This is a genomic window from Pollutimonas subterranea (assembly GCF_002849655.1).
GTDB lineage: Bacteria > Pseudomonadota > Gammaproteobacteria > Burkholderiales > Burkholderiaceae_B > Pollutimonas > Pollutimonas subterranea.
Genome location: NZ_PDNW01000004.1, coordinates 1 through 229,847 on the forward strand (window position 1 = coordinate 1; position 229,847 = coordinate 229,847).

The following is a 229,847-nucleotide window of genomic DNA, read 5'->3' on the forward strand; positions in this document are numbered from 1 at the left end:
GTTGGCTCCTATCGGGTATATTCCACCGGCAGAAGCTGAAGAAAATTATTATCGGCAACTGACTGAAAAGGTCGCTGTCGAGGTCTGACTTAAACCAACCGGCCTCCACGAAAGCCGGGGCGCTTCACTTACGTTCGCTCATGACACCAGTAGGCATGGACCCTGCGATTCAGGTCGAAGTCACTTGCTCAACGGAATGTGATCCTTATGGTCCAGAGAACGAGACTGTTCAAATGTTGATGGCCGTCGTACCCGACGACGGTCAACATCCCCCCATTATCCACAGCGATCAGGGGTTAGTAGCCTACTCGACACCGGTTATTAGGGAAAAAGGAGGCGAGAAGATTTTCAGCGCTAGCGTGAGCGGATACGACTACATTGTGGCGTCGTGGGGTGACGGTTCGTTTTCCACCTATCATCTCGCAGAGAAAGTGTGGATGGCGTTGGGACTGACACCACGTTGTCTGGGAAATGAGCAGCAGCGCTTGGTATACGACGATCTCGGCCTGCCTGAATTTGGTGTGGCCGAAGGCGAAGTTTCAAGCCAGTTTTACTATCAAGCATCCAGAGATGTGCGCTGGTTCATGTCGAATGAATATTTGCGCAAGTATCTTTGGTTAAGAGGAGGGCGCGGTGTTCGTCAGTTCTATTACCAAGCCACCCTCAAGAGCACTCCGGCTCTGCGTGCATGGATGAATAATCGAAAGCAAGTCGTCTTTGATACCCCCGGAGATTGGTTTGATGGCGATATCCGCGAAAGCAATGGTGGTTATCTTCTTCAGTTATGGGCGGCTGTTGAAGTGGTTTCTTGTGCACTGTGCCCAGACCAGACAACAGATGGCCTCGTATGGCCAGGCATACAAGGCGCCGTCACACACGCCACGGCTAATGCCAACATGAATGGAGCAAGCATCTATCTTGATGATCGCTTTCTGGAACGTTACGAGCAGAACGGTTTCTACAACACAATTCCCGTTAAGGTTCACAACTTTTGGCATTGCAGTCCATCCTATCTGGGACAGTGGTCTTTTACGGATTGCAGGCGAGTTGGCCGCAATTTGATCCAAGTGCAACTTCGCGAGCTGTACAAAGGCAAGCCGGATCGCGAAATTCTGCATGCTCACACCCATGCTCTTGACCCTGCTGTTGTCGCTAAGTTTGATCGCAACGAGGAACACATTGTCTCAAAGGTAGACCGGCTACTGAGACAGCTGTTGGACTTGGGTGATAACTTGTCGCAACTCGCTGCTGTGTTGGGCATTGAGAAATCCGCTCAGGACCTCGTCGGTTTCCTGCGTGCAGACGTTGAAGCCAATGGCTGGCTTCACTATCCTCAGCTTGCGAAGCTTGCACAGGTAGCTCCGCTCTCCATGAGCCAGCAGGCATTTCTTGCCCGATGCAAATCAATCCACGAAATCTGGCAGTGCTTACCCAATGGAGTTCTTAAGCGAGTGATGCAAGCAGCAGGTGTTCCTCGCAAGAGGATCGCTGATCTAGGAAGCCTAAAGCTCTTGGAGTCACTTCTAAACTTGGTTCAGCGCTTAGATGATCAGGAGGAGGCATCCGACGCGTTCAACTGCGACAAAGAGCCAGAAGGGTGGGATGAGCGGAATAAGGACATTGCCTCACTCTTCGTTGCCAACGACCTTCGGATTGCCGATGCTCATGACACGATTGGTCAAAGCATCCAGAAGCTACAGGATCTAGGCTTCGATACTGCCAGCATGCAACATGGATACGGACATGCACTCGATTTCGTTATGGATGGGGTAATAGGCGCGTTCGCGGCAATTAATACTCCTTTGCGACGCATTCTTGAAAGAGGTTAAAGACAACATCACATCCCGAGAAGCGCAGGTAAATCGACCTATCAACGATAGGCATCTCTCATAATTACAAAGCAAACTGCCCTATGAACGAATCTTGGATTCTTCAAACATCGGAAATACGTCGCCCATTTGCACGCGCAACGTGGATACCTCTTCGCGCATCTCAGCAAGAAGAACAGCTCAGTTCGCAGGACGTCGGATATGTCAGCGACTTGTTCGCTTGCGGCTCGGTCGCTTTTCCGAAGCAGCATCGTGAACTCGCTGAAGGTCTGAGCTGGAGCGATATTGGCATTGGCCACACCGTGGCACCTCATGCCTACGCAGATGGTCACTACTCCCCGATCGATGAATACCAGTACAACGACAAGGAGCCAATTGGGGTCAACCTCGTCTTCGAGCATCCGCAACCAGTCGTCGGTGGCCGACAATGGATCTTGAATCCGGACTTGGTAGTCGCACTTCGTCTGATCAAGGAAGGGCATAACTGGGTTAGGCCGGAAGAGGACTTCGTCGTGGTCGCAAGGGAGACAGTGCGCAGCGATGGCGACCATTGTTTAATCGAAATCAAGCGAGAGTTTCTGATGGACTACCTCGCCGCCCGGAACCTATCGCTTCGCCTGTCCTATTACCGCCAGCGCGTCGAGAACGTCTCTAGCCTCAAGGATAGCCCCTATGCCCAACTGTCTGAGCTCCGCGAACAGCGGGACGGCGGAAGGTATGAACTCCACATTCGTGATTTGGATGCTGTTTTTGGAGGAAGCTGGGCATCGTTCCGAATGTGGCGAACCGACGTCGATGAAGAGGAAGACGCACCGGTCATGGGTTCAGAGAACAATGACAACACCGCCTCGGAGAGTTCGAAAGGCTATCGAAGTGGTTACCTTGGCGTGCGCGTTGAAGGGGAGTTCTGGCGAGACGAGTGGGTTGACCATCTGGGAAAAAGCACCCGTGTCCGCGGTGACGTTGATCACGACCTACCCTCTTTCATCGTTGACACCGACGGCACACGCAAACCTTCTGCCGAGTTGGATAATGAGGACATCGGCAGATGGCTCTGGTTCCGCTCATCCGTGGTCAATGAGCTTATGACCCATAGGGGCTTCTCCCTGAGGTGGTACACCGCTGAAACCGGGGCGCTCAACTCCAGCTCAGGATATTCAACGCATTTTGGTATCAACTCATCTGAGCTCATCACCGTCTACGCCTACGACATTGCAAAGCTGCCAGCCTGGGAGCAGTTCCTCTGGGCTGCGAACAACGTCGCCCCTGACGGCAAGGTTTCCGCTGAACTCTTGGCATCTCAGGTAAGAGCCCAACCGGCGGACACGCATGCCGTGGAGGAGTTGCTATTCGGGTGTATGCGGTTGCTCGAAGAAGAATTTCGTAAAAAGTTCGATGTATCCCTGTTCACGCATGAAATTGACGACGCCTCATCAATGCTGCACGTCTCTCGATTTGCGAGCAAAGATCAAGCATCTCTCTTGAGACTCGCTAAGGAGCTTATTCGCGTTTTCTCAGATCGACTCGACGTACGTTCACTTCGAAAACTCTCGAATCACCCTCAGAAGGAAAAGCTGGGCTCCAACAAGTTGCTTCAGAGCATTCTGGCTCAGAAGGCAGGAGACGAGCGGGCGAGGGAAATATTTGGAGCCATCGCTGGCACATACGACATGCGTCTTGGTGACGCACATCCGACCAGTTCAAAGATCGGAGATGCTCTCAAGCTCGCCGGAATCGACACCACCTCATCGTATCTGCGACAGGGAGAGCAGTTGATTGGCAACTTCGGCCACGCAGTTTGGTGGATCGGAAAACTGCTCTTTGGAGGGAATGACCGCAGCAAGGAATAGCACCCAGACCCACAGCTGCGTCAAGGCTTGCAGGGCAGGGACGCATGGATTGAAGGGGCCAAATCCGGCCCTGACTAGTGCCTTGGCAGGACGGACTTCCGCTGTTGAGCGTAGAGCTGCCAGTGGACTGTTGGAGTGAAGGATGAAGGACGGCAATGGCTGCAAAGCAGTCATTGCATTTCGTGGAGCGAACTTCCGCTTTGGGTCGAGGCTGTGTGAAAACGCAGCCATGGCTCGTTTCCAGGGGTGCTCTCACCATTCCCGAGTACGAGAAAATTGAATGCTGAGCGTTCTGGTGGGTCGGTTTTTCCAGAGAGTGTCCGGAATTTTGTGTTCGGGCCTATGATTATCTTCAAGGAGATGAACCATGGCACGAGAACAGAAGAAAGAACCGGTCGGGATTCCTCAGGGCAAGTTGCCCGCCAGTGCCCAGCAGATGCTGGACGAGCTGGTGACGGGTCCGATGACGCCCGAGGCGGTGCAGGATACGTTCATGTTGCTGAAGAAGGCGATCGTTGAGCGTGCGCTGGGCGCTGAGCTAGGCCACCACCTTGGCTATGGCAGTGGTGAACTCCGTCCCGAGCAGAGCACCAACCAGCGTAACGGCAGCAGCGCCAAGACCGTGCTCACCGATGCGGGTCCCGTGCGGCTGGATATCCCTCGGGACCGTGACGGCAGCTTTGCGCCGATCCTGATTCCCAAGCACGAGCGGCGCTTCACCGGGTTTGATAACAAGATCATCGCCATGTACGCCCGCGGCATGAGTGTGCGCGAGATCCGGGCGTTTTTGGCCGAGCAGTACGGCACGGACGTCTCGCCCGACTTCATCAGTTCGGTGACCGATGAGGTCATGGATGAGGTGCTCGCCTGGCAGAACCGGGCGCTTGAACCGATGTATCCCGTGGTGTTCTTCGATGCGCTGCGGGTCAAGACTCGCGATGAGGGGGTCGTGCGCAACAAGGCGGTGTACATGGCCTTAGGCGTGCTGCCCGATGGTAACCGTGTGATTCTGGGGCTGTGGATCGAGAACACGGAAGGGGCCAAGTTCTGGATGCGTGTGCTTAATGAGCTTAAAACGCGCGGCGTTCAAGACATTCTGATTGCGGTCACGGACGGGCTAAAAGGCATGCCGGATGCGCTCGAAGCGGTGTTCCCGGCCACCACGCTCCAGACCTGCATCGTGCACTTGATTCGCAACAGCATGAGCTACCCGAGTTGGCAAGATAGAAGAAACTGGGTAGCGCCTTGCGTCCAATCTACGGCGCCGTTAACGCTCAAGCCGGTGAGCAAGCCCTGCAAGCGTTCGCGCAAGGCCCGTGGGGCCAGAAGTACCCCATGATCGTCACGGCCTGGGAGAAAGCCTGGGAACACGTGATTCCCTTCTTCGCCTTCCCGCCCGATATCCGGCGCAACATTTACACGACCAACGCCATCGAGAGCGTGAACGCGCAGCTACGTAAAATCCTCAAGACGCGGGGCCAGTTCCCCACCGATGAGGCGGCCTTAAAGTTGCTGTGGCTGGCCCTCCAAAATATCAGCGCTAAGTGGGGCACGTCCACCCATTACTGGAAGTCAGCCATGCAACAGTTTGCTATCCTATACGAGGAACGATTTACGCAAGCCTATCGCCAGCTAGACTCTCAGTCGTACGATAAATAGGCGGATTAATGATGGATCAAAACTGCCCAAACACAAAAAATCTGACACTCCCTTTTTCCAGGCTACATTTATTTCAGCGTTTTCACACAACCTCGGTCGAAAGCGGCGGCTGCCCGATAACCGCCGTTCTGACCCAGCGGTACCGAAGCATATATTTTCAGTACAGTACAGGTACACACATCAGTTTTCGCCAATTTCACAAAATTACGCTAACCTACTGATCTATAATTACTTTCACCTTCACTAACCTACGCTCACCTTCGCACCACTTCCCTAGACAAGCACCTTCGCACGCCAACTCAAAATCCCCCGCCGCGAGGCGTGCCGGTTCGATTCCGGCCCCGGCACCACCAAAGATTCAATAAGCTAGCCCCGATTTAGCGTCGTCATCCACCGCCTTTGATTGCTTTGCGTCGCCCTGTTGCGGTCCCCCTAGAAGTTCCGACGCTACTGCGATTACCACGCCCTGTTGCGGGTTAAGGGTTGCCGTTATCAGTGCTTGCGGCTTCCGGCGACTTTGCAATCACCTTGATTTCGAAGTCGAAACCATAAAGCCACGTTACTCCAACGGCGGTCAACGTGGGGTAAGGGGCATCCCCCCAGTATTCCGGCACGACCGTCCAGATTGTCTCGAATGTGGATTTCGGATCAACCATGAATACAGTGACGTCAATCACGTTGTCGAATGAGCTCCCTGCCGCTTCCAGGATCGCATTCAGATTGTCAAAGGCGAGCCGGACCTGTGCCACTAAATCAGGCTCCGGGGAACCATCCTCGCGGCTGCCGACTTGTCCGGAAACGAATAAAAACCCATTGGATCGGACAGCGGGCGAATAGCGATTTCGCTCATATAAAGCGCGGCGTCCCGCTGGAAAGACAACATCACGACTTAGCATAATTACCTCCATTAACGAATCGCTGCGGATCCGGTGTTAATCATGACATCACTATAAAGACGTTGGCTCTGTAGATAAACAAGCACGTCCATCCAGGACTGTTTGTAAAATCCAAACAATACTCACACGCAACTGGAATAGAAATGGATCGTATCGATGCAATGCAGGCTTTCGCTCGCGTAGTGGAAACCGGTAGCTTCACCAAGGCAGCAGAGACGCTCCATTTAAGCAGGACCACAGTGACCCAGCTCGTGCAGCAACTGGAGGCACGACTGCGCGTCAGGCTCCTCAACCGCAGCACCCGCAAAGTCAACGTGACTGCCGATGGCGCGGCCTACTACGAGAGTGTGATACGGTTGTTGGCCGACATTGACGATGCTGAGACGAGTCTGTCCAGTGCTTCGGCGTTACCAAGGGGACGGCTACGTGTGGACGTACCGAGCCCATTGGCTCGAATAATCCTGGTGCCGGCATTGCCTGCATTCTATGCTCGGTATCCTGACATTCAGCTTGACCTGGGTGTCAGCGATCGCGTGGTCGATCTGATCGACGAGAAGGTGGACTGCGTCATACGGGGCGGCGAACTCGCCAACCTTTCTCTTCAAGCTCGCCGTGTAGGATCTTTGCCGCTTGCTGCGTATGCGGCACCCGATTATCTAAAGCGCTTTGGTGTACCTTTGGATCCGCGAGAGCTTGAAAATATGCATCACCGCATCATTGGCTTCCGGTGGTCGCGCACTGGCAAGGTGCTTCCCTATGCCATGCATAACGATCATGAGCGTATCAATGTACAAGGCCGATATGTTTTTTCCGTGGACGACGGCAATGCCTACCTTGCGGCAGGCGTAGCGGGTTTGGGTGTGTTGTGGTTGCCTGAATACATGGCCACCCCACACCTGGCCAGTGCTGAACTGGTGCCGCTGTTTGAGTCATGGCGGCTCGATCCAATGCCGCTATATGTGGCGTTTTCGCCAAATCAGCATGTAAGCGCCAAGCTGCGCGTGTTTATCGAATGGGTGAGTGAGTTGCTGACGATATATGCGCCTGTCACGAGTCCACAGAGGTCCTGAAGCCATGTGCGGGGCTGAACCGAGGTGGTGAACGTCGATGATCTCCTGAATCGCTATCCCCTGCGCACGGGCAGCAACGAGCGTTGGATGAGCCAGCTCTCCGACGGCACATTATTAAGCCTGAACCCACATGGATAAAACCGACGCTGATACGGTTCGCCTGCTGCTCGCGGCTAGAGTCACGGCTGAAATCAAAAATTTATTGCAACAGTAATAAGCCCATAAAACAATCGAATTTGCGCAGAATTACTATTTTTTAATTGTTTTTGAGTATACGTAATCGATTTTGTGCAACAGCCAGACGCAAAATCCGCCTTGCTGCCAAGTAGATCGAAAAATCAAATTTTCACCGAAAATCACTTTTATAATTAATTTTATGCAGGCATAATCGAATTCACGTGCTGCGCGCATAAATTCATCATTTTTGCGCATCCTGCGGCAACAGCATCAGGAACATTCCATGAGTGACCTTCCCAACGACCCTATTGGCGCGGCGTGGCTAGCCCAGGCGTATCAGCTTCTCCCGACCGGGCGTATGCCAGTACAAAGCCAGATCGGCGGGCGACGGGCCACACAGATCAGTAACGGCGACAGACTGGAAACCTACCCGGAGACCATGCGCCCTTCACGTGAGCCCGCAGCACACCTTCAATTTCACCTACGCCACGAAGTGCCACATCTCGAATTCCTGTCTCGCCTGTTCGCCAAGACCGGTCCCGCCTTTGTTCAGGCCTTGGTCGATGCCGAACCGACCGGGCAGTATGCCCGCCGGGCTGCCTTTCTGTACGAGTGGTTGACCGAAAATACCTTACAGGTACCGGAACGCATCGGCGGTAATTATGTCGATGCCATCGACAACACCAAACTTGTAGCGGCGTCAGCAGATCGCGCGGTGAAAGTGCCGCGCTGGCGCATCAACGACAATTTGCCGGGTACACGATACTTTTGTCCGACCATCATCAAGACTGAAGCAACGATCCTGGCCATGGCCTTGGATGTACCGCAGCTCTTCCAGAACCTGACGGACGAATTCGGCGAAGACCTGTTGCAACGCGCCGCCGTATGGATGACGCTACGTGAAAGCAAGGCCAGTTTTGCCATTGAGGGTGAAGCAGACCGCGCCAGCCGCATCGACCGGTTCGCCGAAGTCATGGCCCGAAGAACAGGCCACGGCGACAGCCCGTTGAGCGGCACCGCACTTGCTCAACTACAAAGCGAGATACTGGGCGAGCGCACTACGCTCACCCATTTCGGCTTACGCCAATCGCCCGTCTTCATAGGAGAAACTGTACGCTATCAGGATGTTGTACATTATGTGGCGCCACCCGCAGATGACGTCGCGGCCATGCTGGAAGGCCTTCACGTTTTCCTTGAGCGCACACAAGGACAGTCTCCTGTCATGCGCAGTGCCGTAGCCGCTTTCGGCTTCGTCTACATTCATCCGCTGGCTGACGGCAATGGTCGTGTGCACCGTTTTCTGATCAACGACACATTGCGGCGCGATGGCGCGGTTCCCGAGCCGGTGATTCTCCCCGTGTCAGCAGTCATCACCGACGATTCTGGAGAGCGTCGCAATTACGATCGCGTGCTGGATGAGGTATCCAAACCCCTGATGCGGGAGGCGCGTGAACATATAACGTTCACATCCAGGTGTACCACCTATCCGGATGGCGTCGTTTCCAACTTCGAGTTCAACGGAAATGAACAGGTTCGCCCTGTGTGGCGCTATCTTGATTTGGGTCCGCATGTGGTCTACCTGTCCAACATCGTCACACGTACTTTGACAGAACAGATGCGCGAGCAATCACGCTACCTGCGCAACCACGGGCGGGCTCGCCAGGCGCTCAAAGAGGTTGTCGAAATGCCTGACCATCAGGCAGACCGTATTCTTAGATCCATTGAGCAAAACAACGGTGAATTGAGCAATGCACTGGCCAAGCAAATGCCAATACTGAGTGAGCCCGGCATATGGACCGAGATCATCGAGACCGTATCCCTGGCTTTCCAAGAGGACCCTCCCGCCGATAGCCATATTCTCGACCGCTACCATCCTTCACGGCCCGCTGGGAGGGAAGCATGAACGCACAGCAATGAGGGAATTTATAGTAGATCATTACAAACGCTAATCTCAGCTGTACCGAACTGTACCGCCACACCCTACTTCGGTACAGTACAGGTACACACATCAGTTTTCGCCAGTTTTATTAATTACGCTAACCTACTGGTCTGCAATTACTTTTACTTAACCAAAGCTACGCTCGCCTTCGCCCCACTTCCCTAGACAAACACCTTCGCACGCCCACTCAAAATCCCCCGTCGCAAGGCGTTCCGGTTCGATTCCGGCCCCAGCACCAGCTTAAAATCTCTAGTGCTTATAAGGCTCTAGCGCGCTTTGTAGCTTCTACCCTCAAGACATGGGGATTTTCCAAAATTGCGAGTCAGGTACAGTTTCGGTAGGCTCTACCCCATTATCGGGGGAACCCGCATGCGGTAATTCTCGAAATTCCTGAGGCCATACGCTCGGCGTGAGAGCATTTCCACCTTGGTGTAGAACCCTTCCGTGATCCCATTGGACTTGGCGAATCGCCACATCCGTACGATGGGCTCCAGCCACGATGTTAACGTAGCCGCCAGTGCCTTGGCCTGACCTTGTTCAAACTGGCGGATCAAGGCCAGGAACTTGGGCAGCAACTGCTTGGCCCGCTTGGCCTTCAAGTGCTCCATGACCAGAAAGCCGTTCAGTTGCTGTTTGGCGAAATACAGGGCCTGCTGGCCGACGTTCCCACGGCTACGGAAGCTGACTACCCAGAGGTGCCGTACAGCGCCTGGTTCGCCATTGTCGCCCCCTGCCGGCCTCCCAGTTTCTGTACCCAACAAGCTGACAGCAGGGATCAAACAAAGCATAGGTGATAAGGCGCTGCGCGAACAGTTCAAGGTGACCGGATATAAGACTGAATATAGTACGCCAGCCCAATTTCAGGAAAAGGTTATCGAGGAAATACACAGGCTCAAAACCATTGCCGACAATGCGCATATTGCCATTCAATGAACCCAAGGCGATAAAACTTACTTTCTGGCGAGACGCCTAATCGGCGCTATGTTAAGCCAATTACCGGGGCTCCAGGATTTACAACGCTCTCGCCAATTCCCGGCGTCAACGATCAGAACCTCAAACGCTATGAGACTGATTGCCTAATATCGTCTCGATTTGGGCTGCATGCCGCAATAAGTTCGGATCTTCCTTCAGGAAGCCGACCAGCTGGATGCCAAGCGGCAATCCGTTCTCGCTGCGTCCGACAGGTAGAGAAATAGAAGGATTGTGCAACAAGGACCATGGCCTGATGAACACAGAACTGCCGGTGGTATTGGCGTCTGGAGCCTCGCCTAGCGTTGCAGGCATCACTACAGCGTCGATACCTTGCGCCACTTCATAAAACTGACGTCGACAGACGTCAGCTGCATCCAAAGCGGCGGCATAGTCGGTGTCAGAATACGTCTCACCCAACTCCAGGTAGGAAATCAGTTCAGGATCGCATAAAGCGGCATAGTATTTTTTAATGTCAGCATATTCACGGGCAAGGTCATACGCCATGATCACGTCCTGAATATCGCCGATGGATTCATAGGTATCCGGCATATCAAGATCGACCAGCTCAATTCCGGAGACACCAAGCTTCTGCAGGCTAGCTTCAAAAACAGCTTGAGCACATGGCTCGGCAGACGGCCAGTCGCGTGGGCGCCAAACGCCCAGACGTCGAAGCGAGCTCTGTCCAGTTGATGGAGAAAAGCGAGGGTCGCCCACAAACGCCTGCATGAACAGTTGAACGTCTTCGACCGAACGGCATAATGGTCCAACGACGTCAAGTGGGCGCGAGTACGAGCGAATGCCAACGTATGGAATAAGATCCAGCGTCGGTTTAAAACCGATCGCTCCACAAAATGTGGCAGGACGCAAAATTGAACCCGCAGTTTGAGTTCCGATGGACACCGGAACCATGAAATCTGCCACGGCCGCGGCAGATCCCGCAGACGAGGCCGCCGGTGTACGTGACGTGTCATGCGGATTGCGACACGGGCCGGGAAGCATGATGGCATGCCTGGATACCGTGTTTTTGCCAATCAATGTGAAGCCCAAGGAACGGGCGCGAGCCACAACGGGCGCATCCACCTTTGGCCGACGTTGCCGAAAAATGTCCGGGTCTCCAAGCTCGGTCGGCATATCGCTGGTATCGATAGTGTCCTTTATGCCTAATGGAACACCATCAAATACGCTTCGCCGACCTCGTTTGTCGACTTGGCGAGCATGCTCGATCGCCTCTTGGGCGCACACATGAACCCAGGCTTTAACCTCGGCATTACGCTGTTCAATCCGTTCGAGACAGGCTAGCACCCACGATTCAGAGGTAATTTTCCCGAGGTCCAGCGCGCGGATCCCCTGCGCCATGGTCATCGCTGCCAAGGCTGTGGGCGCCGGGCGCACAGGACCGCGCTTAGCTTTGGTGTTACCGTTTACCGCTTGCGTCATGTTGCCATTCCTTAGAGTAGATATAACTTCTTTCCCGCTATTCATTAGCCTGACCAGCCTTCCCAATATAAATATCCGCCATCTCTTTGTTCGCCAAAAGGTTGGCACCGGAGTCGGAAAGAACGATACGACCGGAATCCAGGATGTAGCCGCGGTCACTGAAAGCTAGCGCCTGCCGTGCACGTTGTTCGACCATGAGGACCGCTACACCGATAGTCGGAAGCCGCTGCACTTCTGCGAATACCTGTTGCGTTAATGCTGGCGAGAGGGCCGCTGACGGTTCATCCAGAAGCATCAGCCTGGGCGAAGGCATCAGCGCTCTAGCGAAAGCAACCTGTTGCCGCTCACCACCGGACAGATTGCAGGCATGAGTACGACGACGCCCCGCGAGTGCCGGGAACAGTTCATACATTTCCTGAATTCGCTGGCGGGGATTTGCAACGTGTTCCACCACTTGAAGGTTCTCTTGCACGGTAAGCGTGCCAAACACGTTCTGCACTTGTGGCACATAAGATATACCAACGCGAATCCGCTCTTCAGTGGGGCAAGTGAGCAGGTTGACTCCGCCGAATTCAAGCTTGCCGCGTACCCGCGGCAATAGACCCATGAGGGCTTTGATAAGCGTAGATTTTCCTGCCCCGTTGGTGCCCGCAATGGTCACAATTTCGCGATCGCAGACGTGCATAGAGACGTCGCAAACGATATCCACCTCGCTATAGCCTGCGGCCAGGCCTTCTATGCGGAGGACGGCATCCCGCTCGCCATGCCCTAGGGATGAACCCATGTGGCTAGTCATATTACCCCACCCATATAAGCCTCGCGAACGAGATCCTGTGAAAGAACGTTATCTGGTGTGCCTTCTGCAATCACCTTGCCACTGTCCATCACGTACATACGCGGCACAATGCGCGAGAGCTCCTCGAGGTTGTGTTCGATAATCAAAACCGTCATTCCACGGCCGTTCAATTCCTGAATTCTTAATGAAAGCTCTTCTATGAGGACCGGGTTCACACCAGCGAACGGTTCGTCCAACATAATGCATCGAGGCTCGAGCATTAGCAGGCGGCCCAGTTCAAGCAGCTTTTTCTGCCCCCCTGACAGCTTGCCCGCGGGTTCTCGCGCAACCTTGGCAAGATTGAGGAAGGTCAGTAGGTCGTTTACCCGCTCCGCCGCCTGCTGTTCTTCGCGAGCGACTTGTCGTGGAGACAAAAACAACGACAGCAGACCCTCCCCGCGAAGGCCGGGAGCGGCCGCCATCATATTGTCGAACACCGACAATTGACTGAACTCGCGAGGAACCTGGAATGTCCGCGCCAGCCCGCGCCAAACGCGCGCATGTACCGCCAAATTGTCGATACCTTCGCCTGCGAATTCGATAGAACCGGAACGCTTGGGTATATAGCCGGTTATGACAGAGAAAAGCGTGCTCTTTCCTGCTCCATTGGTTCCGATAAGCCCGAGAAGTTCCCCTTCGTGCAACTGCAGGCTGACATCGTCCAACGCGATGAATCCTCCAAAGCTGGCACCCACATTCTTAACACTGAGCAGGGCCATTACGGTTTCCCCTTAGTTGTTTTAGGCCCGAAAATTCCCTGAGGCCGGTAAAGGACGATCAATATCAACGCCATACCAATCACCCAAATTCGGACGCTCGCCATCTGAACCTCGGATATCCCGCCAAAAACGTCTCGAACAAACCGGGAGCCTTCAAGGAAGCCGACAAGGACGACCGTACCAATCACGACACCACTGAGTCGACTCACCCCGCCCACGAAAACGGCGATCCAGATGTAGAACGTGATGAGGGGAACAAACTGTTCTGGGCTCAGAAACGTCAGGTAATGCGCCTGGAAGGCACCAGCCAAGCCGGCCAGCGCGGCGCCTAACATCAGCGAGCGAGTTTTGAACTGCGCGGGATCCTTGCCTAAAGCTCTTACCGCAACCTCGTTATCCCTGATTGCCTCAATCACACGACCAAACGGGCTTCGGACCACCCGGCTGATCAACCAGAACATGACGAGGTTCGTTATCAACAGCGCAATCATGATCCAGAAATCGATCTCGTTGCCAGGCACCAAACCATCGAAAAGCCTCGGAATGCCGGGCAGGCCATGCATTCCTCGGGTCAGCCATTCTTCCGTCTGCAGCATCATTCGGACTGACTCTGAAAAACCAAGGGTCACGATGGCAAGATAATCGCTTCCTAGACGCAAGGCGACGATCCCCAAGGGCCAGGCTGCCAGAGCCGTCACTGCCGTCGCAATAGCCATGGAAACTATGATGGGAACGCCCTGGAGCGACAACAAGGCAGAGGTGTATGAGCCGATCGCAAAAAATCCCACATGCCCAAAGTTGACCAGCCCGGTAAAGCCGAAGTGTAGCGAGAGTCCAAGTGCCATCAGCATATAAATCAATATGCCGATGGAAATAGCCACCAGATATGCTTCCATGATGTATTACCTCGCCGCCAGAATTCGACCAAAGATACCCTGCGGCCGGATCAAAAGAACCAGCAACAAGACCATAAACGCCATCACGATTTTGTAGGAGGGGCCGACGTAAAGGCTGCCTATTTCCTGCGACACGCTGAACAAAAGCGTTCCGACCACTGCCCCCAGCGGACTGCCGATGCCGCCCAAGATGACAGCAGCAAACATCGGCATAAGCAATTCAAACCCCAAATCGGGAAGGACGACCGCCTTGATGCCGAGCAATACGCCGCCCAAGCCGCAAAATGCGCCACAAAGCGTCCACAAATACAACATGACGCGGCGGGATCGGATCCCACTGACGGACGCCAGGTCAGGGTTGTCCGCTACTGCCCGCATGGATCGCCCGAGCGGTGTTCCGTGAAGTATGTAAAAGACTAGACCCAGAGCCGCCGAACCAACAAGAACAATGTAGACGTCGGTGGGCAAGATTCGTATGCCATCAAAGTTCCACGCCCTGACAAGAGGCACATTCAAGTTCTGTTGATCGTGTCCAGCGAAGAACGTGATCGTATTGCGCACAACAAACGCAACACCAATCGATGCAATAAGTCTGGAGATGTTTGATCGCGATTCCAGCGCACGAAATACCCACATGTAGAAAAAGACAGATACTAGCGCTGTCACGACACAGGCCGCTATCACGCCTAGCACCAATGAGCTTGACACAAAGGTCTGGACGGCGATCGCACTATACGCGCCCAGCGTCATGTAGTCTCCGGCAGCCGCGTTGGGGAACTTGGCAATACCAAACACCATCGTTATCGCCAACACCGGGAGTGCCATCAGGGTACCGATAACAAATCCGTTGATCGCCGCGTTTATTATTGCGATTGCGTCCATTCCTACTCCCATTATCTGTTAAGCCGAACCGGGAACCGTTTCGTTAAGGACTAGCTTACCGTTCCGGATTTCGTACACGCCGAAATCCGGAACGGTAGCTCCACGGTCATTGAAGATAAGCTTGGAGGAGGCCCCGTCGTAGTTAACCGGCTTACCTGCCCGAATAAGGTCTCGTCCCTCTGGAAAGGACGACACAGCAGTACCCTCTTGGTCGGTGACGGAGCGAATATGTTCGTTAATCTTGATCGAATCGGCCTTCGCCCCTGCCGCCTCGAGGGCCAAAGCAATCGCAATCACCATGTCGTAGCTTTGAGCTGCGAACACATCAGGATCGCGTTTCATCTTTGCCCGGAACCGTGCCGCATAGCTCTTGAAGGTGGGAGAATCTTGGGCTGCCACATTGGACACCGAGATAATTCCTTCTGACGCCTCTTTTCCTATGGCTTCGACGAGGCCCTCGTTGGCCGTCCAGCCCGGCATGATGAACTTGCAGTCCTGCCCAGTCTGGTACCACTCTTTGAGCAGGATGGTCGCGTCAGGTCGATACGATCCCAGCGCGATGATGTCGGGTTTCTTGGCCAAGACGCGATTCAGCTCTGTCCGATAGCTGGTTTGATTCGGCTCGTATATGACGACGTCTGTGACCTGGCCGCCGTCGGCCTCCCAGGTTTTCTTAAAGTAGTCAGCAAGTCCAACGAAAGTGGAATTATTGAACGCCATGACGGCTGGGCGCTTGAACCCCCGCTGACGCGCGATTTGAGCAAATGCGCGACCGAACACCGCATTGGACGCCTGAAACATCCACGCAAGCCCCTGCTTGTTTTCAACCAGCATTTCCGGGGCGCCACAGGTATTCATCATGATAAGACCGGCGTTATTGGTAATTGGCATCACCGCCAATCCCACGGACGACGGCCAGATGCCAACCACTGCCTGGACTTTGTTGATCTCGATCAGTTTCTTCACCGCGAGTACCGCAGCATCGGGTTTTGTTTGATCATCCTCGGCAAAAAGTTCGATCTTGCGACCCGCGGCACCACCTGCGGCGTTCACCTCATCGACAGCAATCCGAATGGATTCGAGCATTGATGTCCCGTAAGGTCCTCCGATGCCAGTGATCGAATTCAACGCACCGAGGCGAAATGGAGCAGCTTGCTGCGCCCAAACGTTCCAAGGGAGTATCGAGGATGCGGCTATCGCGGCGGCGCTTGATGAAACGAAACGGCGACGACTGTTATTGACATGCTTACTCATGACTTCTCCTACCAATGCGCAAAGCGCTTTATAGAGTTGAAACGTTAGGTCTACCGGGGCGGTCATCCGCCGAAAATTATTCGATCGCTTTGACTTCCCGAAGCCGTGCCAGTTGCAATGCTGAAACGCCGAAACGGCGTAAAACTGCGTCAGTGTGCTGCCCCAACAAGGGCGCGGGTGTGCGTACCTTCCCCGGTGTACGTGAAAAATGGGTGGGTATGCCTATGGTCTTCATCCGCCCCAGCCGAGGATGATCCAACTCCTGCACCATCCCCCTGGATTGATACTGGGGATCATCCAAAGCCTGCCCGAAATTATTAATGGGGCCGCATGGCACTTGAGCCTGCTCGCAACGTTCAATCCATTCGCCAGCGCTCGCCTTAGCGAATTCGCCTTCGAGAATCGGCTCAAGCAGTTCAATGTTTGTGAGGCGGTCCGAGTTTGTCAAAAATCGCGGATCAGAAACGAGCTCTGGTCGATCCAGCACATGCGTGCAGAGTCTCTCCCAGCTGCGCTGGTTTGCGGCGCCAATGATGATGTAGCCGTCTCTCGTATTGAAGGCCTGGTATGGTGCCGAGACGCGATGCCGGCTTCCCGTCGCCTCGGGCACAGTGCCTTCGGCAAAATAAGCGGCCGCTTCCCACACAAACCAGGGCAATCCACACTCCGCCAACGAGATATCAATGTGCTGGCCTTCACCCGTTTTCTGTTTGTGCAGACACGCAGCAAGAATCGCATATACCGCAGTCAACCCCGCGCCTACGTCATAGATGGCGATACCCGACTTTAGAGGGCGACCACCAGGCTCTCCAGTCATGCTCATGATCCCAGTCATCCCCTGAGCAACCAGATCGAAACCGCCTTTCTTCGCGTACGGACCCGTTTGGCCATAGCCTGATATAGAGCAGTACACAAGTCCGGGATTCAATTTGCTAAGCGTAGCGTAATCAACGCCTAGCGAAAGCGTGACGCCCACTCGAAAATTTTCAACCACCACGTCAGCCCAACGTGCCAAGTCGTAAAGTATTTCGCGCGCATCAGGGTCCTTCAGATTTAGCGATATGCCCTGTTTGTTCCGATTGATTTGGGCAAAACAGCTTGACTCGCCATTGACGTAGGGCCCCATTTCGCGGGAATCATCACCTGTTCCCGGCTTTTCCACCTTGATCACTTCGGCACCCATATCGGCCAGTACCATCGTGCAGTACGGCCCTGCCATAATTTGCGAAAGGTCCAGTACTTTAAGACCATCCAACGCAGACTTGTCCGCGGTAGTATTCATATGCTGCGCCCCATGAGTTAACGCCCTACAAACTGCGGCGCTTGCTTGTGTAAAAATGCCGCTTGGCCAATTTGATAGTCTTGCGTGTTGAAGCACTGATACGGCTCGCTTATTTCATGGCCTTCCAGCGGCACAGAACTGGCAAGTCGCCGTACAAACTTTTTGTGCCACCGATTTACCAGGGGAGCGCCGCTGGCGATTCGTCGCGCCGTGCCGTAAGCATTTTCGACCACGTCGTTGTCGTCGACGACACGCGTGAGGAGGCCTTTCTGCAGCGCTTCGCCAGCGTCGAAAATAGAACCCTCAAGTAAGATTTCAAGGGTCGCCGCAGATCCGATCAAGGCAACGATATCCGCCAGTTCCCGAAAGTCCAGCGTCAGGCCAAGGCGGTTAATGGGAATACCAAAACGTGCGCTTCGCGCTCCAATCCGAATATCGCACATCGCGGCTATTTCGAGACCGCCACCAACGCATGCTCCTTCGATGCATGCCACAGTGGGATGGCGGCTGAGCTTGAGTTTATCGGTAAGGTCGAGTGTGATTTGGGCATATGTCCGCGCCTGTTCGCCTCCATTGCGCTCATCCGCAAATCCGCCGATATCACTGCCTGCACAGAACGCTCCGCCCGAACCGCGCAGCACGATGCATCGCACGCTATCATCATCTTCAAGTAAGTCAAAGGTCTCACCGAACTGCCGATACATGTCCAGCGTGAACGCATTTCGTTTTTCGGGGCGATCAAACAGCACGGTAACTATACCGGCCTCATCACGCTGCATTCGAATGGTCATTTCCTGTCCCCCAGCAACACTACGTCGTTCTCGAGCACGAGTCGATCATCCAGCCAAACCCTTGCTTCCGTCACAATAGTGTCGTAGTGTGCGGCGGCCTTTACCGTTCCTCCGATGTAAGCGCTCGTGCCCAGGGCCAGTTGGATCGAGCCGTAGACGCTTTCATCGGACAGCATGGTCCCGTCCAAGGTGCAGCAAGGATTCATTCCTACCCCTAATTCGCCGAGGTTATAGACCAGTGGATCATTGAAGCTTTCGAGCAGGGAGCGGAACTTCCTTGCTTCTTCGCCACCCTCGATGGACACGGCCATACCACGCTCGATCACTATGCGCACGGGTTCGTCGCGTATGACCCCGATGCCGGGAATGCTTCCGTTGACAACGATGAGACCTTCCGCCGTTTCCTCGACTGGTGCCAAGCTGGATTCGAGACAATAACCGGCCGAGATATCGTTGGTATTGGCGAACCCGTGCAGTGCGCGCCCCTGACGTCCCGCAATACTCATTGTGATATCAGTACCCGACTTGCTCGTAACGCGTGCGATCGACGCCTTGGTTAGCGCGTTTGCCAAGCCTTCGATTTCTGGACGCAGCCCTTCGAAGTCGGCATCCCACCCTTTTGCAAGAAAGAAATCCTGTTGGCTGGATTCAGGTAAGACAATCACCCCTACCCCAGCGAGCGTCGCCTGCTGGCGGGCTTCGGTATGTGCGGCATTGGCATGCGTCAGCGCGATGACAAGGTCTGCGCAACGCATTGCTTGCGCTACAATGGGCGAAAACTGACGACCGTGGCGGCGACTACCCTCGATTTGCAACAGATGCAACTGCGCACCGACTTCCTGCACGGCAATTGCCAGCGGTTCAACATTACCTTCTGTGTAAAAGTCGTACAGCACGAGAATATTCATATCGGGACGCGCATTCCCTAATAACTTGACGACTTTGCGCGCGTTAGGCAGCTTTAACAGCGTACTCGTGTTCATACGGCAACTTCCTCTTTTTGAGTCTGATTAGATACGTGGGCTATCGCGTTTTCTAGGATGTCCAGACCCGTCTCAAGCTGTTCAACTGACATGCATAGCGGTCCGAGAAATCGCAAGACATTTCCGTAGAATCCCGCCTTTACCAGGATTAGTCCGTCTTGATATGCACGAGCGACAATTTCAGCTGTCAATGCGGTTCCGGGCTCTTGCGTGGCGTTGTTCTCGACGATCTCTACCGCGCGCATGGCGCCAACGCCCCTAGCCTCTCTGACAATAGAGAAATCTTTTGTCCAACGCTCGAATCGGTTCTTGAGTATTGCGCCCAAGACGTGAGCCTTTTCCGGGTAGTCGTCACGGTTCATTATGCGAATGGTCGCCAATGCGGCCGCGCACGACAATGGGTTTCCGGCGTATGTACCGCCCAATCCACCAACATCGGGCGCATCGATTAAATCTGCCCGCCCGACAACGGCCGCGATGGGCATGCCCCCACCCATCGATTTTGCAAGCGTATACAGGTCTGCCTGCACGCCTGAGTGCTGCGTCGCGAACCATTCGCCGGTTCGACAAAAGCCGGATTGAATCTCATCTGCGATCATGACGATACGTTTTTCTGTGCAATAAGCGCGCATCGCTTGCAAGAACTCGCGAGGTGCTGCATAGAACCCGCCTTCGCCCTGTATGGGCTCGATTATTACCGCAGCAACGCTGTCGCATCCGATCTCGGTCTCCACAAGGCGCCGAAACTCTGCAAACGCATCATCCGAGACTTGCGTCGGATCATCGCCATCGCGCATGACCGGAAATGGCGCGCGATACACCTCGCCGGCGAGCGGTCCGAAACCGGTCTTGTACGCCGGCGCCTTGGCGGTAAGCGCCAATGCCATGTATGTCCGACCATGAAAGGCGTTCTCAAACGCAATGACGGCAGAGCGGCCCGTGGCGCGCCGGGCTATTTTGATTGCGTTTTCTACCGCCTCTGCCCCACTGCTCTGTAACATCGTCTTTTTTTCCCAGTCGCCCGGCACAATTTGGGACAATTCACGACACAGGTCGATGTAACCGGGATACATAACAATGTTGAAACAAGTGTGCAAGTAAGCATCCGCCTGCGCCTTAACTGCCTTGATCACTTCCGGATGCGAGTGGCCGACATTAAGGGTGCCAATTCCGCCAGCGAAATCTAAATACTCGTATCCGTCCAAGTCAATTACGACCGCCCCCGAAGCGGACTTGGCGAAAATCGGAGGACCGTTTGCCACTCCACGAGCCACGTAGGCATTGCGTTGCTCGAGGTAAGACTGGCATTGAGGACCGGGCCGGGATGAGCGCTGCTGTAAAACCATAGGTGACTCCTGCGACGAATTGATAAGAGAACGCGATGTCTTGCTTAAAGTATGTATCGCATGCAATTTTGCGTCAATAGAAAAACACAAGGGAAAACGCTATGTAGAATACATTTATATGTTTTATTAAGAGTTCAATATTGTGTACAATTCATGGTGGGCGACTGATATTATGCCGACATCAGAAGCCGACATCAGACCAACAACGGAAGGAATCAAGAGATAAATCGCCATGGTGAAACGCAAGTCGGACGCTCATAAGCTAGACGAGCCTGCTACAGCAACAAGCCTAGCAACCACACAGGACATCGTGCGCGACGTTAGACGCAAGATTGCATCACAAACTCTACTTCCCGGTTCCCGCATTCCAGAGGGGGAATTGGCTGAAGTCTATGGGATCCCGCGCGCTAAGGCGCGGGAAGTACTTGCAGCGCTGGAGGACCGCGGACTAATAGAACGGCTGCCCAACAAAGGGGCCATTGTGTCGCCCGTCGATATGGAGACGACGTACCAGCTCTATGAAGTCAGAGAAGCGCTCGATACAGTCATCGTGCGGTTGGCAATGCACAATGCAACGCCGGACGATTGGAGCGAACTCCAGGCTCTACTGGGGCCACCATTCGAGCAAAGCCTGAAAGAGGGTGATATTGCCGCGCACGTGAACACGATCGGAGCGTTCCGGGACCGCTTGAATCAACTTGCAGCCAATCCGATATTAAGTGATCACATTGAACGAATTTACGACCGCACACGTGTAACCATGCGTAGGGTCGCGGTCCTTCCCGGTCGTGCGGAAATGGGTATACAACAATACCGAAAGCTTCTGGACGCCATGATGCGCAACGATGTAGAAGCTACCGACCGGTGCGTACGTGATCTCAATCAAAGCGCGCGCGAATATATCCAGCGTTACAAAAACTACGTGCTTTAATAACACGACAGTGTGCAATGCCATCAAAGCCGATCCAACGCGTGGCTTTGCCACCCGCAGACGGCTCCTATTGCGGTATATTTTGCAGCCCACAACGGCTGCAAGACTGCATATTTTCGATAAACTGGGCCGGCGGGCCTGACTTCATGTCGTCCGAAAGAACCGAGCGCATCGAAACGGCGAAATTAAGTGTTAATTCTGCAGTAATGGGTTTCATTCGGGACTTGACTTTAATTCCGACCACCAGATTGATCAGGACGTTTTCTTGGACCGGTTTATGAATTTACCTGTCCGAACTTTCCGCCTAGGCCAAAGAACTCCACCTCAACAAGCACCAACGTAAAGGTTTCGTTCGACGCTGAATCAACCCATTCAAACGAGGAACAACAGGGTGGATGGCAGGCCATTCTGGAAAACTTCGCTCGTTATGTTGAAGGCAGGAAGTAGCACTAAAAAGAGCTCCTGGTTCTGACATACGGTACGGAAGGCGATACGCGCTACGCGCCCGCTGATCGCCTTGAGCCAGGCCTTGCGTGACGGGGCATTAGGTTCATCTGCTTGGAGAAGCTTGTACCCTTGGGTGGACGCATGAGCTTGGAAGGCTCTTCTCCCGTATGGCTGCAGTGATTCACTGCGGTGGATCAGGAACAAGCCATTCGGCGCTACGGGCCGGTAAGCCATCGACCATCATGCCGTTTTGTCGGCGACCAGTTTTTTGGGCAGCCCAGCTTCAGCAACTGGGCGTAGCACCGGCAGCTGTTTCCAGCAGGAACGAATACGCGTTGAGCCACTGTGTGACGAAGAAATGGCCTCACGAAGCCAAACCCAGAAAACTTCAATTGCTATACTGCAATTCTTGATGGATGCGCATACGGCGCTGGTCGAGCTCGCCCGATAGGGGGTAATTATCAAGGAGTTCCGATGACGGAAGCGAATCCAGAAAAAAAAGACCCGATGGTCCCTGACGGAGAGGTCAATCCCATTGACACCGACTACCAGGTCGGCCAGGACAACATCATCGTCAACGTCGGCCCGTTCGGCCTCGACATCCACAACCCCGTGTTTGGCATTGCGGGCGGACTGGTGATCTTGTTCGTGGCATTGACCCTCGGTTTTCACGATGAGGTCGAGTCGCTGTTCAGTGGCATGAAAAACTGGCTCACGTCCAGCCTCGACGGTTTCTTTCTTGTTGCCGGCAATTTTTTCGTACTGTTTTGCCTGGCCGTCGCTTTCTCGCCGCTGGGCAAGGTGCGGCTGGGGGGCACAGAAGCCAAGCCCGACTACTCCTATCTCGGCTGGTTCTCGATGCTGTTCGCCGCCGGCATGGGCATCGGACTGATGTTCTTCGGCGTCTCCGAGCCCTTGACGCACTTCGGTACCGCGTTCGGCGGCATCGAAATGACAGACGGCGTGCGCACAGACTGGGCGCCGCTTGGTGCCGCAGCCGGCGATGCACAAGCTGCCGCACGCCTGGGCATGGCGGCGACGATCTACCACTGGGCGTTGCACCCGTGGGCGATCTACGCCGTGCTGGCCCTGGGGTTGGCGCTATTTTCGTTCAACAAAGGGTTGCCCCTGACAATGCGCTCAGTGTTCTACCCGCTGCTGGGCGAGCGGATTTGGGGCTGGCCAGGACACGTCATTGACATCCTCGCCGTACTGGCAACGCTGTTTGGCCTGGCAACGTCGTTGGGTTTTGGCGCGTCGCAAGCCAGCTCGGGCTTGAACTTCCTGTTTGGCGTGCCCCTGGGTATCCCCACTCAGATCGTACTGGTCGTCGGCATCACCGCCATCGCGCTGTTCTCGGTTGTCGCCGGGCTCGATGCGGGCGTCAAGCGCCTGTCCGAAATCAATATGGCGCTGGCGTTGCTGTTGCTGGTGTTCGTGATTGCCGTCGGGCCGACACTGAACATCTTGGGCGGCTTCTTCGCCAACCTGGGAGCCTACCTCCAGTATCTACCGGCGCTGTCCAATCCCATAGGCAGGGAAGACACCAACTTCCTGCAGGGCTGGACCGCCTTTTACTGGGCATGGTGGATCTCCTGGTCGCCCTTCGTCGGCATGTTCATCGCGCGCGTCTCGCGCGGGCGCACCGTGCGTGAATTCATTGTCTCGGTACTGATCGTGCCTTCGCTGGCTTGCACGCTATGGATGACGGTGTTCGGCGAGACCGCAATCAGGCAAGTGGTTCAAAACGGCTACGAGGCTGCACGCGATGCCGAACTGCCGCTGCAATTATTCATGATGCTCGATGCGCTGCCGCTGGCACAGATCACCTCCTTTATTGCCATCGTGCTGGTCGTGGTGTTCTTTGTCACCTCGTCGGATTCGGGCTCGCTGGTCATCGACGTGATATCTGCCGGTGGCAAGGTGGATGCGCCTGTGCCGCAGCGTGTGTTCTGGGCAGTATTTGAGGGGCTGGTGGCCATCGCGCTGATTTTCAGTGGCGGGCTCGTTGCCTTGCAGGCCATGGCGGTATCAACCGGTTTGCCTTTTGCCATTGTGCTGCTGGCAGCATGTCCAGCAATTTTCAAAGGACTCATGTCTGAGCCGCGACGCTAGAAAAATCCGCAGGCTCCGGTAAAAAGATACCGGGCCTGCAGGCCTGCGGCTCAGTCCTACACCACTGTCGTATCGGTACTATGCAGATCGAACAGCTTGAAGTCCTCGACTTTCTTCGTACTCATCCGCCTTTCGAGGCGCTGCCGCCGGACCTCCTGGAGCGTGTGGCCGCCGCCATCGACGTGCGTTATTACAAGTCCGGCGAGCCGATCATTGAGTTTGGCCAGCCATCCGAAAGCTGGCATGTGGTGCGCAGTGGCGCGGTGGAAGTCTTTCGGCGTGACGGCACGCTGTACAACCGTCTGATGCCGGGCGGTTACTTCGGCGAATCCGGCCTGTTGCGCCAGGGTCGGGTGCGCTTTCCGGTGCGTGCGCTGGAAGATTCGCTGATCTACCTGGTGCCGCAACAGGTATTTCTGGAGTTGTTCGACAACCATGAAGCATTCGCGGACTACGTAGAAATTGAGGACCACACACGGCTGCGGCAGGTGATGTCGCGCCGCGAGGACGCCAACGACCTGCTGTCGGCTACCGTCGAGACACTCGTCGGGCGTGAGGCCGTGACGGTGGGGTGCGATGCGAGCGCGCGCCAGTCGGCAGAGCGCATGACGCAAGAGGGCGTGTCTTCGCTGTTGATTATCAGCGACAACCCGGATGGATCCGACTTGCCGTTGCTGTCGGGCATTCTTACCGATCGCGACCTGCGCAGCCGCCTGCTGGCGTCCGGCCTGAACTACGACACACCGGTGTCCGAGATCATGACACCGGGGGTCGTGACGGTGGCGCATAATCAGCTGGTGTTCGAGGCGATGTTGACGATGCTGCGCCACAATGTGCACCACCTGCCGGTCATGAAGCACCAGCGCCCGCTAGGCATTGTCGCGCTGTCGGACATCATCCGCTACGAGTCGCGCAATAGCCTGTTCGTGGTCGCCAGCATCTTCCGCGCGCAGACGGTGGATGAACTGGCCGCTCTTGTGCCCGACGTGCGCGCCTGCTTCACCCGCATGGTCGGCGAAGACGCCAGCGCGCACATGGTGGGCAGCGCAATGGCGGCGATTGGACGCAGCTTCAAGCAGCGCCTGCTGGAACTGGCCGAGGCCGAACTGGGACCTCCTCCGGTGCCTTATTGCTTTTTGGCGCTGGGCTCCATGGCTCGCCAGGAACAGTTGGTCGTCACGGATCAAGACAACGCCTTGATATTGGACGACAGTTTCGACCCGGCGCAACACGATGCCTGGTTCAAGGCGCTTGGCACTTTCGTCTGCGATGGGCTGGCGCGCTGCGGCTACAGCTATTGCACCGGCGGCGTAATGGCCTCCAACGAACAATGGCGCCAGCCGCTCAAAGTGTGGGAACACCGCTTCACCGACTGGATCGAAAAGCCGACTCCCGAATCGCTGCTCCATGTCGGCATCTTCTTTGACCTCGACGGCGTATGGGGACGCACCGAATGGGCGGCTCGCCTGCGTAAGCTGGTGGCGCGCAAGGCCAAGGGCAATTCGCGCTTCCTCGCCAGCATGGCGCGCAATGCGCTGCTGCGCACGCCGCCGCTGGGTTTCTTCAAGGATTTCGTCGTTGAATCCGATGGCCGCCACACTCATGCGATCAACATCAAGCGCCGCGGCACCGGACCGCTGATCGATCTGATCCGCGTGCATGCACTGGCGATCGGTTCGCAGGCGCTTAATTCCTTCGAACGCCTGCGCGAGGTGATCGATGCCGCCATCCTGCCGCGGGGACGCGGACAAGACTTGTACGACGCGCTCGAATTCATCGCGACAGTGCGGGCACGCCGTCAGGCCGAAGACCTGACCGCAGGCAATGAGCCGGACAACAGCATCGAGCCCGAGACGCTGTCCGAATTCGAACGCAAGAGCCTGCGCGATGCGTTCCTGATTCTAAGCAACGCACAGAAATACCTGAAATTCCGCTATCAGCCCGGACGGGCCAACTGAGCGTGGTCACATAATGCTATTTCTGGGAGACCTGAAAACCAAGGAAAGAGGCGGCGCAGCGGCGCACGTGCCCGACTGGCCACAGCACTTCGCGATGCTGGCCGAGACGGCGCGCGATCCACGTCTTAAGGCCTACTATGCGCAGGGCATACCTTCGGGTACGAGCCCGTTGCATGACGTACCGATGGTCGCGCTCGATGTGGAAACCACCGGCCTCGATACGGTGCGCGACGGAATTGTCAGCATCGGCGTCGTGCCGATGACGACGACACGCATCCAATTGAGCGCTTCGCGTTACTGGGTAGTGCAACCCCGCGTCGAATTGACGCCGGAGTCGGTGACCATCCATGCGATCACCCACGCGCAAATTGAAGCGGCATCGGATATGAGCGCAATTCTTGGTGAATTGCTGCAGGCGCTGGCAGGCCGCATTGTTGTCGTGCATTGTCGTGACATTGAACGCGGCTTTCTGGATACCGCATTCAAGGCTCGCATCGGCGAAGGCATTGAGTTTCCGGTCATCGACACGATGGAGCTCGAAGCGAGGCTGCACCGCAAGCCGCCAAGTCTTCTGGACCGCCTGCTGGGCCGGCGCGTGCGCGCTGCGTCCATCCGACTGGCCGCGAGCCGAACGCGCTACCGGCTGCCGCGCTACCGCGCCCACCACGCACTGACAGACGCATTGGCCACTGCCGAACTGCTGCAAGCGCAAGTGGCGCACAGGTTTTCGCCGCAAGCGCCGCTGCGCGAACTGTGGTTGTGAAACGGGCAGAAACGCTTTGCCGGTACGGCTTATTCCTGTTCTCCCATGATCTTGTCTTGCGTCTTCGTATCGAAGTCGCTGGCGTCATGCCGCTCGTGAAGCTGGCTGGATAGCGTGCCGCGGATGCGATTGACCTTGCGACCACGCGCAACCGCAGGCCGAGCCAAGAGTTGATCGGCCCAGCGCACGACGTTCTTATAGTCTTGCACCGAGAGAAACTCGGCCGCGTCGTACTGCCATCCCTTTACGAGTCCGCCGTACCATGGCCAGATCGCCATGTCGGCAATCGTGTAATCAGCACCGGCAATAAATTCGTTAACGGCTAGTTGCCGGTCAAGCACGTCGAGCTGGCGCTTGACTTCCATGGCGTAGCGATTGATCGGGTATTCCTGCTTCGTGGGGGCATAGGCATAAAAGTGGCCGAATCCACCGCCCAGAAAGGGCGCCGAACCCATCTGCCAGAATAGCCAGGAAAGCGTCTCGGCGCGGGCCGGCCTGTCTGTTGGCAGGAAGGCGTCGAATTTCTCGGCGAGGTACATCAGGATCGCGCCGGATTCGAAAACCCGGATCGGCGACGCTTCACTGTGGTCTACCAGGGCCGGAATCTTGGAGTTGGGATTGATCTGGACAAAACCAGAGCTGAACTGGTCGCCTTCGCTGATCTTGATCAGCCAGGCGTCATACTCGGCGCCGGTATGGCCAAGCGCGAGCAGTTCTTCCAACATAATGGTGACCTTCTGCCCGTTCGGCGTTCCAAGCGAATAGAGCTGCAGCGGATGCTTGCCGACGGGAAGCTCCTTGTCGTGGGTGGCACCGGCGATGGGCCGGTTGATACTGGCGAAGGTGCCGCCGCTTGCCTTGTCCCACGTCCAGACTTCGGGCGGCTCATAGTCGGTTGTATTGCTCATTGTTGTTTCTCCAAAGATCAGGACCATGCGGCAGAAGGGATCACTTTCCAGATTTTGCGTCTGCCGGTGGGAAGTTCGAGGGAAACAGCGCACGCTGTGTCTCCTCATCGTTCACTTTTTTGAACTCGATATCGGACGCAACCGCGCGCGCATGTGCAGCAGCGGGTCTGGCGTCGACTTCTCGAAACCAACGTTTGATATTCGGGTATGGCGCCAACGGATCCTCGTCGCCCTTCATCACTCTGGCTGCCCTGTCCAGCCATCCCCAAGCGGAGATGTCGGCAATCGTGTATTCGTTGCCGACGATGAACTTCCGATTGCTCAAGTGATCATCCAGCACCTGGTAATGACGCTCGGCTTCGCGGCGGTAGCGATTGACGGCATAGTCCAGGCCCGCAGGCGCTGCGTACTGGAAATGTACCGCCTGCCCCGAGAACGGCCCAAGGCCACTTGCGATAAAAAGCAGCCACGACAAAAGCTGTGGACGGTCCTGCGCCTGGCCGAGAAATCGGTCCGTCTTTTCGGCCAGATAAAGCAGGATGGCAGTGGAATCGAAGACCGCCGCAGGCTGCCCGCCGGGCCCATCCAGGTCGACGATTGCGGGGACCTTGCCGTTCGGATTGATCTTGCGAAACTCCGGGTCGTGCTGCTGTCCCTTACTGGTGTCCACCGGCACGAGCTCGTAATCGAGTCCCGCTTCCTCGAGAAATAGCGCGACCTTGGCGGGATTAGGCGTTGGATGGTAATAAAAACGAATCATGTAGGGCAGGCCTCCTGGTTGACGAGGTGATGGATTTCGACGCGCAGTTGCGCAGACGTATTAATCGCATAAAGTTCATGGCGATGAAGCAGTCCGGATACAACTTTGTGTTTTATATCATTCGTTCTAGAATAATCGAGTTGAACAAGATTCACAATGCTGACGTCATTTGGGAATGATTGGAATGGGCCGACCAAGAGAATTCGACGAAGCCGCAGTCCTGGATGCCGCGACACTATGCTTTTGGGAGCGCGGCTACGAGGCGACCTCGGTAAGAGAACTTGCAGACAAAATGGGATTGACCAGCGCCAGCCTGTACAACACATTCGGCGACAAACGAGCCTTGTATCGCAGGGCGCTCAATCACTATATAGACGCCAGTTTTGCAGATCGCGTGCGTCGGCTGGAAGGCGGGCTGCCGCCGCGCCAGGCCATCGATGCATTTTTTGCGGAAATCATCCAGCGGTCACTGGATGATGCGCAACACAAGGGATGCATGCTCGTGAACTCCGCGCTGGAAGTCGCGCCCCACGATCCCGAGTTCAAGGAAATCGTGGCAGGCGTTCTCGGCCAGGTCGAAGCATTCTTTCGCCGGTGCGCACGTGCCGGGCAGCGCGATGGAACGATCACGACATGCCCATCCGCTACCGATCTGGGGCGGCTTCTGCTGAGCGTTCATATCGGGTTGCGCGTCCTTGCCAGAACCAGACCCGAGCGAGCGCTGCTTGAAGGCGCGGTTCGCCCGGTGCTCGCCCTGCTCGAGCCCTCTACCTGCCATCGGCACTGACCCCCATCGACCGCAAGCGGCCGCAGCGCAATAGTTGCTAAGATGGGCCTATCTGCCGCTACACCATAAGGGCGTCTAAAGCTTTCACCACGGTAAAAGACGCGTTATCTGGCCGGTTCGAACTCTGGAAAAATACATATGCCACTCAATCTTCAAGTCATCATTTGCAGCACCCGTCCGGGCCGGGTCGGCCCTTCTGTCGCCCAATGGTTTGCTGAATTTGCAGCCAAACATGATGGGTTCAACACGACCTTGGTCGACCTTGCCGATTTCAACCTCCCGGTCTACGACGAACCCAAGCACCCTCGGTTGCAGGATTATCAGCACGACCATACGAAAAAGTGGAGCGCCAGCGTGTCGCAGGCTGACGCGTATGTGTTCGTTACGCCGGAATACAACTATTGCCCTCCTCCGTCGTTCGTGAACGCACTGAATTACGTCTACAACGAGTGGAACTACAAGCCTTGCGGCTTTGTCAGCTACGGCGGAGTCTCCGGCGGCATGCGCGCCGTCCAGGTCGAAAAACAGCTCGTCACCACGTTGAAGATGATGCCCATGGTCGAAGGCGTTGCCATACCGATGGTGGCAACGCTGCTGGATGATGCCAAGGTATTCACCTCCAACCCGCTGATTGACAATTCTGCCCAAGTCATGCTGGAGGAACTTCACAAATGGGCGCTGGCGCTTCAGCCCATGCGGCACTTGAATCAGTAGGCGAACGCTCGTGTTGTGACCAAACCAGGATCGACCGTGCCGCCGCTGACATGCCGCACCGAATCTCAAAAATTGCCGACTAATGACTGATCAAAACTCCCATCCACATCCCAAGCACCTTATCGACGTAGCACCGTTAAGCACCGCACTCGAGAAATTCGCGATCGACCGGGACTGGACGCAATTCCACTCACCCAAGAACCTCGTCATGGCCCTCTCCGGCGAAGTCGGTGAGCTGACCGAGATATTCCAGTGGATGACCGAAGCACAGTCGCTAACCGCCGGCGCCAATCCAGAAACATCCCTGGCGGTGAAAGACGAATTGGCGGACGTGCAGATTTACCTGGTACGCCTGGCGGCTGTCCTTGGGGTCGACTTGAACGCGGCCGTACAAGACAAGCTTCAGAAGAATGCTGAGCGATACCCTGCCGATAAAGTCAGGGGCTCGAATAAGAAATACACCGAACGCTGAGAACAGCCGTGCTCAACGTCGGTGTAGATAATCTACGACGCAGAAACGCGCTTATTCGATCTTGATGCCCGCCTCATCCACCACCTTCTGGATGGAGACGGTGTCCTCTTTGATCTGCTTGGCGAAGTCTGCCGGTGAGCCGCCGCCCGCGACGGCGCCTTTATCATCCAGCACTTTTTTCACCGCCGGCATTTGCAGGATTTCATTGATGTTCTTGTTCAAAAGCTGCGTAACATCATCAGGCATGCCTTTAGGCCCGAGGATGCCGAACCATTGCCCCATGGTGACGCCTGGGTAACCCACCTCTTTCATGGTGGGTACGTCCGGAAGCAGTGGCAGGCGCTCGGGGCTCACCGCCGCTATGCCAACCAGCTTTCCCGCCTTGATGTTGGGCACCATCAGCGGTGGAGAGTCCACGTTGAAGTCGACTTCGCCCGAGAGCAGGTCGGTGAGCGCCTGGGCGCTGCCCTTGTAGGGAATATGCGTCATCTCGACGCCAGTCGCCTTGGAGAACTGCGCAGCGGCTAGGTGCTGGGAACTTCCCACGCCGGATGACGCATAGTTCAGACGCCTTTTCTTGGCAAGCTCCATGAACTCGTCCATGTTCTTCACATTGAGCTTGGTGCTGGCGGTGAGTATCAGCGGTGTACTCGCCACCATGGCAATCGGCGTGAAGCTGGTGTTTACATCGTAAGGCAGGCTTTTGTACAGAGCGGGAGCGGTGGCATTGGAATTCGAATGCCCCATCAACAATGTATAGCCATCAGATTGTGAGCGGGCAACCAGGTCAGCGGCAATGGTGCCGGCGGCGCCGGGCTTGTTTTCAACCACGAAGCTTTGCCCAAGGCGCTGCTCCAGTTCTTTGCTGACCAGACGCGCCACCACATCGGTAAAGCCGCCAGGACTGAAGCCGACGACCATGGTGACCGGTTTATCGGGGTAGGCGGCATGGGCGGTCGTATAGGCGATGGTACTGAGGGTCAGGGCCAGAATCTTGGTAACGCGTTTACTGAGCATGTCTTCTCCTTGGGCTTATTGTTTGCATGGCTGGCGGTACGCTTCGCCATTGCTTTGTATTACTGCTGGGTGATCTGTCTACAACACGGATTACAGCTTTCTATCCGTTGACTGCAATCCTTGAAGTGATGTCTGGATGATGTTAATGCACGTCGCGAGCCAGCGCGCGTTCGCGGGTCTGTTCGATGTCGGGCGGTGCGGGGAAGCGTTTATCCCAACGCCCGGCCTTCATGACCTGGCCCGGCACGTCATGCCCGACCATTTCGGCCATTTGCCTTGCACAAAACACCAGGCGGTCCAGATCGACACCAGTCTTGAGCCCCATGCTGTCCAGCATGTGCACAAGGTCTTCGCTACAGATATTGCCGGTTGCGCCAGGCGCGTACGGACAGCCGCCCAGGCCGGCCAATGAGCTGTCGTAGCAGTCTATGCCGGCGGCCAGGCCGGCGATGACATTGGCCAGTCCCATTCCTCGCGTGTTATGGAAATGCAGCGTGAGTTCCAGGTCGGGCCAGCGCTGCGCCAGTCCCGTGCATAGTGCTTCGACCTGGGCCGGATTGGCCATTCCGGTGGTGTCGCACAGCGTGATGCCTTGAACGCCATCGGCGGCGAACCGGTCACCCAGGCGCAGCACTTCCTCGGGCGCCACGACGCCTTCCATGGGGCATCCGAAGGCGGTGGAGATCGAGATGTTGATGTCGGTTTTGCCCTGCGCCTCGGCGGTGATTTCCGACAGCACACGCTCCGACTGTTCGCGCGTCATGCGCAGGTTTGCCAGGTTGTGGGTTTCGCTGGCCGACATTACCAAGTTGATTTCATCCACCCCGCATTGCATGGCGCGCTGCGCGCCCCGCATATTGGGCACCAGGCAGACGTACTTCACGCCGGGCGCGCGTTCTATGCCCATCATGACCTCTTCCGCATCGCGTAGCGCGGGGATTGCCTTGGGCGAGGTGAATGACGTGGCCTCGATTTTGGATACGCCTGTGCGTGACAGCGCGTTGATCAGGGCGATCTTCTGCTCAGTGGGCACGAAGCTGGGCTCGATCTGCAGGCCGTCCCGCATGGCGACGTCATGAATATGGATACGGCGGGGCCGCTGCTGAACCATCAGATCACCTCCAGGGCTTTGAGTTGTTCGATATCGGCCGGTTCCAGGCCGTGCTTGCGCAGCACTTCTTCTGTGTGCTGGCCAAGCCGTGGCCCGCCGCCTTCGAACGCCCCCGGCGTTGCGCTCAGCTTGGGCACCACGCCCGGCACTTTCAGGCTGGAGCCATCGTCCAGCGTGATCTCGCGGATCATCTCGCGGGCGCGATATTGCTCGTCGTCGACGATATCTTTCACCGTGAATATTTTGCCGGCCGGTACGCCCGCCTTGGCCAGCTCTTCAAGCGCGTCGTCCATGCTGCGCTGGCTGCTCCAGGCGGCAATCGCCTCGTCGATGCGCGCCATGTTCGCCACGCGTCCGGGATTGCGGGCAAGCACAGGGTCGCGGCCCATGGCCTCATTTCCAATCAAGGACATCAAGCGCGGGAAGATGCTGTCGCCGTTTCCGGCGATCAGGAAATACCTGCCATCCTTGTCCGGGTAGGCATTGGTGGGTGCCACGCCTTGCAGGGCGCTGCCGGCGGGCTCGCGTATGGTGCCCAGGCGGTCGTATTCCGGTACCGCACCTTCCATCATGTTGAAGACCGACTCATACAGTGCCACGTCGATGACCTGGCCTTTGCCCGAGTTTGCCAACCGATGGTACAGCGCCATCATGATGCCGATCACGCCATGCAAGGCGGAGAGCGAATCGCCGATGCTGATTCCCGGGCGCACCGGCGCCTCGCCGGGCACCCCGGTGATATGGCGGAAGCCGCCCATGGCTTCGGCCACCACGCCGTAGCCGGTCAGGTCGCGCAGCGGGCCGCTTTGCCCATAGCCGGAGATGCGCAGCATGATCAGTCCCGGATTCTCTTTGCTGAGCGACTCGTAGTCCATGCCCCACTTTTCAAGCGTCCCTGGCCGGAAGTTTTCGATGACCACGTCCGCTTCCAGGATAAGCTTGCGCGCCAGAGCCTGGCCTTCCTTCTTGCGCAAGTCTATGGCCACGGACTTCTTGTTTCGGGCCTGCACATGCCACCACATGGAGGTTTCGCCCTCATCTGTCCGCCAAGACCGCAACGGATCTCCCTGGCCTGGGGGTTCTATCTTGATGACGTCGGCGCCGAAATCGCCCAGGGTTTTGCCGGCAAATGGGCCAGCGATAAGGCTGCCCATTTCGATAACGCGTATGCCGTCCAGGGGTCGTTGATTCATGGGTTTGTGATCCGAAAAAAGCAGGGAAAAATTTTGTATGCCTGGCTTGCTGCATGCCTGACACACCCGCCCATCATCATAAGAACCCGGACCCGCTCTGTGAAGTAATAATTTGGAACCTCAACCATCGCGGTTGGAGATGGCTGGACAGGCATGCCAGACTATGATCTCTTAATCATTGCCGGCCTGGCGCAAGTGTTCATACAGCAAGCGCGGCAATATCGGCCAGGCGTCCTGAGCCTTGCGTACCAGCATCAATTCCCGGCGCGCCCACGGCTCATCCAACGGCAAGGCCGCCAGGCCTTCCGTTTGTAGGAATGGCTCGACGCTGCCGCGCGGCAGTATGCCTATGCCCAAGCCCAGCGCGACCATCCGTCGCAAACCATCAAAACTTGTGGCCTGGATGCGCAGACGTAGCGGCTGGTCCAGCTCTTGCGCCGCATTGACCATGGTGTTGCACAATGAAGTACCCCGCGGCAAACCCACATAGTCGTAGCTGAGCGTCTCGGAAAAACGCAACGAACGATGCTTGCTTAACGGATGATCGGGCGGCATCAGCACCATCAGCTCATCGGCGCGGTAAAGACAGGCCTGCAGGCCATCCAGGGGGCGTTGCGGAACCATGATGCCAAGATCGGCCGAGCCGCCTGCGACCATCTTGTGGACGGCATCGCTGGTATGCTCTTCAAGATCGATCTTGACCGTGGGATGCAGTTTAAGGAAGCTGGACAAGTCGTAGGGAAGGAACTGGACGATGGCCGACGTATTGGCCACCAGCCTGACCTGGCCCCTGACGCCATTGGCATGGTTGCCCATGGCGCTGTCGAGGTTTGCCATTTCGGTCATGATGCGCGATGCATACTGGTGAAGTTCGCTGCCGGCAAGCGTCAGCTTGACGCCGCGCCGATGGCGGTACAGCAGTGTTGCCCCTATGCTTTTTTCAAGGTCGGATATGCGCTTGCTGACCGCCGACGCGACGGTATGTTCCTTGGCCGCGGCACGGGCGATGGAACCTTCGCTGGCGACGGCAAGGAAGATCTTCAGAGTCTGTATATCGTATTTCATGAGCGATGGATCCGGGCCTCGCAGCGCTAGGTGAACTGAAGCGGGGCAAAGTATTGGTGTATGGCGTTGACGACGCTGAATGCCACAATGGCCGACGTCTTGGGATTATCCAGTGAAGGCGCATTGACGATCCGGGTATGGAGTGTGCCGGACGGACCTTCCACCGTGATGACATGCGTGTTCGCATCCACACCGGGGTCCGCCACCACCCGCACGGCTGTATCCCGCATGCCTACGCCCGCCAATGCCAACGTTGCCGCCACATTAAGATTCCTGGGATAGCGCTGCGCTGCCGTCTCGGCATCTCCGTCAAACAGAATAACGGGCTCGTCCGTGGCGTCGGGGTCCAGCCCCAGTTCGCGCAGCTCCTCCCGCCAGGCTGCTATCGGCTTTCTGGATTCGTACGTCACCCGTGTCCCCGGAAGCCGGGCCGCAGCGCTCAGGTAGTCCAATGCACCAATGGCCCCGCTGATGATAAGCGCCTTGGATGTGCCGCTGCGCGCGGCGACCTCTATCCGCAAGCGCAATTCCTCACTCGCCAGAGCGCCCGTGGACGAAATAAGGAAAGGAATGCCGGCACTCAGGCAGATGGGGGCATATTGCCGCACCGCCACTTGGCCAGCCGCTTCGACAACAAGCTGCGGCTTCCAGTCCAGCACTCCGTCCAGGTCGATGAAGCGCTTGACCGATGCGGGCAAACTTATCTGCGACCGGCTACCCTCTCGTTGAAAAACCGCCAGATCGAACCGTGTTGCGGAATCGGTACCCAGCAATTCGTTGACGACAGTTTTCCCGATAGACCCAAAGCCGATGACGGCGACCCGATGCTTCACATTCATGGACGGCTCACGATATAGTTGCTATTTACTTGCCTCGCGGCAAGACATGATTCATGGCGTAATACCTCAATCGGCCACGACAGCTATGGTCAGTATAAATGGTGCCACTCCAGCGACAGAGTGAATGCCGAACAGCCATGTCATCGGCACCAGAATTGAAGACTTCCAATAAATTGCCTGGATACACGATGCAGCTAAACGAACTGGAAACGCCCGCACTGATACTCGACCGGGCCAGGATGGAAAACAATATCAAGCGATTGCGCGAGCGCTTGAGGCCCTTCAATGTAGTGTTCCGACCCCATGTCAAAACCTGCAAGTCTGCCGACGTTGCGCGTTGCATTGCAGAGCCTGGCACGCCGGTGACCGTTTCCACCCTGAAGGAAGCCGAGTATTTTCTCCAACATGGCTGGACCGATATTCTTTATGCCGTCGGTATCGCCGCGAACAAGTTTGCGCACATAGCCCGCCTGATGGAACGTGGCGCCCGGATGACCGTCGTCCTCGACAATCGCGAAACAGGACTCGCGCTCGCGGCTTTCTGCAAAGAACGGAACTTAAATCTGCCCGTTCTTCTGGAGATCGATACAGACGGACATCGGTCCGGCATTCGCCCGCAATCCGATGACTTGCTGGATGTTGCCAGCGCCTTTGATCGATCCCGTAGCGGTTCCGGTGCCTGGCTCGCCGGGGTGATGACCCATGCAGGCGACTCCTACAATTGCGAGGATACGGATTCCATCGTAGCACTGGCCGAACAGGAAAGAAGCGGCGCAGTCACGGCTGCGCAGCGACTGAGACAGGCGGGCTTCGATGCGCCTGTCGTCAGTGTCGGAAGCACACCGACCGCTCATTTTGCACGCACTCTTGACGGGGTTACCGAAGTTCGCGCCGGTGTGTTTGTGTTTTTCGACCTGGTGATGACGGGCTTGGACGTTTGCAAACAAACGGATATTGCCTTGTCGGTACTTTGCACGGTTATCGGCCACCAAAAAGAAAAGGGGTGGGTAATAACCGACGCGGGATGGATGGCAATGTCGCGGGACAGGGGGACGGCAAAGCAACGGGTTGACCAGGGCTATGGACTGATTTGCGATCAGAACGGTGTTGTCATGGACGACATGATCATGCAGCAAGCGAACCAGGAACACGGCATCATTATTCATCGCCATGACTCGAAGAAAACGCCCATGCTTCCGGTCGGCACCTTGCTGCGTATCCTGCCGAATCATGCATGCTCCACGGCTGCCCAGCATGGAAGCTACAAGGTGGTTGCCGGAAGCCAGGAGATCGAGGCGGAGTGGCCCAGGTTTAGCGGGTGGTAAAAGCCTGAGGGACGTCGATGATGGATCACGCCGAGTCGGAAGGCTCTGTAACGCTCAGGTCGCTCCAGTCTCGTGCATGGGCACACATCTTGCGCAAAATGTCATTGAACTGTTGGCGTTCAGTGTCAGTCAGGCAAGCAAGCATGTCGGCCTCTCGCTGCACGAGGCCGGGCATGAAGCGATCATGCAAGGCACGACCCGCCGGCGTCACGAACAGGAGCTGCCGCCGCTGATCGTCGTCATGGGGACGCCGGTCGATCAGGGCTTTTTTTTCAAGAGCAATGGCGGCGCGGCTGATGTTTGCCTTGAGGTGGCCGGAAAATTCGCAGATGTCAGTAACGGTGATGCCATCTCGGAAGCACAGGAAAATGAGTGAAAGGATTTCCGGCCGCGTGAGCCCCAGCGCACGTTCAATCTCTCGAAACGACGGTTCCCGGTAGTAATTGCTCATGTAGCCGACCTTGTATGAAGTCGGTATGGCAACGGCGTCGAGAATGTCGTTCAAATCGGAGCTCACGGGGTGTTTCTATCCTTTCTTAACCAGCGGGCAAGTGCTTTGCGACAATGGAATGGTTGCCGATTCGGCGGGAATCTTTCTCACGATTTCGAAGTAGTCCCAGTCGTATTTGGATTCAGCCGGTGTCTTGACTTTGGCCAGATACAAATCGCGCACCACTTTACCATCTTCGCGAATGGTTGCGTTCTCGGTGAAGACATCATTCACCGGCAGCTGGCGCATGGCCTTCGCCACGGCGTCGGCATCGTCGGTGCCGGCTGCCTTCACCGCCTTCAGGTAATGTACGACAGAGCCATAGACGCCGGCCTGCAACATCGACGGCATGTCCCCCACGCGCTCCTTGAAGCGCTGTGACCACTCCCGGCTTTTCTCGTTCATGTCCCAATACGACGCCGTGGTCAGGTAGGTTCCCTGGGCAGCGTCAAGTCCCAGGCTGTGTACGTCATTGATCATCAGGATCATTGCCGCCAAGCTCTGGCCGGCCTGCGTAATGCCGAATTCACCAGCCTGCTTGATGGCGTTTACGGTATCGTTGCCAGCGTTGGCGATGCCGATGACCTGGGCGCCGGATGCTTGCGCCTGCAACAGATAGGAAGCGAAATCCATGAGGTTGATGGGGTGTCGCACGGCACCAACTACCTCGCCGCCCCCGGCCTGCACGACGGCGGTCGTGTCCTTCTGCAGGGAGTGTCCGAAAGCGTAGTCCGAGGCAATAATGAACCACTTTTTCTTGCCCTCTTTGACGACAGCCGATGCCGTGCCATGCGCCATTCCGTAGGTATCATAGGTCCAATGAAACCCGTAGGGTGAACATTGCTCATTCGTCAGCTGAGTAGTGCCGGCTCCGGATACCAGGACCAGGCGATGGGCCTTATCGGCCAGACGCTGAACCGCAAGCGCAATCGATGAGTTGGGCACGTCCACAATGACGTCGACGTCGCCGGTGTCATACCATTGGCGGGCCATGGAGGCACCCAGATCGGTACGGTGCTGATGGTCCCCCACGATCACTTCGATCGGCTTGCCCAGGATGGTGCCGCCGATCTCTTCGACGGCCATCTGGGCAGCAACAAGCGACCCCTTGCCCGTGATGTCCGCCGTGACGCCCGCCATGTCCGTTAGAACGCCGATCTTGACGAGGTCGGCGGAAACCTGAGCTGTAGCAGGACCAGTGCCAAGAGCGGCTATGCAGCCAACAGAGGCAAGAATCTTGGTGAGTTTCGACATGGTTGTCTCCGAAGTATGTTTTTCTGCTGTTTGTAGAAATGAAGGAAAAAAACTGCGTAACACTGCCCGGCTATAGGCAGCGATGAATAAGGCTAGACTCCGTTTTTGTCCAGCCAATCGTCGATTCGCCCCGCGATATCATCACTGTTGTCATCGAGCATGAGCATATGACCGTTGCCCGTAATGCCAAGGTCGGGCAGGAAACAAAAATCGGCATCGAAGTAAAGGGCCAGCCTTTCGTCCGTTGCCCGGGGATGTCGCGGATCCTGTTCGCCGGTCACAATCAAGATGGGGCGTTGACCGATTGCCGCAGGGTCTTTCACTAGCAGGCCCGCAGCGCCGATTCGGAATCGCTCATTCAATATCCGGGGGCTTTCCCCGACAATGCTGCGTGCGTATCGCTCCAGCGCCGCAGCGGGAAAACGCGGTGTGTTCGCCCAATAATTGCGGACAAAATCGATGTCGACATAAAAAGTTTTGCTGGGATCCGAATAAATGGGACAGCCCGCTTCCTGGTCGAAACGCAATGCGGCGATCGCATCAGGGTCATCGCTCAGCGGCTTCTGAATATTGGCGGGACCGCCTGGGGCCACACCAACGATTGCCTTGACCTGTTCGGAATGGCTTTCTGCAAGTTGCCAGGCGATGGGTCCGCCTGCGGAGTGCGCAAGAAGCACGCAAGGCCCCACCTCTTCAATCAGTCGCCCCATGGATCGGGCAATATCGAGCCCCGATAATTCATGGAAATTAGCGCCGGCCGGAGATCGGCCATGTCCAGGCCAGTCGATGACATAGCTGCGGCGCCCTCGATTCGCAAAATAAGGTGCCCAGCCCGCACGACCATCCGGCGTTGTCAGGAAGGCTGTTCCCGTGTGGAAGGCACCGTGAATCAAAATCAGCGGCAGCTTGTTAGCCAGGGGCTGCGTTGGCACCAGCACGTCCGCATAAATGGGATGCGCCATATCGCCGGAATAGAGGCTGCTTTGCGTGTAACGGACACACGGCAAGGTCGCTGGTTGCGCGTGTTGCGCGAGTTCGTTGTCTTCCTTCATTGCCTTAGCCTTGTGCGTTTAGCGGCAACTCAGTGTAGAGAACATTGGTCTCAAATGCAACTAATTTTCAGATCGCACCATACTCCCATCAGCCCATCCCGCAAATCCTGAAACCACAATTGCTTGCTGCACTGTCCGGCGTGTTGCCGTTGCGTGCACCCACCCGATAACGATTGCAGTAAGAGACATGACACAGGAATGACCCGCCACGCATGGAGCGGCGCCCGGTGTCTGTCAAGACCGCAGGATTGTCCACGCCGGTGACCCGGTGATAGTCCGGCGTGAACGCGTCAGCGCACCATTCCCACACATTACCTGCCATGTTGTACAAGCCGAAGCCATTCGGTTCGAACGACCGGACAGGCATGGGGCCTGGTTTCCAGCCGGCGGCGGGCCCGTCCGGGAAAGCGCCTTGCCAGATGTTGCACCGAAATCGGCCTTCGTGCAGCAATTCGTCGCCCCATGGGTAGCGTTTGCCGTGCAGGCCGCCGCGCGCGGCGCATTCCCATTCCGCCTCGGTGGGCAATCGCTGCCCTGACCATGCGCAGTAGGCTTGAGCGTCGAACCAGGAAATGTGCACAACTGGATAATCGAGGCGCTCATGTATGTGTGAGCCGGGACCTTCCGGACGCTGCCAGGATGCCCCCTCAACAACTCGCCACCAAGGCAGGCCGCGCGGCCTTGGGCATGCCGCGGCGCCTGCCTGGGAGGGAAGCTGGCCTTGAAAGACAAAGGAGGCGCCCAACCGTTCGGCGTCGGTCATGTAGCGTGTGTCGCGTACAAAATCGGAAAACTGGGCGTTGGTGACGGTGGTAGCGGCGATATGAAACGGGTTCAGGGTGATAAGCCGTGGAGGACCTTCGCCATCATCGGGGAAACCGTCCGGGTCGCGGGATCCCATCAGGAATTGCTGGCGGTGGATCAGTACCAGGCCTTCGTCGATCGCGAGCCTGGTTCCGCCTGCTTGCCCCCTCCCCACACACTCGGGAGTATCGACGCGGGTGATGGCGGGCGCGGACGCGCCTTCGGCGCCGGTTGCCAGGACCGCCGACCGCATCGGCATGCAACACGGCTTGCGCGCATCGCTACCCATGGCTGTCAGTCGCCCTCTTTTTCCCAAAAGGCGGGCTCTGACGTTTGCTCGTTCATCATGGCCAGTACTTTTTCTCTCGGAAGAACACCGCAACGGGCGGCCCAGGCTTCGTATTGCGCTGTCATTTCCTGGACACGCTCGGGGTGTTTGCCGGCCAGGTCATGCAGTTCCGTACGGTCTGCCTCCATGTCATAAAGCTCCCACGGCTTGGGGTAGTTGCACACCAGCTTCCACTTGCCGCTGCGAACGGCGGCATTGCCTTCGTGCTCCCAGAACATGGGCGCTCGTTCCAGGCCATCCTCGTCGAACAGCGGGCGCAAGCTGCTTCCTTCAAGCGGCGCCACCTGACTGCCTTCCCACGATTGCGGATAAGGGGTGTCGGTGATGTCCAGCAAGGTCGCCATGATGTCGGGCAGGTAGCCCGGCGCGTGCCGTATTCCGCCTTTCTCCTTGATGCCGTTGGGCCAGTGGCAGATCAGCGGGGTGGAGATGCCGCCCTCGTGGATCCAGTGCTTGTACAGGCGAAATGGTGTATTGGAAAGATTGGCCCATGCCACACCGTAGCTTTGATAGGTATTTTCGGGTCCCGGCATGAGGCTGGGATTATTGCCGAAATGGACCTCCTCGCCGGCGCGCGTGCGGGCTTTGGCGATCATCAGCTTGTTGACGAGTTCGTCCACGGTGACGCCCTCGGGGATGTCTTCAGCGCATGCGCCGTTATCCGACAAAAAGATCACCAGGGTATTGTCGAGCTGGCCGGTCTCTTCGAGCGTCGCGATGATGCGCCCTATACCCTGGTCCATGCGATCGACCTGGGCCGCGTAGACTTCCATGCACCGCAGCAGCCAGGCCTTTTCCTGTGCTTCCGTCCAGGCCGGCTGGCTTGGGTCCCGGTCGGACAGCGCCCACTCGGGCTTGAGAATACCTTCACTGACCAGGCGCTTGAGCCTTTCGGCGCGCAAGGCGTCCCAGCCTTTGTCAAAACGCCCCTTGTACTTGGCGATATCCTCATCATGCGCGTGCAGGGGCCAATGCGGCGCCGTGTACGCGACGTATTCGAAGAAGGGTTGGCCCGGGTGCTGGTCGGCATGCTCGCGAATGTAGCTTGCGGCCTGTTCACTGATGGCGTCGGTATAGAAGAAGTCCTTGTTTTCCCGGGCTTCGTGCTCGATGTTTTCATTGCCCCGCGTCAAGGTGTTGGGGTCGTAAAAGCTTCCGGCGCCGATGATGGTGCCGAAAAACTCATCGAATCCGCGCTGCAGCGGCCAGGTGTCGGTTGGCGCCGTAAGGCTGCTGGCCACATGCCATTTGCCACTCATGTAGGTTTTGTACTGACTGGCCTTCAGCGCCTGCGGGATGGTGACGCAGTTCTTGCCCAGGTTTCCGGCATAACCTTCCGGGCCCATGTCGTAAGTCAGCACACCCACACCGGTCTGGTGAGGATGCAGGCCCGTCAGCAGCGATGCCCGCGAGGGGCTGCAACGCGCGGTGTTGTAGAACTGCGTGAACCGCAGTCCGTTCGCGGCCAGCCGGTCCAGATTAGGAGTCTGGATTTCCCCGCCGTAGCAACCTATGTCGGAATAACCCATGTCATCGTTCAGAATGAGCACGATATTGGGCTTACGGATGTCGTTTTGATTCATGGCGTGTTTTTCGAATTGGTTCAAAGCTTGGGCGCAAGCTCAGTCGGATGGCAGCCGCTCGCCGGTTTGCCGGTCGAACAGGTGTGCCGCGGTGGGCGCAAACGTCAGGAACAGCTGCTGCCCTTCCTTCAGGTCGGCGTGCTGGTCGAGGCGCATCTTCACGTGCTGACCGCCAACGGTAAGGATGGCAATCACGCTGTCGCCAAGGTCTTCCACGAACTCCACCCGGGCCGGGATGGCCTGGGTGGGGATGTCGTGGTCAAGCGTTCTCCCTTCTGCGATACGAAGATCGCCGGGCCGGATGCCCAGGGTGACGTCGCGTGTGCCCTGAGCCTGGACACCGTTCACGGGCAGGCTTGCACCTTCCAGGCTGACTCGCCCGTCCGTCAAGGTGGCCGGCATCAGGTTCATGGGCGGTGTGCCGATAAACGCCGCCACTACGGCGTTGGCCGGTCGCAGGAATACCTCTTTGGGTGTGCCCACCTGCACGATTCGACCCTCCATGAACACGGCCAACCTGTCGGCCACCGTCATGGCTTCTTCCTGGTCGTGGGTGACATAGACGGTGGTGACGCCCAGCGATCGTTGCAGGCGGCGCAGTTCGGCACGGGTTTCCACCCTTAGCTTGGCATCCAGGTTGGACAAAGGTTCATCGAGGAGAAACAACCTGGGCTTGCGCACGATGGCGCGCGCCAGGGCACAACGTTGCTGCTGGCCGCCAGACAGTTGGCCGGGCCGGCGAGCCAATAGGTGTTCGATGCCCACCTTGGCGGCGGCCTCTTTCACGCTGCTTTCGATGGTGGACGCAGGCGTCTTTATCATCTTGAGCGGGAATGCAATGTTCTCGGCCACCGTCATGTGCGGATACAAGGCATAGCTCTGGAAGACCATGGCAACATCGCGCTCGCCCGGCTGAGCGTGCGTGACATCGACATCATCCAGCAGCACTCTTCCGTCATTCACCGGCTCAAGGCCGGCCAGAATGCGCAGGGTCGTCGTCTTCCCCGAGCCAGAAGGTCCCAGGAACGCAAAAAATTCGCCAGGAAGAATGTCCAGATCGATGCCGTGCAGCGCGGTGAAGCTGCCATGGCGCTTGACTATGTTTTCCAGCTTTACTGATCCGGGATGGCTCATCGACGCCCCCCTCCTTTGACTGCGCCCACGGTAAGTCCTTTAACGATATGGCGTTGAGCAATAAGGCCCACAATGATGACGGGCGCCATGGCCAGCATAGCGCCGGCCGCCAGCCGGGCCCACTGGGTCTGTTCGACCGAGATGAAATTGAACATCGCAACAGTGACGGGCCGAACGTTATTGCCGGTCAGCACCACCGCAAACAAGAATTCGTTCCAGGCATTCAGGAATACGAAGACTGTGGTCACGGCAATACCGCCACGCACTTGCGGCAGGATCACATACCACAAGGTACGAAAGCGTCCTGCCCTGTCGAGCAGCGCAGCCTCTTCCATTTCAAATGGAATATCTTCGAAGTACGACACCATCAGCCAGATGGCAAAGGGCAGCGAAAACGTAAGATAAATGGCGGTGATGCCGCTGTAGGTGTCCAGCCCGCCGATTTTTTGAAGCACCAGGTAGAACGGAATAATGAGCCCCACCGGCGGTAGCATCTGCGTGGCCAACACGTAGAAACCGCTGCCGCGCTTGGCGGGATACCGGAGCCTGGCCATGGCGTAGGCGGCGGGCACCGCAAACAACATGGTCAGTACGGTCGTCGACACCGAGATGACCGTACTGGACCACAGATTAGGCAGGATGGACGACGAACCGAAAATGACGTCGTAATAATTGCTCAGCGTCGGCTCGAAGATAATCAAGGGTGGATACGCCAGCACATCGCGTTCCGACTTGAAAGACGTGAGCAAGCCCCACAGCACGGGGAATACCCACACGGACAGCAGGCACGCCGCCAGCAGCCACAGCAAGGCCTTCCTGACCGCCGTCCCGACGGTAATGGATAGTGAGGTCATTCTGCCCTCCGCAGGCGAAATATGATCCAGGCAATGATGAGCGTCAGGATAAGCAGCACAACCGCCAGCGACGATCCGTACCCGATATTCAACTCCGAGAACGACGTGCGATACGCATACAGATTAAGGATCTCGGTCGATGAGCCAGGCCCGCCCCCCGTGGCCGCGAAAATAGCCGCGAACGCCGAAAGCGCCGTCACCATCCGCAAGATCATCACCATGACCAGCGCGGGACGAATGAGGGGCAGGGTAATGTAATAAAAACGTTGCCACGCCCCGGCGCGATCAAGCCGCGCCGCCTCGTAGATGTCCGGCGGAAGCGTGGAAAGCGTGGCCAGCAAAACCAGAAAGGCGAAAGGTGTCCATTGCCACGTGTGAATGGCAATGACAGAGATCAGCGCCAGCTGCGGATCGCCCAGCCAGTTGTAGCTGCCCAGACCCAGCCAGCGCGTCACCAGATCCACCAGTCCGACGTCGGGCGCCAGCACCAGCGTACGCCAGAACAGGCCGACCACCACAGGCGCCAACACAATAGGCAGAATCGCCGCCACGCGCAGCAAACCCTGCCCTTTCGGAATCTGCAACACCAGCAGGGCCAGCGCAAGTCCAAGCGTGACCTGCAGAAACACGGTGGATGCCGTGTAGATCACGGTGAGCAGCAGCGAATTCCAGAACCGCGGATCCTGACCCATGTGAATGTAGTTGTCCAGGCCGGAGAAGCCGGACAAATACGGCATGGCCAGGTCCAGGCGCTGCAGGCTGCTCCATCCCAGGTAAACCAGCGGGATGGTGGTGGCGCAAATCAGCACGAGCAGCGCCGGCGCAAGCAAGGCCAGCGCAAAGCGGCGCTCCTGGCTGGCCAGCGAACGGCCAACGGCTTTTGCACCGTCTCTGGCCTTACCCGCGGACTTGCTGTCAGACATTGAAGCAGAAACACTCATGAGCCGGTCATGCCTTCATGATCTGGTCGATACGGGCCTGGGCCTGGTCCAGCGCGGCCTTCGCGCTGCGCTCCCCCACCAACGCGGCCTGGATGGCCACGGCCATCGTGTCGCCGATGGCTGGCCACTGCGGAACCCGTGGACGCCATTCCACGTCCGTATCGTGCTCCAGCGACTCGAGCGCGGCGGGAATGAAGTTCTCTCCCGCCCCCTTCATCGCTTGGGCAAACTCCGGCGCTTTCCATAGCGAAGTGCGATTCAGGCCCGAGCGCGGCGTGGCGCTGTCGGACTTCCATGAGGTTCGCGCCTGCGTTTCGGCCGACGTGGCCCAGGCAATGAATAACCACGTCGCTTTCTTGGCATCATCCTTAAGCGCCGCGTTAATGGGGAAACCCCAATTCCAGATCGAAGTCACCCGCTTGCCGTCGGGCCCTTTGGGCCAGCGCGCATAGGCCACCTTGCCGACTACCCGGGACTTCTGCGGGTTGGTGATGACCGCCGCCGACGAATGCGCATCGATGTAGCAGGCCACCGTGCCCTGAGAAAATGCATCGGCGATGTCAGGCCAGTTCCAGTTGCGCACGGCTGCTGGCGCATACTTGGTCAGTGCATTCACATACCATTCCAGCGCTTTGACCGCTTCGGGCGAGTTGACGATGACCTTGTCGCCGTTGAACCACTGGCCGCCAAAACTGCGGAAAATGGAGGGGTAGATATACATGTTCTGTCCGGCCCCGGCAAAGCCGCGCAAGGCCAGGCCGTACTGCCGGTTATCCGGATCATTCAAGGCTTGGGCATTGGACAATAGCTGTTCGAACGTGTCAGCCGGCTTCAAGCCCTTGGCGTCGTACAGATCCTTGCGATAGACCTGCACTGTCACCTCGCCATCGTAGGGGACGCCATAAGGCTTACCGCCTACAGAATCCGCCTCGCGCCAGGCTGGCAGGATATCGCTGTAGTCGTACCAGACCGGGTCGGTAAGTGCAGGATCGTTCAAATAGCTGTCTAGCGGATCGACCCACTTGTTGGCGACGTACAGCGGGTAGTACATGGGATCGGCGGCATGGGTCGCGTACGTTCCGGTACCTGAGGACAAGTCCAGCATGGCCTTCTGACGGATCTGGCCTGGCGGCACTTTTTCCATGCGCACCTTTATACCCGTCAGCTGCTCAAATTGTGGCACCAGCGAGATCAGGTTCTCGAAATAACTGGCCGGTATCACGGCAACAGTAATCTGCTGGCCTTCCACCTGCCGCCAGTTTATCTTGGCCGACTGGTAAGGGCTCAGGTCGCCCGCGCCTTGCGCATAGGCGCGCGATAAAAAGCCAGGGCCGACCATGGCCAGCGCGCTCGCCGAGGCGGCTTGCTTGAGCACCCTGCGCCGGGAAGCCAAATTAACGTTACCGCTATCCTGCGTGAAGCTCAATATTTTTTTCATAATGTCTCCTGATACCGGTCCCTCCGGCAATGTAAACGTTTACATATGTGTAATTTATCAGCTTGATCTATGTTAAACAATGATCAAATCTAAGTACATACCCGGATTATCATATGCATATATACAGTTTGTAATCGTTTTCAGTATCCGATCAATACCGACCATAATGCCTAAGCCTTCCTACCCGCAGCCCGTTCCTACGCCACGATCGCGACCCAGCTCCAAAGATGTCGCCCAACTCGCGGGCGTATCTACCGCCACCGTATCCAGGGCGTTGAACAGCCCCGATGCGCTCGACCCCGACACCCTGGCGCGGGTACGTGCGGCGGCCGCCAAATTGCGCTATGTGCCGCACGGCGGCGCGCGGTCGTTACGCAGCCAGCGCACACGCATGATCGGCGCTGTCGTGCCCTCCGTTGAATATGCCTTGTACGCGCGTACCACCAGCGCCGTGCACCAACGCGTAAGTGCACGCGGCTATTCGCTTGTGCTTGCCGAACATCATTACGACCTGGACGCCGAATTGCGCGTCACCTCGCAACTGGTGCAACATGGCGTGGACGCGTTTGTCTTTGTGGGTTTGGATCATCATCCGGGCCTGTTCTCGCTGCTTGATGATTACGGACGACCCTACGTGCTGACCTGGGGCGTCGATCCACTGCGGCGGCACCCCAGCGTTGGCTTCGACAATCATGCCGCGGCCTATCAGGTCACCCGCCATTTGACCGACCTGGGTCACCGGCGCATTGGCTTGCTCAGCGCCCCCCTGCAAGGCAACGATCGCGGCATGGCACGTGGAGCAGGCATGCGGGCGGCGCTGGCCGATGCGGGCCTAGAGCTCGATCCGCGCCATGTGCAATACGCGCCCATCCATCTGGACACAGCTGAAGAAGCCATGATGACGTTGATTTCCGCGCCAGACCGTCCAACGGCCGTGGTGGCCACCAATGACATCTTTGCGGTCGGCGGGATGGTCGCCTGCCGCAAAGCAGGACTACGCATTCCTCAAGACATGTCCATCACTGGCATCGACAATACCGATCTGGGCGCCACCCAGACACCGGGCCTGACCAGCGTTCGCACTCCCATCATCGAGATCGGCCACGCCGCCGCAGAGCAACTCATGGCCAGGCTTGAAGGAAAGGACTACGAAGCGTTCCAGTCTTTCCCGATTGAAGTGGTTTACCGAGGCAGCACGGCGGCGCCGGAATACGATTGATCAGGCTCGCAAGGAAATAATCGCCGACCGCTTCAGCATGGTGAAGAAAAGCCGATGATCAAGGTCATCGGCTAAACGACCGCCAAAGGGCTTCTAATGCGCATCGGATGTACGAACTTTCCAGCTTCTTGATAAAAGCTATCTAAAATACTAGCCTTGCCCTGTAACGCAGATTTGAAATTCGGCAATCTCCGCAGGGCCTCTCGTGAAATGCACGCATCAATCCCCGGCGCAAAGGAGTTGAAAGATGGTCGGCATCGGACTGGTAATCTATCCCGGCGCACAGCAGGCCGCCGTACTCGGGCTAACAGACCTGTTCGGCGTCGCGAATCAGATCGTGGCTTCGCGCCAGAAAGAACAAGCGCCCGCGTTGCGCGTCACGCACTGGCAACAGGACAACCCCAGTCACGCGCCAAACTGCGTGTTCGACAGCTGTCCGGGTGACCCTTCCAAAACTTTGTCCGCCCTCATTCTTCCGCCCGCCTTGAACGAACCGAACGGCCCAAGCGACGCCCCAATCCTGACGGCTTGGCTGCGCAATCGGCATGCGGAGGGGGTCGCCTTGGGGTCGGTCTGCGCCGGCGCGTTCCTACTGGCGTCCACCGGCTTGATGGACGGCCGCAGAATGACGACACACTGGTCCTATGCCGACTTGCTGCAGCAACGCTTCCCGGACGTGTCGGTAGATGCCGATCAGTTGATTATCGACGACGGCGACATCATTACGGCTGGCGGGCTCATGGCGTGGACCGACCTGGGGCTGAGGCTGGTGGATCGCTTTCTTGGCCCGACGGTGATGTTCGAGACAGCCCGCATGCTGCTCGTCGATCCTCCTGGCCGCGAACAACGCTACTACAGCGTGTTTTCTCCTCGTCTGACACATGGCGACGCGGCAGTACTTAAGGTGCAGCATTGGTTGCAGGCGACTCAGGCCAAAGATGTAGCTCTCGCGACGCTTGCCGCGCAGGCCGGGCTGGAAGAACGGACTTTCTTGCGCCGCTTCCAGAAGGCGACCGGCATGACGACGACCGAATACGCCCAACGCCTGCGGGTCGGCAAGGCTCGGGAGCTGCTGCAATTCGGAAACGCGTCCATCGATCGCGTGGCGTGGGAGGTTGGCTACAGCGACCCGGGGGCCTTTCGAAAGGTCTTCACACGTATCGTAGGGTTGTCGCCGAGCGATTACCGTCGCCGCTTCAGTGCCACGCCCAGCGCACTCAAGCCCGTATCATGACCTATTCATAGCGGCCCTAAGCATCAGCTATCGCTGTCGCTATCGACCCCGAAATTGTCGATTGCGCCACTTCGCACCGACCGGAATACCGGCGAACATAGAGCTTGTCATTTAGCCAACATCAGGAGTTTGAAGCCATGAAGAAGCGCGGTCTGATTGTCGTTGATCTACAGAACGAATACCTGCCCACGGGCAAGCTGCCACTTTCGGGCATCGAAGCGGCTGCCGCCAATGCGGCGCTGGCTATTGCCGACGCCCGGAATAAGGGCACACCGGTTTTCCATATCCGCCACGAATTCGCCAATGGTGACGCACCGGTATTCGTACCGGGCTCGGATGGCGTGGACATCCAGCCGGTCGTGGCTCCGACCGACAGTGAGCCGGTCATCGTCAAGAACCACATTAACTCCTTTCGCGAAACGGACCTGAAGCAGCAGCTCGATACGCAAGGCATCGAGGAAGTGGTGGTCGTCGGCGCGATGAGCCACATGTGTGTCGATGCCGTCGTACGTGCCGCCGCCGACATGGGCTACCCAGTTACGGTGCTGCACGATGCCTGCGCGACCCTTGACCTTACTTTTGGCGGCGTGACGGTACCGGCAGCCCATGTGCACGCGACAATGATGGCCGCCCTGGAGTTTGGCTACGGTACGGTGACGTCTACACAGGACTATCTGTCGGCCGCCTGATCGTTCGAAGGCGGGCGCATCAACCGCGGTTCTGCACCGCGAGGGCCCGCCTATTATTGGCCGAGGTCACGGCCAGGGTGATGACGGCCAGCGCGAGCGGAACGAACGACACCCAAAGCACCATGTCCCAGTCGTAGGCCGCCAGTAATCCGCCGGACGCAAACGAGCCCACCGCCATCGTGCCGAAAACGATGAAGTCGTTGAACGACTGAACGCGCGTTTTCTCTTCTGGACGATGGCACTCCAGCACCAGTGCGGAGGCGCCCACAAAACCGAAGTTCCAGCCAATGCCCAGCAGGATCAAGGTGAGCCAGAAGTGGGCGACATCCAAGCCCGTCAAGCCCACGGCGGCAGCCGCGCCAGTAAGCGCAAGGCCGGCAATCACCACTCGTCCGGCACCGAAGCGCGTGATGAGCCGCCCCGTAAAGAAACTGGGTGCGTACATGGCGATCACGTGCCACTGAAGACCGAGATTGGAATTTTCCTGCGAGTGCCCGCACATCTGCATTGCCAGCGGAGCGGCCGTCATGAGGAAATTCATGAGCATGTACGAAACCGCGCCGCAAATCACCGCAGTGACAAAGAGCGGCTGGCGCACGATGACGCCCAGCGGCCTGCCTCCGGCGACTTCCGCCGCCGTGGGCCTGGGAAGTTTTACACCCAGGAGCACAAAGGCAGACACCGCCGCGACGGCCGCCTGGGCCATAAACGTGACCGCAAACATATGGGCCGGCCACACATTCATGGTGTGGGTGACTAACTGCGGCCCGACAATACCCGCGACCACGCCTCCGCCCATCACAAAAGAAAGTGCGCGCGGCCGCATTGCGGGACTGACTCCGTCGGCAGCGGCAAACCGGAACGAGAGCACGACGGCGGCGTAGGCCCCGCCAAAAAAGGTGGCCAGGCAGAATAGCCAGAATGAGCCGATCATTACCGCGAGCGCCGCCAACACACCGACCAGGACACCGCAACCGGCGCCCGCGAGAAAAGCCATGCGCCGGCCATACCGACGTGCGATGGCGCCAGCCGGCAAGATGCAGGCGGCCATGCCAACCACAAAGATGGATATCGGCAAGGTCGCCAGCGCCTTGTCGGGCGCCAGCATGTTGCCGATGATGGCGCCGGTAGCGTAGACCACTACCGAGTTCGCTCCGGCCAGCGCCTGCGCCACGGTCAGGCGCATGATGTTGCCGCGCTGCACGTTCTCAGAGAATAGGGGGGATTCTGTTTGCCCGACCGAGGACGCTGTGTTCGTCAAGATGTGTCTCGTGTGAAAGGCGTTTCGACAGCTCTGTCTGCGCCGACTGTTTATTACTTTTAGATATAAACTAATAGCCCAATACTGTACACCCAAACCGGCCGCTATAACAACTGAATGCCTGCGATGTACTACTGAACCCGCGTTTTGCAGAAGTGGCGTCGATAATTGGACGGCGACGTGCCGAGCTGCGCTGCAAACTGCTGGCGCAAGGCCAAGGTCGTACCGAAGCCAGCCTCTGAGGTGATGCATTCGATGGGCATGTCGGTGGTTTCCAGCAACTGCTGCGCCCTGGCGACGCGCTCGGCATTCAGCCATTTGGTGACAGTGGTGCCGGTTGCCTCCCGGAAGCGACGGGTAAAGGTGCGCCGACTCATCTTCGCAATGTCGGCCAGCGTGTCCAGCGACAGCGGCTCAGACAGATTCTCCCGCGCCCATTCCAGCACGCCGGGCAAGCGATTGTCGTTTGAAAGCTTTGGGACTGGCCGCTCGATGTATTGCGCCTGGCCGCCTGGCCGATGCGGCGGCGTAACCAGCAACCTGGCGATATGATTGGCCGCGTCGGAGCCATGACGCTCGCGCAGCAAATGCAGGCAACAATCGATGGCGGCGACTGTACCGGCTGATGTGACGATGTTGTCATCGGCCACATACAGGACATCCGGGCGAAAGAGCGTTTCCGGAAAGCGCCGTGCGAATGTGTCGCGCGCCACCCAATGGGTCGTCGCCTCCCGGCCATCGAGCAAGCCTGCATCGCCCAATACAAACGCACCCAGGCATAAGCCCACGATCAGCTTGCCGTTTTCATGCGCGCGCCGCAACCCATCCGTAACGTCGGTTGGCGCGGGGACCTCAGGGTCACTCCAGGCCGGAACAATGATGATATCGGCCTCGTCCAGGGCTTCGAGTCCATAGTCAACGTCGATCCCGACACCTTGATCGCTGCGTACTCGACCCGGCGCTTGCGCGAAATACTGCAGGTCGTAGTGTGCAAGGCCGGCGCCGTTATCGGCGCCCAGAACCATGCCTGGAACCGACAAATGAAAAAGACTTACACCGTCAAAGGCGAAGACGGCAACGCGAATGGGTGACATAGACTGAATGAGGTGAACAGAGCGTGACCCAATTTTATTCCATATAACGCCCCGGGCCAACTTATTGGCCTGTTTTTATCCATCATTGTCATTCAGGCCACTGTTCCGCTGGCCGCATGGAATCCACAATGGAGGCTCTTCTTTAAAAGCGATACATTGGAGTAGCCGCATGTATATGAAAACCCTTGCCAGTTCGCTGGCCTTGGCCCTAAGTCTCAACACCGGCGCCGCGTCTGCCCAAACGGAAGCTGCCACCGCTTCGGTCACGGAAAACGTGCAATTGCAGCAGATTCGCAATGCAACAGTCAAAATTACCTATGCCGACACCACGTTCCTGATCGATCCGGTGCTGTCCAGAAAAGGTACCTATCCTGGGTTTGAAAAAACCTATCGAAGCACCTTGCGCAACCCGCTGGTCGACCTGCCGATGTCTGCGCAGGACGTCATTGCCGGCGCCGACGCGGTGATCGTTACTCACACCCATCTTGATCACTGGGATGATGCCGCGCAGAAGCTGCTGCCCAAAGATATCCCGCTGTTCACGCAGAACCAGGCCGATGCAACGATGACTCGCGATCAGGGCTTCACCAATGTTCGCGTCCTGTCCGACAAGGCCAAGTTTGGTGGCGTGACGCTCAGCAAGACCGGTGGACAGCACGGCACCGATGAAATGTTTGCCTCGCCCGACGTGGCGAAATCTCTTGGCCCGGCCATGGGCGTCGTTTTTGAAGCACCCGGCCACAAGACGCTTTATCTTGTGGGCGATACCATCTGGCGCGATGAGGTCGATCAGGCATTGGACCAATACGATCCGCAAATCGTTGTGATCAATGCCGGCTACGCGACCATGAGCGGCTATGAAGGCGCCATCATCATGGGCAAGGAAGACGTGCTGCGCGCCTCTAAAGCCGCCCCGGGCGCGACCATCGTCGCCACGCACATGGATGCGATCAACCACATGTTCCAAAGCCGTAAGGAACTGAGGGAATACGTGCAGGAAAAGCGGATACAGGATCGCGTCGAAATTCCGGAGGACGGCGCTACGGTCAAATTCTAAACAAGTGATTGACGTGTGCCGGGGCATCCAGCAATGCCTTGCTTGACCTTCCAACGATGGGAAGCCCTATTCTCTCACTAATCCAGTTGAACCGAACGACAAGGAGGTGGATTTTGAATGCCCTGACCCATCAAGAAAGCGACGTAATGACCGCAATCAGTCTGCCGATCGAAGGCATGACCTGTGCGTCGTGCGTGGGGCGCGTCGAAAAAGCCCTCGGCAAAGTCGAAGGCGTCGACTCGGTCACCGTTAACCTGGCGACCGAGCGCGCCGACATCAAGGTGCGCGGCCCCGTTGACCGAAAGGCGCTGGTCAACACCGTCGAGGCCGCCGGGTACAGCGTACCCGCCGCCACCATTGACTTTGCGGTCGAGGGCATGACTTGCGCGTCGTGCGTAGGCCGGGTAGAGCGTGCGCTTAACGCCCTGCCCGGTGTGACCGAAGCCACGGTGAATCTTGCAACTGAACGCGCCCACGTGCGTGGCAGCGTCGACGCCAACACCGTGATTGCGGCGATTGCGGCGGCCGGCTATGCGGCGCAAGCCATCGACGCAGGCGCGTCCGCGGACGATGAGGCGGTGAACGAACGCAAGGACGCTGAACGCGCGGCGCTCAAGCGCGACCTGACCCTTGCCGCTGCTCTCACCGTGCCGGTCTTCGTGCTGGAAATGGGCTCACACCTTATTCCCGGCGTGCACGAACTGATTCTGCACACCATAGGCATGCAATGGAACTGGATCATCCAGTTCGCGCTGACGACGCTGGTGCTGGCCATGCCGGGCTTTCGCTTCTACCGACTGGGCATTCCGGCCTTGTTTCGCCTGGCGCCAGACATGAACTCGCTGGTCGCGGTCGGCACGCTGGCGGCCTACGCCTATTCCCTGGTCGCGACTTTCGTGCCCTCTTTACTGCCAGCCGGCACAGTTAACGTCTATTACGAAGCGGCGGCGGTCATCGTCACGCTGATCCTGCTTGGCCGTTACCTGGAGGCGCGCGCCAAAGGCCGCACGTCCGAAGCCATCAAGCGGCTGGTCGGCTTGCAGGCAAAAACCGCGCGCGTGCAGCGTGACGGTACCGTAGTCGAAATTCCCGTCGTCGACGTAGCGGCCGGCGACATCATCGAGGTGCGCCCCGGAGAACGCATTCCTGTCGATGGTGACGTCACGCAAGGCCAAAGCTATGTCGACGAATCCATGATCACCGGCGAACCCATCCCGGTTGCAAAGTCGGTGGATAGCAAGCTGGTCGGGGGCACGGTCAACCAGAAGGGTGCGCTGTCCTTCCGCGCAACGGCGGTGGGTGGCGCAACCGTGCTCGCGCAGATCATCCGCATGGTCGAACAGGCGCAAGGGTCCAAGCTGCCCATCCAGGCGCTGGTGGACAAGGTGACCATGTGGTTTGTGCCGGCTGTCATGGCAGCCGCCGCATTGACCTTCCTCGTCTGGCTTATCGTCGGGCCGGAGCCGGCGCTGACCTTCGCCCTCGTCAATGCCGTGGCCGTTTTGATCATTGCCTGCCCCTGCGCCATGGGCCTGGCGACGCCAACCTCGATCATGGTGGGCACCGGGCGCGGCGCCGAGCTTGGCGTGCTTTTCCGTAAAGGCGAGGCGCTGCAATTGCTGAAGGATGCCAAGGTCGTGGCCGTGGACAAGACCGGCACATTGACCGAAGGCCGTCCCACGCTGACCGACCTGGACATTGCCGTTGGCTTCGAACGTTCGGACGTGCTTGGCCGGGTCGCCGCTGTCGAAGCGAAGTCCGAGCACCCCATCGCGCGCGCCATCGTCGAGGCGGCCGGTAACGAAGGAATTGCCATTCCGGACATCACGGACTTTGAATCGGTCACCGGCTTTGGCGTGAAAGCGCAGGTGAGCGGAGTACGCGTTGACGTCGGTGCGGACCGCTACATGCGCAAGCTAGGCCTTGATGTCAATATCTTTTCGGCAACAGCCGAGCGCCTGGGCAATGAAGGCAAGACGCCGCTCTATGCCGCCATCGAGGGCCGCCTGGCTGCCATTATCGCCGTCGCGGACCCGATCAAGGCAACGACGCCCGACGCCATCGCGGCACTGCACGAGCTTGGCCTGAAGGTCGCGATGATCACGGGCGACAACCGGCGAACGGCAGAAGCCATCGCACGCCAGCTTGGCATCGACAAAGTGATCGCCGAGGTCTTGCCGGAAGGCAAGGTTGAGACGGTGCGCAAGCTGAAAGCCGAGCACGGACGGCTTGCCTTCGTGGGCGACGGCATCAACGACGCGCCCGCGCTGGCCGAAGCGGATGTGGGCCTGGCCGTGGGCACCGGCACGGATATCGCCATCGAGGCGGCCGATGTAGTGCTGATGTCGGGAAACCTGATGGGTGTCGCCACGGCCATCGCACTGTCGCGCGCGACGATCGGCAACATCCGTCAAAACCTGTTCTGGGCCTTCGCCTATAACGCCGCCCTGATCCCGGTGGCGGCCGGTGCGCTGTACCCTGCCTGGGGCATCCTCTTGTCGCCGATCTTCGCGGCCGGTGCCATGGCGCTTTCCAGTGTATTTGTCTTGGGTAATGCGTTACGCTTGCGGGGATTTCGTCCGGCGCAGTCGGCGTAGCGGCAAAGGCGGCACGGGGCGCAATCCGAACGCTCCGCAGCGCTTTGCGCCGACACGCCAAGGCGTTCTATCAGGGCGCTTCGGAAATCCTGAGCGTCTTGATCAGAAGACTGTAGAGGCTATCTACGGCTTTGGAGCCTCGCGAGGCACGGCTCCGGTATACCGAGACCTCCATGGGTTCGAGCGGTCCCAGCCCATGCTCGCTTCCCAGAATTTCCAGATGAGGCGGTGCACTGCACCGGGTCAGGGCTGCTATGGCCAAGCCGCTCTCAACGGCAGCAATCTGGCCCGCCAGGCTGGAACTGTTATAGACCACCTTGTACCGGCGTCCCTGCAAGCCCAATGACTTAAAGGCGCTGCGCCTTGCAAGGCTGGTATTTTCATAGACCGCAATAGGTACCGGGTCGCGTCTCCAGGCGTCGAATTGAGGTGAACCTACCCACACCATCGGTTCGTAAAACAGCGAGGCCCCCCGTCGGGCATGGTCTCGTGAAATCAGTGCCAGATCCAGGTCACCACGCTCGACACGGGGAATCAAGGAGGTTGACTGCTCGCAGTTCAGTTCGATCTCCACCGTCCCGTGCCGCGGCGCAAAGCGTTTGAGAACAGGGGTCAGGTACGTGGCGGCGTAGTCATCCGGAACCCCAAGGCGAACGCGTCCGGTCAACGCTTCACCATGAAAAGCCGCTTGAGCCTCCGTGTGCATGTCGAGTATCCGCCGGGCATAACCCAGCAGGACTTGTCCGTCGGGCGTGAGTTGATGCTGCCTGGGACCTCGCACCAAGAGTTGCCGCCCCACGGCCGACTCCAGCTTCTTCAATTGCATGCTGACTGCCGACTGTGAACGATGCATCTCCGGCGCAGCGTTTGACAATGAACCCGCATCCACTACTGTCACAAAGCATTTGAGCCAATCGAGCTGCAGATCCTGGTAGGCCATATTATTCACCGGTATATTAGATTTTCGAATGGCAGATAGCCGAATTATGCGCTTTTCATTTCTCGCCGAGGGGTGCATGCTTCCAGCTTGCATGCACTTCAAGGCCTCTCTTGGCCATGGCAAGTGATCAATGTGTCAGCATCTAGGCGTCGGGCCCGTGCTGAATAACGGCAACCGCTACACACGAATGAGGCCAGGCTTTGACAAGCGACAATGCAACTGCACACGAACTCAATAGCCGCGGCGTATGGCTTGGCTTCAAGAGCCTGGTACCCATTTCCCTTTTTGTGATCGTGTTTGGCGTGGCGTTCGGGCTTGCCGCCACGCAGTCAGGACTGGATAACTGGTCGATAGTCATCATGAGCACATTGGTCTTTGCAGGCGCCGCACAGTTTGCAACATTGGACCTGTGGGGGCCGCACGTACCAATAATCCCGCTGATCATCACTGTTTTTGCCATCAATGCCCGGCACCTTCTAATGGGAGCCACACTTTACCCCTGGCTACGCCACCTATCCCCCGCAAAGCGCTATGGCGCGGCTCTTTTCCTTTCCGATGCCAACTGGGCAATTTCCATGCAGGAATTTAGCCACGGCAAATCGGGCCTGGGGCTTTTATTGGGTGGTGGCATTGCTCTCTGGTTATCCTGGACATTAGGCTCTTGGCTGGGCCTTTACTTCGGCAATGCCATTCACGATCCGGTGAGCCTGGGACTCGACATGGTGATGGGCTGCTTCCTGCTGGCAATGGTCGTTGGCGAACAACGAAGTCTGCATATGTTGATGATCTGGACGGTGGCCGCCTGCTCGTCGCTGATGGCGTACTGGTATCTGCCTGACAATAGCCATATCGTCGTCGGTGCACTAGCCGGCGGTGTCCTGGGTGCCTTGTGGACGGAGAAAAAACAATGAGCATCGAAACGACCGGTATTGGCACGCTAATCATTATCTTGATCATGGCGATCGTAACCCTGGCGACCCGCTGGGGTGGGATTTTCGTCATGTCGTTTGTTCCCGTGGGTCGCAGGGTCCAGCAATTCATCAGCGCCATGTCCGGCTCGGTACTGGTGGCGCTTCTGGCACCCCTGGCAATTGAAGGTGATAACGGTGCACGGCTGGCGCTGTTAGTCACCGCAGCTACCATGCTGCTGTTGAAAAGGCCTCTCCCTGCCATCGCCGCAGGCATACTCGCAGCGGCATTATTCAGGCATTTCTTTTAATCACTACCTCACGTCGTCTTTCGGGGACCAATGCTTATCCGATATTCAAAAATAGCTTTCGTCGCTTCCATCGCGCTTTTTGCGTCGCTGGTGGCGTTCGGCAATATGACCGATTACGGAAGCAACTTCGAGTTTGTCCGGCACGTCTTGCTGATGGACACCATCTTCCCGTCTTCGACGATTCACTACCGGGCGATTGAATCGCCGATGCTGCATCACGCCGCGTATGTTTTCATTATTGCCCTCGAAGCGCTTACCGCAATCCTCTGCTGGGTCGGCGTTTACCATTTGCTTAAGCAAGTCAAATCGTCAGCGGATGAATTCAACCGCGCCAAGAAGGTGGCAATCTGCGGCTTGTCGCTGGGTTTTTTAGTGTGGCAGGTCGGCTTCATGTCGATAGGCGGAGAATGGTTCGGAATGTGGATGTCCGAGCAATGGAACGGCGTGCCAAGCGCGTTCCGGTTTCTCGCAACCATCGCCCTGGTGCTGATCTACGTGGTGCAGCGGGACGGCGACCTAGAATGATTAAGCTCAAAGCTACACAAGATCCTATTCGGGCAGGATCGGACTCCGGCCGCCGGCGTGTTGGCGTGGCGGCCCCCCTTTCCAGCGACGCACAACACGCTGGAATATCAGCGCATTGGGAATTTGCAGAAGCGCGCCCGGATGCTGTTCCGTGCTGTCTCGCAGTGTGACGTACAGCAAGCCGATATCCACCACCTCTCCCTTGGCACCCGGCTTTTCGGCGGTATCCAGTATCTCCACGTGATCGCCCAGGCGAAATGGACCTGTAGTAAAGATCAGGATGGCGCAAAAGATATTTGACAGCACACTCCAGGCAGCAAAGAAGGCTACGGCGGCTACCGCAGCAAAACCGGTAAAAGCCGTCCACAGCACCGTTCCCGAAACGCCCAGCCGGCCAAGCACCAATAGCGCAGCCGTGGTCATGATGACCCAGCCCGCAATCGATGCGGTGGGCTTCATAAGGTGCGCCGGCAGGTCGTAGCGCACGCTCGCACGCCTCAAGATACGCCGCACCCCGCGTTGCAGAACCCAGGCGCCGATGATAATGATGAGTAACTGGATGGTGAGAAAGAACCAACCCAGCCAAGCGTGGGACCAGACGGGAAAATAAGGGGTCAAGGTGGCAAGCATGGGAAAGCTCCAGGAACAACGTGCTTAGGCAAGGCAAAAACTCTCACTCTCACCCGCAAACCGAAAAAAGGGTGTCAGAGCCTCATGATGAGCGCCGACTGAACCGAAGTTTATGCCACGACGGCTTGCAGCCGGTTCAAGCATGCAAAAGCCCGCTTGAAAGCGGGCTTGCTGTCCACAGTCAGGGTCTTGTTACTTGGGCATTACCACTGCATCAATAACGTGAATGACGCCGTTATCCGCGATGATATCGGTCTTGATGACATTGGCCTGATCCACCGCGACGTTGCCGCCTGTCGTAGTCACTGAAAGCGAACTACCTTCGACCGTCTTTACCGGCCCCGCCTTCACGTCTTTTGCCATGACTTTACCCGGTACCACATGATAGGTAAGGACTTTGGTCAGCGCGGCCTTGTCTTTAAGCAGTGCGTCGAGCTTTTCCTTCGGGATCTTGGCAAATGCCTCGTCGGTCGGTGCAAAGACGGTGAAAGGGCCTGGTCCCTTCAACGTCTCCACCAAGCCGGCTGCCTGTACGGCGGTGACCAATGTGTTGAACGAACCCGCCGACTTGGCAGTGTCTACGATGTCGGCTGCCTGAGCCGTGCCAAGCGCCAGGGCGAGAGAAATTCCAGTCAGAATACGTTTCATTGTCGACTCCAGTGATCTGTAAAAAGGTACTCCTCCGATGCGGAGGAACAAAAATGCGGAACAATTACTGCAATGAACCGCTTTTGTGTAAATCTACGCGAAATGGATTGATCAGTCCATAAAACGAACCGCTATAATGATCGGTAAACGGTTCAACCTCGGGTCAATTGGAGCAGATACCAGATGCAAACACATGAAGAACGGCCAGACGACAGACACATCGCGTACCGCAGCGGGGTCGCAGCCCGACTGGCCGGGCTCTCTGCTGAAACCCTTCGTGTATGGGAGCGCCGTTACCAGCTCTCGGACACAGAACGCTCGGCGAGCGGCCAGCGCTTGTACTCAGCCGAACAAGTCCGCAGGTTGGGCCTGCTCAAGCAGTTGGTGGATCAAGGACACGCCATCGGCGTACTTGCCGGCTTGTCCGTCGAGCAATTGCACGGACTCATCAGTACGCCAGCGAAGTCCCAAAGGGCCGACGGACCGATCAGGGTGGCGGTGGTCGGCGCAAGCCTTGCCAGGCGCATTGCCGCGAGGGGGCGCGAAACGCTGGACATTGCCGTCCAACATAGCTGTGCACAGCTTGAGCACGTTGCATCGCTACCGCCGGACGCGCAAGTAGAAGTTCTGCTGATCGAACTCTCCGAGCTGCACGAAAGCGCTTTACCAGCGATCATGACGGCCCGCGACGCGGCTGGCGGCGCGGCAGTCGTCGTCCTTTACCGCTTTGGTGCGAGTGCGACTATCCGCAGCTTGCGTGCGAAGGGATGCCTGGCCGCACGCATACCGGCGGAACTCGACGAATTGGTGGTGTTATGTCATTCGGCGCTTGCCGGAGAACGGCTGCCGCCGCCGCAGCAAGCCGCTGTGCCGAAGCTGCGATTCGACGAACATATGCTCTTCACGATCACCGCAGCGGGGAGCGGCTTGGCGTGCGAATGTCCAAAACACTTGGCCGAGCTGCTCATGATGGTAGGCAGCTTCGAACGCTACAGCGCCCAATGCGCCAGCCGTAACGAGGACGACGCCCAGTTGCACAAGGAACTGGAACATGCCGCAGGCCACGCCCGCGCCATCCTGGAAACTGCCATGGAGCAGTTGGCGCGTGCAGAGGGCCTGCCCATGCCGTAATCTATGGAATGGGGTGGGCAATGCTGAATTCGTCCACCCGGCAGCAGCTCAGGAACTGGCACGCTTTGATAGCGCCGTACGATGGGACATCTTTAGTTGACCTTGATGTTGGCCTCTTTGGCGAGCGCTTTCCACATTACGACCTCGCGCTTCACGATGGCTTCCAGTTCATCAGGAGGGCTGCCCACCACGACCGCGCCAATGGCATTGAACGCTTCCTGGATCCGTTTGTCCTGCGATGCCTGGGCAATGGCCTTTTGCATCTTTGCCACGATGGCCGCAGGCGTGCCAGCAGGGGCAAACATGCCATACCAGGAGTCGACATTAAAACCGTCGATGGTTTCGGCAATGGAAGGCACATCCGGCAGTATGGGAGTGCGCTTTGCGGTAGAAACCGCCAGCGCGTTCAGTGCACCGCTTGCGATATGCTGCGTGACCGAAGGAAGCGAAACCCATAGCAAAGGGATTTGACCACCAAGAACATCGACGGTCGCCGGTCCACCTCCACGATAGGCGATATGTGTCAGCTTCAACCCGGTCTTCAAGCGGAAAAGCTCGCCCGCAATATGGCTGGGAGACCCAATACCAGCGGATCCGTACGGAATTTCCTCGCCACTGTCCTTGACGTATTTGATCAACTGGTCAATGGACTTCACCGGAAACTTTGGATTGGCAACAAGCACTTGCGGCGCCGAAGCGACCAACGATACAGCAATGAGGTCTTTTTCAGTATCGAAGGGCAAGCTGGTATAGATGGCCGGATTGATGGTGTGCGAGGACAGCGTCAGCAACATGGTGTAGCCGTCAGGCTTCGCGCTTGCCACGTAACGGGTACCGATCGTCCCCCCGGCCCCACCTTTGTTCTCGATGACGACGGTCTGGCCCAGTGTCCTCGATAAGGGATCCTGAAGGATACGGCCTGCGGCGTCGACGCTCCCTCCCGGCGGATAGGAAACGATCATGCTGATCGGCTTGGCGGGATAACTGTCGGCTGCACCCGCCTCGCTCGCGTGCGTCTGAAACGGCGTGGCAGCCAATACCAGCACCGCGCCGGCTAATCCAGCCAACTTGGTTAGGACGGCACGCTGTCGTTTCAAGCGTGGCTCTTGATTGTTGCTTATGTCCATGATGTCTCCCGAACTGTTATTTTGAAGGGCCTACCGTGGTGATGATTTCTATAATTCAGCAGCCGCCGGATCAGGCAACTGCTGCATGGCTTGTTCCGCGGGCACGGTGGCGGCTGACCACTCCCGAGCCAGCCGCGCGGCTTGTTCAAAGGCAAGACGCGCGTTGACATCGAGCGACACGGTCCAGAAGTAAGTGCCGGCGGCCAAGCTGCCCAGTACGCTTATGCTTTGGACGACCCCGCCTTTTGCATCGAGCAAACAGCCAGTGTGAAAGTCGAGCTTCAAGCCGCCGTAAGGATCAGCGCAGGCAACACCGCGCGCCAGGAGCGAGCGTAGCAGTGGATCGGCGCAAACCGAGACGTCCGTGGACATCCCCGTAGCGTTCACGACGAAATCGACATGCCGGCCAGCAAGCCGACCGTCTGCGCCTCGCAGCCGGATTGCAAAGCCTCCGGCGATGGCACTGATCGATAAATCGCTTCCTGCTTGAGCTATTTCAAGACTGCCATCGTTCAGATAGCTCTGTATCTTCAGTGCGTTAACCATGGGGAACGTGGCGCGTCGCGTCATCCACAATGATCGCCATTCCGCCTGGAAGCGTCGGCGTTCTGTGTCGGGCATAGCGCGCCACAGGTGCTCGATGGCGTCGTTCAGCGAAATCGCGACGGCCTGCCAGCTACGGGCCCGGGTTGAAGAAGCGATGATTTCATACTGAAGCATTTCTTTGGCAGTGTCGCCCTGACCCACTATATCGGCAAGGTCCAGCGCATCGCCCGAGGCGTCAAGTCGCTCTAAAAGGAATGAGAAGATCGCTTCAAGCGTCAAGCACTGCTCTTTTCCATTGCACATAGTCGCAATCTGCTGGGCGGAAGGTGCAACGACGGGCATGGGTAGGGCGACGGTGCTTCGCACGGCAGGCAGCCTCCCGCTACGCGATACGGCCACTATCGAGCCAGTATGGCCGGATTCTTTCAGTGCGACAATTGCATCGACGGCACTAAGGCTGGTGCCTATGACCGCAACATGCGCTTCGCGGCCCATGCTGGCGGCCAGGTCGGCGACGGGATACGGCGTATTGAAATACCCTGGGCAGTCATGCAGATTCGTATAGCTGACGCTGGGCAAATTACCATTGCACAGTACCACCCGCCGCACAATAAAATTTCCGGCAGGTGTTTGAAGGCATACGCTACCGTCTTCCGAAGCCGGCACGATATCCTCGACCCGTGCCTGCACGCGGCGAATATCGATACCAAGCTGCCGGGCTCGGCCAAGCAGTTCGGTCCATACATCCTGGAGGTACTCGCCAAACAAAGGACGGGGAAGAAAGGCATTGGCCTCGAGCCGGTTCACCCCGTACTTCTGCAGAATGGCTGCACCCCTGTTTTCAATCCACCGCAGGAAGTGTCCGCGATCATTCGCATAGGCCGACATTTTCCCCGCAGGGATGTTCAGCAGGTTGGAAGCCAGGTCGGGTGCATAGGGTTCGCCCGGCCCGACATGGAGCCGCGGCTCGAAGACCAGGATTTGCCTGCCACCGTTACGCGCTTCGTCGCCGAGCGCGGCGATCAATTGCGCGAGAAATGATATGGCGGTGGACCCTCCGCCAACGACCGCCAGATCTGCGGGCTTTTCCATTTATAGCTCCTGTACCGCCGCAGCGAACTCGGCGATGCGGCGTTGTGCCATTGTTTCTACTTCAACTCGGCGTTCTGGACAACGTCGCGCCAGATGGCGACTTCATGGGAAAGCGCCTGAAACGTATCAGTCGGGGTGCTGGGTACCGCATCCGCACCTTGGCCTGTCATGGCTTGCTGCAAAGAAGGGCTCTGCGCGGCCTGCTTCATGGCTTCGTATAGCTTGGTACGAATCGCTTCAGGTGTGCCCTTGGGTGCAAGAAGCACATACCGGGTGCTGACGTCGAAATCCTTCACGCCCTCTTCCTGCAAGGTGGGAACCTGCGGTAAGGACTTCGCGCGATCTTTGGTGGTGACTGCCAGAAAGCGCAGTTTTTCGTTTTTGACATGCCCCATGAGGGTGGGCATGGTGTCAAAGACCATGTCGACTTGACCGCCGATCAGGTCGGTCAGCGCGGGCCCGCTGCCTTTGTAAGGCACATGCAGCAGCTTGGTTCCTGTGGCAAGCTGGAACTTCTCGCCCGTCATGTGCTGCGAGGAACCATAGCCTGCCGAGGCGTAGCTGAGCTCTCCATTGCGCTTTTTGGCCAAGGCGATTAGCTCCTGGATATTCTTCACCGGCAGATCGGCACGCACCACCACGGCCAGAGGCGTGGACGTTGCCATGGACACGCCATCGAAGGCGTCGGGAAACTTGTATTGCTGCTGCTTGGACGGCAACAGGGAATTGATCGCCATGCTGCCCAGCGCCCCCAGCAACACCGTGTAGCCGTCGGGCGCGGCATTCGCCACGAACTGCGCACCGATCTCGCCTGCTGCGCCAGCCTTATTTTCAACAACAATAGACTTGCCCAGGATTTTACCGAGCTGCTCGGCATAGACCCGGGCTGAAAAATCAGTCGCCCCGCCTGGCGGGTAGGGCACGATCATTCGCACCGCTGTTTCAGGCCAGGGGGAAGCCACAGCCAGGGTGGTGCTGGCGGCCAAGGCCGCTGCAGTAAGAAGTCGAGTGAAGCTAATATTCATCGCAGTCTCCGTTATTTCCTAAATATTAGGAACGTATGTTCAATACTTGATTTTTTATGGCTGAATATATACCATGTTTTTGGTGACCACAGCGATTGGTGTTTGCCTTAATATACCTAACAGGCCGTGGTTTACCCTACAACATTTATGAAATAAGCCCTTCGATAGAAAGGTATAAGGCGTGTAGAATGCATATTTTTAAGTTCCTAAATAATGGGACGTCATGGATAAAACTCTACTCAAAGGCTTGATGGTTCTTGAAACCATCAGCCGGCTCGATGGCGAAGCGCACACGCTTGAGCAGATTGCTGCAGAGGTTGGTCTTACGCGCAGCAATACGCATCGAACTGTGCAAACGCTGACCCACGCGGGCTACTTGCGACGGGATACCGAATCGGGGGCTTACTGCTGCACACTGAAAATGTTCGAGCTGGGCGCCCGGCAGCTCGCCGGCATGGACGCTCGCCGACTGGCTCCCCCCTTCATGCGTGAACTGGCCCGCAAAACCGGCGAAACGGTTCACCTGTCAGTGCTGGACGATCTGGACGTCGTCTACGTCGACAAGATCGACAGCGCGCAGCCGCTCGTTGCCTACTCCAGGGTGGGCGGGCGAGCGCCCGCCTATGCCGTGGCTACGGGAAAGGCACTGCTCGCATTCCAGGCCCCCGACTACATCGAGCATTACAGTAATTCTGTTCGCAAGCACACCGAGAACACCCATGTATCGATTTCGGCGCTCAAGCAGGAACTCGCGGACATCGCCCGCATCGGCTATGCCATGAACCGCGGCGAATGGCGCCCAGGCATAGGCGGTATTGCAGCGCCTGTCTTCAATGGACTCGACAAGGTCGTAGCAGCGTTGGGCATATCCGGTCCGCTGGAACGGCTCAGCAATCAGAAGATGGCGCAGTTCGCGCCTCTCGTACAACAAACCGCACGGGAACTATCCGCGCATATGGGTTATCGCGGCGGCTATTTTGGCCTCGCCGCGTGATAGGAGAATCAATGCACCAAGAATCCACGCTCAAGGGCATACGCGTTATCGAAATTTGCAACGTGGCTGCCGGACCGTTCTGCGGCATGCTGCTCGCTGACATGGGGGCAGACCTGGTCAAAATCGAGCAACCCGGCACTGGCGACACATTACGCAGCTGGGCACCGATCACCGACGGCTATAGCGAAAACTTCGCCTCGCTCAATCGCAATAAACGCTCCGTCACCCTGAACCTTAAAAACGAACGCGACCAGAAACTGGCGGCCGAGCTCATTGCTCAGGCCGATGTGCTCATCGAGAACAACCGCCCCGGGGTCATGGACCGCCTGGGCCTGGGTTATGCCGACATGAAGTCGCGCAATCCGGCGCTTATTTATTGCTCGATTTCGGCCTACGGCCAAAGCGGCCCTCGCAGCCAGGAAGGGGGGTTCGACCTAACCCTCCAGGCCATGAGCGGACTGATGAGTGTCACAGGCGAGCCTGACGGCGCGCCGATCAAATGCGGTGTTCCCGTTTGTGATTTCTCGGCCGGCCTGTATGCAGCCTTTTCCATCGCGACCGCATTGCGCGGCGTGGCCCTTGACGGGCAAGGCACGCATATCGATGTGTCCATGCTGGGCGCGACGCTGGGTATTGCAGCCCTGCAGACCTCACAATATTTCGGCACCGGCATTGACCCGGTCAAGCTCGGCTCGGCACACCCGCGCAATGCTCCCTATCAAGTATTCCGGTGCGAGAGTGGCTATTTCGGTATGGCCGCGGGCAACAATTCCCTATGGAAATCCGTATGCGCGGTGGTGAACCGCAACGAGCTGGTCGAGGATGCCCGCTTCCTGAACCCAACCGACCGGGCCGCCAACCAGGACGCACTGCGCGAGATCCTGGAACAGATATTCGCGACAGCCGATGCCGAGGCCTGGCTCAAACGCTTCCGGGATGCCGGTGTGCCGTGCGCGCCGATCAACAACTATTCCGACGTGCTGGCCGATCCGCAGGTCGAGCATATGGAATGGGTACAGGACCTGGAGCTGGTGAATGGCGCAGTCACCCGCACATTCGTCTCACCCATCCGCTTTGACTCGCGCACGGCCCATGTGCGCCTGCGTCCGCCCGCACTTGGCGAACACAATGACGAGGTGCTGGCCGAAGTGCGTGGCGAAGCCATTGCCCACCGGGCAGTACCGCAGACCACGGAGTAAGCGACCATGTCCGAACCACTGATGATCGAACGCAAGCAGGGCCGCTGGACCTTCACGCTGGACCGCCCCGAGAAGCGCAACGCGCTTTCGCAGGAAATCGTCGAGGCACTCATCGAAGGCGTCGAGGCGGCGCACCGCGAGAGCGTGCCTTTACTTGTCTTTTGCGGCGCGGGCAAGAATCTGAGTGCAGGCTTTGACTTCACCGGCTACGAAGAACAAAGCGAGGGCGACCTGGTCCTGCGTATGGTGCGCATCGAGACGCTGCTTCAGCTGGTGTCGAGCTCACCCGCTCTTACCGTCGGACTGGCGCGCGGCAAGAACTTTGGGGCTGGCGTGGATTTGTTTGCGGCGTGCAAGCTGCGCTACTGCACCCCCGACGCCAGCTTCCGCATGCCCGGGCTTAAATTTGGATTGGTGCTGGGCACAAGGCGGTTTCGCAATATCGTAGGCCCGGACACCGCCATGGCCATCCTCGGTACCGCGCGGTCGTTCGGCGCCGATGAGGCCTTGCTCAACCGCTTCGTGACATCGGTGGTCGCCGAGGACGCCTGGGCGGGACTGCTCATGGACGCAGAATCGGCCGCAATCGCTCTCGATCCGGAAACCCGGAGTGCACTGTATACCGCGCTGAACGTGAACGACGCCAACGCCGACATGGCCGCACTGGTGCGGTCCGCGTCCCGCCCCGGATTCAAGCAACGCATTCAACACTACCTGGCGGGATAACCCCCACTACCTAGGAGAACAACATGTCATCTGGATTCAGCAACCTGGACAAGCAGGTATCCATCGCGGAACTGGCTGCGCTTATTCCCGACGGCGCCTCAGTGGCCCTGGGTGGAAGCTTCCTGCATCGGGGCCCCTTTGCCCTGGTACGCGAACTGGTGCGTCAGAAAAAAGCCAATATCGAAATCATCAAGCAATCGCCGGGCTACGACATCGATCTGCTTTGCCGCGCCGGCGTTGCAACACGCGCGCGCACCGGAATCGTGGCCATGGAAGGCAATTTCGGATTGGCTCCCTATTACCGGAAGGCAGTCGAAACCGGCGCGCTCCGGCTGGAAGAGCATGCCTGCGCCACGTTGACCGCCGGCTTGCGGGCAGCGGCTTTCGGTACACCTTTCCAGCCTTGCGCGGGCATCGACGGCAGCCATCTTGTCGACATCAACGGCTGGAAAAAACTGGACGATCCCTATGGCAAAGGCGAAGCGGTCTGGGTGATCCCGGCCATCCAGCCCGATTTCGCGGTCATCCATGCCAACGAGGTGGACAGCCGCGGCAACGTCCGCGTGCTTGGCACCTCGCACTGGGACCGCATCATGAGCCGCGCGGCCAAGCGGGTGCTGATCGTGGCCGAACGCGTGGTCGACAGCGAGATCTTCGAACAACAGCCTGAAGTAACCCTGATTCCGTATTTTCTCGTGCAAGCCTATGCAGTGGTGCCGCAAGGTGCATGGCCGGGGTCATGCTGGCCGGAGTACGAGATTGACTACGCAGCGGTCGAAAAATATCTGGAGCCCGGGCCTGAAGCCCTGCAGGCCCATCTCGATGCCGCCCCCGAAGCCTTGCAGGAGTATGCCCAATGAGCGCCGACTGGACCCCATTTTCCTACATCGTAACCAACTTGGCGCGGTTCATCCGGCCCGACGAAATCACATTCAGCGGCGTCAATTCGACGATGCCCATGCTGGCCTGCCTGATGGCCAAAAAAGCGTATGAATGGGACTTCGTCTATATCAACGTCGCCGGCGGCGTGGATCCGCGCCCTTCCAAGATACCCATTTCTAGCTCTGATCCCGTGCTCGCCGAGCACACGGCTTCCATCTTCGATAATGAAGACTTCTACGACCTGTGCTGCCGCGGCCGTATGGATCTCACCTTTCTGGGCGCCGCCCAGATCGACGGCGAAGGCAATGCGAACAATTCCTGCATAGGCAACTGGCATCAGCCTAAAGTCCGGCTGCCCGGTGGCGGCGGCGGCGCTGTCATGCTGCCGACGGCCAAGCGCGCCTGCACGTGGCGCACAGAGCACTCCACCCGTACCTTTGTCGAGCAACTGGACTTTCGCACTTCATGGGGAGGCTTCCACGGCGTCGTGACGCCCATTGCCATATTCGTCAAGAAGAACGACCGCCTGGCCCTGCAATCGTGGCATCCGGAGTCCAGCCTCGACGAGGTCAAGGCGCGTACCGGCTTCCACTTCGATCATGAAGGCGCCGAGCCGACCGCCCTACCGTTGCCAAGCGAAATCAAAGCGCTGGCCGCTCTTGATCCTGACGGCGCTTTTGAACGCGACGCCGCGGTAAGCTTGCGATAGGAGAGACGAATGCATAAAGCCAGCAGCCTGCAAGCCGCCTATCCCGCGCTATGGTCATCGCCCGAATGGGCATCGCGCCCTGCCCTGACTGACGCCCGGGGTGAAATGACCCTTTCTTACGGCGCCCTGCTCCAGCAGGTAAGCGATATGGCCGGCAAACTGCGCCACGCAGGCGTGGTACCGCGGCAGCTGGTGGCACTGTCCATGGAAAGGTCTATCAACAGCGTGATCGCCCTGCTGGGCCTGATGGCAGCCGGCGCATGCCCGTGTCCGCTCGAGCCCCGCCTGACAGGCGCAGAGATCCATGACCGTCTGCGGGCTGTGGGCATCGATACGGTTCTGGTCGATGCGGCGAACGAAGCCGATGTGGTATCGCGGGATGGCCTGCGAGTCTTGCGTGCCGATGTGTTGCCTGGCGCTTGCGCCTACTGGTCCGACGACATTAAGCCCGAGGATCCCGGCCTGTTGCTGTTTACCTCCGGGAGCACCGGCCGACCCAAGGGCGTTCTACTTAGCCACAAGGGGCTGCTTAACAATGCCAGGGGTGTCATCCCTCTGACCGGGCTTAGCCAGCACGACAAACTGCTGCATGTCATGCCCCTGTACCATACCAATGGCTTGAACAACCAGCTGTTTACGCCTTTCCTGGTGGGTGCCCACGTGGTGCTGGCAGATCGCTTCCGCGCCACCGACATGCCGCAACTAATGGACTTGCATCGCCCGACCGTCATTACCGGCGTGCCCACTATGTATTCCCGCATGCTTGAACTGTCGTTCACGCCGGAGAGCCTTGCTGCCTTGCGCTTCGCGCGCTGTGGGTCGGCGCCTATCACCCAAGCGTTGCATGTAAAAATCGAAGCATTGCTCCAGCGGCCGCTGGTCGTCTCCTACGGCCTGTCCGAAGCGACATGCACATCTACCATGAACCCGCCGACCGGGCGCAAAATCGGCTCCATCGGCAAAACCCTGCCTTTTCAGAACGTCTTCTTAAGTGCCAGCGATGGCACCATCATCCAGGAACCCGGTGTTGAGGGTGAACTATGCATTGAAGGTGAAAACCTGATGCTCGGGTACCTGGGAACCCAGGGAGACGGCGTACTGGAACCGCCTCCGCCCGTGCTGCGCACCGGTGATCTCGGGCGCATGGACGACGCGGGTTTTTTATACATCACGGGTCGAATCAAGGACGTTATCATCCGCGGGGGTGAAAACATTTCCCCAGCCATCATCGAGCAGGCAATCAGCACCAGTCCGGACGTGCACAGTTGTTGCGTCGTAGGTCGCCCTGATACCGATCTTGGCGAAGTCCCTGTGGCGTTTATCGTTGCCTCCGATCCCAAACAATGCGACAAAGAAGCTATCCAGGCGCTTGTGGGCCAGCGTCTATCGCGCATATATCATCTGGATGATGTCTTTTTCGTGGACGCCCTGCCCGAAAATTCGGTTGGGAAAGTAGACCGCAAAGCACTGGCGAAATCGCTGGCGCAGCCCGCCTGAACGGATGCCCAACTGAGTACTACACACGCGACTCATTGCACCACGGAGAGCAACATGAAAAACCGCCGATTACTGGACACCGTGGCCGGGCTTACGCGCCTCATGGAAACCCCGGCCCCCGACGAGGAGACGATATTGAAATCGTCCTGCCAACTCATGGCCTCGCTGGTGGCCCACGATGACTGGCTGCCCGACGCCCTTGCCAAACCGCATCCGGACTACTACACGCAGTACTTGTTGTACGGCGACCCGCTGGAGCGCTTTTCACTGGTGAGTTTTGTATGGGGGCCGGGCCAGACGACTCCGATCCATGACCATACCGTGTGGGGCGTCATAGCCATGTTGCGAGGCGCGGAGCTTGACCAGCATTACCGCAGAACCAGCGAAGGAATCGTACAGGCCGGAGGCGAAAGCCGTCTACATCAAGGGGAGGTTGCCTGTGTGTCGCCGCGCATTGGCGACATTCACCGTGTCAGCAACGCATACGACGACCGGGTCTCCATCAGCATCCATCTATACGGCGGCAATATCGGGCGAATTCGACGCTCTGTCTACAACCCCGCCACAGGCGAACCTAAAGAATTTGTTTCTGGCTATTCAAATGATATGACGCCCAATCTTTGGGCTCCTGCAGCGTAATGGCATTTAACACTATGCTGCGCTGTTGCGTCGGCCTGCGTTTCAACCATTCACTTTGCCGTTCCAGCATGGCCTGCCTATCCGGCAGGCCATGCCGTTCTCATCCGGTCAGGAATATCTGAGGCCTACGACGAGGACCCCGGTTTGCCGGGCGTGAGCTCCGAGAAGTCACCCGTTCCCAAGGCAATCATGCCGTTGACCGGCGTACTGACGCTACGCGCAGCGACCGCCATGATTTCGGCCTTTCCTTTTCTGAACGCTTCGACCAGCTCATCGTCGGATCGACCTGTGGCGCCAAAGTGCTCGACCAGCACATCGGATGAGACCTCAAATTCCTGGTTTACCCGCCCGTCCACTAAGGCAGTAAATCGGACCATACCATTGACGACGGTTGGTGGCTTTTGGTTGGCTATTTCAGTACTCATGCATACTCCCTTAACGATAGTCCTCGCGCCGCGGCGCGATTGCCGGGCAGCGCGATTGCTGCCTGAACTTAAGCGTGCAGCACTTCCTGTACCTGCCGCGCGGCACGGTGCCCAAGCGATATAGCAGTCGACTTAAGGTGCACTGATCTCTCTAAACATGAATTATTTATACCTGGGCTGCCGTGACAATAATCTCCACAAGCGAGTCCGCGCGAGCCAACCTGGATTCACCCGTTGCACGTACAGGGGCAACGCCCTTTGATGTCCTGACTTGCGTCGCCTGCGGTCAGTCCGCAGATGAGTACGATGCCATTATGAATGACAACGCGGCTCATTCGTTCGCTGGGTTCGATGCGAGTGATTTCTGACATTGAATGTCTCCGTAACGGTAGGTGAAGCAGGGCATCACGAATGGTCGGGTGCGCCAATACCCCACCACTTGTCGTGTAGTATGTTATCAGCGTCCCACATGCATTAACTATCAAGCAATGTTTCTACTGACTCCTTTTCCTCGGCCCAGTCCTATCAAAAGTCCCTTCAACCTTGCCGCCATGATTCGCCCGTACGGCCGATCGCTGGCGGTTCTTGGCATGGTCATGTTATTGGCATCTTGCGGGACCACCAAACCCGTCGGGCAGGGCCAATATCGCGTGGTCAGGGGAGACACCCTCACACAGATTGCTCGTCAACATGGGCAGACCGTTGACTCGCTGATGCGATCAAACAATCTGAAAGACAGCAATAGCATTCGGGTCGGGCAGATCTTGAATGTAGAAGGCGGTACGGCAGCGGCGACCCCCAGCTCCACCTACACACCTCCCGCACCCACCAAGGGCCCTTCTATTGCGGCACCGCGATCCATCGACCTTGTCTGGCCCGCAGAAGGAAAGGCAAGCCGGGGAACTTCAGCGACCACTACCCAGGGCGTCTATATCGCCGCCGCGAAAGGAGCCCCGGTCAAGGCTGCGGCCTCAGGCAAAGTGATGTACTCCGGTAACGGCTTGCGCGGCTACGGCAATATGCTCATCGTGAATCATGATGCACAGTTTTTAAGCGTATACGCGCATAACGATGCCTTGTTGGTAAAGGAAGGTGCGCAGGTCAAGCAAGGGCAGACGATTGCCACCGTAGGCGACACCGGCAGCAATGCGGTGAACCTGTATTTCGAACTACGCTACGGTGGCAAGCCTGTCGATGCATTGCGGTATCTGCCTAAAACGTCTGGGCGTTGATGTGCCATGATTGATAATCCCCGAATACGAACAGCCACGGACGACTTGTAACAACCGCCTAATCCGTATGCCCGCGCACTTCTTAGGGCCTGAGGACAATTGCTCCCCTGGTCCTTCCTGCTTCGATATCCGCATGGGCAGTCGCAACGTCGGCCAAGGCATATTCGCGCCAGATGCATGGTTTGATGAAACCGTCCTGCACCGCGGACAATACGTCACGAACTCGCTCTTGATACTCTGCAGCCGTTGCAGTGTGGGCGGCGAGTGAAGGACGTGTAACATACAGTGAACCCTTGGCATTGAGTTTCCGCACATCGATTGGATCAGGTACGCCGGAAATGACGCCAAAGGATACCAGGAGGCCCCTTGTCCTGAGGCTATCCATTGACGCCTCCAGCGTAGTACGACCAACTGGGTCATAAACTACGTGTGCTCCAAAGCCGCCGGTTGCGTCTTTGATCTGTCCTGGCAGCGTCTGAGGGTCGAAGACAAAGACGGCATCGCAACCAGCAGCCTTGGCCCTGTCCACGCTGGCGTTCTTTGAAACCACGCCGATGACTGTAGCTCCCAGGTGCTTGGCCCATGAACACATTAGCTGACCTAATGCTCCAGCTGCGCCATAGATAACCGTCTGGGTTCCCGGCCCTACCTTGTAAGTGGTCTTAAGCAGGTACTGAGCTGTTATCCCTTTGAAAAGCAGAGCTGCCGCTTCCTCGATCTTCAACGAATCAGGCAGCTTGACAAGTCGCTCCGCGGGATAGACGCGCGCGCTGGCGTACGCACCGATTGGTCCCGTAGCATACCCAACGGGATCCCCAACTTTCAAGCCTTTTACACCCTCCCCCAATGCAACTACGTACCCCGCGCCTTCCAATCCTAATCCTGACGGAAAGGAGATCGGCGTGGCTCCGCTGCGGTGGTTGATATCTTGAGGATTCACGCCAATAGCGGCGTGCTCCAGCCAGACCTCGCCTGGCCCTGGTTGCTGCACTTGCAAATCTTCCAGAAACATATTCTCTGGACCGCCGGCGGTATTTATGCGTACCCGAAACATCTCCACAGAAACATCCCCTATTTGTAAGTAACCCCCTAGCGCTCGCGCGTCAATGGATTGTCGCGCTCAAAGCGCCATATCGAATGAAAGCAATACCTGAGAACCAACCGACCTCATGATTTGCCCCACAAAGCAAGGTGTTAATCCTAATGCAAGCCATGCAGCCGGAAAGCGGGCTGCAACGCTGAAGAGCAATGCAGCCTGCTTGGCTATTACTTGTCCTTGATTGAACCGATTGCTTTGGTGAAGAGTTCATTTTGCCCGGTCAGGTAATCGCCGTATTCTTTGGGACTCATTACGCTGACTTCGGCTCCTAAAGTAGCCATGGCCGCAGTGACCTGCGGACCGTGTTCCGCAACCACTTTCTCGGCTGCTTTGTAGAGCGTTTCGATTACTTGGGGCGGTGTGCCTTTCGGTGCCATCAAGCCATAGACGGTTGGGCTACCCACATCAAAACCTTGCTCACGCAAAGTCGGAACATCCGGATAGACCGAGAGGCGCTTGTCGCTAAAGATGGCCAGAGCACGGAGAGCGCCTGACTTGATGTGGGCCTGGGCGGGGCCTACAGCTGATACAGCCATCTCGGTATGGTCACCCAGCAACGCGGTAATCGCGGGTGCACTACCCTGAAAGGGGATGTGTAGCAATTCGATTTTTGCCGCATCTGCGAAGCTCTCGCCCAGTAGGTGGCTAATGCCCAGGGCGCCGGAGGTACCGTAGGAGATAGAGGCCGGCTTTTCCTTGGCCGCTGCAACGACGTCGGCCAGCGTTTTGTATTTCGATTTGGCAGGGACGACAATCATCATTCCGCCGAGCGAGATGCCGGCCACGGGCTCGAACGAGGAAAGAGAATATTTAACCTCTTTGTTGGCCAGGGGAACGACCACTAAGGAGCCGGGTGAACTGCCCACAATGGTGTAGCCATCAGGAGGCGCTGATGCGGTGAAGGCGGCCCCAATGCCACCGCCAGCTCCTGGCTTGTAGTTCATCACTATCGGCTGGTCTAGATATTGTTCCATTCTGTCAGTAATAGGACGCAACATCCTGTCCGTATCGCCAGCGGCAAATGGAATAATTAACTGAATCGGCTTGTCAGGATAGTTGTCCTTAGCGTGTGTCGGCGCACTAAAAGCCAAGCCGATTACAAGAGAAGCGACAGCCGAACTCATAAAATTACGCATATTTGTCTCCCGATTTATAGTGATTGCGTGATTGACCAGCACTTATTATTCGTGATCGACCTGGATAGCCTCCAGGAAGCGCGAAACCATGTTGTAGGCGGCAATTGTTGCCGTGATTTCTACAATTTCCTTATCGTTGAAAAAATTTTTGACCGTTGCGAATGTTGAGTCCTTAACGCGAATATTGCGCGTCATTTCATCGCAATAGAGGATCGTGGCCCGTTCCTCCTCATTGAACAGGCTAAAGTCATTTACTCTTAGCCCATTAACTTGCTCTTGTGTACAGCCTTCTTTGATTGCAATGGGAAGGTGCTGTTCGAATTCATAGTCGGCTTCATTCAATACCGCCACGCGCATGATCAAAAGTTCGCGGATCTTTGGGGAGAGCCCGCTTTTCTGGCGAATGGCAGTAAGGTAATTGAGCCAACCTTCTGCTATGGGGGTGCTGTTGAGCAGCATCTTGTACAGGTTAGGTACGCTTGAGCGCTCATTTTGAATTCGTTCAACCAGAGGCTTGATGACTGGATTAGTAATATCCGCATAATTAATTCGTGCCATGCTTATCTTCCTTTGTTAGACCTAATCGCAGCGGGCACTCATGCCGCCATCAACCACCAATTCGGTACCAGTGATGAACCGGGCTTCATCTGATGCTAAAAACAAAACTGCATTGGCCGTGTCAGTGCCATCTCCCATTAATGGCAGAGGAATTCGCTTCTGCCGTACATGCAGTAACGCTTCGACGTCTCCCTTCGATTGCTGTTTTGCCAAAAACACATCAACAAGCGGCGTGTGCAATTGGCCAGGCAAAACAGAGTTAATGCGTATCCCTTTCTTCGCAAATTCGACGGCGGCAACTTTCCCATACTGGATTACACCGGCCTTTGCAGCGGCATAACCAACCTGGGCAGCACCTGTCCAGCGAATTCCAGATGTCGACGACACGTTGACAATCGCGCCGTGCCCTTGCTTTTCCATCACAGGAAGAACTTGCTTACATGTGATGAAAACTGATGAGAGATTGATCTCAAGTTGTTTGTGCCAATCTTCTTCGGAGAGCTCGGTGGGTCCGCCTGGAATTGGGGCTCCCACGTTATTGATCAGAATGTCGATCTTCCCGTGCGATTGAACGACTTCCTGGATCAATTTCTGGACTTGACTTGAACTGGTGACGTCGCATATTCGGGGTTCAATGCGGGATCTGAACTCGCCTGCCATTTCCAAAGTCTCGGGAAGCGATTCAGGATTTTTGTCTACAGCAATTACCGTCGCACCTTCTTGGGCAAATCGAACTGCAATGGCACGGCCATTTCCCCATCCGGGGCCTACGCAGCCAGCCCCCATAATGATTGCCACTTTATTCGCCAGTCGTTCGGAGCCTGTATTTGGATTGTTCATAGTGCTTCCTTGCTGGCTATCGTGTAGCCATCGTGATGCCGCCGTCCACGATCAACTGCTGGCCCGTGATGTATCTGCTCTCGTCACTTGCCAAGAAAGCCACCGCGTTGGCAACATCCCAGCTGTCGCCCATCTTGCCGGTGGGCACTTGATTGTGGCGATGGGCGACAAAACCTTCAAAATCGCCGCCTGCGTATTTAGTTGCCAGGCGCTCGACCAGAGGAGTAAACATAAGACCCGGCACCACTGAATTCAGACGGACACCGTCTTTTGCATAAATGACGGCTGTGGTTGCGGTCATTTGCATTAGCGCAGCCTTTGCGGCGGCATAGCCGACCTGGGGCTTTCCCGCATACCTGAGGCCGGCAATGGATGATATGTTGATAATTGAGCCGCCACCAGCGGCTTGCATTAATGGGATAACGTGCTTGCAGCAAAGAAACGACGAAGTCAGATTCACCTGTAACTGATCATTCCATGCCTCCTCAGACATGGTGACCGGATCACCAGGCTCTGATCTGCCAACATTGTTCACAAGAATATCTATACGCCCATAGGTATCCATACAGGCTTTAACAAGGGCTGCGACTTGCTGGGAGTCTGTGACATCGCATTGCTGGACTTGAATTTTTCCTCCCTCGTCACTAATAACTTTGGAGGACTGCCGGGCTGCCTCGATATTCAAATCGCAGCCGTATATTGATGCGCCTTGTCTAGCCAAGACAGCCGCCGTAGCCTTGCCGTTCCCCCAGCCATCACCAAGCGTTCCACAGCCAGTTACCAGGGCGACCTTTCCATTAAGACGAAACATTTGACCTCCAGAAGTTTTCTGGGATCAAGATTAACTGCACCTATGGAAGAAGTTAAGTTCCAATTTAGATTTTATTGATAGACAAAACGAATGAATCTTTCGATCAGACAGCTGAGAATATTTGTGCTATTGGCAGAAACCCTGAGCTTTCAGAAGGCGGCAGGAATTCTCCATGTAAGCCAGCCGACATTAAGCAAGTTACTGAAGGAGATTGAAGAGTCGCTCGGTATTCAATTATTCGAAAGGAGCACTCGCGTCGTAAGACTCTCCAGGGATGGGCAGGATCTATTGCAAACCGCGAAAAGTATGACGGCGATGTACGAGAAGGGAATGTGCGATATATCGGAGAGACTGAGAGAGAAAAACAATAGGATTGCAATTGCCGCTTTACCCACCCTGGCCGCCTCTTTAATTCCCAAGCTGATTCGTAATTTAAAAAAAACCAACCCGGACGTAAGGATTCATGTTTATGATCCTGTCGCCAATGAAGTATTGGACTTGCTGCGATTGCGCAAGGTCGATATTGCCGTAACGGCGATAGGCCACGACAGACCTTCAGACCTTTTATATCAGGAACTATTCAGTGAAAGATTTGTTTTATTTCACAGCAGCAGCATTACTCTTGAAATAAAACATTGGAATGTAATTGAACTGGGTCGTCTACCACTTATAAGCATGCCGCCCGGAACAAGCGTCAGAGCATTAACTGAAACAGCATTTCAGAATGAATCGCAGACGTTCACCCCGATTTATTCGCTGCGCGATCTAAATACAATAGCGCGTTTCGTGCAGAACAATTGCGGCATTGCCTTGTTGCCTGAATCCTCATTCGATCACACGTCACAGCTCGGTATCAGTAAGACCAAGTTGAATGGGGCATTATCACGCTCGATCGGAATGTTTACTCCGAGAGACCTTCCACCAAAAGAACTGGTTCAACTGGCGTTGTCTGAATTATTGGCCCTCGGAAAAGACGGAATGGCTTTAGGCTAGGCATGTATCGCTTGCAGGAAATGGTTCGTGCCCATGGCCATCATAGGCCTGGGCACTTACTCCCGATCGCTTATTTTCAAGTGGCATCACTGGTCGCGCACCCGCCAATCACACCGTCGGACAACATCGAGTCGATCTCGTCCTGGCTGTAGCTGAGCTCCGCCAGAATGGCCTGGGTGTGAGCCCCTAATGAGGGCGGGCCTTCGCGTAACGGCAAACGCTCGCCGTCTAAGGCAATAGGCAAAAGCGCAGCCCTGGTTTCCACTGATCGTCCGGCAGAGCTTGCATCGGCGGGAATGGTTACCGGCGCCAATCCCCCTGTGTGCAGCAAATGAGGATCATCGAGCAAATCCTGTGGCCGCGTAATGGGCGCATAGGGCAGGCCCATCTTCTCGAAACGTTGGCGTAGCTCGCTTGCCGAGTACAGCGCGAATCGTTCACGCAGGATAGGCATCATCCACTCCCGCGCCTTTACTCTATCGTTATTGGTCAGCAGGCGTTTATCGTCGAACAAATCGCCGAATTCGAATTCCTGACAGAGCAAGGCCCATTGCGTATCACTGACCGCCGCGAGGAACACCTGCTCGCCATCACGCACGGCAAACACGTCGTAGACGGCCCATGCACTGATGCGGCTGGGCATGGGGGCCGCAGGCTGGCCCGTTACGGCGTACTGCATCATGTGTTGGGCGACCAGGAAGACATTGTTTTCGAATAGTGCGCTTACGACTTCTTTTCCGCGTCCTGTACGGGCACGCTCCTGCAACGACGCCAGTACGCCAATGGCGCCAAACAGGCCGCCCATGATGTCGTTGACGCTTGCACCGGCGCGCAAGGGACGGCCTTCCGGTCCCGTCATGTATGCCAGACCGCCCATCATCTGGACGACCTCGTCCAAGGCGGTGCGCTTGTCATAGGGACCAGGCAGAAAGCCCTTGTGCGACACATAAATGAGACCGGGGTTTATGGCGGATACGGTCGGGTAATCGAACCCGAGCTTGTTCATTGTCCCGCTTTTGAAGTTCTCGCTGAAGACGTCGGCGCCCGATAAAAGCTTGAGCACCACTTCCCGACCACGAGCCTCTTTCACGTTGACCGCGATGCTTTTCTTGTTGCGGTTGAACATCGGGAAAAATCCGGCGCCCGAACCAATCAATTTGCGGGTGTTGTCGCCACCAAGCGGCTCTATCTTGATCACTTCGGCGCCGAGGTCGGCCAGCACCATGCCGCAGGTTGGACCCATGACCATGTGTGTAAACTCGACGACGCGGATGCCTTCCAGGGGAAGCTGCTTAGTCATTCAAATGCTCCTGCTTGAACCCTATTGGCAAGCCAGCCTCGGGCGTCATGCCATACAGGGGCTGGCCCGGCAGGCCGGCGGCTAAGGAAATACGTGCCTCGAGCAGCTTTTCGAGATCCACTCCGGTATGTATGCCCATGGATTCGAACATGAAAACCAGGTCCTCTGTGACCACATTGCCCGAAGCGCCCGGCGCATAAGGACAGCCGCCGAGTCCGGCCAGCGAAGAATCAAAGGTTCGCACGCCTGCGTCGTAGGCGGCCAGGCAGTTTGCCAAACCCAAGCCCCTGGTATTGTGCATGTGTGCAGCACCAGCCTTGGCCCCCAATGCCGCCTGCAGCCGAGCGAACAAGCGCCTTACCTGCGCCGGATTGGCCATACCCGTGGTGTCCGATAATCCCACTTCATCGACGCCGGCTGCAACAGCAGCCTCTGCCAGCCGGATGACCTCGTCCTCATCGACCTTGCCCTGGATCGTGCAACCAAAAGCCGTCGAGATACCCACCTCGATCTTTACTTGAGCGGCGCTGCCATTGCGCAAGGCAACAATCTCTTTTACTTCGGCGAGCATCTGCTGCCGCGTTTTCCTGACATTCGCCAATGAATGCGCCTCGCTGGCGGAAACCGGAACGGTCATCTTATGTACGCCGGCCTCGATGGCCGCCTGTGCGCCACGCCGATTGGGCACAAGCGCCATGATGGTTACACCGTCGTGTTTCATGGCATGACGCACGACCTGCGCGGCATCCGCCATTTGCGGCATTAACGAGGCCGGAACGAAAGAAGCGACTTCAATCTCGCGCACGCCCGCACTTACCAGAGCATCGATCCACCGACACTTATCTGCGGTGGGCATGGTTATGGCAACGGACTGCAGGCCATCTCTTGGCCCCACTTCGCTTATCAGGACGTCATTGGATACGTTGGACATAAGGCTCTCTAAAAATGCGTGGGAATTATCTCGTCGTTATATTCTGCAAGATAGAATAGCGTTCTATTTAAGAAAAAGTATGATTGTACCCGTAGCACTTGTCAAGCCGACCCCACTATCACAAAGGTGTATCCATGCCCCGAAAAGCAGCCGTCAAATCAATCGCGGACACAAGCGCAGCCGTAGGCGGCGTGGCTGCCGTGGACCGCGCCATCAGCATACTTGCCGCATTCAGGAATGGCGATTCGGCACTGAACCTTTCCGAACTCGCAACCCGCACACGTCTTTATAAAAGTACCGTGCTGCGACTGATCACCTCGCTCGAGCACGGTGGACTGATCCAACGCCTGGACGATGGCAGCTATATCCTGGGTACCGAAGTGGGAAGGCTTTATGGAATTTACTCCAGCACCTTTTCGCTTGATCGCGTCGTAATGGCCGTGTTGCGCGAGCTGGTTGATAAAACGGGCGAAAGCGCGGCATACCATGTTATTCGCGGCGACTCCCGTCTTTGCCTGTACCGGGTAGACTCCCCACACCCAATCCGCGATCACATTCGCGCGGGCGATACGCTGCCGATCGATAAAGGCAGCGGAGGCCGGGTCTTGATCGCCTTCGACGACACCCTCAGCCAGCAATTCGCCCAGACAGACAAGGCGCTATACAAAAAAATCAGGAAGGATGGCTACCACGCCAGCGCGGGCGACCGTCTTGCCGAAGTGGCCGGGATTTCGGCACCGGTCTTTGATCAAGAAGGAAAACTGCGGGCTGCGCTCACGCTTACCATGCCTGCCCATCGCTATGACGAGCGCCACATTGCGCCCACCGTTGAAGCCGCGATACACCTGGGTCGCCTAATAAACTAGTACAAACCCTAGGCATAGGCCCTTCACCTTTACCCAGGTATGGAAATGATTTAATCTATTTATTAATAGAACGCTATTCTATAAGATAGAACAGCAGTTATTGCCACTACTATTTTCGAGGTGCTCATGTTTTCAAAATACGTCTCACGCCACATCTCCGGAATTGCGATGGCACTGGTCGCCGGCGTCTCAAGCGCAGCCGCGTCAGACTATCCCAGCAAACCGATAACCGTCGTGGTTCCTTACGCCGTCGGCGGCACTACCGATATCGTGTCGCGCATCATCGGGCAAGAGCTCGGGAAAACAACCGGCGAATCAGTCGTGGTGGAGAACCGTGCCGGTGGTGGCGGTATCATCGGATGGTCTATCGTCGCCCGGGCCAAGCCGGATGGCTACACCCTCTTGACTACCGAATCCTCCCTGGCCATGTCCACGGCGCTTAAACTGAAAATGCCATTTGATCCAAACAAGGCATTTACCCACGTTGCCATCGCCACATCGGTACCCTACGTGGTTGTGGTCAATCCAGACGTTCCGGTAACCACCGTGGAAGAACTCATCGCCTTGGCGAAAAACAAGCCGAACGAACTGTTTTATGGCTCGGGCGGCAACGGCACCAACACCCACCTTGCCGCCGAACTGTTCAAGACATTGGCCGACGTAAAAATCGATCACGTCCCCTACAAGGGAGCCGGCGCCGCCTTGAATGACGTGCTCGGTGGTCAGATCCAGATGTTGATCACCGCGCTGCCCACCGCACTGCCTCATATCAAGAGCGGGAAACTGAAGGCACTGATGGTGACCAGCGATACTCGCTCCCCCGTTCTACCCGATGTCCGCTCCGCGTCGGAGGCCGGGCTTCCAGGAATGAAGACCGAGTTCTGGGTTGGCTACGCCGTTCCCGCCGGTACGCCCCAAGACATAGTCGAAAAAATCAACGAAGCCGTTCGTACTTCGATCAACCGCCCGGACGTAAAGCAACGCATCGAAGGGCTTGGCATTTCGGTTAAAGGGCTCACTTACGAAGAGTCGGAAAAGCTCGTAGCCGACGATATCGCGCTTTGGGAAAAGACCATACGCGACGCCGACATCAAGGTTCAGTAAAAGGCATCGTCGGGCCGGCGCCCGATGAATCCATTATTTCAGTTCGCGTCCATACCGGAGAAGCAGCGTGTTCAATTTGAGTTTTACCCCGCCAACCATCGTTGAAGCTGAGGTATGGTCACGCCTTCCTGATAATTTTCGAAACGCGCGTCAGAACGATTGGGCGTTGCTCAATAAGCCGGGCCAGGAGATCGACTCGTTTATCGAGGGTCCGGCTTTTGACGCGCAAGGAAATCTCTATGTCTGCGACATTCCCTACGGTCGCATTTTCAGAATCACTTCCGGTGGCACGTGGAGCCTCATAACACAGTATGACGGATGGCCCAATGGGCTTGCCATCGACGCTGCCAATAGGATCTGGATCGCCGACCACCGCCGCGGACTTCTGCGGCTGGACCCCGACACAACAAAGATGGAAACCATTCTTGAAGGGCCTGTCCACGGCAAGCCCTTCAAAGGTCTCAATGACCTGACGTTCACCAAGAACGGCGACCTGTACTTCACGGATCAGGGACAGACAGGTCTCCATGATCCCACCGGTCGCGTGTATTGCATGACGTGCGACGGTGAACTCGTGCAGGTTCTCGACAATGTAGCCAGCCCGAACGGCTTGGCGTTCGACGTGGACGAACGCTTTCTGCACGTAGCTGCCACGCGCAGCAACAATATTTGGCGCATGCCGATTTTCAAAGGGCCTGCGGCAAGCAAAGCCAACGCTTTCCAGACTTTTTTTGGAACCAGCGGCCCTGACGGCCTGGCATTTGATAGCAAGAACGGATTGTATGTGGCTCATGCCAGCCTGCGAGGGGCCTTTCGGCTGAATCCGATGGGCGAACTTACCCACTACATCAAGTCCCCGCTCGGAACCACGGTCACCAATATTGCATTCGTGCCCGGCGAAAAGAAAGTGGTCATGACCGAATCGAGCACAGGCACGATACTGATTGCAGACGTACCCGAAACCGGGAAGCCGCTGTTCGCTTCCCTTCCTGGTGAGCGCATGCTGATTCAGTAGCCATGCGGCGCGGCGCGTCGTTTGCCCCAACAGCAAGGGTTGATCAAGTCCCGGCCGGCTCGCTCCAGGGAGCCGGCCGGGACTTGACATGCTGGCTGTAAATGCCGCTTTCCGTATCAGGGTTGCAGCGTGCCGTCCTTGTTGCGGTCCTGGCGATCGAAATCGCTCATGACGTGCTGGATGAACTCGTCTAAAGTTACTTTACCGTCCTTGTTGGCATCGATGGTGGCGAACTGATCCGACGTCATGACCTTGCCAGCTTCGGCACTGCTTAAACTGTTATTGCGATCGGTGTCGAGCTTCTTAAATGCATTGCGCATGAACTGTTCGTACTCGTCTTTGCTGACACCGCCGCTCTTGTTCTTGTCCAGCTCGGCGAAGTGTTCCGGTGTGAGTTCAAATTGTCCATTTTGGGCCAGCACAGCTGCCGGTCCGAGCAATGCCACGGAGACAGCCAGGGCAAGAATTCTTTTCATGGTCATATCCTTCATTATTTGCACCCCATGCTGTTGCCGAGATAGCCGCCGGCCCCGGCGCCGACCGCTGCAGCCGCCGTACGACCTCGTCCGCCCCCAATGGTGCTGCCTAATAGCCCGCCGATAACAGCACCACCTATTGTGCCGGCGATGCAATTGAATTCCGAGTTGTTGGAGCTACGTGAACTACCCGAATTTGACGGAGCCTGGCAAGCCGCAAGCGCGCCCAGGCTGATTACGGCAATGGCAATTGTTGCTTTATTCATGCTTTTTTCCTGCTCATGCGTTGAGCGTTGACGTTGTTGAATGAAAACGGCCGAAAGTATTGAAAAGAATGTTCTGCAAAACAAGGCGTTCTAAAAGCCGCTGAAGGCATCTACGCATCACGCTGCCGTCCTCAAGCGTTTCAGCAACACGGGGACGAACAAGAACAAGAAGGAAATCAGCAGGAAGGTCACGGACAGTGGCGTTTCGAACAGGACCGACACCTTACCCTGGCCCGCAGCCAAGGCGGTCCTGAGCTGATTTTCAGCCAGCGGCACGAGTATCAGGCCTATCAGTAGCGGCGGAATGGGAAATCCGTAAACCCGCATTGCGTAGCCGACCACACCCAACGCTGCCATCAACCCCAGATCAAATACCGAGCCCGACACTCCCCAGATCCCCATGACAGCGAAGACCAGGATACCGGCGTACAGCTGCGGCCGCGGAATCTGCAACAGCTTTACCCATATGCCGACCAAAGGCAGGTTCAGCACCAGCAGCATGACATTGCCAATGTATAGGGAGGCAATCAGGCCCCAGACCAGTTCCGGATTACTGGTGAACAGAAAAGGACCGGGCTGCAGGCCATAGTTCTGGAACGCCGCCAGGAGGATAGCCGCCGTGGCGGATGTCGGCAGCCCCAGCGTGAGCAGCGGTACCAGGATGCCGGCTGCGGACGCATTGTTGGCCGCCTCTGGTCCCGCGACGCCCTCGATGGCGCCTTTACCGAATTCATCCTTGTAGCGGCACAGCTTTTTTTCCAACGTGTAGGACAGCATGGTGGGAATTTCAGAGCCGCCGCCAGGAATCGTGCCTATCGGGAATCCGATGGCCGTACCGCGCAGCCACGGTTTCCAGGAACGGCGCCAGTCCTCACGCGTCATGAAGGCTTTGCCCTTGATGGCAACGATCTCGTCTTTTGTTGCCGAGTAGCGACTGGCCACGTACAGGATTTCCCCTATCGCAAACAGCGAAACCAGCACCACGGTCAATTCCACGCCGTCCAGCAACGCTGCATTGCCGAACGTCATACGGGGTTGCCCGGTCATGGCGTCAATGCCGATCACGCCCAGCGCCAGGCCCATGAACAGGGATACAAAGCCGCGAACCCGCGACGCGCCCATGACCACGGCCACCGACGTAAAGGCAAGTATCGTCAGTGCGAAATAGTCGGCGGGCTTGAGCAAAAAGGCCAGCTCCGCCACCACCGGCGCCGCGAACGTCAATAGCAGGGTCGCAATGGTTCCCGCCACGAAAGAACCGATAGCCGCCGTGGCCAGTGCCGCAGCGCCTCGACCGGACCGTGCCATTTTGTTGCCCTCGAGCGCGGTCATCATCGACCCCGCTTCCCCCGGCGTATTGATGAGGATGGACGTTGTCGACCCGCCATACATGGCGCCGTACAGGACACCGGCAAACATGATGAACGCCGATACCGGCCCTACCGATACCGTGACCGGCAATAACAATGCGATGGTCAGCGCAGGCCCGATACCCGGAAGGATGCCGATGGCCGTTCCCAATATTGACCCGACCAAGGCCCACATGAGATTGGTGGGCGTCAGCGCGACCTCAAAGCCTTGAAGCAACAGTGCCAGAGTATCCATTACACACCCGCCAAGGGAAAGAAACCACCCAGTTGAAGCCCCAGCCAACCGAAGAGGAACCAGCACATGGTGGCCAGCACAAACCCCACGACAAGGTCGGAGACCAGGCGCTTGGAACCAAAAGCGCGCGCCACCAGCATGAAAGACAACATTGCCGTCATCGGCAGCCCAAGCGTTTCAATGGTGAGCGCGGGTACTATGGCGCCCAGCAAGGCAGTGAAAAAAGCGCGCCGGTCCATGGATTGGCCCGGCACCGCGTTCTCGGCGTCTTCGGGTTCGAACACTTCGCCGCGCGCGATCTGGATGAGCAACAGCACGCCCAGTCCTATCAGGCCCAGGCCCACACCGGCCACGAACATTCCGGGGCCGATGGCTGCGTACTGTGCGGTCGCCGCCAAGTCGGTCGAGGCATAGAAGCAGACCGCGCCCATGAATATTACGGCCAGCCCCAGCCACCATGGGCCTTTGCGCAACAACGTCATCAACATTCCTTCACTGGTACTGCGTGATTACTTGGCCAGCCCTGCGTCTTTGAGAATCGTATTGATGCGGCTGCTTTCGCTTTCAATGAATTTACCGAAGGCGTCGCCCGGCATGAAGTAGGCATCCCAGCCCTGCTTTTTAAGTACAGCTTGCCATGCCTCGCTTTCGTTCAACCTGGTGAAGCGATCCACCCACTCCTTGTGATTGGCCTCGGGCATGTCGACCGAACCAAGAATGCCGCGCCAATTTGCAATTTCCACGTCGTAGCCGGCTTCCTTGAATGTGGGGATGTCGTCCAGCCCCTTCATGCGTTCGGCGGTCGTGATGCCCAATATGCGGATCCGGCCTTCCTGGGCGAATTGCTGGAACTCGGAAATACCGGAAATACCGGCCTTCAGCGTGCCGTTGATAATACCGATGACCGTGTCGGCGCCGCCTGCCTGCGGAATATAGTTCAGCTTGGGTACCGGCACACCGGCGCTTTGGGCCAGCAAGGCCAAGGCGATATGGTCCACGCCACCGGCCGAGCCGCCGCCAACGGCCGATGCGCCGGGGTCGCTCTTGAGCGCGGCAACGAAGTCACCCAGCGTCTTGTACGGCGAATCTGCCTTGACCGCCAGCACCAGGTACTCGGCGGTCAGGCGCGCTACCGGTTTGAATTTGCTCAGGTCAACGGGGGACTTGTTCAGCGTGATTGCACCGACGGTAATGGCACCGAATACCGCCAGGGCATCCGGCTTGCCTTTCTGTGAGCGCTGAAAATCAGACAAGCCTATCGTGCCACCAGCCCCGCCCTTATTGGAAAAATTCACCGTACCGGTGTAGATACCGGCCTGATTCATGGCCTGGAAGGCTTGCCGCCCCGTGGAATCCCAACCGCCGCCTGGATTGGCGGGCAGCATTACGCTGACCTGCGCATGCGCCGCGCCCGCGCACAGCGCGGTCATAACGGCCAACGATTTCAATAAGTGACTGACTTTCATTGCGGACTCCTCGAATTTTTTCTGATTTTCATCACACTGTGATGCCTGCCGGCAGAGTAAGCCTCCGGCTATGCACTGTCAATGCTGTTTATCTCCGCTGGCCGGCCCCAATTCTTCGCAGCAGTCGCGAACGCGGCATGGCCGACCGCTCGATCGAAGTGCAGACTCTCATGGGGCGCATCCTTCCCGAGGGTGCACGTGCCTTCCTGGCGACCCTGACGCAGCAACTTGCCCCCACTTGAGTGGCCCGGCTGCAGAGCAATGCCCCAAGCCGGGGCGTTGCTCTATTGCATTGCACCATCTCCAGGCAACTCCCGTGGTGTCACCTGATCACCAGAGTCGGCTTCCACCTGCGTGGATGGGGCCCATACCAGGGCCAACAGAGAAGATGCCGGCGCCTCAGCACCCTTCGTAAAAACTGGCACGTCTATTGCGTAATGCGTTTATGCCATTCAAGTCGCTTGAATCTGATGCATGCGATTTGAATTCATCAACATTCCGTACCAGGGGTCACGTATGAAAGCCATGTTCACAAAAGTTATCGCCGCCGGTTGCATAGCCGCCTTCACGATGGGCGCGCAGACCGCCCTGGCCGCGGATGTGCTAACTGACATCAAGGAAAAGAAGCAAATTTCCATTGGCACGGAAGCGCAATTTCCGCCATTTGAGTATATCGAAGACGGCAAAATCGTCGGCTACAGCACCGACCTGCTCGCGTTGGTGATGGAACAGTTGCCGGACGTAAAGGCGACCCGCCAGGACGTCCCGTTCCAGGCTATCCTGCCCGGCCTTGCAGCCAGGAAATTCGACTTCATCGTCACGTCGGTCACGGTCACCAAGGAACGTGCCTCCCGCTTCGCGATGACACTGCCCATTGCAGATGCGACCGTGGCGCTGGTGAGGCATGCCGGCGCCACCGAGTTCACCAGTCCTGACCAACTCAGCGGAAAAGTTGCCGGTTCGCAGGCAGGCTCCGCGCAGCTCAAGGTTCTGCAGGCGTATGACAAGAAGTTGCGTGACGAAGGCAAGCCCGGCTTGAAGGAAATTCGCGAGTACGTCTCCTTTGACGAAGCCTATGCCGATCTGGCCGCGGGCCGTCTGGAGGCAGTATCGCAGTCGCTGCCCAATCTTGCTTCATTGGTCAAGACGCGGCCTGACACCTTCAGCATTATTGAGCCGGCAATTGGCCCCAAGACGTACTACGCATGGGTCGGTCGGAAAGACCCGGGCAGCGAGTCGTTGGTGAAGCTGTTCAACGACGGCATCGCCAAGGCCAATACCAGCGGCAAGATGACCGAACTGCAGCAGAAATGGTTTGGCTTCACGATGAATGTGCCGGCAGACCACCTGCCTGAACCGACGATGTAACGCTGCAGGATGCAGCGGCGTATTTAACGACTGGAACAGTAGCAATGACGCTTATTGAACGCCTTGCCGGTTATGTGCCGGCTATCGTATCAGGGACGCTGACAACGGCTTGGCTGTCGGCCGTTGCCATTGCCGTGGGGTTTATTGCAGCGATTGCGCTGTATGTGTTTCGCACCCAAGGCGGCTCGCTGGGCAGGACTCTGGTGCATGGGTATGTGAGCTTCTTTCGCGGCACGCCGCTGCTGGTCCAGCTGCTGATGCTGTTCTATTTGCCATCGGCTCTTGGCGTCGACCTTCAACCGGAGATCGCAGCGATCGCGGCGCTCGGCTTGAATTCCGCGGCATTCCAGAGCGAAATTTTGCGCGCGGGGTTCTCGTCCATTCCCTATGCACAGCTTGAAACCGCAAGCGCATTCGGTCTCTCGCAGCGGCAGATACTTTGGAACATCCAGATTCCACAAGTGCTACGCCTGACCCAGCCCTCGCTGGTCTCGGAATCCATCGACATCATCAAAGGCTCGGCCGTATTGTCGGTCATCGCCATTGCAGACCTGATGCGGGTGGGCCGGCAACTGACGGCTGTTTCTTACCGGCCACTGGAAGTATATGTATCGGTGGCCCTGGCTTACCTGGTCCTGACCAGCCTGCTGGTATTGCTGGCCGGCTACCTCGCGAACCGCAATCAAATGGAGCGTGCGGCATGAATGTAGCGCTCATTATCGAGATTCTTCCAGCCTTTATGGCAGCGGCGCTGGTAACGCTCAAGCTGTCGCTGTTGTCGATAGCCATCGCGGCTGCGATCGGCTTCCTGCTCAATGCCGTTTGGCAGATGGCGCCCCGCGCGTTCGCTGCGCCATATCGCGCCTTCATCTGGATAGTCCGTGGCACGCCGTTCCTGGCACAGCTGTTCGTGCTGTATTTCGGGTTGCCGCAGATCGGCATTTCGTTCACGGCGTCGCAGGCAACGGTTATCGGCCTCAGCATTTATGGCAGCGCATACTTTGCGGAGATCTTCCGCGCCAGCTGGCAAGCGATCAGTCCCGGCCAGATCGAGGCGGGACGCGCGTTCGGGATGCGACCCCTGCAGGTGCTGATGAATATCCAGGCCCCCCAGGCCGTCAGGCTGGCAATTCCCATGCTCACGAACCAGGCAATTCTGATCCTGAAGGAGTCATCGGTAGCATCGATCATCACAGTGCCTGAGCTTACAAAAACAGCCGGCACCGTGGTAGCGGAGACGTTTTCCTATGCGGAACCCTACATTCTGCTGGGCCTGATCTATTGGGGCCTGGCGCTGGCGCTCGCCGCGACGGGCAAGGCCATGGAGCGGGTCACCGCTCTCAAACCATATCAAGGAGTGTGACATGAGTACTGTTTCCGTGCCTATGGTCAGCATGCGCAACGTGGGCAAGTCGTATGGCTCGAACAAGGTGCTGAAGGACTTCACCCTGGACGTACATGCCGGCGAAGTGATCAGCCTGATCGGGCCATCGGGTTCCGGCAAGACGACCGCGCTGCGATGCATGAACTTTCTCGAAGCATACGACCAAGGCGAGATCCGCGTTCGCGGCGCCCTGCTGGGCTATGACATCGACGCCCATGGCCAGCGGCGGCGCGAAAGCGAACGCGGTATCGAAGAGGTGCGTGCGCCGCTGGCCATGGTCTTCCAGCAATTCAACCTCTGGCCCCATATGCGCGTCATTGAAAACATCACCGCTCCGCTGACACTGGTAAAAGGAATGCGCAAAGAGGCGGCGTGCAAGCGCGCCATGAAGGTGCTTGAGCGTGTCGGCATGGCTGCCAAGGCGCACTCGTATCCCAACCAGTTGAGCGGCGGGCAACAGCAGCGCGTCGGTATCGCCCGCGCGCTGGCCGTGCAGCCCGAGGTGATGCTGCTCGATGAACCTACTTCCGCGCTGGATCCCGAACTCGTTGACGAGGTGCTGGAAGTAATTCTTTCGCTGGCACGCGAAGGCATGACGATGATCATGGTGACGCACGAGATGGAGTTCGCGGCGAAGGTATCGAGCCGTGTGGTCTTCATGGAAGACGGCCGCATTGTCGAGACTGGTTCGCCAGACACGATTTTCCACAAGCCGGAAACAGACCGGCTGCGTGTGTTCCTGAAGCGATGGTTCGCACGCCAGGCGTCCGGCGAAGACCTTACTTGCGCCCCGGCAGCCGGGGTCCCGAACTCCACGCACCGTCTACCTTGCCATTCAACAAGCGCGGGCCAAGTTGCCTGATGCACACTTACTGACTGTACCTAGAAAGGACCTGACATGACAACCGAAACACTTGCCCCCGCCATCGTCGACAATAGCGAGCCGGCCGGCGTCAACAACACACTGCGCGCGCCCATCTCCACGGACGGTACGCCGGAACTCGGCAAGACCTATGAAGTGCCCGCGCGTATGGGCCGAGCCGTCCGGGTCGCGGCGGGGCAAACCATACGCATCACCAATACTCATGGCACGCAGGTGTGCGACATGTGGGCGTTCAACGTCAACAGCATGAACGAATTCCTGTCCATGGAACACTTTCGCGCCTGGGTTGACCGCGTCAACCCGCAGCCCGGCGACGCCATGGTGACGAATCACCGCCGTCCCATCCTTACTTTCAAGACCGACACCTCGCCCGGCGTGCACGACACATTGATCGCGCCCTGCGACATCCACCGCTACCGCACCCTGGGTGTCGAGGAATACCACGACAGCTGCGCGGACAACCTGCGCCTTGCATTGAAGGCCATCGGCCTGCGCACCCGCGAAGTGCCCGGCTCGCTGAACCTGTGGATGAACATTCCCTTCGACGCCCAAGGCGGTATCCAGTGGCAGACGACCGTCAGCCAACCCGGCGATTATGTCGAATTCGTCGCTGTCATGGACTGCGTAGTGGTCATGTCCTCGTGTCCTCAAGACATTATCGTGATCAACAGCAACAAGCCCATGCCTGTTCATTTCACGGTGTTCTAAGCAATGGAGCCAAGTCCGATCCTGCTTGCGGGCGGCCGCATACGGCATGCCCGCAGTATGCAGGGGCTGACACTGAAAGCGCTGGCGGCCGTGGCGGGCTGCTCCGAAAGCATGATCTCGAAGATCGAGCGCGGCGTGGCCATGCCCTCGATCTCGACCCTGCATCGCGTGGCACGCGCGCTGGGCACCAACATTGCCGAACTTACCAGCCAGGATGAAGCCCCCTTCTCGCCCATCATGCGCGCCCATGACCGACGGATCGCCAGCTTCGGCGACGGACAGTTGAACATTCACCTGGAGCGGCTGATGATGCCAGTGCGCGGTCAGCTGCTCCAGGGAGACATTCACGTGCTCGACGGCAAGACTGATTTCGAGGAAGCGATTTCCCACCCCGGCGAAGAGTTCGGCTATCTGCTCGAAGGCAGCATCGAACTGTGGGTGGACGGCATCAGTTATTTCCTTGAAGAAAAGGACTCGTTCTACTTTTCAAGTGAGCTACCGCACCGCTACCGCAATCCCAACCCAACACGGGCACGTATCCTCTGGATCAATACACCCCCCACTTTCTGAGCATCCACCATGCAAGCCACCGACAACACCTCACACTCGCTTCCTCGGTACAGCGGCATTCCCACTTTTATGCGAGCGCCGTTCAGCCAGGACCTGAACGCCTTTGACATCGGCATTGCCGGCGTGCCCTTCGACGGCGGCGTCACCGCGCGCACCGGTGCTCGCTATGGCCCCCGCGAGATCCGCAACATGTCTTCCATGACGCGCGCCATTCACCACGTCACCGGTTTCAATCCATTCGCCGCCTGCCGTATCGCCGACGTCGGCGATGTGCCGTTCACGGATTTGTTTCATCTGGAACACTCGCTCGATGATATTCGCCGCTTTTTCGTGCCGTTCTTTGCCGCCGGCAAGAAAATGCTAACCGCCGGCGGCGATCACTCCATTACCTTCCCGATTCTGCAGGCCGTCCGACCCGCACAGCCGCTGGGTCTTATCCATATCGACGCCCATACCGATACCTGGGACGCCTTTTCCGGTTCGAAATTCACCCACGGTTCACCCTTCAGGCGTGCCGTGGAAGCGGGCCTGATCGATCCGCACAAGACCGTACAAATCGGCATACGCGGCGCACAGAACTCCGACACCGGCTGGAAGTTCTCGCACGAATCCGGCATGCGCGTCATCTTCATTGAAGAATTCGAACGCATGGGTGTGGACGCCGTCGTTGCCGAAGCCCGGCGAGTGGTCGGCCACGATGCGACTTATCTTTCATTGGATATCGACGGACTGGATCCGGTTTTCGCACCCGGCACGGGCACACCCGAAGTCGGCGGAATCACCTCGCGCGAAGCATTGCAGCTGCTACGTGGCCTGGCCGGCTTGAACATCATGAGCGCCGATCTGGTTGAGGTGGCGCCGCCCTATGACCCAAGCGGGAACACGGCACTGCTGGCCGCCACGCTGATGTACGAGGAGTTGTGCTTGCTGGCCGGCTAGCTGGGCTGCAGGCCATGATGCACGACAAAGCAACGCTACACATACCAACGGAACATATCCATGCCGGCAATCATTGTTGAACCACTTACACCCGATACATTCAAACCGTTTGGCGATGTCATTCATATGCCGGCCGAGCCGGGACGGATCTACTTCGATGAGGCATTGGGTACTCTGCGCAGCCATGCACGAGCCAGCTTGTCCACAATCAGGTGCGCGCCGTCACCGTCTCTTCCCTTCCGGGTGGAGACGTTGGAACGCCACGAGTTTTCTTCTCAGACGTTCGTCGCCATCGATGCGGAATGTTGGTTAATCATTGTGGCGCCGCACTCGTTGGATGGCGGTCCGGACACCAGCCGCGCCCGGGCCTTTTTGGCTACATACCAGCAGGGTGTGACATATCGGGCCAACACCTGGCATCACGCACTGACCGTGTTCGACAAACCGGCGCAGTTCGCCATATACATGTGGAGTGACGGCACATCAGGCGATGAAGAATTTATGCAGGTGCGCCCTTTCACCGTAATCGCTGGCCCCGACGGAATTGACTCTGGAATAGTGGGCGTTCCCTGACAATTTTGGACAGCCATTTACTTTCATCGCATCCACTACCAGTACAATTCGCTCTCGACAGGCGCAGCACAACTGCGTCATCGAAGAGGTAAATCCGGACACTGCCCTCCAACCCTGGGTAACCATCAACCGAACGCTGCGCCTCATCCTGCGCTGACAGCGAGCCTTGAATCGACACGGCCTCCCACCCGTCATTGCCGCGTCGCTCCTATGTGTTTTTTATTGTTCAGTACAGAATCCAACAAAAGGTGCTTCATGTCCAAGCGACTCAACTTACTCACGGGCCTTATGGCGTTTGCCCTTGCCAGCGCAGCCGGCCTCGCCCATGCCGCTTATCCAGAACGACCCATCAATCTGGTCGTACCGTTTCCACCCGGTCAGGCCACCGATATTTTTGCGCGTATGGTGGCGGAGGAACTGGCCAAAGAAGTAGGCCAGCCCGTGATCGTAGAAAACAAGGCGGGCGCGGGAAGCAATATTGGTATGCAGCACGTCGCCCGCGCCAAGCCGGACGGCTATACCCTTGCGGTCGGAGGCAGCGCCGGCGCCGTCAATCAGACGCTGTACAGCAATCCAGGGTATTCCTTGAAGGACGACTTCAAGCCGGTGGGCGGAATATTCACCGTTCCGCTGATTTTCCTGGCCAATCCAAAAAGCGGTATCGACTCCCTGTCCGACCTTATCGCCAAGGCCAAGGCCAAGCCCGATGAGTTGGCGTATGCCAGCGCCGGCATTGGCGGAACGCAACATCTGTCCGCGGAAATGCTCAAGGCTGACGCCAGCATCGAACTGCGTCACATCCCTTACAAAGGCAGCGGTCCGGCACAAGCAGACTTCCTGGGCAACCATGTGCCCCTGATGGTGGACTCCGTCACGGCCGCCCTGCCCCACCTGCAATCCAAATCCGCGGTGCCGCTGGCGGTCACCACGCGTGAACGGGTGGCACAATTGCCCGACGTACCGACCGTCGCCGAATCGGGCTACCCGAGCTTCGAGGCCGTTGGCTGGGCCATGATTTTTGCACCGGCCGGCACGCCTGACGATGTGGTGACGTTTCTAAATCAGAAAATCAACGCGATTCTTGAGTCGCCCGAGATGGCGAAGGCGCTCAGTACGCGAGGTGGCCAGCCGCTTGTGTATACGCCGGAAAAGGGACAGCAATTCGTCACCGACGAGATCGAGAAATGGGGCAAGGCAGTCAAGCGGTCTGGAGCTTCCGTCGACTGATCTGTATTCGGTCGCCGGCCCTGCACAAGCCTAATTCGTGGTCAACCTTGCGGTGGTCCGGCCCTTAGCCGCCCTTGCTTGCGCTGACCACGTACTCTGCCACTGCGTTCAGGTCATCTTCGCTTAGGCTGTCCGCAAACGAAGGCATCACGCCTACGCCGTCTATCAAGGCGCGACGCACCTGTTCCAGCTCCGGCTTGAGGTCATCCAGGTTAGGGCCGATGGCCCCCTCGGCGCCGGCATCTGCCAAGGTATGGCACACGGCACAGGCAGGCACTGCCTGCGTCTGAAACAAGGCCTTGCCGCGGGCCAGTGTGGCGGAATCGGCACTGCCATCGGCGATACAAGGGCCTGCGGCGCCCGCCAGCGCGAGCGCCGCAATACTTACTGCGAATTTCATCTCTGTCATTCCGGAAAAAGCTTAGGCGACGTCTATCGTAACCATGTGGTCACGCCAGCTATTGTTCATATACCCGCGATTATTTTCCTTGCGCATTTCGGGCTGGGACGTGCCGTCTGCATTCGTAACCCGGCTGGCGAGCTCATATTTGCCGGGCTTCAGGTCGGCGGCCAGCACGAAGCCGCGCCAGGCATATTTGCCCAAATCCGGCCCGGTAAGCGTAGCCTCTTGCCAGTCCTTACCGCCATTGACGGAGACCTCGACCTTCTTGGCTTCACTCATGCCGCCCATGGCAACACCACTGATCTGGACGCGGCCGGCCTTCACCGGTACGCCGGGATCCGAGGGCAGAGTGACCCAGGACTTAGGGTCCATTTCCCAGATCGAATCGAATTCCGGGGTGCCCTTCACGCCTATGGGTGAGAAACGGTAGCTGCTCTGCTGAATGTTGGCGGGCGATTGCTCCTTGGTGAAGGCGACATGCTTGACGTACTTCACGTTATTCACACCCGCATAGCCCGGCACAATGACACGCAGCGGGCCACCATGGGCCAATGGCAAGGGTTCGCCATTGGCCTCCCAGGCAAGAATCGCGTCTTCGATACCAGACACTGGTACCGAACGCTCCACCATGATGCTCTTGGGATCCAGGCCAGGCGGAATCTCTTCGCCGCCGGTACTGGTCATATAGACCATGCCATCGGCCATACCGCCCGTGGCCTCAAGAACAGCCTTGACAGGAACACCGGTAAAGATCACGCAGCCAGCGGCACCCACCGTCCACTGCGTGCCGCTAGGTTTATGCTCGGAAAAGCCCCTGCCATTGCCGGAACACTGCAATACGATGGTGACCGAGGCCAGCCCCAGCGACTTGAGTTCTGCCACGGTAAAGCTGCGCGGGGATTTGACGCCGCTGACCTCCAGCTTCCAGGCGTCCGGATCCTTCATGATATCTTCGGACGGCGGCGCAATATTGTTCCGGATGTACAGCCTGTCCAGCGGAGTGATGCCGCTGGAGCCAAAGGCGTTGCGGCGTGTTTCGATGGTGTTGGCGCTGTGGACGATCATGCTGTCGGCATCTTTCCACTTGGCATACGGGGGCAAGGGCTTGGCACTGGATACCGGGCCGGGCGCGGACTTGGCGGCGGGTTCGGTGGAGTCGGCCAATGCCAAGCCGCCACCAAGGCCGGCCCAGGCTACTGCACCGCTCGCGGTGATAAGCATGCGCCGACGTGTGATGTCCGTAGATGTTTTCATAAAGGTTCTCCTTTTTTTGGCGGATAGCGGCAAGTGACTGTTATTGTTTTTCGCTATGAACTTATAACTTATAACCATAACGACAGCAAGGCTTTAAGCTAAAGAGCGTTACTGCAGGCCGATACTTCTACCTCATTGCAATCGACTGTAGTGCATGCTTTCATCTTCTATACGATCAGGGAATATGGGTTTTCGAGCAAGCCCTTTAGCTCCGCCAGAAAGGTTGCGGCAAGGGCGCCGTCTATTGCCCGATGGTCTGCTGACATCGTAACCGTCATGACGCGGCCAATAGCAAGCACGTCGTCCCGTATGATGGGCCGTTTCTCCACGGCGCCGAAGGCCAGGATAGCGGCTTGCGGCGGATTGATGATCGCCGCAAACGCCTTGATGCCCTGCATGCCCAGGTTGGATATCGTCAGCCCTCCGCCTTCATAATCCGCAGGCGCCAATCGTCCTGCTCTTGCCCGGCCAACGAAAGCGCGAAGCTCCCGGGAGATATTCCCGAGGCTTTTGCGGTCCGCATCCCTGACGACAGGAGTTACCAGGCCCTTTGCCGTGGACACGGCCACACTTATATCGATCGCGCTGTTTTGCTGCATGGCGTCGGCGGCCCAACGCACATTCACACTCGGAACTCTTGCCATCGTCCGCGCCACCACATAGACCAGTACATCGTTGATCGTGATGTTCAAGTCTTGGCCGGCGTTGGCTAGCGTGCCGTTTATGTGCGCCCGCATCTCCCATAGCGCGTCCATGTTGCAGTCGACGGCGAGATAAAAATGCGGAATCTGCTGCTTTGCTTCCTGCAAGCGTCGCGCGATGGTCTTGCGCATAGTGCTGTGCGGAATTTGCTCTGCGTGCGTTGCCAGCTCCGGCGCGGACGATCGGCGCATCGCTGGTGGCGCAGGCGTTGGGGCCGGGACAGACGCAGTACGCGCAGCCGCAGCTTCGACGTCGACACGAACGACCCGCCCCCCCGGGCCGCTGCCTTTCAAGGCCGTGACATCGACGTCGGCCTGGCGAGCCAATCGCCGTGCCGACGGGCTGGCGAAATGACGAGGAAAGTCCGTCGCAGGCGCGATGTCCTTCGGCTGGATTTGTGCCGAATTCGACAATACTGCGATTACCTCGCCAGTGGCCACTTCAACGTCACCTGCCTCGACGACAATCTCCTGCAGGACGCCTTCATCGAAAGCCTCGACTTCGATCACGGCCTTATCGGTTTCGACCTCGGCCAGGATATCGCCGGCGGACACCTTGTCTCCTTTCTGCTTCAGCCACTGAATAATTTTTCCGTGGGACGTGCCTGCGCCGACACCGGGCATCAGAACTTGTATGGTCATTGCACCAGTCTCCTGTCAATCCGATAAATTAGCGATGCTTTCGATATAGGCAGCCGCATCGCGAATGTCCGCGACGACGGCGTCGCGCGCAGCCTGCCCGTCCCGGGCAAGCAACGCCCGCAGCAATTGGCCGTGATGGTCGAACGACTCCCACTTTTCGGAGCGCCTGTCTTTGGTGCTCATGCTCAATGCGAACACTGGCGCGATCTGCGTCCAGATATTCTCGATCATCGTCTCGAGCATGGGCATTTCCGCTGCGGCATACAACGTGAAGTGAATCTCACGATTCGCCTCAATGACGGCAACCATATCAAGCTTCTTCTGGCGGCCCAGGCGGTCAAATTTCCGCACGTACCCCTTGATTTGGGTGATGGTCTGCTGATCCATATGCCCGACGGCTTCTTCGGCCGCAAAACCTTCGAGACAGCAGCGCAACTTGACGATCTCGCGAAATTTTCGAAGCTTGGGCTTGAACACGCGCAAGCCCCGATTCGGCAGCATGTCCAGCGCGCCTTCGATGACCAGCCGAGTCACCGCGTCGCGCACCGGCATGGGGCTTGTGCCAAGCACGTTGGCCAACCCGCGCAACGTCACCTTCTCGCCGGGCGGAATAGACCCCGACAGCAGCAGTCGCTTGATATCGAGATATACCTTGTCCGCCATCGTCGTTCTTTCCTGACGCGGCAACAAACCTTCCAACATACTGCTCATAAAATTCCAGGTTCAATTCATATAGACGCCGCCGTTCACGTCCAGGATGGTTCCGCATATGTAGCTGGCGGCATCAGAACATAGAAAGGCGATAGGCAATGCAATCTCGCGGGGCGAGGCCATCCGGCCCAGCGGAATGGCCTGCTCGTCAAAGACCTGGTCGCGCACCATATTGGTGGCTGTGGCACCTGGGGCGACGGCATTTACCGTAATACCATAGGGGGCCGCCTTCCTCGCCAACCACTTGACCAGAGCGTTGATGCCACCCTTGGCGATAACATAGTGCGGGCTTGCCCTGAGACCGCCCATGCGCCCCGCCACAGACGATACCAGGACCATACGGCCGCCGCGCTGCTGCATCATTTTATCGAGTCCCGGACGCAGCAAGTTGATGACGCCCAGCGCATTGATGTCGACCGTTTCATGGAATACGTCGTCCCAGTCTGGATCATTCCAGTCATCCCAGGGGCAGTAGCCCGCATTCGCCACGATAACGTCCAGCCGCGGCACGCGCTGCAGAAAGTCCTCGCACGCCTTTCGGTCGCGGACATCGAAAGCACAGGTCTGCACCGACGCGCCAGCGGCTCGCAATTCGCCGGCTATTTCAAGGGGATCCTCGCGGTCGGCCAATATCAGGCTGGCGCCCAGACCGGCACACACCCTTGCTGTCTCCGAGCCTATGCCGCCCGCCGCGCCAGTGATAACCACCACTTTTCCAGTCAATGAGAAAGGCATATCGATGTCCTCAAGTGCCGGAGACAGCAAGGCCACTGTCTACCATCATGGCTTTCACTGCCGCCTCCACGTCGTCCGGGCTTGCCAGCGCAGCCGCCTCGAGGGCTTTCGAAACGACCGGTGATGCCCAACGTCCGGTTACCCGCTTGACCGGCTGGTCCAGATAGTCAAAAAACCGCCGCTGTATTTCATCCGCGATGATGGCCCCTATGCTGGCTCCCCGAGTGGTTTGTTCGACAATCGCAACACGTCCGGTCTTCTTGACCGATGCGCCTATCGTGTCGTAGTCGACGTCGCGCTGCGACAAGGTACGCAAGTCGATCACGTCGGCGCTCACGCCCAGGCGTTCGGCCACATCTTTGCAAACCTCGACCATCGTCAGCGTGGCCAGCAGCGTAATGTCGGAACCTTCAGCGACACGACGGGCTTTCCCGATAGGAATAAAATAGTTGCACTCCTTGGGCACCAAGGTCTTGATCCTGTGCAATTCCTGAGGCTCAATGACCAGCACGGGATCGTTGCAAAGCAGCGCCGAGTTCATCAAGCCCACGTAATCGAAGGCATTGGACGGCGCCACGATTCGCCAGCCTGGAAACAACGCGAAGACGCCTGCAGGGTCCATCGAATGCTGGGAACCGTAGCCTTCGTGCCCAGGCACCCGAGTGCGCAATACCAAGGGTACCGAGGCCGTACCGCCAAACAGATGACGTATTTTTCCTGCCTGATTCAATAATTGGTCGCCAGCGACCAGGAAAAAATCGCTGTACATCAGTTCGACAATAGGCCGCAAACCCGACAGCGCTGCCCCGGTCGCCAAACCGCAAAAACCATTCTCGGTAATCGGTGTATTGATGACCCGGTCGCCGTATTGCTCAAGCAGGCCTCGGGTCGCCCCAACCGTGCCCCCGCCCATATTGGCGACATCTTCGCCGAAGATGTAGATGGAGTCGTCTTCTTGCATGCGCGCGCGCGCAACGCGCGGCATAGCTTCAATAAATGAAAGGCTTTCCAATTGATCGGGAGCAAAATCCTCGATCTCGGAAAACGTCACGCCGTCGAATTCCGACATATCGCTCGTGAGGCTATCGTCTACCGTCGCAACATCGGGCCAAAGTTCAGCCCGTATGCGGGTAGCAGAACCCGACCCTTCCACGCATGACTGATAGGCAGCCTCAACCGCCTCGGCTGTTGCTTCGTCGATTGCGTCCAGGTCAGCTTCATGCAGGATTTCCCGCGCAAGCAGTTCACGCTTGAGTAGCGGCCACGGATCGCGTTGCCGCCACTGGTCTTCTTCGTCGCGCGTTCGATAACCGAATGCGCTGCCTGGTACCGACGAGCTTTGGTGATAAAAGCGATAAACATCTGCCTGGATGAACGCCGGGCCGCCGTGTTCCTGGATTTGCTCTTGCGCCCATCGGGCAGCCAGCCACACGGCAAAGGGATTCATTCCATCGACGGAAACCGAAGGAATGCCATGGGCCTGCGGACGGGTAAGCAGTTGCGTCTGGAAGGTGGATTGCTCGATGCTCATCGAGACCGCGTATCGATTATTTTCCAGGAAAAACAACAGGGGTAGTCGATACAGCGCGGCCAGATTCATGGCTTCGTGCGTGGCTCCCTGGTGAACAGCGCCATCGCCAAAGAAGCTGACCATCAGCGAGGTACCGTGCCTGGCTTTTTCCGCAAAGGCATGTCCGCATGCAATGGGCAGCCCGCCCGCCACGATGGCGTTGGTGCCCATAATGCCAAGCTCGGCGCGACGCAAGTGCATGGAGCCCCCGCGCCCCCCCGTCCAGCCGTCGCGCAAGCCCAGGATCTCGTGCATCATTCTGCGCGTTTCCTCGCGCATGCTTTCGGTTAGCCGGCCGGTAACGGCGGGATCGAAATCAGCCTCATACAGTGCGTTGATTGCTTTGGCCAGGCACTGATGGTGAGCCCGATGCGTGCCGTTGATCATGGTGGCAATCGGTAGCGCGGCAATACAGCCGGCTGCGCCGCCTTCTTGCCCCAGACTGGAGTGTGCCGGCCCATGCACCAGATTCAATTTATCGAGCAGCAGTATGCGTTCCTCGAAATGGCGCGCTGCCAGAAGCAAAGTGACCAGCCGCTTGGCGTCGAGGGCGCTTAGTTTTTCCCAGTCAGCCTCTTCTATCTCAAGCCTTTGCATGGGCGTGGTGTTATCGATCCCGATCAGGCGCATGGCGTCTCCGTTACTTTGTACATTTGAATCCCCTAGGCGTGTGCAGTCACGCCGCCATCCACGACAAGGCTGGCACCGGTCATGAAATCCGACGCAGGACTAGCCAGGAAGACAGCCGCGCCGACGATGTCTTGCGGTGTGCCCCAACGCTTCATGGGAGTGGTTTGCACCACCCGTTCGGCATGCCCCGCAATATCGACCCTTGCCTGACGCGACAAGGCCGTATCGATCCAACCCGGCAAGATCACGTTTACATTGATGCCATTTTCGGCCCAGGCGCAGGCAAGCGATTTAGTCAATTGCAGAACGCCGCCCTTGCTGGCCGAATACGGAGCAGTCATGGCATTGGACACCAGGGACAGGATCGAGCCGATATTGACGATCTTGCCACCCTTGACGGCCAAGGAAGCGTGTGCCGCCTGGCACATATTGAACGTGCCTTTCAGATTAATGTCGATAATTTCATCCCATATGGATTCCGTATATGCTTCGGGCCGCATACGCGTGTTGACTCCGGCGCTATTGACCAGAATGTCGACCCCCCCATACGAATCCAGCGCCTCTTGGACTGCGTCGCCGCACTGGCCCGGATGCTGCACCTGCAGCGCGACCGCGTTGACCTTATGACCTGCCGAACGCAGTTCAGAGGCCAGGTCGTGCATGTGTTCCAGGTCTCGGTCGGCAAGCATCAGGCTGGCCCCGCACTGGGCAAACGTGCGCGCAATTTCAGACCCGATACCTCCGGCCGCCCCTGTTATAAACGCCGTCTTGCCGACTAAATCGAATAAGCCGTTATGCATAGGTCCAGATCCATTAGAAACCGATAGGTGAAACGCACATCACACTTTCCCCGGTAGCCACAGGGCGATAATCGGAAAAAGCGCAACAAGCAAGACACCGAGAAGCTGCATCAGCACGATCGGAACGACACCTCGATAGATGTCGGCCGTGGTGACGCCGGGTATGGCGATGCCTTTGAGGTAGAAAAGCGCATAGCCGAATGGCGGCGTAAGGAACGAGGTCTGCAGATTGATGGCTACCAACAGGGCAAACCAGATCATCACTTCGCCCTGGTTCGCGAATGCATCGCCAAAATCCAGCCCCGCCACGATGGGTGCGAATAAAGGCAGGACCAGGAACGAGATTTCTATCCATTCCAGGAAAAAGCCGAGTACAAAGATAAGCACCATGATGGCCAGGACCACCATGTACGGGCTTGCTCCCAGCATGCCGGCAGCATCTTCGATCATGCTTTGTCCGCCGACGCGCTTGAAAACCAGGCTGAACGCCGTGGCGCCTATCGCCAGTATCAGTATCATGCCCGTCGTAAGGCAGGTCTCCTTCAGGCTGGACTTCAGTACGGACCATGACAGCTGGCCGCTGAACATTGCCAGCACCAAGGCGCCGAACGCGCCGATTGCAGCACCTTCGGTTGGCGTGGCCACGCCAACCACAATGGAAACCAGCACGCTTGAAATCAGAAGCCCAGGAACGATAAGGTTCCACATCAGGCGCAGCATCAGCTTTCCACGGCTTCCCGCAGGCGGGGCCGGCCCGGGCGGCACTTTCTTCGGGTTGGTTATGGCTATATAAATGATATACAGCGCATAGAAGCCGCCCAGCATCAAGCCGGGGATCAGGGCGCCTGCAAACAGATCACCAATGGGTATTTGCATGACATCGCCGAACACGACCAGCATGATGCTGGGCGGGATAAGGATGCCCAGGGTGCCCGAGCCAAGGACAGTGCCTATTGCCACTGTTTTGTCGTAGCCCTGCCTAAGCATGAGTGGCAAGGCCATGGTCCCCATGAGCACCACCGATGCGCCGATAATGCCGGTGCTGGCGGCCATGATGATGCCAATAATCACGACTGCCAGCCCCAGGCCTCCTGGCTTGCCACCGAACAGGGCTTCAAGTTCGCTCAACAGCTTATTCGCCACTTTGGACTTGTCGAGCATGATGCCCATAAAAATAAACAGCGGGATGGCGGCCAGGATCCAATTTTCCAGGACGGATCCGAAAACCCGGCTGGTAATGAGTGAAAACGAGGCAAGCGTTATATCGCCAAGCAACATGAACAACACAGAGAGGCCAGCTAACAGAAAGGCAACCGGATACCCTGAAAAGATACCGGCGACGAGGGCCAGCAGCATCAAGGAAGGTAAGAGATAAGTCATCGTACTGGGCTCTCCGCAGCGGCTTCCGGTGTACGTGAGGACAACAACAAGCCCAGATTCCGCATGATACGGCCTACCCCGGCGCCCAGCATCAATACACTGCCGATCGGCAACACCGCTTTCACAAGGTATCGATCGACCAGGCCGCCCGCGTTGGACTGCTCTCCGAACTGATATGCCGTTTGAGCGAAACTGAGGGAGTACCACGCCAACAATGCGAAGAAGGGAAGCAATAAAAAGAGGTCGCCGAAAATATCTATGTAGAGCCGGGTACGGTCAGAAAAGCGCGCCGACAGGACATCAACACGCACATGTCGGTCTTCTTTCAGGGCATAGGCGCCTGACAACATGATCAACAGGGAAAACAGATGCCACTGCAGTTCACCCAGGCTTGTCATGCTCAAATGAGTACCCAGCAGGGGGATGCGTGTTTCCCACTTGCCCAGGTCGCTGAGGCCAAATTGCGCACCGATTACGGTAACCAGCACAACGAAGATGAGAATAAAGATCACTGCGGAGGCATAACGGCCGGGAAGTGCGCACGCATCGAGCAGCGCATCTCCCCATCGCGTTATGACGCCCGGATGGGAGCGCCTGTCCATACTTACCTCATTTCAAGCTTTGCAAGGATTTCCAGCGATCTGCGCCTTCGATATATGCGCTTAACGATCCGTACGCCTCATCGAATAGAGGATCTCTCTTGCGCTCCTCTTCGATGACTTCATGGGTTGCCTTGCGCAAGGCAGCCAGCACCTCGTCAGGCAAGCGTTTGATTGTGGTTCCACCCTTTTCCATGCGCTTCAAGGTGGCCAACTGTTCCGGCACGCCGTTTGTAAGTGTCCACAGGAATGAAGACCTGCAAGCCGTTGTGATTTGATTCTTCTGCAGATCGCTGAAGCCGTCCCATACTTTTTTGTTGAAGGTGACGGAATTGATGCTGGACGGTTGATGCCAGCCCGGGAAGTAGTAGTACTTTGCCGCCTTTTGCAGCTGAATGCTCTCGTCGATGGCCGGAAGGGAGAACTCGGCGGCGTCGATGCGGCCGCGCTCAAGCGAAACAAAGACTTCGCCGCCTGGAATCATTTGCGGACTGACCCCTACCTTGGTCAAGGCACGCCCGGCCAGCCCGCCTATTCGCATCTTCAAACCCTGGAGGTCTGCAACAGTTTTGATTTCCTTGTTGAACCAGCCAGCAGGCTCGGCCGGCACGACCACGCAAGGAAGAAACTTGACGTTGTGCGCGTCGTAAGCTTTCTGGATGATTTGCATACCACCACCTTCCCAGATCCATTCCGCCAGTACTTCTGGCGTGGGCCCAAAAGGCAAGGCCCCTACTAGGTTGGCCACCGGAATCGTACCGCCCCAATACCCTACCCAATCGTATCCGCCACTTACGGCACCGCTGCTGACTGCATTCAATACCTCGAGAGCCGGCACCAGGTCGCCGGCACCATGGATCTTTATCTTGATGTCGCCGTTGCTGATTTCATCAACAGCCTTGGCGAACTGCTTCAGCCCGTCTCCGAGAAATAGCATGTCTTTGGGAAAGGTGCTGGCCACATCGACTTCCACGGCGCTGGCGGCGGGCGCCGCTGCAAAACTGAACGCTGCCGAGAGCGCAGCAATGGTGTATTTAAGCTTCATGTCGTCTCCTATATGATCCAAATGAACCTGCTTGATGAGATTCTGGTACACCATCGTTGCGTGCGGTGTTGGTTGATACTACAAGGCAGAAAATACAATGTCAATATGATATTTGTGATCACAAAATAACTAGATCTGTGCCATACTATTCACGTCCATCACTGCATCAAAATCAGCTGCCACACGGGAATGAGACGGCTCATGAGCAAAGCAAAATCTTTGGCTTCAAGCGCGGAATATTTCGATTACGTCATTGTCGGGTCGGGTGCTGCAGGGGCGATACTGGCAAACCGCTTGTCCGAGGACGGATCTACGGTATGTCTACTGGAAGCGGGTCCGCCGGACCACACACCGTTTCTCCACATACCCGCAGGCTTCATAAAAGTCGTATTCAACCCCAAGTATGCGTGGCAGTTTTCCAGCGAACCGACAGAGAACACCCATGGCCGCCGCATACCGATCCCGCAAGGTCGCACGCTGGGCGGATCCACATCGATAAACGGCCTTGTCTACAACCGTGGCCAACGCAGCGACTACGACGCGTGGGCCAACCGAGGCAATCCGGGCTGGGCTTACAGCGACGTACTACCCTATTTCAAGTCCCTCGAAAAAAGGACAGGTGGCGACGACTACTACCGTGGCCGTTCCGGCGAATTGCCCATTTCCGATATCGACTGGATACATCCTCTTTGCGAGGCGTTCATGGCGGGCGCGGTCGAAGCCGGTATTCCGCGCAATCCGGACTACAACGGCCTGGACCAGGCGGGGGTAGGCTACTTCCAGCGAACAATCGACAAGGGCTGGCGCATGAGTACCGCACGCAGCTTCCTCAAGCCGATAAAGTCCCGCCCCAACCTGCACATCAAGACTTATGCTCAGGCAAGCCAGATCTTGTTTGAAGGGAAAAAAGCCATTGGCGTGACTTACTGCCATCCCCGGCAGCCGGCAAGCGGCAAGACGGTTATGGCCGCCAAAGAAGTAATCATTGCCTGCGGAGCCATCAACACCCCCAAGCTGCTCCAATTATCTGGTGTAGGCCCGGCAGGTCTCTTGCAGTCGGTAGGCATTCCCCTGGTGCACGACTTGCCGGGCGTGGGCGAAAACCTCAGCGACCATTACTCCGTTCGGGTCGTCGCGCGGGTAAAGAATAGCGAGACAATGAACGAACTCGTTAAAGGCTTGAAACTTGGCGGCCAGATATACAAATGGCTAAGAAAAAAACCCAGCGTGATGGCATTAAGCCCCTCTTTAGTGCACTACTTCTGGAAATCCCGGCCGGACCTTCCTGTTCCGGATTTGCAGGGCGTTTTTTCTCCTGCCAGCTACAAGGAAGGCTATGTCGGCATGCTGGACGACTTTCCCGGCATGACGACCGGAGTATGGCAGCACCGGCCTGCGAGCAGAGGATACGTGCGTATCAATTCGGCCGATCCTTTCCGGGATCCAATCGTCCAGCCCAATTACCTGGATCATCCCGACGACCAGCTCACTTTGATCCGTGGCATTCGGCTTGCTCGCAGGCTGCTGCGCTCTAAGCCTCTTGAACCCTATTTCGATAAAGAAACCCTGCCTGGCGAGCTATGTGAGTCGGACAACGAATTGCTCGACTTCGCCAGGCGCTATGGCGTGTCCTCATATCATGTCAACGGGACCGCCCGCATGGGGCCCGCCGACGACAAACTCGCCGTCGTCGACAGCCGCCTTCGTGTACATGGTATCCAGAACCTGCGCGTGGTCGATTCTTCAGTCATGCCGTCGATTCCCTCGGCCAATACGTGCGCGGCAACGATGATGATTGGCAACAAAGCAGCAGATTTGATACGGCGCAGTTAGCAACAGACTATTCTTTCATCTACCGCAAGGGCTATTTGGCCGTCCGCAATTTATCAAAATCGGCATCCAGCCGCCCTAGCGCCGTAGTGATCTTATTGCGTTGGTCGTTGATCCAGTTTTGCTGGGCAACGAGATCGTCTTTGGCGGCAGCAATCATGCGTTGCATTTCGGCCGGCTGCGGACCACCACTTGTTTTGCGATTCTTCACGATCATCAGCGGATCCAGGTTTTCCTTGAACAGGGCCTCGCTCATTGGAAGCGTTTGCGGATAGTCCGTCCCTTTTACCGTTTCAGCATAAATACGCTGCGCCTCGGCATAAGGAAACTCAAGCGGCTTGATGTTGTTCTTCTTGGCATAGCCCACGACTTCCGAGGCAAAATGATGGCCGATCCGGAAGGGCAGCCCGTGGTTGCGCATTAACGCATCGGCGAGCTCCTGCGATGCGGTCCAGTCGCTATTGAGCTCTTCAAGGGCGCGATCAGGGCTCACCACCAAGGCCTTCAGCACGCGATCCCAACCCGACAGCGCCTTGACGGCGCTTTGCACCATCGCGCTATTGGTTTTTGCGCTCTTGGGATCTGACATGCCTGGCGTAATGTTGTGTGCCTGGATCGCCGGACCGAAGGCCAGGGTAAGGGCGGTGGAAGCACTGCTGCGGGTATTGTTGAGCAGTCCGGGATTGCGCTTTTGCGGCATGGCACTGGATACGTAGGTATTATCGCCGCCCTCTTCCAGCAAGATCCAGGGCCGCGGCTGCGCGTACTGCGTAAGCAAATCCTCGACAAACTGGCCGGTATGCAGCGCAATGCTGGTTACCACCGCGCCCACTTCAACGGGATGTTCCATCGATGCAATCTGGGATGCATCGTACGCGTTCTCGACGATCCCGGAAAAGCCAAGGTAGCTGGCCATGCGCTCACGATTCAGTGGCCAGCTCGTGCCATTCAGCACAGTCGTGCCCATGGCGGAACGATCTATGCGTGCATACGTTTCACGTATGCGCTGGGCATCACGCCGCAGGCCGGCGGCATGGGCAAGCAGGTAATGGCCATAGCTGTTGGGCTGCGCTGCCACACCGTTCGTGTAGTTGGGAACAATGGTGTCTTTGTGACGTTCCGACAGGGCCACCAGCGTAGCGCTAGTCTGATGCAATTGCTGGGCAAGCGCCAGCAGGTCGTCGCGCAAGATAGCCGCACGATACGTGGCATGCATGTCCTGGCTGGAGCGGCCAGCGTGCAGCAGCGTGATCTCGGGTCCCGCTGCCTCTATCATCAGCGGTTCAAAAGTAATAACCGTCGAAGGCCTCTTGGCGCCCTTCTGGTCACCGGCCGCGATTACCTTTTCGATACCCTGCGCAAAAACCGGCGCCGCTGACTTTTCGATCAGGCCTTGTTCAGTATTGATGACCAGCGTAGCCTTGTTCATTTCCCCCAGCCAAAAGAATTCATCCCTTTTGGTGTCGGCGGCATAAGCCCCTGCACAATAAGCAAGCAGGGAAAAGCTCAACACTGGAAGTGCGAGTGATTTCATGTTTTGTCTCCAAGATAGAATGTTTTATTGTCAAAAATTTCAGAATTACGATGTCGGCGCAGTACGCAGGCTGCGCCGACGCAGCAGCCTGTCCAGTCCACGCAGCATGCCTACCAAACCGGCCATCAACCAAGCCAGCGGCCCAAGAACAAAGCGCAACAACAGCATGATCGGAAGCAGTACCAGCGTCCAGCCCACGATCTGCACCAGGCCCACCGGCAAGCCGAGCTTTTCGGCGGCGGACCCCAGCAGCGAGTTGATCACGCTCGGATGCCGGATTGCAATATACGCCAGTACCGCCGGCGCACCGTACTTCACCAGTCTGGCGCCAATCACGCTACCGCGCCACAAGCCCGCTCCCAGCGCCGCGGAACGCTGCGAAAAAGTAAGGGACCGCCCGCCTACCGCAGTGGTACGGCCCATGCGCAACACCTTGAGCGCGCTCACGCCGATGGCGACATCCAGGGCCGCCCAGCCCACGTCACCCATGGCGATGGCTTCATCACGGCGAACTTTGCTTTCCAGCCCTTTTATCCCGCCGGCAAAGAAGCTATTGATGCCTTCCAGCACCCGCTCTGTCTGGACCCAGCCTACGTCTCCCTTGGGGCTGATCACGAATTGGCCAAGAAAGTCGTAGCCCTCCGCCTTGATGAACTGAACGGCATACCTGCCGCGCTCTTCGGCTGTCAGCGCACCATTGGTAGTGGCTGGGGCTGTCTCGTTGCCATTCCACATTCGCCGGACCGCGCTGAGTGCCGACTGGGCGGTCTCGCTGAGCCCCCGCATCAATTCCAGGGTGAATACCTCATGGGTCAGGAAGAAATGAATAGGCAGGGTCACGTCCTCGCCGTAGCGGCGAAGCACCTCCTGAAAATCCTGGCTTTCCCCTAACATCAGAAAGATGGGCCTGGCCATGTCGGGATAGCGCAGAAGCGCGAGCCTTGCCTTCGCAAGCAAAACCGGATCGTCGGCATACACGAGAAAAAGCGCTTGGATTTCTGCAGGCTCGCGGACCATCTCGCTGGCCGCTTCCGGCATGGATTGCTGCACCTGCAGGTGCAGCAGCTGCGCCTCCAAAGGCTTGGGCTTGTAGAGACTCGTGATCAGGAGCGCACCCAGCAAAGCGAACAGGCCGGCGACTAATAGCGTTTTCATGGGACGGGCTCGATAGTGTGCAAGCAGGGACGTTTACTGTAGCAGAGGTGCCGCGGTATCCGGTAGCGATACCGAGGCACCTGTGAAACATGGTGCGTCGCCCTGCCCGGTGCTACTATTCCCGATGCCTGCAAGACGCCATCCTGCCAACGCCACACAACGGCCCATTCCATGACGACCCAGACTCAACCACCTTATATGCGCACGCTTTATATCGGCGCCTTTATCGTGCTGCTATCGCTCGGGGTGCGTGCCACCTTCGGTTTGTTCATGCAGCCCATGGGCCTGGAGCATGGCTGGGGACGCGATGTCTTTTCACTGGCTTTCGCCATTCAAAACATCGTCTGGGGCGTCGGCGCTATTTTCATGGGCATGCTGGCAGACCGCTACGGGGCCGGGCGCACGATTGCGCTGGGAGCAGTGCTGTATGTGCTTGGCATGGTCGGAATGCGCTTGTCCAGCGATGAAATGTCCCTGTACCTGACGGCAGGCGTGATGGTGGGCCTGGGCCAGGCCGGCACGACGTTCCCCGTCATTCTGCCGGTCGTGGCGCGCGCTGTCCCGCCGGCCTATCGAAGCACGGCAATGGGGATAGCCAGTGCGGGTGGCTCTTTGGGGCAGTTTGCCGTCGTGCCGACCGGCCAGGTGCTGATCTCGACCATGGACTGGACGGGCGCATTATGGGTGCTTTCACTGTTTGTCGCTGCCGGTTTGCCGCTGGCCGCATTTCTCCGGGGCCGCCCGGAGTCCAGCATCGGCACGCTCAGCCTGGGCGGCGCCATACGCCAGGCACTTGCCCACCCCTCGTTTCACTTCCTGTTCTGGAGCTACGCCGTTTGCGGCTTCCACACAGCCTTCATCACGCTGCACCTGCCCGCCTACCTGACCGATGGCGGGTTGACCGCGGCGCATGGCGCCACGGCTATCGCCTTGATCGGACTCTTCAACGTTGCGGGCTGTATTTATGCCGGCAAGCTCGGCGGGCGCTATAGCAAGAAAACGCTGCTGGCGGCCATCTATTTCCTGCGGGCATTCGGCATTATCTTCCTGCTCGCCGTGCCGCTGACACCCTGGGTTGCTTACGTGTTTGCCGCATGGATGGGCCTGTTCTGGCTCGGTACCGTGCCGCTCACCCAGGGCCTGATCGGACAGATCTATGGTTTTCGGTATGCCGCCACCTTGTCGGGCATTGCCTTTCTGGGGCATCAGGTCGGCAGCTTTATCGGCGTATGGATGGGCGGCTATGTGTACCAAACCACGGGCGGCTATACAATGGTGTGGTGGACAGGCATCGCGCTGGCCGTAGTTGCTGCGGTGCTGTGCCTGCCCATCAAGGAACAGACGCTGGCCAGTCCGGCGGCGGCCTGACGCCAAACTAAAGACACGGTGACGCACATGCCCACGAGCTCTTCATCTGACACCACCGGAACAACGGTAAGACCCGTTCACCGCCTGAGTCTGTGGCGTGTGGTGGGCTGGCTTGCCCTTGCTGCGGTTTTGGCGCTGTCTTTCGTCGGACATCTTACGCCCCAAATGCAAGTGCAGTGGGCGAACTTCATGTCGATGTGCGGGTTTTAGTTATCGGACTTCCGGTCCGCTTCAAACCCAGCAGGCCCATTGCAGGCCTGCTGGAACAGCACTTTACTTCTTGATATTCCGTTCCTTGATGATCTTGCCCCACTTGTCCGACTCTTTCTTCATGAACGCGGCGAATTCTTCACGCGTAGTCGGTTGTGGCGTCATACCGAATTCCGTCAGTTTCTTTACCACTTCAGGATCCGTCAAGACCTTGACGATTTCTTCATTCCAACGGTCAAGAATCGGGTCGGGCGTGCCACCTGGAGCAACGAACGCATACCAGTTCAAGGCCTCAAATCCGGGGTAGCCCGATTCGGCAACCGTCGGAATTTCAGGCAGGTAGGCCGGGCGTTTCAGGCCGGTCGTGGCCAACGGAATAAGCCTTTTCTCTTCCACATACGGCATGGCAGTGGGTGGTGCCGAAAAATACGACATCACGCGTTCGCCCAGCAAGTCCTGCATGGCTTGAGCGCCACCCTTGTAGGGCACATGCACCATATTGACATCGGCTTCCATATTCAGGAGTTCGCCAGCCAGGTGGGAAGCCGCGCCAAAGCCGGACGAAGCATAGTCGACCTTTTCGGGTTCCGATTTGGCCAACGTGATGAATTCCTTCAGCGTTGTAACGCCTGCGCCCTTATGCACGACCAGTACGTTGGGGAAGTTCACGCCGCCGGAAATGGGCGCAAGGTCTTTGAAGGGGTCGTAGGACACCTCCATCAGGTGCGGCGAAATGGTTAATGGACCGACCGAGCCCAGCAGCAACATGCTGCCATCTTTTGGTCCCTTGGACACGTATTGATGAGCAATGTTGCCACCGGCGCCGGGCTTGTTGATGATCGCAATAGAGCGTCCGGTGTTGTGTCCCAGTCTTTCCGCGATCAAGCGGGCCGACGTGTCCGCCGCGCCGCCCGCTACAAAGCCCACGACCAGGGAGATTGCCCTGTCAGGTAGTTCCTGGGCCGCATGAGTCACCGGCACCATCAGCGTTCCCGCAGACAGCACTAGGCTGCTGATTATTTTATTGATTGTCATGAATGTCTCTATACTTTAAAAGTATCTCAGTCAGCGCCGGGCTGTGCTGATTTGGGTTGTCGTTTTTCCACGGCGTAACGCAAGAGCGCGGCGCTGCGGAAGAAACCATGCGCAAACTTGCTGTAAGGCATGGTCAGGAAAAGGGCCATTACCGCACCCAGATGCAGGCAAAGCAATAAGGCCATTGCCGGTGTACCGCGTCCGAGCCATAGTGCGAGGCCGCTCGCGCTGATCAGAAAAAGCAGCGCGATAAAACCCAGGTCCATCGGTCTTTGGGCAAGATCGCCGTGTAGCGGGTGACGTCGGCGATGCAAGGACCAGAGGCCCGCCGTGCCTATCATCAGCGCTACGCCCCCGACGGCGCCGAGCACCTTGGGTAGGCTCGGCAGATCGTAAGGCGCTTGCCAGCCAAAGGCATAGTGATACACAGTAGCCAGGCTGGTCGCGGCAAAGCACAACATAAAACCGTAGAAGGTAAGGTGATGAAAACGCTTGCGCGACAAGGTGAACTTGTCGTCTTCGTTGTTGCAACCTTCCCCGTGGCCTCCGCCCAGGTATTTCAGCTGCAGCACCGCGCTGGTGGCTTCAAGCGCCGCCGGAGTAGTCGCTGGTGCTCCGCTGGTCGTTGGCCCGATATCGCGCAAGAAATGCCGCAAGCCCATGCCCAACGCCAACAACGCAAACAGGAATACCGGAGCGAATAACCCCACCAGCAGATTGTGCGGAAAGACGTTGTAGAAGTCGCCGGCTACGGCACTGTTCCACAGCCCGCTACCCATGGCCACGGCCAGTGCGAGAAAAAGTGCCAGCCCGGCAGCCAGCGCCAGCGTCAGGACAAGGCTGTTGCGCTCATAGAGCTTGCCCAGCGCGGGCGGCCATGCGTAATCTTTATAGGTTTGCCCGCGCAACTGCGCCATGACTTGAGGCACGTTAATGGCAAACTCATGCGGCGGCGCGTATTGGCACGCATGCAAACAGGCGCCGCAGTTGTGGCAAAGATTGGCAAGGTAATGCACGTCTGCCTTCTCGAACATCAACCGTTGCGTCATGGCGGGAAACATAGCGCAAAAGCCTTCGCAGTAGCGACAGGCGTTGCATACTTGCAGCTGCCTTGCCGCTTCGGCTTCCGAGGCGGTCAGGGATATAGCGCCGCCGCCCAGGTCCAGGGCGTCTTTGGCCAGGGCTTCAAGCTGCTGCATGATCGGCCTCCTGCGGGGTGATGTTCCCGGCGCCCAAAGCTGCCTTGGCGGCATTGGTGCCGGCAATGCGGCCGAACGCCGTGCCTATGGACATTCCGATACCTGCGGTGTAGCCCTTGCCCAGTACATTGCCGGCCATCATTTCGCCCGCAACATACAGGTTGTCGCTGGGCTGGTCGTTAAAGCGCACGGCAGCGGTTTCATCGGTCAAAAGTCCTTGATACGTAAAGGTCACGCCAGGTCGCAGCGCATAGCCGTAGAACGGCGGGCGGTCCAACGGCAAGGCCCAGTGTGTTTTCGCAGGTGACAGTCCTTCAGTATGGCAGTCGTCCAGTTTTGTATGGTCAAACGTGCCGACCTTACAGGCCGCGTTGTAGCTGTTCAGTGTTTGCATGAATACGTCAACGTCCAGGCCGAGCTTGCTGGCGAGTTCCGGCAGACTGTCGGCTTTCTCGCCGGGGAATACCGGCGGCATGAAGCGCCCTACCGCTTTGCTGTCGATGATGGAGTATGCCGTCTGCTCGGGTTGGTTGGCCAGCAGCCGGCCCCAGATTGCATAGCGCTTGGGCCAGAAGTCTTCGCCTTCGTCATAGAAGCGTTCGGCCTGGCGATTCACCACGACACCCAACGACACACAGTCGATACGGGTGCAGATGCCCCCGTCATACAAGGGTGCACGCGCGTCGATCGCAACCATATGGGCCTGGGTCGGATCCCCGATCTTGTCCGCCCGGTGCTCTTCAAACATATGCTTGAGCACTACACCCTGATTGAACCGCGTACCGCGTATCAAAAAATTGTCGACCGGCCACTCGCCGCGCTCGTTCTGGCCCCATGCCTCGCGCAGCCATTCGCGGTTCGATTCAAAGCCACCCGCGGCCAGCACACAGGCGCGTGCCTCGATGCGTTCACCGTTGACGTAAGCGGCAATGAAGCGACCATCACGGATATCGAGGGTATCGACCGGCGAATCGTAGCGTATCTGTACCCCCAGCGCCTCGGCGCTTCGGTAATACGCGTTGATCAGCGCCTTGCCCCCGCCCATGAAAAAGGCATTGGTGCGCGCGACGTGCAAGGCACCTGAAAGCGGCGGCTGGAAGTGAACACCATGCTTGCGCATCCAGCCCCGACAGTTCGAAGAGGCGCGAATAACGAGGCGAGCCAGCTTTTCATTGGTCTGCCCGCCGGTAACGGCCAACAGGTCACGCCAGTACTCCTCTTCAGGATAGGCGTCGATCAAGACGTCCTGGGGTGCATCATGCATGCAGCGCAAGTTCCGGGTGTGCTGCGAATTGCCGCCCCGCCATTCCCGCGGCGACGACTCCAGGACCAGGACGCTGGCGCCGGCTTCGCGCGCACACAAGGCGGCGCACAGGGCGGCGTTGCCACCCCCGACTACAAGTACATCGAACATGAATCGATCCGTGTAAGACTATTTAGTAGTCGTACTGTAGTCGCGTTTACGTATACCCGCTACGGCATATGCGGCGACAGGTGTTCACAAATAATGAACACATTGACGCGTTAAGCCGTGAGTTCGGCACCGGGCCAGCATCCTTCCGCGACGAGCTCGCGCATGACGTCGATCAATACGACACGCGCGGCCAGGCCGGCCGGGGATAATTGATCGTCAGACAAGCTGGCCACTAGATTGCGGCGCACCATCTTGTCGTGCAGCAAGGGAATCCGCAGCAATTGCTTGTCGTTCGCGCGCACCACAGCGGCGCCCGGCTGTATGGTGGCGGCGAGGCCAGCCTGGACGATATCCATCAGCATGGACAAGCCATCGACCTCGGCGACGACATTGGGTTCGTGCCCATAATGAAAGAAAGCCGCGTCGATAATGGCGCGCAAGCCATGCGATCCCGTGGGGAGGACCAGCGGCAGCGTGACGATGTCTTTCAGCGAGAGTTGGCCGTCCGTGGGCAACGGGTATCGATCCGGCTGGGCCACGACAAACAATTGTTCCGTCAGCATGGGAACCAGTGTCCAGCCTTGCTGGCTGCCGGCATGAAACAACACGGCAAGGTCCAGCTGACGTCGGCCCAGCATCTGCGATAAATTGCCTGACAGGCTTTCGACCAAGTGAAGACGCACATCGGGATACCGGCGCTGCATCGCCTGCAAAAGCGGCACCCCCAGCACAGAGGATGTCGTGGGCGCCATACCTATCGATACGTGCCCCGCCAGCCGCGCGGCTTTGGCGGCGTGCACGGCACTGGCGGCATGACGCAACACGAGCTCGGCTTCCTGGCGCAGTGCCAAGCCAGCCGCGGTGGGTACCACCCCGGTCGACGTGCGCTGCAAAAGGCGCGTACTGAGTTCGCTTTCCAGCCGACTGATCTGCTGGCTGAGCGCCGACGTAACAACGCCCAGATCCTGTGCGGCGCGGCCCATGCTGCCGAGCTCGACCACCCGCACGAAATAACGCAATTGGCGCAGTTCCATATCAGCGGGTGTCCAAAGAGAGGGTAATGGGCGAGTTCATGGTCTGGATTGTAGCCACTGCTTCTCCGCCAGGCTTAACCATCGCCGGCAACCCAGACCATGAGCATTGTCGCGCAAGCGTTATGCGAGATATCGCTTGAACCACTCAACGGTCCGGCGCCATGCGAGTTCCGCTGCGTCCTTGTCATAGCGTGGCGTAGAGTCGTTATGGAAACCGTGGTTCACCCCCGCGTAGATGTACGCCTCGTACGTTTTGCCGTGCTCGTTCAAGGCCGCCTCATAAGCCGGCCAGGTTTCATTGACGCGCGCATCGTGTTCTGCGAAGTGCAGCAGCAGTGGGGCCTGGATCCTGGGTACGTCTTCCGGCTTGGCCTGCCGGCCATAAAACGGAACCGCAGCAGCCAATTCGGGGTAGGCAACCGCCGCGGCGTTGGCGACGCCGCCGCCATAGCAAAAGCCGGTGATCCCCACTTTTCCGGTGGCACCGTCATACGTCGTCATGAACTCGACTGCCGCGAAAAAGTCATTCATCAGCTTTTCCGGGTCGACCTGTTGCTGAAGCTCACGTCCTTTGTCGTCATTGCCGGGATACCCACCCTTGGAGCTAAGGCCATCAGGCGCAAGCGCGATAAAGCCCTCTTTGGCCAGCCGACGCGCTACGTCTTCAATGTAAGGATTGAGGCCGCGATTCTCGTGAGCCACCACAACGGCAGCCAATTTTCCCTGTGGCTTGGCCGGCCTGACCATGTAAGCGCGTACTTCCCCATGCCCTTGCGGAGAGGGATAGTTGATATATTCCGCGACGATGTCCGGATCGGTGAACGAAACTTGCTGCGCCAAGGCGTAGTCCGGGCTCATTGAGGCAAGGAGCGCAGCAGCGGTCAGGCCCCCCACCGCGAATTTGGCGGACTGGTGCAAGAACTGCCGCTTGGTAATTTTCCCGTGTGCGTAGAAGTCGTAAAGTTGGAGCAATTCGGGGGTGAAGTCCTTCGCTGTCAATCTAGACATGACATCTCCTTTTGCGGTGGCCGGCATTTAAGAACCAAGACAAATTATGCGGTCAACGCACAGCGGTAACCAGCGTTAATTTCTTTTCCGCTCATACGGCCCGCAATCTGGAACCTATACCAGATGCAGATCAACATCCCGTTTAAAGATCCTACCCGGCACAGAGCAGTGGTCCGAAGCGACAAAGTCCATGTAAGCGAATCCAAGATCGATCGCTCAAAAGCTCCCTCGGGTCCGTCGACCCAGCAAAGATCCAACAAAGCTATTAATCACTGGGTTTGATGCTTCGCGCGCGACGGCAACTATGACCTGAGCAACGGGTAGGTTGATGGCGCTGATCGAGCGCCATGTCAACGAAGCAGCGCGTGCCTGAGCCATGGATGCAGGTGCAATGGCCACGCCGACGCCAGCCTCGACCAGTGTCAGAATCGATGGAAGCCGGCTTTTCTGGACAATATTCGGCATGGTATTTTCTCTTGCAAAAATGCCCCGCACCATCTCCGCAAAGTATGGCGATACGCTCTCCTCATAACCAATCAAGGGGTGACGGGCTATTTCTTTCAATGTAACCGTGTCTTCGGCAAACACATGATCTGCCCTTGAAACCAGCCCAATAGGCTCTGAGTAGACCGTCATGCTTCTTATTTTGTCGCTCTGTACGATAGGCCGCATGAGAGCAACATCCAGTTCATGTGCCAGTAAAGCGGCGGTCATATTCACCGAGTCCATTTCTCGGAGATCCAACTCAATGGTCGGATGCCTGAGCCGAAAAACATGCAGCGATTCAACCAGCGGTGAGTTCGCGGCACTGGGGGTAATGCCGATAGACAAGGAACCGGCATCTCCTCGAGCTACCTGACGCGTCGTCTGCACCATATATTCCAGATCGGCGCATATCCGGCGGGCCTGTTGGTACATGACAACGCCTGCCGCGGTCAGGGCAACGGTTCGGGTCGAGCGTAAGAACAAGGCCGTGCCCACCCACTCCTCGAGCTGCTTGATCTGGCGACTAAGCGGCGGCTGACTAATCGAAAGCCGCGCAGCCGCCCTGCCAAAGTGCAACTCTTCAGCCACTACACAGAACGCAACCAGCACGCGCCCGTCGAGCTTCATTATTTCTGAAATGGACATAATTAACGTCAAAAATGGTATTGGACTAGTATTAATCCGCACTCTACCATTCCTACTCTTCCAAAGCACTTATTTAAGCGCATCAGAAAGGACAAGCCGATATGTACGAGAAGCAGGAACCGGAATGTTTGCCCCCCCCGCTTTTTCCCGGTCGAAAAGAGCTCTCCCAAAAAGAGCCGGATTTCGCTATTCGCCAAACCTTGGACGCCATAAAGCGCAAAGAGGCGGATGTACAGGCATGGGCTCAAGTGAGAACTGCAGAGGAGCTGGACGCTGATGTAGTGACGAGCGCCTCCGCGCCGCTCAGGGCCATGCCATTTGGCGTTAAGGACGTGATCAACGTGGGCGGATTGCCAACCAAGTTCGGCGTGGCCGCAAGCAGCGATCAACCCGTCCGATTCGACTCGGCATGCGTCGAGCAGCTGCGATCCGCCGGAGCGATCCCGGTGGGTAAAACCGTCACTGCGGAATATGCCTTTCGCAACCCGGGACCGACCCGTAACCCTTGGAATATCGCGCATACTCCGGGTGGATCTTCCAGCGGGTCTGCCGCGGCTGTCGCGGCAGGAATGGTACCGGCGGCGCTAAGTACGCAGACCGGCGGCTCCATAATCCGCCCCGCCGCCTATTGCGGTGTCGTAGGCTTCAAGCCGTCGTTTGGACTCGTGAGCAGGGACGGACTGAAACTGACCAGCGAGTCGCTGGACGTCATCGGCTGGCACGCCGCCTCCGTCGATTATGCCAAGGTGTTGGCGGACGTGTTGCTACCCAAAATGCCCGCCATGACGACCCGTGAATTGCGTGGCATCCAAGTAGCAATAACGCTACACGGCAGCGCGGAGCGACCCGATCCTGAAGTCGTGAGCACGCTGCGACATGTCCAGAAAACGCTTGAGCGCCGCGGAGCCCATTGCGTCGAGATCTCAATCGATAAGGAACTGGATCTTCTGGCACGAGCGCACACAGCCATCATGAAGTACGAGTTCGCACGCAATCTCGCCCCTGCGATACGGCAGTGCGGCCATTTACTAAGCGCCTCCCTGTTAAATAACGTCGAAGAAGGTTTCGCCGTGCCAGACAGCCTGTACTTCGAAATGTGCGCCGTGCAACGGGAGCTCAGAACTTCCTGGCATGACCTATCTAACGGCGCCGACCTGATTCTCACCCCCAGCGCCTCCGGCGCCGCGCCATTGGGTCAGGTCCATACGGGCGCGCCTGCATTCAACAAGATGTGGTCCGTACTCGGCTGGCCATGCCTTCATATTCCGGTAGGCGTCAACTCCAATAACCTGCCCATAGGCGTTCAGCTGATCGCGGACTGGCATCACGATTTCAGCTTGCTTGAGCTGGCAACAACGATAGAAGAGCAGTTAAACCAAAAAGGAGATACCAATGATTAAGATCCAAAACTTTGCTGGCAAGGCCGTTGCAACACTGGTTGCAAGTGTAGGCCTCTGTATGACCGCCACCGTACATGCTGACCCAGTATCAACGTATCCGTCGCGGGCAATTACGGTCACCACCCCCACCGCGGCAGGAGGCGGAACCGATATCGTCGCACGCGTCGTTTCAGAAAGACTGGCGTCGGTACTGGGACAATCGATTGTGGTCGCCAACAAGCCTGGAGCCGGCGGCGTCATTGGCAACCAAGCCATGCTGCGCGAAAAGAATGATGGCTATAGCCTCTTCATTACGGCAAACAGCAATCAGCTTATCGTTCCTTGGGTTTTCAAGGATGCCAACTTTGATCCAATCAACGACTTCGAACCCGTCGCTGGCCTCGGCATTGTGCCGTATGTGCTCGCCGTCCATCCCGATTTTCCCTCAAAAAATCTTGATGAGTTCCTGGCTTTGATCAAAGCGAACCCCGGCAAGTATCAGTATGCATCCGCTGGGGCGGGCACGTTAAATCACCTTATTCCCGAAATGCTGACTCATGCGTTAGGCACGAGCATGGAACATATTCCTTATCGTGGCGTAGCACCCGCAATGGCCGATGTGTTAGGCGGCCGCGTGCCTATTGTCTTCGGTAGCCTTTCGTCCGTCCTTGAAAACATACGGGCGGGCAAACTGCGGGCCCTCGGTGTGAGCAGCATGGAGCGCGCAGGTGTGCTTCCAGAGATACCGGCGCTTAGCGAAAAAATTCCCGGCTTCCGAAGTGAAATGTGGGTGGCCCTCTATGCTCCTGCAGGCACACCTGAGCCGGTAATCACAAAACTGCATAAAGCAGTTCAGCTCGCTTTGGCCGACCCGAAGACTCACGAAATCTTCAAGGGCTTGGGAATGACGGTCATGAACGAAGGGCCCGCCGAACTGGCTGCCCTGCAAGAAGCCGAATACCTGCAATGGAAGGAAACCGTTGCACAAGCTGGAGCAAATGCGAATTAGGGTGTCGTCATAGTGAATCGGCGGAGTATCTATTTCTCCGCGATCAAACGGTCAGCACCACCGACCCTTGCCGGGATCGGGACTCGAGTTCACGATGGGCTTGCGCAGCCTGGGCGAGGTCGAACGTTGTAATGTGATCAGGCTGGAGTATCCGGTCGCCCAACGCCTTGAACAGCGCGGCGGCTGCCGCATGCAGCGTCACGGTGGTCCTCAAGTGCTGGAATACACTGGGCCGCGACAGGGAATTGGATTTGGGGAACAGGGCCGAGACTTCAAACGGCGGCACGGGGCCCGAAGCCTGGCCGAAATTGGCCAGATGACCGCAAGGCGCCAGGCATGCCAACGAGCCCATAAACGTGTCCTTGCCCACGGCATCGTACGCCACCTGCACGCCTTCATTTTCCGTAATTTCATTTACCCGGGCCACAAAGTCCTCTCGCCTGTACTGAATGACATGACTGCATCCTTGGCGCCGGGCAAGCTCCATTTTATGATCCGAGCCCACTGTGCCTATGACGCGAGCGCCCAGGTGGGCGGCCCATTGACTGAGCAGGGAGCCGACACCGCCGGTGGCCGCATGCACGAGCACCCAGTCACCGGGTCCAACCGCGTACACCTCATGCAGCAGCACCCAAGCCGTCAGGCCCTTGAGCAAGGTGGCGGCAACAACCTGGTCGTCGATGCCCGCCGGAACCAGGATCGCCGCATTGGCCGGCAGCAGGCGTTCCTCTGAATAAGCGCCATAGCCTCTGTGAATGTAGGCGACACGGTCGCCAAGGTTCAAATGCTTGACGTCGCTACCAAGCTCCGTGACGATGCCGACGCCTTCAATACCCGGCACACCTGGAAGGGCAAGCGTCTGATACAAGCCCGATCGAACATAGACATCATGAAAATTCACGCCGATGGCGGTGTGCCGCAGCCTGATCTCTCCCGGCAAAGGGAGCCCAACAGGGACCGGTTCGAATATCAGGTTCTCGGCTGGGCCGGCTTGATGCAGGACTATGGCTGAAGGCATATCAATTTAATCCCGAGGAAAGAATCGTTCATTAATAGTACAGCGCCGCCCCTATTGGGCCTTGATGTCTCCTTGTTGTATCACTTTGGTCCATTTGGCGACGTCATCTCGGATGCGCTGTTCAAATTCTTCCGGTGTACTGCCAATAGGCTCAAAACCCAGGCTCTTCAATTTTTCATGAAGATCTCCGGTGCGCACGGCCTTGGCCAGAGTCGCAGAAAGTTGGTCCATAACTGCCGCAGGCACGCCCGCCGGTGCCACAAGACCAAACAGCGGCGAAGTATCGACGCCCGATAAGCCGACATCCCCAAAGGTCGGCTGGGAATATAGAACCGTACCGGCTTATCAGGATAGCTGGCCGCCTGTACCGATGATGCCCATGGCGTGGCCCCTGCGGACAGTGACAAAGCCGATGTCCGAATTACAAAAGCCTGCTTGGTGTGTCCATATTATGTCTCCTCTTTATTTAATGTATGGAGTGATCTACCGCGTTCTGCCTGCAATGAATAATGTGTGTGGAATACTTGCCATACCCGCCCATCATTGAAGTCGCGCAATCCTCTGCCGCATGTGCCTTGGCCGCCGAAGCCGCGCGATGTCTCTAAGCCTGTACGACACAGCCGAACGCTCCGTTCGTCGATTTGAACTGGCCTGCAGGCACGCAGATTCGTAGACTGTCTTTCTGTCTGAACGAGGTGCCTATGATCGAACAAGCGTTAAACGGCGTGCGGGTTGTCGACCTGTCGCGCATCCTGGCTGGCCCGTGGTGTACTCAGAACCTGGCCGACTTGGGCGCCGAGGTTGTCAAGATCGAACGGCCCGGAACCGGTGATGACACGAGACGTTGGGGACCACCCTTCATGATGTCCAACGACGGCAGCGAGCGAACGTCGGCCTACTTCATGTGCTGCAACCGTAACAAAAAGTCGGTATGTCTGGACTTCAAGGCCGAAAGCGACCGGCAGAAGTTGTTGCAATTACTCAGAACTGCCGACGTGGTCGTCGAAAATTATCGCGTGGGCACGTTGAAACAATATGGCCTGGACTACGAAAGTGTGCGGGCGCTGAATCCCGAAGTCGTGTATTTATCGATTACCGGCTACGGCCAGGACGGTCCCAAGGCGGACCGTCCTGGCTACGACTACATTTTCCAGGGGCTGGGCGGATTAATGAGCTATACCGGGCGTGCCGATGGCGAACCCGGTGCGGGACCCTTGCGTGCCGGGGTGGCCGTGGTGGATGTGACCACCGGCATGTACGCCACATCGGCGGTGCTGGCAGCCTTGTATCAACGCAGCAAGACCGGCCGGGGCACGTATCTGGATATTGCCCTGCTGGACGTCGCCGTGGCCATGAATGCAAATCAAGCTTCAAATTTCCTGGTATCGGGCAGCTCGCCCGAGCGCAGCGGAAATGCGCACCCCAATCTGGCGCCTTACGAAGTGTTCCAGGCTTCGGACGGCTATTTCATCCTGGCGGTGGGGAACGACGAGCAGTTCACGCGGCTTTGCCAGATGATCGATCAGCCGCATTGGGCGCATGACCCGAAATTCAGCAGCAATGCGGACAGGCTGGCAAATCTGATTGACTTGCGGGGCATTCTGGCCAGTGTATTTCTTGATGCGCCGCGCGAATACTGGGGCCGTCAGTTGCAGGCCCGCGGTATTTCCTGGGGCACGGTCAATAGCCTGGATGAAGTCTTTAGTGATGAACAAGTCGTACACCGGGAAATGCTGCGTACGACACATCACCCTGAATACGGCGACATGCCGATCGTGCGCAACCCCATGTTGTCTGATCCACAATCACGCCGTGCGCCCGTCAAGCCAGTGCCGCAGCTCGGTGAACATACCGAAGAAGTGCTCGCGTCGTTACCGGCGGCATAACCACCCAAAAACCAGATTATCAAAGCCATAAACCAAAGAGGAGCGTGTCCCATGTTCAAGAAAGCCAGCAAGTACACCCTGATAGCCACACTATGCGTGGCTCCCGCCGCCGTACTGGCTGCTTACCCGGAAAAACCCGTGCAGTTCATCGTGCCATATGCACCCGGGGGCACCACCGATTTGATCGCGCGCATCGTCGCCCCCAGGCTGGGCGAAGCGCTTGGGCAGCCTGTCGTCATCATCAATAAGCCAGGAGCGGGCGGTGCCCTGGGCAGCGCGCATGCAGCTAGAGAAAGGCCCGACGGGTACACCATAGTCATGGCCGTGGAAAGCTCACATGCGGTGAATCCAAGCGTACAAAAAGACCCCAGCTACAACCCGTCGAAAGATTTCGCACCCATCAGCAATCTGGCCAATGTGCTCGGCGTATTGGACGTAAACGCCGACTCCGACATCAAGACATTCGACCAGCTGATCGCCGCGCTCAAAAAGAACCCGGGCGACATGGCGTACGGATCTTCGGGTAACGGCGGCTACAGCCACCTGTTTGGCCAGCGTTTCCTGTCGATTACCGGCACCGAAATACTGCACGTGCCGTACAAGGGCCTGGGACCAGCCATGATCGACTTGTTGGCGGGCCAGATACAAGTGGTGTTCGACAACCTGCCTTCGTCCGCTGGCCAAATCCAGGCCGGTAAAGTACGTGCGTTGGCGGTGGCTGCACCGGAACGGGTCAAGAGCATGCCCGATGTGCCCACCTATGCGGAAGTGGGCTACCCGCAGATGAATACTCCATCCTGGTTCGGATTGGCCGCACCGGCCAATGTACCCGAGGACGTCCTGGAAACACTGAATCTGGCCGTCAAGAAGGTGTTGCAGGATCCTGAGGTCATCGCACAAATCGAAAAGCAAGGTGCGGTGCCCGACTACACGACGCGCGGTGAATTTGCCGACATGATCAAGTCGTCCAACGAACAATGGCAAGAGGTCGTCAAGGCTATCGGCTTCGAGAAGTTGTAAGCATACGCAGCCCTTAAACCGAACCGGGAAACAGGAATGGAATACGAAAACACACACGCCACGCTTGCCGTTGCTCCCAACGGCGTCGGCACACTGACAATCTGCAATGCGGGTAGCTTGAATATTCTGGGTACGCCCGTTATTGAAGGCTTGCTGGCAGCCCTTGAGCATGTTGCACGCACGCCCGCTGTTCGTGTGCTGATCATGCGCGGTCATGGCGACAAGGCGTTCGTGGCCGGCGCGGACATCAAGGAAATGGCCAAACTTGATCAGCAAAGCGCAGCGGTCTTTATCGAAAAGTTGCGTCAGCTGTGCGAAGGTGTGCGCCTGCTATCCATTCCCGTTATTGCACGGATACCCGGCTGGACGCTGGGAGGGGGACTGGAATTCGCGCTAGCGTGTGACCTGCGCATTGGGTCCACAGCCGCTCGGCTTGGGATGCCGGAAGTACAGGTCGGCATCCCGTCCATCATTCATGCCGCTCTCATGCCTCGCCTCATCGGAAAGGCGCGAAGCTCATGGATGTTATTGACGGGCGAAGTGGCGGACGCCCAGCAAGGGCTGGCCTGGGGCCTGCTCGACCGCGTCGTCGAACCGGACCACCTGGATACGGAAATCACGCGCGTGGCCGATGGCCTCGCCCAGCTGGGCACCCAGGTACTGGCGCAGCAGAAGCGCCTGTTGCGTGAATGGGAAGACGAGCCGCTGGAGGCCTCGATACGTAATGGCGTCAATGAATTCGCCGCGGCATTTACCACCGGAGAGCCACAGCGTTATATGGGCAAATTTGTGGAAGAGAAGGCACGCCGCGCCGCGGCAAAGTAAAGCCAGCTTGTTCCCCGCCATGGCCAGCGTTATGCTGTGGACCCTTTATACGTGATTGCCACGGCGGGTGAACGCATGCGATACGAACTGAAAGACCTGCGCCTGTTCAAGGCCATCGTCGACGCCCAGAATCTCTCGGCGGGTGCATCGGCCATGTACATGACCGCATCGTCGGCCAGCTACCGCCTCAAGAACCTGGAATATGCAGTGGGTAGCGCCCTGTTCGACCGCACGCCCAAAGGCATGATGCTGACGCCAGCGGGTGAGGTTCTGTTGCGCCATACCCGCAGGCTGCTGGTCGACGTAGAGGTCATGCACAATGAGCTATGCGACTACTCACGCAATCTGAAAGGCAGCATTCGACTGCTGGCAAACAGCAGTGCGCTAAACGGTTTCATTATTCCCAGCCTGGCCCGCTTCCTGGTTGCCAACACCAGCATCAATGTGGACCTGCGAGAAAAAGACAGTCTGTCCATCCCCACCATGATCCAGGCCGGCGACGCCGACATAGGTGTGGTGGCGGGTCCTGCCCGGTCGCGGTTTGAAGGATTGCTTTCGGATCTGTATGCCATTGACCGGCTGGTCTGCGTGGTGCCCAATGATCATCCCGTAGTGGGGCATGCCAGCATCAGCCTGCGCGAAATGCTGCAGCACGACGTGGTGAGCGTGGATCGCAAAAGCAGCAACTTTGTATTCCTCGATGCCCAAGCCAAGCGCGACGGCCACGCGTTCAACGCCCGTGTGCATGTTCAGGATTTCTCTTCTGTGCTGTACTTGGTGGAGGCGCGAGTGGGGCTTGCGATCGTGCCACAGAGCGTCGCGCACAACAGAATCATGGCGGGTCGCATACAGTCGGTTCCCATCGCCGAGCCCTGGGCCGTGCGTCATCTTCACCTGCTTATGCAAGGCGACGCTCAACACAAGGGTCAAATACACGAATTCGCACAGATTCTGCTGAATGATCCCGCCGTGGTGGCGGCCCGCGCCTTGGAAATGGATCCGGCCATCTGACGGTACGCCTGCGGGGTATTGCTATATCCATACCCAATTTGCACCGCAACATCAAGCATACGTTATTATCCAGAATGCTTGCATGACTGGCGCTCAAGATGGAAAACCATCGGGGAGTGCGGGCATTTGAAGCCGTGCGCCTGGGCATCCTTTCCTCTGACGGAGAATTGCCATGCCGGATACACCCAATCTCGTTGCCTTTGCTCTCATCTCGTTGGCCATGGTCCTCACCCCTGGGCCAAACATGATTTATTTGATTTCGCGCTCGATCTGCCAAGGGTGGCGTAGCGGGCTGACTTCGCTTGGGGGCATCGCGCTAGGCTTTGTCTTTTACATGGCGTCCGCAGCACTGGGCATCACCACTCTGGTCATGGCGGTTCCCTATGCCTACGATGCACTCCGGTTCGCAGGGGCCCTCTGCTTGTTGTGGCTCGCGTGGAATGCGGTACGCCCCGGCGGCAGCTCGCTTTTCCAGCTACGTGATCTACCCGAAGACAGCCCCCGCAAGCTATTCATGATGGGGTTTTTCACGAATCTCCTGAATCCTAAGATTGCAGTGATGTACCTATCCCTGCTGCCTCAGTTCATCACCCCAGAAAACGGTAGCGTCCTTATGCAGTCGCTCGTCCTGGGTTCCACCCAAATTGCTATCAGCATCAGCGTGAACACGGTGATTGCCATTGCAGCGGGTTCTATCGCCGGCTTCCTGATCCGCCGTCCGGGATGGATGTTCGTTCAGCGCTGGTTGATGGGTACCGTTCTGGCGGGTCTCGCCGTCAAAATGATGACGGAAGGCCGGCGCTAACAAGCAAAGTCCCTGGTGCGACGCGCTTTGTCCCGTAAAACACTGGAATAGGCGGCTGCTACACTCCCCCTGCCCGACAGGGCATCGTTGCAGCTTTCTATCTCGGAGTTTTTCAGCATGGCCAGCACTTTGGCGATTGTCGTTTCCCTGTTATTACTGATGTACCTGGCCTATCGAGGCATTACCGTACTGCTTCTGGCGCCACTGATGGCCGCATTGGCGGTTCTGCTCTCCGGTGACATTGGCATCTACCTGCCCACCTATACCGATACATTCATGAAGGCACTGGGCAATTATGTGATCCAGTTCCTGCCCATCTTCCTGCTTGGTGCGCTGTTCGGCCAGTTGATGGCGGACTCCGGCGCCGCCCACACAATTTCGCGCTGGATCGTCGACAAACTTGGCGATAAGCATGCCATCGTCACGGTTGTGCTGGCTTGCGGGATCCTTACCTATGGGGGCGTATCGCTTTTCGTCGTCGCGTTTGCCATCTACCCTATCGCCAAGGATCTTTTCCGCACCGCCGACATTCCGAAACGACTGGTGCCGGCCACCATTGCGCTCGGTTCCTTCACCTTCACCATGACGGCCTTGCCCGGCACACCCGCCATCCAGAACGCCATCCCCATTCCCTATTACGGCACCAACGTCTTTGCGGCGCCTGGTCTGGGGCTCATTGGAGCCGCCATCATGCTGTTCGGAGGCCTGTGGTGGCTGCGCAGCCGCGCGAACAGCGCCCGCCTGGCTGGCGAAGGCTATGGTCAGCATGAAGATGATGGGGATGATGCCGCAAGCGGAGACCTGGATCGTGGCGCGCTGTCGCACATGCCGCTAGCCTTGGCCGTGCTGCCGCTCATTCTTGTCATTGGTGTGAACGCGCTCTTCACCTATGTGGTGTTTCCGCGCATGGACATGAGCTTTGTGACGGACCATTTTCCGCATATAACGCCGGCCAAGGTGATCGGACTGTGGGCCCTTATCATTGCCCTTACCGTGGCGTGTGCAACACTCATCGTGTCGCGCCTGGGTCACTGGACCGATTTGCGCGGAACCGTCAACAAGGGCGTGTATGGTTTCATGCTGCCGCTGTTCAACACGGCCTCCGAGGTTGGCTACGGTGCCGTTATCGCGGGTCTGGCGGGCTTTGCCATCATTCGCGATGCCGTACTGAACGTGACTCCTGGCAATCCGCTGATATCCGAAGCCATTGCCATGAACGTATTGGCAGGAATTACCGGCTCGTCGTCCGGGGGTTTGAGCATTGCGCTGCAGACGCTGGGTCCGGATTATCTGCGCATGGCGGAAGCGGCCGGTATCGATCCCGCGCTGATGCACCGCGTGGCCGTGATGGCCGCCGGGGGCTTTGACACCTTGCCGCATTGTGGTGCCATCATCACGCTGCTGGCTATCTGCAAGCTTACCCACCGTCAGTCCTACCTGAACATTGCCGCGGTAACGATGGCCGTCCCAATGGTTGCACTGATCACGGTCATTACGCTCGGTACGATTTTCGGCAGCTTCTGACGCAAGCCGCCAGCCGGCGCGCGTATCGCCACAGGAATGCAACTTGCTTGCCGCCTCCAGATTAAGGAGGAACAATCATGCAAGAACACCGCAACTCTGTCTCGCGCGTCGCGCTCTGGGCTTTCTGGCTTTATACGCTGCTGCTGATTCTTTTCGGCGCTGCAATGCTGGGGCTCGGCGCCATCCTGATCTTCGAGGGCGGCTCATGGTATTACGCCTTAATGGGCATTGCCACCGTCGCGGCTGGCGTGCTGCTGGCCTTACGCCGCGGTACAGGAGTTCTTGTATTTGGTGTCGCGTCGCTGCTTACCCTGGTTTGGGCCTTATGGGAAGTGGGCCTGGACGGCTGGTCGTTGATACCGCGCCTGGCCTGGATTAGCGGCTTTGGCCTGTTGCTCCTCGCTTTCTGGATCGTGGTGACGCGAACTTTCCGTGGGTTGAGCAAACCGCTATACCTGGCTAGCGCGGGCGTACTGCCGCTGGTAATGATTGCGCTGATGGTGTTTCCGCTGCTTAACCCATCCAATATAGAGCTTGCGGATCCCGCGCTGGCGCAAAATCGCCCCGCAGAACCCTTCAGCAGCGCCACCGTGTCCTCGCCCGACGGCAACGTCGCTGCCAACCATGATGCGAGCAACTGGACCTCGTATGGCGGGTCCAATCTTTCGCATAAATTCAGCCCGAGCGCACAAATTACACCCGACAATGTGCATCAGCTGGAAGAGGCTTGGCACTTTCATACCGGCGACAACAAGCCGGAGGACGCCAAGTATTCATACGCCTTTCAGAACACGCCACTGATGGTGGACGGCACGCTGTACGTGTGTACGCCGAGCCAGATAGTCATTGCAGTCGATGCCGCCAATGGCACGGAAAAGTGGCGGTTCGATCCCGAGGTCGATCGCGAAGCCATGAGCAATATAGCGGCCAGCACCTGCCGCGGCGTCGCCTACTTCCAGGCTGCGGATTCGGCCGCCCAATGCGGCAAGCGCATCATCTGGCCCATGGTCGACGGTCGCATGGGCGCCCTCGATGCCGAAACGGGCGAGCTGTGCACGGATTTTGGTGAACAGGGCTATATCGACTTGAATGAGGGAACCGGCAACGACTTGCCCGGTTTCGTCGCACCGACCTCGCCGCCACTGATCATGCGCGGCGTTGCCATCATCGGCACCGGCCAGGTCCGTGATGGAACGGAAAGGGACGCCCCATCGGGCGTCGTGCGCGGATACGACGCGGTGACGGGTGAACAACGCTGGGCCTGGGACCTGGGCCGCCCGGGCGTCACCACTCCCCCGCCACCGGGTGAAACCTATACGCGCAGCACACCCAATGTATGGTCGCTGCTGGCGGGTGACGACGAGCTGGGCCTGGTCTACCTGCCCACCGGCAACCCGGCCAGTGATTTCTATGGTGCGGACCGGACCGAGCAGGAGGAGGAATACACCGCCTCGCTGGTGGCCCTTGACGCGGCGACCGGCCAGGAGCGCTGGCATTTCCGGACAGTCAATCACGATCTGTGGGACTTCGATCTCAGCCCGCAACCCAACCTGATCGATTTCCCGACCGCCAATGGCACGCGCCCGGCAGTATTGCAGGCCAGCAAGAATGGCCAGGTCTATGTCTTGGACCGGGCCACCGGCGAGCCTATTCTTCCCGTGGTCCAGGCCCCTGTTCCGCAAGGCACGGATACCGATGAATTCACGGCTGCCACGCAGCCTTTGTCGCCCGAAATGCCCAACACGGTCGGTGCGCCGAGCAAGGACATGGAAGTCCTGAAGGCAAGCGATGCCTGGGGCATCACGCCCCTGGACCAACTGCAGTGCCGGATCGAATTCATGCGCCTGCGCTACGACGGTCCATATACACCTCCCACCCTGCAGGGATCGCTCGCATTCGCCGGCAACCATGGCGGCATCAACTGGGGCGGCGTATCGGTTGATATACAGCGCGGTATCCTCATCATGAACAGCAACCGGCTTCCCTATACGGAACAGGTTTATACCCGAGAGAAAATGGATGAACTGGGTGTGGTGTCGGTCTTTCGCGGCAAAAGCGAAACACCGGGATATATGGCTCAAATGGGCTCGAAATACGGCGCCCGCAAAAAACCATGGATGTCCGTGTTGAACACGCCTTGTATCGCACCGCCCTGGGGTTATATATCGGGTACTGACTTGCGCACCAAAGAAGTCATTTGGCGTCGGCCGCTGGGTACGGGCTACGATGCCGGGCCCCTTGGAATCAAATCTCACATCAAGCTTGAAATGGGCACGCCCAATAACAGTGGATCGCTCACGACGGCCGGCGGTCTTGCTTTCGTAGGCGCGGGCCTGGATCAGTTCCTGCGCGGCTTTTCCACCGAGACCGGCGAACTGCTCTGGGAAGTGAGGATACCCGCCGGCGCGCAAGCCAACCCGCTGAGTTACGAAATAAACGGGCGCCAGTACATCGTCGCCGCGATTGGCGGGCACGACCGTATGGAGACCAAACTGGGCGACAGCGTTATTGCGTGGGCTCTGCCGGAAGGAAAGTAATCGAGCCTGAACAGGCGTTGTTGCCAGGGCGGGCCGCTACGGCGGCCCTTGATCATGCACACTGCAGCGGAGGCCTGATGCAAACCGAAAAAGAGAAAATGTTGGGCGGTGAGCTCTACGATGCGTTTGACCCCCAGCTATGCGAAGAGCGCCGGCAACGCCGGATTCTTCTCAAAAGATTGAACGAGGCTTCTGCGGAGGATCTCGAGGCGCGCCCCGAGTTGATCAAGGACCTGATACCCAACTGCGGAGCAAATACCTGGATAGAACCGCCATTCTTCTGCGACTACGGCGGCAATATAACGCTTGGGGACGATGTCTTCTTCAATTTCAATTGCGTGGTCCTGGATGTCGCCCCGATACGCATAGGCGCACGTGTACTCTTCGGGCCAGCGGTGCAGATTTACGCAGCCACGCATCCCATGCGGGCGGCCGACCGAAGGACCGGACTGGAATTGGGCAAGGCCATCGAGATAGGCGACGACGTGTGGGTGGGAGGCGGCGCTGTTATCTGCCCCGGCGTACGCATCGGCGCACGTTCTGTTATCGGCGCAGGCAGTGTCGTCACCAAGGACATACCCGATGATGTATTCGCGGCAGGCAATCCTTGCCGCGTCGTGCGCGAAATCGAAGCTTAAGACGACGGCAAAATACGGTCCGGTGCCCGCCTACGTATAATCGGTGCGACCGTAGTGCTACCTCAACAATTTCAAGTCGACCCAAATGCAACCAGACAACCATCACGTAGTTACAGCGGCCCCGACGACCGGGCACTCCCCGGTCAATGACGAACAGCTGAAGTCTTTCAAGAATTACACCATGATCGTTTATGGTTTGTACGCCTTGGGCTTGTTCCTGGGCGGCGTGCCAACGGTCATCGGCCTGATCGTGGCTTACCTGAAGCGCAAAGAATATTCAGGAACCATCTATGCTGAACACCTAAGTTTCCTGATACGCACCTTCTGGTATGGCGTGCTATGGTCCATCGTCGCCCTGATACTGGCGTTGGTGTACATCGGCTTCATTGTCATGTTCGTCGTCGGCATTTGGTACATCTACCGCATCGTGCGCGGCTTTCTTTACCTTAACGACGGCAAGGGCATCTGGTAATCGACCGGGCAGCGTGCCCGCGGCTAAACACCTGACGCCGATATTGTGTAAAACCTGCCTACCGATCGCTCTTTGGGCACGCCGCTTGATGATGACGTCTTGGCTCATAACGATCGGGACACAGACATGGATTGCGATGTCATCATAGTGGGCGGCAGTTATGCCGGCCTATCGGCTGCCCTGCAGCTTGCGCGTACGCGTCGCAAAGTCTGCGTTATCGACGCCGGACAACGACGGAACCGGTATGCCGAAACCTCCCACGGCTTCCTAACCCATGACGGCCGCTCAGCGGCGGGTATTGCGCAGGAAGCGCGCCGCGAGGTGCTGGCTTACCCGGGCGTTCACTGTGTACAGGCTTGTGCCACACGGGTCGAAGCCCGCAGCGATTCATTCCTCGTCACGGTTGACTCCGGTGAGACCCACGCTGCGCAACGGCTGATACTGGCAATTGGCGTCATCGACCATTTGCCGGACATTCCAGGCCTGCCCGAGCGGTGGGGTAAAAGTGTATTCCACTGTCCTTACTGCCATGGCTACGAACTGGACGAAGGCAATATCGGCGTGCTGGCCACCTCGGAAGGATCCATGCACCACGGCCTGATGGTGCCCGATTGGGGAAAGGTGACGTTCTTCATCAATGAGTCATTCGCGCCGGAACCGGATCAGTTGCGCAAATTGCAAGACCGGGGGGCATCCATAGAGCGAACGCCTATTGCGCGTGTCCTGGGCGAAGAGGCCAATGTCGAATTGACCGATGGCCGTCTCATTGCGCTGAAAGGCCTTTTCACGACGCCACAAACCACGCTCGCCAGTACGCTGGCCGAACAGCTGGGCTGCGACATCGAGGAAGGCAGCTGCGGCCCCTTCATCCGAACTGACCTGTCCAAGGAGACGTCAGTACCGGGAGTATTCGCCTGCGGAGACGCGGCAAGGCCATCGGGTTCCGTGGCCCTGGCGGTAGGCGACGGCGCCCTCGCGGGCGTCGCAACGCACCTGTCATTAGTGTTTGACTAAGGACTGGCTCCCACGCTATCTTCCTGCGTATTCCATCTCCTGCATCACCCAGTCCCGCTGCTTGGCGCCATAGCGCTCGGCAATCTGGCTTAGCGTGCGGTCCAACTGGTTCATGGGCTTGAGCTCCGAAGAAAGGGGCAAGCGGTGCATAGCCTTGTCAGCGGGTCGCGCCACCAGCACCAATCCGCTGCGCAACGTCACCGGACCGGCTGGTGATGCGGCCTGGATGCTGACATGCCCGGTACGCGACCAGGCATCCGCCGCCAGTGCCAAGGCGACATCATCCATGCCATCCTTCACGTCGACGACCCACTCTTCGCCACGCCAGAATGCCGCCTTGTTCATCATGTAGCTCCAGGCGCGCCCTGAATTAAGACCGAAGCGATCACTGTCATGCTCGGGGCCCCATGACTCCACACCTATCTCGGCAGCCAGCGCCTGGGCCTTTTCCTGACCGCCGATTGCCTCGATCAGCGCAAGCGTGACCGGCACCGACGCCGAAATGCCGGTGGTCGTGGCGACGCCGCGGTCGGCCACGTAGCGCTGCTGCGGGACATACGTGACACCCGGGTACTCAAGCAGCGTGCTGCGGTCGTACCAGTGGCCGGTGAAGCGCCGCCCGTCAAGCAGACCGGCCTGCCCTACCACCCGTACGCCGGAACAAACGCCAATGACTATCGCTCCCTGTTTCGCCTGCCCACGAAGCCACGCCGTTACGGCAGGATCATTATCGGGCTCCATCGCCGGCACGATTATGTAGTCGGCACCGCCGGGGTGATCCTGGTCGTAGCGGTGAGTATCTTGTGCGCTTTCAATTTGCAGCGCCGGGGGATACAGATTCACCCGACCGGAATGCGGCGCAACAAGCTGTACATCGGCCACGTCGGCGCGCTTGAGCAGAGCGTGAGGCAGTAGCAGATCCGTCATTTCAGTGCCTTCGTTCAAGGCAAGAATAGCTATCAGCGGCCTGTCTTCCTGCCGGGGCTTGAGCGCGTCAATGAATGCCTGCTTTTGCTGCTGGCTGAATGCATCGCCAGCCCTGGCGGATACCGGCGCGTTTGCTGCAATGCTGGTAAGGCTGAACGCGGCAATGCACACCGCCATAATGGCCCATATCGATCTGAACATGGTCGCCCCTCCATGATCGAAAAGTGGGGATTACCGAAACGCGGCCTCCGCAAGGTTCTGTGCATGCTGGAGATGCTGCTGCAGTGTCTTTAGCGCCTTGCCCGCAAACGCCTTGATCTCATCGTCTTCGGACTTTTCAGACGCTTCCGTGAACAGCGTTACGGCTTGTTTGTGTGCTTCGACGGCCACCTGCTCGACATATCGTTTATCAAAACCGGCACCTGTGTCCTGTTGCAGCGCGTCCAGCGTATCTTGGCGATCTCCCTCAAGGTCTATCGGCAGCTCGATGTTTCGCATCATGGCCAGGCTCTTGAGGTCACCATCGATTTTCTCGTGCTCCACCAGCATCATTCGCGCAAATTCCTTGATGCGCTCTTGGCTTGCTGCCTGTATGGCCAACTGGCTGGCTTGCATCTCAAAGAGGCCGGAGTTCGCCGCTGCCTGGAGGAAGCGTGCGTCCCGCTCGCTAACGCTCGCGGCCTGGGCGTTGACCACGGTCGGCGCAGCCAGGGCCAGCGAGAGAAGTAAGGTTGCAAGGTATTTCACGTTATTCTCCTGAAAACCCAGACAGTCTGGGCATCCACGGCGTGCAGCAAGTGACTTGCCTAGCCTTCATATCTGTTGCAGCATTGCATTTGGTGTCGCGCGCCAGGCTATGTTTGACGGATTAGCGTAGTCGAGAATTTGTAGCGTCCGGCGGGATGATAGGACACTGATACAGCGACGAGCTCGCTGGCCGCATCGCGATACTGCCTGAGAATGAACAGGCCAGGTGAATCGGGCTCGACCTTCAAGAGTTTTGCCACGGATGGGGGCATTGCGCAGGCAGTAATGTCTTGTCCCACCGAGGTAATTCGCCGGCCATACTTTTCTTCAATCAGCTCTGAGATCAGCCGATCCGGAGTCTCTTCAACGACCCTCTTTATCCCGCTGTATTGTGGATCTACATAGACATCGGTCCAAACAATCGGATTCCCATCTTCTCCGTGGCGGGTAGAACTGAACCGGAGCCAGCGCGTTCCTCCCCCAACCCCAAGCACTTGGGCCAAATCAATATCCACGACCACTTGCTTCGCCGCGCGTAGCTGCCTGGGCGTTGTCGCGGCCAAGTAGACGAGATCTTCGAGCGAAGTAAGGGACTGGTTAAACCCGGCACTGGATGTCTTGGCTTCGACTATGGTGCCGCTTCCACGCCGGCGGGAAACCAGCCGCGCTTCCTGCAACTGGCGCAGGGCCGCCCTGACTGTGTGTCGACTGGTATTGAACTCTGCCATCAGATCTTTTTCAGTGGGCATCAGGGAGCCGACGGGATAACGCTCTTCGGCGATGCGGCGCGCCAGAATTTCTGAAACCTTGGTATAGCGGATGGCTGTCATGACATGGATAAGCAATAAGTTCTGCTGATTTTAGCCTGTATGCGAGCTAGAACAACGCTGAATGCCTAAGCCGAAATAGTTAATGAAAGTGCATTGACAAGCAAGTACAGCACACATTAATATGTTCGAACAACTTAATATGGACGAACATTAATCATGCCCATTTCCGTTCTCGAATCAGCGATCTTCAAAGACATGTTCGGCACTCCTGCAATGCGAGCCGTATTCGACGATGCCGCAACTGTACGCCGCTATGTCGAAACCGAGGTCGCCCTGGCTGTGGTGCAGGGAAAGCTGGGCGTTATCCCCGAGGCTGCCGCCCAGGCCATTGCCGCGCGAGCAGACGCGTCCCAGATCGACATGCATATCCTGAAAGAAGAGACCGAGATCGTCGGCTATCCGATTCTGCCGCTCGTCCATCAGCTATCCAAGCTTTGCGGGCCGGAAGGGGAATACCTTCACTGGGGGGCGACAACACAAGACATCATGGACACCGCAACGGTGTTACAGATCCGCGATGCACTGGCCATCATCGAAGCGGACCTGGAAGAGATCGATGGCCTGCTGGTTTCGCTATCGGAACGCTATCGCGATGCCCCGATGGCTGGACGCACGCACCTTCAGCATGCGCTTCCTATCACGTTTGGCTATAAGGCTGCTGTCTGGCTGCTGATGATACGACGCCATCGTGAACGCTTAATGCAATTGAAACCGCGCGTACTGGTCGGCCAATTTGGCGGTGCCGCGGGTACCTTGGCGTCTCTGGGCGATGATGGCCTGGCGGTACACGCCGAACTCATGACAGAACTCAAATTGGGCGCCACACCGGTTACATGGCACGTCGCACGTGATGGGTTGGCAGAAGCCGTCCAGTTCCTCGGACTGGTTACGGCCTCACTGGGGAAAATCGCTGTCGATGTCATGATCATGATGACAAACGAATTCGGCGAAGCCTTCGAACCCTTCGTAAAAGGACGCGGTGCCTCCAGCACAATGCCGCAAAAGCGCAATCCTATTTCATGTGAACTGATGTGGAGCGCATCCAAGACTGTACGTCAACACGCCGGACTCGCGCTGGACTCCATCATGCAGGACTTCGAACGTGCCACCGGCCCGTGGCATATTGAATGGTCCGCCATTCCCGAGGCATTCGTGCTTACTGCCGGGTCATTGCATCAGGCGAAATTCATGCTCGCCGGACTCGAAGTAGACACGCAGCGCATGCGGCGCAATCTCGCCATATCCGGCGGATTGATTGTTGCGGAAGCAGTAATGATGGGACTCGCCCCACACATAGGGCGCCAGACGGCACACGACGTCGTCTACGACGCCTGCCGTAAAGCAGCAACCGAAGGCCGTGCTCTGTCGGAAGTGCTGCACGATGATCCATCGGTTTCATCCAGACTCGACCGCTCCACCATCAATGACTTATGCGATCCCGCGAACTATCTGGGATCAGCTCAGAAAATGGTGGACCGCATGCGTCACTTTGCTTGACTCACTGGGTCACTATCGGCCCGCTAACCACATACGCAGGAGACATCAATGAAAAAATGGATCGCAATTCTCGCTACATCTACACTGCTCAGCCCCATCGCCGCTCATGCGGCCGACGACTATCCTAGTCGTGCAATCACGTGGATCGTACCGTTCTCGGCCGGCGGACCCACAGACTCCATGGCCCGGAACATCGCCAACCGGTTGTCCCAGGAGATAAAGCAAACTATTCTGGTCGAGAACAAGCCGGGCGCAGGTGGCACCATAGGCGCCACAGCAGCAGCCCGCTCCGATCCGGATGGGTATACCTTTTTGGTGGGGCACATCGGCTACATGGCTGCAGCGCCGTCCCTGTATTCGGAGCTTCGCTACGACCCGGTGAAAGACTTCGAGGCTGTATTCCGGTTTCCCGACACGCCGCTGGTACTGTTGGTAGGAGAAAACTCATCCTACAAGACTATCGACGAGCTGGTGGCTTTCGGCAAGGCAAATCCGGAACAGCTCAACTTCAGTAATGCGGGGGTAGGATCGACCTCTCATCTTGTAGCGGCGATGTTTGCCAGCAAGGCAGGGATGAAAATAACTCCGATCGCCTACAAGGGAGCAGGGCCGGCGCTGAACGACCTGATGGGCGGACAGGTAGACGCCATGTTCGACCAAACCAACACGGCGCTTCCACAGACCCGAGGCGGCAAAGTTCGCGCGCTGGGCCTGACGTCGGATAAGCGAATGGACCAGTTCCCGGGCGTTCCCACCATGAAGGAGAAAGCGGTTCCCGGATTCCAGGTATCAACGTGGTACGGTCTGTACGCACCCAAAGGTACTCCATCCAATGTCATCGACACACTGTCGTCGGCTTACCAAACCATGATGCAGGACAAAGCATTTACACAGAAAATGTCCGACCAGGGCATCCTCTTGCTGTCCGATGCAGACTATGCCCCAAAAGCCTTCCAGCAATACACCGCGGATGAAGGCAAGCGTTGGGCACAAGTCATAAAAGAAGCAGGCATCAAACTCAAATAAAGAACTTCGCGATGACGACACGGACAATACGCGCAAACGACGTGGTAGACAGCATTGCAGATGCATTGCAATTCATAAGCTACTACCATCCCGCAGACTTCGTACAGTCACTGAAACAGGCATATGAAGCTGAAACGCATGGCCCTGCCCGCAACGCCTTGCTGCAGATACTGATCAATAGCAAGCTTTGTGCAACGGCCAGGCGTCCGGTGTGCCAGGACACCGGCATCGTGCACGTGTTTTTCCGCTTGGGCATGGACGCACGCATACGCGACGAGCAAAGCGATATCACCCCGAGCCTCCAAAAGCTGGCTAATCAGGCTGTCGCCCGGGCTTACGGCTCGACATCAAATCCCTTGCGGGCGTCCATGATTCAAGACCCTCTTGGTTGCCGGACCAATACACGAGACAACACGCCGGCCATTGTCCATATTGAGATGGTCGAAGGCAATACAGTTGGCATGACCGTCGCCGCGAAAGGAGGTGGTGGCGACGTAAAGGCCCGCTACACCATGCTGAACCCCAGCGACTCCGTCGCCGATTGGGTGGTAGGCCAAATACCTGCGATGGGCGCTGGATGGTGCCCGCCCGGCGTCCTGGGCATTGGTGTTGGAGGCAGCCCGGAACAAGCCATGATCATGGCCAAACACGCATTGTTCTCGCCCATCGACATGCATGTATTACAGAAGCAAGGCCCCCAGAGCCCTGTTGACGAACTGAGGCTCGAGCTCTTCGAACGCATCAATAGCCTCGGAATAGGGGCGCAGGGGCTGGGAGGAAACACCACCGTACTCGATATCAAGATCGAACAGGCCGCATCGCACGCCGCGCTGCTTCCGGTTGCGATAATTCCCAACTGCGCAGCCACACGGTTTATCACCTTCGAACTCGATGGCTCAGGTCCTGCAAAACTGGAGCCGCCCTCACCCTCGCTGTGGTCCGGCATACCGGATTCGCTTCCCGCACTGGAAGGCAAAGCGGTCAACCTAGACACGCTGACGCCTGCGGAAGTAGCCACCTGGAAGGCGGGCGATACGATCTTGCTCTCAGGAACGTTGCTGACGGCGCGGGATGCAGCACATAAGCGCTTAGCCGACTTGCTGGAACGTCAACAACCCTTGCCCGTAAAACTGTGTGGCCGCGCAATCTACTACGTCGGCCCCGTTGATCCAATCGAGGGGGAAGCAGTCGGGCCGGCCGGGCCCACGACTTCCACGCGCATGGACAAGTTCATGCCAGCGTTGCTGGAAAAAACGGGCTTACTCGTAACGATCGGCAAGGCGGAGCGTGGTCCGATAGCCATTTCGGCGATCAAGCAGGCCGGCGCGGCATATTTGATGGCAGTGGGAGGGGCCGCCTATCTTATCTCAAAGGCAGTTCAATCGGCCCGAATAGTCGCCTTCGAAGATCTGGGCATGGAAGCCATATACGAGTTCACGGTACATAACATGCCTGTGGTCGTGGCGGTCGATGCCAATGGCCGGTCGGTGCACAAGACTTTCTTCGCCGAAGTGGATGGCACATGAAAGGCCTGACATCATCACTTTTCCACGTAAGCGGACGCCTTCTTCAGATCGTCCAGCCACCTCTCGAATGCCTGCTCGCGCTCCGCTGATGGCCCGCGCAGCAAGGCCGAAGGATGCAGCGTCACCAGTACTGGCAACCCGTCCGGGGTCTCCAGCCAATTGCCTCTTTCCCGCATGACGGCCACGGGATGGCCGGTAAGCGCCCTTGCCGCCGTTGCACCCAATGCCACAGCCGCTTCGGGCCTCAGCAAGGCAAGCTCGCGGTCCAGCCACTGCGCACAGATTTCGATTTCCCGTTGTGCCGGGGATTTGTGCATGCGTCGCTTGCCGCGCAGTTGAAACTTGAAATGCTTTACCGCATTGGTCAGGAATATTGATTCGCGCGCCCATCCCAGTTGCTCCAATGCCCGATCCAGAAGATGCCCTGAAGGACCTACAAACGGGTGACCCTGGATATCTTCGCGGTCGCCCGGTTGCTCGCCTACCAGCATCAACCTTGCGGCAAGCACACCTTCGCCGAAAACCACCTGGGTAGCATGCTTGCCGATGGGACAGTCGCGGCAGTCTTGCGCAGCGTTGCGCAGCTCTTCAAGCCCGGCGTCCGGTGCAAGCTGGTCGGATTTGCGTTGTGGCTCGTCAGCTGACATGGCGGGCTCCAGGAGGGAATTCCGCAAGTACCTGCAAGCGACGTGCCGCGCCAACATTGCAGGGAACACACGACGGGCACGGCACTTGCTATGGCCTATACCCACCCTTCAATAACCGCATCATAGGAAACAATATGGATCGAGCCTACATCAAATCAGACCGAAACGAACGCAATGGCGAACCGATCGGCGAACGGCGCCCCTTGATGTGGTCCCCCGGCATAAAAAACTACACAAGGGTATTGAAGACAGCGCCACTCGGTGCCACCGCAGCCTTGAACGCATCGAGCAATTCCGATCGACCAGTGATGAACACGAAAACGCAGTGAAAACACTGCGAGGAGCAAAGACATGGCCAACGCAAAACTTGAACCAGGTGACGGCAGCATTTCTTTAGGAAAAGCCAAGCAACAACGGCAAAACGAAAAAGAAGAGGAAAAGGACTTGTTGCCCGAACTGGGGCTGAAACGCCCCACAAAGCCGAAAAGCGGCACCAACAAGCCGACACCTGCCGATCCGGGGATAGACTTGGGCAGCTAAGCGGACTTATTGCAGTTTAAGCCCCGCGCCTTGTATCAGATCACGATTCGCCTGGAGCTCATCGCCGATCTGACCGGAAAAATCTTGCGGTGTACCGGTCACGGGTATATTGCTGCTACCTGTCAGCATTTCCTGGATTTTCGGTGTTGCAATGACCGCGTTGATTTCCGTGTTCAGGCGCGTAACGATGTCCTCGGGCGTACCACCGGGCGCGAAGAAACCGAAGACCGACATTTTATTGGCCTTGGCATAACCCAATTCAGTGAAGGTCGGCACATCGGGCAGAAAACCAGCCCGCTTGGGCGCGGCAATCGCGACGGCGTGAAGTGCGTCGCGCTGTATATGCCCGATCAGCGCCGAACTTACATTGGTCGAGATCAGTTCGAACTGCCCGCCCAGTGCATCGTTCGTTTGTTGTCCGCTGCCCTTGTAGGGCACGTGCGTCACGCTCACCTTGGCATCGTGCTGGAACTGTTCCAGCATTAGATGGCCTACCGAGCCAGGCCCCGATGTCGCCCAGCGCAAAGACCCCGGGTTTGCTTCGGACTGACTGATTACGTCTTGAAGGCTCTTGCCTTTGAATGCACTGGTTCCCAACAGCACCACCGGGGACACCATGACGCTGGCGACCGGAGCAATATCTTTGGCGGGATCGTAGGATACTTTCGAAATCAGCGGAGACAGCGCAACCGGGCTGATTGATGAAAACCCGATTGTGTAGCCGTCAGGCTCGGCCTTTGCTACGGCTGCCATGCCGACCGTTCCGCCCGCACCGCCCTTGTTTTCCACCACGAACGGTGTCTTCAGGCGGACGCTGAGTTCTTCCGAGATTGCACGCGTTACTGTGTCGCTGACGCCGCCAGGAGGATATACGACGATGACCCGGACCGGCTTTTCCGGCCAACTGGCGGCGACGGAGGCTGATGTGGCGGCGGCAAGAAGGCATGCAGTCAGCATGCCCGACATTTTTGTTTTTGACATGGGAGTCTTCCTGGGTCTGGGGAATACGGATGAACAATTGTATCCTTGGAAGGCTGCTTCTTATCCATTAACTTTACTGCGCACCGCCATGACCGATACCACCGACGATCACCTGACCGAAACACTGCTGCACAGCGAACCGCTCTTCGAGGGTCGCTTCCTGAATGCGCGCCGAGACACGGTGCGCCTGCCTGACGGCGCCAGCGCCACCCGCGAATACTTCGTCCATCCCGGGGCCGTGGTCATCATCGCCCTGATGGATGATGACACCGTATTGCTCGAACGCCAGTTTCGTTATCCGGTGGGCCGGGTCATGACGGAGCTCCCGGCCGGCAAGCTGGACCCCGGCGAAGACCCGCTGGCCTGCGCCAAACGCGAACTTATGGAAGAAACCGGCTATACGGCCGGCAGCTGGGCCTATGCGGGCGCCTTGCATCTGGCCATTTCCTACTCCACGGAAATTATCCATATTCTCTTTGCACGCGATCTGATTGCCGGCGACGCACAGCTGGACGACGACGAATTCCTGGAATTACTGCCCATGGCGGCGGACGACGTCCTGGCAGCGTGCAGCAACGGCGCCATCACGGACGCCAAGACGCTAAGCTGCAGCCTCTGGTTGCAGAACGTGCGTTCCGGCGCCTGGTCGCTGGACTGGAAACCTGCTTAGCCGATGCGACGGCTTACGTAAGCCCGAACCTCGCCCAGAAGGTCGCCGAGATCGCGTTGAAGACGATGGAATCCGTCATTGCGTTCGCGGCTGGCTTCATCCATATAGACCGGCCGCCTGATCTCGATCTGCAGGCTATGTCTGCGCAGCGCCGGCTGTCCAATTTGCGCGATCAACTGGACGCCTTTATACGGATCGTTGCGGGCAACCGTATAGCCTTTGCCGCGCAATACATCTTCGATCAGTTGCACGAATTCCGGCTCGCAAGTCGTACCGTCGCGGTCACCCAGCACAAAATCCGCCAGTGGATGCTCGCTGCGCAAGCCCAGCCGTTCGTAGGCATCGTTGGGCATGGAGTGCAGGTTCATATGCCACAAAGCGCCAAATTGTTCATAGCGTTCCTGGATGGCCTGGGCCAGCACTGCGTGATACGGCGCGTAGTAGTGGTCGATGCGGTGACGCACCTCGGCAACGCTCAGCCTGCGTTCGTAGATCGGGTTACGGGCGTCCATGCGCGTCCAGACCAGCCCCTTGCCCAGGCGCGTCTTTTCGCCCGGCGAGAGGGCTTCCGGCCATTGTCCATCCAGCGCATCCGGATCCAGGTCGGTGAGACTGCGATTCGCGTCGATATAAGTACGCGGGAACGTAGCAGCGACAAGCGTGGCTCCATGCTGCGGAGCCGCCGCCCACAGGGCCTCGACATGAGTGTCTTCGCCCTGGCGCAGCAAGGCCAGCGGTACGACATGGCCAAAGTCGGCCGGATAGGTCGTGCCGCTATGCGGCGAGTCGCAGACCATCGGGATCGCCTCGGTGGTCGGGTCGATTCGGAGGACAGCTTCAATGGCTGGTTGCGACATCATCAGTTCGTCTGGATGTTGGCGGCTTTGGCTACCGCGGCATAGCGTTTCAGCGCAGCATCGATGTCCTGGGCGAATTCTTCAGGCGAGTTTGTTATGAGCGTACCGCCCGCCTTCCTGGCGCGTTCCTGGAACTCCGGACTGGCCGCGGCCTTGCGCACGGCCTGGTTCAAGCGATCGATAATTTCCTTGGGCGTGCCTGCCGGTGCAACCAGGCCAAACCAACCGCCGGTTCCCATCTCGGGAAATCCCAGCTCGATGTAAGTCGGCACATCCGGCAACAGGGCCGAACGCTCGGCACCCAGGACCGCCAGCGGACGCAAGCGACCTTCCTGCAAATGCGGCAAGGTCGAGGACAAGTTGTCGGTAATGGCGTCGACCTGGCCGGCCAATGCATCGTTCAATGCTGGACCCGCGCCGCGATAAGGCACGTGCAGCAATTTGATGTCGGAGAGCATCATGAAGTTTTCAATGTTGGCATGGCCCAGCGAACCCACGCCCGGAGAGGCAAACGAATAGTCCATGGGCTTGGACTTGGCCAGCGCAATGAATTCTTTCATATCCTTGGCCGGTACCTTCATGTTGACGGCAAAGATGCTGGGGATGCCCATTACGTTGGCAATGGGTGCGAAGTCCTTCACCGCATCGTATTTCAGGCCTTTGTGAATGGCGGGATTCGCCCCGTGGGTACTTACCGTGGCCATGCCGATGGTGTAGCCATCGGGTACGGCGCGCGCGATCTGCTCGGCACCCATGGCACCGCCGGCACCGGATTTGTTTTCCACGACAATGGCTTGACCCAATTCACGCCCGACATACTCGGCAATCAAACGACCGACCAGATCGGTCGAGCCGCCGGCGGCAAACGGTACGATCATGCGAAGGGAATGGGATGGGTAATCGGCCGCCACGGCGGAGCCGGCACAGCCCATCATGAACATGGCAGCACCGGCGAGGGCACGGCGAACCAACTTTGCGGTAATTGTTGCGGACATGAAAAACTCCGGTAACGTGTGAAGGACAAAAATGGAGTATCTGCAATTTACTTGTTACCGGCAAACGACTATATTTCACGCCAGTATTACATAATGTAATGCTACCCTTTCACCACCTCGTCTCGTATCGCCGTAATGAAGATTCACTCGCCATCGATGTCAGAATTGCACGCCTTCGCCACGGCAGCACGCCTGGGCAGCTTCACAAAGGCTGCGGAAGTACTCTGCCTGACCCAGGGAGCGGTCAGCCGCGCCATTTCCCGGCTCGAAGCACATTTTGGCCAGCCGCTAATGAAGCGCAGTGCCCACGGACTGACGCTTACCGAGGCGGGACGCCGACTGGCCGATGCCACCGCCGGCCCATTGCATGCTATAGAAACCATTTCGTCGGAATTGCGCGGGGCCGCCGGCCGCCAGCACCTCAGCCTGGCCGTGGTGCCCACGCTGGCCAGTGTCTGGCTGGTACCGCGCCTCCCCGACTTCCATCGCCTTCATCCGGAAATCACCCTGTCCTTCGCCGCATATCGACGCGATGAAGACTTCTCACAAGCCACGCCGCACGCCGCCATCCTCAGCGGTCTTCCTCAACAATGGCCGCAATGCCATTGCGACTATCTGCTGGGCAGGGAGATCGTCGTTATCTGCCATCCCGAGCGCCTCCGGGCGCGCCGGGCAGCCGGGCGCTGGAACCATCCCGGCGAGCTGCTCGACGAAGCCCTGCTGTACCACGCCAACGCAACCGACAACTGGCAACGCTGGTTCGATGCGGTCGGCGTTGCGGGCAAGCCGCAGCCGGGCACAGCGCTGGACCAGGTCTCCATTATCGTGCGCGCCGTCATGGCTGATATGGGCATCGCCGTACTTCAGCGCTGCCTGGTACGCGATGAAATCGATGCCGGCCGCGTGGCCACGCCGTTTGACATACCCGTATCGCTCGATCGCGGCTATGTCCTGTGCTGCCCACAGCAACGCAAGGACCATCCTGCACTGAGCGCCTTCCGCGCATGGCTGCTGGAAGCAGCCGCCCGCGAATGCAAATAAAGAAGGCTTTGATATGACACTGTTAGGCTGGATAACGCAGTACGGCAATATAATGGGTTTCCTGTTGCCGGTACTGGTCTGCGCTGGAATAGGCGCCAGTTGGGCCCTGAAGAAAAAGGACTACCCGGGCGAATTCGTATCGGTGCTGGTCACCTCGGTTACGACGCCCGCGCTGGTATTTCATACCCTCCTGACGACCAAGCTGAACGACGCCTTATTACTGGATATTCTCGCCGCCGCTTTGCTGGGGCTTGCAGTGATGGCATGCCTTGCCGCCATCTTGTTGTATTTGGCCCGCCTGCCGGTGGCATCGCTGCTTCCGACTGCGACGTTTCCCAATGCCGGGAATCTTGGTCTGCCGATCGCGCAGCTTGCCTTTGGCGAGGTCGGGTTAACGGTCGCCGTAACGATCTTCGCCATTTTTTCCCTGTTTCAGCACACCTTGGGCGTATGGCTGCTTGGCTGGAACACGCGCGAGACCCGGCCAAGCAAATGGCCGAGCGGCGTAGCGGCCGCTTGTATTGCGGCCGTAGGCCTTCGGCTACTGGATTTCTCTTTACCAGCGCCCATCCTGGCCAGTGCGCACTTGGTCGGTTCATTGACGGTCCCGCTTATGCTTCTTAGCTTGGGCTATTCGTTGGCAACCGTATCGCGCTCCAGCGTTGGACCAGGCTCCGTCGTGGGTCTGATTCGGCTAGGTGTTGGCGCCATGGCAGGCATCGCCGTCACCAGCCTGATTGACCTGCCGCCACTGGTGGGTGGCGTAGTCGTACTGCAAATGCTCATGCCGGTGGCGGTCGTAAGCTACCTTTACGCCGAACGATACACCAAGGTCGGTGAAATATCCGCCGGCGCCGTGCTCGTTTCGACAACACTGTTCCTGATTTTTTCGCCACTATTGGTAGGATGGGCCGCCGCGACGCCCTGAAGTTAGCGTACTGATAAGCTTGACTTTATCGCTCACATCAATATACTGGCGAACATCAAGGGGAGTAGCTTTCTTCCGACGCATCGTCATTACGGCTGTCTTGCATCACTCTGCAAACGCCCGGTGCTCGGGCAACATCCACATGTTGCTAGCAAGACCTTGCCATCGAAGGCAAGGCTCATATCCCAGCAATAGCTGTCAATGGCCTGTGTCCTTCTGGATCAGGCCATTTTGCTTAGCCCAGCAATAGCTGTCAATGGCCTGTGTCCTTCTGGATCAGGCCATTTTGCTTAGTCTGGAGCTCGCCCCCTCAGCATCAAGGCGATACTCAAGCAGGCTTGCAGTCGGCCCGATCCGTTTCCCTTTTCAATTTTTACTCATACGGGTGACCGATGCTTGAATTTTTACAAACACTAAGCTGGGCCGCAGTATTCCAGATTATCCTGATTGACATCCTGCTGGGCGGCGACAATGCCGTCGTGATCGCGCTGGCTTGTCGTAACCTTCCGGCCAAACAACGGATGCAAGGCATACTTTGGGGCACCGCCGGCGCCATCTTCCTGCGCGTTGCATTGATTGCCTTTGCCCTGACCCTGCTTGCCGTGCCTTACCTGAAGATCGTCGGCGCACTATTGCTGGTGTGGGTCGGTGTCAAACTTCTCATCCCGGAAGAAGACGCCCACGGAAAAATCGATGGTGGCGGCTCAATATTATCTGCCTTCAAGACGATTATCATTGCCGACTTTGTCATGAGCCTGGATAACGTCATTGCCATCGCCGGCGCAGCCCAGACCGCCAACCCCGACCATCAAATCGGACTGGTCATCTTCGGCCTGGTCGTCAGCGTGCCTATCATCATCTGGGGCAGCACGATTGTTCTGAAGCTTATCGATCGCTTCCCAATGGTCGTCACGTTCGGTGCAGCGTTGCTGGGCTGGATCGCGGGCGGAATGCTGGTCACCGATGTCGTGATCGTCGAACAGTTCGGCCCAATCACAGGCACCATGAAACTGGCGGCTGAAATTGTCGGTGCATTGTTCATTGTGATCGCTGGCCGCCTGCTGGCGCAACGCAAGCGTTCGGCTACTGTGGCAGAACAGCAGTAAGCCTTGCCGGCGGCGCCCGACGCAACAGCGCCCGACGTTGACGCGTCAGCGCCGCCGCACCAGTCCCGCCGCTGCCGCGAGGACGGAATGGCTCAAGACCTCCATGGTCTGCGAATCAACCCCCCAGTGCTGCCAGTAAAGCGGCACATCCTCCCAGGCCCGCGCTCGCAGCGGTACCAGACGGCCTGCGGCCAGTCCCTCCTGCGCCAACAGCAAGGGATTCATGGTCCAGCCCAATCCTGCCAACGTGGCTTGCACGAAGGCACGCGATGAGGGCAGCCACCATACCGGCGGATGCCAGTCGGCACCGCCCATCACCTTTTTTGCAAAACGCGCCTGCATGGCGTCTTTTCTATTGAAAACCAGGACCGGCGCCTCGGCCAAAGAGCGTGCATTGACGCCCTTGGAAAAATAGCGCTGATGAAAGTCAGGCGAGCAAGTGGCGACATAACGCATGCTGCCCAGCGCGTGGATCCGGCATCCCTGTACCGGGTCGGACAGTGTGGTCACCGCTCCCAGCACGGCGCCCTTGCGCAACAGGGCGGCAGTATGGTCCTGGTCTTCGGACTGTAAATCCAGCGTGGCGCTGGTCTTGCCCGAGAACAACTCTGCCGCATGCATGAACCAGGTTTCGAGGCTGTCGTGGTTGACGGCCACGGCGATACTGGTTTGCGGCATGCTATCTTCCAGACCAAGCCGGTTAAGCGCATCATGCTCAAGCAAGGCAGTGTGTTCGGCCAACTGCACCAGCACTTGGCCATCCGGGGTGGCTATTGCAGGAACGGTGCGCTGCACCAGCAGCCGGCCCATGCGCTCTTCCAGTACCTTGATGCGCTGGGACACGGCAGAAGGCGTCACGTTCAGTACGGCTGCGGCGCGTTCGAAGCTACCCTCGCGCACGACGGCGGCAAGCGCCCGGAGATTTCCATGGTCGATATTCAACATTAGCGCAGCTTAATCATGGTTAATTAAATTAGCTTTATTTTATACGCGAGAAGGGTCAGAATGGGCAATGCCGTAGCGAACTGCTGCGGCATTGTCATTCTTGGAATTCCGTATGTTCTCGCTTGCTCTTCAGCCTTCGTTTTACTCCGCATGGGCCAGTGGCATCGCCACCGGCCTGGGCCTCTTCGCCGTCGTCGGCGCGCAAAGCGCTTTCATCCTGCGCCAAGGGTTGATGCGCGCCCATCTGACGAGCATCCTGGTGGTCTGCGCCCTTATTGATGCCGTCTTCATCTTTGCCAGCGTATGGGGACTGCAGGCCGTCGCCACGTCAATGCCGTGGCTGACCGACGGCATCCTGTGGTTTGGCGTTGCATTCCTGCTCTGGTATGCCTTGCAGTCCGCTCATCGCGCATTGACATCGCAAAGCGGCCTGGCGGCAGCGCGCCACGCTGTTCCATCGCGGCGAGCCGCGGTGCTGGCCGCCACCGGCTTCACCCTGCTGAATCCGCATTTCTGGCTGGACATGGTGGTGGTCGGATCGCTGGCTCACAGCTTCGCCGACGCGCGCATGGGCTTCGCCGCCGGGGCACTCACCGCCAGCATGACGTGGCTGGTACTGCTGGGCGCAGGGGCCAGGCTGTTCGCACCGCTGTTCGCGAGGCAGAAAGCGTGGCGGGTCCTCGATGGGATCATCGCCGTCGTCATGGCGGGGCTGGCCTTCGGACTTGCCCACAAGGGAATGGGAATTTGATCCGCGCGCCGCGCTAGCCGGCTTCGTGCACCGAGGCAATATCGGATTGCGGCATATCCAGTGCAGTCGCCGCAGCGATAATTTCGCTCCAGGTGCCTGGATCAATTGGTATGCCCGCGCTGCGTCGCTGTGCGATTCGCAACCGTTCAGGCTCTCCGGGCGCAAAAATCTGGTCAGTGCCGGTCGACCTGGGCGATGCCTTGACCCATTCGATGAAAGCCTCTGCTTCGGCTTCCGTATCGGCAGCGTCGAATGCCTCCGGATTGATAATGACGGAAAGCATGCAATTGATGATGCCGCTGTGCTTGACACGTGTCTCGGCATGGGTGGTGTACCCGCCGGTCAGTGCTCCTGAAAACAACTCGCACATCATTGCAAGCCCGTGGCCTTTGTGTTCGCCGAAGGTACGCAAGGCCCCGTGCGGCGCCTCGAACATGACGCGTGGATCTGTTGTGGGCCGGCCCTGGGCATCGATCAGGCAGCCCTCAGCCACCTTGGCGCCTTTGTTATAGGCGACCCGCGCCTTGCCTTGCGCAATGCCACTGGTGGCAAAGTCAAGCACCAGAGGCTCTTTTCCCTTGCGGGGAAAGGCCGCGCAAAACGGGTTGGTACCAAATCGGCCGTCGCTGCCGCCCCATGGCGACACATGGACACTGCCCGCTACGTTCACGAAATGAAAGGAAACCAGCCCTTGTCGTGCGCACTGCTCGGCCCAGTGGCCGATACGGCCGATATGATGGGCGTTGCGAAGGCCCACGGCGCAGATCCCCATTGCCTTGGCCCGCTCTATGCCTAGGTCCATGGCCTCGTACGCAACGACTTGTCCAAAGCCGCGAACGCCGTCCACGGTCAGCACAGCGCCGGCATCCCGCACGATGGCGACATGTTGATTCAGCGCCAGCACCCCATCCCGCAATGACTTCACATAGCGGGGAATCATGCCTACGCCATGAGAATCGTGACCCGTAAGATTGGCCATGACCAGATGGTCGGCAACCAGGCCTGCCTCGGTTGGACTGCTTCCAGCCTTGAGCCATAAGCGCTGCACAAAACCATGCAGGGCTTGAGCATTGACCAATATATCGGAGGAGGCTTTTGTGGATTCTTGAACGGTCATTTATCGGCCTGAAATGTCGGAGTGCACCACCTTAACAAGCGTAATATGCGTGCCGTATTGATATAAACCCCTAGCACTTACACCTTGACAGTGATTTTACCAACGGACAATACTGGCTGGCACCTGAGTTAAGACTCAGACACCCTATAAGCGGATTATTACAAACACATCGCTTACGCGCCGCCCATGCAACAGAATGGCGGCCAACCATTAGACGGCAATTTGAGGAGTAGACATATGCGCATGAAACTCAAGAACAAGGCAGTGACGGCAGGATTCCTTGCATCAGTATTGTTCGGCACGATCGCCGGCGCCCAGCAGGTTCGATTGATGACGGGCCCTCAAGGCGGCTCCTGGTACCCCCTGGGAGGCGCGATCGCGAACATCGCCGGAAAAGCCGGGGTGAAGGTTCAGGTGCTGCCTGGAGCGGGCATAGCGAATGTCAAGGCCGTGCAATTGGGCAAGGCCGATTTCGGATTTGGTAATTCGATCTCGACCGTAGACGGCGTAGCAGGTCGCGCACCTTTCGAAGCCAAGGCCGACAATGTGTGCAACGTGGCTACTCTGTATCCCCAATATTTCCAAATCGTTGCCAACGCCGATGCAAACATCGGTTCACTTGCCGACAGCAAAGGAAAGTCTATAGCAGTGCAACCCCGTGGCAACACGGCCGAATTCATTACGGCCCAGATGCTTGAGGTCTATGGCATGACCTACAAAGACATGAGCCGTGTCAGCTATGTGTCGTATACCGACGCGGTTTCTTTGCTCAAAGACAATAACGCGCAGCTCTTTACGTTGGGAACCACCGTCCCGTCGTCGTCCATCATGGATCTGGCTTCGGCTCGTGCAATAAAGCTCATCGAAGTCCCCGACGACAAGTTCCAGGCGATGCGCAAGCTCAACCCGGGCTACACCAAGCTCACCATTCCGGCTAACAGTTATCCAGGGCAGGACAAGGATGTACAAGCTGTGGGCTATGCCACTCACCTCATCGCCCGCTGCGATCTTGATCAAGATAGCGTCTATAAAATCCTGCAGGGCATCGTCGCCGACAAAGCAGACCTCGAAGCCATCGCCAAGGCAATGGCTCCCACAACCCTAAAGATGATGGCTGAAGATATCGGCGTACCCCTGCACAAAGGAGCTGAAAAATTCTACAAAGAGAAAGGCGCTATATAGCTTAGTTGCGTACCAGGCGACGTGCCGGGCATGTGATCATTTCTGCCTGCATGTCGCCTGATTCCTTCGCGTCATCACTTTGCAGGTGAGCCCGCATGTCATATCTTCCCGCTACATGGACTGCCCGTTTGATTACTCTGGTCGGCGCCTCGATGTCGGCCTACCAACTGTACGTGGCACTCGTCGGGCCGCCCGATGCCTACGTAATGCGCGGGCTGCATCTGGCCTTCGCCCTGGCTCTGGCGTTTCTTGTCTTGCCCGGCTTGAACGGCCGTGCTGCAAAAGTGGGCATCGTCGATATCCTTTTCCTGCTGGTAGCGGTTGCGGGCGCACTTTATCCGTCGCTGAACCTGGACTACATCGTCTACCGGATGCCGTATGTCGATGATCCGACCGTCTACGATTACGTGTTCGGCACTGCGCTGGTCCTGATGCTGCTTGAGGCCACACGACGGGCCACAGGACTGGCGCTACCTATCATTGCTGTGGTTTTCATCGCGTACGGGCTGACCTTGGGCAATCAGTCCTTCGCTGCAATGTTTGACCAAATCTACCTGACCACCGAAGGGATATTCGGCATTCCCCTCTACGTGTCGGCCACCTACGTCATGCTGTTTATCTTGTTCGGCGCCTTCGTGGAGCGCAGCGGGGCTGGACAATTATTCATGGACTTTGCCCTTGCATTGGCGGGACACAGTGCCGGCGGACCAGCCAAAGTAGCAGTCATCACCAGCAGCTTGTTTGGCACCGTCTCTGGCAGTGCCGTCGCCAACGTCATGACGACCGGCACGTTTACCATTCCGCTGATGAAGCGCACCGGGTACAACGCTGGTTTTGCCGGCGCCGTCGAAGCGGTCGCCTCGACCGGCGGCCAGCTGATGCCGCCCATCATGGGCGCGGCGGCCTTCGTCATGGCCGAATTCCTGGGTGTTTCGTACCTCACGGTGGCGGCATTCGCGGTGTTGCCGGCCATTCTGTATTACATCGCTGTATTCATGGCTGTGCACTTCGAAGCCAAGCGCATCGGCTTGAAGGGCCTGCCCAAGCCTGACCTTCCCCGCATAGGTGCCGTGCTCCGCGAACGCGGCCATCTGTTCCTGCCGCTCTTTGTCATCATCATCACATTGCTCATGGGCTACAGCGCCGCCTTCGCCGCCCTAAGCGGTATTGCCTCTGTCATACCTACCACATGGCTGCGTGCCAGTACACGGCGCGTCTTCACGCTATCGGCCATTATTGAAACGCTGGAAGCCGGTGCCCGCAATACCATTGTCGTGGCGCTGGCGTGCGCCACCGCAGGCATTGTCATTGGCGCCATTACCCTCACCGGCCTGGGCTTGAGCTTTACGGGCGTGGTCCTGGCCATTTCCCAGGACTCGTTGATACTGGCATTGGTATTGACCATGGCGGCCGGAATTTTGCTGGGTATGGGTCTACCCACGACACCAGCTTATATCGTGCAAGTAGCATTGCTGGTTCCTGCCCTCGTGAAGCTGGGCGTCCAGGTCGAGGCTGCCCACTTGTTCGTACTGTACTTTGCCGTTCTATCCGCCATCACGCCGCCAGTAGCAATGGCGGTCTATGCCGCGAACGGAATATCGCGCGCAGGCCTCATGGAGACCAGCTGGGCAGCCGTCAAGCTTGGGCTTACCGGCTATATCATTCCCTTCATGTTCGTTTTTTCACCGTCGCTGCTGCTGATCGGCGACGTGGGAACTGTCATGCTGACCATCGTGACGGCAACCGTGGGGGTCACATGCCTGGCAGCAGGCTTGCACGGGTACTTTTTCTTTGGCCCTGTCCGCTACTGGGAACGCGCCATGCTGCTGGTGGCTGCCATTACCCTGATCAAGCCCGGTATCATTACCGACCTGATTGGTGCAGGCCTGATAGGCCTGACCATACTGAGCCAATTGTATGTAAAACCGGCGTTGACACCATCGCTACCGGCAGAAGAAAAGAACAGCACCTCCGTATAGCCTTTACTTGAAACAGGCGGCGCATGATTCGCCGCCTTATTACTTCTTGCCACCAATCGGCCGCAACTGGACCTTGCCGTAACGCACCACAGTCTTGAGCCGGCCGCCTTCGACCGTTGCGCGGCCTTTGTCGTCATAGGCGATGACTTCGCACATGCCGAGCTCTTCGTCCGCGGTGATGCAACCTTTTATCAATTGACCATCCAAAAAGACATCGTAGCGTCCGTACTGCAAAGTCGCATGGCCGGGATCGTCTTTATTGACCGACACTCTCATCATCTAACCTTTGCCAATGCATCTTCATCGCCCGATGAGATCGCGTATTTTGCTGCCCATGCTCGCCATGGTGAACGGCTTGGTCATCACTTCCATTCCGCTATCCAGCAAACCATTGCGCACGATGGCGTTTTCGGCATAGCCGGTGACGAACAATACCTTCAGACCGGGGCGGCTTACCCGCGCTGCGTCGGCAACCTGGCGGCCGTTCATGCCGCCCGGCAGTCCCACGTCGGTAATGAGAAGATCGACGTCGTCTTCCGATTCGAGCAGTTTCAAGCCTGACGGCCCGTCCGCCGCTTCGAGGGCAATATAGCCGTTATCTTCAAGCACTTCGACCATCAGTTGCCGCAGTGCCGGTTCATCGTCGATGACCACCACGGTCTCGCCGCGGCCCGAGGCCGCCACGGCGGCATTGCTGACTTCCCTGGGGGCATCGGCGGTGCCTGCATGGCGAGGCAAGTAAACACTCATCGTGGTGCCCATCCCGACCTCCGAGTAAATCTGCACCTGTCCGCCGGATTGCCGCATGAAACCATAAATCATCGAGAGCCCGAGCCCTGTGCCCTGCCCCAGCGGCTTGGTGGTAAAAAAAGGATCGAAAGCCTGGGAGATCACGTCGGGCGGCATGCCGGATCCTGTGTCGGTGACCTTAAGCACAACGTACTCGCCCGGTGGAAGCGCCCGTTCGCGGGCCGCCCTTGCGTCAAGTGCCTTGTTCTCGGTTTCGATAGTGAGGCGGCCTCCGTCGGGAGACATGGCGTCCCGGGCATTGATGCAAAGATTCAGCAGCGCGTTCTCCAGCTGGGATGGGTCGACGAGAGTTGACCAAAGGCCCTCGAAACCCACGATATACACGTCGATATCAGGGCCGACCGTACGGCGGATCAGGTCTTCCATGTCTGCGATAAGCCGGTTGGTATCGGTGGGCTTGGGCGCCAGCGTCTGGCGCCGGGAAAAAGCCAGCAAGCGTTGCGTCAAACCTGCAGCCCGGCGCGCCGAACCTTGCGCCCCGCTGATGTAGTGGTCCAGATCGGACAGGCGGCCCTGTTCCAGGCGCATCTCCAACATTTCAAGGTTGCCGCTAATGCCCGCCAGCAAGTTATTGAAGTCGTGGGCAATGCCGCCGGTCAGCTGGCCGATGGCTTCCATTTTTTCCGACTGGCGCAAGGCGTCGCGCGCAACAGCAAGCTCTTCCTCGGCTTCTTTCTGGCTGGTAATGTCACGTCCGATACAGTAATAGGCATCGTTGAACGGTGCCGCCGCCCATACAAACCAGTTGTATTGGCCATCTTTACGCCGGTATCGGCATTCGAAACGTGTAATGGGCTTGCCCTTCTCGAGGCGTTCGAATGCTTCCAGCAGCTCGTGCCGCTCGTCGGGGTGAAGCAAGTCGACAAACGAGATCCCCTCGATTTCGGTCTCGGTCCAGCCCAGCACGTTCAACCAGGCAGGATTTACGCTTTCGAATTGTCCGTTCACTGACAACACGCCAAGCAAATCCGGGCTGATCTGCCAGAAGCGCCCGCCCACAGCCGAACGCTCCATCACTTCGCGCTCGAGATACATGTTGAGCTCGCGCAAACGCGATTCGCTTTCACGCAATGCCGCATCAGCGAGCGCCCGGTCCGTAACGTCGAAGCCTTCGACAAAAATTCCGCTTATCGAGCCATCGGCATCGACGATAGGCTCGTAGATGAAATCAATGAAGCGTTCTTCAAAGGATGCGCCCGGGGTACGCGCCAAGCGTAGCGATTTCTGTTGTGCCACAAAGCGCTCGCCGGTGGCGTAAACCTGATCGAGCAGCTCTTTATAGCCCTGGTCTTTTATATCGGGTACGGCATCGAGGGCCGGCCTGCCGATGTAGTCCCGGTCTCCGGCCAGCTGTATATAGGCATCATTCACAAATTCGAAGATGTGGTTCGGCCCACGAAGAATGGCGATGAATCCAGGTGCGCACTGAAAGAGCCGCCTTTGTCTTTCGATGGCTAGCGCCAGGCGTTTCTTGGCCATGACGTTTTGTGTTGTTTCAGTACAGACGACCAGGACGCCGCCCACGCCTCCGGGCACGGACTCGTCGTCGATGGGACTGTAGCTGTAGGTCCAGTAAACGTCTTCACGTCGTCCGTGGCGGGTTATCGGGACAAGATGATTTTCATTCCAGGTTGCCGGCCCGCCCGCCATGACCTGCTCGATCTGGGGACCGATTATGTCCCAGATCTCTTCCCAGACCTGCCGGGCAGGCTGGCCCAGGGATTGCGGATGGCGCTCGGGACCGATCGACTCTCGGTAAGCGTCGTTGTACAGGCAAGCGCCGTCCTGGCCCCACCAGATATACATGGGATGGCCCGTATTCAACAAAAGACGTACGGCCGTGCGTAAGGATTGAGGCCAAGCTGAAGGAGGCCCCAGCGACGACGCGGACCAGTCATGCGAGCGCATCAGCGCGCCCATTTCTCCGCCGCCATGAAGGAAGCGAAAGTCAGGCGAGAGAGCGGTCTTGCCGCCTACGATTCCTGTATTCTGAGTATCCATGATCGCTTAAGGTAGTGGCAGTGTTCAACGAGAGTCATGAATGAAAAGTCACGAACTCGTCAAGGCCGATACGCGGCGGCCTGAACCGATTGGCCAGGCAGTCGGTGTCTTCATAGCCCATCGAGATGCCGCAAATTACCGTTCGTCCATCGTCGATGCCCAATTGGCTTTTTACGATATCCGGATAGTTGGCCAGCGCGGCTTGCGGACATGTGTGCAGGCCGCAGCCTCGCGCCGCGACCATGATGTTCTGCAGGAACATGCCGTAATCCAGCCAACTGCCCTGCTGCAAATCATTGTCTATGGAAAAGATAAGGACGACCGGAGCACCGAAGAAGCTGTAGTTACGCCCGTGCTGCTGCGCCGATGCCTGGCGGTCGCCCTTTTGTATACCGAGGGTTTCATACAATCCCCATCCGGTCTCGCGCCGGCGTTCGATGTAGGGACTGCGCCAGTTGACGGGATAATAGTCGTATTCGCGGCTTTCGGGCCGCTTCCGGTTATGGGCATCGAGTAATTGGCGCGAGAGCTCGTCGCGTTTTTCGCCCATGACGACATGGACGTGCCAGGGCTGGATATTGCTGCCACTGGGCGCGTACGACGCCGTGGCAAGAATCTTGTTGATGAGGTCGATGCCGACCGGTTCAGGAAGAAACCCCCTGACACTACGCCGAGACGTAATCGCATCGACGACTATGTCGAATTCATTCATGCTTTGCTTCCTGTAGGACAGTAAGGCGAGGGACTATTCTATACGCAGTGCCAAGGCAAAGACCGGTAGCCCCTTAACAAACCCTGGAGAAACTGATGACTGAATCGCTACATATAGTCTGTCCGGATTGCGATACCGTAAATCGCATTCCTCGAGAGCGCCTGCATGATCAACCCAGCTGCGGAAAATGCAAGCAGGCGCTGTTTGCCGGTAAGCCCCTGGACCTGACCAGCAAGCGCTTCCCCCAGCATATTTCACGTAACGACATTCCCGTACTGGTGGATTTCTGGGCGCCGTGGTGTGGTCCTTGCCTGAGCATGGCGCCAGCCTATGCCCAGGCGGCCCAACAACTGGAGCCCATGCTGCGTGTGGCCAAGCTGGACACCGAAGCGGCCCAGGAATTGGCAGCCGGTTACTCCATACGAAGCATACCCACCTTGGCGCTATTCAAGGGCGGACGCGAGATAGCCCGTCAAGCCGGCGCCATGAGCGCCTCTGACATCATTGCATGGGCACGGCGCCATGCCGGTCTGGCATGACGGCGCCTGCTTCGCGCAATGCTACCGGATCGTAGCGGACAACGATCGGTTGCCAGGCGTCAATATTGGCCCATGAAGTCGCGCTTTCCGACTTCCACACCATTGTGGCGCAAAATTGCGTAGGCGGTAGTGACATGAAAAAAGAATTGCGGCAGGCCGTAAGTCAGCAAATACGATTGGCCATTGAACTTCTTTTCTTTGGGTGTACCAGGGCGAGTCACAATGCTGCGGTCTTCGTTGCCGTCGATCTGGTCGGCAGAAAAGCCGTCGATAAAAGCCAGCGACTTGGCGATCAACCCATGCAGATCCGCAAAAGTCGGTTCGATGTCGTCATACTTGGGCACGTCGGCACCAGCCAGTCGTGCCGACACACCACGGGCGAAATCAGCGGCCACTTCCACTTGGCGAGCCAGCGGAAACATATCGGGGAAAAGACGTGCCTGCAACAAGGCAGCGGGATCAATTTTCCGGGCCTCCGCATGTTCTTCGGCCTTGCTGAGCAAGGCATCCAGGCTGTTCAGCATTTGCTTGAAAACAGGAACTGAAGCGGCATAGAGGGAAATTGTCATGGAGACTCCGAGGTAAGAGGACAGATGATTATAGTCATCGTGGAATCTTAGGCGCAGACGGGCATCCAGAGCAGGGGAAGCCCGATGGCCACGGTCGATACGAAACCGGAGATATCCACCGTCAGGGTCAAGACAGACATGAAACGGGACAGCGGTTGTGCGCTCCCCGCTACGCGCGTCAGGCGCAGCGACGACAGGCTGCGCGCCGCCAGCCATAAAAGGACCGCCAACGAGATTGCCCAGATCAGTACCAGCAGCCATGTCAGCATGGGCAAGCCGAATGCCTCGTCCAGCAGCACGCGGTACCGGCATCCCAGCGCATGGCCACCATACAGGGCGACAAAACACAGCATCCATATCGCAAGCCCCGTCATGGCGCGCCACAAGCTGGGACTACGTGCCGCGGTCATGGGAACACCCGTGGAAGACCGTAGAGCGCGGCAATGACCACCACGGCCGCAATGGCTGTGTAGTCACACCACAGGCGTAGCACTGCCGGCTCCAGCGACCGGACACGGGACACATATCCTGCCCGGCAACGCAAAGCAACATGCACGGCCAGAATCCCGGCTATCGCCATGTGCAGTCCCGCATAACAGAGCAATACGAATGTGGTCGCCACATAGGCGTGGCTGGTGGCGGGCGGAAGGCGCCCCACCACCATGCACACCGCCAGGATCGCAACGATGCTTGCAAGCGCGCCAGCAAGTAGCCAGAAGGAGCAGGCCTGTCGCCGGCCGCTCTGGTTGGCCGAGCATGCGGCGCGCACGGCGATCGTTGCTGCCACGGGCAAGCAGGCCGCAAGCGCTCCCCACGCCGGGGGGATATCGATCCACGCCGGCGGAGGCCAATTCGGCGCCATCGTCCACAGAAAAAGATAACCGAACAATAAAGAGCCAAACAAGGCCGCATTGGCAGCCAGGCTACACGCCATACCCCACCACCCCGGCGCACCGGACGCGGCGAAATGCGCCGGCAGCATGATTTGCGCAACCGCCTCTATGGATGCGGGATCATCGCGGGCTCCGTTCTGCCATGCCCATCGAAGGAAAACCAACAACGCCGCGAGGGCGCCGACAATCGCTACCTCGTAAATCTTGAACAGAATACAGACGAAAAACACACCCGTGGCGATGGCCGCATAAAAAGGCAACCAGCTCGGCCCAGGCAATTGCACGACACTGCGTGGATTGCCGGTCAGCACGTCCACACTGAGCGTCTGGCGCTGGCCAGGAGCCGGTATTGCAAGCCAATGCCGGCCCCCGGCCAGCTCCGCGCCCAGCGCCGGATTGTCCCAGAGCGGATCGCGTCCCTGCACGTCGGGCAGGGACGCAAAGTTGTAGGAGGGAGGCGGGGTGGGCGTGGCCCATTCCAGTGTTCCGGCATTCCATGGGTTGCGCGGCGCGGCGCGCCCGGCACGCGTGTGCAGGAACATATCCAGCAAGAACACCAGGAAGCCCATGGCCTGAATAAACGCACCCAGCGAAGACAGCAAATTCAGCGTATCCCAGCCCGCATCCGACGGATAGGTATAGATTCTGCGCGGCATGCCCAGCAAGCCGGTCAGGTGCATGGGTAGAAACGTGAGGTTGAATCCGACAAAGATAAGCCAGAAAGCCGTGATTCCGGTCTTGCCCGCAGGCATCCTGCCTGTGATGTGCGGCATCCAGTAACATGCCGCGGCCAAGAGCGGAAACACCATGCCGCCCGTCAACACATAATGCAAGTGCGCCACCACGAAATGGGTATCGTGTGCCTGCCAGTTGAACGGCACCAGCGCCAGCATCACACCGGTAAGTCCGCCGGTGACAAACACGACCAGGAAGCCCGCCAGGTACAGCATGGGCAGCCGGAACCGGGTCTGCCCCGACCAGAGCGTCGCAATCCAGGCAAAGAACTGGACGGCGGTTGGAACCGTGACCAGCATGCTGGCCGCCGAAAAAAACAGGACGGCGAGCTGCGGGATCCCCACCGTGAACATATGATGGACCCACAGTCCGAAACTGAGAAATCCGACCGCTGCCACGCTGGCTACCACCCATACATAGCCGGCCAGGGGACGCTGCGCGAACACGGGGATCATGGTTGACACCATGCCGGCGGCGGGCAGGAAAATAATATAGACCTCGGGATGGCCGAAAAGCCAGAACAAATGCTGCCACAAGAGCGGGTCACCCCCACGCGTCACGTCAAAGAACGGCAGGCCGAAGGCGCGTTCGATTTCCAGCAGGATGCTGCCCAATATCAGCGGCGGAAATCCGACCAGTATCATTCCTGCGGTAACCAGGATATACCACGCGAAAATCGGCATGCGGTTCAGCCCCATGCCCGGCGCGCGCAGTTTCAGTATCGTGGCGATCAGCTCCACCGCGCCGCAGATGGCTGAAATCTCGGCGAACGTCACGCCGATCAGCCATATATCGCTATTGATGCCGGGCCGATAGGTAGGCCCCGACAGGGGCGTGTACATGAACCAACCGCTGTCGGGTGCCAGGCCCAGCGCCATGGCGGTCACCAGTATCAAGCCGCCCGCAAGATAGCACCACCACGCATAGGCGCCCAGCCTGGGATAGGCCAGGTCGCGCGCGCCCAGCATCTTGGGGAGCAGATAAAACGAGAAGCCCTCCAGCATCGGGATCGCAAAAAGAAACATCATCACCGTGCCGTGCATGGTGAAGACCTGGTTGTAGGCGTCGCTGTCCAGGAATGCGTTGCCGGATGTCGCCAGCTGGGCACGCAACAGCATGGCCAGGACTCCGCCAATCAGGAAGAAAACCAGCGCCGCGACAATAAAGCGCAGCCCTACCGTTGTGTGGTTGACGGCTGATATACCGCGCCAGCCCTTTGGGGAGCGCCAGTCCTTATCCAATGCGTGGTGCAGGGCGATGGGCGAGAAATGCTGTTTCATGGCACCGCCCTCACCGTCGATAAGCCTGCAAGCGCCTGCGCCAAGCCCGCTTCGTCGTGCGCCCGCACATTCAGCGGCATGTGAGCATGCCCTATTCCGCAGAATTCCGCGCATACCCCATCGTAGGTTCCCGGCTCGCTCGCCATCAAGCGTATGGTGTTGCTGCGCCCCGGAATGGCATCGATTTTCCCGCCCAGCCGCGGAACCCAGAAACTGTGGATCACATCGGAAGAAGTAACGGTGACATACACCGGACGCCCCGCCGGCACATGGATCTGGTTGACGGCATACAGCGGCCCATTGTCGGCTTCCGGATAAATGATCTCCCACCACCACTGATGGGCCCGGACCTCCACACGAAACACATTACTTTCGCCGCGGCGAGGCGCCTGTTCGTCGCCGGCGTTCCATCCGTACCCAAGCAAGGCGATCAACACCACGCCGGGAAATACCAGCCCACCGCCTATCAGCAACAGCATCGTCGGCGTACCGCGGCGCTTGCCCGGCGACCGGCATGCCGCATAGACGGTCAGCGCAACCATGAACACCAGGATGGCGGCAGCACCCCAGGCCATCACGTTCCATACCTGCGCAATATCGCGGGCCGCGGGACCGGCCGCATCCAGGGCGGACAGACGCCCTTGCGAACACCCCGCCAACAAAGGAACGAGCAGCAACGCCGCAGGCAGCCGCCGGCGGCATGGATTTTGCTGATGCCCGGCAGCTGTCCCACACGGAGATTCGATGGAAAAACTGGCCCAGCCCTTACCCGACGGAACCCATACCGTCGTCGCTCTGTCGAGCCACCCCATGCACCCCATGCTGGTGACGTTTCCCATTGCACTGTTGATCTGTGCGCTGGGCAGCGATGCCGCCTTTGTCCTGCTGGGTGACAGTTTCTGGGCGCGCGTGTCGCTGTGGCTGCTTGGTGTGGGCACCTTGATGGGCATACTCGCCGGGGTGGCAGGTACGATCGAATTGCTGTCCGTGGCCGGAATACGCCAGCGCGCCGCCGCATGGAACCACTTTGTCATGGCGGTCATGCTCCTGGCCGTGGGCTTTATTAATTGGCTCAGCCGGCTGGCTGACGCAGAGGCAGCAATTTTTCCCATAGGCATCTATCTGTCCTTTCTTGGAGCCTTGCTCGTTGCCTTGGCCGGATGGCTGGGCGGCAAGCTCGTGTTCGAAGATCGCGTCGCCACCCAGCCCCAAGAATAAGCGAAAGCAACATCGGCGAGGCGCGACACCATCATGGGGCGCTCCACGTATCAAGAAACAGCACCGGCTTGGCCAACACCAGCCATAGAACAAGGCTGATCATCAGTACCGGCGGGATGACGAGCCAGGGTTCCACCCGATAGCGACGCCGCTGCTGCGACTCATGCCCGAGGCGCGCCAACATGTGTCCGCAATACGCATGAAATATCGCCATGAAGGCGACCACGGTAAGCTTGGCGGCCAGCCAGCCGCCTGAAGCATCCAGTGTATAAACCAGCGCGGAGCCCGAAATAATGGCAATCACCGCCGCGGGCGAGGCAATCCCCACGAACGCTACACGGCTCATCACGCGTATGCGATGAAACTCTGTATGCTGACGAAGATGAGTCTGGACGCTGTACAAGCCGGGCAGGTAGAGCAGCCCCGCACACCAGACGACCAGGGCGGCGATATGCAGGCCCATGAGCCACGCCATGTTAGATGAACTCGCAATGTGTGGAGATTGTGGCGATCGACATGGCATGCTTCCGTTTTTTAGGGAGGTATTCGGTGTTGAACGGGAAACCTCAGCAAGCCCTGTGCCTGCTACAGCCCACCTGCTGGGTATCCAATATGCTGCATGAAATCTCCGCCCACTTACTTTGGAGAGCGACATGCCTTCGACATCCCAATCACCATCCATTGCCGACTGGCCTGAAAATGCACGCGAAGCTGCGCAACTGGTCATCGACCAATATGGCGAACCCGACGATGTGACCGAGCATCTGGTGACCTGGCACAAAGCCGGTCCATGGAAGCGCATCGTGGCGTCCAGGACAGTTCATACCCACAATTTTCCGGCGCCGCACATGGATTCGGTTGAATCCGTCATCGACTATCAGGTTCCGGTCGACAAGGTGACCTTGCTGGCCGGATTCGATGGAAGCGTCGTGGTAAACCGCACGACCGGCGAGGTATCGGCACGCTGCCATGATGAACAGGCAAATTTCCTGGCCCTGAACCTGATGCACGACATAGCCACCGATGCAAAAAGCGTGCACGAGGCACGTGAATACTACGCAAAGGAGTTTGCCGACTACCGCCGCAAAAAACCCACCCCTTATATGGAAAAGCTGCATTTTGCACCCGCCAGCGGCAATACCGCCGATCCTGATGTGCGTGTCCTGTCAGATGAAGACCTTGAGCGCGCCGTACAGGAAGGCAAAGATAAGGGCCAGTAACACAGGCTCGCGGCATGCAACGTATTTTTTGGATTGATTAAAAAAAGATTTTGCCCTCGGGCGCTGTAAGGCTGCGAACATGGACAGCAGATTTCTGGAAACATCACAAGACTCATTAAAGGGACATCCATGTTTCAACAATCCAAATCCATGCTCGGCATCTCGCTGACCGCATTGCTGCTCGCTACGCCCCTGGGCGCTACAGCCCAAAGCGCCGATAGCTACCCCGATCAACCCATACGCCTGATCATCCCCTATCCTCCCGGCGGCGCCACCGATGTCATCGGCCGTATCGTGGGCAAGAATCTCAGCGACGAAATCGGCAAGCAGGTTGTCATCGAGAATCGTGGCGGGGCTGGGGGCAACATCGGCGCGGCCGAGGTCGCGCGCGCCAAGCCGGACGGATACACGCTGCTTATGGGCGCACTGACCTCGCACTCGGTCATGGCCACGCTGGAAAAGGGCAAGCTTCAATACGACTTGCAGAAAGACCTCACGCCTGCGGGCGTAGTAGGCTTCGTGCCCCTGGTGGCTGTGGTCAACCCGTCGGTGCCCGTCAAGTCATTGAACGACCTTGTCGACTATGCCAAGAAAAATCCTGGCAAGCTGAATTTCGCATCGTCGGGTGCCGGCGCGCCGCAACGCATGGCCATGGAGCTCTTCAAGCAAATCGCTGGCGTCGATATCGTGCACGTCGCCTATCGCGGCAGCGGCCCGGCCATGACGGACTTGGTCGGTGGACAGGTGGAGGTCATGACCGAAACAATGCCGGCGGCCATTTCGTTCATCAAATCCGGCCAGTTGCGTCCTTTGGCCGTGCTGACGCCCGAGCGCGTGTCCATGTTGCCCGACGTGCCTACGGCTAAGGAACAAGGCCTAACTGGCTTCAATGTCAGCTCCCTGTTTGGCGTCATGGCGCCGGCCGGCACGCCCGCTCCTATCCTGGAAAGAATCAACAAGGCACTGTTGGCGGGACTTACAAAGAAAGAAGTCAAAGAGCAGTTATTGCAGCAAGGCGTCTATGCCGACCCCCTGTCAATCGAGGCCTCAAAAACGCGCCTTACCGCCGAGGTCGAACAATGGGCTAAAGTTATCCGCGACGGCAATATAACTGTCAATTAACGAGAAAGAAGCATTCATTCATGACCAAGAAAACTCCCGCAACTCCCGACATCGAAGCCACCGGCCTGCGCAAGGGCTTGACCAGCTATGGTGACAACGGCTTTTCGCTGTTTCTCAGGAAGGCCTTTATCAAGGGGGCGGGCTATTCCGATGAAGCCCTGAATCGGCCGGTGATCGGAATCGCCAACACGGGAAGTGCCTACAACCCCTGTCACGGGAACGTGACACAACTGATCGAGGCGCTCAAGCGGGGCATTATGCTGGCAGGCGGGCTGCCCATGGACTTTCCCACGATATCCATCCACGAAAGCTTTGCCTTTCCCACCAGCATGTATCTGCGCAACCTCATGTCGATGGATACCGAGGAAATGATCCGGGCGCAGCCCATGGATGCCGTGGTCCTGATAGGCGGTTGCGACAAGACCGTGCCGGCGCAGCTGATGGGCGCCGCGTCGGCCGGCATTCCCGCCATCCAGCTTATTACCGGGTCCATGCTGACGGGTTCGCACCGCTCCGAGCGCGTCGGCGCTTGCACCGACTGCCGCCGTTACTGGGGAAAATATCGGGCCGAAGAGATCGATGACCAGGAAATCGCCGATGTGAACAACCAACTGGTGGCCAGCGTAGGCACCTGTTCGGTGATGGGCACCGCCAGCACCATGGCTTGCATTGCCGAGGCCTTGGGCATGACCGTGCCGGGCGGAGCCAGCCCGCCCGCCGTTACGGCCGACCGCATGCGGATTGCGGAAATGACGGGGGCCCAGGCCGTGGAGATGGCACGCAGCGGCCTGACCATCGACAAGATACTGACTGCCGACGCCTTCGAGAATGCGATGCGCGTTCTGCTGGCCATAGGCGGCTCCACCAACGGCATCGTCCACCTTGCCGCCATTGCGGGGCGCCTGGGCCTGGATATCGACCTTAAGGTCCTGGATCGCATGGGCAAGGACACACCGGTATTGCTGGATTTGAAGCCTTCAGGCCAGCACTATATGGAAGATTTCCATAAGGCCGGCGGCATGGCCACGCTGCTGCGCCAGCTCAAGCCTCGACTGAAGCTGGACGCCCTTACCGTGACCGGTCGCACGCTGGGCGAAGAGATAGAACGGGCAGGCCCCGGCTTTCACCAAGATGTCGTCAAGACCATGGACAACCCCATTTATCCCCAGGGCGGCATCGCCGTGCTGGAAGGCAATCTGTCGCCGGGCGGAGCCATTATCAAACAATCGTCAGCCGATCCCGGCCTGATGGAGCACGAAGGCCGGGCCGTCGTCTTCGAGAATGCCGCGGACCTTGCCAATAGAATCGACTCCGACGACCTCGACGTCACCGCCGACGATGTGCTGGTTCTCAAGAATATCGGCCCCAAAGGCGCCCCCGGCATGCCGGAAGCTGGCTACATTCCCATTCCAAAGAAACTGGCGATCAAGGGCGTGAAAGACATCGTCCGCATCTCCGATGGCCGCATGAGCGGTACGGCTTTCGGCACTATTGTCCTGCATGTGACGCCGGAGTCGGCAATAGGCGGCCCGCTGGCTTACGTACAGAATGGCGACCGCATCCGACTTAGTGTCAGCAAGCGCGAGATTTCGCTGCTGGTCTCCGACGAAGAGATGCAGCGCCGCAAAGAAGCCGCCCCCATGACCCCACCCACCGCCGACCGGGGCTACAAGAAGCTGTTTCTCGATACGGTAACCCAGGCCGACCAGGGCGTTGACTTCGACTTCCTGCGTGGCGTGCGACCCGGCGTGCCGCCTTCGGCTTAAAACGGTAGCGCGCGCATGCCGGCGTAAGCCCTATGCGCGCGTTCCAAACAAAGCCTTGGCCTCGTCATAGACCGAGGCGGCCATTTTTGCATGATGGCCCTGCGCGTTCCAGACCAGGCCGTTTCGGCGGACCGGCGCACGACCCGGCAGTGCAACACGCACGATGTCCAGCGACTCCCACATGTATGACCAATCGGGTATCAGCGATACACCCAAGCCTTCGTGCACCAGTGAGGCAATGGCCAGCAGGCTGTCGATTTCCAAGCGCTGCCTGGTGCGAATTTGATGGTCGCGCAGATACCGGTCAGCCAGCTGACCGCCATACACGCTGCGATCGTACCTAAGAAAGGGCTGGGTCTCGAGCAATTGATGGGCATCCTGTCCCTTCAGGCTGACAGGCGCCACAACCACCAGGGGCTCTTCCATGAATGACTGCCATACGCAATTCTTGGGGACCGCAAACTGTGGTTCCACGACAATAGCGGCATCCAGCTCGCCGTTTGCCACTTTCGCACACAGATCAATGGAAGCACCCGGCGTGATGAAAATGGAGGCGTTCGGATAGATGCCATACAGTCGCTTCAGTATGGGGGGCAAGACATTGATCAAGGCCGACACAAAGCAGCCCATGCGCAGCTCGCCGGCTTGCCCGCCATCGACCGCCATGGCGCGAAGGTCGCGAATGTTGCGTATGACGGCCCGGGTTTCTTCCAGGATGCGGATACCGCTTTCCGTCGGCTTCACCGATCTGCCGGAGCGCTTTACCAGCGCGACGCCAAGGTCTTCTTCCAGCGCCTTGATGCGCGCGGCGATGGCCGCGGAAGTCAGGTCGAGCCGGCGTGCGGCTTCGGCAAAGGAGCCGGCCTCGACGACGGCAACAAAGCTCTGCATGTATTTCGTGTCCATAATGCTCGACCGGTGCAGGTTAAAGGCAAATAATTCTATTTTGTGAAACAAGCGAAAGCCACTTTAACTTATACCCTTCCCGGGCAATACTTTTGCAGTTCACTAAACCAAGAATTTGTTAGCGGAGACCTTATGACCAACACGAAAATGCGCGGCGTGCTATCGCCCGTACTGACCCCTTTCAATCCCGACTATTCGGTTTCCAAGCCACGTTTTGTCAAGCACTGCCGGTCTTTGATTGAGCAGGATGTCGGCCTCGCCGTGTTCGGCACGAATTCCGAAGCAAATTCCTTGTCCATCAATGAAAAGCGTCAGCTTCTTGATTTGCTCGTCGATGAGGGCCTGCCCACCCAAAAAATGATGCCGGGGACGGGCCATTGCGCCATCACCGACTCCATCGAGCTTACTCGCCATGCGGTGGAACTGGGCTGCGGCGGCGTGCTGATGCTGCCGCCCTTCTACTACAAGGGAGTCAGTGACGAAGGCCTGTACCGCAATTACGCCACCATCATCGATACCATCGCCGACGCACGGTTGAAGATCTATCTTTACCATATCCCTCCTGTTGCGCAGGTGGGCATCAGCCTGGACCTGATCGAACGCCTGCTCAAGTCCTATCCCGAGAATATTGCCGGCATTAAAGATAGCTCTGGAAACTGGGACAACACGCTGGCCATGCTCACGCAATTCCAGCCCGCCGGTTTCGACGTATTCGCGGGCAGCGAGTCTTTCCTGCTGCAGACCTTGCGTCACGGCGGTGCCGGCTGCATCACGGCAACCGGCAACGTCAACCCGGCGGCCATTGCGCATCTGGGCGCCACGTGGCAGGACGACGACGCCGACGCCCAGCAAGCGCGCTTGAACGAGGTGCGAGGCGTCTTCCAGAAGCTGCCCATGATACCGGCCATGAAGTCCGCCATCGCCGCACAGGCGCAGGACCCCAGTTGGTCGGTCGTGCGCCCGCCCCTGGTTGAGCTGACGCAAGAGCAAGCGGCGCAACTAAAGTCCGGCCTGGCCGCCATCGACTTCCAGATCGACAACGCCAACGCGCTGGCCCACCTGGATGCCTGATCAGCGGAACCCTTGACGACCATGGCCGTTTCCTCCAGCTTCCCTCCATTGCTCAAGATCGGTGTCTTCCCGGAAGCCGTGGAGGCCCGCTTGCGAACCACCTTCGAGCTCGTTGAACCGCATGAGCTTGGCGAGACCCCGCAGCGACGCGCGCAAATACAGGGCATCGTCACCCGTTCCAATTACCGCATTCCGGAAGATCTTCTGGAACAACTGCCGAACTTGCGCATCATTTGCACCAATGGCGTCGGCCACGACGGCATACCGCTGTCCTATGCACGCAACCGAGGGATTGTCGTCACGAACACGCCCTCTGTGCTGGACAAGGCGGTCGCCGAACTCACCGTCGGACTGGTGTTGGCGACGCTGCGGCAAATTCCGCAAGCCGATCAGTTCGTGCGGACCGGCGCGTGGCAGGTTGGTGCCTTTCCGCTAGGATTGACGCTGGCCGGGAAGAAGGTTGGAATGGTCGGCCTGGGCCGGATCGGCAAGGAAATCGCCGCGCGCCTTTTGCCCTTCGATGTCGATATCGCCTACTTTGGTCGCCAGCGGCAAGCCGTCGACTGGCCTTACTTCGACGACCTGGTCGCGCTGGCAGCGCATGCCGATATCCTTATCGTGTGCTGCCCGGGCGGCCCATCCACCTATCGGATCATCAATGCCGCGGTGCTCGATGCGCTGGGGCCTGCGGGAATACTGGTCAACATTGCACGAGGCAGCGTCGTCAATCACGCCGATCTTCTGAATGCATTGACCAACAAGACCATCCTGGGCGCGGCGCTCGATGTCTTCGACGAAGAACCCCTACCAGACAATCCGCTCCGGCGGCTGGACAACGTCATCGTCACGCCGCATATAGGCAGCGCCACGCACGAGACGCGAATGGCGATGGCCGAACTGGCCATCAAGAATCTAAGGAGCTTTTTCGAGACTGGACGGGCGGTGACGCCGGTTGCGGAGTAGCAAGGTCCAGAAAAGCGCGCACTAGCTTTTCACGGGCATTGGTACGCAGCCACAACAGCCCCAGTTCACGAGTGGGCACGGGCTCTGGAAGGCGATGGCGTGTCAATGCCGGGTCCAGCCGGTTACCGTCCGCCCAGTCGGGAAGCACCGACACACCCAGGCCTGCCTTCACCATATCGGCAATATAGTCGATGCCATCCAGCTCCAGTCGCGCAGTCGGATAAAGCTTATTGGTCCGCAGGTAGTCATCGGCCATCTTGCCGGCGACCACCCGGCGGTCGTAGCGGATGTAGGGATAGTCGCGGATGATGGCGAACGGATCGACGTGGTCAAGGCCCGATGGCGTCAATAGAATCAGGCGTTCAGTGCGCAAGGTTTTCCAGCTGACGGTCTTGGGCACATCGAACAGGGGATGCACCAGGATGGCCGCGTCAAGCACACCGCTCATGACGCGTTCGTACAAGGTGGTGGACGGGCCCGGCTCGATCAATACCTCGATTGAGGGGTACTTTTCCACCCACCTTTGAAGGATGGGCAGCAGCATGCCCTTGAGCGCCGACGGTGTCGCGCCAAGCACCAGGGGGCCTGCGGGCAGCTCGGTACTGCTTGCCAATGAGTTGAAATTCTTCACCTCCTGCAAAAGCAGCCTGGCCTGCGTCAATACCTTGCCCCCCGCCTGAGTGGGCTGTACGGTTCTGCCTGCACGCTCCACCAGGGCCGTTCCCACTTCCGCCTCAAGTGCCTTGAGCCTCAGCGACACGGCCGTGGGCGTCAGGTCCAGTGCCCTGGCCGCCGCGGCGATTGAGCCCAATTCCACCACCTGTACGAAGCTCTCCAGAAAACGCGTATCCACCTTTACTCCTGTCGTGTTCCGGGGCGGTAGCCGCCGTTGTCAAAAGATTGTTTTTCTTATTTCTGAAGCCAGCAAAGCAATATTGTTCTAGCTTTGCATATCAACAAGAATAGCGTCAAGCACCACGGTGATTTGAACACTCAACAGGAGAAATTTTTCATGCCAATTATCCAGTCCATCGAAGTCTGCGCCGCTGCCGTACCCCTGGACATCGTCACATCTTTCTCGAACCGCTCCGTCAGCACGCGGCATTATGGCCTGGTCCGGATCCGGTCCACCGACGGCGTCGAGGGGATAGGCTTTTGCTATGTCGGCAGCGCCGGCGGCGCCATCTTCACCGCCGCCGTCAGGGACTTGCTGGCGCCCGTGCTCATCAACGGCGACTCGTATGCTGTGGAAGGCCTATGGCAAAAAATGAACCAGGAAGCGCTGCTGCAAGGGCGGGCTGGAACCGTGATGCGAGCCATCAGCGCCCTGGACATCGCCTTGTGGGACCTCAACGCCAAGACCCATGGCCTGCCGCTGCACAAGTTCATGGGAGCCGTCGAACTGGACGCCGTACCGGCCTACGCCAGTGGCGGTTACTACCTTGACGGCAAGACGCCACAACATCTGGGCGAAGAAATGGCCAGCTACGTGGACAAGGGTTTCAAGGCCGTCAAGATGAAATCGGGACGCCTGTCGCCACGCGAAGAAGAACAGCGCTTGAAAGCCGCACGCGAAGCGATCGGACCCGACGTCGAACTGATGATGGACATGAATAATGCCTGGGCGGACACCACCGAAGCTATGCAATATGTCCGGCGTTTCGAGCAATACGACCCCTACTTCTTCGAAGAGCCCTTTCTGCCGGACGATATCGATAACCATGCTCGCCTGGCCAAGCTGACCCGCGTGCCGATCGCGACGGCCGAAATCGGCTATGGCCGGTGGTACCACAAGGAACTGATGGACAAGGGCGCGGCATCCATCCTGCAGACTGACGCTGCGGTGTGCGGCGGCATCACGGAGTGGCGGCGCATTGCCCAAACCGCCGCCAGCTACGGATTGGTGATGTGCCCGCACTGGTTCCATGACCTTCATGCCCCACTGGTCGCCAGCACGCCCAATGCGCGCTACGTCGAATTTTTCTGGAACGACCAGGTGCTGAACTTTCGAAACCTGATCGACCGGCAACTTTCGCACAAGGATGGGAACGTCATCCTGCACCAGGAACCCGGTCTGGGTTTTGGATTCGATGAAAAGTTCATCGCAAAGTTCGCCAAATGGGAAACCATAAGCTAGCGCCCACAAGAAAGTGCCGCAACGGCATGCCGGGACCGGCTCGCATGCCTGTTGAAACTACGCCGCTTTACTGACATAACAAGCAAAGGAGACTAAATGATCAAATTAAAAAAAACACTGACACTATGTTGCCTGACGGCGCTCATGGCCGGCGTACACGCCGCCCATGCCGCTGATGACTGGCCGTCCCGAACCATCACCTACGTCGCGCCGTTTCCCGCCGGCAGCAACACCGATACGCTGGGACGGATCATTGCAGACCAGTTGAGCAAGAAGCTGAATGTGTCGGTCGTGGTAGAGAACCGGCCCGGCGCCACCGGCATGATCGGGTCCAGTTACGTTGCCAAGGCCAAGCCCGACGGCTACACCATCATGGGCGGCAGCATCGCATCGCACGCCATCAATGCCGGCCTGTTCCCCAACATGCAATACGACCCCGTCAAGTCGTTCGAGCCCATTACCATCATCGGCTTCAATGCGAACACCCTGGTCGTGGCCAACAGCAGTCCGTTCAAGAGCGTGAAAGACGTCATTGCCGCGGCCAAGAAAGATCCGGACACGGTGACGTACGCGTCGTCCGGCATCGGAACCACCCAGCACCTGTCCGGGGTGTTGCTGGGACAAGAAGCCAATATCAATGTGGTGCACGTTCCGTACGGCGGTAAGTCGGCGCTGCCCGACATCATGGGCGGGCAAGTCAGCATGATGTTCGAAGGCCCCACCGTCGTCCCGCATGTGCTTGAAGGCAGCCTGCGCGCACTGGCGGTGACATCGACCCAACGCATGGCAAGCCTTCCTGACGTACCGACAATGCAGGAAGCCGGCTTGCCCAACTACGAGATACGGTCATGGCAGGCGATTTTTGCGCCCAAAGGCACTCCTAAGCCCATTGTCGACAAGCTCTATCAGGCTATCAGCGAAGTCCTGAAAACACCCGAGGTACTAAAGCGGCTGGAGACGATGGGTGTTGAACCGTCCGGAATGCCACCGGCCGAGTTCGCCGACTTCCAGCAACAGGAAATCGAGAAATGGCGCAAGGTGATCAAGGCCGCCGGCATAAAAGTACAGTAGCCCGCTGGGCAGCATATCGGTGCGCAGACGCATCGGGCGGCATGCAATTTGCTGTGGAGGCCTGCGCAAACGATACGCTTACGAGCAGCGAGGTACACGCCAGTGAACACGATAGAAGAAGTCGCCAGATTCATGAGATCGGAATCCTTGCTGCTGGTCACGGCCGAGTCCTGCACGGCCGGCTTGATCGCGGCTACCCTGGCCGACATTCCGGGCGCTGGCAAGCTGCTTGACTGCGCCTTTGTCGTTTACTCGCCGGAAGCCAAGAAGCGCTGCCTCTCGGTCAAGCAAAGCACGCTGGACCGCTGCAATCTGACCAGTGAAGAGGTCGCCCATGAAATGGCGGAAGGCGCCTTGGGCAACAGCCGGGCCAATGTTGCGGTGTCCAACACAGGCGTCGTTGATGATACCGATGATGATATTCCCGCGGGGACACAGTGCTTTGCCTGGGCGTTCGGCGCGGGCAAGGGCAGCCCCGCCGTCTTCACGGAAACACGTCGCTTCATGGGCGACCGCGTTGCCATTCGGGAAGCGGCCGCACGCCACGCACTGGAACGTATTCCCTATTACTTTTCGAAACTGGAACGATAGAAGGCCGACTGGGCGACGCCTCCCGTAGCCCTACGTCAGCCGCCCTCGTCCGCCCCGAACCGGGCAATCAACTGTTCAAGGCTCGCCTCGCCCGGCAATGCGCCGGCCTCTTTCAAGGCTTGTTCCAGCCAGCCGTATACCAGCCGGCCTTCCGAGATATCGGTCATCCGCCTGAGTTCGCTGTCCACCTTTTTTTCTGCGTCGCGCAACGCTTGCACCACACCCGCTGCGGGAAGGACGACCACCCCGTCGTCATCACCGGCGACGAGATCTCCCGGCTGCACGGCAACACCGCCCACCGAAACGGGTTGGCCAATGCGCCCGGCAAGCTGCCTGGTCGGTCCGTTCGGATTCGACGCACAGGCGAATACCGGAAGTGTTCCATTTTTGAGTTCGTGAAGGTCACGCACCGATCCGTCAATGACGACACCGGCCAGGCCGGCGGCCTGCGCATGAGCACACATCAGTTCACCCATTAGCGCGGCGGTCGAACAACCCTTGCCATCGATGACCAGTACGTCGCCCGGCTGCGCCAATACCAGGGCGGCGTGAATCATCAGGTTGTCACCCGGCCTGACTTCAACCGTGAATGCGGGACCGCACAGCTTCATCGACGGTGCAAGCGACTTGATCCGTCCGTCAAGGGAACCGCGCCGACCGGAGACATCAGCCAAAATCGAACAGGCCACGCGCGAGGCCTGTTCGACGTGCCTCTTGCTCACGCGACTGAATGCGCTATTTATCATGCCTCACCTCGTCGAGAAATGAAATTGGACCCCAGCAGAGGCCGTCAGAGCAGATCATCGGTGACACGCGGGTAAACACACTGAAAGGCTTCGGCGTACTTGATTTTCTTATCGGAATTGCGGGATGCCTGCGCACCGCGTTGCAGTCCAACCCGGGTGTAGTACTCCCACAGGTGCTCCTGCGCGCCCATGATTTGAAACGCCTGGTATTTTTGTTCCCAGACCGACGAGATATCCAGGAAGGTTTCAGGCTTCCACTCGCATTGCTCCGGCTGATGCGGCTCGAACAGGAATACCGGAGGAGCGCCGATCACGGGTTCATGGGGACTATGGCCATGCGCCTGCGCAATAATCCGGGCTTCCATCGCCAGGTGATTTGCCAGTGGATGATCAAAGTTGTACGGGTCCTTAAATGAGTGCGTCAGGACGAATTCGGGCTTCAGATCCCGATACACCTGCACGATCTTGAACAGGGTTTCATCATCGACACGCAAGGGATAATCGCCGCAGTCAAGGAAAGAGACCGACGCGCCGAGGATCGCAGCTGCCTGCTCCGACTCTTCCCTGCGTATCTGCTTGACGGTTTCCAGCGATATATTTTCCCGCTTCCAAAGCCTGGCAGACTCGCCGCGTTCGCCAAAGGACAGGCACAGAATATGCACGTTCCATCCCCGTTGCGCATATAAGGCCACCGTGCCGCCCGCCCGCCACACGAAGTCCGCGGAATGAGCGCTGACAATAAGAGCGTTCTTTTGATTCATCACCTGTATCCTCAATATCTTGTTGACCCTGACGACTAGTCCGCGCGGATGTTGCCCGCTTTGATCACGTCAGTCAGCACGGTGGTTTCTTTGTCCAGGAACGTCTTGAATTCCGCCGCAGTGCCCGGCAAGGCGGAGGCACCCAGCTTGTTCAGGCTGCTTACCACCTCTGGATCCTTCAGCGCCAGGTTCAAGGCAGCATTTAATTCCGTCACCACCGGCTCAGGCGTGCCGACCGGCGCAGCGATTCCCCACCAGACCGTCGCTTCCAGGTCATCGAAGCCTTGCTTTTCGGCCGTCTGCAGTTCCGGAAGCAGAGGCGTGCCGGTTTTGTTCAAGACGGCCAAAGGACGAAGAGTCCCCGCCTTAATGTGTGAAACGACTTCCAGTGGATTGATCGACATGAAGGAAAGGCGTCCGCCCAGCAGATCGGTAATAGCGGGAGAGCCGCCTTTATAAGGGATATGTAGGGCCTTGAAATCGGCTTTGCGCACAAACAGTTCGCTGGCCATGTGGCCTGAGCTGCCCATTCCCGCCGTGCCGAACGTCAGGTCCGTGGGATTCTTTTTGCCGAATTCGACAAGTTCCTTCAATGTCGTGAAAGGCGAATCCTTGGCAACTACGATCACCAAAGGAGCCTCGCCGATTTTACCGACGGCCGTGAAGTCGGCCGCGGGATCGAACGTCAATTTGGAATACAGCGCCTTGTTCGTGGTAAAGGTATTCGAAGCGGTATACAACGTATATCCGTCGGGCTTGGCACGCGCGACGTAAGCCATGCCTATATTGGTGCCGGCGCCCGGACGGTTTTCCACGATGAAGGGTTGCCCCAGCTCTTCCGACATTTTCTTGGTGACCAGGCGAGTCACGATATCCACACCGCCACCCGGCGAGTATGGCACCACGATCGTAATGGGTTTTTCCGGATAGCCGGCTGCGATAGCCGCTTGAAGAGGAACGACGCCCGCAAACGCGGCCGCGAGCGTTACGACGTTGAGCAACTTGAATGACTTCATTTTGTCTCCTGCCTGATTTAATTGAATACAGGGGTCATGATGGAGAGCAACACTTATATGGTCCAATACTATTTAAATCTAACATTTATATGATTTTCGAATAGCTATGGATTTCAGACAACTCAATTACTTCGTCGCCGTCGCTGAAGAGCTCAGTTTCAGCCGCGCAGCCGTCAGGCTGAATATGAGCCAGCCGCCGCTAAGCCAGCAAATAAAACTGCTGGAAGATGACCTCGGTGTAGGACTGTTCAACCGGACGCGGCGCTCCGTCGAACTCACTCATGCAGGCTCCCTTTTCTACGAACAGGCGACGGCGATTCTGAAGCAATACGCCAACGCCAAGGAGTTATGCGCATGGACGACGGATGGCAAAGCGGGCAAGTTACGCATTGCCTTTACCGCGTCGGTACCGATATTCGAGGAGTTTTCGCTACTGATACAAGGCTTCCGCCACGCTTATCCGCACATTGAAATGGACTTGCTGCATCTCTCCACGGGCGAACAATTGCTAGCGCTGGACGCGGACGAAATCGACGTGGGCTTCCTGCGACCCTCGCTGGACTTCCGCATTCCGTCATTCATAGAAGCCTTCGACCTGTGGCACGACGAACTGATGCTCGCCACCGCGGTGACCCACGATGAGGCACGCGACGGGACCGCGGTGAATCTCAATGACCTGTCCAAGGAAGATTTCATTCTGTTTCCCCAGGCTCTGGGTTGCGGTCTGTTCGAACACATCACCACCATCACCGCCCGCGCGGGATTCTCGCCGCGCATCGTCCAGGAAGTTCGCGAAAACAGTACCACCCTGGCTCTGGTCGCGGCAGGCCTGGGCATATCCATAGTGCCCAGCACCTATGTGTATACAAAGCCACCTGGCGTCGTCTTCAAAAAAATCAGCGGTTCCGCTACTGAATCGAAAATCGTCATGGCGTCGTCCAGGAATCGCGAGATGGCCTCTTTGCGACTGTTCCTCGACTACGCACGGGCGCATCGGAAACCCTGCGCCCCGGCTTCCCTTATCGAGTCAGCAGCACATAAAATCCCTGAACCAGATACACCGTGCCTATCGCCATGACCAACCAGCGCGTCCAGCGGCGGAACTGATGGTCCGACAGCTTCTCCAGCACGAACTTGCTGATGCTGGTGCCGGTGATCGCCATGATTACCGCCACGCCCATCATCCATTCGTCGATACGCGCCTGGGTTCCCAGGATATTGAAGAAATAGACTAGCTTGGCCATGTGTGAGAAGGTCTGGCAGGCGGCTTTTGTGGCAACAATGGAGCGGCGATCCATCTGGTTGCGCACAAAGAACACGTCCAGCAACGGGCCGGATACGCCAGCAATGAACTGCATGGAGGTGTTCAGGAAGCCGCAGAATTCGGCGCCAAGCCGGCTGTCGGCTTGCGGCACGAACCTGGCCGGAATAAGGACGGCCAGAAAGGGGATTATTCCCAAGGCTATCAAGACGAATGCCTTGTCGGGCACAAAGCCCACAAATGAGAACAGCGCTCCAGCAATAAGTAACCCCACTATGTAGCGGGCAAAGATCGGGTAGTTGACGTTGGCGCGCCACATGATCGCGCGCCAGCCGTTTGATGTCATCTGCGCGGTTCCATGCAACACCATGGCTGCCGACACAGGCAAGAACGTGATCAGGACGCCCATCAGGATCATCCCGCCGGCCATGCCGAAAACCCCGGAAATAAACGACGTGCCCAGCACAGACAATGCTACCAACAACAAAATACCGATCTGCAATTTCTTTCCAGGGTTAAGGAGCGATCACGCGCGATTGAAGGGCCTGTGATTATAAGTGACTGGTATTCTTGATCGACAGCCTGCTAAAGCTATCGCGTCGACACCCATAGTCCGCCCGCAACGCCAAGCATGCCCAACACTACGCCGGGGGTCAGCGATTCCCCAAGCAGGCTCACACCCAATAACGCAGCGGTAAGTGGGCTGAGCGACAGGAATACCGTGACGTGTGTAGGGCTGGCATGCTTGAGCGCCCAGAGCCACAGCATATAGGCCACGCCACTGGATACACCGATGAAGAAGATGATTGTCCAGGCGGTTGCCGACAGCGAGGGTGGCTGCGTGAAGATACCTTCAAGGCCCGCCGCCACCGCGAGAAACACCACAGAGGCGAGCATGGCGGACGCTGCCAGGGGCAAAGTGGGGTAACGAGCCAGATAAGGCCTGTAGAACACCGAACACAGTGCACCGCAAAGCGCCGAACCCAACACAGCGACGACCCCCAGCCACTCGTACCTGCCGCCATCGACCAGCAAATTCTCGCCCATCGTTGCGGCGACCCCGGCTATCGTCATGGCCACGCCCACCGTTTTTCGGCCCGTCAACGGCTCGCTGCCCAGCAGCGCGGCCACGACCATGGTGATTAACGGCAGCGTGGCAAAAAGCAGCGCCGCGCGTGTCGAAGAGATAAACTGCAACCCCAGGTTCAGCAGCACGACAAGAATCGCAAACTGGCCGATGCCCAGGGCAAGCACGGCAAACAGATCACGGCGCATGAAATGCACGCGCCCGTGCATCAACACAAAAGGCGCGATGCACGCCAAGCCTATGGCATAACGCAGCAGTGCCAGAGAGAAGGGCCCGATATCGTGCACGACATAGCGCGTGCCGACTATCGCGGCCCCCACTTGTATTCCGGTCGCTGCGGCAGCAGCCAAGGCCAGCGTCGAGCGAGGCACGTTCACAAGTCTTGATTCCTGTTGTTCAATATGACCCATGCCCTGGAAACGTTGCGGTGGTACCGGGGCCTGAAAAGAGGCCTATTGTCCACCCGTTGCTGGCCTCCCGCAAATAAAAGTCTCGTCCACTATGACATGAGTCTGAGCGGGGTCTCGTGTTTCCAGCATGAGATGAGTCTGAAGCGTTCCCGTGGATTATGAAACGTGTTGATTCTTGTCAAAGACACCCACTAATAACCATGCCTAGATAGTGGTAATTATCCACCACTGGGAAATCACCATGAGCAACCATCTCACTACCGTTCTTTATACGGCCGCTGCCATCGCTTTCAGCGCGAGCGCCATGGCCGCCCAACCCGCGTCAAAAGAACTTCGCGAAACAGCAAACAAGCTGTTTCAGCCTATACCGGAAGCGCAAGTCGTTATTGCTGACCGGAAAATCCCGGACGATCAAATACAGCTGGGCAAGTGGCTGTTCTTCGAGCCCCGGCTCTCGAAAAGCCACATCATCAGCTGTAACACCTGTCATAGCGTGGGCACAGGCGGAGCCGACAATATACCGACGTCTATCGGTCACGGATGGCAGCACGGCCCACGGAACTCGCCAACTGTATTCAACGCCGTATTCAATATTGCCCAGTTCTGGGATGGCCGTGCCGCCGACCTGAAAGAGCAGGCCAAGGGTCCAGTGCAGGCCAGTGTCGAAATGAACGCCACACCGCAGCACGTGGAAGACACCCTGCGCAGCATCCCGGAATACGTGGAGTTCTTTGCCAAGGCCTTCCCGGGCGAGAAGCAGGCCATTACGTTCGACAATATGGCCACAGCCATTGAAGCCTTCGAATCCACGCTTACAACACCAAACTCCCGTTTCGACCAGTTCTTGGCCGGCAAGGAAACCCTTAGCGGTACCGAGCTTTCCGGATTGAATCTCTTCATCAACAAGGGCTGCGTGGCATGCCATTCGGGCATCAACGTTGGCGGCCAGGGGTACTTCCCGTTCGGCGTCATCAAGAAGCCAGGCGCCGAAGTACTGCCTACCGATGATAAAGGCCGCTTCGCCGTCACCAATACGGCTTCTGACGAGTACGTGTTCCGCGCAGGTCCTTTGCGCAACATCGCGTTGACAGCACCCTATTTCCATAGCGGCGAAGTATGGGACCTGGAGCAGGCGGTGGCCATCATGGGAACAAGCCAGTTGGGGCATGAGCTGAACGAGGGCGAAGTGAAGTCCATTACAGCGTTCCTGCATACGCTTACGGGCGAGCAACCTACCGTTGAATACCCAATCTTGCCGCGCAGCACTGCTGCGACCCCTAAACCGGAAAAGTGACACAGTGGCCTTGATGGCCGCTACTAGCTACCGATACCTGGCCAGGTTACGTTCCTGGCCAGTGGGCATATCGGCTCTGAACCAGTGCTTATTTGGTGCATGTCGGGTCCTATGCAGTTCTTGGATTGTTTCGTTTTTGGCCGGTGCCTTAGCAGTTCTTGACCGGTGGCGGCGGCAACTGGTGGGGGCCACTCAATGCGTTCGCGGTCCCGCGCTCCGCCGGGACTGCCCTCGCCAACGCTCGACCCGGGGCGCCCGCGAACTCGCGGAACGGACAGCCACTGGCTGTCCGTAAGCGTCCCGCTCGAACAGCGCGGACTTGCACCCCCGGGCCGAACATTGGCTCGGCGCACGCATACTTCGCCGCCCCCTCCAGTTGCCACCACCCCCTCGACATAAAAGTATGCAGCGGACTACGCACAGAGGGACCAGCCGAGACCCACACCATCCGAGATCACCGAACGCTGAGGAGACGGGGGCTGGTGTGGGCGGGGCGAAATTTGAGCGCGCCGCGTCGGCGTCCTGGGTCAGGGGAAAAAGGGCGCGCCTGTTTGAGCGGCGCGCTTACGGACAGCCAGTGGCTGTCCGTTGCCGCGAGTTCGCGCCCGCCCTGACCTAGGATGTCGACGCGGGAAGTCCCGGAACGGGACCGCAGCGATATGGAGCCCAGCTCACACCAGCCCCCGGCGCCGGCAGATAAACACGATCCGCCCGATGAACCGTTGAACCGATAAACCGATAAACAGCCACAACGTCAAAAACCACACTCAACGAGTTCATCCAAATCAATCAATAAAATGGTCGCCAAAAAACTGATCCAGCGTCAGCAAAAGAAAGCCTTACTCGGCAGACGTCCCCCTCAATTCAGCTTAATGTCCGCCTTGCGGACAATCTCCCCATACATCGCCGTATCCTTCTTGATCAGCTCTGTAAGCTCCGCCGCGCTGCCTCCTACCGGCACGAAACCCGCGTCGTTAAAGAGCTTCTTCACATCATCCTCCTTCACGATCGCCGCGATCTCCGTCGACACGCGTTCCACGATATCCTTGGGCGTCCCAGCAGGCGCCATCAAAGACACCCATGAATTCATCACGAAACCCGGGAAGCCCGCCTCGCCCATCGTCGGAATATTCGGCTCATCTTCCCAGCGCTTCGCCGACGTCACCGCCAGCACCTTGAGCTTACCTTCCTTCACGTACTGCATCGGCACCAAAATAGGATCGAACACCATCGAAACCCGATTGCTCAGCAGATCGGTAAGAATCGGCGCGCTGCCCTTGTAAGGAATATGCGTCATCTTCAAGCCCGCCTGCAAGCCGAAGTTGGCCCCGGTAAGGTGGGCGCTGGACCCCGTTCCACTGGAGGCATAGGTGAGCGCATCAGGGTTCTTCTTGCCGTACTCGACCAGCTCGGCCAGGGAATTGACCGGAAGGTCCTTGCTGACGAACAAGAACAACGGCAAATCGGCCATGTGCGATACCGGCTCGAAGTCGTCGAACGAATAGCTCAGCTTATACAAATGCGGATTGACGGTGTAAGCGGCCAGTACCGTTACGAAACTGTAGCCATCCGGCTTGGCGCGCGCCACCATTGCCGTTCCGATCGTGCTGTTGGCGCCCGGCTTGTTGTTCACGATAACGGGCTGGCCAAGGCGGTCGGACAGCTTCTTCATGACGATACGCGTGACAGTGTCCGTTGCGCCGCCCGGCGTGTACGGAACCACCACCTCGATGGCCTTCTCAGGCCATCCAGCCGCATAGGCCGGCATCGTTGCGTAGCCGGATAATGCGGCGGCCATAGCCACCATTGCAAATACCGGTGTTCTTTTTGTACTGGCGTTTACAGTAAACATCGTTTTATCTCCAGGATTTCCGCATAGCACGCAGTTCCACCATGCAGAATATGATTTCGATTTACATCGGCTATACCTATCGGTAGTATATAGAGACTCCAGCCCGTTACACACAGTATTTACCATTGGATCGGCTACGAAGTTCTGCAATGCAGAACAAAAGAATGTCACAGCCACTTAACGGCCGATATCATGAATATTCAATATACAGAAGAACAGTTGGCATTCCGCGACGAGATACGCGAATTCCTGCGTAACAGTTTGTCCGGCGAACTCAGGGACAAGGGGTTCCGCGAAGCCGTGCTGACCCGCGATGAACGTCTGGGCTGGCAGCGCACCCTGTACGAACGTGGCTGGGGTGCGCCTGCGTGGCCGGTCGAATACGGCGGGACCGGCTGGAATGCCATACAGCGGCACATTTTTGAAGAAGAATGCGCGCTCGCCTATGCACCCGAGCAGCTGTCCTTCGGTATAAAGATGGTCGCACCGGTCATCCAAAAGTATGCAACGCAGGAACAAAAAGATCGTTACCTACCGGGCATCATTTCAGGCACGGACTGGTGGTGCCAGGGCTATTCCGAACCCGGTGCGGGCTCTGACCTGGCCGCCGTTAAAACGTCCGCAGTGCGCCAGGGCGACCACTACCTTGTCAACGGGCAAAAGACCTGGACGACACTGGCCCAGCACGCCGACCGGATCTTCTGCCTGGTGCGCACTGATCCCGATGCACGTAAACAGGCAGGCATTTCGTTCCTGCTGATCGACATGAAAAGCCCCGGCATCACGGTGCGCCCCATCATCATGCTCGACGGTGGCCACGAAGTAAACGAAGTATGGTTCGATGATGTCCAGGTACCGGTGCAGAACCTGATCGGCGAAGAGAACAAGGGCTGGACTTACGCCAAGTATTTGCTCGGCCATGAACGCACCAATATCGCACGCGTGGGGCGCTCGAAGGCCGCCTTGAAGCGTCTTAAAACCATCGCCGCACGCCAGCCGGGCAACGATGGGCAACCTCTTATCCGGGATCCGCGTTTCAGGGACCGCATCGCGATGGTGGAACTTGAGCTGCTGGCACTTGAAATCACCAACTTGAAATTGGTGGCGGCCGACGGCCAGCAACGCGCGCCTGGTCCAGAAGCCTCGATACTCAAAATCAAAGGCTCCGAGATCCAGCAGGTCCTGACCGAGCTGACCGCTGCCGCGCTGGGGCCCTATGCTGCCGCGCACGTGCACGACCCGCAACACCATGAACCGGAAGGCATCAGCGACGCCTTTCCGGCAGATTGCTACAACATGGCCGGCCATTATTTCAACTATCGAAAAACCACCATATACGGCGGTTCCAGCGAAATCCAGAAGACCATTATCTGCAAGACGATACTGGGGCTATAGGAAAACCAGGAATACACATCATGGATTTCAGCTACACCGAAGAGCAGTTGGCCCTGGAAGACACCTTGCGCCGCTTCATCGCCAAAGAGTACTCGTTCGAGCAACGCCGGGGCTACATGAGAAGCGCCGATGGCTTCAGCCGCGCCGCATGGAGAACCTATGCGGAACTGGGCATATTGGCGCTGCCCTTCCCCGATGAATTCGGCGGACTGAACGGCACAGCCCTGGACACCATGCTGGTCATGCGCGCGCTGGGTACGGGTTTGACGCTGGAGCCCTACCTGGGCACGGTCGTCCTGTGCGGCGGCATCCTCAAGGCCCACGCCTACCCGAAGCAACAGGCCAGCCTCATTCCCGCCATTGGCGATGGAAGCCTGATGCTCGCCCTGGCTCATTACGAGCCGCAGTCACGCTATGACGAATCAACGGTCAGTGCCCGGGCGGTCAGGAAAGGCGGTCAATGGCAACTGGACGGGCACAAAGCCGTCGTCCAGGGCGCCGCCAGTGCAGGCCAGTTCCTGGTGTCGGCCAGAACAAACGGCCATGACGGCGCTGACGCACTGTCCCTGTTCCTGGTCGCCGCAACGACACCGGGCCTGTCTTTCAGGTATTATGAATGCCACGATGGCACTCGCGCGGCCGATATCGTGTTCGATCAAGTGTTGCTCGACGACGACGCCCTTCTCGGACGCGAAGCGCACGCGTTGCCGGCCATCATGCAAGGCATCGCGCTGGCCAATGTCGCCATGTCGGCCGAAGCCGCCGGCATCATGCAGGCACTTAACGCCGCTACGCTTGATTACCTGAAGACACGCAAGCAATTCGATGTGCCTCTGGCTTCGTTCCAGGCCCTGCAACACCGCATGGCAGACATGGCCATTGCGGCCGAACAGTCCGACTCCATGGCCTTGCTGGCCGCCATCGAGATGCAGAATCCGGATGCCGGCGTCCGGCTGCAAAAGGCATCGGGAGCCAAAGCCTTCGTGACCCAGAAAGCCAGGCTGGTGGGACAGGAGGCCATCCAGATGCATGGCGGCATCGGCGTGACCGACGAGCTTATGGTGGGCCACTATTTCAAACGCCTTGCGGTTATCAGCGCTTCGTTCGGTGACATGGATTTTCATTTGCGGCGTTATAGCGATATCATCCGGGCTGCCTGAACAGCCACATCGAACTAAAGAAACGCAATGACTCAAATACCAGACGGATACCGTGAACGCGTCCACAACAGCGAATTCACAGACTTATGCGGACCTTTCTTTGAAAAAATCGAAGATGGCAAACAGGTTGAGCTGGCCCTGCGCATCTCCAGCAAGCACAGCAATCTTCGCGGCATCACGCACGGCGGCTTGCTGGTCACCATCGCCGACAGTGCCATCGGCGATGCCGTCGCCCAAGCCTATGGCGAGGAATTCGGCCTGGTCACCGTCAGCCTCACCAGCGAGTTCTACCGCCCCGCAAAAATGGGCGACTGGGTCATTGCACGGGCCAGCGTACAAAAGCAAGGCCGGCGCATGGCCTTTGCCGATTGCTTCCTGTATGTGGACGAGCAGAAAATATTCCGCGCCACCGGGGTATTCGCCATCGTTGAAAGGCAAGGCGGTCGCTAGTGCCTGCCAAACGGCACACTACGCCGCCCCGGCAAAAAAAAGGCCGCCACACAGCTCAGTGGCCCATCGATGACGTAATCTTGCGCACCACCTCGAGCAGCCGGGGCCGCGCCTCTTCCAGCAGGTATTCGGCCGTCACCGACGTCGAAGGCGCGCCGCAAGTCAGCACCATGATCGGCTGCGCGGGGCTCAACTGGAAGGCGACCGCAATGCCGTTCACGTCCTTTTGCCAGTCGCCAAATGAACATGTGCATCCGAGGCGGCGGTAATCGGAAACGGCCCGGTTGATGCCCTCGATGATTTCATTGCGCGACCAGGCATCCAGTTCGCTCAGGCGCTCAATGATTTCGTCGCGCTCCTGCTGGCTGGCGAGCACCAGATAGGCGCGCCCCATCGACGAAGTCACAATAGGGATACGCGCGCCGACATCCAGGCTCAAGGCAAGGGCCGCCTCGCTGCGGCAGTTTTCGATATAGAGCATGGAAAGCCGGTCGCGCACACCCAGCGAGACCATAGTCTGCGTCGTATCGGCAAGCTGCTGCATGAAGGGTCGGGCGACCTCACGGATATCCAGCTTGGCGAGCATACCGACGCCTAGGGACATCGTGGCCATGCCCAGGGCGTACTTGCCGCTATCTTCGTCGTGCGTGAGATAACCCAGTTTGACCAGGGTGGAAGTCAGGCGCGACACCGTGGACTTGGGCAGATTGCAACGCGTCGCGAGCTCCTGGTTGCCCAGCACTTTTGATCCCGACCTGAAACAGGCAAGCACTTCCAGCCCCCGCGCCAGGGCGGTGACAAAGTGCCTGTCTTCTTTGGCATGGGCGTGAGCAGACAATGGATCTACGGGCAAAGTGTGTCCTTCCAGCGGCAAGAATGCGTATTCTAGCGGCTGTGGCGGGCAGGACGGCATCAAATTCTAAATGGCGTCCAGATGCCTGGCAAAAACACTGCTGGTCGATAGGGCACGTATGCTTTTCCTGCCTACCGCCTTGACGTCCGTGACGCCCAGCATGGCCGTATTGCGCCGGACCTCGGCGCTGAGCAGATCCAGGGCATGATGCACGCCCTTTTCTCCACCGATTGCGGCGGCATATCCGAAAGGCCGACCGACGAACACAAACTTGGCGCCCAACGCCATCGCTTTCAACACGTCGGTTCCTCGTCGTATTCCGCTGTCCATCATGACCGGAATGGTGGGACAAGCAGCGACGATCCCGGGCAGCACGCGCAGCGGCGACACCGTGCCGTCAAGCTGTCGCCCGCCATGATTCGACACAATCACGGCATCGGCGCCGTAATCGACTGCCAGCTTCGCGTCCTCGGCCGCCATGATTCCCTTCACGATGAGCTTGCCCGCCCATAGCTTTCTGATCAGCTTCAGGTGCTCCCAATTCAGGTGGCCGCGATCGGAAAAATCACGCAATACATTGCGCGAAATAATCGGCACTCCGCGGGCTGCGTAATTATTCTCGAAATGTGGAATGCCGGATCGGTAAAGCGTGCGCAGGAACGTGCCCACTGTCCAGCCCGGATGGCAAGCGCCATCCAGCATCAGTTTCAAGGTAGGTCGCAAGGGCGTGGAAAAGCCGGCCCGGACATTGTTTTCACGATTGGCGGCCACCGGTGTGTCGACAGTAATAACCAGTTTTTCGTATCCGGCCGCCGCCACGCGTTCGATCAGGCCAACGATCTGTTCTTCGCTACCGGGCAGATAGGCCTGGAACCATACGTTCTTTCCAATCCGTGCAACCTCTTCCAGGGGCGTCAGCGAGGAGCCGCTCATGATCATGGGCAGGTTCCTGCTGAGCGCCGACTGCGCCAGCACGCAGTCTCCCCGATACGCCGACATGGCGCTTATACCCATAGGGGCAATACCAAAGGGCGATGCATAGGTATCGCCCCAAAGCGTCACCTCGGTGCTTACCTTGGAGACGTCGCATAAAACGCGCGGTATGAATCCCAATTCGGCGAAAGCTTCCCGATTGTCGCGAAACGACGAATTGGTTTCGGTCGCGCCCGAGACATATCCAAAAATCGCCCTGGGCAGGAATCGTTGTGCTGCTATTTCGAAATCGTCCAGACACAAAAGACGCTCAAGCCGTTTCTTGGAATACATCATCACTTCTTCGCAAAATTAAACATCAACCGCCATACCGGCAAATAGCTGCTTATTCATTCCAGGGAGTGTCTTTCCAGAACTGTTTGAACATTTTCTCGTCCGACTCGAGCTCGGCCTTGTAGTCCTGTGGACCCATATAGCGCAACGGAACGAAAAGCTTCTTGGCTTGCTCACGGAATCCAGGATCGTTGACCGCCTGCTCAACGGCGGAGACCAGCTTCTTGGAGACGTCCTCCGGCAAGCCCTTGGGTGCGCCAATGCCGCGCAAAGAAGCCATGATGATGTCGTGACCTTGTTCCTTGAACGTGGGCAGGTCGGGAGCCAGATCGGTTCGCTCGTCGCTCATCACACCAAGGTCGATCAAGGGCGAGCCGCCTTTGATGTAGGCCATGACCTCACCGATGTTCATGGCCGCCAGCATGATTTCGCCGCTGGAGATGGCGCTGCGGACTTCGCCCGCGCCCTTGTAGGGCACGTGCGTCAATTTCGTACCGGTGCCTTTTTCGAACATGAGCATGGCCAGATGATCGTCTGAACCAATGCCTGTCGTGCCGACCGTGACATCGCCGGGATGCGCCTTGGCATACTCGACGAGATCTTTCAGCGTTTTGATCTTGCCGTTGGCGTTGACGGCAAAACTGTCCGGGTCGTCGATAAGATTGCCGATCAGGTCAAAGTCCGTCCAGTGGTATTGTGCTTTGCGTTCGAGGGGGATGGTCAGCATATTCGGGGTGTTCAGGAAACCGATCGTGTAGCCGTCGGGCTTGGCACGTGCGATTTCCGCAAAGCCGATGGCGCCACCCGCACCGGGCCGATTAAGCACGACGATGCGCGCACCGTTGCCCAGGTATTTTTCGATGTAAGGGGCAATGGCGCGAGCGACCAGGTCGGTGCCGCCGCCGGGCCCATACGACACCACCATATTGATGGGGTGTTCCGGATAGGCGGCATGGGCCAGCGGAATGCCGGCGCTCGCCGACAACGCAAACGCCGCTGCGCCCATGGCGGCGAGCTTCTTGAGCGATTTTCTACGGGATTGAATCATTAGTGTCTCCATTTTTTAATGCGCTATAGATAGGTAGCGCTCGATACCTGCACAACAAATTGCAAGTTGCGATCAGCCTGGCATTGCCTTGAACCGTGCAAGGAACTTGGGAAGTACTTCTTTGTTGATCATGCGTTCAGCCGTCTCGCCGGCACAGACCTGCAGGATCTGAGTGGCCGCCATGGTGGCCACATTCCTTCGGCCTTCGTGCGTGACACCCGCGGTGTGATAGGTGGACACCACATTGTTGAGCGACAACAATGGGTGGTCCGCCGGAGGCGGCTCTATCCGCCAGACGTCAAGTCCGGCGCCGGCCAAGTGGCCCGATGCCAGGGCGTCGTACAACGCCGCCTCGTCGTGGATGCCGCCGCGCGCCGTTGATATAAACAGGGCGCCCTGCTTCATTTGGCCAAAGACTTCGGCGGCAAACAGGCCATTGGTCTCGGTAGTGCGTGGGCAATGAAGCGAGACGATGTCGCTATTGGCCAATAGCTGATCCAGCGACACGGCACGCGCCCCACGGCCCGCAATGGCATTCTCGTCCAGATAGGGATCGTACGCCAGGACATCCATGCCGAATGCCGCCCCCAACCTGGCGGTGCGCGTGCCGATGTGCCCCAGTCCGACAAGGCCGAGGACCTTGCCGCTCAATTCGTGGCCCATCAGGTCTTCACGCGAAAATCCGGTTTCGGTCTTCAGTTTCTGGTCTGATTCGACGATGCGCCGCGACACCGCGAGCATCAGGCCAATAGCGTGTTCAGCGACTGAATTGGCATTGCCACCCGCCTGATTCACGACGAGTATGCCGGCATCCGTACAAGCCTGGACATCAACCGTGTCGTAGCCGGCGCCCGACGTCGACACGCACGCAAGATTCGGGCAGCGCTGTATCAGTTGTTGCGTTACCAGCCACTCAACCGGCACCTCGTCCTTTGCCGCCGAAATATGATAGATGTCGGCGAGCTCCAGCTGCTCCCAGATGGTAGCCGGGGAGTCGTCCTGAAGGCTCAGCACACGCAGGCTTACATTTGGGCTGGCACTCAGTATTTCATCAAAACTTGGATCAGTCCAAAGATTCAGACGGACTACTTTTTTCGGGATAGTGTTCATAGGACCAGTCGTTAGGCGAGGGCTAAGGGGTTCAGCGGACGATTTCGCAATTGAGTCGAAGCAGGGCCTGGTCTATCCAGGAGATGTCCAGGGTATCGTTCGCAATATCGGCCATCATCTTTTCCTCGAGCTGGTGTTTGGCTGCGGCAGCGTTATAGACGCTTTCAATCTGTTCGAATGGAATGCTCAGCAAACCGTCTTCGTCACCCACTATCAAATCACCGGGTTCGATGACCATTCCGCCGAGACTGATCGGCACATTGATTTCGCCGGGGCCGTCTTTGTAAGGCCCGCGATGCGTAACACCGGCCGCATACACCGGAAAATCGCCCTTCCCAATTACGCCCACATCGCGTATCGCGCCATTGATCACCATGCCTGCAATGCCTTTTTTCTGGGCAGTACTGGTCATGAGTTCGCCAATGATGGCGTTGGTCAGATCGCCACCCGCGTCAACCACGATAACGTCCCCGGGCTTCGCCATGGCGATGGCCTTGTGCACCATCAGGTTGTCGCCAGGACGCGTCTTTACGGTGAATGCCGGCCCACAAAGGTTGCCCGCTGCATGCATGGGCCGCAACGCCGCCCCGCCCGCGCTCATTCGTGTCATGACATCGCTGATGTTGGCCACCGGGATACCGCGGAACTTACCAATCCAGCTTTCATCGACGCGCCGTTTTATTTCAAGAATCCGAAAACCGATCATTCGTAGCCCATCCAGGAATTAAGTATGCTTTTCGGCCGATATAGAGCCGCTCGGTGCCGCGATCCACCGTATCAAGGCGGGTCCGGCTTGATCAGATTCTAGTAGCTCGCCACGTTTTTTAATCCCAAAAATTCTGCGGTCACAACGCAAAGAAATTGCGGTTCATCAACATCAGGAGAAGACGAGGCGGGCATGCTCCACCAGCGCCTGGGCAAGCGCGATGCGTGGCCCCTGCTTATCCCAGATCATGCCGATACGCCGTATGGGCGTACGTTGCGGCAAGGGGATCTTGACGATTCCGGCCTTGTGGTACCAGATCGAAAAGGAGTCGGGCACAAGTGAAACGCCCACTCCGCGCTCCACCAGCGACACGATAGTAAGCAGGCTGTCGATTTCAATGCGTTGATTGGGGACGATATGGTTGTCTTTCAGGTAGCGATCCACCAGCTTGCCGCTATGCGCCGCACGGTCATAGCGTATGAAGGGCTCGTTAAGCAACAAGTCGTGCGCGTCGCGCCCGGCATAGTCCGGAGGCGCGATGACGATAAGAGGTTCTTCCTGCAAGGTAAGCCATCCACACGTCTTGTTGATGGCAAATGGCGGCTCAATGACAATGGCAATATCCAGCTGCCCTTCGTGGACTTTCCTGCATAGCTCGGCCGACACACCGTAAGCGATGTAAAGGGAAAGCTCGGCATGTGCGCTGCAAAAGCCTTCCAGCACGACTGGCAGATGCGTAGTCAATGCCGAGGGAAACACGCCAACCTTGAACTCGCCGGCAAGGGTTCCCGTGCTGGCCACCGCCTGCAGATCCCTGGCGTTCTGGATAAGCACCTTGGCCCGGTCATAAACGCGCAATCCCGCCTCGGTCGGCTTTACGGTCTGCCCCGAGCGCTGTATCAGGGCGCAGGCCAGCTCCTCTTCCAAGGTGCGAACCCGTGCCGCTACGGCGCCGGGCGTCATATTCAGACGCCGCGCTGCCTCGGCAATCGATTTGTACTCAACGACTTTGACAAAGCTTTCCAGATATTCGGTGTTCATGCTCAAACCTTACGCTGTCCAGGCCCGTGGGCCATGCCTGCTTCCATTCACGACGGGGATAGTTTTCCCACGATCCGGCGCAACTTGCCCGCAATTTCGGTGCGCAGCAACTTTTCGGGCAATACGCTCGCGGGTCCGCCACAGCTCATCACAAAATAGCCTTCACCGGTGATGGTGGAAAAAGGTGCGGCCACGGCATTGATGCCTTGCTGCCAGTCGCCGATGGCATAGCAGCAGCCGTCAGCCTTGAGCTCGGCGCACGCGCGTTCCAGCATGGCGGGCGACACCATATCGCCGCCGGGCCCCTTCAGCAGCGCGGCACGCTCGGCAGCCGGCACGGCGGCCAGATAGGCGCGGCCCATGGCGCTGTCAGGACCCAGGCGGTGACCGACCGGCAGGCGTAAATATAAAGCCGACGAGCCATGGATGGCATCGACATAAGTCATGGCGTGCCCATCAAACGCACCTAATGCAACGGCGCCGCCGGTTTCGTGAGCAAGCTCCTCCATCAACGGGCGCGCCAGTTGGCGCACTTCGAGGCTGGCCAGCAAGCCAAAACCCAGGGCCAGAACGCCATAGCCCGGCGAATACCGGCCTGTGTCGGCGTGATAGCGCAAATACCCTTCCTGAGCCAAGGTATAGACAATCCGGCTAATCGTCGACTTGGGCAGCCCCGTCAACTGCGCCAGCTCCAGATTGCCAAGGGACTTCACGCCGGGCCCAAAGCAACGCATGACGCGCAGTCCGCGCGCCAGGGCCTCGACGAAATCCGATGACGGTTCGGCGCCTTGGACGATCTGGCGCTTGCGCCGCGCAGGGCGAGCGGCTTCCGGACTGTTACCGGAGCCGCCAGCAGGTGGTGACGTGCCCTTCCCGGAAAAAATTTGCATTTCACGTCCAGTACTTTTATAGTGGTTTAAAAATGAAACTGAATTCCATTGTACGGGATTCAGTTTATTCGCTCCACACAAACTCGCCTCCTATAAAAAAAGGAAACAATCATGTTTAAAGCAGGAACACGAATACTCGCGGCGGCCATCCTGGGAACAGTTTTTCAGGTGGCAAGCGCCGCCACGTTTCCCGAACGCCCCATCACAGTCGTCACGCCGTTTCCTGCGGGAGGCGCAACCGACGCACTTACCCGTGTACTGACGGAACACATGGGCCAAACGCTGGGCCAATCCCTTATCGTTGAAAACCGCGCCGGCGCCTCCACCACCATCGGCGCCTCGTATGCGTCACGTGAAAAACCCGACGGCTACACCATCCTGCTGGCCACCAACTCGACATTGGTCACCAACCGCTACCTGTACAAGGCCCTTTCCTACGATCCGGACGCCTTCGCACCGATAGGCATGATCGGTATCGGTCCCATGGTATTGCTCTCCAGCAAGAAACATGACTTCAAAACGGTAGGCGACGCCGTCGAGCGCGCAAAAAAGAATCCAGGCACGCTAAGCATTGCATCGTTCGGGGCTGGTACTTCCTCGCATCTGGCCTCCGAATATTTCCAGCAGCAAGCCGGAATCGAAATACTGCACGTGCCGTTCAAGGGCTCCACCCAGGCCTTGCCGCAGCTGATAGGCGGCGATATCGACCTGTTCTTCGATATGGTCGCCACTGGCATGCCGCAGGTCCAGGCCGAAAAGGTAGACGTGCTGGCCATTACCAGCAAAAAGCGTTTGACTTCCTTGCCGGACCTACCCACCTTGAGCGAGTCGGGCTACCCCGACTTCGAGATGACGGCGTGGTTCACGCTGGTCGCTCCCCAAGGTACGCCCACTGAAGTCACTGCCGTCCTGCGCAAGGCACTGCAATCCGCCTTGCAAGACAAGACCATACGCGAGCGCCTGCTGACCATGGGCATTGAACCCGGCGACGGTTCGGCCGAAGCACTGGCCAAGCAAATACAGACTGAGAAGCCCATCATCAGCGAGCTCGTCAAGCGCGCCGAGATCGTCGCTCAGTAGATTAAATGGGGCATTGCCCCGCACCCTCATTAACACCACGGAGATATCATTGCCTGCCGATCAATACTGGGAGTTCCCTCACCTGAGCCGCCGCATGCCGGTGCTTGCCGCCAATGTCGTCAGCACGACGCAACCCCTGGCGGCCCAGGCTGGCCTGCGCATGCTGCTGGCCGGGGGCAATGCCGTTGACGCTGCGTTGGCAGCGGCCATTACCCTGACTGTCGTCGAACCGGTCATGAACGGCCTGGGTGGCGACGCATTTGCGCTGGTATGGGACAAAGGCGAGCTACATGGGCTTAATGCGTCGGGACGGGCGCCATCAGCCTGGACGCCGGAGTACTTCGCCGGACGCGACGCCATGCCTGACATCGGCTGGGATACCGTCACCGTTCCAGGCCAGGTGGCCGGATGGGTGGAATTATCCAAGCGATTCGGCAAGCTGCCGTTCGCAGACCTGTTCGAGCCCGCCATCGCCTATGCGGCCAACGGCTTTCCGGTGTCGCCCACGATTGCCCGTCAATGGGCCTCGCAGGCGCCCAAGCTTTCGAGCCAACCCGGCTTCTCCGACGCATTTCTGAAAGACGGTATACCGCCCAAGGCCGGCGAGATGTGGCGTTTCCCCGCACAGGCCCGTACGCTGGAACGCATCGCCGCGACCCTGGGCCAGGATTTTTACCAGGGCGAACTCGCCGACAAGATTGCCGCCTTTGCCGCCAAAACCGGTGGCGCGCTGACCGCATCCGACCTGGCGCAGCACACCTGCGAATGGGTGAAGCCCATTTCCATGACGTACCGCGGCGACTACATGCTGCACGAAATTCCGCCCAACGGCCAAGGTATTGCCGCCCTGATGGCGCTGGGCATGCTCGACACCTTCGACCCGCCGCAGGAAAACGATCCCCGCAGCCACTTTCACCTTCCCATCGAGGCGATGAAGGTCGCCTTTGCGGACTTGCATGAGCATGTCTGCGACCCGGTCACAATGGGCGAACTGACGGCTAAAATGCTGGATCCGGCCTATCTACGCCAGCGCGCACGCCTGATCGATCCCGTGCGTGCCTCCACCCCTGTGGCCGGCGTGCCCGACCAAGGCGGTACCGTCTATCTGACGGCTGCCGACAGCAACGGCATGATGGTCTCGTTCATCCAGTCCAACTACCATGGCTTTGGCTCGGGCGTCGTAGTGCCTGATACAGGCATCGCCCTGCATAACCGCGGGCGCGGCTTCTCACTGGTGCCGGGCCATCGCAACCAGGTAGCACCAGGAAAGCGCCCTCTGCACACCATTATTCCCGCATTCATCACCCGTAAAGGCCAGCCTTTCGCCAGCTTTGGCGTCATGGGCGGTAATATGCAGGCACAAGGCCATGTACAGATGATGCAACAGCTCGTGGACCTTCAACGCAACCCACAAGCCGCCGTCGACGCGCCGCGGTTCCGCGTCGAGGCCGGGCCGCGCGTAATGCTGGAGTCCCATGTGCCGGAATCCATAACAAATGCCTTGAAGGCCAGCGGCCACCGCATCGAACCCCAGGGCCCCGACAGCCTGGAGTTCGGGTCCGCACAGGTCATACTGCGACAAGAACATGGCGCTTATATCGCCGCATCCGATCCCCGCAGAGACGGGCAGTCTGTTGGATATTAAGGAGACATCAAAATGAAATCGAATACATCTCTTCGCCGCGGCGTCAAGCGCCTGGCCTATGCGGCAGCGCTGACGCTGGCCACCATCGCCACCGCCCATGCCGCCTATCCGGAACGGCCGGTCACGCTGGTCGTGCCTTACCCTCCAGCCGGCACGACCGATCTCGCGGCGCGCACCATGGCCCAGGCCATGGAAGCCGGCCTCGGGCAAACCATCGTGGTCGAGAATCGCGCCGGCGCCGGAGGCAGCATCGGCATGGGCGTCGTGGCCCGCGCCAAGCCCGACGGCTACACCATAGGAATGGGAACGATCGGTACGCAGACGATCAATCAATTCCTGTACACCGATATGCCCTTCGATCCCGAAAAAGATTTCGTTCCGATCGCGCTGGTCGTCACCACCCCGAATATCATTGCCGTCAATGCGAAATCCGATATCAAGAACCTGGCCGACCTGATCGCCAAAGCCAAGTCGAGCAAGGACGAAAAGCTGACCTACGCAACGCCGGGCATTGGATCGTCAGTCCATCTGACAGGCGCCTACCTCGAGCAAGTGGCCGGAATCGAAATGCTGCACATCCCGTTCAAGGGCGTCTCCGGCTCGTTGCCGGCCTTGATCGGCGGGCAGGTCGACATCCTGCTGGACAATCTGCCCAGCACGCTGGCCCAAGTGCAGGATGGCTCGAAGATACGCGGCATTGCCGTCACGTCGGCTAAGCGCCTGGCATCGGTGCCCGATATCCCGACAGTAGCCGAGTCCGGAATCGCCGACTTCGATGTCACAGCCTGGTTCGCCCTCTATGCACCCAAAGGCACACCCAAGGAAGCGGTGGATAAGCTGATTGCCGCCGCTCAGGGCGCACTGGCATCGTCCGAGCTTCAGGCCAAGTTCATATCCCTGGGTGCGCAGGCCGGCACGCTGGTGGGTGACGAACTGGCTGCCTTCGAAGCCAAGGAACGCGAGCGCTGGAGCAAGCTCATCAAAGACCGCAACATCCAACGACAATAGTTTTGATTTTCACACGTTAAAAGGTTTACCCATGAATGGTGCAGACAGTCTTTGCGACACTTTATTGGCCAATGACGTCGACGTATGCTTTGCCAATCCCGGCACATCCGAGATGCATTTCGTCGCGGCGCTCGACAAGAAACCCCAGATGCGTTGCATCCTGGGTTTGTTTGAAGGGGTCGTAACCGGCGCCGCCGACGGCTATGCGCGCATGGCCGACAAACCGGCGGCAACGCTTCTGCACCTGGGACCGGGCCTTGCCAATGGCCTGGCCAACATCCACAACGCGCGCCGCGCAAACACGCCGATGGTCAACATCGTGGGCGACCACGCCGCGTACCACCTGCAATACGACGCGCCCTTGACCAGCGACATCGAAAGCCTGGCCCGGCCCATGTCAGACTGGGTGCATCGCATCCAGTCCGCCGCCGACGTCTCGCCCGCCGCCGCAGCGGCAATCCAGGCATCACGTAGTGGACCTGGCGGCATCGCCACTCTTATCCTGCCTGCCGATGCGGCATGGACCGAAGCCCCTGCAACCATACAACGCGCCACCGATCCCGAGCTCGCGCCCGTCCAGGACGATGCGTTGCGCGCGGCTGGCGCTGCGCTGCGCAATGGCCGGAAAACAGTCATTCTTCTTTCAGGCAAGGCGCTGCGAGGCGAGGCGCTGGACACCGCCAGCCGCATAGCGGTAAAAACGGGCGCGCGATTGATGGCGCAGCAATCCAACGGCCGGGTTGAACGCGGCGCGGGACGGGTCATGATAGATCGCGTGCCTTTCAGCGTCGACCTGGCCCTCAAGACGTTTGAAGATACCGAGCAACTTATCCTGGTCGGCGCCAAGACCCCGGTCGCTTTTTTTGCCTACCCCGGCAAGCCCGGCGTACTGGTGCCCGCAGCCTGCGACATCATCCCTCTTACCGGACCGGACAACGACGTGGCGCAGGCATTGCAGGCGCTGGCCGAGGCGGTCGGTGCGGACCACACCGTTGCACCGCTTACCTCGCAGCGCACGGCCACCCAATTGCCCAGCGGCGCGCTGAACGCCGCCGCCATCATCCAGGCCATCGGCGTGCTGAGCCCCGAGAACGCCATCATTTGCGACGAGTCGGTCAGTTCGGGGCGCGACTCATTCAAATCCACATTCGGCGCCGCACCACATGACTTCCTTCAGATCACTGGCGGTGCGATCGGCATCGGCATTCCCCTGGCAACCGGAGCCGCGGTCGCCTGTCCGGACCGAAAAGTGATCCTGATGCAAGCCGATGGCAGCGGCATGTATACCTTGCAAGCCTTGTGGACCCAGGCACGCGAACAACTGGACGTCGTAACCATTATCTTCGCCAATCGCAGCTATGCCATCCTGCACAACGAACTCAAGATGGTGGGCGCGGGCGAACCGGGGCGCAATGCACGGCGCATGCTGGATCTGGACAACCCCACCTTCGATTGGGTACATATGGCGAAAGCGTCCGGCGTGGAAGCCGCCAGGGCTACCGATGCCGAATCATTTATCGACGTGCTGCGATCAGCCCTGGCACGCAAGGGCCCCTTCCTGATCGAAGCCGTTATTTAGTACTGCTTAACGCAATTGGGCGGGCGCCCTGTCAGGATGGCGTCCAGCCTTGCGGAAAGACCGGCAGTGCGCGCTTGTGGCCTGAATTGAGATAGGTACGCACTATGGTCTCGTACGCCTGCTCCGAGACCTCCTTGCCCTCGAGAAAATCGTCGATCTCGCCGTAGGTCACGCCGAAGGCATCCTCGTCAGGCTTCAGGGGCGTAAGCGACTCCAGGTCCGCGGTGGGCACTTTGTAAACAAGCGAATCGGGCGCGCCCATTTCATGGGCCAGCGCGCGCACGCGCCGCTTGCTCAAGCCGGTCAACGGTGTAAGGTCTGCGGCGCCGTCGCCAAACTTGGTAAAGAAGCCCATCAAGGCCTCGGCCGCCTGATCGGTGCCCACGACCAGCCCGCCATGCGCCCCGGCTACCGCATACTGCGCGATCATGCGCTGGCGCGCCTTGATATTGCCCAGCAGGAAGTCCTGATGCCGCTCATCGCGAAACGGCACCTCGGCGCTGAGCAGTGCCGTCAGCATGGCGTCGCTGGCGGGCTTGATATTCACGGTGAGAACTTGATCGGGCTTGATCACTTCGAGCGACGCCTGCGCATCGGGTTCATCGCGCTGTTCGCCATAAGGCAGCCGCATGGCAACAAAGCTGGCGGTGTGTCCCCGCTGACGCGCCTGTTCTGCGGCTCGTTGCGCCAGGCAGCCGCCGACCAGGGAATCGACCCCGCCGCTGATACCCAGCACCAGCGCGCGCGAGCCGGTCGCCACCAGGTAGTCGGCCAGGAAGCCGACCCGGCGCTCGACGTCTTGTCGGGCATCAAAGTCATTGCTCACAAAAAGCTCGGCAATAATGTCGCGCTGCATGGCGCGGTGTTCGGGAGTCAACACGATTCTTCCTTTCCGGTTCGTTGGGTCAAACAAAAGGCATGGGGTAAGTGCGCGTGCGCAGAAGGGTATGATACGCCAGGTCATATCAGGATTTATTCACACCATGAGCTCCACGCCTTCGGCGGCTGTCGTACTTGCCGCCACCTTGACCGTACAGTCGCTGGTGGCCATGGCCTTGTTGACGCTACCGGTCGTCGCCCCTTCTGTTGCCGAGTCCCTCGGAATTTCCGCCGCGTACGTCGGCTTGTACATTGCGCTGGCCTATGCGGGCGCAATGATGGCCAGCCTGCTGGCGGGCGGCGCCGTCAGGCGCTTCGGCGCCATCCGTTCCAGCCAGATAGGCCTGCTCTTGTGCGGCGCCGGGGTGACACTATGCACCATCGAATCGCCGGTGGCCATGGCAATCGGCGCAGTAATGGTAGGCATGGGCTACGGGCCGATCACGCCATCGAGTTCGCACCTGCTGGTCAAAAGCACTCCTGCGCATCGCATGTCGCTGGTCTTTTCCATCAAGCAGACCGGCGTGCCGCTGGGCGGCGTACTGGCGGGCGTCATCGTTCCCAGCCTGGCTGAAGCGGCGAGCTGGCAATGGGCATTTCTGGGGGTGGCCGCGGCCAACGTGCTGTGCGCCATTGCCATCCAGCCCTTATGCGCCGCGCTGGATGCCGACAAGGACATCAAGCAACGCATTTCCGTCGGCAATGGCTTGGCCGGACCGCTTAGGCTGGTATTCAGCCAGCGCAGCCTTACCGTGCTGGCTGCAGTTTCCTTCCTTTTTTCCATTGCGCAACTGTCGCTGACGACCTATCTGGTGACCTTCCTGCATGAAGACCTGGGCATGGGGCTGATTGCGGCCGGCTTTATATTGGCGATGGCACAAGCGGCAGGCGTCGCGGGCAGGCTGCTCTGGGGCTACGTGGCCGACCGGTTCCTGGGTCCGTCCAACATGCTGGCCGTACTAGCCATATTGATTGCCCTATGCGGCATTGCCACGGCCCTTCTCCAGTATACGGACTCCATGTTGCTGCTCATTGTGGTGCTGTCCGTCTTCGGCAGCAGCGCAGTCGGCTGGAACGGTGTGTACCTCGCCGAAGTGGCCCGGCAAGCGCCCAAAGGGCAAGCCAGCATGGCAACGGGCGGCACACTGGCCATGACATTCCTGGGCGTTGTGATCGGGCCGCCTTTGTTCGGTCTCGTGGCGGGCAGTTTTGGCAGCTACAGCCTGGCTTATGCAACGCTGATAGTGCCTGCGGGACTTTGCTTGTGGCTGCTGCTGCGCTACCGGTCCGCGTTTATCGCGTAGCCGTGGCGTAAGTCCGGGCGCCCTGCTCCAGCAACTGCGCCAGATGGCGGGCGGCGGGGCCGGACTCGGCGCCATTGCCGAAAGTCCGGAATAAAGACACGCGGCGGATCTGCCCCTCGTTCAGCGGCAAGGGCCAGAGGCTACCCTGTTCCAGCTGCTTTTGTATGACATGGCGCGGCAGCCATGCGAACCCGAGGCCGTCGGTGACCATGGCGGCCGAGGTCTCCATGCTGGTCACCGTCCAGCGTTGCCTGGAGCCCAGCCAACCTTCATCGCGGGGCTGCAGCGTTCCGGAATCGCGCAGCACGATTTGCATCTCGCGCTTCAGGTCATCGGTGCTTAACGGCCTTCCAAGGCGATGCAGATTGTGGCCGGGATGGGCGACCGCGATGAAATCCACATCAAGTAGCAGGTCGCCTAGGTAGCCCGCGGGCACGCGCGTACCGATCAGGACATCGGCTCGCTGTTCAAGCAAGGCTTCGTCAGCGCCCGACAATACCACTTCACCAAGCTGTATCCGGGTCTGGCCGACTTCCTGTGTGAATTGGTTCAAGGCCTGCAGCAACAGGGACGTGGGAAAGGCCACGTCGACCACCACGCGCAATTCGGCCTCCCACCCCTGTTCCATGCGGCTTGCAAGTTGTTCCAGCTTGCGGGCATCGGCCAACAGTTCGCTTGCTTGGCTGAGCAGGGCTTTGCCGTTGTCGGTGAGGCGCGCCTTGCGCCCTTCAATGACCAGAAGGTCGACACCAAGCTGGGCCTGCAGGCGCGCCGCCATGTAGCTGATGGAAGACTGGCTTCGATGCAGGGCTTCCGCTGCCTGGGCGTACCCGCCATGTTCGACGATGGCCTGCAATACGCGCCATTGTTCAAGTGTGGTTTTGAGCGTGTGCATGATGGGTCCTCGCCCATTAAACATCTATTTAATAGATATATATAACGCATATTTTGCGCTATTTTATCTAAAAAACAAACCATAAAATAAAGACATCGGAGCAAGTCTCCTTATTTATCTGGAGCAAACCATGCTGGAAATTCGTAAAGCAGCCGACCGCGGCCATGCCCAACACGGATGGCTGAACAGCCATCATACTTTTTCATTTGCCGAGTATTACGATCAGCAGCAGATGGGGTGGAGCCACCTGCGCGTCATTAACGACGATACCGTCCAGGCCGGCGAAGGCTTTGGCACACACGGCCATCGCGACATGGAGATCATTTCGTATGTGCTGGAAGGCGCGCTCGAGCATAAAGACTCGATGGGATCGGGGTCGGTAATACGGCCGGGAGACGTGCAGATCATGAGCGCAGGTACCGGCGTGCGTCACAGCGAGTTCAACCATTCGCGGGCTGAGCCGGTCCACTTCCTGCAAATATGGATAGTCCCCAAGTTTTCAGGCATAAAGCCCAATTATCAGGAGAAGCGCTACGACGACGCACAGAAGCGGGGAAACTTGTGCCTGGTGGCGTCCCCCGACGGCGCCAACGGTTCACTGATCGTCGCGCAAGATGCCAAAATGTTCGCGGGGTTGCTGGACGGGGCCGAACGCATTGAACATGCGTTGGCATCGGGACGCCATGCCTATTTGCATGTCGCCCGCGGTGCGCTGACACTGAACGGCGTGGCACTTGCAGCGGGCGACGGCGTAAAGATCGCCGACGAAACCTCGCTTACGCTGGCCGACGGCAACAACGCCGAAGTGCTGTTGTTCGACCTGGTCTAGCTGACTTGGTCTAGCAGACTTGGCTTAACCAACCTGGCCTGCAGGCCAGGTCGAAAAGACCCGGTTTAGAACTTGTCCAGGACCGCGCCCGTGCTGGCCGTAGATGCGTTGAAGGCGAATTTCGCCTGCACCCCGCGCGTGTAGCGAGGCGCGGGCGCCTTCCATTTGGCCAGGCGCGCCGCAATTTCGTCTTCCGGCACGTTCAGTTGCAGCAGCTGCTGATGGGCATCGATGGTAATGGAATCGTCTTCCTCCACGATGGCGATATGGCCGCCTACCGCTGCCTCGGGCGCTACGTGGCCGACGACCATGCCCCATGTTCCGCCTGAAAATCGGCCGTCGGTGATCAAGCCGACCGAATCGCCAAGGCCTGCGCCAATGAGCGCACCGGTAGGAGCCAGCATTTCGGGCATGCCCGGACCGCCTTTGGGGCCCAGGTAACGCAGCACCATGACGTCGCCCGCTTTCACCTTGCCGTCGAGGATGGCTTTCAATGCCGACTGTTCGTCATCGAAAACACGTGCCGGGCCGGTGATGACCGGATTCTTCAGGCCGGTAATCTTGGCCACTGCGCCTTCTGGCGACAAGTTGCCCTTGAGAATAGCCAAATGGCCTTCCTTGTACAGCGCCTTGTCGATCGGGAAGATGACCTTTTGGTCCGCACCGGGAGTGCCGGGAATGTCCTTGAGTATTTCCGCGATGGTTTCGCCGGTAATGGTGATGCAATCGCCATTAATCAGCCCGGCATCGAGCAGAATCTTCATGACTTGCGGAACGCCGCCAGCCTTATGGAAATCGACAGCGAGGAAGTGGCCGCTGGGTTTCAGGTCGCAAATGACCGGCACACGCCGGCGTACGCGTTCGAAGTCGTCGATGGTCCACTCGACACCGGCAGCGTGTGCAATGGCAAGGATATGCAATACCGCATTGGTGGATCCGCCGGTGGCCATGATGACGCTGACGGCATTCTCAATGGACTTGCGCGTAACGATATCGCGCGGCTTGAGGTCTTGCTTAACGGCGTTCAACAACACGCGGGCGGAATCGGCGGCGGAATCGGTTTTTTCGTCGTGGACGTTGGCCATGGTCGACGAGTACGGAAGGCTCATGCCCAAGGCCTCAAAGGCCGAGCTCATGGTGTTGGCGGTATACATTCCGCCACAGGAACCCGGTCCGGGAATGGCGTGCAGTTCGATCTGCTTGAGTTCATGGTCGCTCATGCGGCCCGCAGCGTTCTCGCCCACGGCCTCGAACACGCTGACGATATTCAAGTCTTTACCGTTCAAGCGGCCCGGAAGAATGGTGCCGCCATACACATAGATGGCCGGCACGTTGGCGCGCAGCATACCCATCATGCCGCCCGGCATATTCTTGTCGCAGCCGCCGATGACGACCACGCCGTCCATCCATTGTCCCTGCACACAGGTTTCAACGCAGTCAGCGATGACTTCGCGCGAGACCAGCGAGTATTTCATACCCTCGGTTCCCATGGCCATTCCGTCGGAAATGGTAGGCGTACCAAATACCTGCGCGTTGCCGCCGGCGGTCTCGATGGCTTCTATCGCCGCATCGGCCAGCTTCTGCAATCCGCTATTGCAGGGGGTAATCGTGCTGTAGCCGTTGGCCACGCCTATCATGGGTTTATTGAAGTCTTCTTCTTTGTAACCCAGTGCGTAGTACATGGAGCGGTTCGGGGCCCGTGCAGCGCCCTGAGTGATATTTGCAGACCGCAAAGGTTTGGTTGTGCTCATTTCTTTCCTTTCTGAATTGGAACCGTGCACGGCGTAACGTGAATCGAAACGAAGAGTTTACCTCCTAAGTCAGCCAGCGTCGCCATGCGCGCACACGGGGTGCGCATAGCAACGCATGAAAACTTGATATGGATTAAGGATGGCCACCGTTTCTTGTGAGAAGATTCTCAACTGGTAATCATTCTCATTCATATTATGTTTAATGTAGGTAAGTACGCAGTCATGTCAGCGAAAGCCCTGACGTCGATTGTGTTCTGCGTGGCTGCCGCCACGCTGCCGGCACACGCCGCCCCATACGAAAAGCTCACTTTGGCGGGTCCCACCGCCGTCGTCACCTTCCCGCTCCTGCACATGGTTGAAACACAGGCACTCAGTCAATACACCGACAAGCTCGAGTTCCGCCTGTGGCAAAGCCCCGACCAACTAAGGGTGCTACTGGCCAAAAAAGATATCGATTTCAGCGCGGCACCCAGCAACCTCCCCGCCCTCATGGCCAATCGCGGGGATCCCGTGCGGCTGCTGAACATATCGGTCTGGGGCATACTGTGGCTGGTCAGCCGCGACCCCACCGTCCAGAACTTTTCCGATCTGGCGGGTAAAGAACTGCTGGTTCCCTTCCAGCGCGACCTTCCCGCCGTACTGCTCGACACCCTGCTTGATGCCCAGTCTTTCGCGCCGGACCAGGCGCCAAGCCTGCGCCGTACGCGCGACTCCCAGGACGCCATTGCGCTGATGCTCACGGGCCAAGGTCAGCATGTGCTCCTGGTCGAACCCACGGCCTCGCTGCTGCTATCGCGCAACGAACAGCAAGGCGGCACGCCCTTGTATCGGGTTCAAAGCCTGGAAGCCGCATGGAAAAAAAGCTTTCCTGCCGAGGCCGAGCTGCCGCAGGCCGGCATCATGGTGAATTCACACTTGGCGGGCGACCTGGGCCTTAGCCGCGCGGTCGAACAGGCCTATGCCCACTCCGCCGCATGGTGCTCCGGCAATGCACTGGAATGCGCCAAGCTGGTTCATCGCCATATCCCCCACTTGCCGGTTCCAGCCATTGAAAGCGCCATCAAGGTCACCCGCCTGGACAGCCGGCCCGCCAATAGCATCCGTCCGCAGCTAGAAGCCCTGTATCAAATGCTGGGCAAGCAAAATCCGCAAGCCATCGGAGGTCGTCTGCCCGACGCAGGCTTCTACGGACCGTGATTCTTTCCAATCTACGTAAACCGGAACGCACCTCCCGGGGCTGGTCCGCGCTTGGCGTCCTGTTGATACTCGCGGGCTGGCAGATCTCCGCCCAATACCTGGGACCTTTGCTCATGGCCACGCCGGCCCAGGCGTTGCGTGCCCTGGGCGTGTTGGTCAACAGCACGACGTTCTGGCAGAACGCCAACGCCAGCCTTACGCGCATCGCGCTAGGGGTCGGCACGGGGTGCGCCATCGGCTTCGCCTTCGGCGTGTTGGCCGGCCACAACGCCAAACTGCGCGGACTGCTCGAGCCCCTGCGCTGGCTACTCATGGCCATGCCGCCCGTGGTCGTCGTGGTGCTTGCCATGCTGTGGTTCGGCCTGGGTTCCTCCATGGTCATCTTCATCACGGTCCTCATGATGGCACCGGGCATGTACGTGAACACCGTCAAGGGCATGCAATTGGTCGACCGCTCTCTCGTCGAAATGACACACGTATACCGCTATGGCGCATGGATGCGGCTGCGGCACTTGTATCTGCCCGCGCTGGCCGCGCCCCTGACTGCTGCCCTGCTTATTGCCACTTGCGGCGGCGTACGCCTGGTCGTCATGGCCGAAGTCCTGGGTGCGGAAAGCGGAGCCGGCTTCGCGCTGGCTAATGCCCGCAGCACGTTCGACAGCGGCGAACTCTACGCATGGGTCATTCTTATCCTCGGGCTGGTCGCCGCGCTGGAATTCCTGCTGCTGCAGCCTTTGCAACGGCGTCTCACACAATGGCAAGAGCCGCGGAAAGAACATGCTTGAGCTCAAACAGGTAACACTCAGCTTCGGAAGAACGAAAATCCTGGACGCCATCGACTTTCGCCTGGAACCAGGCGCGCGCGTGGGCGTGCTGGGGTCCAGCGGAGCAGGAAAAAGCACGCTGCTGAAGCTTGCCGCCGGGCTGTTGAAACCGAACAGTGGGCACTGCCTGAACAGCTATCGTCACCCACTGCTCGTCTTCCAGGAGCCACGCCTGCTGCCATGGCGCAGTATTCAGGACAACATCGAAATTCCACTGCGGGCCTCCGGTGTTCCTAAGAACGAAGCCCGCTTGCGCGCGACGCATTGGCTGGAGCGCGTCGATCTGCCGGATGCCGGCAAAGCTTGGCCCGGCGAGCTCTCCGGCGGCATGGCACAGCGCGCCGCGCTGGCACGCGCCTTTGCCTTGCAGCCTGACCTCCTATTGCTGGATGAGCCCTTCAGCGCGCTCGACCCTGCCCTGCGTGCCGCCCTGAGCCGGCTGTGCACCGAGTGTGTGAAGGACACCGGCGCGGCCCTGCTTTGCATCAGCCACCACCCCCATGAGCTCGTCGAAATGGTCGACCGCTGCGTACTCATCGAGGGAGGCCAGCTCCAGTCGTTCGACTTCGAAAATTCCACAAACGGCCGGTCCCGCGAGGCGGCCGCCCACATCCTGCACCAGACGCTGCTGCGGCACGAAACGCCAGGGCCGGACCAAACCAAAAGGACAGTCGCGTGAGCTACTCGGTACTCTTAACCATCCATCTGTTTGCGGCCATCATGTTCGTTGGCACGGTGTTCTTCGAAGTGCTGATCCTCGAAAATATCCGCAAGCATGTACCGCGCGAAACGATGCGCACCCTGGAAATCGCCATCGGTACACGCGCCCGTGCCCTGATGCCCTGGGTACTGCTTGTGCTGTACAGCGCCGGCATCGGCATGGCCTGGCACCATCGCGCCGCACTGGCTCATCCCTTCGACAGCAGCTTCGGCTTGTTGCTGACCGTGAAGATCGCCCTGACCCTTAGCGTGTTCGGCCACTTCATCACCGCCATGACCCTGCGCCGCAAGGGCAAGCTGCGCACCATCCATTTCCAGCGCATTCACCTCAGCGTCTTCTGTCATATGGTCGGCATCGTATTGCTGGCCAAAGCCATGTTCTACCTGCACTGGTAACTCATACCCCCTAAAAACGAGAAAACACTATGCCTGCTAACCCGATGTTTCCGCGCCTTGCACTCAGCGCAGCCTTGTTCGCACTTTGGCTACCCGCCGCCCATGCCGAACAAGTCACCACCCTGGCGCCGGTCGTGGTCTCCGGCCAGACCGACGCCTCGCCCCTGGAGCCCAGCGTAAAGAAAGAACAAGCCAGGCTCGCGCGCGTGGCGGGCGGCACCAACCTGATCGAACCCCAGAAAGAAGTGCGCCTGGTCACGTTGCGCGATGCGCTGGACTACCAGCCCGGCATCGTTGTCCAGGACTTCTTCGGCGGCATCGACCAGCCTCGCCTGAACATCCGCGGCTCAGGAGTGCAAAGCAATCCGGTAAACCGCGGGGTGCTGCTCATGCAGGACGGCCTGCCCCTGAATGAAGCCGACGGGTCGTTTGTCATCGGCCTGCTCGAGCCTCGCAACGCGCGCCTGATCAGTGTGCTTCGCGGCGCCAATGCCCTGTCGGCGAGCGCGACCACGCTGGGTGGCGAAATGGATTTCCAGTCCTTCACCGGTACGCAGAATGACGTTCTCAGCGTAGAGGGCGGCAGTTTTGGGCGCCTGGGCCTGCACGGCGCCAAGGGATTCCAGGGAGACCAGCTGGACGGGCGCCTGAGCATCAGCCATGACAAGGCAGAAGGCTACCGCCACCATTCCGACTCCGAAAGGACCAGCATCCAGGGAAATGTCGGCGTACGCGGCGATAATTTCGAGAACCGTACCTACCTCTCGTACACCGATCTGGACTTCGATATCCCCACCGTCGTACCCAAGGACCGCGTGTATCAGGATCCGCGCCAGGTCATGGGCGATCGCCCCGGCGACGCCCCCAACGTCTACAACACCGACCCTCACCGCAAGACAGAACAGATACGCCTGGCCAACCGTACCTACTGGGGAACCGAAGACTTCAACCAAACCCTGGGCGTCTATTGGCAAAACACTGACGATACCTTTACGGAACCCTCGGGCTCTACCCGCACGGACAGCAACACTTACGGCGCCCAATGGCAGCTGGGCGGCAAATGGAACACCGTGGACTACCGCATGGCCCTGGACTGGGCCCGCAGCGATATGGACCGCGATTTGTACAACATGAATCCCATGTCCGGCGCCCGGGTTCCGGGCTCGACACGAAACTATGACCTGCAGGCTGAAAACCGCAGCGCACTGGTCGGACTGCAATGGCATGTCGCGCCGCAATGGAGCGTGGTGGGCGACCTGAAATATACGCAGGCGGTGCGCGACGCGAAGAACAAGGCGGGCGGCCAAAGCCTGGACCAGGACTGGTCCTATGCGAGCCCCAAGCTGGGTGTGATCTGGAAACCCAGCGATACCCTGCGCCTGTTCGCCAATGTCAGCCGCAGCAACGAGGCGCCCACCTATTGGGAGATCATCGGCAGCAGCGGCATGAACAAGCTTGACCTGCAAAGGGCCATTACCTACGAAATCGGCGCCGATGGCCAGCTTGATGATGGCGCCTATGCGACAAACTGGTCCTTGACCCTGTACCGCAGCGACGTCAAGGACGAACTGATGAGCTTCACGGACGGCTCGGGTTATGGGCCCAGCACCACCATCAACTATACCGATCGCACCCGCCATCAAGGCATTGAGGCCGGCTTGAACGGCTCGCTGCCCGCCCCCGGTGCCGGCGCTTTTGATTACCGCCTGGCATATACCTTCAGCGACTTCCGCTTCCGCGGCGGCAACTTCAACGGCAATCAGATCGCCGGTGTACCACGCCATCTCATCAGCGCCGAGCTCATGTACCGCATCGGTGGCCTGCGTTTCGGGCCCAACCTGCGCTGGATGCCAACCGAGACCCAGACCAACCATTTGAACCTGGAAGGCACACAGCAAGACTCCTACGCCCTGCTCGGCTTCAAGGTCGCTTACGAACACGACAAGCACTGGAGCGCATGGCTGGCCGGCGACAACCTGACCGACAGGCAATACGCCAGCAGCTTCGTCATCCGGGCCACGCCACCCTCGGCAAACGCACCCGGCTACCTGCCTGGCAATGGGCGCAGCGTCAGCGCGGGGCTGACCTACAAATTCTAGGCCGGCAACGGTGGTGCCAAATCGGCGGCATTACCGCATAATGTCCCCGGAAACAGTCAACCGGGAGACATCATGGCGCCACCTAACAACACCGTACTCATTACCGGCGCAAGCCGTGGCATAGGCGCGGCAACCGCCATCGCGGCCGCGCGTAACGGCTTCGATGTGGCGGTCAACTACGTCAAGGACGAAGCCGCTGCGCAAGGCGTCGTAGAAGCCATCCAGCAACAGGGCCGGCGAGCCGTCGCCATACAGGGCGATGTCGGCATCCCCCACGACATACCCCGCCTGTTTCAATTGGCCGAAGAAGCGCTGGGCCCCTTGACGGCGCTGGTCAACAATACGGGCATCACGGGGCCTATCGGCCCCTTTTCAAACACCACCGACGCCACGATAGAACACGTATTCCAGGTCAATGTGTTCGGCACCATACAGTGTTCGCGCGCGGCACTGGCCAGCTTCGCCCGGCACGGCACAAAGGGTGTCATTGTCAACGTCTCGTCGGTCGCCGCCCGCAGCGGCAGTCCCGGCGAATACATCCACTACGCGGCCAGCAAGGCGGCCGTCGAAACCTTTACCTTGGGCCTGGCACGCGAGGTGGCCGTCAGCGGAATCCGTGTCTGCGGCGTGGCGCCAGGCTCAACGCTTACCGAAATCCATGCGGCTGCCGGCGAACCCGGCCGACCCGAACGCATTGCACCCAGGATCCCCATGGGGCGGCTCGCGAAGCCCGAAGAGGTGGCTGAAACCGTGGTGTGGCTGCTCTCGCCGGCCGCGTCGTATATAACCGGCACGGTGGTGCAATGCGCGGGAGGCCTGTAAGCCGACAGAATTGCACTATATTGTTGGGCATGTCCACATCTTTGCTTGCCCCGCCATGAGCTCACCCGCCGTAGAAGTCTGCCCTTCAATCGAACTCCGTGATGGAGACCTCGCCCGGAAACTACCCGTCACACACAACAACGAAGCCGGCACCGCTTTCTTTGTCCGCTATAAGGGGCAGGTACACGGCTACCTGAACCGCTGCCCTCACATGGGTTCGGAGCTGGATTGGGAGGGCAGCATATTCACCCGTGCGGGGGACCAACTGATGTGCGCGCGTCACGGCGCCACGTTTACGCCCGACACCGGCGTATGCACGGGCGGCCCCTGCAAGCCCAGCAAGCTGCTCGAATTGAAGACGTCCGAAGAGCAACGCGACGGCCGGCAGACCGTACTCTGGTGGCCAGAAGGAAAGACCATTCCCGGAAACTGATCGGGGCAACCATTGCGCGGCATGTAATGCCCCGGCCATAACGATAGCAACAGGAGACTTAGTGAAACAGACAGCTTCATCAAACATGGAATCCTCCCCTCTGCGCAGCGACATCCGGCTGCTGGGGAAAACGCTGGGCGACGTGGTCAAGGAGTGCGAAGGCAAGGCGATTTACGACGTCATCGAAAAGTTGCGCCGCGCCGCGGTCAAATTCCGCCGTGAAGGCAATGAAGTCGATAGCAAAATCCTGGAGCGGCAGATAAGCAGGCTCGCCGACGGCGAAGCCAACTCCGTCGCCCGCGCCTTCAGTTATTTTTTGCACCTCTCCAATATCGCCGAGGATCGCGACCAGAATCGTCGCCAGCGCGAACAGGAGTTGCACGGCGCCACGCCAGCGCGCGGCAGCCTGCAACATGCACTGGATCTGCTTAAGGAAAACGGCATAGGCAGCCGCAAGGTGCTGCGTTATCTTGAAGATGCGTGCATTGTGCCCGTGCTGACCGCACACCCCACTGAAGTCCAGCGCAAGAGCACCCTGGACCTGCACCGCGAAATAGCACGTCAGCTTGCCAACAGCGGCGCCACGCTGACGCCATCCGAAAAGTTGCTCACCGATCAACGCCTCGCGGGGCTGGTTGCGGCGCTGTGGCAGACCCGCATGTTGCGCAAGCAGAAACTGACTGTGCTCGATGAAATAGACAATGCCCTGACTTACTACACCAGCACGTTCCTGACGACGATTCCGCGCATTTACCAGGATCTCTCTACCCGGCTACGCCGACCCGGACGCACTGTGTTCGACATCGACACAGCGCCACTGCCGGCCTTCCTGAAAATGGGCAGCTGGATCGGCGGCGACCGCGACGGCAATCCCAATGTCGATGCCTCCACACTGGAGCAGGCTCTGCTGAGGCAATCCACGCGTGCCCTGCAGCACTATCTCGTCGAGATCAAGGATCTGGGCACCGAGATATCCATTTCGCAGTCCCTGGGTACGGCCAGTCCGCAACTGCTGGGGCTATCGAACGCCAGCCAGGATCCATCGCCGCACCGCCTCGATGAGCCTTACCGGCGCGCCTTCATTCACATATATGCCAGGATGGCGGCCACCGCGGTGGCCCTTACGGGCCGCCAGCTCGCGTTGCGTCCTACCTATCCGGCACCATCCTATCCCGATCCACAGGCTTTTCAGGCGGACTTGCAGATCGTCGCCGACTCGCTGCACCAGCACCATGGATCGCTCATCGCGGCCATGCGCCTGTCAGGCCTGATTCAGGCTGTCAGTATTTTCGGCTTTCATCTGGCCACGGTTGACCTGCGGCAAAGCTCGGACGTGCACGAGCGTGTACTGACCGAGTTATTCCAGGCGGCCGGCGTGCAATGGAAGGGCAAAGTCGTCGATTACGCCGCCTTGCCCGAAGAGGACCGCAACGCGCTGCTGCGCGAGGAATTGCAGCAGGTCAGGCCCCTGGTATCCCCCTGGATTTCCTATACGGCCGAGACCGAAAAAGAACTGGCCATCCTGCGTACGGCGGCCACCATACGCCGGACATATGGCAAGGACGCCATCCGGCAAGCCATCGTATCGCATACCGAGACACTTAGCGATTTGCTGGAGGTACTGGTCCTGCAGCAGGAAACCGGGCTGATTTCACCGGAACCCGGCAGCGCCGGCCACAAGCCGCGCGACGGCCTGATGGTCGTACCACTGTTCGAAACCATTCCCGACTTGATGCGCGGCTCCGACATCATGGCCGACTGGCTGGACATTCCTGAAGTCGCCGCGCGCGTGCGCTACGCCCAGGACGGCATACAGGAAGTCATGCTGGGCTACTCCGACAGCAATAAGGACGGCGGCTACCTGACCTCGAACTGGGCCTTGTATCGCGCCGAACGCCAACTCGTACGCGTCTTCAAGCAAAGAAAAATACGGCTGCGCCTGTTTCACGGCCGGGGCGGCTCGGTGGGCCGCGGCGGCGGATCCAGTTTCGACGCCATCCTGGCCCAACCACCCGGTACCGTCAATGGCCAGATACGGCTGACCGAACAGGGCGAAGTCATACAGACCAAATACAAAGATCCCGAAGTGGGACGCTGGCATCTTGAGACCTTTGTCGCGGCAACCCTGGAGGCCAGCCTGGCCCCCAATTCGTCGGCGTCCAAGACCGAAGACGACAATATGGCGCATTTCGGCGCAATTCTGGAGTTCATGTCCGATGTCGCGCAGCAAAGCTATCGCGACCTGGTCTACCAGACCCCCGGCTTCAATGACTATTTTTTCGCATCCACGCCTATCCTGGAGATCGCGGGCCTGAATATCGGGTCGCGGCCGGCGTCCAGGAAGGCCAGTCAGAAGATCGAAGACCTGCGTGCCATTCCATGGGGTTTTTCGTGGGCGCAATGCCGCGTGATGCTGACCGGCTGGTATGGCGTCGGCACGGCCTTGCAAACCTACATCGACAAGGGCAGTAATGCGAGCCCGGCCACCGCCGACGAGAGACTGGCACAATTGCGGCAAATGGCGCAGGTCTGGCCTTTTTTCAGGACTTTGCTGTCCAATATGGAGCAGGTGCTGGCCAAGACCGACCTAGGCATAGCCAGGCGCTATGCGGACCTGGTGCCCGACAAGAAACTGCGCGACAGCATTTTCGGCCGTATCGAACAGGAGTTCGCGTTGACGCTCGAGATGTTTGAGCACATCGCCCAGCATGAATTGCTCGCCGAGGACACCTTGCTCAAGGCCGCATTAGGAGAGCGCTTCGCGTACATCGATCCGCTTAATCATCTGCAAGTCGAATTGCTGCGGCGCCACCGCTCGGAGCGCCCAAAGCGGGGCCGCGACGACGGCGAAAGCCGCACCCAACGCGCCATCCATATGACCATCAACGGGGTTGCGGCGGGACTGCGAAACTCGGGGTGAGTGTAATCGGGCTTGCGAGGCAATGTAATTGACCTCGCAAGCTGTTTGCCACGTTCGTATCTTACGTCATCAAATGACCTGCCGAGATCTCAATGAGTCGATTTCGGCCTCTGTCATGTTCAACCATTCAGTAAGGATTTCCGCACTCTGCTCCCCCAGCAAGGGAGGTGCTTGCCAGCCAGCACCAACATCAAAAGCCGAATACTTCACCGCTGGACCGACTTGCGGAAGCAGCCCATACATCTCGTGCGACACGCTGGAGTGCATATTCCTGTGTAGCACTTGTCTATGCGAAAATACCTGTTCAATATTGTTGACGGGAGAGCAAGGAACTTTCGCCTTGTTCAACTCCGACATCAGGTCGGCGATTTTGTATTGAACGACCTCCTTATCGATTTCCATATATAGATCTTTTCGATTACAGATTCTATTTTCCAGAGTACGAAATCGCTGATCCGAGACCAGATCATTCCGACCGAGAACGCTCATAAACGCTTCGTATAGATTCTGATATGCGGCGCCAATCACGATCCAGCCATCCGAAGCTTTGAAGGCCTTATAAGGAACTTGCTGAGCATGTTCGGAGCCCATTTTCTTGGGCTGCTGGCCAGTTATCAGGTACTCCAGCGCTGCGTTTGCCAGAAAGGCAACTTCACTTTCCAGCAAGCTTGTTTCTATCTTCTGACCTTGGCCGGTGAAAGTCCGTTGATAAAGTGCAGCCAATATCGCGGCTTGGCAATTCATGCCGGTTACCATGTCGAATGCCGAGGTGCCGAGCTTTATAGGAGGCCCGTCCTGTTCTCCAGTAATGCTCATGTAGCCGCCGATCGCCTGAATAGTAAGATCAAAAGCTCCTTGCAGCATATCAGGGCCATCTGCACCCAGCCCCGATATGCAAGCATAGATCAGGCCCGGATTCAGACCAGACAGTGTTGCGTAATCGAGTCCAAGACGCGCCATGACATCTGGTCGGAAATTTTCCAACACGACATCGGCTTGTGAACACAAACTGATTGCTATGTCGCGTCCTTCCTTCGACTTCAAATCCAAGGTAAGGGATTTCTTATTTCGATTCGCCGCCAGAAAGGTCAACCCGATTCCATGATGAAAAGGAGGGCCTTGGCGCCGTAACGGATCGCCGTCCACCGGCACTTCCACCTTAATGACTTCCGCTCCCAGATCTGCTAGCAGCATGGAGCAGTACGGACCGGCAAACACGCGGGAAAAGTCAACAATCTTGATGTTGTGTAGCGGTTTGGGGTTCGTCATATTGACATTGACCATGGGATGCTCCGACGGAAAGAAGAGGAACGTCGAATTTTGAGCATTACCGAAGCCGATATCAAATGACTTGATGTCGCAACATCATGACTTAAATGCATACACCAGTTCTTTATGGCCCATTTAGGCTATCGCTATTGCGCAGCAGACTGCTTCTTGAAATGGATCGATTCGTTGACTAGCCATCGCTTGAAAAGTTCCAGCTTGGGGTTGTTGCGCTTGGACGGCGGATACACCAACCGATATGAGTCCCGGGAAGCGAAGTGATGCTCGACAGGTTCGATCAATCGGGAACTGGCAAGGTCATCAAGAATTAAGAACCTGGGCATGAGTGCAACACCCAAGCCTGCAATCGCGGCCTGCAATAACATATAAAAATGTTCAAACTGCGGTCCAGCCCATGCATTCGCAGCAGGAATGCCCTGATCAGCGAAAAAATCGTGCCATGAATTTGGCCGCCTGGTTTGCTGCAGAAGTGAATGTTTGGATAGGTCGCTTAGCGTCACAACCCTTCTCTTGCCCTTAAGGTAGCCAGGCGCGCATACGGGCACAAGATCATTGCCTAGCAATGGTTCACTGACCACGTTAGGCCAATCATCGCAACCGTAATATATCGATGCATCAATCGATTGCGCATCAAAGTCAAACTCCTTGGATCTGCTTGAGAGAGTGATCAATATATCTGGGTAAGACTTATGAAAAGCAACCAGACGCGGAATCAGCCATTTGACGGAGAAAACCGGCGGAGCAGCGATATTGAGAATACCTTTGTCATTTCTTTGCGCCAGCAGGTCCACCGTGGCGTTCTCTATACACGTCAATCCGACCCGTACCTCGCGCAGGTAATTTTCTCCGGACTCGGTCAACACCAGTTTTTTCTTGACGCGCTGAAACAGCATAATTTCCAAGTACTCCTCCAACTGCCGAATTTGCCTGCTGACCGCGCTTTGTGTCACGTTCAATTCGAGTGCCGCCTTTGTGAAGCTCAGATGCTTGGCAGCTACGTCAAGCGTTCTCAGGGCCGAAAGTGAAGGTAGTTTCCAGGTCATATCCATTCCGTTTACTCATGACGTCACAATGTTAGCTGTCTTGATACGCCTGTACAAGACAATCAGAATACCTCCATCGAAGATCCGAACCTCCATGCGTCGGATACAGCCACATCGGAAGATTGACCTATGACAACAACCGAACGCCAATGGACCGACGTCCTTATTCTAGGGGGCGGAATAGCAGGTTATCGCGCCGCCGTAGCCGCAATGGCGCAAGGCGTGAAAACCACCCTTATATCGCGGGGTAGAGGCGCCTCGCCGTACGTGATCGGCTTCAATGCGCCTATCGGTTCTATTGACGATCGGGACACCCCTGAAATATATATGCAGGACATGATACGGGGCGGATATGAGCTGAATGATAAACGCCTGGTTTCTGCGCTGGCCGAACATTCAATACAGAGTTTCAAGGATCTAAGGGCGCTGAAAGTACCTTTCTCGAATACCAATGAACACGTATCGCAAAGGCATTTATCAGGAAATAAATATGCTCGTTCTGTCTTTGTACCTGAAGGCACGGGAAAATCGATTCTCAATGCCTTGATTAAGCAATCCCAACAAAACGGCGTTGAAATACTCACCGGCTACAAGGTCATCGAGCTGATCCGATGTGAGCAACGGGTTATCGGCGCGATAGTCTGGAAATACCATGCGCGTAATTTGGTATTCATATATGCCCGCGCCGTCGTTCTGGCAATGGGTGGTATGGGGAGGGCTTTCTCCGATACTACTTATCCTGCGGATGTAAATGGCGAGTCCTTCGGACTCGCATACCACGCTGGCGCCACCTTGATCGACATGGAGTTCATTCAATATGAGCCGGTTGTCACTGTGTGGCCAGAAACGTGCCGGGGAATGGAAATGCCTACGGCCATGCTGGGCGACGGCGCTTACCTGAAAAATGCTACAGGCGACCGGTTCTTGCTCACGCCGGCGAATCCAAAAGGAGAAAAAGGCGTAGAAAAGGCTCGTATGGCTCTTCTAATTCAGAACGAAATCAATGAAGGCCGTGGACTGTCGCAGGGGGGCGTCGCCTTTGATACTACGGTGCTAGACCCCGCCATTCTGGAGTCCTATGTATCACACTGCAAACGTCTACGTGCCGCGGGCGTTGACCCGCGCGTGACGCCGCCTATCGTCGCTCCTGCAGCTCACAGCATCATGGGCGGTGTTGCGATCGATGAAAAATGTTGGTCAGGAGTCCCTGGTCTGTACGTCGCAGGTGAGGCAACCGGTGGAGTACATGGTGCAAGTCGGATAGCGGGAAATGGCTGTGCCGATGCACTGGCCTTCGGCTTCATTGCCGGCGTATCGGCAGCAAGCGATATTGGCCCCCCCCTTCCCTCGGATATCTGTTCAATGGAGGACGAACTGCTATCAAATATCCAACATGTCAGCCTGCTTGATCCGAAAGACAATGTTCAAGCCTTAAAAGACGATATACGCCACGCGCTCTCTACATCGGCAGGTATCTATCGCAACGAATCAGGCTTACGACAAGGCTCAGAAAAGGTCCGCGCCGTTCAAATGAAAATAGTCAGAAATAAATCCGCTGACTTGCAGGAATCAATTTCAGTAACTGAATTATCGAATATGGCGCTTGCCTCGCAATGCGTCATACAAGCTGCGCTATTACGAGAAGAGAGCAGAGGAGCACATCAACGCCTGGACTACAGAAGCCAGGATGACGAAAAGTGGTTGGTGCATATTGGATTCAAGAAAGCAATGAATGCGACCCTGTCGCACGAATTGTTGCCCATTCAGTAAACCTACTACCCGACATTAAGGATAAAAAATTGAATTTCGAATTGTCTGAAGAGCATCGCCTCGCCGTTGAAAGTTGGGGAAAATTCGTAAAGAAAGAAATTTTTCCGCTTGCGAAAGAATATCAAGGTGAGGCCTTTCCGCCCGATGTGGCGCATGAGCTTATGGCGTTGATGGCTCCCTATGGCGTCGGCAACGGCTGGATTCCCGTTGAAGGCGGCGGCATGGGCTACGATTACTTCACCAGCGGATTATTTTTCGAAGAGTTGGCTAAGTTTTCCCCTGATGCCGCGGGACTGGCATGGGTCGCAGAAGGCGCTGCACTGAAAATATATAACAATGCCTCCGACAAAATAAAGCAAAAATACTTACCAGACCTCGTCTCCGGCAAGCTTATCGGGTGTTCCGCCATTAGTGAGCCCGGCGCCGGTTCAAGTGTGCGAGAAATACGCACGAAGGCGATTAAGGATGGCAATTCCTACAGAGTCAGCGGCACGAAAATGTGGACATCGAACGCCTCGGTAGCAGATGTCTTCCTAATTCTGGCAAAGACAGATGAACGCCAATTTTCACTATTCTTGCTGGATAGAAAAGAACACAAGATTGACGTAAGGGAAATAAAGAAGCTCGGCTTGAACGGCTGGTCCATGGGCGAAGTGCATTTGGACGATGTCCGAGTGTCTGCCGATAACCTTGTCGGACCGCTAGGCTCGGGGTTGCGCGAGACAATGAAAGGCTTTGACCGATCTCGATGTTTTGTTTCAACCCTGGCCCTGGGTATTGCGCAAAGCGCGCTGGACGATGCCCTGAAGTACGCCGCTGACCGAGAACAGTTCGGGAAACCCATAGCGGGCCACCAGCTTATTCAGTCTCTATTGGCCGACATGGCTACAGACCTGGCAGCTTCGAAGCTACTTGTATACCGAGCCTTGACTGGATTGGGCATCAGCCCGGATTGCTCCCTCCATGCCTCCATTGCCAAGTCGTTCTCCACCGAAGCTGCTCTACGAATAAGTTCCCATGCCATTCAGATTCATGGCGCATTCGGGTTGACCACCGAGTTCCCGGTTGAGCGTCATTTCAGAAATAGCAGGATGCTGACTATTCCAGATGGAACGACACAAATCAACAAGCTGATTATCGGTAAAGCCCTTACCGGCATTGATGCATTCGTTTGAATAATTGAAGGAGACACTATGAAGTTCTATAAGAAAGCAGTCGCGGCAATGTTGTTTGGAGCATGCGCGTCAGTTGGCGCATCGCCTTGGCCAGGCGAAAAACCGGTCCGCATAATACAAGGATTTTCCCCGGCCTCGGCTCCGCAGATGTTGGCGCTGGAAATCGGGAAAATACTGAAGGACAAGCTCGGAGCCTCTGTCTATGTAGAGAGCAAACAAGGGGCCAGCGGCAACATTGCTGCTGAAGCGGTAGCTAAAGCAGCACCGGACGGCCATACCCTGTTCGTCACGACTACCGGCACGATGGCGATAAACTCTTCTTTGTATAGAAAGCTTCCTTTTGATCCAATAAAAGACTTTCAACCTGTAGCCTTATTGGGCTACGTGCCCAATGTGATTATCGTGAACAATAAGTTCCCGGCTAAAACGCTAAGAGAGTTTGTCGCTCACGTCAAAAGCCATCCCGACCAAGTCAATTACGGCACGAGCGGTGTAGGCACATCACAGCACTTGGCTATGGAGCAGTTCAGCATAGAAGCCGATATGAAATTGACCCATATTCCGTATGGGACTGGTAGCGCTGCGACGGATCTCGTCGGTGGGCAAATCGAAGCCATGTTTCATCAATTACCTGCGGCGATGCCACTAATAAAAAGCGGCTCGGTAAAAGCTCTGGCAGTTTCTACCAAAGATCGAGTGTCTGCAGTAGGCAGTGTGCCAACCGTTGCCGAAGGCGGTTACCCGGGATTTGAGTCCGTTACCTGGTTTGGCTTGTTTGCGCCAAAAGGGACCCCAACAGACATCGTAGAAAAGCTGAACTCCCTGCTCTTCGAGGCGCTAACCGGCGATTTAGGCAAGAAGCTGAGTGCTACCGGGATCATACCCACAACCGCCACACCCGACGAGCTCAAGAGAATGATCGTCCAGGACACTGCAACATGGCACGCAATCGTACAAAAAATAGGCTTGAAACTAAACTAAAACACCGGAAATGCAACAGTGAAGCGTAGCGTAAGGTCCAGTTGGCGGGGCCTGGGGCGGAAGTAAGTCTTGGATTCCGACCCAGCTACCCGCCAACTTTCAAGTCAGATCATGCTGTCGCCGTCCTTGCCGGCGGCGCGCAGATCCTTGATCAGCGCAACAATCAACACCAGAAGCACGGCCGCCGAAATTACCGGCCAGACAAGGATGTACGTAGTTAACATTAATGCTGACATATCTGTTTTCCTTTAAGCGTTGGAGGGGACTGGGTCGGCCGCGGGGCGGAACGCCGGTTTGACGGGAGCGGCTTCGTTCTCGTCGGTATGGAACGAGGTAACACGGACGGCCAGCAGATCGAAATCGAAGCGCTCATTGCTGCGCCAGCTCATTGCCGTACACACCATGGCGCTGACGCCGTAGGCGGTCAGCGAGCTCAACAAGACGGCATAGTCGCGCAGGAAACCCACTGTGAAGGGCAGTGAACCGACGATCACGGCGACGCCAACGGTAATGGCGATCTTGCGGTTGAAGAAGGCAAAGGCCATCAACCCTACTACGACACCGGCACCGACCGACGCGCAGATTTCGAAGAACACCGCTACGGCGCCCTCGATGGGAATAAGCTGGAAGCGTGAAACGGTGAACAAGGCAACGGCGCAAATGACCGACGTGGTGAAGGCCTTGTTGGTGACGCGATCCCAGTAAAAACTGATGATGACCGGAAACACAATGGCACCCCATAACGCGCCGACGAACACCAGCATGACCAGGATATCCAGCCGCAGGCTGGCAAACACAACGCCCAGCATCGTGGCAACGATCATGGTCGCGCGGCCCCACCACAACATGCGTTTCGGATCGGGCTTGCCGCGAGCCAAGTTCTTGCCATAGATGTCGGTCATCATGATGGACGACAAGGCAGACAAATCGGAGTCGGCGGTGGATGAGAGCGAACCGACCACCAGGATGAAGAACAGCGCAATGGCAAAAGGCGGCAGATACGTGGAAGCCATTTGCGGAATGATGTTGTTCATATTGCCGTTGGCAGGAACCAGGCCGACAAACAATGCGAGCATACCCAGCATGCCCAGGCCGATCACCACGGCCCCGTAGCCGATGGTGGCGGTCAGGAATGTGGATTTGATCAGGTCTTCACGCACCGCAAACAAGCGTTGCGCGATGGTCTGATTGCCGATCGCATAGGCCAGCACGGCCACAAAGTATGGCGCGCCTTGCTCAAGAAGGGCTTTGGTCGAGAAAAAATCCGATTGCTGGTCCGTCAGGTTCGACATATTGGTCATCAGCATATCGGTGCCGCCGGCGTTGATGAAAATGATGGGGATGATCACGACCGCTGCAAGGATCATGGCGATCAGTTGCGCAAAGTCCGTCATGACAGATGCCCGGAAACCCGACCATAAGGTATAGGACAGTACGCCCAGGCCGGCGATCAGCACGCCCTGAATGAAATTCAGGGGGCTCAGTATTGAAACGAGCGCACCGGCTGCAGTGAAGTTGACCATCAGGCTGATACAGCTACCGATCAGATTGGAGCCTGCCATGATGAGCTGACTGGAAGTGCCATGCCGGGCCTGGATCACTTCGGCCAACGTATGCGCCTTGGGAGCGAGCTTTCGAAAGCGCTTGCCGAAGGGATAGATGAACATGATCATCAGGGCGCCCCAAAGGCCGTAGTGAATAGGCCCGGAAAGTCCGTACTTGTAGCCCGACGTTGCGCTGGCATAGAAAGAAGCTGCCCAGATCCAGGTGGCGATCATACTGGCAGCGGAAAGCCCGAATCCCACTGCGTTGTTTGACACCATATAGCCGTCTACGTTTTCCTTCTTCTTGCCGATCAGTAAAGAAAGAAGGAAAGTCGCCCCGTAGAATCCGAAAAGCAGTAACAGCGTCGTGGAGGTCGACAACTGAAAAAATGCAGCTTCTTGCATGCGTGGTAGTCCTTATATGTACGTAATCTATCTGTTTCGTGAAATACAGTGATCAAAAAATTGGCCGTTTTTTATTGAAAATAATAGGCGGCATGAGCGTCGGTTGCTGTTATGCAATCGACGCCGAAATTGCGGCAACAAGCGTCCACGGCACGCGTCTTGTCAAAAATTTGACTGGCGTTGCCACAATCGACAAGGTGCAATGTTGATCAAACAGCGACCAACTTGGTGTTCCGCGGCCGTACCGGCCGGGCATGGTGTTTCGGCTAAGAGCCGGGCCGCTGCGTAGCGGCCTGATGAAGAAATACTGGAAACTTCAAGCGGCAGTTTAACGCTTACAGCCCGATTCGTCTAGAGCAGGCCAGATAACGGTAGTCGTTCGAGGCTCAAAAACCGTATGATGCACCTACGGAAAATCCTTTTTTAAGGCGACATGCAATGAACGATTCATCTACCATTGCGAACTTCCTTGATGCCATGCGTCCTCCGTTGGGCGACGCCGCCGGGCGGGCAAACGCGGCAGCGCCTCACGTAGCGGGTTGCGGCAATCTGCCCTCCGCATTTCCGGTTACCGCTTTCGCCGTGGCCGCCATAGGCACCGCCGCACAGGCGCTGGCCCGCTACGTCGAGGCACGGTTCGACGACTACCCCGCCGTCACCGTCGATAGACGGCTGGCCTCTTTCTGGTTCGGCACGTCGCTGCGTCCTCAGAACTGGCAGGTACCGGCCGTACGGGACCCGGTCACGGGCGATTACCGGACGCGCGATGGATGGATACGCCTGCACACCAATGCACCCCATCATCTGGTAGCCGCCCTTTCAGTCATCGGAACCCGCGCCGATCCTGGCGAAGTGGCCCGGGCATTATCACACTGGCAAGCCGGCGAACTTGAAGAGGCCATCGTCCGCGCCGGCGGTTGCGCCGCCATGATGCGCAGCCGTGACGAATGGATCGCCCATCCTCAAGGAGCAGCGGTAAGGGTCGAGCCCCTCATCCATGTCGAAGGCGCGAGTAAAGGTACGTCCGGCCGGCATGTTGCCACGCGCATGCGACCCCTGGCCGGAATCAAGATACTGGACTTGACCCGTGTGCTGGCTGGCCCCGTTGCGACGCGTTTTCTGGCCGCGTACGGCGCACAAGTGCTGCGCATCGATCCGCCCTTCTGGACCGAGCCTGGCATGGTTCCCGAGGTCACGCTGGGCAAGCGCTGCGCCCAGCTCGACTTGCGCGAGGCCGCAGGCCTTGAACGCCTGAAAGCACTGCTGAGCCAGGCTGATGTCATTGTGCACGGCTATCGCGGCGATGCGCTGGACGGCCTGGGCTTTGGCGCAGAGGCCCGGCAGTCCCTACGTCCGGGCCTGGTCGACGTGAGTCTGGACGCATACGGATGGACCGGGCCGTGGCGCGCCCGGCGAGGTTTCGACAGCCTGGTGCAAATGAGCAATGGCATCGCCTGCGCCGGGATGCGCTACTTCGGCGCCGAAAAGCCCACTCCCTTGCCGGTTCAGGCGCTGGACCAGGCAACCGGTTACCTGACGGCGGCAGCGGTCCTGCATGGTTTGACCCGGCGTGATCACGACGGACACGGTTCGATCAGCCGGCTGTCCCTGGCGCGCACGGGCGAGCTGCTGGTATCACAACGAGGCGGCGCATTGACGCAGACAAGGGGGGAAGACCATGCACTGGAACCGGAGACCGCCGCCGACCATTCCACCGAGACAGAAGAAACCGACTGGGGGCCGGCAAAGCGCCTGAAGCCGCCTTGCGAGCTGGAAGGGATTCCGATGCACTGGGATCTGCCTGCAAGTGCGCTGCGCAGCAGCATTCCTCAATGGGTGTGAACGAGGCGGATCAAACGCCTCCGGGCCGTGGCGTTTTTGCTACGTGCCTTACCACCGTGCGCCGAACACGTCGCGCAACTCGGCGATTTGCGGATCCGTCAAGGGCTCCGGTGCATCGGCCGACAACCGGCACGCCAGCCACAAGGCCGCTGTTTCCTCGAGTTCCTCCAGCGTCGCCATGGCCGCCGCGGGGGTGTCGTGCCATACATTAGGCCCCAGCCTTTCAAGCATCACCGAGCGAATTGGGCGACATCGCTGCCCGTAAGCCGTGATGGCCGCCTCGACCAGATCGGCCGACGCTTGCGCGCCAGGCCGATGATACGGAATGAGGGGCACGTGGCCGACCTTCATGACGAAGTAAGGCGTCAATGCGGGCAGCAATTCCGCGGCCGCCGACCCATTCAGCGATAAGGCGACACAAGCCTTGCTGTGAGTATGGATGACGCAAGCGGTATTGGCGTCGAACGCGCGTGCGGCCCGGTAAATTCGCCGATGCAGGAGTATGGTCTTGCTGGGGCGGTCGCCACTGATATGGACGCCATCATGATTCAGTTTCGGCAATGCGGCCGGATCCAGGAAACCCAGGCAGGCATCGGTGGGTGTGATCAGGAAACCGTCATCAAGCCGGACACTGATATTGCCGGCGCAAGCATGCACATAGCCGCGATCGAACAAGCTCTTGCCAACCCTGCAGATTTCTTCCCGCGCTTTACTTTCATGCATGTGAAGACTCTTGTACCCTGGCCGCGTCGAAAGCTTTTTCAAAAAAGTCCTCAGTGCCGAAATTGCCCGACTTGAGTGCAATATGGATGCTATCGTTGCCATGCACAGTCGTATGTGCGTGGCACCATGGTACCCCTGGATCTATCTGGCTGCCTATCTGCAGTTGGGAAATGCCCAGGGCCTGGACGCAGGCGCCCGACGTTTCGCCTCCAGCCACGATCAGCTGCCCTACCCCGCCTTCGACCAGCCCGCGCGCAATTGAAGCAATGGCGTTTTCGGTCATGGCGCCGGCCTCAGCCACGCCCAGTCTGGCCTGCACTGCTTTTACCGCTGCCGACGCGGCGGTGGAATAGACGAGTACGGGTCCGTTTTGCAGCAAGGGTAACGCTTGCGCCAGGATGCGGCCCACCACATCACTGCCTGCGGCCACTTCTTCAGGATCCAGTGCAAAGGCCGCATGACCCGCCTTGATAAAGGCGGCCACCTGCGCATTGGTCGCAATCGAACAGCTTCCGGATACGATGGCACGCGCGCCCCGGGGCGCAGGCAGTGCTGAAGCTTGGCTGCTGGGCGCAATTCCGAAATTCTGCGGCAGACCAATGGCCACGCCCGAGCCGGCCGTCAGCAAGGGCAAGTGCTTAAGCGCCGGACCGATATTGATCAGATCCTGATTGCTGAGCGCGTCGACAATGGCGATGTTCACGCCCTCGCTGCGCAGCAAATTCATATGCTGCTGTACGGCCGGCGCACCCTGCCGCACGACGGAATAATCAATCAGGCCAACCTTGCGCTTGCACTGGGACTGCATGACGCGAACCAGGTTGGGGTCTGTCATGGGCGTAAGGGGATGATTTTGCATGCCGCTTTCATGCAGCAGGACGTCGCCCACAAACAGATAGCCGTTGAAGACGGTGCGCTTGTTGTCGGGGAAGGCCGGGGTTGCAATGGTGAAATCGGTATCCAGCGCGTCCATGAGGGCCTCGGTCACGGGCCCTATATTGCCCTCTTCCGTGCTGTCGAACGTAGAGCAATATTTAAAGTAAATCTGCCGGGCGCCCTGCGCCTGCAGCCATTGCAGCGCAGCCAGGGAATCGGCGATCGCTTCCCCGCTTGGCGTCGTCCGGGACTTCAGCGCAATGACCACGGCGTCGACATCCGTCGACAAGGGTCGGCTGGGGACGCCTATCGCCTGCAACACCCTCAATCCGGCCTGGACGAGATTGTTGGCAAGATCGGTAGCGCCCGTAAAGTCGTCGGCAATGCAGCCTAGTTTGATGCTCATGTCGGGTCCATAGTAGGGCTACACCGGCACGGACCGGCTGCGCCAGCATCGAAATTTGGGCGACAAGATCGCATGGACCATGGCGACGGCACTATGACTGCCGGAATGGTGTGTGATCTTGTCGCCCAGCAACATGGCAAGTATAAGCCGACGGGAGAACCCTTAAGAGCCGATTCTGCAATCCTTGACCAGGATATTGCTGACTGCTGTGTTCTGGCCATTTACCACTTGCGACGCGTCCTGTGTCAGCATATTGCCGGTCACGGTATTCACATTGTCCGCGTCGAACTTTTCGGTCGTCCACGTATACCCGTTGCCACGGAAAGTATTACCCACCATGTCGGCGTTACTGGTCGTGGCACGGGTCAAGTCAACGACCTGGTTCTGATACACCACCTTGGCCGCCAGGGGTTCCTTGCCCTGGAAGGTATATTGCACGCTCAAGGGCTGCTCACCACTGGCGCCGCAACGGTACTCCACGGTTTTCTGCGACAATTCCCGGGCGTCTTGCGGCGTACCGCAAGCCGCCAGGCCGGCACACAGGACCACACCACTAAATGCTAATAGATTACGCTTCATGGAAAATCCTTTAAAGTTCCAGACACATTGCCTGCTCGTGAATTTTTTATACCATCGGCCCACGCAGCATCTGTAAGCGCAGGTATCCAATTGAGGCGGCCGACAACAGAATAAGACGAGTTATCCCAGATGCATCCAAGCCGCTCCAAACCGCTACCCTTCCTGCAACGCTGGGGAGGATTTCTGGCGGTTAGCTTCGCCCTTGGACTCGGCTTTGCCACCAGCTCTTTACCCACCCCGCTCTACCCGCTCTACCAGTCCCAGTGGCAGTTGCTGCCCAGCGCACTGACCTACATCTATGCCTTTTACATGGTCGGCGTGCTGTTCGCCTTGCTATGCTTCGGACGCTTGTCCGATACCATCGGCCGGTATCACTCCGTATGCCTCTCGCTGGTCCTTATCAGCGGCGGGCTGGTGTTGTCAGGCGTTGCATCAAGTATCAATACATTGTTGCTCGCGCGCGCCATTATCGGATTTGCCAATGGGCTGCTGACCACGGCGGGTGCGCTGGCTCTGGTCGATGCGCATCCCGACAAGGACCGCCGCATTGCCTCCGTAACCACGTCGGGTGCCATTGCCGTCGGCGTAGGGCTTGGGCCTTTGCTAGGCGGCTTGCTGGCGCAGACCGGCTTTGCGCCACTGCGCCTGTCTTACTTCGTGGTCGCTGCCCTGGCCTTGGGGAACCTGTACCTGACCTGGCGCTGCCGGGATGCCATCAGGCAGCAGCCCGGCATCCGGACTCGCCTGTCCATCGCTCCCAAACTCGCCTTACCGGGCCCGTCAACACGCACGGCTTTTCTTCTTGCCAGCATCTCATCCTTCCTGATGTTCTCGTCGGGCAGTCTGCTCGCTTCGCTGATACCTTCGTTCCTGTACGACCTGCTGCCCTGGAAAGGCCCCGCCGTACCCGGGCTGGCCTTCCTGATCTTGTCGATCGCTGCGGCCACGACGCAGTTCTCACAACGCAATCTCAACCCTGTAAAGGGCCTGATCGCAGGCTTGATCACCCTGATTCTGTTTCTCGTGGCGGTCAGCGTCGGCATCACGACAGGCAGTGTCCTTGCCTTTGCCGTCTGCATGGTGCTTGCCGGTGTCGGCCAGGGACTATGCTTCATGTCGGCCACCATGATCGCCGCTCAGAGCGCCGACGAACATCGCCGCAGCGCGAACATGGCCACGTATTTTTCCATTGCCTATATCGGTGCCACCATACCTGTGATCGTGGTGGGCCGCATGGCAGACTATTGGGGGATGACAACCGCCATCCTGGCCTTCTGCGCCATCGCGGTGTTCGCTTTTGGCGCCCTGGTGTACAAGGTACGCACGCGCATGCCGGGAAGCTGAGCCCTATGTCATTCTTATCGAGCCGAATAGCAGTCCGTATAGCCGCCGGCGCCTACGCTGTCTTGTGGGCAGTACTGGCGATCCGGCCCGCACACCGGGACGACTGGCTGCTGGAGAACGTCCTGGTACTGGCACTGCTTGTCCTCCTGGCGCTTATTCGACGCTGGTTCCGTTTTTCGAACACATCCTTGGTATTGATACTGCTGTTTCTTGCGCTGCACACCGTCGGATCGCACTACACGTACGCGGAAGTGCCCTACGACCAATGGTGGCGCCAATTGACCGGACATACCTTGAACAGCGTGCTGGGATGGGAACGCAACAACTATGATCGCGTGGTGCACTTTTCCTACGGCTTGCTGCTGGCCTATCCTATTCGTGAGTTCTTCCTGCGCGTGGTCGAAGTACGGGGTTTCTGGGCGTATTTCCTGCCGCTGGATTTCACCCTTAGCACCTCGGCGCTGTATGAGTTGATCGAGTGGGGCGCGGCGGCGGTATTCGGCGGCGAACTGGGCATGAACTATCTCGGTACCCAGGGCGACATCTGGGACGCCCACAAAGATATGGCACTGGCGGGGCTGGGTGCCTTGATCGCCATACTGATGATTGCGGCGCTTACTGCAAGGACGCGGCGCGACTTCGCATGGGAATGGTCGCAGCAGATGAAATCCAGCCGTGGCTCCGGATCGTCCACGAATCGGGAATAAACTGCACACTCACCCGCCTGTGCCGTTAAGCATAAAACTGCCTTTCGGAAGCCATATGCGTTAAATCCTGGTCGGCAACATTGCTTTACCAGAATCAAAGGTTAGACTACAACGTTTGCCTGAAAGCCAGTGATTTAACTGGCTTTTTCGTTTGTGCTTTTCCACAACAAGATTCCGACCCCATATTAGCGGGATTTCAAAAAAAACTTAAACGGCGCTCGAAAACTGGGGCTATACGGTAGTGCAGCACCGCTACAAACCGACGGCCGAAACAAATGGTGCCCAATCCAGGACCCGGTAAACATCGATCCACCGCTCTAGTAGTTGGAAACACAACAGCTCGCAAGGCCTGCTGGCGCCAACCATGTTGCTGCCTCGCTTGCCGCATTCCGGCGAGCTCGCTGTAGCGGCCGCAGGCGGCTGGAGCATCATCAGGGCGTATCAGGCGCACACATAAGACATATTTCCCCAATCCTCTTCGCCTGGAGTACAATCCAACTAGTTGGTCGATAGGTGTAACCAACGCAACCCTCACTCTTTTCTGGAATATATCAATGACCTCTACTGCGAAGCCATATCTCGATATCGACGCCATCAAAGCCACGGTTGAAGCCGTGCGCGAGCAGCCTGCTCTTGGCAAAGTCACGTTCAATATGAAAAGCCGCACCACGGGCGGTGTGGCGCTAGAGACCAAAACCGGACCTATCGTCCAGAACGGCACCCCGGACGCTACGCGCAATGCGAAGTTCACTTTGATCAGCGATGAACCAGTCGCGCTAATGGGCACAGACACCGGTGTGAGCCCCGCCGAGTACGCGCTGAAGGCATTGGCAGGCTGCTATGCGGTAACGCTGACATCCTTGGCCGCTTCACGGGGCATTCAACTCGATAAAATCGAAATGGACCTGAACTTCGATATCGATCTGAACGGCTTCTTGGGAATCGACAAGTCGGTGCGCAATGGCGCTCAGGCCATTCGTGTAGACGTTCAGTTGGAAAGCGAAGGCACGAGCCGAGACCAGTTGAACGACTTGGTGAGTTCGTTGGAGCGCCATTCGCCATTGCACGACACGTTTGCCAATCCAGTCAACGTCAGCGCCCGCCTGGTTTAACTGTACCGGTACCGACGTACTCCTGCGTAGCGGGTTCCACGGCTTGCGAGCTCGCGGCCCGCTACTCGCAAGGAGTATGATGAGAGCCCTTTTAATCGTCGGGGAATCCGCCGGTGGCCTATATCATGAAGCAATCCGCGTTCATCTCTCCTACCGCACTCCGCGTCCTCGATGCGGCACAGATCCTCATTCAAAACAACGGCTACAACGGGTTTTCGTATGAGGACTTATCAAAGATGGTGGGTTTGAGAAAACCCAGCCTGCACCATCATTTTCCCAAGAAAGAAGATCTTGGCGCCACAGTTGTGGAGCGCTATACCGAGCGCTTCGTTCTGGCACTGCATGAAATAGAAAACACGTATGTAGGCGCCAAAGAACAAATACAGGCCTACGTGGACCTATTTATCGACACGTACGGAGCGACGCAAAGGCTATGTCCTTGCGGCATGTTGGGTGCAGAGGCAGAAACCTTGCCAGAACGCGTCAGGGCCGGTGTCACGGCTTTCTTCGAATTTAATCTTTCCTGGCTGGAAGCTGTCATTACGCGCGGCGAGAAATCGGGCACGTTCACGCTGCGTGACAGTCCTGATCAGGCTGCGTTGCTATTGTTCGCTGCGCTGGAAGGAGCCATGGTGGTGGGCCGAGGCCTTAATCGCCGCACAGCTGTCGCCGCCGTCGGACAAGCCGCCATCCTTAGTGTATTGACGGTCAAGTCGACACAATCGTTACAAGGGCGCCGTAATGTTTCAATTGAATGAACAGCAGCACGTCAGTAAAGACGCGCATTACGCGGATCTGCTTGAGCAAGCACGAGGACTGCTTGCTGGCGAGCATGACCTGATAGCGAATGCCGCAAACTTCAGCGCGCTGATATTCAATAGCGTGCCGCAACTGAATTGGGCCGGATTTTATTTGTTCGATGGCCAGGAGCTGGTCGTTGGGCCGTTTCAAGGCAAGCCGGCCTGCGTACGGATTGCATTAGGCTTGGGCGTATGCGGTACAGCGGCGCAAACTCGTACTACTCAAGTCATTGCAGACGTCAATGCCTTCCCTGGCCATATCGCCTGTGATGCCGCGTCGCAATCCGAAATCGTGGTTCCGCTGGCTTATGCTGATGGAACGCTGCTGGGCGTATGGGACGTAGACAGCTTTGTTCTCAATCGCTTTGACGACGATGATCGTCGCGGCATGCAGGCTCTTTGCGCTGCCTTCATGTCGAGTCTGCAGTCTGCTAACTAGCCACTAGGGTCACGTGCAGTAGAATGGCCCCGGCCCATTTTCAGGGCCAGGGCGTTCTTCTTTTATGCGTCGCGGCGCAGCGTCAAAGC

The 229,847-nt window shown here is 58.0% G+C and carries 218 protein-coding genes, 2 pseudogenes and 1 riboswitch (1 of these 221 running past the window's edge); of the genes and pseudogenes, 107 read left to right on the top strand and 113 right to left on the bottom strand.

Going from position 1 to position 229,847, the window contains the following annotated elements; translation table 11 throughout:
* The first annotated feature begins 140 nt into the window (after positions 1–140).
* From CR159_RS05850 to CR159_RS05860, 3 genes and pseudogenes are all read left to right on the top strand, one after another.
* Complete coding sequence (locus tag CR159_RS05850; RefSeq protein ID WP_233208192.1) at positions 141–1,829, top strand: hypothetical protein; 1,689 nt, start codon at positions 141–143, stop codon at positions 1,827–1,829.
* 83 nt (positions 1,830–1,912) lie between these two features.
* On the top strand, positions 1,913–3,679 hold the full coding sequence (locus CR159_RS05855; RefSeq protein ID WP_102073084.1) for a hypothetical protein: 1,767 nt from the start codon (positions 1,913–1,915) through the stop codon (positions 3,677–3,679).
* Positions 3,680–4,046: 367 nt separating this feature from the next.
* Positions 4,047–5,338, top strand: a pseudogene (locus CR159_RS05860) (IS256 family transposase).
* 476 nt (positions 5,339–5,814) lie between these two features.
* Here the strand turns inward: CR159_RS05860 and CR159_RS05865 are convergent.
* Positions 5,815–6,234: a RidA family protein gene (locus CR159_RS05865; RefSeq protein WP_102073085.1), complete on the bottom strand. Its 420-nt coding sequence runs from the start codon at positions 6,232–6,234 to the stop codon at positions 5,815–5,817.
* A 143-nt stretch (positions 6,235–6,377) separates the two neighbouring features.
* Here CR159_RS05865 and CR159_RS05870 point away from each other — a divergent pair, with 143 nt between their 5' ends.
* Together CR159_RS05870 and CR159_RS05880 are read left to right on the top strand one after the other, a co-directional pair.
* Positions 6,378–7,304, top strand: a complete 927-nt coding sequence (locus CR159_RS05870; RefSeq protein ID WP_102073086.1) for a LysR family transcriptional regulator — start codon at positions 6,378–6,380, stop codon at positions 7,302–7,304.
* Positions 7,305–7,764: 460 nt separating this feature from the next.
* Complete coding sequence (locus CR159_RS05880) at positions 7,765–9,384, top strand: Fic family protein (protein WP_102073088.1); 1,620 nt, start codon at positions 7,765–7,767, stop codon at positions 9,382–9,384.
* A 380-nt stretch (positions 9,385–9,764) separates the two neighbouring features.
* On the opposite strand, the gene CR159_RS05885 is transcribed toward CR159_RS05880, so the two are convergent.
* The 11 genes from CR159_RS05885 to gabT form a co-directional block, all read right to left on the bottom strand.
* On the bottom strand, positions 9,765–10,178 hold the full coding sequence (locus CR159_RS05885; protein ID WP_158238510.1) for a transposase: 414 nt from the start codon (positions 10,176–10,178) through the stop codon (positions 9,765–9,767).
* Between the two features lie 295 nt (positions 10,179–10,473).
* The gene (locus CR159_RS05890; protein WP_102073090.1) at positions 10,474–11,829 is read right to left on the bottom strand and encodes an amidase; all 1,356 of its coding nucleotides are present in this window, start codon (positions 11,827–11,829) and stop codon (positions 10,474–10,476) included.
* Positions 11,830–11,866: 37 nt separating this feature from the next.
* Complete coding sequence (locus CR159_RS05895) at positions 11,867–12,613, bottom strand: ABC transporter ATP-binding protein (protein WP_102073347.1); 747 nt, start codon at positions 12,611–12,613, stop codon at positions 11,867–11,869.
* A gap of 8 nt (positions 12,614–12,621) precedes the next feature.
* The gene (locus tag CR159_RS05900; protein ID WP_102073091.1) at positions 12,622–13,383 is read right to left on the bottom strand and encodes an ABC transporter ATP-binding protein; all 762 of its coding nucleotides are present in this window, start codon (positions 13,381–13,383) and stop codon (positions 12,622–12,624) included.
* Positions 13,383–14,279, bottom strand: a complete 897-nt coding sequence (locus CR159_RS05905; RefSeq protein WP_102073092.1) for a branched-chain amino acid ABC transporter permease — start codon at positions 14,277–14,279, stop codon at positions 13,383–13,385. Before CR159_RS05905 ends, CR159_RS05900 begins: the two co-directional genes overlap by 1 nt.
* Before the next feature lie 6 nt (positions 14,280–14,285).
* The gene (locus CR159_RS05910; RefSeq protein ID WP_102073093.1) at positions 14,286–15,161 is read right to left on the bottom strand and encodes a branched-chain amino acid ABC transporter permease; all 876 of its coding nucleotides are present in this window, start codon (positions 15,159–15,161) and stop codon (positions 14,286–14,288) included.
* A gap of 18 nt (positions 15,162–15,179) precedes the next feature.
* On the bottom strand, positions 15,180–16,415 hold the full coding sequence (locus tag CR159_RS05915; protein ID WP_102073094.1) for an ABC transporter substrate-binding protein: 1,236 nt from the start codon (positions 16,413–16,415) through the stop codon (positions 15,180–15,182).
* A 76-nt stretch (positions 16,416–16,491) separates the two neighbouring features.
* Complete coding sequence (locus CR159_RS05920; RefSeq protein WP_102073095.1) at positions 16,492–17,697, bottom strand: CaiB/BaiF CoA transferase family protein; 1,206 nt, start codon at positions 17,695–17,697, stop codon at positions 16,492–16,494.
* A gap of 17 nt (positions 17,698–17,714) precedes the next feature.
* On the bottom strand, positions 17,715–18,488 hold the full coding sequence (locus CR159_RS05925; protein ID WP_102073096.1) for an enoyl-CoA hydratase/isomerase family protein: 774 nt from the start codon (positions 18,486–18,488) through the stop codon (positions 17,715–17,717).
* Positions 18,485–19,471 carry an aminopeptidase gene (locus tag CR159_RS05930; protein ID WP_102073097.1) on the bottom strand — a complete coding sequence of 329 codons (987 nt, stop codon included), beginning with the start codon at positions 19,469–19,471 and terminating at the stop codon, positions 18,485–18,487. Before CR159_RS05930 ends, CR159_RS05925 begins: the two co-directional genes overlap by 4 nt.
* The gene (gene gabT / locus CR159_RS05935; RefSeq protein ID WP_102073098.1) at positions 19,468–20,817 is read right to left on the bottom strand and encodes a 4-aminobutyrate--2-oxoglutarate transaminase; all 1,350 of its coding nucleotides are present in this window, start codon (positions 20,815–20,817) and stop codon (positions 19,468–19,470) included. Before gabT ends, CR159_RS05930 begins: the two co-directional genes overlap by 4 nt.
* Positions 20,818–21,049: 232 nt before the next feature.
* Here gabT and CR159_RS05940 point away from each other — a divergent pair, with 232 nt between their 5' ends.
* The 4 genes from CR159_RS05940 to CR159_RS05960 all read left to right on the top strand — a co-directional run bounded on the left by CR159_RS05940 (position 21,050) and on the right by CR159_RS05960 (position 27,031).
* Complete coding sequence (locus CR159_RS05940; RefSeq protein ID WP_102073099.1) at positions 21,050–21,748, top strand: GntR family transcriptional regulator; 699 nt, start codon at positions 21,050–21,052, stop codon at positions 21,746–21,748.
* Positions 21,749–22,669: 921 nt separating this feature from the next.
* Entirely contained in the window at positions 22,670–24,310 is a 1,641-nt protein-coding gene (locus CR159_RS05950) for a BCCT family transporter (RefSeq protein WP_102073100.1), read from the top strand.
* An 80-nt stretch (positions 24,311–24,390) separates the two neighbouring features.
* A complete protein-coding gene (locus CR159_RS05955; protein ID WP_102073101.1) occupies positions 24,391–26,268 on the top strand; it encodes a DUF294 nucleotidyltransferase-like domain-containing protein in 1,878 nt (625 codons plus the stop codon).
* Positions 26,269–26,281: 13 nt separating this feature from the next.
* Positions 26,282–27,031, top strand: coding sequence for a 3'-5' exonuclease (locus tag CR159_RS05960; protein WP_102073102.1), 750 nt, complete (start codon positions 26,282–26,284; stop codon positions 27,029–27,031).
* A gap of 29 nt (positions 27,032–27,060) precedes the next feature.
* Here the strand turns inward: CR159_RS05960 and yghU are convergent, their stop codons facing one another.
* Both yghU and CR159_RS05970 read right to left on the bottom strand, forming a co-directional pair.
* Positions 27,061–27,939 carry a glutathione-dependent disulfide-bond oxidoreductase gene (gene yghU / locus CR159_RS05965; RefSeq protein WP_102073103.1) on the bottom strand — a complete coding sequence of 293 codons (879 nt, stop codon included), beginning with the start codon at positions 27,937–27,939 and terminating at the stop codon, positions 27,061–27,063.
* A gap of 40 nt (positions 27,940–27,979) precedes the next feature.
* The gene (locus CR159_RS05970; protein WP_102073104.1) at positions 27,980–28,699 is read right to left on the bottom strand and encodes a glutathione S-transferase family protein; all 720 of its coding nucleotides are present in this window, start codon (positions 28,697–28,699) and stop codon (positions 27,980–27,982) included.
* Between the two features lie 184 nt (positions 28,700–28,883).
* On the opposite strand from CR159_RS05970, the gene CR159_RS05975 reads away from it, so the two are divergent.
* The 3 genes from CR159_RS05975 to CR159_RS05985 all read left to right on the top strand — a co-directional run bounded on the left by CR159_RS05975 (position 28,884) and on the right by CR159_RS05985 (position 30,672).
* A complete protein-coding gene (locus tag CR159_RS05975; protein WP_102073105.1) occupies positions 28,884–29,486 on the top strand; it encodes a TetR/AcrR family transcriptional regulator in 603 nt (200 codons plus the stop codon).
* 138 nt (positions 29,487–29,624) lie between these two features.
* The gene (locus tag CR159_RS05980) at positions 29,625–30,200 is read left to right on the top strand and encodes an NADPH-dependent FMN reductase (RefSeq protein WP_102073106.1); all 576 of its coding nucleotides are present in this window, start codon (positions 29,625–29,627) and stop codon (positions 30,198–30,200) included.
* Positions 30,201–30,282: 82 nt separating this feature from the next.
* Positions 30,283–30,672 carry a nucleotide pyrophosphohydrolase gene (locus CR159_RS05985; RefSeq protein ID WP_102073107.1) on the top strand — a complete coding sequence of 130 codons (390 nt, stop codon included), beginning with the start codon at positions 30,283–30,285 and terminating at the stop codon, positions 30,670–30,672.
* Between the two features lie 51 nt (positions 30,673–30,723).
* On the opposite strand, the gene CR159_RS05990 is transcribed toward CR159_RS05985, so the two are convergent.
* The 5 genes from CR159_RS05990 to CR159_RS06010 all read right to left on the bottom strand — a co-directional run bounded on the left by CR159_RS05990 (position 30,724) and on the right by CR159_RS06010 (position 35,897).
* Positions 30,724–31,689, bottom strand: coding sequence for a Bug family tripartite tricarboxylate transporter substrate binding protein (locus CR159_RS05990; RefSeq protein WP_102073108.1), 966 nt, complete (start codon positions 31,687–31,689; stop codon positions 30,724–30,726).
* Positions 31,690–31,831: 142 nt separating this feature from the next.
* Entirely contained in the window at positions 31,832–32,800 is a 969-nt protein-coding gene (locus CR159_RS05995) for a hydroxymethylglutaryl-CoA lyase (protein WP_102073109.1), read from the bottom strand.
* Positions 32,800–33,993, bottom strand: a complete 1,194-nt coding sequence (locus tag CR159_RS06000) for a CaiB/BaiF CoA transferase family protein (RefSeq protein ID WP_102073110.1) — start codon at positions 33,991–33,993, stop codon at positions 32,800–32,802. Before CR159_RS06000 ends, CR159_RS05995 begins: the two co-directional genes overlap by 1 nt.
* 171 nt (positions 33,994–34,164) lie before the next feature.
* Complete coding sequence (locus CR159_RS06005; protein WP_102073111.1) at positions 34,165–35,058, bottom strand: LysR family transcriptional regulator; 894 nt, start codon at positions 35,056–35,058, stop codon at positions 34,165–34,167.
* 26 nt (positions 35,059–35,084) lie between these two features.
* A complete protein-coding gene (locus CR159_RS06010) occupies positions 35,085–35,897 on the bottom strand; it encodes an aspartate dehydrogenase (protein WP_102073112.1) in 813 nt (270 codons plus the stop codon).
* Positions 35,898–36,085: 188 nt separating this feature from the next.
* Here CR159_RS06010 and CR159_RS06015 point away from each other — a divergent pair, with 188 nt between their 5' ends.
* Complete coding sequence (locus CR159_RS06015; protein ID WP_102073113.1) at positions 36,086–37,222, top strand: alanine racemase; 1,137 nt, start codon at positions 36,086–36,088, stop codon at positions 37,220–37,222.
* A 25-nt stretch (positions 37,223–37,247) separates the two neighbouring features.
* Here CR159_RS06015 and CR159_RS06020 read toward each other — a convergent pair whose 3' ends face one another.
* The 9 genes from CR159_RS06020 to CR159_RS06060 form a co-directional block, all read right to left on the bottom strand.
* Positions 37,248–37,739, bottom strand: coding sequence for a MarR family winged helix-turn-helix transcriptional regulator (locus CR159_RS06020; RefSeq protein ID WP_199173250.1), 492 nt, complete (start codon positions 37,737–37,739; stop codon positions 37,248–37,250).
* A gap of 9 nt (positions 37,740–37,748) precedes the next feature.
* Positions 37,749–38,966 carry an ABC transporter substrate-binding protein gene (locus CR159_RS06025; RefSeq protein WP_102073114.1) on the bottom strand — a complete coding sequence of 406 codons (1,218 nt, stop codon included), beginning with the start codon at positions 38,964–38,966 and terminating at the stop codon, positions 37,749–37,751.
* Positions 38,967–39,058: 92 nt separating this feature from the next.
* Positions 39,059–40,018 (bottom strand): alpha/beta fold hydrolase, encoded by a 960-nt coding sequence (locus CR159_RS06030; protein WP_102073115.1) that lies wholly within the window; start codon positions 40,016–40,018, stop codon positions 39,059–39,061.
* An 88-nt stretch (positions 40,019–40,106) separates the two neighbouring features.
* Positions 40,107–41,081 (bottom strand): formylglycine-generating enzyme family protein, encoded by a 975-nt coding sequence (locus CR159_RS06035; protein WP_199173251.1) that lies wholly within the window; start codon positions 41,079–41,081, stop codon positions 40,107–40,109.
* 35 nt (positions 41,082–41,116) lie between these two features.
* Positions 41,117–42,754 (bottom strand): arylsulfatase, encoded by a 1,638-nt coding sequence (locus CR159_RS06040; protein ID WP_102073349.1) that lies wholly within the window; start codon positions 42,752–42,754, stop codon positions 41,117–41,119.
* Positions 42,755–42,793: 39 nt separating this feature from the next.
* A complete protein-coding gene (locus tag CR159_RS06045) occupies positions 42,794–43,888 on the bottom strand; it encodes an ABC transporter ATP-binding protein (RefSeq protein ID WP_102073117.1) in 1,095 nt (364 codons plus the stop codon).
* Positions 43,885–44,742: a carbohydrate ABC transporter permease gene (locus CR159_RS06050; protein WP_102073118.1), complete on the bottom strand. Its 858-nt coding sequence runs from the start codon at positions 44,740–44,742 to the stop codon at positions 43,885–43,887. The genes CR159_RS06045 and CR159_RS06050 overlap by 4 nt, the downstream gene beginning before the upstream one ends.
* The gene (locus CR159_RS06055; RefSeq protein WP_102073119.1) at positions 44,739–45,683 is read right to left on the bottom strand and encodes a carbohydrate ABC transporter permease; all 945 of its coding nucleotides are present in this window, start codon (positions 45,681–45,683) and stop codon (positions 44,739–44,741) included. Before CR159_RS06055 ends, CR159_RS06050 begins: the two co-directional genes overlap by 4 nt.
* Before the next feature lie 7 nt (positions 45,684–45,690).
* Positions 45,691–47,121, bottom strand: coding sequence for an ABC transporter substrate-binding protein (locus tag CR159_RS06060; protein ID WP_102073120.1), 1,431 nt, complete (start codon positions 47,119–47,121; stop codon positions 45,691–45,693).
* Positions 47,122–47,287: 166 nt separating this feature from the next.
* Between CR159_RS06060 and CR159_RS06065 the strand changes: the two genes are divergently transcribed.
* From CR159_RS06065 to CR159_RS06075, 3 genes are all read left to right on the top strand, one after another.
* On the top strand, positions 47,288–48,340 hold the full coding sequence (locus tag CR159_RS06065; RefSeq protein WP_158238511.1) for a LacI family DNA-binding transcriptional regulator: 1,053 nt from the start codon (positions 47,288–47,290) through the stop codon (positions 48,338–48,340).
* Between the two features lie 247 nt (positions 48,341–48,587).
* Entirely contained in the window at positions 48,588–49,574 is a 987-nt protein-coding gene (locus tag CR159_RS06070) for a GlxA family transcriptional regulator (RefSeq protein WP_102073122.1), read from the top strand.
* A gap of 137 nt (positions 49,575–49,711) precedes the next feature.
* Positions 49,712–50,263, top strand: coding sequence for a cysteine hydrolase family protein (locus tag CR159_RS06075; protein ID WP_102073123.1), 552 nt, complete (start codon positions 49,712–49,714; stop codon positions 50,261–50,263).
* Positions 50,264–50,282: 19 nt separating this feature from the next.
* On the opposite strand, the gene CR159_RS06080 is transcribed toward CR159_RS06075, so the two are convergent.
* Both CR159_RS06080 and CR159_RS06085 read right to left on the bottom strand, forming a co-directional pair.
* A complete protein-coding gene (locus CR159_RS06080) occupies positions 50,283–51,449 on the bottom strand; it encodes an MFS transporter (protein WP_102073350.1) in 1,167 nt (388 codons plus the stop codon).
* Between the two features lie 206 nt (positions 51,450–51,655).
* Positions 51,656–52,618, bottom strand: coding sequence for a GlxA family transcriptional regulator (locus CR159_RS06085; protein WP_102073124.1), 963 nt, complete (start codon positions 52,616–52,618; stop codon positions 51,656–51,658).
* 169 nt (positions 52,619–52,787) lie between these two features.
* Here CR159_RS06085 and CR159_RS06090 point away from each other — a divergent pair, with 169 nt between their 5' ends.
* Together CR159_RS06090 and CR159_RS06095 are read left to right on the top strand one after the other, a co-directional pair.
* Positions 52,788–53,675, top strand: coding sequence for an MBL fold metallo-hydrolase (locus tag CR159_RS06090; RefSeq protein WP_102073125.1), 888 nt, complete (start codon positions 52,788–52,790; stop codon positions 53,673–53,675).
* 146 nt (positions 53,676–53,821) lie between these two features.
* On the top strand, positions 53,822–56,272 hold the full coding sequence (locus CR159_RS06095) for a heavy metal translocating P-type ATPase (RefSeq protein ID WP_102073351.1): 2,451 nt from the start codon (positions 53,822–53,824) through the stop codon (positions 56,270–56,272).
* A gap of 70 nt (positions 56,273–56,342) precedes the next feature.
* Here the strand turns inward: CR159_RS06095 and CR159_RS06100 are convergent, their stop codons facing one another.
* Positions 56,343–57,212: a LysR family transcriptional regulator gene (locus CR159_RS06100; RefSeq protein ID WP_102073126.1), complete on the bottom strand. Its 870-nt coding sequence runs from the start codon at positions 57,210–57,212 to the stop codon at positions 56,343–56,345.
* Between the two features lie 200 nt (positions 57,213–57,412).
* Between CR159_RS06100 and CR159_RS06105 the strand changes: the two genes are divergently transcribed.
* From CR159_RS06105 to CR159_RS06115, 3 genes are read left to right on the top strand one after another with little or no spacing between them, the layout of a single operon-like run.
* Positions 57,413–58,123: an AzlC family ABC transporter permease gene (locus tag CR159_RS06105; protein WP_102073127.1), complete on the top strand. Its 711-nt coding sequence runs from the start codon at positions 57,413–57,415 to the stop codon at positions 58,121–58,123.
* A complete protein-coding gene (locus CR159_RS06110; RefSeq protein WP_102073128.1) occupies positions 58,120–58,431 on the top strand; it encodes an AzlD family protein in 312 nt (103 codons plus the stop codon). Before CR159_RS06105 ends, CR159_RS06110 begins: the two co-directional genes overlap by 4 nt.
* 30 nt (positions 58,432–58,461) lie before the next feature.
* Positions 58,462–58,956, top strand: a complete 495-nt coding sequence (locus CR159_RS06115; RefSeq protein WP_102073129.1) for a DUF2165 family protein — start codon at positions 58,462–58,464, stop codon at positions 58,954–58,956.
* Positions 58,957–58,980: 24 nt separating this feature from the next.
* On the opposite strand, the gene CR159_RS06120 is transcribed toward CR159_RS06115, so the two are convergent.
* A complete protein-coding gene (locus tag CR159_RS06120) occupies positions 58,981–59,586 on the bottom strand; it encodes a mechanosensitive ion channel family protein (RefSeq protein ID WP_102073130.1) in 606 nt (201 codons plus the stop codon).
* A 192-nt stretch (positions 59,587–59,778) separates the two neighbouring features.
* On the bottom strand, positions 59,779–60,234 hold the full coding sequence (locus CR159_RS06125) for a fasciclin domain-containing protein (RefSeq protein WP_102073131.1): 456 nt from the start codon (positions 60,232–60,234) through the stop codon (positions 59,779–59,781).
* A 183-nt stretch (positions 60,235–60,417) separates the two neighbouring features.
* Between CR159_RS06125 and CR159_RS06130 the strand changes: the two genes are divergently transcribed.
* On the top strand, positions 60,418–61,365 hold the full coding sequence (locus tag CR159_RS06130; RefSeq protein ID WP_102073132.1) for a MerR family transcriptional regulator: 948 nt from the start codon (positions 60,418–60,420) through the stop codon (positions 61,363–61,365).
* A 92-nt stretch (positions 61,366–61,457) separates the two neighbouring features.
* Here CR159_RS06130 and CR159_RS06135 read toward each other — a convergent pair whose 3' ends face one another.
* Genes CR159_RS06135 through CR159_RS06145 form a run of 3 tightly spaced genes read right to left on the bottom strand, consistent with a single transcriptional unit; the run spans position 61,458 to position 65,155 of the window.
* On the bottom strand, positions 61,458–62,492 hold the full coding sequence (locus CR159_RS06135; protein WP_102073133.1) for a Bug family tripartite tricarboxylate transporter substrate binding protein: 1,035 nt from the start codon (positions 62,490–62,492) through the stop codon (positions 61,458–61,460).
* 48 nt (positions 62,493–62,540) lie between these two features.
* Positions 62,541–64,130 carry an FAD/NAD(P)-binding protein gene (locus CR159_RS06140; protein ID WP_102073134.1) on the bottom strand — a complete coding sequence of 530 codons (1,590 nt, stop codon included), beginning with the start codon at positions 64,128–64,130 and terminating at the stop codon, positions 62,541–62,543.
* A gap of 56 nt (positions 64,131–64,186) precedes the next feature.
* The gene (locus CR159_RS06145) at positions 64,187–65,155 is read right to left on the bottom strand and encodes a Bug family tripartite tricarboxylate transporter substrate binding protein (protein ID WP_102073135.1); all 969 of its coding nucleotides are present in this window, start codon (positions 65,153–65,155) and stop codon (positions 64,187–64,189) included.
* Positions 65,156–65,378: 223 nt separating this feature from the next.
* On the opposite strand from CR159_RS06145, the gene CR159_RS06150 reads away from it, so the two are divergent.
* From CR159_RS06150 to CR159_RS06180, 7 genes are read left to right on the top strand one after another with little or no spacing between them, the layout of a single operon-like run.
* A complete protein-coding gene (locus CR159_RS06150) occupies positions 65,379–66,149 on the top strand; it encodes an IclR family transcriptional regulator (protein WP_102073136.1) in 771 nt (256 codons plus the stop codon).
* A gap of 11 nt (positions 66,150–66,160) precedes the next feature.
* Positions 66,161–67,348 (top strand): CaiB/BaiF CoA transferase family protein, encoded by a 1,188-nt coding sequence (locus tag CR159_RS06155; protein WP_102073137.1) that lies wholly within the window; start codon positions 66,161–66,163, stop codon positions 67,346–67,348.
* A gap of 6 nt (positions 67,349–67,354) precedes the next feature.
* Positions 67,355–68,074: an enoyl-CoA hydratase/isomerase family protein gene (locus tag CR159_RS06160; RefSeq protein ID WP_102073138.1), complete on the top strand. Its 720-nt coding sequence runs from the start codon at positions 67,355–67,357 to the stop codon at positions 68,072–68,074.
* 23 nt (positions 68,075–68,097) lie between these two features.
* On the top strand, positions 68,098–68,934 hold the full coding sequence (locus tag CR159_RS06165; RefSeq protein WP_102073139.1) for a CoA transferase subunit A: 837 nt from the start codon (positions 68,098–68,100) through the stop codon (positions 68,932–68,934).
* Positions 68,931–69,665 carry a CoA-transferase subunit beta gene (locus tag CR159_RS06170; protein ID WP_102073140.1) on the top strand — a complete coding sequence of 245 codons (735 nt, stop codon included), beginning with the start codon at positions 68,931–68,933 and terminating at the stop codon, positions 69,663–69,665. Before CR159_RS06165 ends, CR159_RS06170 begins: the two co-directional genes overlap by 4 nt.
* A 9-nt stretch (positions 69,666–69,674) precedes the next feature.
* Positions 69,675–71,162 (top strand): class I adenylate-forming enzyme family protein, encoded by a 1,488-nt coding sequence (locus tag CR159_RS06175; protein WP_102073141.1) that lies wholly within the window; start codon positions 69,675–69,677, stop codon positions 71,160–71,162.
* A gap of 54 nt (positions 71,163–71,216) precedes the next feature.
* Positions 71,217–71,801, top strand: coding sequence for a cysteine dioxygenase family protein (locus CR159_RS06180; protein WP_102073142.1), 585 nt, complete (start codon positions 71,217–71,219; stop codon positions 71,799–71,801).
* A gap of 125 nt (positions 71,802–71,926) precedes the next feature.
* Here CR159_RS06180 and CR159_RS06185 read toward each other — a convergent pair whose 3' ends face one another.
* Together CR159_RS06185 and CR159_RS06190 are read right to left on the bottom strand one after the other, a co-directional pair.
* Positions 71,927–72,226 (bottom strand): DUF1488 family protein, encoded by a 300-nt coding sequence (locus CR159_RS06185; protein WP_102073143.1) that lies wholly within the window; start codon positions 72,224–72,226, stop codon positions 71,927–71,929.
* Positions 72,227–72,453: 227 nt separating this feature from the next.
* Positions 72,454–72,597 carry a RidA family protein gene (locus tag CR159_RS06190; protein ID WP_233208194.1) on the bottom strand — a complete coding sequence of 48 codons (144 nt, stop codon included), beginning with the start codon at positions 72,595–72,597 and terminating at the stop codon, positions 72,454–72,456.
* A gap of 117 nt (positions 72,598–72,714) precedes the next feature.
* Between CR159_RS06190 and CR159_RS06195 the strand changes: the two genes are divergently transcribed.
* Entirely contained in the window at positions 72,715–73,458 is a 744-nt protein-coding gene (locus CR159_RS06195) for a peptidoglycan DD-metalloendopeptidase family protein (protein WP_369406247.1), read from the top strand.
* An 82-nt stretch (positions 73,459–73,540) separates the two neighbouring features.
* On the opposite strand, the gene CR159_RS06200 is transcribed toward CR159_RS06195, so the two are convergent.
* The 5 genes from CR159_RS06200 to CR159_RS06220 all read right to left on the bottom strand — a co-directional run bounded on the left by CR159_RS06200 (position 73,541) and on the right by CR159_RS06220 (position 77,902).
* Complete coding sequence (locus CR159_RS06200; protein ID WP_233208195.1) at positions 73,541–74,470, bottom strand: quinone oxidoreductase family protein; 930 nt, start codon at positions 74,468–74,470, stop codon at positions 73,541–73,543.
* A 254-nt stretch (positions 74,471–74,724) separates the two neighbouring features.
* Positions 74,725–75,693, bottom strand: a complete 969-nt coding sequence (locus tag CR159_RS06205; protein WP_102073144.1) for a Bug family tripartite tricarboxylate transporter substrate binding protein — start codon at positions 75,691–75,693, stop codon at positions 74,725–74,727.
* 45 nt (positions 75,694–75,738) lie between these two features.
* Positions 75,739–76,251, bottom strand: a complete 513-nt coding sequence (locus tag CR159_RS06210; protein WP_102073145.1) for a carboxymuconolactone decarboxylase family protein — start codon at positions 76,249–76,251, stop codon at positions 75,739–75,741.
* Positions 76,252–76,272: 21 nt separating this feature from the next.
* Complete coding sequence (locus tag CR159_RS06215; protein ID WP_102073146.1) at positions 76,273–77,091, bottom strand: SDR family NAD(P)-dependent oxidoreductase; 819 nt, start codon at positions 77,089–77,091, stop codon at positions 76,273–76,275.
* Positions 77,092–77,107: 16 nt separating this feature from the next.
* On the bottom strand, positions 77,108–77,902 hold the full coding sequence (locus tag CR159_RS06220) for an SDR family NAD(P)-dependent oxidoreductase (protein WP_102073147.1): 795 nt from the start codon (positions 77,900–77,902) through the stop codon (positions 77,108–77,110).
* Positions 77,903–77,992: 90 nt separating this feature from the next.
* Between CR159_RS06220 and CR159_RS06225 the strand changes: the two genes are divergently transcribed.
* A complete protein-coding gene (locus CR159_RS06225; RefSeq protein WP_102073148.1) occupies positions 77,993–78,895 on the top strand; it encodes a LysR family transcriptional regulator in 903 nt (300 codons plus the stop codon).
* A 76-nt stretch (positions 78,896–78,971) separates the two neighbouring features.
* Here the strand turns inward: CR159_RS06225 and CR159_RS06230 are convergent, their stop codons facing one another.
* Both CR159_RS06230 and CR159_RS06235 read right to left on the bottom strand, forming a co-directional pair.
* Positions 78,972–80,195, bottom strand: coding sequence for a CaiB/BaiF CoA transferase family protein (locus CR159_RS06230; RefSeq protein ID WP_102073149.1), 1,224 nt, complete (start codon positions 80,193–80,195; stop codon positions 78,972–78,974).
* Complete coding sequence (locus CR159_RS06235) at positions 80,188–81,126, bottom strand: hydroxymethylglutaryl-CoA lyase (protein WP_102073150.1); 939 nt, start codon at positions 81,124–81,126, stop codon at positions 80,188–80,190. Before CR159_RS06235 ends, CR159_RS06230 begins: the two co-directional genes overlap by 8 nt.
* 134 nt (positions 81,127–81,260) lie before the next feature.
* On the opposite strand from CR159_RS06235, the gene CR159_RS06240 reads away from it, so the two are divergent.
* From CR159_RS06240 to CR159_RS06250, 3 genes are all read left to right on the top strand, one after another.
* The gene (locus CR159_RS06240) at positions 81,261–81,992 is read left to right on the top strand and encodes an IclR family transcriptional regulator (protein WP_102073151.1); all 732 of its coding nucleotides are present in this window, start codon (positions 81,261–81,263) and stop codon (positions 81,990–81,992) included.
* Between the two features lie 126 nt (positions 81,993–82,118).
* Positions 82,119–83,096, top strand: coding sequence for a Bug family tripartite tricarboxylate transporter substrate binding protein (locus CR159_RS06245; RefSeq protein ID WP_102073152.1), 978 nt, complete (start codon positions 82,119–82,121; stop codon positions 83,094–83,096).
* A 67-nt stretch (positions 83,097–83,163) separates the two neighbouring features.
* Positions 83,164–84,111, top strand: a complete 948-nt coding sequence (locus CR159_RS06250; RefSeq protein WP_233208196.1) for an SMP-30/gluconolactonase/LRE family protein — start codon at positions 83,164–83,166, stop codon at positions 84,109–84,111.
* Positions 84,112–84,227: 116 nt separating this feature from the next.
* On the opposite strand, the gene CR159_RS06255 is transcribed toward CR159_RS06250, so the two are convergent.
* The 5 genes from CR159_RS06255 to CR159_RS06275 all read right to left on the bottom strand — a co-directional run bounded on the left by CR159_RS06255 (position 84,228) and on the right by CR159_RS06275 (position 87,924).
* On the bottom strand, positions 84,228–84,587 hold the full coding sequence (locus CR159_RS06255) for an EF-hand domain-containing protein (RefSeq protein WP_102073355.1): 360 nt from the start codon (positions 84,585–84,587) through the stop codon (positions 84,228–84,230).
* A gap of 14 nt (positions 84,588–84,601) precedes the next feature.
* A complete protein-coding gene (locus CR159_RS22150; RefSeq protein ID WP_102073153.1) occupies positions 84,602–84,853 on the bottom strand; it encodes a glycine zipper 2TM domain-containing protein in 252 nt (83 codons plus the stop codon).
* A gap of 117 nt (positions 84,854–84,970) precedes the next feature.
* Complete coding sequence (locus CR159_RS06265) at positions 84,971–86,458, bottom strand: tripartite tricarboxylate transporter permease (protein WP_102073154.1); 1,488 nt, start codon at positions 86,456–86,458, stop codon at positions 84,971–84,973.
* Complete coding sequence (locus CR159_RS06270) at positions 86,458–86,940, bottom strand: tripartite tricarboxylate transporter TctB family protein (protein WP_102073155.1); 483 nt, start codon at positions 86,938–86,940, stop codon at positions 86,458–86,460. The genes CR159_RS06265 and CR159_RS06270 overlap by 1 nt, the downstream gene beginning before the upstream one ends.
* A gap of 27 nt (positions 86,941–86,967) precedes the next feature.
* Complete coding sequence (locus CR159_RS06275) at positions 86,968–87,924, bottom strand: Bug family tripartite tricarboxylate transporter substrate binding protein (protein WP_102073156.1); 957 nt, start codon at positions 87,922–87,924, stop codon at positions 86,968–86,970.
* A 525-nt stretch (positions 87,925–88,449) separates the two neighbouring features.
* Between CR159_RS06275 and CR159_RS06285 the strand changes: the two genes are divergently transcribed.
* From CR159_RS06285 to CR159_RS06325, 9 genes are all read left to right on the top strand, one after another.
* Positions 88,450–89,292, top strand: coding sequence for a transporter substrate-binding domain-containing protein (locus CR159_RS06285; protein ID WP_102073356.1), 843 nt, complete (start codon positions 88,450–88,452; stop codon positions 89,290–89,292).
* A gap of 44 nt (positions 89,293–89,336) precedes the next feature.
* Complete coding sequence (locus CR159_RS06290; protein ID WP_102073157.1) at positions 89,337–89,996, top strand: amino acid ABC transporter permease; 660 nt, start codon at positions 89,337–89,339, stop codon at positions 89,994–89,996.
* Positions 89,993–90,655: an amino acid ABC transporter permease gene (locus CR159_RS06295; protein WP_102073158.1), complete on the top strand. Its 663-nt coding sequence runs from the start codon at positions 89,993–89,995 to the stop codon at positions 90,653–90,655. The genes CR159_RS06290 and CR159_RS06295 overlap by 4 nt, the downstream gene beginning before the upstream one ends.
* Before the next feature lies 1 nt (position 90,656).
* The gene (locus CR159_RS06300) at positions 90,657–91,538 is read left to right on the top strand and encodes an amino acid ABC transporter ATP-binding protein (RefSeq protein ID WP_102073159.1); all 882 of its coding nucleotides are present in this window, start codon (positions 90,657–90,659) and stop codon (positions 91,536–91,538) included.
* A 36-nt stretch (positions 91,539–91,574) separates the two neighbouring features.
* A complete protein-coding gene (locus CR159_RS06305) occupies positions 91,575–92,267 on the top strand; it encodes a DUF1989 domain-containing protein (protein WP_102073160.1) in 693 nt (230 codons plus the stop codon).
* A 3-nt stretch (positions 92,268–92,270) separates the two neighbouring features.
* Positions 92,271–92,837 (top strand): cupin domain-containing protein, encoded by a 567-nt coding sequence (locus CR159_RS06310; protein WP_102073161.1) that lies wholly within the window; start codon positions 92,271–92,273, stop codon positions 92,835–92,837.
* Positions 92,838–92,846: 9 nt separating this feature from the next.
* On the top strand, positions 92,847–93,776 hold the full coding sequence (gene speB, locus CR159_RS06315; protein ID WP_102073162.1) for an agmatinase: 930 nt from the start codon (positions 92,847–92,849) through the stop codon (positions 93,774–93,776).
* A 60-nt stretch (positions 93,777–93,836) separates the two neighbouring features.
* Entirely contained in the window at positions 93,837–94,349 is a 513-nt protein-coding gene (locus tag CR159_RS06320) for an ureidoglycolate lyase (protein WP_102073163.1), read from the top strand.
* Positions 94,350–94,604: 255 nt separating this feature from the next.
* Entirely contained in the window at positions 94,605–95,576 is a 972-nt protein-coding gene (locus CR159_RS06325; RefSeq protein WP_102073164.1) for a Bug family tripartite tricarboxylate transporter substrate binding protein, read from the top strand.
* Between the two features lie 64 nt (positions 95,577–95,640).
* Here the strand turns inward: CR159_RS06325 and sorU are convergent, their stop codons facing one another.
* From sorU to CR159_RS06375, 10 genes are all read right to left on the bottom strand, one after another.
* Positions 95,641–95,976 carry a SorU family sulfite dehydrogenase c-type cytochrome subunit gene (gene sorU, locus CR159_RS06330; protein WP_199173252.1) on the bottom strand — a complete coding sequence of 112 codons (336 nt, stop codon included), beginning with the start codon at positions 95,974–95,976 and terminating at the stop codon, positions 95,641–95,643.
* 21 nt (positions 95,977–95,997) lie between these two features.
* A complete protein-coding gene (sorT, locus tag CR159_RS06335; protein ID WP_102073166.1) occupies positions 95,998–97,233 on the bottom strand; it encodes a SorT family sulfite dehydrogenase catalytic subunit in 1,236 nt (411 codons plus the stop codon).
* Positions 97,234–97,400: 167 nt separating this feature from the next.
* On the bottom strand, positions 97,401–98,576 hold the full coding sequence (locus CR159_RS06340; RefSeq protein WP_102073167.1) for a dihydrolipoamide acetyltransferase family protein: 1,176 nt from the start codon (positions 98,574–98,576) through the stop codon (positions 97,401–97,403).
* A gap of 15 nt (positions 98,577–98,591) precedes the next feature.
* On the bottom strand, positions 98,592–99,287 hold the full coding sequence (locus CR159_RS06345) for a GntR family transcriptional regulator (protein WP_102073168.1): 696 nt from the start codon (positions 99,285–99,287) through the stop codon (positions 98,592–98,594).
* Between the two features lie 12 nt (positions 99,288–99,299).
* Positions 99,300–100,022: an SDR family NAD(P)-dependent oxidoreductase gene (locus tag CR159_RS06350; RefSeq protein WP_102073357.1), complete on the bottom strand. Its 723-nt coding sequence runs from the start codon at positions 100,020–100,022 to the stop codon at positions 99,300–99,302.
* Between the two features lie 10 nt (positions 100,023–100,032).
* The gene (locus tag CR159_RS06355; protein WP_102073169.1) at positions 100,033–102,222 is read right to left on the bottom strand and encodes an alpha-ketoacid dehydrogenase subunit alpha/beta; all 2,190 of its coding nucleotides are present in this window, start codon (positions 102,220–102,222) and stop codon (positions 100,033–100,035) included.
* Between the two features lie 32 nt (positions 102,223–102,254).
* Positions 102,255–103,022 (bottom strand): SDR family NAD(P)-dependent oxidoreductase, encoded by a 768-nt coding sequence (locus CR159_RS06360; RefSeq protein WP_102073170.1) that lies wholly within the window; start codon positions 103,020–103,022, stop codon positions 102,255–102,257.
* Between the two features lie 39 nt (positions 103,023–103,061).
* Positions 103,062–104,402, bottom strand: coding sequence for a TRAP transporter large permease (locus CR159_RS06365; RefSeq protein WP_102073171.1), 1,341 nt, complete (start codon positions 104,400–104,402; stop codon positions 103,062–103,064).
* The gene (locus CR159_RS06370; RefSeq protein WP_102073172.1) at positions 104,399–105,004 is read right to left on the bottom strand and encodes a TRAP transporter small permease subunit; all 606 of its coding nucleotides are present in this window, start codon (positions 105,002–105,004) and stop codon (positions 104,399–104,401) included. The genes CR159_RS06365 and CR159_RS06370 overlap by 4 nt, the downstream gene beginning before the upstream one ends.
* Positions 105,005–105,011: 7 nt before the next feature.
* The gene (locus CR159_RS06375; protein WP_102073173.1) at positions 105,012–106,046 is read right to left on the bottom strand and encodes a TRAP transporter substrate-binding protein; all 1,035 of its coding nucleotides are present in this window, start codon (positions 106,044–106,046) and stop codon (positions 105,012–105,014) included.
* Positions 106,047–106,247: 201 nt separating this feature from the next.
* On the opposite strand from CR159_RS06375, the gene CR159_RS06380 reads away from it, so the two are divergent.
* Entirely contained in the window at positions 106,248–107,879 is a 1,632-nt protein-coding gene (locus CR159_RS06380; RefSeq protein ID WP_102073174.1) for a GMC family oxidoreductase, read from the top strand.
* A 31-nt stretch (positions 107,880–107,910) separates the two neighbouring features.
* On the opposite strand, the gene CR159_RS06385 is transcribed toward CR159_RS06380, so the two are convergent.
* On the bottom strand, positions 107,911–109,410 hold the full coding sequence (locus CR159_RS06385) for an argininosuccinate lyase (protein ID WP_102073175.1): 1,500 nt from the start codon (positions 109,408–109,410) through the stop codon (positions 107,911–107,913).
* A gap of 45 nt (positions 109,411–109,455) precedes the next feature.
* Positions 109,456–110,565, bottom strand: coding sequence for a hypothetical protein (locus tag CR159_RS06390; protein ID WP_102073176.1), 1,110 nt, complete (start codon positions 110,563–110,565; stop codon positions 109,456–109,458).
* A gap of 171 nt (positions 110,566–110,736) precedes the next feature.
* On the opposite strand from CR159_RS06390, the gene CR159_RS06395 reads away from it, so the two are divergent.
* Positions 110,737–111,933, top strand: a complete 1,197-nt coding sequence (locus CR159_RS06395; RefSeq protein ID WP_102073177.1) for an MFS transporter — start codon at positions 110,737–110,739, stop codon at positions 111,931–111,933.
* Between the two features lie 273 nt (positions 111,934–112,206).
* Here CR159_RS06395 and CR159_RS06405 read toward each other — a convergent pair whose 3' ends face one another.
* The 6 genes from CR159_RS06405 to CR159_RS06430 all read right to left on the bottom strand — a co-directional run bounded on the left by CR159_RS06405 (position 112,207) and on the right by CR159_RS06430 (position 118,964).
* Positions 112,207–113,127 (bottom strand): Bug family tripartite tricarboxylate transporter substrate binding protein, encoded by a 921-nt coding sequence (locus CR159_RS06405; RefSeq protein WP_233208210.1) that lies wholly within the window; start codon positions 113,125–113,127, stop codon positions 112,207–112,209.
* Positions 113,128–113,204: 77 nt separating this feature from the next.
* Positions 113,205–114,377, bottom strand: a complete 1,173-nt coding sequence (gene tcuB / locus CR159_RS06410) for a tricarballylate utilization 4Fe-4S protein TcuB (protein ID WP_102073180.1) — start codon at positions 114,375–114,377, stop codon at positions 113,205–113,207.
* Complete coding sequence (gene tcuA, locus CR159_RS06415) at positions 114,364–115,791, bottom strand: FAD-dependent tricarballylate dehydrogenase TcuA (protein WP_102073181.1); 1,428 nt, start codon at positions 115,789–115,791, stop codon at positions 114,364–114,366. Before tcuA ends, tcuB begins: the two co-directional genes overlap by 14 nt.
* 110 nt (positions 115,792–115,901) lie before the next feature.
* Complete coding sequence (locus tag CR159_RS06420) at positions 115,902–116,825, bottom strand: LysR family transcriptional regulator (protein ID WP_102073182.1); 924 nt, start codon at positions 116,823–116,825, stop codon at positions 115,902–115,904.
* Between the two features lie 120 nt (positions 116,826–116,945).
* Positions 116,946–117,833: a YghX family hydrolase gene (gene yghX, locus CR159_RS06425; protein ID WP_102073183.1), complete on the bottom strand. Its 888-nt coding sequence runs from the start codon at positions 117,831–117,833 to the stop codon at positions 116,946–116,948.
* Positions 117,834–118,049: 216 nt separating this feature from the next.
* The gene (locus CR159_RS06430) at positions 118,050–118,964 is read right to left on the bottom strand and encodes a LysR family transcriptional regulator (protein ID WP_102073184.1); all 915 of its coding nucleotides are present in this window, start codon (positions 118,962–118,964) and stop codon (positions 118,050–118,052) included.
* Positions 118,965–119,212: 248 nt separating this feature from the next.
* Between CR159_RS06430 and CR159_RS06435 the strand changes: the two genes are divergently transcribed.
* The gene (locus tag CR159_RS06435; RefSeq protein WP_158238512.1) at positions 119,213–120,364 is read left to right on the top strand and encodes an amidase; all 1,152 of its coding nucleotides are present in this window, start codon (positions 119,213–119,215) and stop codon (positions 120,362–120,364) included.
* Entirely contained in the window at positions 120,357–121,352 is a 996-nt protein-coding gene (locus tag CR159_RS06440) for a Bug family tripartite tricarboxylate transporter substrate binding protein (protein ID WP_102073186.1), read from the top strand. Before CR159_RS06435 ends, CR159_RS06440 begins: the two co-directional genes overlap by 8 nt.
* 43 nt (positions 121,353–121,395) lie before the next feature.
* Here CR159_RS06440 and CR159_RS06445 read toward each other — a convergent pair whose 3' ends face one another.
* Both CR159_RS06445 and CR159_RS06450 read right to left on the bottom strand, forming a co-directional pair.
* Complete coding sequence (locus CR159_RS06445; protein ID WP_102073187.1) at positions 121,396–122,370, bottom strand: quinone oxidoreductase family protein; 975 nt, start codon at positions 122,368–122,370, stop codon at positions 121,396–121,398.
* Positions 122,371–122,421: 51 nt separating this feature from the next.
* Positions 122,422–122,682: pseudogene (locus CR159_RS06450) on the bottom strand (tripartite tricarboxylate transporter substrate-binding protein); the annotation flags it as partial.
* A 389-nt stretch (positions 122,683–123,071) separates the two neighbouring features.
* On the opposite strand from CR159_RS06450, the gene CR159_RS06455 reads away from it, so the two are divergent.
* The 10 genes from CR159_RS06455 to CR159_RS06500 all read left to right on the top strand — a co-directional run bounded on the left by CR159_RS06455 (position 123,072) and on the right by CR159_RS06500 (position 134,102).
* Complete coding sequence (locus tag CR159_RS06455) at positions 123,072–124,256, top strand: CaiB/BaiF CoA transferase family protein (protein ID WP_102073188.1); 1,185 nt, start codon at positions 123,072–123,074, stop codon at positions 124,254–124,256.
* Between the two features lie 51 nt (positions 124,257–124,307).
* Positions 124,308–125,276, top strand: a complete 969-nt coding sequence (locus CR159_RS06460; RefSeq protein WP_102073189.1) for a Bug family tripartite tricarboxylate transporter substrate binding protein — start codon at positions 124,308–124,310, stop codon at positions 125,274–125,276.
* 36 nt (positions 125,277–125,312) lie between these two features.
* Positions 125,313–126,101, top strand: coding sequence for an enoyl-CoA hydratase (locus CR159_RS06465; RefSeq protein ID WP_102073190.1), 789 nt, complete (start codon positions 125,313–125,315; stop codon positions 126,099–126,101).
* Positions 126,102–126,176: 75 nt separating this feature from the next.
* Positions 126,177–127,112 (top strand): LysR family transcriptional regulator, encoded by a 936-nt coding sequence (locus tag CR159_RS06470; RefSeq protein ID WP_102073358.1) that lies wholly within the window; start codon positions 126,177–126,179, stop codon positions 127,110–127,112.
* Positions 127,113–127,184: 72 nt separating this feature from the next.
* Positions 127,185–127,265: riboswitch (ZMP/ZTP riboswitch) on the top strand.
* A gap of 19 nt (positions 127,266–127,284) precedes the next feature.
* Positions 127,285–127,917, top strand: coding sequence for a LysE family translocator (locus tag CR159_RS06475; protein ID WP_102073191.1), 633 nt, complete (start codon positions 127,285–127,287; stop codon positions 127,915–127,917).
* 117 nt (positions 127,918–128,034) lie between these two features.
* A complete protein-coding gene (locus CR159_RS06480) occupies positions 128,035–129,441 on the top strand; it encodes a GntP family permease (protein WP_102073192.1) in 1,407 nt (468 codons plus the stop codon).
* Between the two features lie 77 nt (positions 129,442–129,518).
* Positions 129,519–131,978 carry a membrane-bound PQQ-dependent dehydrogenase, glucose/quinate/shikimate family gene (locus CR159_RS06485; RefSeq protein WP_102073193.1) on the top strand — a complete coding sequence of 820 codons (2,460 nt, stop codon included), beginning with the start codon at positions 129,519–129,521 and terminating at the stop codon, positions 131,976–131,978.
* A 77-nt stretch (positions 131,979–132,055) separates the two neighbouring features.
* Positions 132,056–132,616 (top strand): sugar O-acetyltransferase, encoded by a 561-nt coding sequence (locus tag CR159_RS06490; RefSeq protein ID WP_102073194.1) that lies wholly within the window; start codon positions 132,056–132,058, stop codon positions 132,614–132,616.
* A gap of 85 nt (positions 132,617–132,701) precedes the next feature.
* Entirely contained in the window at positions 132,702–133,088 is a 387-nt protein-coding gene (locus CR159_RS06495; RefSeq protein WP_233208198.1) for a DUF4870 family protein, read from the top strand.
* A 126-nt stretch (positions 133,089–133,214) separates the two neighbouring features.
* Complete coding sequence (locus tag CR159_RS06500) at positions 133,215–134,102, top strand: NAD(P)/FAD-dependent oxidoreductase (RefSeq protein ID WP_102073195.1); 888 nt, start codon at positions 133,215–133,217, stop codon at positions 134,100–134,102.
* 15 nt (positions 134,103–134,117) lie between these two features.
* Here CR159_RS06500 and CR159_RS06505 read toward each other — a convergent pair whose 3' ends face one another.
* The 3 genes from CR159_RS06505 to CR159_RS06515 all read right to left on the bottom strand — a co-directional run bounded on the left by CR159_RS06505 (position 134,118) and on the right by CR159_RS06515 (position 136,621).
* A complete protein-coding gene (locus tag CR159_RS06505) occupies positions 134,118–135,230 on the bottom strand; it encodes a DJ-1/PfpI family protein (RefSeq protein WP_102073196.1) in 1,113 nt (370 codons plus the stop codon).
* Positions 135,231–135,260: 30 nt separating this feature from the next.
* Positions 135,261–135,776, bottom strand: a complete 516-nt coding sequence (locus CR159_RS06510) for a DUF4142 domain-containing protein (protein WP_158238513.1) — start codon at positions 135,774–135,776, stop codon at positions 135,261–135,263.
* A gap of 107 nt (positions 135,777–135,883) precedes the next feature.
* Entirely contained in the window at positions 135,884–136,621 is a 738-nt protein-coding gene (locus tag CR159_RS06515; RefSeq protein WP_233208199.1) for a GntR family transcriptional regulator, read from the bottom strand.
* A 141-nt stretch (positions 136,622–136,762) separates the two neighbouring features.
* Here CR159_RS06515 and CR159_RS06520 point away from each other — a divergent pair, with 141 nt between their 5' ends.
* The 3 genes from CR159_RS06520 to CR159_RS06530 are packed head-to-tail and all read left to right on the top strand — an operon-like array spanning position 136,763 to position 140,655.
* Positions 136,763–138,103, top strand: coding sequence for a class-II fumarase/aspartase family protein (locus CR159_RS06520; protein WP_102073199.1), 1,341 nt, complete (start codon positions 136,763–136,765; stop codon positions 138,101–138,103).
* 48 nt (positions 138,104–138,151) lie between these two features.
* Entirely contained in the window at positions 138,152–139,129 is a 978-nt protein-coding gene (locus CR159_RS06525; protein ID WP_102073200.1) for a Bug family tripartite tricarboxylate transporter substrate binding protein, read from the top strand.
* An 11-nt stretch (positions 139,130–139,140) separates the two neighbouring features.
* Positions 139,141–140,655 carry a fumarate hydratase gene (locus CR159_RS06530; protein ID WP_102073201.1) on the top strand — a complete coding sequence of 505 codons (1,515 nt, stop codon included), beginning with the start codon at positions 139,141–139,143 and terminating at the stop codon, positions 140,653–140,655.
* Positions 140,656–140,669: 14 nt separating this feature from the next.
* Here CR159_RS06530 and CR159_RS06535 read toward each other — a convergent pair whose 3' ends face one another.
* Complete coding sequence (locus CR159_RS06535; RefSeq protein ID WP_102073202.1) at positions 140,670–141,302, bottom strand: UdgX family uracil-DNA binding protein; 633 nt, start codon at positions 141,300–141,302, stop codon at positions 140,670–140,672.
* A 134-nt stretch (positions 141,303–141,436) separates the two neighbouring features.
* Here CR159_RS06535 and CR159_RS06540 point away from each other — a divergent pair, with 134 nt between their 5' ends.
* Together CR159_RS06540 and CR159_RS06545 are read left to right on the top strand one after the other, a co-directional pair.
* Positions 141,437–141,631, top strand: a complete 195-nt coding sequence (locus CR159_RS06540) for a hypothetical protein (RefSeq protein WP_102073203.1) — start codon at positions 141,437–141,439, stop codon at positions 141,629–141,631.
* Positions 141,632–141,653: 22 nt separating this feature from the next.
* Positions 141,654–141,842, top strand: a complete 189-nt coding sequence (locus tag CR159_RS06545) for a hypothetical protein (RefSeq protein WP_102073204.1) — start codon at positions 141,654–141,656, stop codon at positions 141,840–141,842.
* A 6-nt stretch (positions 141,843–141,848) separates the two neighbouring features.
* Here the strand turns inward: CR159_RS06545 and CR159_RS06550 are convergent, their stop codons facing one another.
* Entirely contained in the window at positions 141,849–142,823 is a 975-nt protein-coding gene (locus tag CR159_RS06550; protein ID WP_102073205.1) for a Bug family tripartite tricarboxylate transporter substrate binding protein, read from the bottom strand.
* A gap of 88 nt (positions 142,824–142,911) precedes the next feature.
* Between CR159_RS06550 and CR159_RS06555 the strand changes: the two genes are divergently transcribed.
* Positions 142,912–143,493: an NUDIX domain-containing protein gene (locus tag CR159_RS06555; protein ID WP_102073360.1), complete on the top strand. Its 582-nt coding sequence runs from the start codon at positions 142,912–142,914 to the stop codon at positions 143,491–143,493.
* On the opposite strand, the gene CR159_RS06560 is transcribed toward CR159_RS06555, so the two are convergent.
* Positions 143,490–144,350 (bottom strand): N-formylglutamate amidohydrolase, encoded by an 861-nt coding sequence (locus CR159_RS06560; protein WP_102073206.1) that lies wholly within the window; start codon positions 144,348–144,350, stop codon positions 143,490–143,492. The two genes, CR159_RS06555 and CR159_RS06560, sit on opposite strands and share 4 nt — an antisense overlap.
* Before the next feature lie 2 nt (positions 144,351–144,352).
* Positions 144,353–145,345, bottom strand: coding sequence for a Bug family tripartite tricarboxylate transporter substrate binding protein (locus CR159_RS06565; protein WP_102073207.1), 993 nt, complete (start codon positions 145,343–145,345; stop codon positions 144,353–144,355).
* Positions 145,346–145,480: 135 nt separating this feature from the next.
* Between CR159_RS06565 and CR159_RS06570 the strand changes: the two genes are divergently transcribed.
* From CR159_RS06570 to CR159_RS06580, 3 genes are all read left to right on the top strand, one after another.
* A complete protein-coding gene (locus CR159_RS06570; protein ID WP_102073208.1) occupies positions 145,481–146,386 on the top strand; it encodes a LysR substrate-binding domain-containing protein in 906 nt (301 codons plus the stop codon).
* Positions 146,387–146,405: 19 nt separating this feature from the next.
* Entirely contained in the window at positions 146,406–147,314 is a 909-nt protein-coding gene (locus CR159_RS06575; protein WP_439650497.1) for an AEC family transporter, read from the top strand.
* Positions 147,315–147,706: 392 nt separating this feature from the next.
* Positions 147,707–148,420, top strand: coding sequence for a TerC family protein (locus CR159_RS06580; RefSeq protein ID WP_102073210.1), 714 nt, complete (start codon positions 147,707–147,709; stop codon positions 148,418–148,420).
* Between the two features lie 45 nt (positions 148,421–148,465).
* Here CR159_RS06580 and CR159_RS06585 read toward each other — a convergent pair whose 3' ends face one another.
* Entirely contained in the window at positions 148,466–149,362 is an 897-nt protein-coding gene (locus CR159_RS06585; protein ID WP_102073361.1) for a LysR family transcriptional regulator ArgP, read from the bottom strand.
* 115 nt (positions 149,363–149,477) lie between these two features.
* Between CR159_RS06585 and CR159_RS06590 the strand changes: the two genes are divergently transcribed.
* The gene (locus CR159_RS06590; protein WP_102073211.1) at positions 149,478–150,116 is read left to right on the top strand and encodes a LysE/ArgO family amino acid transporter; all 639 of its coding nucleotides are present in this window, start codon (positions 149,478–149,480) and stop codon (positions 150,114–150,116) included.
* A 13-nt stretch (positions 150,117–150,129) separates the two neighbouring features.
* Here the strand turns inward: CR159_RS06590 and CR159_RS06595 are convergent, their stop codons facing one another.
* The gene (locus CR159_RS06595) at positions 150,130–151,233 is read right to left on the bottom strand and encodes a malate/lactate/ureidoglycolate dehydrogenase (RefSeq protein WP_102073212.1); all 1,104 of its coding nucleotides are present in this window, start codon (positions 151,231–151,233) and stop codon (positions 150,130–150,132) included.
* Between the two features lie 237 nt (positions 151,234–151,470).
* On the opposite strand from CR159_RS06595, the gene CR159_RS06600 reads away from it, so the two are divergent.
* Entirely contained in the window at positions 151,471–152,415 is a 945-nt protein-coding gene (locus tag CR159_RS06600; RefSeq protein ID WP_233208201.1) for a TAXI family TRAP transporter solute-binding subunit, read from the top strand.
* Positions 152,416–152,510: 95 nt separating this feature from the next.
* Positions 152,511–154,394, top strand: a complete 1,884-nt coding sequence (locus tag CR159_RS06605) for a TRAP transporter permease (protein WP_102073213.1) — start codon at positions 152,511–152,513, stop codon at positions 154,392–154,394.
* Between the two features lie 39 nt (positions 154,395–154,433).
* Here the strand turns inward: CR159_RS06605 and CR159_RS06610 are convergent, their stop codons facing one another.
* Genes CR159_RS06610 through CR159_RS06620 form a run of 3 tightly spaced genes read right to left on the bottom strand, consistent with a single transcriptional unit; the run spans position 154,434 to position 157,917 of the window.
* Positions 154,434–154,673 carry a hypothetical protein gene (locus tag CR159_RS06610; protein WP_102073214.1) on the bottom strand — a complete coding sequence of 80 codons (240 nt, stop codon included), beginning with the start codon at positions 154,671–154,673 and terminating at the stop codon, positions 154,434–154,436.
* A 21-nt stretch (positions 154,674–154,694) separates the two neighbouring features.
* Complete coding sequence (locus CR159_RS06615) at positions 154,695–157,205, bottom strand: hybrid sensor histidine kinase/response regulator (RefSeq protein WP_199173253.1); 2,511 nt, start codon at positions 157,203–157,205, stop codon at positions 154,695–154,697.
* 34 nt (positions 157,206–157,239) lie between these two features.
* A complete protein-coding gene (locus tag CR159_RS06620; RefSeq protein ID WP_102073215.1) occupies positions 157,240–157,917 on the bottom strand; it encodes a nitroreductase in 678 nt (225 codons plus the stop codon).
* A 95-nt stretch (positions 157,918–158,012) separates the two neighbouring features.
* On the opposite strand from CR159_RS06620, the gene trxC reads away from it, so the two are divergent.
* Positions 158,013–158,456: a thioredoxin TrxC gene (gene trxC / locus CR159_RS06625; protein WP_102073216.1), complete on the top strand. Its 444-nt coding sequence runs from the start codon at positions 158,013–158,015 to the stop codon at positions 158,454–158,456.
* 59 nt (positions 158,457–158,515) lie between these two features.
* Here the strand turns inward: trxC and CR159_RS06630 are convergent, their stop codons facing one another.
* The 4 genes from CR159_RS06630 to coxB are packed head-to-tail and all read right to left on the bottom strand — an operon-like array spanning position 158,516 to position 162,610.
* The gene (locus CR159_RS06630; protein ID WP_102073217.1) at positions 158,516–159,025 is read right to left on the bottom strand and encodes a DUF1993 domain-containing protein; all 510 of its coding nucleotides are present in this window, start codon (positions 159,023–159,025) and stop codon (positions 158,516–158,518) included.
* Between the two features lie 47 nt (positions 159,026–159,072).
* Positions 159,073–159,435: a hypothetical protein gene (locus CR159_RS06635; RefSeq protein ID WP_102073218.1), complete on the bottom strand. Its 363-nt coding sequence runs from the start codon at positions 159,433–159,435 to the stop codon at positions 159,073–159,075.
* Positions 159,432–161,933: a cytochrome c oxidase subunit I gene (ctaD, locus tag CR159_RS06640; RefSeq protein WP_102073219.1), complete on the bottom strand. Its 2,502-nt coding sequence runs from the start codon at positions 161,931–161,933 to the stop codon at positions 159,432–159,434. Before ctaD ends, CR159_RS06635 begins: the two co-directional genes overlap by 4 nt.
* Complete coding sequence (coxB, locus tag CR159_RS06645; protein ID WP_158238514.1) at positions 161,930–162,610, bottom strand: cytochrome c oxidase subunit II; 681 nt, start codon at positions 162,608–162,610, stop codon at positions 161,930–161,932. The genes ctaD and coxB overlap by 4 nt, the downstream gene beginning before the upstream one ends.
* A 67-nt stretch (positions 162,611–162,677) precedes the next feature.
* On the opposite strand from coxB, the gene CR159_RS06650 reads away from it, so the two are divergent.
* Positions 162,678–163,151, top strand: a complete 474-nt coding sequence (locus CR159_RS06650; RefSeq protein ID WP_102073364.1) for a DUF2231 domain-containing protein — start codon at positions 162,678–162,680, stop codon at positions 163,149–163,151.
* 31 nt (positions 163,152–163,182) lie between these two features.
* Here the strand turns inward: CR159_RS06650 and CR159_RS22340 are convergent, their stop codons facing one another.
* Entirely contained in the window at positions 163,183–163,614 is a 432-nt protein-coding gene (locus tag CR159_RS22340) for a CopD family protein (RefSeq protein WP_158238515.1), read from the bottom strand.
* A 190-nt stretch (positions 163,615–163,804) separates the two neighbouring features.
* Between CR159_RS22340 and CR159_RS06660 the strand changes: the two genes are divergently transcribed.
* From CR159_RS06660 to CR159_RS06670, 3 genes are all read left to right on the top strand, one after another.
* Positions 163,805–164,371 (top strand): hypothetical protein, encoded by a 567-nt coding sequence (locus CR159_RS06660; RefSeq protein WP_102073221.1) that lies wholly within the window; start codon positions 163,805–163,807, stop codon positions 164,369–164,371.
* Between the two features lie 129 nt (positions 164,372–164,500).
* The gene (locus CR159_RS06665) at positions 164,501–165,493 is read left to right on the top strand and encodes a Bug family tripartite tricarboxylate transporter substrate binding protein (RefSeq protein ID WP_102073222.1); all 993 of its coding nucleotides are present in this window, start codon (positions 164,501–164,503) and stop codon (positions 165,491–165,493) included.
* A 20-nt stretch (positions 165,494–165,513) separates the two neighbouring features.
* Positions 165,514–167,259, top strand: a complete 1,746-nt coding sequence (locus CR159_RS06670) for an IlvD/Edd family dehydratase (RefSeq protein ID WP_102073223.1) — start codon at positions 165,514–165,516, stop codon at positions 167,257–167,259.
* A 30-nt stretch (positions 167,260–167,289) separates the two neighbouring features.
* On the opposite strand, the gene CR159_RS06675 is transcribed toward CR159_RS06670, so the two are convergent.
* Positions 167,290–168,165 carry a LysR family transcriptional regulator gene (locus CR159_RS06675; RefSeq protein WP_102073224.1) on the bottom strand — a complete coding sequence of 292 codons (876 nt, stop codon included), beginning with the start codon at positions 168,163–168,165 and terminating at the stop codon, positions 167,290–167,292.
* 132 nt (positions 168,166–168,297) lie between these two features.
* Here CR159_RS06675 and CR159_RS06680 point away from each other — a divergent pair, with 132 nt between their 5' ends.
* Both CR159_RS06680 and CR159_RS06685 read left to right on the top strand, forming a co-directional pair.
* Complete coding sequence (locus tag CR159_RS06680) at positions 168,298–169,236, top strand: dihydrodipicolinate synthase family protein (RefSeq protein ID WP_102073225.1); 939 nt, start codon at positions 168,298–168,300, stop codon at positions 169,234–169,236.
* 21 nt (positions 169,237–169,257) lie between these two features.
* Positions 169,258–170,199 carry a 2-hydroxyacid dehydrogenase gene (locus CR159_RS06685; protein WP_102073226.1) on the top strand — a complete coding sequence of 314 codons (942 nt, stop codon included), beginning with the start codon at positions 169,258–169,260 and terminating at the stop codon, positions 170,197–170,199.
* Here CR159_RS06685 and CR159_RS06690 read toward each other — a convergent pair.
* Positions 170,141–171,052 carry a LysR family transcriptional regulator gene (locus tag CR159_RS06690; RefSeq protein WP_102073227.1) on the bottom strand — a complete coding sequence of 304 codons (912 nt, stop codon included), beginning with the start codon at positions 171,050–171,052 and terminating at the stop codon, positions 170,141–170,143. The genes CR159_RS06685 and CR159_RS06690 overlap by 59 nt on opposite strands.
* 159 nt (positions 171,053–171,211) lie before the next feature.
* Here CR159_RS06690 and CR159_RS06695 point away from each other — a divergent pair, with 159 nt between their 5' ends.
* The 3 genes from CR159_RS06695 (at position 171,212) to CR159_RS06705 (ending at position 173,998) form a co-directional block, all read left to right on the top strand.
* Complete coding sequence (locus CR159_RS06695; RefSeq protein WP_102073228.1) at positions 171,212–172,336, top strand: mandelate racemase/muconate lactonizing enzyme family protein; 1,125 nt, start codon at positions 171,212–171,214, stop codon at positions 172,334–172,336.
* Between the two features lie 96 nt (positions 172,337–172,432).
* Positions 172,433–173,407: a Bug family tripartite tricarboxylate transporter substrate binding protein gene (locus CR159_RS06700; protein ID WP_102073229.1), complete on the top strand. Its 975-nt coding sequence runs from the start codon at positions 172,433–172,435 to the stop codon at positions 173,405–173,407.
* A gap of 102 nt (positions 173,408–173,509) precedes the next feature.
* Complete coding sequence (locus CR159_RS06705; protein WP_102073230.1) at positions 173,510–173,998, top strand: CinA family protein; 489 nt, start codon at positions 173,510–173,512, stop codon at positions 173,996–173,998.
* A gap of 35 nt (positions 173,999–174,033) precedes the next feature.
* On the opposite strand, the gene CR159_RS06710 is transcribed toward CR159_RS06705, so the two are convergent.
* From CR159_RS06710 to CR159_RS06720, 3 genes are read right to left on the bottom strand one after another with little or no spacing between them, the layout of a single operon-like run.
* On the bottom strand, positions 174,034–174,744 hold the full coding sequence (locus CR159_RS06710) for an RraA family protein (protein ID WP_102073231.1): 711 nt from the start codon (positions 174,742–174,744) through the stop codon (positions 174,034–174,036).
* A 44-nt stretch (positions 174,745–174,788) separates the two neighbouring features.
* Positions 174,789–175,505 carry a PIG-L deacetylase family protein gene (locus CR159_RS06715; protein ID WP_102073232.1) on the bottom strand — a complete coding sequence of 239 codons (717 nt, stop codon included), beginning with the start codon at positions 175,503–175,505 and terminating at the stop codon, positions 174,789–174,791.
* Between the two features lie 35 nt (positions 175,506–175,540).
* Entirely contained in the window at positions 175,541–176,521 is a 981-nt protein-coding gene (locus tag CR159_RS06720; protein ID WP_102073233.1) for a Bug family tripartite tricarboxylate transporter substrate binding protein, read from the bottom strand.
* A gap of 106 nt (positions 176,522–176,627) precedes the next feature.
* Between CR159_RS06720 and CR159_RS06725 the strand changes: the two genes are divergently transcribed.
* On the top strand, positions 176,628–177,599 hold the full coding sequence (locus CR159_RS06725) for a LysR family transcriptional regulator (protein WP_102073234.1): 972 nt from the start codon (positions 176,628–176,630) through the stop codon (positions 177,597–177,599).
* On the opposite strand, the gene CR159_RS06730 is transcribed toward CR159_RS06725, so the two are convergent.
* Both CR159_RS06730 and CR159_RS06735 read right to left on the bottom strand, forming a co-directional pair.
* Entirely contained in the window at positions 177,541–178,284 is a 744-nt protein-coding gene (locus tag CR159_RS06730) for a sulfite exporter TauE/SafE family protein (protein WP_102073235.1), read from the bottom strand. The two genes, CR159_RS06725 and CR159_RS06730, sit on opposite strands and share 59 nt — an antisense overlap.
* Before the next feature lie 89 nt (positions 178,285–178,373).
* Entirely contained in the window at positions 178,374–179,246 is an 873-nt protein-coding gene (locus CR159_RS06735) for a DMT family transporter (protein WP_199173254.1), read from the bottom strand.
* A 274-nt stretch (positions 179,247–179,520) separates the two neighbouring features.
* Between CR159_RS06735 and CR159_RS06740 the strand changes: the two genes are divergently transcribed.
* Positions 179,521–180,573, top strand: coding sequence for a cytochrome-c peroxidase (locus CR159_RS06740; protein WP_102073237.1), 1,053 nt, complete (start codon positions 179,521–179,523; stop codon positions 180,571–180,573).
* Between the two features lie 859 nt (positions 180,574–181,432).
* Here CR159_RS06740 and CR159_RS06745 read toward each other — a convergent pair.
* The gene (locus CR159_RS06745; RefSeq protein ID WP_102073238.1) at positions 181,433–182,425 is read right to left on the bottom strand and encodes a Bug family tripartite tricarboxylate transporter substrate binding protein; all 993 of its coding nucleotides are present in this window, start codon (positions 182,423–182,425) and stop codon (positions 181,433–181,435) included.
* A gap of 192 nt (positions 182,426–182,617) precedes the next feature.
* Between CR159_RS06745 and CR159_RS06750 the strand changes: the two genes are divergently transcribed.
* The 3 genes from CR159_RS06750 to CR159_RS06760 are packed head-to-tail and all read left to right on the top strand — an operon-like array spanning position 182,618 to position 185,430.
* The gene (locus CR159_RS06750; RefSeq protein WP_102073239.1) at positions 182,618–183,820 is read left to right on the top strand and encodes an acyl-CoA dehydrogenase family protein; all 1,203 of its coding nucleotides are present in this window, start codon (positions 182,618–182,620) and stop codon (positions 183,818–183,820) included.
* A 20-nt stretch (positions 183,821–183,840) separates the two neighbouring features.
* Complete coding sequence (locus CR159_RS06755; protein WP_102073240.1) at positions 183,841–184,980, top strand: acyl-CoA dehydrogenase family protein; 1,140 nt, start codon at positions 183,841–183,843, stop codon at positions 184,978–184,980.
* 27 nt (positions 184,981–185,007) lie between these two features.
* The gene (locus tag CR159_RS06760; RefSeq protein WP_102073241.1) at positions 185,008–185,430 is read left to right on the top strand and encodes a PaaI family thioesterase; all 423 of its coding nucleotides are present in this window, start codon (positions 185,008–185,010) and stop codon (positions 185,428–185,430) included.
* A gap of 55 nt (positions 185,431–185,485) precedes the next feature.
* Here CR159_RS06760 and CR159_RS06765 read toward each other — a convergent pair whose 3' ends face one another.
* The 7 genes from CR159_RS06765 to CR159_RS06795 all read right to left on the bottom strand — a co-directional run bounded on the left by CR159_RS06765 (position 185,486) and on the right by CR159_RS06795 (position 192,344).
* On the bottom strand, positions 185,486–186,283 hold the full coding sequence (locus tag CR159_RS06765) for an IclR family transcriptional regulator (RefSeq protein WP_233208202.1): 798 nt from the start codon (positions 186,281–186,283) through the stop codon (positions 185,486–185,488).
* 66 nt (positions 186,284–186,349) lie between these two features.
* Entirely contained in the window at positions 186,350–187,552 is a 1,203-nt protein-coding gene (locus CR159_RS06770) for an alpha-hydroxy acid oxidase (protein ID WP_102073243.1), read from the bottom strand.
* A gap of 49 nt (positions 187,553–187,601) precedes the next feature.
* Positions 187,602–188,597, bottom strand: a complete 996-nt coding sequence (locus CR159_RS06775) for a tripartite tricarboxylate transporter substrate binding protein (RefSeq protein ID WP_102073244.1) — start codon at positions 188,595–188,597, stop codon at positions 187,602–187,604.
* A 72-nt stretch (positions 188,598–188,669) separates the two neighbouring features.
* A complete protein-coding gene (locus tag CR159_RS06780) occupies positions 188,670–189,707 on the bottom strand; it encodes a hydroxyacid dehydrogenase (RefSeq protein ID WP_102073245.1) in 1,038 nt (345 codons plus the stop codon).
* 31 nt (positions 189,708–189,738) lie between these two features.
* Positions 189,739–190,413, bottom strand: coding sequence for an RraA family protein (locus tag CR159_RS06785; protein ID WP_102073246.1), 675 nt, complete (start codon positions 190,411–190,413; stop codon positions 189,739–189,741).
* 171 nt (positions 190,414–190,584) lie between these two features.
* Complete coding sequence (locus tag CR159_RS06790) at positions 190,585–191,454, bottom strand: LysR family transcriptional regulator (RefSeq protein WP_102073247.1); 870 nt, start codon at positions 191,452–191,454, stop codon at positions 190,585–190,587.
* A gap of 47 nt (positions 191,455–191,501) precedes the next feature.
* Complete coding sequence (locus CR159_RS06795) at positions 191,502–192,344, bottom strand: IclR family transcriptional regulator (protein WP_102073248.1); 843 nt, start codon at positions 192,342–192,344, stop codon at positions 191,502–191,504.
* 111 nt (positions 192,345–192,455) lie between these two features.
* On the opposite strand from CR159_RS06795, the gene CR159_RS06800 reads away from it, so the two are divergent.
* From CR159_RS06800 to CR159_RS06815, 4 genes are read left to right on the top strand one after another with little or no spacing between them, the layout of a single operon-like run.
* Entirely contained in the window at positions 192,456–193,424 is a 969-nt protein-coding gene (locus tag CR159_RS06800; RefSeq protein ID WP_102073249.1) for a Bug family tripartite tricarboxylate transporter substrate binding protein, read from the top strand.
* 43 nt (positions 193,425–193,467) lie between these two features.
* A complete protein-coding gene (locus tag CR159_RS06805; protein WP_304528627.1) occupies positions 193,468–195,069 on the top strand; it encodes a gamma-glutamyltransferase family protein in 1,602 nt (533 codons plus the stop codon).
* A 12-nt stretch (positions 195,070–195,081) separates the two neighbouring features.
* Complete coding sequence (locus CR159_RS06810) at positions 195,082–196,077, top strand: Bug family tripartite tricarboxylate transporter substrate binding protein (protein WP_102073251.1); 996 nt, start codon at positions 195,082–195,084, stop codon at positions 196,075–196,077.
* 31 nt (positions 196,078–196,108) lie between these two features.
* Positions 196,109–197,656 (top strand): acetolactate synthase large subunit, encoded by a 1,548-nt coding sequence (locus CR159_RS06815; protein WP_102073252.1) that lies wholly within the window; start codon positions 196,109–196,111, stop codon positions 197,654–197,656.
* A gap of 31 nt (positions 197,657–197,687) precedes the next feature.
* Here CR159_RS06815 and nadE read toward each other — a convergent pair whose 3' ends face one another.
* Entirely contained in the window at positions 197,688–198,512 is an 825-nt protein-coding gene (nadE, locus tag CR159_RS06820) for an NAD(+) synthase (protein WP_102073253.1), read from the bottom strand.
* Positions 198,513–198,639: 127 nt separating this feature from the next.
* On the opposite strand from nadE, the gene CR159_RS06825 reads away from it, so the two are divergent.
* Complete coding sequence (locus CR159_RS06825; protein WP_102073366.1) at positions 198,640–199,839, top strand: MFS transporter; 1,200 nt, start codon at positions 198,640–198,642, stop codon at positions 199,837–199,839.
* On the opposite strand, the gene CR159_RS06830 is transcribed toward CR159_RS06825, so the two are convergent.
* The gene (locus CR159_RS06830; protein WP_102073254.1) at positions 199,829–200,734 is read right to left on the bottom strand and encodes a LysR family transcriptional regulator; all 906 of its coding nucleotides are present in this window, start codon (positions 200,732–200,734) and stop codon (positions 199,829–199,831) included. The genes CR159_RS06825 and CR159_RS06830 overlap by 11 nt on opposite strands.
* Positions 200,735–200,864: 130 nt before the next feature.
* On the opposite strand from CR159_RS06830, the gene CR159_RS06835 reads away from it, so the two are divergent.
* A complete protein-coding gene (locus tag CR159_RS06835) occupies positions 200,865–201,563 on the top strand; it encodes a pirin family protein (protein ID WP_102073255.1) in 699 nt (232 codons plus the stop codon).
* A 65-nt stretch (positions 201,564–201,628) separates the two neighbouring features.
* Here CR159_RS06835 and ilvD read toward each other — a convergent pair whose 3' ends face one another.
* A complete protein-coding gene (gene ilvD / locus CR159_RS06840) occupies positions 201,629–203,314 on the bottom strand; it encodes a dihydroxy-acid dehydratase (protein ID WP_102073256.1) in 1,686 nt (561 codons plus the stop codon).
* A 222-nt stretch (positions 203,315–203,536) separates the two neighbouring features.
* Between ilvD and CR159_RS06845 the strand changes: the two genes are divergently transcribed.
* From CR159_RS06845 to ppc, 8 genes are all read left to right on the top strand, one after another.
* Positions 203,537–204,511 (top strand): substrate-binding domain-containing protein, encoded by a 975-nt coding sequence (locus CR159_RS06845; RefSeq protein WP_233208203.1) that lies wholly within the window; start codon positions 203,537–203,539, stop codon positions 204,509–204,511.
* Complete coding sequence (locus CR159_RS06850; protein WP_233208204.1) at positions 204,508–205,296, top strand: ABC transporter permease; 789 nt, start codon at positions 204,508–204,510, stop codon at positions 205,294–205,296. Before CR159_RS06845 ends, CR159_RS06850 begins: the two co-directional genes overlap by 4 nt.
* Positions 205,289–206,014, top strand: a complete 726-nt coding sequence (locus tag CR159_RS06855) for an ATP-binding cassette domain-containing protein (protein ID WP_102073257.1) — start codon at positions 205,289–205,291, stop codon at positions 206,012–206,014. The genes CR159_RS06850 and CR159_RS06855 overlap by 8 nt, the downstream gene beginning before the upstream one ends.
* On the top strand, positions 206,011–206,451 hold the full coding sequence (locus CR159_RS06860; RefSeq protein ID WP_102073258.1) for a CopD family copper resistance protein: 441 nt from the start codon (positions 206,011–206,013) through the stop codon (positions 206,449–206,451). The genes CR159_RS06855 and CR159_RS06860 overlap by 4 nt, the downstream gene beginning before the upstream one ends.
* Positions 206,452–206,480: 29 nt before the next feature.
* Complete coding sequence (locus CR159_RS06865) at positions 206,481–208,550, top strand: TonB-dependent receptor family protein (RefSeq protein WP_102073259.1); 2,070 nt, start codon at positions 206,481–206,483, stop codon at positions 208,548–208,550.
* 72 nt (positions 208,551–208,622) lie between these two features.
* Positions 208,623–209,372 (top strand): SDR family oxidoreductase, encoded by a 750-nt coding sequence (locus CR159_RS06870; protein ID WP_102073260.1) that lies wholly within the window; start codon positions 208,623–208,625, stop codon positions 209,370–209,372.
* A gap of 55 nt (positions 209,373–209,427) precedes the next feature.
* Complete coding sequence (locus CR159_RS06875) at positions 209,428–209,805, top strand: Rieske (2Fe-2S) protein (RefSeq protein ID WP_102073261.1); 378 nt, start codon at positions 209,428–209,430, stop codon at positions 209,803–209,805.
* An 85-nt stretch (positions 209,806–209,890) separates the two neighbouring features.
* Complete coding sequence (gene ppc, locus CR159_RS06880) at positions 209,891–212,725, top strand: phosphoenolpyruvate carboxylase (RefSeq protein WP_143705451.1); 2,835 nt, start codon at positions 209,891–209,893, stop codon at positions 212,723–212,725.
* Between the two features lie 69 nt (positions 212,726–212,794).
* On the opposite strand, the gene CR159_RS06885 is transcribed toward ppc, so the two are convergent.
* The gene (locus CR159_RS06885; RefSeq protein ID WP_233208205.1) at positions 212,795–214,009 is read right to left on the bottom strand and encodes a CaiB/BaiF CoA transferase family protein; all 1,215 of its coding nucleotides are present in this window, start codon (positions 214,007–214,009) and stop codon (positions 212,795–212,797) included.
* 131 nt (positions 214,010–214,140) lie between these two features.
* On the bottom strand, positions 214,141–215,055 hold the full coding sequence (gene gcvA / locus CR159_RS06890) for a transcriptional regulator GcvA (protein ID WP_102073370.1): 915 nt from the start codon (positions 215,053–215,055) through the stop codon (positions 214,141–214,143).
* Between the two features lie 129 nt (positions 215,056–215,184).
* Between gcvA and CR159_RS06895 the strand changes: the two genes are divergently transcribed.
* From CR159_RS06895 to CR159_RS06905, 3 genes are read left to right on the top strand one after another with little or no spacing between them, the layout of a single operon-like run.
* Positions 215,185–216,825, top strand: a complete 1,641-nt coding sequence (locus tag CR159_RS06895; protein ID WP_102073263.1) for an FAD-binding protein — start codon at positions 215,185–215,187, stop codon at positions 216,823–216,825.
* Between the two features lie 29 nt (positions 216,826–216,854).
* Positions 216,855–218,000, top strand: a complete 1,146-nt coding sequence (locus CR159_RS06900; protein ID WP_102073264.1) for an acyl-CoA dehydrogenase family protein — start codon at positions 216,855–216,857, stop codon at positions 217,998–218,000.
* 18 nt (positions 218,001–218,018) lie between these two features.
* A complete protein-coding gene (locus tag CR159_RS06905) occupies positions 218,019–218,981 on the top strand; it encodes a Bug family tripartite tricarboxylate transporter substrate binding protein (RefSeq protein ID WP_102073265.1) in 963 nt (320 codons plus the stop codon).
* Positions 218,982–219,085: 104 nt separating this feature from the next.
* On the opposite strand, the gene CR159_RS21785 is transcribed toward CR159_RS06905, so the two are convergent.
* Entirely contained in the window at positions 219,086–219,217 is a 132-nt protein-coding gene (locus CR159_RS21785) for a putative transporter small subunit (RefSeq protein WP_233208206.1), read from the bottom strand.
* 12 nt (positions 219,218–219,229) lie between these two features.
* Entirely contained in the window at positions 219,230–220,930 is a 1,701-nt protein-coding gene (locus CR159_RS06910) for a sodium:solute symporter family protein (RefSeq protein WP_102073266.1), read from the bottom strand.
* A gap of 438 nt (positions 220,931–221,368) precedes the next feature.
* Here CR159_RS06910 and CR159_RS06915 point away from each other — a divergent pair, with 438 nt between their 5' ends.
* Positions 221,369–222,772 (top strand): CoA transferase, encoded by a 1,404-nt coding sequence (locus CR159_RS06915; protein WP_102073267.1) that lies wholly within the window; start codon positions 221,369–221,371, stop codon positions 222,770–222,772.
* Positions 222,773–222,820: 48 nt separating this feature from the next.
* On the opposite strand, the gene CR159_RS06920 is transcribed toward CR159_RS06915, so the two are convergent.
* From CR159_RS06920 to CR159_RS06930, 3 genes are all read right to left on the bottom strand, one after another.
* Positions 222,821–223,495, bottom strand: a complete 675-nt coding sequence (locus tag CR159_RS06920; protein WP_102073268.1) for a class II aldolase/adducin family protein — start codon at positions 223,493–223,495, stop codon at positions 222,821–222,823.
* The gene (otnK, locus tag CR159_RS06925) at positions 223,488–224,777 is read right to left on the bottom strand and encodes a 3-oxo-tetronate kinase (protein ID WP_102073269.1); all 1,290 of its coding nucleotides are present in this window, start codon (positions 224,775–224,777) and stop codon (positions 223,488–223,490) included. Before otnK ends, CR159_RS06920 begins: the two co-directional genes overlap by 8 nt.
* Before the next feature lie 162 nt (positions 224,778–224,939).
* The gene (locus tag CR159_RS06930; RefSeq protein WP_102073270.1) at positions 224,940–225,356 is read right to left on the bottom strand and encodes an ACP-like domain-containing protein; all 417 of its coding nucleotides are present in this window, start codon (positions 225,354–225,356) and stop codon (positions 224,940–224,942) included.
* A gap of 129 nt (positions 225,357–225,485) precedes the next feature.
* Here CR159_RS06930 and CR159_RS06935 point away from each other — a divergent pair, with 129 nt between their 5' ends.
* From CR159_RS06935 to CR159_RS06955, 5 genes are all read left to right on the top strand, one after another.
* A complete protein-coding gene (locus tag CR159_RS06935; RefSeq protein ID WP_102073271.1) occupies positions 225,486–226,700 on the top strand; it encodes an MFS transporter in 1,215 nt (404 codons plus the stop codon).
* Between the two features lie 5 nt (positions 226,701–226,705).
* Entirely contained in the window at positions 226,706–227,407 is a 702-nt protein-coding gene (locus CR159_RS06940) for a DUF2238 domain-containing protein (protein WP_102073272.1), read from the top strand.
* Between the two features lie 554 nt (positions 227,408–227,961).
* Entirely contained in the window at positions 227,962–228,519 is a 558-nt protein-coding gene (locus CR159_RS06945; protein WP_102073273.1) for an OsmC family protein, read from the top strand.
* A 125-nt stretch (positions 228,520–228,644) separates the two neighbouring features.
* Entirely contained in the window at positions 228,645–229,277 is a 633-nt protein-coding gene (locus CR159_RS06950; RefSeq protein WP_102073371.1) for a TetR/AcrR family transcriptional regulator, read from the top strand.
* Positions 229,261–229,758 carry a free L-methionine (R)-S-oxide reductase MsrC gene (locus tag CR159_RS06955; RefSeq protein ID WP_102073274.1) on the top strand — a complete coding sequence of 166 codons (498 nt, stop codon included), beginning with the start codon at positions 229,261–229,263 and terminating at the stop codon, positions 229,756–229,758. Before CR159_RS06950 ends, CR159_RS06955 begins: the two co-directional genes overlap by 17 nt.
* An 82-nt stretch (positions 229,759–229,840) precedes the next feature.
* Here CR159_RS06955 and CR159_RS06960 read toward each other — a convergent pair whose 3' ends face one another.
* Positions 229,841–229,847, bottom strand: the 3' end of a protein-coding gene (locus CR159_RS06960; protein ID WP_102073275.1) for a TRAP transporter substrate-binding protein. The gene runs 1,076 nt beyond the window's last position; the window shows 7 of its 1,083 coding nt (coding positions 1,077–1,083); the start codon falls outside the window, past its right edge; the stop codon is at positions 229,841–229,843.

Coding starts and splice junctions, on each gene's coding strand:
- CR159_RS05850 (WP_233208192.1), top strand. CDS start 141: ATGACACCAGTAGGCATGGACCCTGCGATTCAGGTCGAAGTCACTTGC.
- CR159_RS05855 (WP_102073084.1), top strand. CDS start 1,913: ATGAACGAATCTTGGATTCTTCAAACATCGGAAATACGTCGCCCATTT.
- CR159_RS05865 (WP_102073085.1), bottom strand. CDS start 6,234: ATGCTAAGTCGTGATGTTGTCTTTCCAGCGGGACGCCGCGCTTTATAT.
- CR159_RS05870 (WP_102073086.1), top strand. CDS start 6,378: ATGGATCGTATCGATGCAATGCAGGCTTTCGCTCGCGTAGTGGAAACC.
- CR159_RS05880 (WP_102073088.1), top strand. CDS start 7,765: ATGAGTGACCTTCCCAACGACCCTATTGGCGCGGCGTGGCTAGCCCAG.
- CR159_RS05890 (WP_102073090.1), bottom strand. CDS start 11,829: ATGACGCAAGCGGTAAACGGTAACACCAAAGCTAAGCGCGGTCCTGTG.
- CR159_RS05895 (WP_102073347.1), bottom strand. CDS start 12,613: ATGGGTTCATCCCTAGGGCATGGCGAGCGGGATGCCGTCCTCCGCATA.
- CR159_RS05900 (WP_102073091.1), bottom strand. CDS start 13,383: ATGGCCCTGCTCAGTGTTAAGAATGTGGGTGCCAGCTTTGGAGGATTC.
- CR159_RS05905 (WP_102073092.1), bottom strand. CDS start 14,279: ATGGAAGCATATCTGGTGGCTATTTCCATCGGCATATTGATTTATATG.
- CR159_RS05910 (WP_102073093.1), bottom strand. CDS start 15,161: ATGGACGCAATCGCAATAATAAACGCGGCGATCAACGGATTTGTTATC.
- CR159_RS05915 (WP_102073094.1), bottom strand. CDS start 16,415: ATGAGTAAGCATGTCAATAACAGTCGTCGCCGTTTCGTTTCATCAAGC.
- CR159_RS05920 (WP_102073095.1), bottom strand. CDS start 17,697: ATGAATACTACCGCGGACAAGTCTGCGTTGGATGGTCTTAAAGTACTG.
- CR159_RS05925 (WP_102073096.1), bottom strand. CDS start 18,488: ATGACCATTCGAATGCAGCGTGATGAGGCCGGTATAGTTACCGTGCTG.
- CR159_RS05930 (WP_102073097.1), bottom strand. CDS start 19,471: ATGAACACGAGTACGCTGTTAAAGCTGCCTAACGCGCGCAAAGTCGTC.
- gabT (WP_102073098.1), bottom strand. CDS start 20,817: ATGGTTTTACAGCAGCGCTCATCCCGGCCCGGTCCTCAATGCCAGTCT.
- CR159_RS05940 (WP_102073099.1), top strand. CDS start 21,050: ATGGTGAAACGCAAGTCGGACGCTCATAAGCTAGACGAGCCTGCTACA.
- CR159_RS05950 (WP_102073100.1), top strand. CDS start 22,670: ATGACGGAAGCGAATCCAGAAAAAAAAGACCCGATGGTCCCTGACGGA.
- CR159_RS05955 (WP_102073101.1), top strand. CDS start 24,391: ATGCAGATCGAACAGCTTGAAGTCCTCGACTTTCTTCGTACTCATCCG.
- CR159_RS05960 (WP_102073102.1), top strand. CDS start 26,282: ATGCTATTTCTGGGAGACCTGAAAACCAAGGAAAGAGGCGGCGCAGCG.
- yghU (WP_102073103.1), bottom strand. CDS start 27,939: ATGAGCAATACAACCGACTATGAGCCGCCCGAAGTCTGGACGTGGGAC.
- CR159_RS05970 (WP_102073104.1), bottom strand. CDS start 28,699: ATGATTCGTTTTTATTACCATCCAACGCCTAATCCCGCCAAGGTCGCG.
- CR159_RS05975 (WP_102073105.1), top strand. CDS start 28,884: ATGGGCCGACCAAGAGAATTCGACGAAGCCGCAGTCCTGGATGCCGCG.
- CR159_RS05980 (WP_102073106.1), top strand. CDS start 29,625: ATGCCACTCAATCTTCAAGTCATCATTTGCAGCACCCGTCCGGGCCGG.
- CR159_RS05985 (WP_102073107.1), top strand. CDS start 30,283: ATGACTGATCAAAACTCCCATCCACATCCCAAGCACCTTATCGACGTA.
- CR159_RS05990 (WP_102073108.1), bottom strand. CDS start 31,689: ATGCTCAGTAAACGCGTTACCAAGATTCTGGCCCTGACCCTCAGTACC.
- CR159_RS05995 (WP_102073109.1), bottom strand. CDS start 32,800: ATGGTTCAGCAGCGGCCCCGCCGTATCCATATTCATGACGTCGCCATG.
- CR159_RS06000 (WP_102073110.1), bottom strand. CDS start 33,993: ATGAATCAACGACCCCTGGACGGCATACGCGTTATCGAAATGGGCAGC.
- CR159_RS06005 (WP_102073111.1), bottom strand. CDS start 35,058: ATGAAATACGATATACAGACTCTGAAGATCTTCCTTGCCGTCGCCAGC.
- CR159_RS06010 (WP_102073112.1), bottom strand. CDS start 35,897: ATGAATGTGAAGCATCGGGTCGCCGTCATCGGCTTTGGGTCTATCGGG.
- CR159_RS06015 (WP_102073113.1), top strand. CDS start 36,086: ATGCAGCTAAACGAACTGGAAACGCCCGCACTGATACTCGACCGGGCC.
- CR159_RS06025 (WP_102073114.1), bottom strand. CDS start 38,966: ATGTCGAAACTCACCAAGATTCTTGCCTCTGTTGGCTGCATAGCCGCT.
- CR159_RS06030 (WP_102073115.1), bottom strand. CDS start 40,018: ATGAAGGAAGACAACGAACTCGCGCAACACGCGCAACCAGCGACCTTG.
- CR159_RS06035 (WP_199173251.1), bottom strand. CDS start 41,081: ATGCCGATGCGGTCGGCGGTCCTGGCAACCGGCGCCGAAGGCGCGTCC.
- CR159_RS06040 (WP_102073349.1), bottom strand. CDS start 42,754: ATGAATCAAAACGACATCCGTAAGCCCAATATCGTGCTCATTCTGAAC.
- CR159_RS06045 (WP_102073117.1), bottom strand. CDS start 43,888: ATGAGCCATCCCGGATCAGTAAAGCTGGAAAACATAGTCAAGCGCCAT.
- CR159_RS06050 (WP_102073118.1), bottom strand. CDS start 44,742: ATGACCTCACTATCCATTACCGTCGGGACGGCGGTCAGGAAGGCCTTG.
- CR159_RS06055 (WP_102073119.1), bottom strand. CDS start 45,683: ATGAGTGTTTCTGCTTCAATGTCTGACAGCAAGTCCGCGGGTAAGGCC.
- CR159_RS06060 (WP_102073120.1), bottom strand. CDS start 47,121: ATGAAAAAAATATTGAGCTTCACGCAGGATAGCGGTAACGTTAATTTG.
- CR159_RS06065 (WP_158238511.1), top strand. CDS start 47,288: ATGCCTAAGCCTTCCTACCCGCAGCCCGTTCCTACGCCACGATCGCGA.
- CR159_RS06070 (WP_102073122.1), top strand. CDS start 48,588: ATGGTCGGCATCGGACTGGTAATCTATCCCGGCGCACAGCAGGCCGCC.
- CR159_RS06075 (WP_102073123.1), top strand. CDS start 49,712: ATGAAGAAGCGCGGTCTGATTGTCGTTGATCTACAGAACGAATACCTG.
- CR159_RS06080 (WP_102073350.1), bottom strand. CDS start 51,449: ATGCGCCTGACCGTGGCGCAGGCGCTGGCCGGAGCGAACTCGGTAGTG.
- CR159_RS06085 (WP_102073124.1), bottom strand. CDS start 52,618: ATGTCACCCATTCGCGTTGCCGTCTTCGCCTTTGACGGTGTAAGTCTT.
- CR159_RS06090 (WP_102073125.1), top strand. CDS start 52,788: ATGTATATGAAAACCCTTGCCAGTTCGCTGGCCTTGGCCCTAAGTCTC.
- CR159_RS06095 (WP_102073351.1), top strand. CDS start 53,822: ATGACCGCAATCAGTCTGCCGATCGAAGGCATGACCTGTGCGTCGTGC.
- CR159_RS06100 (WP_102073126.1), bottom strand. CDS start 57,212: ATGGCCTACCAGGATCTGCAGCTCGATTGGCTCAAATGCTTTGTGACA.
- CR159_RS06110 (WP_102073128.1), top strand. CDS start 58,120: ATGAGCATCGAAACGACCGGTATTGGCACGCTAATCATTATCTTGATC.
- CR159_RS06115 (WP_102073129.1), top strand. CDS start 58,462: ATGCTTATCCGATATTCAAAAATAGCTTTCGTCGCTTCCATCGCGCTT.
- CR159_RS06120 (WP_102073130.1), bottom strand. CDS start 59,586: ATGCTTGCCACCTTGACCCCTTATTTTCCCGTCTGGTCCCACGCTTGG.
- CR159_RS06125 (WP_102073131.1), bottom strand. CDS start 60,234: ATGAAACGTATTCTGACTGGAATTTCTCTCGCCCTGGCGCTTGGCACG.
- CR159_RS06130 (WP_102073132.1), top strand. CDS start 60,418: ATGCAAACACATGAAGAACGGCCAGACGACAGACACATCGCGTACCGC.
- CR159_RS06135 (WP_102073133.1), bottom strand. CDS start 62,492: ATGGACATAAGCAACAATCAAGAGCCACGCTTGAAACGACAGCGTGCC.
- CR159_RS06140 (WP_102073134.1), bottom strand. CDS start 64,130: ATGGAAAAGCCCGCAGATCTGGCGGTCGTTGGCGGAGGGTCCACCGCC.
- CR159_RS06145 (WP_102073135.1), bottom strand. CDS start 65,155: ATGAATATTAGCTTCACTCGACTTCTTACTGCAGCGGCCTTGGCCGCC.
- CR159_RS06150 (WP_102073136.1), top strand. CDS start 65,379: ATGGATAAAACTCTACTCAAAGGCTTGATGGTTCTTGAAACCATCAGC.
- CR159_RS06155 (WP_102073137.1), top strand. CDS start 66,161: ATGCACCAAGAATCCACGCTCAAGGGCATACGCGTTATCGAAATTTGC.
- CR159_RS06160 (WP_102073138.1), top strand. CDS start 67,355: ATGTCCGAACCACTGATGATCGAACGCAAGCAGGGCCGCTGGACCTTC.
- CR159_RS06165 (WP_102073139.1), top strand. CDS start 68,098: ATGTCATCTGGATTCAGCAACCTGGACAAGCAGGTATCCATCGCGGAA.
- CR159_RS06170 (WP_102073140.1), top strand. CDS start 68,931: ATGAGCGCCGACTGGACCCCATTTTCCTACATCGTAACCAACTTGGCG.
- CR159_RS06175 (WP_102073141.1), top strand. CDS start 69,675: ATGCATAAAGCCAGCAGCCTGCAAGCCGCCTATCCCGCGCTATGGTCA.
- CR159_RS06180 (WP_102073142.1), top strand. CDS start 71,217: ATGAAAAACCGCCGATTACTGGACACCGTGGCCGGGCTTACGCGCCTC.
- CR159_RS06185 (WP_102073143.1), bottom strand. CDS start 72,226: ATGAGTACTGAAATAGCCAACCAAAAGCCACCAACCGTCGTCAATGGT.
- CR159_RS06190 (WP_233208194.1), bottom strand. CDS start 72,597: ATGTCAGAAATCACTCGCATCGAACCCAGCGAACGAATGAGCCGCGTT.
- CR159_RS06195 (WP_369406247.1), top strand. CDS start 72,715: ATGTTTCTACTGACTCCTTTTCCTCGGCCCAGTCCTATCAAAAGTCCC.
- CR159_RS06200 (WP_233208195.1), bottom strand. CDS start 74,470: ATGTTTCTGGAAGATTTGCAAGTGCAGCAACCAGGGCCAGGCGAGGTC.
- CR159_RS06205 (WP_102073144.1), bottom strand. CDS start 75,693: ATGCGTAATTTTATGAGTTCGGCTGTCGCTTCTCTTGTAATCGGCTTG.
- CR159_RS06210 (WP_102073145.1), bottom strand. CDS start 76,251: ATGGCACGAATTAATTATGCGGATATTACTAATCCAGTCATCAAGCCT.
- CR159_RS06215 (WP_102073146.1), bottom strand. CDS start 77,091: ATGAACAATCCAAATACAGGCTCCGAACGACTGGCGAATAAAGTGGCA.
- CR159_RS06220 (WP_102073147.1), bottom strand. CDS start 77,902: ATGTTTCGTCTTAATGGAAAGGTCGCCCTGGTAACTGGCTGTGGAACG.
- CR159_RS06225 (WP_102073148.1), top strand. CDS start 77,993: ATGAATCTTTCGATCAGACAGCTGAGAATATTTGTGCTATTGGCAGAA.
- CR159_RS06230 (WP_102073149.1), bottom strand. CDS start 80,195: ATGACTAAGCAGCTTCCCCTGGAAGGCATCCGCGTCGTCGAGTTTACA.
- CR159_RS06235 (WP_102073150.1), bottom strand. CDS start 81,126: ATGTCCAACGTATCCAATGACGTCCTGATAAGCGAAGTGGGGCCAAGA.
- CR159_RS06240 (WP_102073151.1), top strand. CDS start 81,261: ATGCCCCGAAAAGCAGCCGTCAAATCAATCGCGGACACAAGCGCAGCC.
- CR159_RS06245 (WP_102073152.1), top strand. CDS start 82,119: ATGTTTTCAAAATACGTCTCACGCCACATCTCCGGAATTGCGATGGCA.
- CR159_RS06255 (WP_102073355.1), bottom strand. CDS start 84,587: ATGAAAAGAATTCTTGCCCTGGCTGTCTCCGTGGCATTGCTCGGACCG.
- CR159_RS22150 (WP_102073153.1), bottom strand. CDS start 84,853: ATGAATAAAGCAACAATTGCCATTGCCGTAATCAGCCTGGGCGCGCTT.
- CR159_RS06265 (WP_102073154.1), bottom strand. CDS start 86,458: ATGGATACTCTGGCACTGTTGCTTCAAGGCTTTGAGGTCGCGCTGACG.
- CR159_RS06270 (WP_102073155.1), bottom strand. CDS start 86,940: ATGACGTTGTTGCGCAAAGGCCCATGGTGGCTGGGGCTGGCCGTAATA.
- CR159_RS06275 (WP_102073156.1), bottom strand. CDS start 87,924: ATGAAAGTCAGTCACTTATTGAAATCGTTGGCCGTTATGACCGCGCTG.
- CR159_RS06285 (WP_102073356.1), top strand. CDS start 88,450: ATGTTCACAAAAGTTATCGCCGCCGGTTGCATAGCCGCCTTCACGATG.
- CR159_RS06290 (WP_102073157.1), top strand. CDS start 89,337: ATGACGCTTATTGAACGCCTTGCCGGTTATGTGCCGGCTATCGTATCA.
- CR159_RS06295 (WP_102073158.1), top strand. CDS start 89,993: ATGAATGTAGCGCTCATTATCGAGATTCTTCCAGCCTTTATGGCAGCG.
- CR159_RS06300 (WP_102073159.1), top strand. CDS start 90,657: ATGAGTACTGTTTCCGTGCCTATGGTCAGCATGCGCAACGTGGGCAAG.
- CR159_RS06305 (WP_102073160.1), top strand. CDS start 91,575: ATGACAACCGAAACACTTGCCCCCGCCATCGTCGACAATAGCGAGCCG.
- CR159_RS06310 (WP_102073161.1), top strand. CDS start 92,271: ATGGAGCCAAGTCCGATCCTGCTTGCGGGCGGCCGCATACGGCATGCC.
- speB (WP_102073162.1), top strand. CDS start 92,847: ATGCAAGCCACCGACAACACCTCACACTCGCTTCCTCGGTACAGCGGC.
- CR159_RS06320 (WP_102073163.1), top strand. CDS start 93,837: ATGCCGGCAATCATTGTTGAACCACTTACACCCGATACATTCAAACCG.
- CR159_RS06325 (WP_102073164.1), top strand. CDS start 94,605: ATGTCCAAGCGACTCAACTTACTCACGGGCCTTATGGCGTTTGCCCTT.
- sorU (WP_199173252.1), bottom strand. CDS start 95,976: ATGAAATTCGCAGTAAGTATTGCGGCGCTCGCGCTGGCGGGCGCCGCA.
- sorT (WP_102073166.1), bottom strand. CDS start 97,233: ATGAAAACATCTACGGACATCACACGTCGGCGCATGCTTATCACCGCG.
- CR159_RS06340 (WP_102073167.1), bottom strand. CDS start 98,576: ATGACCATACAAGTTCTGATGCCCGGTGTCGGCGCAGGCACGTCCCAC.
- CR159_RS06345 (WP_102073168.1), bottom strand. CDS start 99,287: ATGAGCAGTATGTTGGAAGGTTTGTTGCCGCGTCAGGAAAGAACGACG.
- CR159_RS06350 (WP_102073357.1), bottom strand. CDS start 100,022: ATGCCTTTCTCATTGACTGGAAAAGTGGTGGTTATCACTGGCGCGGCG.
- CR159_RS06355 (WP_102073169.1), bottom strand. CDS start 102,222: ATGCGCCTGATCGGGATCGATAACACCACGCCCATGCAAAGGCTTGAG.
- CR159_RS06360 (WP_102073170.1), bottom strand. CDS start 103,022: ATGCATAACGGCTTATTCGATTTAGTCGGCAAGACGGCGTTTATAACA.
- CR159_RS06365 (WP_102073171.1), bottom strand. CDS start 104,402: ATGACTTATCTCTTACCTTCCTTGATGCTGCTGGCCCTCGTCGCCGGT.
- CR159_RS06370 (WP_102073172.1), bottom strand. CDS start 105,004: ATGGACAGGCGCTCCCATCCGGGCGTCATAACGCGATGGGGAGATGCG.
- CR159_RS06375 (WP_102073173.1), bottom strand. CDS start 106,046: ATGAAGCTTAAATACACCATTGCTGCGCTCTCGGCAGCGTTCAGTTTT.
- CR159_RS06380 (WP_102073174.1), top strand. CDS start 106,248: ATGAGCAAAGCAAAATCTTTGGCTTCAAGCGCGGAATATTTCGATTAC.
- CR159_RS06385 (WP_102073175.1), bottom strand. CDS start 109,410: ATGAAATCACTCGCACTTCCAGTGTTGAGCTTTTCCCTGCTTGCTTAT.
- CR159_RS06390 (WP_102073176.1), bottom strand. CDS start 110,565: ATGAAAACGCTATTAGTCGCCGGCCTGTTCGCTTTGCTGGGTGCGCTC.
- CR159_RS06395 (WP_102073177.1), top strand. CDS start 110,737: ATGACGACCCAGACTCAACCACCTTATATGCGCACGCTTTATATCGGC.
- CR159_RS06405 (WP_233208210.1), bottom strand. CDS start 113,127: ATGGTGCCGGTGACTCATGCGGCCCAGGAACTACCTGACAGGGCAATC.
- tcuB (WP_102073180.1), bottom strand. CDS start 114,377: ATGCAGCAGCTTGAAGCCCTGGCCAAAGACGCCCTGGACCTGGGCGGC.
- tcuA (WP_102073181.1), bottom strand. CDS start 115,791: ATGTTCGATGTACTTGTAGTCGGGGGTGGCAACGCCGCCCTGTGCGCC.
- CR159_RS06420 (WP_102073182.1), bottom strand. CDS start 116,825: ATGGAACTGCGCCAATTGCGTTATTTCGTGCGGGTGGTCGAGCTCGGC.
- yghX (WP_102073183.1), bottom strand. CDS start 117,833: ATGTCTAGATTGACAGCGAAGGACTTCACCCCCGAATTGCTCCAACTT.
- CR159_RS06430 (WP_102073184.1), bottom strand. CDS start 118,964: ATGTCCATTTCAGAAATAATGAAGCTCGACGGGCGCGTGCTGGTTGCG.
- CR159_RS06440 (WP_102073186.1), top strand. CDS start 120,357: ATGATTAAGATCCAAAACTTTGCTGGCAAGGCCGTTGCAACACTGGTT.
- CR159_RS06445 (WP_102073187.1), bottom strand. CDS start 122,370: ATGCCTTCAGCCATAGTCCTGCATCAAGCCGGCCCAGCCGAGAACCTG.
- CR159_RS06455 (WP_102073188.1), top strand. CDS start 123,072: ATGATCGAACAAGCGTTAAACGGCGTGCGGGTTGTCGACCTGTCGCGC.
- CR159_RS06460 (WP_102073189.1), top strand. CDS start 124,308: ATGTTCAAGAAAGCCAGCAAGTACACCCTGATAGCCACACTATGCGTG.
- CR159_RS06465 (WP_102073190.1), top strand. CDS start 125,313: ATGGAATACGAAAACACACACGCCACGCTTGCCGTTGCTCCCAACGGC.
- CR159_RS06470 (WP_102073358.1), top strand. CDS start 126,177: ATGCGATACGAACTGAAAGACCTGCGCCTGTTCAAGGCCATCGTCGAC.
- CR159_RS06475 (WP_102073191.1), top strand. CDS start 127,285: ATGCCGGATACACCCAATCTCGTTGCCTTTGCTCTCATCTCGTTGGCC.
- CR159_RS06480 (WP_102073192.1), top strand. CDS start 128,035: ATGGCCAGCACTTTGGCGATTGTCGTTTCCCTGTTATTACTGATGTAC.
- CR159_RS06485 (WP_102073193.1), top strand. CDS start 129,519: ATGCAAGAACACCGCAACTCTGTCTCGCGCGTCGCGCTCTGGGCTTTC.
- CR159_RS06490 (WP_102073194.1), top strand. CDS start 132,056: ATGCAAACCGAAAAAGAGAAAATGTTGGGCGGTGAGCTCTACGATGCG.
- CR159_RS06495 (WP_233208198.1), top strand. CDS start 132,702: ATGCAACCAGACAACCATCACGTAGTTACAGCGGCCCCGACGACCGGG.
- CR159_RS06500 (WP_102073195.1), top strand. CDS start 133,215: ATGGATTGCGATGTCATCATAGTGGGCGGCAGTTATGCCGGCCTATCG.
- CR159_RS06505 (WP_102073196.1), bottom strand. CDS start 135,230: ATGTTCAGATCGATATGGGCCATTATGGCGGTGTGCATTGCCGCGTTC.
- CR159_RS06520 (WP_102073199.1), top strand. CDS start 136,763: ATGCCCATTTCCGTTCTCGAATCAGCGATCTTCAAAGACATGTTCGGC.
- CR159_RS06525 (WP_102073200.1), top strand. CDS start 138,152: ATGAAAAAATGGATCGCAATTCTCGCTACATCTACACTGCTCAGCCCC.
- CR159_RS06530 (WP_102073201.1), top strand. CDS start 139,141: ATGACGACACGGACAATACGCGCAAACGACGTGGTAGACAGCATTGCA.
- CR159_RS06535 (WP_102073202.1), bottom strand. CDS start 141,302: ATGTCAGCTGACGAGCCACAACGCAAATCCGACCAGCTTGCACCGGAC.
- CR159_RS06540 (WP_102073203.1), top strand. CDS start 141,437: ATGGATCGAGCCTACATCAAATCAGACCGAAACGAACGCAATGGCGAA.
- CR159_RS06545 (WP_102073204.1), top strand. CDS start 141,654: ATGGCCAACGCAAAACTTGAACCAGGTGACGGCAGCATTTCTTTAGGA.
- CR159_RS06550 (WP_102073205.1), bottom strand. CDS start 142,823: ATGTCAAAAACAAAAATGTCGGGCATGCTGACTGCATGCCTTCTTGCC.
- CR159_RS06555 (WP_102073360.1), top strand. CDS start 142,912: ATGACCGATACCACCGACGATCACCTGACCGAAACACTGCTGCACAGC.
- CR159_RS06560 (WP_102073206.1), bottom strand. CDS start 144,350: ATGTCGCAACCAGCCATTGAAGCTGTCCTCCGAATCGACCCGACCACC.
- CR159_RS06565 (WP_102073207.1), bottom strand. CDS start 145,345: ATGTCCGCAACAATTACCGCAAAGTTGGTTCGCCGTGCCCTCGCCGGT.
- CR159_RS06570 (WP_102073208.1), top strand. CDS start 145,481: ATGAAGATTCACTCGCCATCGATGTCAGAATTGCACGCCTTCGCCACG.
- CR159_RS06580 (WP_102073210.1), top strand. CDS start 147,707: ATGCTTGAATTTTTACAAACACTAAGCTGGGCCGCAGTATTCCAGATT.
- CR159_RS06590 (WP_102073211.1), top strand. CDS start 149,478: ATGTTCTCGCTTGCTCTTCAGCCTTCGTTTTACTCCGCATGGGCCAGT.
- CR159_RS06595 (WP_102073212.1), bottom strand. CDS start 151,233: ATGACCGTTCAAGAATCCACAAAAGCCTCCTCCGATATATTGGTCAAT.
- CR159_RS06600 (WP_233208201.1), top strand. CDS start 151,471: ATGCGCATGAAACTCAAGAACAAGGCAGTGACGGCAGGATTCCTTGCA.
- CR159_RS06605 (WP_102073213.1), top strand. CDS start 152,511: ATGTCATATCTTCCCGCTACATGGACTGCCCGTTTGATTACTCTGGTC.
- CR159_RS06610 (WP_102073214.1), bottom strand. CDS start 154,673: ATGATGAGAGTGTCGGTCAATAAAGACGATCCCGGCCATGCGACTTTG.
- CR159_RS06615 (WP_199173253.1), bottom strand. CDS start 157,205: ATGGATACTCAGAATACAGGAATCGTAGGCGGCAAGACCGCTCTCTCG.
- CR159_RS06620 (WP_102073215.1), bottom strand. CDS start 157,917: ATGAATGAATTCGACATAGTCGTCGATGCGATTACGTCTCGGCGTAGT.
- trxC (WP_102073216.1), top strand. CDS start 158,013: ATGACTGAATCGCTACATATAGTCTGTCCGGATTGCGATACCGTAAAT.
- CR159_RS06630 (WP_102073217.1), bottom strand. CDS start 159,025: ATGACAATTTCCCTCTATGCCGCTTCAGTTCCTGTTTTCAAGCAAATG.
- CR159_RS06635 (WP_102073218.1), bottom strand. CDS start 159,435: ATGACCGCGGCACGTAGTCCCAGCTTGTGGCGCGCCATGACGGGGCTT.
- ctaD (WP_102073219.1), bottom strand. CDS start 161,933: ATGAAACAGCATTTCTCGCCCATCGCCCTGCACCACGCATTGGATAAG.
- CR159_RS06650 (WP_102073364.1), top strand. CDS start 162,678: ATGGAAAAACTGGCCCAGCCCTTACCCGACGGAACCCATACCGTCGTC.
- CR159_RS22340 (WP_158238515.1), bottom strand. CDS start 163,614: ATGGGCCTGCATATCGCCGCCCTGGTCGTCTGGTGTGCGGGGCTGCTC.
- CR159_RS06660 (WP_102073221.1), top strand. CDS start 163,805: ATGCCTTCGACATCCCAATCACCATCCATTGCCGACTGGCCTGAAAAT.
- CR159_RS06665 (WP_102073222.1), top strand. CDS start 164,501: ATGTTTCAACAATCCAAATCCATGCTCGGCATCTCGCTGACCGCATTG.
- CR159_RS06670 (WP_102073223.1), top strand. CDS start 165,514: ATGACCAAGAAAACTCCCGCAACTCCCGACATCGAAGCCACCGGCCTG.
- CR159_RS06675 (WP_102073224.1), bottom strand. CDS start 168,165: ATGGACACGAAATACATGCAGAGCTTTGTTGCCGTCGTCGAGGCCGGC.
- CR159_RS06680 (WP_102073225.1), top strand. CDS start 168,298: ATGACCAACACGAAAATGCGCGGCGTGCTATCGCCCGTACTGACCCCT.
- CR159_RS06685 (WP_102073226.1), top strand. CDS start 169,258: ATGGCCGTTTCCTCCAGCTTCCCTCCATTGCTCAAGATCGGTGTCTTC.
- CR159_RS06695 (WP_102073228.1), top strand. CDS start 171,212: ATGCCAATTATCCAGTCCATCGAAGTCTGCGCCGCTGCCGTACCCCTG.
- CR159_RS06700 (WP_102073229.1), top strand. CDS start 172,433: ATGATCAAATTAAAAAAAACACTGACACTATGTTGCCTGACGGCGCTC.
- CR159_RS06710 (WP_102073231.1), bottom strand. CDS start 174,744: ATGATAAATAGCGCATTCAGTCGCGTGAGCAAGAGGCACGTCGAACAG.
- CR159_RS06715 (WP_102073232.1), bottom strand. CDS start 175,505: ATGAATCAAAAGAACGCTCTTATTGTCAGCGCTCATTCCGCGGACTTC.
- CR159_RS06720 (WP_102073233.1), bottom strand. CDS start 176,521: ATGAAGTCATTCAAGTTGCTCAACGTCGTAACGCTCGCGGCCGCGTTT.
- CR159_RS06725 (WP_102073234.1), top strand. CDS start 176,628: ATGGATTTCAGACAACTCAATTACTTCGTCGCCGTCGCTGAAGAGCTC.
- CR159_RS06740 (WP_102073237.1), top strand. CDS start 179,521: ATGAGCAACCATCTCACTACCGTTCTTTATACGGCCGCTGCCATCGCT.
- CR159_RS06745 (WP_102073238.1), bottom strand. CDS start 182,425: ATGTTTACTGTAAACGCCAGTACAAAAAGAACACCGGTATTTGCAATG.
- CR159_RS06750 (WP_102073239.1), top strand. CDS start 182,618: ATGAATATTCAATATACAGAAGAACAGTTGGCATTCCGCGACGAGATA.
- CR159_RS06755 (WP_102073240.1), top strand. CDS start 183,841: ATGGATTTCAGCTACACCGAAGAGCAGTTGGCCCTGGAAGACACCTTG.
- CR159_RS06760 (WP_102073241.1), top strand. CDS start 185,008: ATGACTCAAATACCAGACGGATACCGTGAACGCGTCCACAACAGCGAA.
- CR159_RS06770 (WP_102073243.1), bottom strand. CDS start 187,552: ATGATGTATTCCAAGAAACGGCTTGAGCGTCTTTTGTGTCTGGACGAT.
- CR159_RS06775 (WP_102073244.1), bottom strand. CDS start 188,597: ATGATTCAATCCCGTAGAAAATCGCTCAAGAAGCTCGCCGCCATGGGC.
- CR159_RS06780 (WP_102073245.1), bottom strand. CDS start 189,707: ATGAACACTATCCCGAAAAAAGTAGTCCGTCTGAATCTTTGGACTGAT.
- CR159_RS06785 (WP_102073246.1), bottom strand. CDS start 190,413: ATGATCGGTTTTCGGATTCTTGAAATAAAACGGCGCGTCGATGAAAGC.
- CR159_RS06790 (WP_102073247.1), bottom strand. CDS start 191,454: ATGAACACCGAATATCTGGAAAGCTTTGTCAAAGTCGTTGAGTACAAA.
- CR159_RS06795 (WP_102073248.1), bottom strand. CDS start 192,344: ATGCAAATTTTTTCCGGGAAGGGCACGTCACCACCTGCTGGCGGCTCC.
- CR159_RS06800 (WP_102073249.1), top strand. CDS start 192,456: ATGTTTAAAGCAGGAACACGAATACTCGCGGCGGCCATCCTGGGAACA.
- CR159_RS06810 (WP_102073251.1), top strand. CDS start 195,082: ATGAAATCGAATACATCTCTTCGCCGCGGCGTCAAGCGCCTGGCCTAT.
- CR159_RS06815 (WP_102073252.1), top strand. CDS start 196,109: ATGAATGGTGCAGACAGTCTTTGCGACACTTTATTGGCCAATGACGTC.
- nadE (WP_102073253.1), bottom strand. CDS start 198,512: ATGCAGCGCGACATTATTGCCGAGCTTTTTGTGAGCAATGACTTTGAT.
- CR159_RS06825 (WP_102073366.1), top strand. CDS start 198,640: ATGAGCTCCACGCCTTCGGCGGCTGTCGTACTTGCCGCCACCTTGACC.
- CR159_RS06830 (WP_102073254.1), bottom strand. CDS start 200,734: ATGCACACGCTCAAAACCACACTTGAACAATGGCGCGTATTGCAGGCC.
- CR159_RS06835 (WP_102073255.1), top strand. CDS start 200,865: ATGCTGGAAATTCGTAAAGCAGCCGACCGCGGCCATGCCCAACACGGA.
- ilvD (WP_102073256.1), bottom strand. CDS start 203,314: ATGAGCACAACCAAACCTTTGCGGTCTGCAAATATCACTCAGGGCGCT.
- CR159_RS06845 (WP_233208203.1), top strand. CDS start 203,537: ATGTCAGCGAAAGCCCTGACGTCGATTGTGTTCTGCGTGGCTGCCGCC.
- CR159_RS06855 (WP_102073257.1), top strand. CDS start 205,289: ATGCTTGAGCTCAAACAGGTAACACTCAGCTTCGGAAGAACGAAAATC.
- CR159_RS06865 (WP_102073259.1), top strand. CDS start 206,481: ATGCCTGCTAACCCGATGTTTCCGCGCCTTGCACTCAGCGCAGCCTTG.
- CR159_RS06870 (WP_102073260.1), top strand. CDS start 208,623: ATGGCGCCACCTAACAACACCGTACTCATTACCGGCGCAAGCCGTGGC.
- CR159_RS06875 (WP_102073261.1), top strand. CDS start 209,428: ATGAGCTCACCCGCCGTAGAAGTCTGCCCTTCAATCGAACTCCGTGAT.
- ppc (WP_143705451.1), top strand. CDS start 209,891: ATGGAATCCTCCCCTCTGCGCAGCGACATCCGGCTGCTGGGGAAAACG.
- CR159_RS06885 (WP_233208205.1), bottom strand. CDS start 214,009: ATGGTCAATGTCAATATGACGAACCCCAAACCGCTACACAACATCAAG.
- gcvA (WP_102073370.1), bottom strand. CDS start 215,055: ATGACCTGGAAACTACCTTCACTTTCGGCCCTGAGAACGCTTGACGTA.
- CR159_RS06895 (WP_102073263.1), top strand. CDS start 215,185: ATGACAACAACCGAACGCCAATGGACCGACGTCCTTATTCTAGGGGGC.
- CR159_RS06905 (WP_102073265.1), top strand. CDS start 218,019: ATGAAGTTCTATAAGAAAGCAGTCGCGGCAATGTTGTTTGGAGCATGC.
- CR159_RS21785 (WP_233208206.1), bottom strand. CDS start 219,217: ATGTCAGCATTAATGTTAACTACGTACATCCTTGTCTGGCCGGTAATT.
- CR159_RS06910 (WP_102073266.1), bottom strand. CDS start 220,930: ATGCAAGAAGCTGCATTTTTTCAGTTGTCGACCTCCACGACGCTGTTA.
- CR159_RS06915 (WP_102073267.1), top strand. CDS start 221,369: ATGAACGATTCATCTACCATTGCGAACTTCCTTGATGCCATGCGTCCT.
- CR159_RS06920 (WP_102073268.1), bottom strand. CDS start 223,495: ATGCATGAAAGTAAAGCGCGGGAAGAAATCTGCAGGGTTGGCAAGAGC.
- otnK (WP_102073269.1), bottom strand. CDS start 224,777: ATGAGCATCAAACTAGGCTGCATTGCCGACGACTTTACGGGCGCTACC.
- CR159_RS06930 (WP_102073270.1), bottom strand. CDS start 225,356: ATGAAGCGTAATCTATTAGCATTTAGTGGTGTGGTCCTGTGTGCCGGC.
- CR159_RS06935 (WP_102073271.1), top strand. CDS start 225,486: ATGCATCCAAGCCGCTCCAAACCGCTACCCTTCCTGCAACGCTGGGGA.
- CR159_RS06940 (WP_102073272.1), top strand. CDS start 226,706: ATGTCATTCTTATCGAGCCGAATAGCAGTCCGTATAGCCGCCGGCGCC.
- CR159_RS06945 (WP_102073273.1), top strand. CDS start 227,962: ATGACCTCTACTGCGAAGCCATATCTCGATATCGACGCCATCAAAGCC.
- CR159_RS06950 (WP_102073371.1), top strand. CDS start 228,645: ATGAAGCAATCCGCGTTCATCTCTCCTACCGCACTCCGCGTCCTCGAT.
- CR159_RS06955 (WP_102073274.1), top strand. CDS start 229,261: ATGTTTCAATTGAATGAACAGCAGCACGTCAGTAAAGACGCGCATTAC.